Consider the following 230686-nt stretch of genomic DNA (forward strand, 5'->3'; position numbering starts at 1 on the left):
GCATCACCCAGTCCGGGTGTTCGGCGGAGAGTTCCTTGGCCACGCGGACCGCCGTGTTGGAGCCGCCGGCCGCGGGGCTGGGGATGATTTCCGCGCCCCACATGTTGAGCAGGTCGCGGCGTTCCTGGGAGGTGTTCTCGGGCATCACGCAGACCATGCGGTAGCCCTTGAGCTTGGCGGCCATGGCCAGCGAGATGCCGGTGTTGCCTGAGGTCGGCTCCAGGATGGTGCAGCCGGGGGTGAGGCGGCCGTCCTTCTCCGCCTGTTCGATCATGTGCAGGGCCGGGCGGTCCTTGACCGAGCCGGTCGGATTGCGGTCCTCCAGCTTGGCCCAGATGCGGACGTCGGTGGACGGCGAGAGCCGCGGCAGGCGCACCAGAGGGGTGTTGCCCACCGCGGCCAGCGGGGAGTCGTAACGCATCAGCGGTCAGCGGGCCTTAGCGCATGCCGCCGGCGACGGCCGGCAGGATCGTGACGTTGTCGCCGTCCGACAGCTTCGTGTTGATGCCGTCGAGGAAGCGGACGTCCTCGTCGTTCAGGTACACGTTGACGAAGCGGCGCAGTTCGCCGCCGTCCACGATGCGGGCCTGGATGCCCGCGTGCCGGGTTTCGAGGTCGGCGAAGAGCGCGGCGAGGTTCTCGCCGGCACCCTCGACGGCCTTCTCGCCGCCGGTGTAGGTGCGGAGGATGGTGGGGATGCGGACCTCGATGGCCATGGCAAGGGGCTCCTGTCGGAAGCGGGAGGGGTCTGGTTCTCGGTGGGCGCGCAGCCCAGGCGTGGACGCGCCGCGGCGCACGGCCGTACGGCGACAGCGCGCTGTCAACAGATGGCGCTGTTCAGCCTGCACAGGTCGACGTGCAGCCGCGCCACGAGCAGTGTGCCCGGCGCCTTGTCGCTCACGTCGAGAAGAACCATGGGCTCATCGTATCGATTCCCTGTCCGGTCCTCGGTAGGGGATCTCACACTTCGGACGGATTTCATCCGGAGTACGAGATCGGGACCGGATCAGTACGACTCCACCACCTTGACGTCCTCCTCCGTGACCTCGCCCTCCAGGATCTGGTACGAGCGGAACTGGAAGGGTCCCGCCTCGTCGGAGTCGGCGGTGGAGACGAGGACGTAGTGGGCGCCGGGTTCGTTGGCGTAGGCGATGTCGGTGCGGGAGGGGTAGGCCTCGGTCGCGGTGTGGGAGTGGTAGATGATCACCGGCTCCTCGTCGCGGTCGTCCATCTCGCGGTAGAGCTTCAGCAGGTCCTGGGAGTCGAACTCGTAGAACGTGGGTGATCGGGCCGCGTTCAGCATCGGGACGAAGCGCTCGGGGCGGCCCTCGCCCACCGGGCCCGCGACGACTCCGCACGCCTCGTCGGGGTGGTCCGCGCGCGCGTGGGCGACGATCTGGTCGAAGAGGGCCTGGGTGATGGTCAGGGTCGGCATGGTCGTCAGGATAAGCAGAAGGGCCTCGTCGTACCGAGTAGTGGTACGACGAGGCCCATATGCCGGGATCCGATGGGTCAGCCGACCTTTTCGAACTCCGGCTCGCGGCGCTCGGTGACCTGCGGGTTGCGGATCTTGAGGGCGATCCAGCCCGCGCCCAGGGCGATGGTCCAGCCCGCCATGACGTAGAGGCAGACGCGGGAGTCGGGGTCGTAGGCGATGAGGCCGGTGACGAAGAGCAGGAACGCGATGGCCACGTAGGAGAACTTCGCGCCGCCGAGGGCCGGGAAGGACGAGGCCGGGAGGCGGCCCGCGTCGACCGCGCGGCGGTAGAGGACGTGGCTGACAAGGATCATCAGCCAGGTCCAGATGCCGGCGGCGGTGGCGACCGAGGTGACGTAGCCGAAGGCCTTCTCCGGGACGACGTAGTTGAGGACCACGCCGATGCCCATGAAGGCGACGGAGATCGTGATGCCGGTCGCCGGGGTCTTGGACGCGGAAAGCCTGCTGAAGACCTTCGGGGCCTCGCCGTTGTCCGCGAGGGTGCGGAGCATGCGGCCCGTGGAGTACATGCCCGAGTTGCAGGAGGAGAGGGCTGCCGTCAGGACCACGAAGTTGACGATGCCGGCGCCTGCCGGGATGCCGATCTTCGCGAACGCCTCGACGAACGGGCTGACGCCCGGGGCGAATTCGGTCCACTTGACGACGCAGAGGATGACCGTGAGGGCGCCTACGTAGAAGAGGGCGATGCGCCACGGGAGGGTGTTGATCGCCTTGGGGAGGGTCTTCTCCGGGTTCTCGGACTCGCCCGCGGTGACGCCGACCAGCTCGACGGCGAGGTAGGCGAACATGACGCCCTGGAGGGTCATCAGGGAGGAGCCGATGCCCTTGGGGAAGAAGCCGTCGAACTGCCAGAGGTTGGCGACGGAGGCGGTGTCACCGGCGCTGCTGAAGCCGAAGGTGAGGACGCCCAGGCCGATCACGATCATGCCGATGAGCGCGGTGACCTTGACCATCGAGAACCAGAACTCGATCTCGCCGAACAGCTTCACCGAGATCAGGTTGGCCACGAAGAGGATCACCAGGAAGGCGAGTGCGGTCACCCACTGGGAGACGGCGGGGAACCAGTAGTTGACGTAGATGGCGGCGGCCGTGAGTTCGGCCATGCCGGTCACCACCCACATCAGCCAGTACGTCCAGGCGGTGAAGTAGCCGAAGAACGGGCCGAGGAACTCGCGCGAGTACTCCGCGAAGGAGCCCGACACCGGGCGGTACAGGAGCAGTTCGCCCAGCGCCCGCATGATGAAGAAGATGATCACGCCCGCGAGGGCGTACATGAAGATGAGGCTGGGACCGGCCTTGGCGATGTTCGCCCCGGCTCCCAGGAACAGTCCGACGCCGACGGCGCCGCCGATCGCGATCATCTGGACCTGACGGCTGCCGAGCCCGCGCTCGTACCCCTCCTCGGGGGTCTTGTCCGTCCCGACCTGAGCGGAGGTCATGTGTGGTGCGCCTTTCTCCGAATCCCCCCATGGACTTGGAGCTGCCCGGCCGAGGTCCGTCGGCCGCATGGCGAACCCGGCGGGACATGGGTGGCGTCCGCCGGGCGGTCGTGAAGATCTATCACGGTCAGAATCGCGATCGGCGGGGACATTTGTGGCACACACCACAGGGAGAAGCGGACAAAAAGGAGCGACGGCCAGCATTCCTGGCCGTCGCGGTGACGTGATCGTTATCCGGATTTGAGGGTCCGCTGAGCGAACGGAACGGCTGCTCCGGTCAGCGCATCAGGGTTCAGCGCATCAGAGTGTTGACCAGCGTCTCCTGGAGGCCGCCCAGCCAGAGGTACGCCATCACCATCGGCTTGCGCGGGTCCTCGTCCGGGAGCCGGTAGAGGTCGTCGGTGTCGTCCTCGTCGGTGATGTCGAGGCGTGAACCGATCGCCAGGCGCAGGTCGTTGAGCGAGCCGAGCCACTGCCGGGACTCCTCGGCGGTGAGCTTGAGGATCGCGCCGCCGTCGCCCCCGAGGGTCAGCGCGTCGAGGGTGCGGACCACCGCGAGGGCGTTCTCGCGCTTGCCGGCCCTGAGGTCGTTCTCGGTGAAGCGGCGGAACTCGGCGGAGTGCGCCATCCGCTCCTCCGCGTCCTGCGGGGAGTCGGGGGCCTGCTCCGGGTCGGTGTACGCGTCCGGGAACAGCCGCCGGAGCACCGGGTCGGCGGGCGGTTCGCTCGGGCCCTCGGCGAAGAGTTCGGCGAGCGGGTCGTCGGAGGCGTCCTCGCCCGGGCCGGGGCCGACCAGCTCAAGGAGCTGGACGGCCAGCGAGCGGATGATCGAGATCTCGACGTCGTCGAGGGCGACGGCGGCGCCGCCGTCGCGGAGCGGTTCGAAATGTCCTGGCATCGGGATGGGTCGCTACTTCCGGTCCTGCTGGAGGGTGGCCCACAGACCGTAGCCGTGCATCGCCTGCACGTCGCGTTCCATCTCCTCGCGGCTTCCGCTGGAGACGACGGCACGGCCCTTGTGGTGGACGTCGAGCATGAGCTTGTGGGCCTTGTCCTTGGAGTAGCCGAAGTACGTCTGGAAGACGTACGCGACGTAGCTCATGAGGTTGACCGGGTCGTTGTGCACGATCGTGACCCAGGGGACGTCCGGCTCGGGTACGGCGAAGACCTCCTCCGCCGACTCGGTGCGTTCGATCTCCAGGGGTGCGGGTGACGTCACACGGCCCATGCTGCCACCACAAGGGGGGCCCCGCACAAATGGACCCCACAAATCGTCAGAGTGACGAGATGGGAGTACGATCCCTTGCCATGAACACAGCGGACCTTGGGCTGCCGGTGGACGTTCCCTCGACGGCGCTCTTCACCGACCACTACGAGCTGACGATGCTGCAGGCCGCCCTCAAGGCGGGGACGGCCGACCGGCGTTCGGTCTTCGAGTGCTTCACCCGCCGACTGCCCGAGGGGCGTCGCTACGGCGTGGTCGCGGGCACCGGACGCGTGCTGGACGCGGTGGAGAACTTCCGGTTCGACGCGGACGTCCTCGGCTTCCTGCGCGAGCGGAACGTCGTCAACGAGGAGACCCTGGAGTGGCTCGCCGCGTACCGCTTCAGCGGGGACGTGTGGGGCTACCCGGAGGGCGAGGTGTACTTCCCGGGCTCGCCGATCATGCGGGTCGAGGGCTCGTTCGCCGAGTGCGTGCTCCTGGAGACAGTGATCCTCTCCATCCTCAACCACGACTCCGCGATCGCGGCCGCCGCCTCCCGCATGGCCTCCGCCGCCGGAGACCGCCCGCTGATCGAGATGGGCGCCCGCCGCACCCACGAACTCGCCGCCGTCGCCGCCTCCCGCGCCGCCTACGTCGGCGGCTTCGCCACCACCTCCGACCTCGCGGCCGGTTTCCGCTACGGCATCCCGACCGTCGGCACCTCCGCGCACGCCTTCACCCTGCTCCACGACAACGAACGCGACGCGTTCCAGGCCCAGGTGGACTCGCTGGGCCGCAACACCACACTGCTCGTCGACACGTACGACGTCACCGAGGCCGTCCGTACGGCAGTTGAGGTCGCCGGGCCCGAACTCGGCGCCGTCCGCATCGACTCGGGCGACCTGCTGCTCGTCGCGCACCGGGTGCGGCAGCAGTTGGACGAGCTGGGCGCCGTCAACACGAAGATCGTCGTGACCTCCGACCTCGACGAGTACGCCATCGCCTCGCTGGCGGCGGCACCGGTGGACGCGTACGGCGTCGGCACCCAGCTGGTGACCGGGTCCGGGCACCCGACCTGCTCGATGGTCTACAAGCTGGTCGCGCGCGCCGAGTCCGCCGATCCGAAGGCACCGCTGGTGCCGGTCGCGAAGAAGTCGAGCGGCGGCAAGACGTCGATCGGCGGGCGCAAGTGGGCGGCACGGCGGGTCGACGACGAGGGGATCGCGGAGGCCGAGGTCATCGGCACCGGGCCGGTCCCGGCCGAACTGGCCGACCGGCAGCTACTGGTGGAGCTGGTCAAGGGGGGCGAGGTCGTCGCGCGGGAACCGCTGGACGTCGTACGGGACCGGCATGCGGGGGCGCGGGGCAACCTGCCGCTGTCGGCGACCCAGTTGTCGCGTGGGGAGGCCGTGATTCCTACGGAGTACGTGCATCTGCGGTCGGGTAGTTAAGACCCGCACGAAAATCACGGGTGCACCCTCCCGCAGTGCCGCCGAAGTCTCTAGGCTCGAATCTCACACCGTCGGAGGACACCACCATGCGCCGCGCCTTGATCGTCGTTGACGTGCAGAACGACTTCTGCGAGGGAGGCAGTCTCGCGGTGTCCGGTGGTGCCGACGTGGCCGCCGCCGTGACCGAGCTGATCGGGCAGGCGCCCGCCGGGTACCGGCATGTCGTGGCCACCCGTGATCACCACATCGCGCCCGGCGGGCACTTCGCCGACAACCCCGACTACGCCCGTTCCTGGCCCGCGCACTGTGTCGCGGGCACGGAGGGGGTCGGGTTCCACCCGAACTTCGCGCCCGCGGTCGCATCCGGGGCGATCGACGCCGTCTTCGACAAGGGGGCGTATGCGGCGGCGTACAGCGGGTTCGAGGGGCGGGACGAGAACGGGCTGTCGCTCGGGGAGTGGTTGCGGGCGCGGGAGATCGACGAGGTGGATGTGGTCGGGATCGCGACCGATCACTGTGTGAAGGCGACCGCGCTGGATGCCGTGCGGGAAGGGTTTCGTACGCAGGTGTTGCTGGACCTGACGGCTGGGGTGGCCAAGGAGTCCACCGACCGGGCGTTGGAGGAACTGCGGTCGGCGGGTGTGGAGTTGACCGGCAAGCCGGTCGTCTAGCCGTTCTTTTTCTGCCGACCGGTGGGGCTGGTCGCGCCCACGCGGCGGAGCCGCAGATCGATACAGCCCAGCGCCCTTAGAAGGGGCGCTGCGGTGCACCCGGATTCATACGGCCGTCTTCTCGGGGTCGTCCACCGGCTCCGTCGCCGGATGTTGGCGGCTCAGGCTCTCGCCCTCGATGTCGACGTTCGGGAGCAGGCGGTCCAGCCAACCCGGTAGCCAGGAGATGCGGTCGCCCAGGATCGCGAGGACGGCCGGGACGAAGGCCATGCGGACGATGAAGGCGTCGAAGAGGACGGCGATCGCGAGGCCGAAGCCGATCATCTTGATCATGGAGTCGCCTGCGGTGATGAAGCCCGCGAAGACCGAGATCATGATGAGGGCGGCGGCCGTCACGACGCGGGCGCTGTAGCGGAACCCGGTCGCGATCGAGGCGTGGGCCGCGCTGCCGTGGACGTAGGCCTCGCGGATGCGGGAGACGAGGAAGACCTCGTAGTCCATCGCGAGGCCGAAGACGATGCCCACCAGGAAGATCGGCATCAGGCTCATGATCGGGCCGGTGGTCTCCACGCCCAACAGGCTTGCGCCCCAGCCCCATTGGAAGACCGCGACCACGCAGCCGAGGGCGGCGAGCACCGAGAGCAGGAAGCCGACGGCCGCCTTGATCGGGATGACTATCGAGCGGAAGACCAGCAGGAGGAGCAGTACCGCCAGGCCCACGACCACGATCAGGTACGGGACCAGGGCGCCGCTGACCTTCTGGGCCACGTCGATGTTGAGGGCGGTGGTGCCGGTGACCTCGAAGGTCGCGCCGGGGGCCGCCGTCTCTATCGCCGGGCGGTCGTCGCGGATGGTGTGGACGAGGTCCACGGTCTTCTCGCTGGTCGGTGCCTCGGCGGGTACGGCGGTGAACAGGGCGGTGTTTCCGGCCGAGTTGAAGCGGACCGGGGTTACTGACACCACGCCCGGTACCGCCGCGATCCGGCGCTCGACCGTGGCTGCGGCGGCCTTCGGGTGGGCGGAGTCGGTCACGTCCACCACGACCGTCAGGGGGCCGTTGAAGCCGGGGCCGAACGCCTTGGCGAGGTCGTCGTAGGCGCGGCGTTCCGTGGTCGCGGTGGACTTGGCCTCGTCGCCGGACTGGCCCAGTTGCAGGCCCAGCACGGGGAGGGCGAGGACCACCAGGGCGGCGACCGTGCCGAACAGCACCGGCCAGGGGTGGCGCAGCACGAACCCGGCCCAGCGGCTGCCCATGTTGCCGGCCACGCCCTGGATGCGGCGGCCGGTGGTCTTGTAGCGGCGGGAGAGGACGGCACGCGGCCAGAAGCCGAGCAGGGCGGGGACGAGGGTCAGCGCGATGAGGACGGCGAGGGCGACCGCGGCGGCCGCGCACAGCCCCATCTTGGTGAGGAGCGGGATGCCCACGACGGAGAGGCCGGCGAGTGCGATGACGACCGTGAGGCCGGCGAACACGACCGCCGAACCGGCCGTGCCCACGGCCAGGCCCGCCGCTTCCTCCGTGGTGTGGCCGTTGGCGCGTTCCTCGCGGTAGCGGAAGACGACGAACACGGCGTAGTCGATGCCGCAGGCCAGGCCGAGCATCGTGGCGAGGGTGCCGGTCGTGTCGGAGAGGCCGAGGGTGCTGGCCAGCGTGGTGATCGCGGTCATGGAGATGGCGACGCCGAGGAGCGCGGTCAGCAGCGGGAGTCCGGCGGCGGCGAGCGATCCGAAGGTGATCAGCAGCACTACGGCGGCGATGCCGACGCCGATGACCTCGCCGACGCCACCCGCCGCGGGCTGGGCCGCCAGGGCGGTACCGCCGATCTCGACGGTGAGGCCGGAGGCGCGGGCCTGCTGGGCCGCGTTCTTCAGGTTGTTCTTCGCGGCGTCGGTGAGGTCGTTGGCCTGCACCGTGTACGTGATCGTCGAGTACGCCGTCGTCGCGTCCTTGCTGACCGCGCCCGCCAGGAAGGGGTTCACGGCGCTCGCGACCTGCGGTCCGCCGGACACCTCGTCGACGAGCCGGACCACGGCCGCGCGGTCCGTACCGGTGGTGATCTTCTGCCCACCGGGGGCGACGAACACCACACGGGCCACGGCGCCGTCCGCCTGCACACCGGGGAAGCGCTGCTGGATCAGGTCGAAGGCCCGCTGGGACTCGACGCCCGGGGTGGAGAAGGTGGTGGCGGGTGCCTCGGCCGCCTTGCTGGAGGCGAAGCCGAGGGCCGCGAGGATCACGACCCAGAGGACGGTCACATACCAGCGCCGGCGAAAGGCCAGACGCCCCAGGCGATAGAGGACGGTAGCCACGAACGGGCCTCCGCAGCGGTCTAGGGTGCCCCGAGCCATCCCAGGATGGGGTCGATCGCCCCGGGCCGCCTGTCGGGGCCACACGGGCCACTCAGGACGGGTCCACGTCGCGCCCTCGTCTGCGACGCCCTCGCGGCTACGCCGAGGCCGCGGGCCTCCGTAGCAGCGCCCGGATCGGGTGCCACAGCTCCTGCGGCAGCTCCGGGCCCGGGATCGCGACAGCGTTGTCAGGAGCAGGAGCCGTACGCCATATCAGGCCGTCGGGGTGGTGCAGGACGGCCGTGATCTCGTCCGGGGTCGGCGGCTCCGCGTTGCCGCGCAGGTAGACGGCCCGCATTCCGAGGTTGCGGAGCCGGGTCAGGGCCCGGGCGCGGTTGCGTGCGTGGACGAGAACGCGGACGCAGCCGTCACCCTGGGCGCTAGGTCTGGGCAGGTTCAACGCCACCACCACGCTGCCGGTCGGCAGCCTGCAGAAACCTCCTGCGGACAATGCGGTCACACCCCCTGGCGGGTCGAGGTCGAGGTCGGTGTCAATAAGCCAAGCACAGGACGCACCTAAACACGGATCGGCGGCGACCCGCCAGGGGGTCACCGCCGATACGTTTCTGACCTGCGCTTTTACCGACTACTTCGCCGAAGGACCGACCTGGAGGCTCACCGTCGAGCCGTCGTGCGACTCCTTGGTGATCTTGATCCGGGTGTTGGTGTCAGTGATCTTGACACCGGCCGTCGGGTTCGACGTGTCGTAGTAGGTGGACCTGCCGTCGTCGAAGACCGGCACGCCCGGCTGCGACTTGATCTTGGTGGCGACGTCCGCGTTGTGCAGCGTCATCGAGTCCGTCCGGTCCAGGCCGAACGGCGAGTCGTAGGCCTGCACGCGGTTGCGCATCAACGTGCCGTTGGACCACTTCAGCTGCGTCGGGTGGGAGTCGATCGGCAGGATCAGACCCTCACCGGCGTGCTCGCTGGTGTTGTCGTCCGCCTGCGAGGTGTCCCACTTCCAGATCAACAGGCCGTTCTGGTAGGCGTAGTGCTCCACCCAGTCCGGACGGGTCGTCGAGAAGCCGAAGTTGTACGGGCCGACCTTCAACACCTTGTCGTACGACACGTATTGACGGTTCTCGGCGATGTAGTACTGCGCGTAGTCGTCCGTGAAGGACGAGCCGATGCGGGTGAAGCCCTTGGCCGTCCACGCGGGGTCGGCCGTCTCGGCGTTGTCGGAGAAGAGGGCGGCACCGTCGGCGGTCACCGTGATCTCGTCGGCGGTGAAGCCCTTCTGCGCCACACCGCTGTCCGTCTGGTAGCGGAAGCGGACGTCGACCTTCTGGCCCGCGTAGGCGTCCAGCGGGTACGTCAGCTTCTGGTACGCGGCCGCCGTGCCGGTGAGGGCCGGGTTGCCGCTGCCGTCACGCGGGATGGCGGAGCCGTCGGCGAGGGTGCCGTCGATCGGGGTCCAGCTCGTGCCGCCGTTGGTGGACACCTCGGTGTAGAGGTAGTCGTAGTCGGCCTCGGCGTCGTACCAGCCGTCCAGGGTGAGCGCGGCGGACGTCTTCCCGGTCAAGTCCACCGACCGGGAAAGGGTGTTGCTCAGGCTGTTGCCGCTGCCGCTCCACCACTGCGTGGCGCCCTGCGCCGGGGCGACGACCTCGGTGGTGACGGCCTTCTCGGGCAACTGCACCACGAGTGCTTGTGCGTTCTTGGTGTTGTACTCCGCGACGCCCAGCGTGTGCTTCGACTTGGTGCCGGCCTTGGCGATGTCGTAGTCCAGCCAGCCCAGTTGGAGCTTGTCCCAGGCGTTCATGTCGCCGGGCAGGTCACCGATCGCTTCCTTGCCGGTACCGAGCCAGGAGCCGGACGACATCAGCGTCCAGAAGCCGGTGGAGTTCTCGCCGCCCGCGGTGTCGTACTCGTCGGGCAGGCCGAGGTCGTGGCCGTACTCGTGGGCGTAGACGCCGAGTCCGCCGTTCTCCGGCTGGATGGTGTAGTCGCCGACCCAGACGCCGGTGTCGCCGACCTGGGTGCCGCCGAGCTTGTTGGTGTCCGGGCCGGTGGAGCCGGCGTCGGTGCCGAAGGCGTACCAGCGGTGGGCCCAGATCGCGTCCTCGCCCTGCGCGCCGCCGCCGGCGGACTCGTCCTCACCGGCGTGCACGATCTGGAAGTGGTCGATGTAGCCGTCGGGCTCGTTGAAGTTGCCGTCGCCGTCGTAGTCGTAGCGGTCCCACTGGTCGAACTGGGCCAGCTCCGTCTTGATCTCGGCGGCCGTGTCACCCGCGGCCTCGCGCTGGGCGACCCAGGCGTTGACGCCGTCCTGCACCGCGTACCAGGCGCCGGTGGAGGCCTTGTTGGAGCCGTAACGGGCCTCGTTGTAGGGGACCTTGACCCAGTCGGTGACCTCGCCGTCGACCGAGTAGCGGCCCGAGGACTGCTTCTCGTAGTACTTCTTGAGCGACTCGGTCTTCTTGCCGGTGCCGAAGTACAGGTCCTGGAAGTGCGCCTGGTTGTAATCCGCCTGCCAGGCCGTCGAGTTGTCCTTCGCCCGGTCGGGCGCGGCTATCTGGTTGTGCAGCGGGCCGACGGTGCCGCCGTAGCGGCTGTCGACCTGGTCGCCGAACTCGACCAGGATCGTGAAGATCTTGTCGGTCTTCTCGCGGCCCAGTTCGACGTACTTGCTCTTGCCGCCCTTGCTCTTGAGCTGGACGACCTGCGAGCCGTTGCGGTCCTTGACCGACGCCTTGCCGGATATGACCTGGTTCAGGGCCTCTTGGCGCTGCGCGTCCTGCGTCTTGCTCAGCGGGCCGTCGAGGTCGTGCTCCTTCTGTGCGACCGGTGCCGGGTCGTGCCGGTCCACACTGGCGGAGTTGGCCGAGGTACCGGCCTCCGCCACGGCGAACGTAGAGAACGTGGCGGTGGCCGCCGCGAGGGCGACGCCCACCGCGGCCGCTCTGAACGTCCAGGGTCTGCTGGTCACTTGAGGTCCTCCCCTGCGCACCCGACCGCGCGGAAGGGGGGTCCTGGAAGTCATGGAAGGTCCGCGCGCGGTGTCCGCGTGATAGTCAAGTGACGTTATTTGACTAGAGGTTTACGAGAAAAGACAGACCTTGACTTGAGCAGGACAAGTGCACTATGCGAAGCCGGGGTCCGCTTTACGGACACGCACGGCCGACTCGCACCCCCCTCAACGGGCGCGTGCATCCGTCCACTTGGTGGACGGTATGACTCCGTGCGCCCCCCATGCTCCGGAGCTGTGTGTTAGGTCATGCTTACTGCACGTTCCACTCGGGCATGCAGGCGAATAGAGTCGATTGGCGGAACGCCCGGAACCGGCGGAAAGCCAGGCCGACATCCTTGTCGCACCCCCGTTTCACGGGCTCCCCTCCACCCCCTAACGAGGACTCGATTGCCATGCCTCGTCCGACCGCCGCACAGCTCGCCTACGGTTCGTTCACCGTGATCTTCTCGACGCTCGCCATGCTGCTGCTGTCACAGACGAACTCCGGTCTGGGCATCGCGGTCATCGCATGCGCGGCACTCGCCCTCGGGCTGCTCGTCTCCCTGACGGTGCCGCAGCCCAAGACCCGCGCCGCGGCAGCGGCCCAGGCCGCCCCCCAGACCGCAGCTCCGGCCGTTCCGCAGCGGCAGCGCGTGCCGGTGTCGGTACGACGGCGGGAGACCGTGTCCGCCGCCGCGTCGTCCTCGTCCGCGGAGCCGGTACGGGAGCGGAGCACTCCCTAGACCAAGCACAAGCCCAAGCTCGACCTCAAGCTCAACTACGCGAATCGGCGGGTCCGTTGACCACGGACCCGCCGATTCGCTGTGTGCACCCCGGGTGTTGACCCCCCGGTCACGCGGTCACGTCAACGCGTGCTGACCACCACGGTCTTGGCGGCCTTGTCGTGCAGGCCCTGCTTGTACGGCTTGTCGAAGAAGCTCCAACCGCCGCAGATCGCCGTCCAGATGCAGGCGCAGCAGAACGCGAACGGGATCCACAGCACCGCCGCACGGATCAGGTTGGTCTGCACGGACGGTGTCGACCCGTTGTCGAGGTTGGCCACGCGCAGGCCCAGCCACCTCTTGCCCAGCGTCTGGCCCGACTTGGCCATCATCACGGTGTCGTAGCCGATGTAGAGCACGGCCGCGATGAGCGACTGGCCCAGCGACTTGGCGTACGACGCGCCGTTGGAGCCGACGTCGTACTCGTGGACGCCGAAGGCCCAGGTGACCAGCCAGACGATGATGCCGACGAGGATCAGGTCGATGATCCGGGCCAGCGTGCGCCGGCCGCTGTCGGCGAGCGGGGGCATGCCGGCGAGCGGGTCGGTGGGGTAGGAGCCGCCGCCGTAGGGGTCACCGCCACCGCCGCCGTACGGAGGGGGCTGCGGAGGCTGGTTCCCGTAGGACTGGTCGTACGGTGAGCCCGATCCCTGGCCAGGAGGGGGCTGCTTCCTGAACGGGTCGTCTTCCGGCGGCTGCTGGCCGGAGCCCGGAGGCGGTTCGGTGCTCATGGGCCGAGTCGACCGCGAACCGCCCGGCTCCGCATCCGGCGAGCGGCCGTCCGGGGTACGGAATCAGGTACCCCGGACGCCGTATGTCCCTATGCCGCCACGAACGTATGTGCTGCCTTGTCGTGCCAGCACTGGTGCCAGGGCCGGTCGAACAGGCACCAGGCGACGCCGACGATCCCGATGCCGAGCAGCCCCGGGACGCTGTAGACGAGCCAGCGGCGCAGCGCCCCGCCGAAGCCGGGCGGCTCATGGCTCTCGATCCCGCGGACCTCGATACCGCAGAGCTTCTTGCCGAGGGTGCGGCCCCACTTGGCGGTGGGCAGCGCCTCGTAGAGGACACCGAAGAGGAGGAGGACGGCGAGGACGATGCCCAGGTAGGCGGACGTGGTGCCGTCCAGCAGCCAGACCGTCTCGGTACGGCCGGAGAGCTTGGCCGCGTCGATCTTCTCGTCGAGGTGGTCCACGGCCTTGGTGCCGAGCGGTACGGCGGCCACGGCGGTGACCGCGCCGAGCACGACGGTGTCGATCAGCCGCGCGACCAGCCGCTTGCCGAGCCCCGCGGGCCGCGCCTCCGACTGCCGCCGGGCCGCCGCCTGGAACACGTCCTCGACCGGCGGCTTCCAGGGCGCCACGGGCGCTTCCTCGTCCCCGGCCAGCCGGTGCACCTGCTGCGCCCAGGACGGCTGCCCGCCACCGGGCCCGGCAGCCATGGGCGCACCTACGGCGGCCCCCTGCGGCTGCGCCGGGCCGGGCTGCTGGGGGACGCCGGGAGCGGACTGCTGGGGCCCGGAGAGGGCCGTGGAGGCGGAGGAGGGAGCGGCGGAGCCGGTACCCGCCTGGGCCTGTGCGGCACGGGCGGCGGCCGCCTTCCCGGCGCCGAAGCCGGGACCGGAGGGGTCGCTGGAAGGGGCGTTGCCGGCGGGGTTGTCGGAGCCGGTCCCCACGGGACCCTGCACACCGGATCCACCGGCGCCGAAACCACCAACACCCGCACCGGAACCTGCCGGTCCCTGCGAGTCATAACCGCCGCCCGCACCGGCCCCCGTGCCCCCGCCCTGCGCCCCCGGCGCCCCGCCCTGTTGGGGTGTGCGCGGGGTCGGGCGGCGGAAAGTGGTCGTGCCCTCGTCGGGGGCCGGGGTCGACGGGGACGGGACGTCCGCGCCCGGGGTGGGGCGGCGGAAGACGAAGGTACCGGGGTTGGACGGTTCCTCCGGGGGGACCGGCGCCGGGGTGTCCGCAGGGACCCGCGGGTCCGGGGAGCCCCAGGAGACGCGGCGGTCCTGGTCGCCGCCGAAGCCGCTCTGGTGGGCGCGGTCCGCGCCCCACGCCGCCGCCGGTTCGGGGCGGCTGCCGTGCTGGGCCTGAGCCGGGCTCACCCGGTTGTCCGGCGCCGGGTCCTCGTCGAAGAAGTGCGGCCCGGTCTCCTCGACGGACGCACCCGGCGCGCCGGGCGGCAGGCCGTCCGAGGGCGCCGGGCGGCTGGTGCCGGGCACCCAGGCCGCGCCGTTCCAGTACCGGACATAGCCAGGAATGGACGGGTCCGGGTAGTACCCCTCGCGGGGCCTGTCGTCACCGGGTGCCGGGGTTGGGGCGCTCATGTCCGTCGTCCCGTATCTGCTCGGAGGTCAAATGGGGGTGTCCACATCTATCAGACCCGTGCGACCGCCACTGCCCGTCCCGTCGGACCCGCCCCTTTCCGGGCAACCTCGTGCACGGAGTCCACACGCCCCGAAGCCCCGCGAAGCCTTCGTGACGCCGCGCGGAAAAAAAGATTCCCGAACTCGCGTAATGCTTCAGCCCGCACGCCCTCTCCACTCGTACGGGCCCACCGCAGGGCCCGGTGAACGAGAGGAGACACACGTCATGCACACAGTCGTAGAGCGGGAGTTGGAGCTCAAACTCATCCTGTCGCCGGAGCGCAGCATTCCGGTCCCGGCCCGGCTGAGCTACCGCACCGACGACCCGTACGCCGTCCACATCTCCTTCCACATCAACTCCGAGCACCCCGTGCACTGGACGTTCGCCCGCGAACTGCTCGTCGAGGGCGTGTTCCGGCCGTGCGGGCACGGGGACGTGCGGGTGTGGCCGACGAAGGTGGAGCGGCGCAGTGTCGTCCTGATGGCGCTGAGTTCACCCGACGGGGACGCCCTGCTGGAGGCACCGGCGGCCCAGGTGTCGGCATGGCTGGAGCGCACCCTGCGGGTGGTCCCTCCGGGCTCTGAGGCGGAGCAGCTCGGCATCGACGACGGCCTGGCCGAGCTGCTCGCACCGACCCCGGCCGACGACCTGTGGCTGCGCGACCCGTGGCCGTCGGACGAGTCGCGGGACGGGGAGTGAGCCGTAGGGAAGCCGAGCTTCGGGTTCAGAAGAGCTTGCCGGGATTGAGGATCCCCAGCGGGTCGAAGGTCGCCTTGACCGCCCGCTGCATCTCGACGCCCACCGGGCCGATCTCGCGGGCCAGCCACTCCTTCTTCAGGACGCCGACGCCGTGTTCGCCGGTGATGGTGCCGCCGAGTTCCAGGCCGAGGGCCATGATCTCGTCGAAGGACTCGCGGGCGCGCCGGGACTCGTCGGCGTCCTGCGCGTCGAAGCAGACGGTGGGGTGGGTGTTGCCGTCGCCGGCGTGCGCGCAGACGCCGATCGTCAGCCGGTACTTCTCGCCGATCCGTTCCACCCCTTCGAGCATCTCGCCGAGCCGGGACCGGGGCACGCACACGTCGTCGATCATCGTCGTGCCCTTGACCGCCTCCAGCGCCGTGAGCGACAACCGCCGCGCCTGGAGCAGCAGTTCGGACTCGGCCGCGTCCTCGGCGGGGACGACCTGCGTGGCTCCGGCCGCCTCGCACAGGGCTCCCACGGCGGCCAGGTCGGCGGCCGGGTCCGCCGTGTCGAAGGCGGCGAGCAGCAGCGCCTCGGTCGTCTCGGGCAGTCCCATGTGGGCCAGGTCGTTGACGGCCTTGACGGTCGTACGGTCCATCAGTTCGAGGAGGGACGGCACGTGCCCGCCCGCCATGATCCGGCACACGGCGTCGCACGCGGCCGCCGCGGACCCGAACTCGGCGGCCAGGACCAGCTGTTGGGGCGGCTGCGGCTTCAGCGCCAGGGTCGCCTTCACGACGATCCCGAGCGAGCCCTCCGACCCGACGAACAGCCGGGTCAGGTCGTACCCGGCGACCCCCTTGGCCGTACGCCGGCCGGTGCTCATCAGCCGCCCGTCGGCGAGGACGACGTCCAGGCCGAGGACGTACTCGGCCGTCACCCCGTACTTCACGCAGCACAGCCCGCCGGACGCGGTGCCGATGTTGCCGCCGATCGTGCACATCTCCCAACTGGAGGGATCCGGCGGGTAGTAGAGGCCGTGTTCGTTGACCGCGCGGGAGAGGGTCGCGTTGATGACGCCCGGCTCGACGACCGCGATGCGGTCGACCGGGCTGATCTCCAGGATGCGGTCCATCTTGACGAGGGACAGCACGATGCACCCCTCGGACGCGTTCGCCGCGCCCGACAGGCCGGTGCGGGCGCCCTGTGGAACGACCGGGAGGCGCAGTTCGGTGGCGACGCGCATGACGTGCTGGACCTGTTCGACCGTGCGCGGCAGCACGACGACGGCGGGCGTGCCGGACGGGCAGAAGCTCGCCATGTCGTTGGCGTAAGAGACCGTGACGTCCGGGTCGGTCAGGACGGCCTCGGCGGGCAGCCCGGCCAGCAGCCGGTCGACGAGGGTCCCGGTGTCCTGGTCGCGAGGCGCTTCGATACGGCTCATGATCACAGCGTCGCACTCGCGGCCATCGGTGTGAACCCCGTCCGCGCGTGGCTTTGGGTGCCGGGATGTGGTCGTCGTACTGACGCACAGTGAGCGCCATGGAGAACGAACAGCGGGGCCCCGGTACGTCCCTGGTGGCGGAGGCGCCCAGGCGCCGCTCCCCCGTTCCGCGCCGGGTGCTGATCGCGACGGTCGCCGGGTGCGCCGTGGTCGGCGGGCTGCTGTGGCTGCTGCCCGAGGAGCCGCGCCCCGCGCCGCCGCCCGCTCCCGGGCCCAAGGCACAGGCGCTGACCGCGGTCACCGCGGGGGTGCCGGCCGCGCTGCCCGACCTGGCCGCGCTGATCGGCGACCGTGAGACGCGGGTGCGGGTCCATCCGCGGGACGCACGGTCGTGGGCGGTGCTCGGCTCGGCCTATGTGGAGCAGGGGCGGCGGACCGGGGACACCCTGTACTACCCGAAGGCCGAGGAGGCACTCCGCACCGCGCTGAAGGTGCGCGCGAAGGGCAACGACGCGAACGCCGTCGCGATGGACGGCCTGGCGGCCCTCGCGAACGAACGGCGCGACTTCCGCGCGGCGCGCACCTGGGGCGAGGCCGCGGTGAAGGCGGCCCCGCGGCGGTGGACGACGTATCCGCTGCTGATCGACGCGTACACAGGCCTCGGCGACTACAAGGCGACCCAGCGCACCCTCGAAAAGCTGCTGGAGCTGCACACCGGCCCCGCCGTGATGGCGCGGGCCGCCGCCGTCTACCGCGACCGGGGCTGGCGCGAGGACGCCGCCGCCCAGCTCGCCGACGCGGCGGCGAAGGCCACCGCCCCGGCGGAGCAGGCGGCCTGGCTACAGCGCGCCGGTGAGCTGGCCTGGGAACGCGGGGACCGCGAGGTCGCGCTACGGCACTTCGAGGCGGCCGTACGACTCGACCCCGACCAGCGGGAGGCGCTCGCCGGTGAGGGGCGCGCGCTCGCGGCGCTGGGCCGCACCTCGGAGGCCCTGAACGCCTACCAGGTCGCCCTCGCCAAGCAGCCGACCCCGCAATACGCCCTGGAACTGGGCGAGTTGTACGAGTCGCTCGGGCTCGCGCAGGCGGCCCGCGTGCAGTACGACACGCTGCGCGCCCTCGCCGCCAAGGACGCGGCGGCGGGCGTCGACGACGAACTGGTCCTCGGCGTCTTCGAGGCGGACCACGGTGATGCCCAGGACGCCGTACGTCGACTGCGGGCCGAGTGGACGCGGCAGCCGGGCATCCCGGTGGCCGACGCGCTCGGGTGGGCGCTGCACCGGGCCGGGCAGGACGAGGAGGCGCTGAAGTTCGCGTCGGCGGCGACGGACAAGGTGCACGGGGGCGGGGTGCGGGACGCGCTGTACGCGTTCCACCGGGGCATGATCGAGAAGGAGTTGGAGAAGTTCGCGTCCGCGCGCCGGCATCTCCAGGAGGCGTTGCAGATCAACCCGTACTTCTCGCCGCTGCGGGTGCCGCTGGCGCAGGCGGCGTTGGCGGCGCTGGGCGATCCGCCCGACGAGCCACTGCCGACGGACAAGGAGCCGCAGGAGAAGACGAGTTGAGCCTCCGGGTCACACCGCTGCAGTGCCGATGAGCACGTTGCGGGTGACCAGCGCGGCCAGTTCGTCCTCGGTGAGCGACTCCGTGCCGGCGGGCCTGCGCGGGAGCACCATGTAGCGGGTCTCCGCGCTGGAGTCCCACACGGTGATGTCCGTGTCGGTGGGCAGCTGGAGGCCGAACTCGGCGAGTACGGACCGGGGTTCGCGGACCACGCGGGAGCGGTAGGCCTCCGACTTGTACCAGCCCGGGGACGGGCCCAGCAGCGGGAGGGGGTAGCAGGAGCAGAGGGTGCAGACGATGACGTTGTGGATAGCGTCCGTGTTCGCGACGACCCGCAGCCGCTGGAACGACCCGTCCATGAAGCCGAGTTCCTGCACGGCGGCCGTACCGTCCGTCAACAGCCGTTCCCTGTAGGCCTCGTCGGTCCAGGCGCGGGCGACGACGCGTGCCCCGTTCGCCGGTGACGCGCCCGCGAGGAACGCGTCGAGCACCTCGTCGACCGCCCCGGCCGTGACGACCCCCTTCTCCTCCAGCAGCGTCTCAAGTCGCCGCACCCGCCGGGAGATCGAGGCGTCCTCGTGGTCACCGCTCATCATCACGTTCCTCTTCGCACGCTTCCAAGTAGCTTTCCCAGAGGTCCAGTACGACGTGATGGTCGCCGTCGCCCCACAGGTCCCGGGCCGCGAACCGCACCGCGTACACCTGCTCCACCGGCGCGTCCCCGCTCCCCCGCGCGCTGACGTCGGCCAGCTCCGCGCGCCCTTCCGGCTCGACGACGACACCGCACTTGCCGCGCGCGTAACGGGGCAGGCGGGTGTGGTGCGGCGGGTCGTGCGGGAAGGTCCGGACCCGGGTGCCGGGCGGGAAGCGGTCAGGCATCCGGCTCCCCCAACTCACCTGGTGCGATCACGCCCTTGCGTTCCAGCAGGGTGGTGATCGCGGTGAACCAGCGCTCGTAGTACGACATCGACAGGTACGCGACGGGCGGGATCGCCTCGATCGCGTCCCGGAACTCGTTGGTGTTGAAGATCCCCTGCGCGCGCAGGGCGTTGAACAGCCCGACGACCCGCGCCTCCCAGTCGGCGTGGAAGGGCTCGGGGTCGTCGGTGGTGTCGATGGCGCCGAAACCCTGGGTGCCGCCCACGTCGTTGATCCTGGCCATGAGGGCAGCGTACGACCCTGTCCGCGGCTACGGCTTGTAGCAGAGGGAGAACCTCCGTGCGCCCGCCTCCCCGGACGCGAAGCCGACGCACAGGCGGGTGCGGGGCTTCGTGCGGACGGCGAGGCCCTCCGGTTCGCGGTAGGTGAGGGTGTGGCCGGCCTCCGTGCGGGACTGCTGGACGAGTTCGCCGGTGCGGATGTCGAGGCAGGAGACGTAGGCGTTGCCGTGTTTCGCGGGCGGGTTGGTGGTGGAGTTGTAGGCGGTTCCTGCGAGTTGGTAGAGGTGGTCGCCGTCGAGGGCGTAGCCCTGGAACGGGATCGACGGGTCCGGGTGGGCGCCGGTCTGGGCTATGTCGGCCAGCGGAGTGGCGTAGTCGCGGGCGACGAAGGCGTCCAGGTCCCAGACCCTGTAACGGGGTTGATTGGCGATGCGGTAGCGGATCGCTATGCGCTTCGAGGTCATGCAGACCGTGGGCTGGTTGTTGGTGGAGTTCGCGATCGGCTTGCGGATCGCCACGTCGGCGGAGGTGCGGGTGGCGCCGTTCGCGAAGTGGAACCGGGTGACGGCCTGGCCGTAGGCACCGCCCGAACCGGTCTTCGCGGCGGCCTCGGTCCAGATCCACACATCGCCGTCGGAGGTGTTCTGCACACCCATGCTGACGCCGTGGCCGAAGCCCTGGAGGTGCATGTGGCCGAGCGACTTGCCTGTGTAATCCAGCTGGTTGAGGCAGAGGTTGCCGGTGTCGGCGCCGCCCGTCCTCAACTGGAGGACGTACAGGCGCTGGTGGACCTCGTCCAGGGCGAACGACTGGAGGACCGTGGGCTCGTGCAGGGTGCCCCTCTGCCACAGCCAGCGCACCGCCGGTGCGGACAGATCGATCGGCGCGTCGGCCACGGTCCTCCCAAGTCCCTTGCGGGACCCGTGCGTTACAGGTTGCCCCGCTTCTCCTGCTCCCGCTCGATCGCCTCGAACAGCGCCTTGAAGTTGCCCTTGCCGAAGCCCATCGAGCCGTGTCGCTCGATGAGTTCGAAGAACACCGTAGGACGGTCCTGGACCGGCTTGGTGAAGATCTGGAGAAGGTATCCGTCCTCGTCGCGGTCGGCGAGGATCTTCAGCTCGCGCAGGGTGTCGACGGGGACGCGGGTGTCGCCGACCCACTCGCCGAGGGTGTCGTAGTAGGAGTCGGGGGTGTCGAGGAACTTCACTCCGGCCGCGCGCATCGTCCGTACGGTCTGCACGATGTCGTTGGTGTTGAGCGCGATGTGCTGGACGCCCGCGCCGCCGTAGAACTCCAGGTACTCGTCGATCTGGGACTTCTTCTTTGCGATGGCCGGTTCGTTGATCGGGAACTTGACCTTCAAGGTCCCGTCGGCGACGACCTTCGACATCAGCGCGCTGTACTCGGTCGCGATGTCGTCGCCCACGAACTCCTTCATGTTCGTGAAGCCCATGACCTTGTTGTAGAAGCCGACCCACTCGTTCATGTGGCCGAGTTCGACGTTGCCGACGCAGTGGTCGATCGCCTGGAAGGTGCGGTGGGCCGGGGCCGCGACGAGCGGTTCGGCGGGGGCGAAGCCGGGGAGGTACGGGCCGTCGTAGCCCGTGCGCTCGACGAGCGTGTGGCGGGTCTCGCCGTAGGTGGCGATCGCGGCGAGGACGACCGAGCCGTTCTCGTCCTTCAGCTCGTACGGCTCGGCGAGCGAGCGGGCGCCGTGCTCGACGGCGTAGGCGTACGCGGCGCGCGCGTCCGGCACCTCGATGGCGAGGTCGACGACGCCGTCGCCGTGTTCGGCCACGTGCCGGGTGAGGAACTCGCCCCAGGGGGTGGCGGGCTTGATGACGGAGGTGAAGACGAAGCGGGCGGAGCCGTTGGTGAGCACGTACGAGGCGGTCTCGCGGCTGCCGTTCTCCGGTCCGGAGTAGGCGACCAGCGTCATGCCGAAGGCCGTGGAGTAGTAGTGCGCCGCCTGCTTGGCGTTGCCCACGGCGAAGACGACCGCGTCCATTCCCTTCACCGGGAAGGGGTCGGCCTGCCGGGCGGTGTCGGGGGTGTGGTGAGTGGTCTGCGTCATGAGCGCAGGCTCCCCCTCACCGGCAAGGTGCGCAATAGTTTGCATATTGGCTGGGCATTCTGTTCAGTGCTACGACCGTTTCGGCGGGCTTTCTGTACAGGATGACCATCCTCGGAGGCGGACACCATGGGCATCGATCGTCTGGACGGCCGGATCATCGTGCTGTTGGCGGAGGAACCGCGGATCGGGGTGCTGGAGATGTCCCGGCGGCTGGGGGTGGCCCGCGGGACCGTGCAGGCGCGGCTGGACCGGCTTCAGTCGAATGGAGTCATCCGGGGATTCGGCCCGCAGGTCGATCCGGCGGCGCTCGGCTATCCGGTGACGGCGTTCGCGACGCTGGAGATCCGGCAAGGGCAAGGCCCGGACGTCCGGGCGCACTTGGCGACCGTCCCCGAGGTACTAGAACTGCACACCACCACCGGCAGCGGGGACATGCTGTGCCGGCTCGTGGCCCGGTCGAACGCCGATCTCCAGCGGGTCATCGACCGGGTTGTCGGTTTTGATGGCATTGTCCGGGCCGCCACCGCGATCGTGATGGAGAACCCCGTTCCGCTGCGGATCATCCCGCTGGTGAAACAGGCGGCGGAGGACCCGGAAGGGACGACCTGGCCGACGTAGGGGTGTGGGCATGTGAGCTTCTGGGAGTACTTGGGCAACCGGCACCAGCAGCTGCTCACCGACGCCTACCAGCACGCCAGCGCGGTCTTCCAGTGCATGGTCGTGGCCACCCTGATCGGTGTGGTGATCGGGGTCGTCACGTATCGGAGCGAATGGGCGGGCAACCTCGCCACCACGGCCACGTCGACCATTTTGACCATTCCGTCGCTCGCCATGATCGGTCTGCTCATTCCGATCGTCGGTCTTGGCGTTCCGCCCACGGTGACCGCTCTGACCTTGTACGGCCTGCTGCCGATCGTCCGTAACTCGATCGTGGGCCTGCGCGGGGTCGACCCGTCCCTCGTGGACGCGGCGAAGGGCATCGGGATGTCCCGGCTGGCGCGGCTCGCGCGGGTCGAACTGCCGCTGGCCTGGCCGCCGATCCTCACCGGGATCCGGGTCTCCACGCAGATGCTGATGGGCATCGCGGCCATCGCGGCGTACGCCTCCGGGCCCGGTCTCGGCAACGAGATCTTCCGCGGGATCGGGTCGCTGGGCAGCAAGAACGCCCTCAACCAGGTGCTCGCGGGCACGCTCGGGATCATCGTCCTGGCGCTGCTGTTCGACGCCGCGTACGTCCTTCTCGGACGGCTGACCATTCCCAGGGGGATCCGTGCCTGAGCCATCCGCGTCCGAGCCGGCGACCGCGACCTCGGGTGCCTCCATCGAGCTGGAGAACCTGACCAAGCGGTATCCGGGCAGCGCCGACCCGGCCGTCGAGAGCGTCAACATGGAGATCAAGGCGGGCGAGTTGGTCGTCTTCGTCGGGCCGTCCGGCTGCGGGAAGTCCACCACGCTCAAGATGATCAACCGGCTGATCGAACCGACCGGCGGCCGTATCCGCATCGGCGGCGAGGACGTCACCGACATCGACCCGGTGAAGCTGCGCCGCAAGGTCGGCTACGCGATCCAGTCGAGCGGTCTCTTCCCGCACATGACGGTCGCCCAGAACATCGCGCTCGTCCCGAGGATGATCGGCTGGTCCAAGTCCCGGATCAGGAACCGGGTGGAGGAGATGCTCGACCTGGTCGGGCTGGACGCCGGCGAGTTCCAGGGCCGCTATCCGCGCCAGCTCTCCGGCGGGCAGCAGCAACGCGTGGGCGTGGCACGGGCGTTGGCGGCGGATCCGCCGGTGCTGCTGATGGACGAACCGTTCGGCGCGGTCGACCCGATCACCCGCGATCACCTCCAGGACGAGTTGATCAGGCTCCAGCACGAACTGCACAAGACGATCGTCTTCGTCACGCACGACTTCGACGAGGCGATCAAACTGGGCGACCGGATCGCGGTGTTGCGCGAACGCTCGCACATCGCGCAGTTCGACACCCCGGAGGCGATCCTCACCAACCCGGCGGACGACTTCGTGTCCGGTTTCGTGGGCGCCGGGGCGGCCCTGAAGCGGCTGAACCTGACCCGCGTACGGGACGTGGAGATCACCGACTACCCGACGGTGACCGTCGACGACCCGCTGCAGAACATCTTCGACCGGCTCCGGGACAGCGGCACCAACGAGATCCTCCTCCTCGACAAGCGCGGCCGGCCCTACAAGTGGCTGCGGCGCGGCGACATGATGCGCGCCAAGGGGTCGCTGGCCCGGGCGGGCACGCTGGTCAGCGACACGGTGACCCGCGACGCGACGCTCCGGGACGCGCTGGAGGCGGTGCTCACGGACAACGCGGGGCGGGTCGCGGTCACCGGGCGGCGCGGGGAGTACACCGGTGTCGTCGACATGGAGACGCTGATGAACTCCGTGCACGAACTCCTGGAGGCCGACCGGCTGGAGGCGATGGAGGGCCGGCACGAGCTGGAGGAGGCCCGGGCCCTCCAGACGCACGCCGAGCAGGAAGGCGCCGGCGGGGAGGCGAAGGCGTGACCACTCCCGAGCTGGAAGAGGAGACGGAAGTCGAGGCCCCGCCGCCCGCGACTCCCCCGAAACGCCGGATCACCTGGCAGAAGCTGACCTTCCTGCCCGCCGCGCTGGTGGCGATCCTGCTGGCGACCTGGCTGTGGTTCGACCAGGCCCACCTGGACGCCATTTCGGAGAACGCGCTCTCCAACGGCCAGGTGTCCAAGGCCCTTTGGCAGCACGTCCAACTGACCGTGATCTCCACGTTCTTCGTGCTGATCATCGCGATCCCGCTGGGCATCCTGCTGACCCGGAGGGCGTTCCGAAAAGCCGCCCCGGTGGCGATGACGTTCGCCAACATGGGCCAAGCCACCCCGGCGATCGGCCTGTTGGCCCTGCTGGTGATCTGGCTCGGCACCGGCGAGAAGGCGGCCCTGATCGGCATCATCGTCTACGCCGTCCTGCCGGTCCTGTCCAACACCATCGCGGGCCTGAAGGCCAACGACCCGACCTTGTTGGAGGCGGCCCGAGGCATCGGCATGTCCCAACTCGGCGTTCTGGCAAAGGTGGAACTCCCGCTCGCCGTCCCGCTGATCCTGGCCGGTGTCCGAACCGCCCTGGTTCTCAACGTCGGTACGGCGACCCTGGCGACCTTCGGCGGGGGCGGCGGCCTGGGCGTCCTGATCACCACCGGCATCACCACCCAGCGGATGCCCGTCCTGGTGCTCGGCTCGATCCTCACGGTCAGCCTCGCCCTGCTGGTGGACTGGCTGGCCTCCCTGGCCGAACTGCTCCTGCGCCCAAGGGGATTGGAGGCGGGCTCATGAAACGCACCTGTCTCCTGCTGGCCGGAACCCTGGTCGTCGTCGCCGGCTGCGGACTGACCAGCGGCTCCCCCATGGTCGACGACGTCAGCCCCGGCACGGTCGGGCGGGGCGAGCCCCTCAAGGGTGCCCATCTCACCGTCACCTCGAAGGAGTTCACCGAGCAGCTCATCCTCGGCGCGATGATGGGCATCGCTTTCGAGGCGGCCGGCGCGGACGTCCTCGACCGGACCGGCATCCAGGGTTCGATCGGAGCGCGGGAGGCCGTCAAGTCCGGTGACGCGGACGGGATGTACGAGTACACCGGCACCGCGTGGATCACCTACCTCGGTAACAGCAAGCCGATCACCAACCCCATGAAGCAGTGGCAGGCGGTACGGGACGCGGACCTCAAGAACGGCATCACCTGGCTGCCCCCGTCCGCCCTCAACAACACCTACGCGCTCGCGATGAACCAGGCCAACTTCAAGAAGTACGGCACGAAGACGCTGTCCGAGGTGGCCGCGCTGGCGAAGAAGGACCCGGGCGCGGTGACGCTGTGCGTGGAGAGCGAGTTCGCCAACCGCGCGGACGGACTGCCGGGCTTGGAGAAGGCGTACGGCATGAACCTCCCTGCGAAGAACATCACGCAGATGGACACCGGGATCATCTACACCCAGGTGAAGAAGGGGAGTTGCACGTACGGCGAGGTCTTCACCACCGACGGCCGCATCAAGTCCATGAACCTCGCGGTGATGGCCGACGACAAGAAGTTCTTCCCCAACTACAACGCGGCGCCCGAGATCAACACGAAGGCGTTGAAGAAGTGGCCGGCGATCGCGAAGGTCCTGGACCCGGTCACGAAGAAGCTGAACAACACGGTGGCGCGGACGCTGAACGCGAAGGTGGATGTCGACGGGGAGGATCCGCATCAGGTGGCGCTGGACTGGATGAAGGCGGAGGGGTTGGTCAAGTAGGGGCGGTGGGGGGCGAGTTACAAAGACCTAGTTGCAAAGAAGTGCTTGCAACGACTTCTTTGCAACGCTACCTTTGTAGTCATGCAGGAGCACGAAGAACGGAAACAACGCCGCCTCGACGCCCGCTCGCTGCGCGGCCTGGCGCACCCGCTGCGCATGCAGTTGCTGGACGCGCTGCGGCAGCACGGTCCCGCCACCGCGTCCCAACTGGGCGCCCGGCTGGGCGAGTCCAGCGGCGCGACGAGCTACCACCTGCGCCAGCTCGCCGAGCACGGCTTCGTCGAGGACGCCCCCGAGCGCGGCAAGGGCCGGGAGCGATGGTGGCAGGCGGTGGACCAGAGCATCCGCTACGACAGCACGGACTTCGAGGACGCGAGTCCCGAAGTGCGGGGACTGACAGAGGTGTTCATACAGGAGGGCGCCGCACGTCACGGCCGCGAGCTGGCCGCCTGGCTCGGCACCCGCGACCAGTGGTCCCCGGCCTGGTCCAGCGCCTCCGCCATGAGCGACGCGACGGTACGGCTCACCCCCGATCTGGCCGCCGAACTCATCGTCAAGATGCACGCCCTGATCGACGACTACCGGGGCCGCGTCCCCGACAAGGACACCCCGGAATCCGAGCAAGTGCGCATCCACACCCACCTGTTCCCCATCGAGACGGATTGAGAGGCACCACCATGAACGGCACCACCGCGCAGCTCGCCGACTGCCACATCGCCGACCTCCACGCCCAGGCCGACGCCCACCGCCTCGCCCTCACGGCCAAGCCTCCGCGGGAACTGCGCACCCGCCTCGGCTGGACCCTCGTAGAACTGGGTCTGCGGCTGGCCGCCACCCCGAACAGGACGAAGCCGGCGCTCGCCTAACAGCCCGGCACGGACCCCTTACCCGTCTCCAGCGCCTCCAGGGCAGACACCGCGCCCTTCAGCGTGGTCACCGCAACGAGTCGTAGCCCCTTGGGCAGTTCGGACTTGGCGTCCGAGCACTCGACCTTCGGGACCAGGAACACCGTCGCACCGTCACGGCGCGCAGCCTGGGTCTTGAGGGCTACTCCCCCGACCGCGCCGACCGTACCGTCCGTGCCGATCGTGCCCGTACCGGCGATGGTGCGGCCGCCGGTGAGGTCACCGCCGCTGCCGTCGCCGTTCAGCTTGTCGATGATCCCCAGGGTGAACAGCAGGCCCGCGCTGGGGCCGCCGACGTCCGCCAGCGTGAGGGTGACCTTGACCTTCTTGTCGCTGAGCTTCAGGTAGTTGAGCGCCGCCGTGGTCGCGTCGTCCTGCGACTCCTGCATCTGCTCCGTGTTGTGCTGCTCGATCTCCTTGACGCTGTTGCCGCTCGGGTAGACCGAGTCACGCGGCATGACCGCTCGATCGGTACGGAACCAGCTGTCGATCACATCGCTCAACGAGACATGCTGATCGGGTCCGGTCGCTTCGATCGTCGTCATGCGCAGCTGACCGCTCGTCGTGCGCACCGGCGCCCCGGAGATCGTGATCACCGGGGTGCCCTTGTTCTCGCCGAGCACGTTCGCGGTCAGACCGGGCTGCGCCAGCGAGAACGGCAACGGCGCGAAACCCGCCGTGGCGAGCAGTGCCACGACGGGCAGGGCGCAGACGGCTACGGCCTGGGGGCGCGTGAGGCGAGAGAGGAGCACGGGATCAATCTAACGCGACGGCCACTTCCGGCCGGGCGCCGGTCACCCCATGCCCGTAAACGACCTCAGGCCTCAGCGCAGCGCTTCGGCGACCTCGCGCGCCGCGTCGACGACCCGAGGTCCGACCCGCTCGGGCACCGCGTCGGCCAGCATCACCACGCCGACGCTGCCCTCGACCCCCGTGACGCCCAGCAGCGGAGCCGCGGCGCCGCTCGCGCCGGCCTCCAACTCGCCGTGCGTCAGGGTGTATCCGGGTTCGTCCGCGACCTGGTGCCGGGCGGCGAGGATCGCGCGGCCCGCGGCGCCCCGGTCCAGGGGGTGACGGAAGCCGGCCCGGTAGGCCACGTGGTAGTCGGTCCAGGTCGGCTCGACCACCGCGACGGCGAGGGCGTCCGCCCCGTCGACCAAGGTGAGGTGAGCGGTCGCCCCGATGTCCTCGGCCAGCGAACGCAGCGCAGGGAGCGCTGCCTCCCGTACAAGGGGATGCACCTGGCGGCCGAGCCGCAGCACCCCGAGCCCGACGCGGGCCCGGCCGCCGAGATCACGGCGTACGAGTGCGTGCTGTTCGAGGGTGGCCAGCAACCGGTACACGACGGTCCGGTTGACGCCCAGTTTGTTGGACAGTTCGGTGACGGTCAGCCCGTGGTCCGTATCGGCCAGCAGTTTGAGGACGCGCAGTCCCCGGTCGAGCGTCTGGGAGGTCTCCGCGGTCACGACGCCCACTCCTTAAGTGGTGAGGTCGGCGGCCCCCTAGCGGCGGATGCGTCACCGAGTCCCGTCAGTGACGCGCTTCAGAGGCCGCCGATCGGCGAGGCGGCCCGGCGTGTCCGGGCCCAGTCGCTTCACGGCTGCGCTCCGCGGCGGCGCTGCCACGGGGCGTGTGCGTAGCGGGACACTAGCGAAGGCGGTTCGCTGAGCGGAAGTCTCCGTCCAGAATCCGGTCACCGACTGGTACGGACCGGTTCCGTTCATGTCGATATGTCCTGACCTGGGGACCGCCCCTGCGCGGATTCCGCACAGATGTGCGGGTCCGGCGGGTGCGCGAGCGGGGTCGGTCAGTGCATGCGCGTGGCCCACTCCTGGACCTTCGCGATGCGCTGCCGCAGCTGCCCGGCCGTGGCCTCGGCGCTCGGCGGGCCGCCGCAGGTGCGGCGCAGCTCGGTGTGGATGACGCCGTGCGGTTTGCCGGTCTGGTGGACGTACGCGGAGACCATGGTGTTGAGCGACTTCCGCAGCTCCATCATCTCCTTGTGGGAGACGACGGGCCGCCGCTCGGCGGGCAGTTCCAGCAGGTCGGCTTCCCCGTCCGGCTTCTTCCGGCTGTGCGCGATCTGCCGGGCCTGCCGCTTCTGGAGCAGCATCTGCACCTGGTCGGGTTCGAGGAGTCCGGGGATGCCGAGGTAGTCCTGCTCCTCCTCGCTCCCCGGGTGCGCCTGCATGCCGAACTCGGCACCGTCGTAGAGCACCCGGTCGAAGACGGCCTCGGACTCCAGGGCCTCGAAGGAGAACTGCTCCTGCTCGCCGGTGTCCTCGTCCTGCTCCTTGTTCGCCTCCTCCATCTCCTTCTCGGACTCGGCGTACGGGTCCTCCTCGCCCTCCTTCTTCGGCTTGTCGAGGGCGTGGTCGCGCTCGACCTCCATCTCGTTGGCGAAGGTGAGGAGGTCGGGCACGGTCGGCAGGAAGACGGAGGCGGTCTCACCGCGCCGCCGGGACCGCACGAAGCGGCCGACGGCCTGGGCGAAGAAGAGGGGCGTCGAGATGGTGGTGGCGTACACGCCGACGGCGAGCCGCGGCACGTCGACGCCCTCCGACACCATGCGTACGGCGACCATCCACCGGTCGTTGCTCGCGGCGAAGTCGTCGATGCGCTTGGAGGCACCGGTGTCGTCCGACAGCACGACGGTCGCCTTGCTGCCGGTGATCTCGCGGATCAGCTTGGCGTAGGCGCGCGCCGAGTCCTGGTCGGTGGCGATGACGAGGGCGCCGGCGTCCGGGATGCCCTTCCTGACCTCGGTCAGCCGCTGGTCGGCGGCGCGCAGCACGCTCGGCATCCACTCACCGCGCGCGTCCAGCGCCGTACGCCAGGCCTGACTGATCGCGTCCTTCGTCATCGGCTCGCCGAGCCGCGCGGCGATCTCGTCACCGGCCTTGGTCCGCCACCGCATGTTGCCGCTGTAGGAGAGGAAGATGACGGGCCGGACGACCCCGTCGGAGAGCGCGGACCCGTACCCGTAGGTGTAGTCGGCGGAGGACCGCCGAATCCCGTCGTTCCCTTCTTCATACGTGACGAAGGGAATGGGATTGGTGTCGGACCGGAACGGCGTACCGGTGAGCGCGAGGCGGCGGGTGGCCGGCTCGAAGGCTTCGAGGCACGCCTCGCCCCACGACTTCGAGTCACCGGCGTGGTGGATCTCGTCGAGGATGACGAGCGTCTTGCGCTGCTCGACACGGTTGCGGTGCAGCATCGGCCGTACGCCGACACCGGCGTACGTGATCGCGACACCGTCGTAGTCCTTGCCGAGCGGCCCCGCGCTGTACTCCGGGTCGAGTTTGATCCCTATCCGCGCGGCGGCTTCCGCCCACTGCTTCTTCAGGTGCTCGGTCGGCGCGACCACGGTCACCTGCTGCACGACATGGTGGTGCAGCAGCCAGGAGGCGAGGGTGAGCGCGAAGGTCGTCTTGCCGGCACCGGGGGTCGCGACCGCGAGGAAGTCCCGCGGCTGCTCCTGGACATACCTGTCCATCGCGCCCTGCTGCCAGGCACGCAGCTTGCCGGCGGTGCCCCAGGGGGCGCGGCCGGGAAAGGCGGGAGAGAGGTGGTGGGAGCTGGCGGAGGAGGCGGCGGTGGTAGTCACGGTCTCCGGTTCGGGAGTAGGGCGGCTCGGCTGCGTAGGGCATCGGCTACGTCGGCGACGTCGGCTACGTATGACAACCGGGCCACCCTACCGGCGGGGTGGCGGTGTCACCGTGCGGACTGCGCCGGGGTGGCGGGGGATGGGACTGAGGTCACACCGGTTGTCCGGCGAGGCCTCGCAACCCCTCCGCGATCACCTCGACGTCCCCCTCCGCCCCCGAGGCCACGTCGATGACCAGGTCGTACGCCCTGTCCTGGTCCACGCCGGCGAGATCGACCCCGTTCACGGCGAGGAAGGCCGCGGCGGCGAGCCACGCGGTGCGCTTGTTGCCGTCGACGAGGGGGTGGTTCGTGGCGAGGGCGTGGAGAAGAGCGGCGGCCTGCTCGTACAGATCCGTATAGGCCGCCGTACCGAACATACGAGCGCGCGGCCGATGCACCGCCGAGGCGAACAGCCCCGGCTCCCGCACCTCGGGCGCCCGACCGCCGAAGGCGATCCGCGCGACCTCGGTCACTTCGCCGACGGTGAGGTGACGACGGCCGACGGCACTGGAGTCGTACGTCATTCGCCGAGCCTCCTCAACAGACCGGCATGCGCGACGGCAAGCCGCCCGGCCGCCGCCCGCACCAGCGCCCCCTCCTCATCCAGATATCTGCCTACGGCGTCCCGCACGAGGTCCTCCGGCGGCCGGCCGGTGGCGTCGGCGAGGTCGTCGAGTGCCTGCCGGAGGGCGGGGTCGAGATCGACGTGGAGGTGGTGGGGTTGAGGTCGAGGTTGGGAGGTCGGCTGGTGCATGGGGCGAGGGTAGGGGCGGCGATCACCTGCAGGCGACGGAATATCACCGGAATCCCGCTCTACGGCTCACCGCTCCTTGCTGTTCCCCCGGACCCGGGTCGTCACCCACGCCCCCCACCGAACGGCACCGAGCGACGTCACCGCGATTCCGTCCGCACCCGCGTAGTCACTTCCGTCCGCACCCGCGTGGTCACCCAAGCCCCCACCAACGCCACCCCCGCCATCGGCAGGAACACGGCCGCGAACGCCCCCGGATGTCCCCCGCCACCCGCCGAACCGACGACATGCCCCACCGTGCCCCCGCCCAACGCCCCGAACGCGGCCCCGCCCACAGAGAGCAGCACCACATTCGACAACCCGTCAGAGATCTGCAGCGCGGCGGAGTTGGAGCCGGCCTCCGCCGGAGCGGACAGCTGGAGCAACAGCACGCTGGTGGAGGAGATCACCAGCCCCATCCCGAAACACCCGAACGCCCACGCGACGGCGACGATCCACACGGGCACGGCATGGATGAGGACGCTCGGCGCCCCGGCGATGGCGGCGGCCACCAGCACCATGCCGACCGTCATCAGCCGTTCCCGGTACGGCTCGGCCCGCGCCCGGGACTGCACCCACGACCCGAGCGCCCACGTGCCGCCGCCCGCCGCGAGCGAGAACCCGGCCAGGGTCGGGGACAGCCCCCGCTGCGTGACGAGCATCAACGGCACGAAGGACTCCGCCGAGATGAACGACCCGGCGGCCACCCCGCGCAACAACACGACCGAGGGCAGCCCACGCGCCGCCCGGTACGTCCCCCGCGGCAACAACCCGAGCACGGCGGGCACGAGCAGCGCGACGCCGGCGACCGCGGGGAGAAGGGAGAACCACCGCACGTCCTGAGCGGCGTACTGGAAGAGTCCGGCGCCGATCGAGATCCCGAGGGCAAGCCGAATACGACGCCGGTCGAAGGACCCGGAGGACTGCTGATCATGTCCTGATACAGGCCCGGCCGCCCGCCGCCGTATCTGCGGAAGGGCGAGCGCGAGCGGAAAGACGACAAGCACCGGAATCCCGAGGAACACCCACCGCCACCCCAGATGCTCGGTCACCGCACCGGAGGCGAGCGGCCCGACAACGGACGGCACCACCCAACTCGCGGCGAACGCGGCCATGATGGCGGGCCGCAACCGCTCGGGATAGGCCCGCCCGACGACGACATACAGAGCGACGATGACGAGCCCACCCCCGAGCCCCTGCACGGCCCGCCCCAGAATGAACACCCACATGACCTGAGCGGTCCCGGCCACCACCAGCCCGGCGGCGAAAGCCCCGATCCCGCTGGTCAACGCCCCGAGCGGCCCCCGCCGATCCGACCACTGCCCGGCGAACACCATCCCGAACAGGCTGGTGGTGAAGTACCCGGAGAACGCGAACGCGTACAACGACACCCCACCCAGTTCCCGAGCGGCAACCGGCATCGCCGTCCCAACTGCCGTCGCCTCAAAGGCGATCAGCAGAACAACGGACACGATCCCCACACTGAGCGCCCGATGCGACCGCCCCAACACGGAGTCACGACACTCGTCGGCCAGGTCAGGGGCAGTGTCCGTGACGCCGGCGTCACGAGGTTCCAGGACGGTCATGCTGGCCAGCGTAAGGTCCACAGGCCGGGTTGACCCCTGTCGGAGGATGGTCGGAGGCTGAGACCTTTGACGTACGACCAGTGGTACCTCCGGGGGAACTGGGGCACCCGGGGTACCGCTCCCTGTTCGTGAACGGCGTATGGCAGTCCCGTTGCACCACCCCGGGCCCCCTTGTCCGGGCCCCTCCCCCGGCCCTACGGTCAACTCACCAAACACGGCCGTGTGCCCGAGTGGTTCAGGGACTCGCCTGCAAAGCGAGTTACGCGGGTTCGATTCCCGCCACGGCCTCCAGTGCCTGACCAGGCAAAAGGAAAGGGCGGCACCCCTCCCCGGGTGTCGCCCTTCAGGTCGTCCGTCTCAGTCCTGGTCTCAGCTGACCACTGTGGACACCGCTGTACCGGACCCCGGGACCGTGGTCCAAGGCCGGACATCGCACCCTAGGCCCAGAACCACGGCGCCTCTACGATGTACCCCGTGGACTGGGGGACTCTCGCGGGCACTGCGCTCGGTGCCCTTCTCGGTGTCAGCACAACCCTTCTTGGCGAACGGTCACGATGGCATCGGGAGGATGCGTCCCGTGAGCGTGCGGCAAAACGACAGCTGTACAGCACATATCTCGGGGCGCTCTGGCTCACACAGCACCGACTACGAGATCTGCAACGAAGCGCCGCGCTGACCAGGGAGGAGCGCATCGAGCAGTCCGGGGAAATCCTCGGGGCCGCCAACGCCTTTGAACTCCTCTACGAGATGCGCATCATGGCGCCCGAACCTCTCGACGAAGCAGCCACTCAGGCCTTCCGGAAACTCCTACGCCTACGGGACCGCTTCGAAGAGCCGGACGTGAGCACTGATCCAGAGTGGCCGGCAACCCGCGCAGCATTGAGCGAGGCACTCGAAACCCTTCGGCAAGCCATGCGCTCAGACGTCCGCTCTCTCTAGACACGCCAAGTGAGCCGAGGCGTGCCTCGATGGATCCCTCGGCCGAGTTCTTTGTCATCCAACCGGCAGGGTGACAGCCCGCTCGGGGATGCCAGGGGCGAGTAGGACCGTGGCGGCCGTGTGGCGCGCGTCGTGCGGACGGCCGTCCGGCACCTTCGCCTCTGCGAGAAGAGCCTTCCACTCGCTCCAGTGCCGGCGACGAGACGGGCTTCGACCGTGCTCGTCCGGGAAGACCAAGCCGTTCTCCGAGGGCGACCGCCGTCGTCCTACGTCCGTGGACCCAGTTCCTTGTGCGCGTCGGTTTTCTCCTCTGAACGTGATGGCCGGGTACAGGCGGCCTGGGACAACTAGCGCGTGCGCGAAGGGGAGTTGCGCACCCGGCCCCGCACTATCTCGGCCAGGCGGGCGGCCTGCTCGTCCACGGCCTGGGGGCCGTTGCCGGTCAGCAGGCAGTGGTCGGCGTCCCAAATAACCTTCGGGGCCGAGGGGTTGAGGGTGAGGTGGACGTCGTAGCCGGCCTCCTTCAGCGCCACGTCGACGTAGTAGGTCAGGCGCGTGCGCTCGCCGGGCACCTTCGGGTACTGGAACCCGAGCATCGCCCTCTCGCCGTACTTGGGCACGGTGGTGATGCGTGCGCCCTTGAAGGCGTGGTCGGGATCGGTCGTGACCTTGCCGTCGGCGTCGACCCGGTAGCGCGCCGAGGTGAGGCCCACCGGGGCATGGCAGATGAGGGAGATCGGGACGTCGGCTTCGCGGAGTGTGTTGAGCAACTCCCCCATCCACGGGCTGTCGTTGAAGTCGACCATCGGGGCGTGTCCGCCGGGCATGTGCACGAAGGCCAGGTCCGCCAGCGAGAAGTCGGAGGCGGGATCGCGGTGCCGTTCGATCAGCTGCTGGATGGACAGGTACTCGCGCTGCGGCGATGCCTCGAAGCCGGCGACGACATCGCCTCGTACGGAGATGGCCTCCGCGTCCGTCTTGGGAAGCGGCTCGGAGACCGGGATGCGGCCCAGCAGCCTGTAGGCGAGGGCGAGTTCGGACTCACGGCGCTTGAGGAGGTCCGGGTTCTTCTCGCGCAGCTTCTCGGGGCCGAACCGTTCGATCCCGCTCTGCATGGTGGTGCGGGCGGTGGCGAGACCGAGGTTTCCGCCCCCGTGGAAGTTGAGAGCGAGTCCGTTGACGTCGAGTTGCGGCGGCCGTCCGTCCGGCGTGGCCAGGACGAAGTCGTAGTCCTTCTCGAACTCCGCCATCACGGCGGCGAGTTCGACGAGGAAGAACCCGGTCGGTATCCCGGGGTGGCCCGCGGGCTCGCTCAGCGGGAGCACGCGTGCCGAGGACAGGACGATCAGGGCCTTGGGCCGCGGGGCGGTGGATTCAGTCATGGTCTTTCCTCTTCTTGGGAGTTGATCCCGGATCCTTGGGCTTGGGAGTTGAGCCCGGAATCTTCGGAACTGGTCTCGGATTCCTCGGAGTTGGTGTCAGACCCGAGAGGGGTCACGCCGGCACACCGGACGAGCGTTTGACGAGCGCGTCGAAAGTGCGGTCCGGCAACAGCCTGTTGAGGAGGATGAGGGGGCGCGCTCCGAACCCGACGCGGTAGCGGGTGCGTGGACGCCGGGCGGTCGCCGCCTCGGTCACGGCCTTGCCGATGACGGTGGCGGGTGACGCCATGCGGGTGCCGGGCCGCGAGCTTCGCTCCAGGGACTCGGCCATCGCGTCGGCCTGCTCGGCGTACGGCCCGTCGGAGGAGGTGGCACGCAGCTTGTCGGCCGCGATCGCGCCCCAGTCGGTCCGGATGGAACCGGGCTCGATGAGGACGACGTCGATACCGAACCGCTTGACTTCCAGGCGCAGCGCGTCGCTGAGGCCCTCGACGGCGTACTTGCTGGCGTGGTACCAGGCGCCCATGGGCGTGGCGAACCGGCCGCCCATCGAGCTGATGTTCACGATGGTGCCGCTGCGCTGGGCACGCATGTGCGGCAGGACCAGCTGGGTCAGCCGCGCCAGGCCGAACACGTTCACCTCGATCTGGGCGCGGGCCTCCTCCATGGGTACGTCCTCCAGCGCGCCGTAGGAGCCGTAGCCGGCGTTGTTGACGAGCACGTCGATGCGGCCCTCGGTCGCGATGATCTCGGCGACCGCGTGGCCGACCGAGGTCTCGCTGGTGACGTCGAGCGGGAGCGTGCGCACGCCGGACTCCGCCAGGCCGCTCATCCGGTCGGTGCGCCGGGCCGCGCCGTAGACGATGAAGCCGGCCTGTTGGAGCTGTCGGGCGGTGGCTTCGCCGATGCCTGAGGAGGCACCGGTGACCAGGGCTACTTTCTTCGTCATTGCGGTTCCTCGGGAGTCATGGATCGGACGTCGAACCGGATCCGCCTAACAGACCGGCGGGCTCTTCGGACTCTCCGAGCATAAGAGACCTGCGGTCTCTACACAAGGGACCGGGGGTCTGTAATATGTCCGCATGAACACGTTCCAGCGCGCCAGAAACGAGGAGCAGCGCGAAGTACGCCGCCGGAGCATCCTGGAGACGGCGGCGACGATGCTCAGCGAGATGCCGGTCTCGGCCCTGAGCCTCAATGAGCTCAGCCGCCGCGTGGGACTCGCGAAGTCCAACGTCATGCGCTATTTCGAGTCGCGCGAGGCGGTCCTGCTGGACCTCCTGGAGAACCTGACCCGCGATTTCCTCGCCGAGGTGGTCGACCAGCTGCCCGGATGCGTGGACCGGACCGGTTCCGCGATCACGAGAGCCGAGTCGGTGGCATCGGGTCTGGCCACGTCGTTCGCGTCCCGGAAGATGCTCTGCGAACTGCTCAGCGCCCAGGCCGGCATCCTTGAGCACAACGTCTCCGCCGAGGTGGCCGCGCGATACAAGCGGGGGGCCTACGACGGTCTCACCGGCCTGGCGGCCATGCTGCGGGAGATCCTGCCCGAACTCGGCGAGCGGGAGGCCGCCGAAGCGGCCAGCATGACGATCGTTCTCGTCGGCGCGCTGTGGACGCACAGCCACCCGGCGGAGGCCGTGCGCGCCGCGTACGCCGGCGATCCGAGCCTCGTCTTCCTCCGCACGCCCTTCGCCGCGACGCTGGAGCGTTCGATCGCGATCTACCTGATCGGCCTGCTGGCCCATTCCGACCGGTGATCCCGGTCGAACCCGCCGGGCGGGGGCCGGCGGCTCGGCGTCGCGAGCGTGTCGTTGACGTTGGCCGCAGCGGCGATGACCTCCGCCCGGCCACGCGGCGATGCCACATGCCAGTTGGCCTCTCGGCCTCAACACCGGGTGCACCCTGCCCTACCGTGGCGCCATGAGCGATCACTCCGAAGCGCCTCTCGCGCCCGTCGCGCCCGTCGCGGCCTATCAACCCCCGTACTACGTGGCCGTGTTCACCACCGTGCGAACCCAGGAGCAGGGCGGCTACGGCGAGACCAACGCGCGTATGGAGGAGCTGGTGGAGGAGATCCCCGGGTACCTCGGGATGGACCACGCGCAGACTCCGGGTGGGCTGGGGATCACCGTCGGGTACTTCCGCGACGCCGATGCCCTCACGGAGTGGCGGACCAACGCCGAGCACCGCGCGGCGCAGAAACGCGGGCAGGACCAGTGGTACGAGAGCTACACGCTGCATGTGGCGAAGGTGGAGCGGAGTCATGGGTTCGTGCGGGCGCAGGTTCCGCAGGACCCGCAGAGCCCTGCGGCGGGCTGACCGGCCGAAGTCCTGGACCGAGGACGCGAAAATCGTACACGCGTGCGGCGATCAGGCCCTATGATCACTCGACCCCGGCGTCCGCCGCGGCCGCACCCGCCTCCGAGACAGGCCGAAGTCGATGACGAGTACCGCCCGCAGAGCTCCCCGGATCCTGGTCCGTTCCGCGCAGGTGGCGATAGCCGTGTCCGCTGTGGCGGACGTGTTCCGTGCGGCGGCGGTCCGGGATGACCACCTGCACCGCACGGGGGCATCCGAGTCGGGCTTCATCTCCATGGTCTTCGTCTATCTGATGACTCTCGCGATCGTGCTGTTCCTCGTGTGGCTCGCCCAATCCCGGCGCAACGCCCAGGAGTTGTCGCCCGGGGCCTCGGTGCCGAGTCGGGGCCGGACGATCGGCATGTGGTTCGTTCCGGTGGTCAACCTCGTTGTCACTCGCGGGATCGTCCTCGCCATCGGACGCGCGAGCTCCGCGTCCTGGGAGGAGAAGCGGGACACGACCCTGGTGAACGCGTGGTGGGCCGCCTGGGTCGGGCACTCGCTGGTGCTCCTGGTCGCGAGCCGGGTGGCCCCGGGATCGATGGCCTTCCTGGTGGTGGAGGAGGCCCTCATGATCGCGGCGGCCGTACTGGCGGGGCTCGTGATCGAGCGCATCACGGCACTGCAGAGCGCCGCACTCGGTGCCGCCGTTCCCGCCGAGCCCCTCGCTCAGGCCTGAGGTGCTTCCCTTCCCTGCCCTCGGTCGAACTCCCCCAAGGTGCCTGAACTCCCCCAAGGCGCCCCGGACTTAGCCCTCGCTCGCACCCCGCGCCCGCCACAGATCCCGCAGCAACGCGATCTCCGCCATGTGGTGAATGAACTCCAGGTTCGCCCCCGCCAGCACAGCGGCGTACGGGTCGTCCGGGTCGGAGCCGTACGGGTACCGGGAGAAGCCGACCACGTCCAGCTGGTCCTCCGTGACCGTGGCGACGGCCGCGCGCCAGCGGTCGATCACCGGCCAGAAGTGGTCCAGGGTCAGGGCTGCGGAGGGGGTGAAGTCGACCATCTGCTTGGGGTCCTGGCGCCGCTCACCGAACGTCCACTCCCACGCCCCCGCGAACTGGAAGTGCAGGTGTCCCAGGCGCCACGCGATGGTCGTGATCGGTGTCGTGTCGGGCTCCGGCTCGCCCTCGTGGGCGAGGATCTGCTCGACGCGCTCGACGGTCACGCTCCAGTCGTCGGCGATCTTGGCGACGGTCATGCCGTCGGCGGCCTGGCGGGCGACCTCCGCGTACTCGCTCGCCGGGATGTCCGCCGCGCCCAGGTCGAGGACCCACTCCCCCGGGCCGAACGCCCTCGGTGTCACCGCCTCGCTCCGGCGCCGGAGCGACCAGCAGTCGGGCGCCGGCTCCCAGAGGTACTCCTCGTCGCGGAGCCCCTTCAGCCGGACCTGGGCCATCTCGCGGGCCTTGTCGAACTGCTCCAGCAGCAGGCCCAGTCGGTCGGTCCGTGTGCGCTCGGTCTCCATGTGCGGTCCCCTCGCCCGTGCCGTCTCGTACCCCGCCCCCACCCACCGCGGTGCGGTCAGGCGGACGGTAACGGCTCGGCCCACCCGGCGCGAACGAATTCCCCGGCCGCCTACGCGCGCGTCACAGCACCCCGCCGGCCTCGTCCTGGAACGCCTCCGTCCAGTAGTGCGGGTGATCGCGGCCGGCTCCCCGGCGACCCGCCACCGTCGGGTCCACCGTCGACAGGGTCTGGAGCATCGTCGTCGCCAACTGGTCGTACGCCTCTGCCGTCAGCTCGCCGGACAGGTCCGCGTCGATCGCCTTCTCGCGGTGGAGCAGCCAGAGGGTGAAGGCCAGGGTCGAGACGTCCGTGTTGAGGGGAGCCAGCGTCGCCTCCGGCTCGCTCCACGTCAGGATCTCGCCCGTCGCGCCGTCCACCACCAGGCTGTTGTCCTCCATGAGGTAGCCGAGGCGGATCAACTGGTCGGCGCGGGGCGGGAGTTCTCCGGCGGGCTCGTCCTCGTAGAACTCGGTGAGGGTGGGGAGCGGGACGTCCGTGTCGAGGTGGAAGAGGAACGCGTCCTCGGGCAGGCCGGTCTCGCGCAGGAAGCGGCGGGTCGGTTCGTGGGTGAGGGTGGCGGGGAAGTCGACCTCCTCGAAGCGGGCGACCGTGCCCTGGCCGAACTCCTGGTCCAGCAGACGGGCCGGGATGTCCAGGGTCAGCCCCGATGTCGTGCCCGGGCCCGCGACCAGGGCGAGCGGGCGGATCAGGGCCGCCGCCTTCCAGAACGGGGGCACCTCGCCGTCCGTCTCCGACTCGAACACCGCGAGCAGCTGGCGTGATGCCTCCGCCGCCGTCTTCGTGCCGTGGCGGCCCTCGTAGGACGCGAACTGGCCGCGCAGGTCCGTCAGTTCGTCCGTGGTCGTCGTGAAGCGGGCCAGCGTTTCGATCGACGGGGCCAGCGGGCCGGTCTCCATCAGGTCCGGGCGGTCGTGGAAGAAGTACGTCGTCGCGATCTCGCCCGTCTCGCCGTCCAGCAGGATCGACTCCGCCTCCCCGCCGTCGGGTCCCCAGAGCGCGCCTATCACCAGCTGGTCCCGGAGCTCATCCGCCAGCGGGGCGGGGTCGCCCAAGGAGTCCGCCACCGTCCGCAGGCCCTCCCTGCGCAGCTCCTCGAACGTCAACAGGCCGCTGTCGCCCGGCAGTCCGGGACCCGTCAGCCAGCGGCGCGTCAACTCGTGCGTGATGTACGGATCGAGGTCGTCCTCGGTCAAGGTGATCATGGTCGCCGTAGCACCGGCGTCGGTCCTGCTCATTGTTCCCCCGTGCATGAATCTTCCCCGTGTGGCACCGGTGTTCCGCTGTCGTCCCCACTGCCCAGAACACTACGCGGCACCACTGACAATGGCCCTGACCAGCGAAAACGCCTTGGAGAGCCGAGAGGACGCGAAACGTCCGAGACGTCCTCACCTCATCAGACGCTCAAACCACCCGCGAACGTTCCCGTCCCTCGACGATCGCGTCCACCGTCTCCCCCACCGTCAGCCCGGAGCTGTCCAGCCACAGGCCGATGCGCGGGGTCTCCGTCCGTAGCGAGCGGTCCAGCTCCTCGACCGTCCAGGCGCCGTAGCCGTTCTTCGCCCGGCCCGCCTCCCGTGCCGTGACGGTCGCCGGGGTCGGTGCGAGGACGATCACGTGCAGCGGGCGGGTGCGGATCAGGTCGACGTACGCCGGCAGCTCCGCGCCCAGCACCACGTCCTGGACGACCGCGGTGAACCCGGCCTCCGCGTACGCGTCCGCCGTCGCCGCCGCCAGCCGGTACCGCAGCCGGAGTTGGGACTCCCCCTCGCCGCCCGCACCGGGGACGTAGTCCTCGCGCCCCGAGACGGTCATCCGGCGGAAGACGTCACCCCGGACATGCGCCGCCCTCGGCAGCCTCTCCGCCAGCGCCTGCGCGACCGTCGACTTGCCGGAGGCCATCACGCCGGTGATGAGGACGACCCCCTCGAACACCGTCACGCACCGGCCGCTCAGTGTCCGTACTGGCCGTACTGATCGGTCGTCGCCGTCACGACAGCCGCCTGCGGGCGGATCGGCAGCCGGTTCACGGGACGGCCCGTCGCCGCGCGCACCGCGGCGGCGATCGCCGCCGGGGACGTGACCACCGGCACCGCGCTGACCGCCTTTGCACCGAAGGGGGCGACCACGTCACGTTCCTCGACGAGTTTCACGATCTTGATGTCGGGGGTGTCCAGGGCGGTGGGCAGGGCGTAGCCGGTGAGGTCGGGGTGGCGGATCAACCCGCGCGCGGTGCGCAGGTTCTCCGTCAGCGCGATGCCGACGCCCTGGGTGACACCGCCCTCGATACGGGCGACCAGCTGGGTCGGGTTCAGGATCCGGCCGACGTCCTGGGCGAGGGCCAACTCGACGACCCGTACGGAGCCGAGTTCGATGTCGACGTCGACGACCGCGCGGATCGCGCAGAAGGCGAGCCCTACGAAAGCGTCGCCCTGGCCCGCCTCGTCCAGGGGCTCGGTCGGGTGCGGGCGGCACTGGGCGGTGGCCCAGAGTTCCTTGCCGTCCAGGGCCTCGGTGACGGTCGTCGAGAGGACTCCGTCGTACGAGGTGATCTTGCCGTCGGTGATCTGGAGCAGCTCGGTCGACATCCCGAACTTGTGCGCCAGGGGCTGGAGAAGCTGGGTGCGGACCATTTTCGCGGCGCGTTCGACCGCGCCGCCCGATACCCAGGTATGACGTCCTCGACAACCAGGGCCGGCGGGCGGCTGATCGGTGTCCACGGGGGCGACGTGCACCTCGTCGATGCCGAGGGTCTCCTGGACGATCTGCCGGGCCAGCGTGGTGAAGCCCTGGCCGGTCTCGACGGCCGCGCAGAGCACGGTCGCGATGCCGTCGTGGACCTTCACGGTGGCCGTGGAGACCTCGTCGGCGCCCTCGGCGCCGAGCATGTGGACCATGCCGAGGCCGTAGCCGACGCCCCGGCGCACCGCGCCCGGTTCGCCCGCGCCCTCGGGGCCGCCGGGCAGCAGCCACTCGTCCTCGGGGGTGTCCTTGGGGAGCTGCGGCAGCGGGAAGTCCCGTACGGCCTGGAGGAGTTCGGCGACCGGCGCCGGGCAGGTCACCGTCTGGCCGGTGGGGAGGACGTCACCGGTGGCCATGGCGTTGCGCAGGCGCAGCTCGGCCGGGTCCATGGCGAGCTTCTTGGCGAGCTTGTCCATCTGCGCCTCGTAGGCGGCGCAGACCTGCATGGCGCCCTCGCCGCGCACGTGCCCGGAGGGCGGGTTGTTCGTGCGGACGGCCCAGCCCTCGATGAAGGCGTTCGGGACGACGTACGGGCCGCAGGCGAAGGAGACGGCGGCGGCCAGGGCCTCCGAGGACGTGTCGGCGTAGGCGCCCGCGTCGAGCAGCACCTGGGCCTCGACCTTGACCAGCCGGCCGTCCTCGTCGGCGTGGTGGCGGTAGCGCAGGAGCGTGGGGTGGCGGTGGGTGTGGCCGAGGAAGGACTCCTCGCGCGTGGCGGTGAGCTTGACCGGGCAGCCGGTCTTCAACGCGAGCAGTCCGAGCGGGAGTTGGAAGCCCTGGTCCTCGCGGTCGGCGGTGGCTCCGGGGACGCCGGTGACGACGACCTTCACGCGGTCGGGCTCCAGGCCGTAGCAGGCGGCGGCCGTGTCGCGGTCGTTGTGCGGGTCCGTGGAGGCGATGTACAGCTCGACGCCGCCGTCGGGGCGGGGCACGGCGAGACCGGCCTCGGCGCCGATGGGGGCGGGGTCCTGGCGGCCGATGCGGTACAGGCCCTCGACGACGATGTCGGCGGTCGCGTCCGGGTCGCCGTGGCGCAGCGGGATGTGCCGGATCAGGTTGCCGTCGGGGTGCAGCGGTTCGGCCTCGAAGGCCTGCTCGGGGTCGGTCACCGGGTCGAGTACTTCGTACTCGACCATGATGGCCGCGGCGGCCATGCGCGCGGTGTCGGGGTGGTCGGCGGCGACCGCGGCGATGGGCTCCCCGTGGTGGCGCACGACCTCGGAGGCGAACACCGGGCGGTCGGCGGTGCCCCGGCCGTAGCGGTCCCGGCCCGGCACGTCCTCGTGGGTGATGACGGCCCGTACGCCGGGCATGTCCCGCGCGTGGGACGTGTCGACGGACACGATGCGCGCGTGCGGGTGCGGCGAGCGCAGAACGGCCGCCCAGAGCAGGCCCTCGGCCCACAGGTCGGCCGCGTACGGGAACGTGCCCTCGGTCTTCGCGCGGGCGTCTGCGGCCGGGAGCGAGGCGCCCAGGCCGTGGCCCGGATGCTCCGGGGCGGGCGCGGCCTCCGTGGTCGCGGTGGCGGCTTCGTTGCTCACGCCTGACCTCCGTCCTGGCCGTACACCTGGTCCTGCGTGCGCGGGGACTCGAACGCCGACTGGTGGACGCCACCGCCCCCGGGCCCCGCCTGGTGGGGAATACGCGCCTCGTCGCCGTCCGACTCAGGTTCGGCGGCAGCGGCGTGCGCCTCGCGTTCGGCGACGACTTCCTGTACGGCGTCCAGGACACCCCGGTAGCCGGAGCAGCGGCACAGGTTGCCGCACAGGGCCTGGCGCGCCTCCAGTTCGGTGGGCGCGGGGTTGCCCTCCAGGAGGTCGTGCACGGTCATCGCCATGCCGGGCACGCAGAAACCGCACTGCACGGCACCGCACTTGGCGAGCGCCCGCTGCACGTCCGAGGGCTGCCCTTCGACGGCGAGACCCTCGACCGTACGGACCTCGGAGCCGGCCGCGGTGACGGCGGGCACCAGGCAGGAGGCGACGAGCCGTCCGTCGACCTGGACGTTGCAGGCCCCGCACTCGCCCTGCGAGCAGCCGTCCTTGGCGCCCGCGAGGCCGAGGCGTTCGCGCAGCACGTAGAGCAGCGACTCGCCGATCCAGGCGTCGGTGACGGGCCGGTCGGCGCCGTTGACGCGCAACACGTAGGAGGCGAGCGGGTGTTCCTCGCCGGGGATCTTCGGGGCCGGCTCGGCGGCATCGTCCGGCGCGTCGGGTTCGGCGGCCGCCACGGGCGCCTCAGCGGCCTCCGGAGTGCCGTCGGCACCCTCGGCCGCGTCGGCCGCCGCGGACGCCCCAGCGGGCCCCCCAGTGCCCTCCGCGGACCCTTCGCCGTCGTCGCCCGCCCCATCGCTCCCATGAGCCGACTGTGCGTCGTCCACGGCGAGTTCGGCGGCGGTGTCGTCGTGGCGGTCGGCGCGCGCGTCGCCGTAGGGGTCGCCGGGGGCTTCGGAGCGGGTGTGCGCGTACGGGTCGCCGGGTTCGCCGTACGGCTGCCGGGTCGCCTCGGCGGGCGGCCGGGTGGCGGCCCGCGCCGACACCTCGCCGGTCGGGTGCGTCCCGGACCGGTCGGCCGGGTGTTCCAGGCCGCGCCCGTCGGTGTGCTCGCCGGGCCGCTCCACCACTCCGGTGTCCGACGCCTGCTGCGCCCAGTTCTGGCCCGCGCCGTCCGTCGCCCAGGGCGCGGGGGCGCCGCCGGGCAGGGTCGCCGGCGGGGTGCCGCCCCACTGTTCGACCAGGGCCGACGTGGTGAACTCGCCCGATTCGTCCGGGAGATCACCACCGGCGACCGGGATCGACCACTCCCCGGTCACGTCACGGCCGGGAGCGGCGCCCGCGTCCGGCGCGTTGGTGTCCTGGAAGGTCCACTGGCCGGTGGACCCGGGGCGGTACGAGAACTGGTCGCCCCCGGCCGTCCCCTGCTGCGGTACGGCGTTCGGGTCGGGCCACTGGACACCCTCGGCGGGCACCGCCCAGGAGCCGGTGCCCGAGGGGTCGGCGTCCGGGGCGGGGGTGGCCGTTATGGGCGGCGGCACATAGCCGTGCCCCGGGGCGGCCAGGAGGGCGTCGATGCCCCCTTCGGGGAGTTTCACGAAGGCCGTGGCGCCGTCGTCGTAGTCGCCCTGGGGCAGCGGGTCCCAGCGTCCGCCGCCCTGAGGGGTGCCCTCTCCGTGCTGGTCGTCGGTCACGACAGCGCCCTCCCGAGTGCTCGTCGGGCCAGTGCGGCGACGGTGCGCCGCAGGTGCAGTACCGCGGGCGGAAGCTGTTCCACGGAGCCGTCCTCGGCCGGTACCGGGTCGGGGATGCAGGCCGCGGCGACGTACTCCCCGAAGGCGCTCAGCGCCTCGGGGACGATCGTGCGGCTGTTGTCCCAGTCGATCAGCCGGGCCACCCACTGTTCGGCGTCCAGCGGTCTGAGCGGCATCGGCGCTATGGCTCCGACGGCGCACCTGACTCCGCGCCGGGCGGGGTCGAGGACGACCGCGACGGACGCGACCGAGCGCCCGGGGCCGGTCCTGCCGGTGGCCTTCAGGAAGACCTGCGGGGCGTGCAGCAGCGGCACGCGCACGAAGCCGATGAGTTCGCCGCCGCGCAGCATCTCCACACCGGCCAGGAGGTGCGACACCGGGATCTCCCGGCGGGCTCCGTCCTGGCCCGCGATGATCAGCGTCGCCTCCAGGGCGGCCAGTACGGGCAGCGCGTCACCGGTGGGCGCGGCCGAGGCGATGTTGCCGCCCAGGGTGCCCGCGTTGCGGATCTGCGGCGGGCCCGCGGCACGCGCGGAGGCGGCGAGCGCCGGGATGAGGGCGGCGAAGTCGGGGCGGCCCATACGGGCATGCGTGAGGCCCGCGCCGAGCAGCGCGTGCCCGTCCTGGTACTGCCAGCCGCGGATCTCGCTGATCCGGCCCAGACCGACCAGCGCGCTGGGCCTGAGCTGGCCGGAGTTGACGGCCGCCATGAGGTCGGTGCCGCCGGCCACGGGAACGGCCGTGGGCAGGGCCGTGAGCGCCGCCACGGCCTCGTCCAGCGTCGTGGGCAGCGTGACGGACTGCCCCGCCTGCGGTGCGTGCGTGGTCAAACCGGCTGCCCCTTCCCGCTGCCCCACCTGGTCCCACCTGTTGCTGCCGTACGGTACGTGCTGACAGGGCGGACGTGGCAACTCTGGCACATCTTCGCAAGACCCGAACGCGGGGGTCCGCTAGGAGGCATTCGCCCGCCTCACCAGGGAGATGGTCCGTTTTCGTACGGCATCACCGGTACGCGCGGATTGCCACTCAACGGTGACTCCTGGGGGCTTTTTCCCTTACGGGTTCTACGCGTTCGGGGGCGGGCCGTCCTTCGGTCGTCCGAGCACTCCGGGGCGCCGCTGCCACGGCAGGGGGCCGGTGGGCGGACGGTAGGCGACACCCAGGGCGTCGAGGCGCGGGTAGTGGGCGGTCATCCGGCGCTCGAAGTCAGCGAAGTCCCGTTCCGCGGGCGCCGGAAGAGCGCTCCAGGCGACCTCGGCGAAGGCCGCGAGCCGGGGGAACGTCTGGTAGTCCACGCGTGCGTGGTCCTCCATCACCTCGGTCCACACGTTGGCCTGCGCGCCCAGCACATGACGGGCCTCGGCCTCGCTGAGCTGCTCCGGAACCGGCTCGAAGCGGTAGACGTCCTCCAGGGTGCGCACATGGGCGATCGGCACCGGCTCGTCCTCGCCCGGGGCCTGACGCCAGTCCAAGTACACATACTGCTCGGGGCACATGACGACGTCGTGCCCCGCGCGGGCGGCGGTGATCCCGCCCTCGAAACCACGCCAGGACGACACGACCGCGCCGTCCGCGAGCCCGCCCTCCAGGATCTCGTCCCAGCCGACGAGCCTTCTCCCGCGCGCGGAGAGCCACTTGTCGAAGTGTCCGATGAACCACGACTGCAACTCGTCCTCGTCCGCGAGCCCGAGTTCCGCGATGCGCGCCTGCGCGGTCGGCGACTGCTTCCACTGGTCCTTGAGGCATTCGTCACCGCCGACGTGAATGAACTCCGAGGGGAACAGCTCCAGGAGTTCCTCGAACACCCCCTCGTAGAAGCGCAGGGTGTTGTCAGTGGGGGCGAGTACGTTCGGGTTGATGCCCCAGTTGTCCCAGACGGAGAGGGAGTTGGTGTCGGTGACGTCGGTGTTGCCCAGTTCCGGATACGCGGCGATGGCGGCCTGCGAGTGTCCCGGTACGTCGATTTCCGGGACCACGGTGATATGCCGCTCGGCCGCGTAGGCGACGATCTCCCGGATGTCGTCCTGCGTGTAGTAGCCGCCGTGGGGCTTGTCGTCCCACAGCGGTGAGGCACGGTGGCCGAATTTCGTGCGGGCCCGCCAGGAGCCGATCTCGGTCAGCTTCGGGTACCGCTTGATCTGTACGCGCCACCCCTGGTCGTCCGTCAGGTGGAAGTGGAAGACGTTGAGTTTGTGCGCCGCCATGAGATCCAGGTAGCGCAGGACGCCTTCCTTGGGCATGAAGTGCCGGGCGACGTCGAGCATGAGGCCGCGCCAGCCGAAGCGCGGGGCGTCGTGGATGGTCTGGTGCGGCACGCCGTAGGTCATGTCGGGGCGGACGGGAGCGCGTCGGAAGGCTGCGGGGCCGAGGAGTTGACGCAGCGTCTGGGCGCCCCAGAACACGCCGGCCGGGCTGCCGCCCGTGATGACGACACCCCAGTTGGTGACCACGTCCAGGCGGTACGCCTCCGGTGGCAGGGTGCCGTCGAGGCGCAGCCCGATGGTGTCGCAGGCGCCCTCCTCGCCCTGCGGCAACGACAGTCCGAGGGCCGCGCCGAGCGTGGATCGCAGCCAGCGCTGTGTGCCCTCGGTGCCGGGCTCGCCCCACAAGGAGGTGTCCGCCTCGAAGAGGAAACCGCACCGGGTGGGGCCCTCGACGGCGGTCGGCGCCGGAATCAGTTCCGTCCCTGAAGTCACGTCAGTCACGTCAGTCCTTAACCGCTCCGCCCAGCCCCGAGACCAGACGTCGCTGTACGAGTACGAAGAACACCAGCACCGGAATCGTCATCACCGTGGAGGCCGCCATGACCCCGCCCCAGTCGGGATCGTCCGGCTTGTAGAAGACGAGGAGGGCCATCGGCAGGGTCGACTGGGAAGTGTCGCTGATGATGAAGGACTTGGCGAAGAGGAAGTCGTTCCAGGCCGAGATGAAGGAAAACACGCTCGTGGCCACCAGCCCCGGGAAGACGAGCGGGAAAAGGATCTGCCACAGGAATCGCGTCCGGCTCGCCCCGTCGATGTACGCGGCCTCCTCCAGCGCGTCCGGTACGGCTTTCACGAACCCCCGCAGCATCCAGATCGCGAACGGCAGCGAGAACGCGATCTGAGGCAGGATCAGCGACCCCAGCGTGTTCAGCAGCCCGAGCCCCCGCATGGTGAAGAACAGGGGGATCGTCAGCGCTTCCACGGGCACCATCTGGGCCACCAGGAACATGATCAGGAGGGTGGTCCGGAAGCGGAACCGGAATCGCGTCACCGCGGTCGCGGCGAGAAAGGCGATCAGCGCCGAGACGATGACCACCGAGCCCGCCACGACAAGGCTGTTGACGAAGTAACGGCCGAATTCCTGCTGCCCGAACACGCGCCGGAACGAGTCCAGAGAGGGCGCGAGCGTCCACGGCCGGGGCTCGCTCGACTCGATCTCCCCGGCCGGTTTGAAGGCGCTGAGCACCATCCAATAGAGGGGGAAGGCGACGACGACCGCGATCAGCAGCGCCGAGGCCTCGGCAGCGAGCCGCCAGGGCCGTCGTACAAGACCGCGAAGCAGACTCACAGCTCCTCCCCCTGCCTGCGCAGCAGGCGCAGATAGACCAGCGTGACGGTGAGCAGCATCAGCAGCATGACGACACCGATCGCCGAGCCGAGGCTGTACTTCGAGGACGCGAACGCCTGTTGGTAGGCGTAGACGTTCAGCACGAGGTTCTGGCCCGCGATGCCGCCGCCGTTGGTCATGACGTAGATCTGGGTGAAGACCTTGAAGTCCCAGATGACGGACTGGATGGTGACGACGGTCAGGATCGGCCGGAGCATCGGCGTCAGCACGGACCGCCAGATCCGCCACTGCGAGGCCCCGTCCAGAGCGGCGGCCTCCAGCACCTCGGAGGGCACGGCGCGAATCCCGGCGTAGACCGTCACCATCACGAACGGGAAGGAGCACCAGACCACTTCGAGCAGGACGAGGAAGAACGCGCTGAGGCGCCCGTACGTCCACGAGTGGTCACCGAGGCCCAGGATGCGGTTGACCGGTCCGAAGTCCGGGTCGAACAGCAGCAGCCAGACCGTCGAACCCGTCACCGCCGGCGTTGCCCACGCGCCCAACGCGGCCAGCATCAGCACGAGTCGGGGCACGGCACGCACCCGCGTGAGCAACACCGCGAGCGCACACCCGACGGCGAGCGTCGACACCACACAGGCCGCCGCGAACAGCACGGTGGCCAGCAGTACCTGCCAGAACTGGCTGTCGGAGAACAACTCCGAGTAGTTCCCGAACCCCTTGAAGGTCGTCGGCTCGCCACCACTGACCTGGGCCTGCGTGTACTGGAAGAACGAGATCAGGCCGAGCTGGTAGATGGGGTAGACGAGCAGACCGCCGAGGACGACCAGAGCGGGGGCGAGATAGAGCCAGGGGGTCCAGGCCGTTCGCGTACGCATCCGCTCAACCCGCGGAGCTGAACGCGTCGTTCATCTTCTTCGCCGCGTCCCCCGAAGCCGCCGCCACACTCTTCTTCCCGCTGATGACCTCCTGGAGCATCGTCGGCAGCACCAGCGAGGAGTCGATCTCGGACCAACCCGGCGACGCGGGAACGAACTTCGTGCCGGCGGCCAGGGTCTGCACGAACGGCTTCTCGAACGGCACCTTCGCCGCAGCCGCATCCCGGACGTCGGTGAACGTGGGCAGGAACCCCATCGCGTCGAACATGGACGCCTGCGTCGCCTTCGAGGTGAGCTGCTCCATCAGGTCCACCGCGAGCGTGCGGTGCGACGTGCTCTTCAGGACACCGATGTTGTTGCCCCCGGCGAACGCGGGAGCGACCGACCCGGACGCGACACCCGGCAGCGGAACCACCGCGTACTTGCCCTTGACCTTGCCCGCCTCGACAGCCGTGTGGCTGAAGTCGCCCCCGATCGCCATCCCGGCCTTGCCCGCCGCGAACGCGGTGATCGTGTCGTTGCCGCCCATCACCGCGCACTTGGCGGCGGGACAGTTGTCGCTGGTGAAGAGCGAGGTGTACGCCTTGATGCCCTTCTGGGCGGCGGCACTGTCGATCGCGGAGGTGTACGAACCCCCCGAACCCCCCTTGGCCGTGGCGAGTTCGCCGCCGTTGGCCCAGACGAAGGGCATCGCGCCGTACGTGTAGGCGCCGCCGACGACAAGGCCGTAGAGGTCGGACTTCGCCTTGTGGATCTTCCGGGCGGTGGCGGCCAACTCGGCCATGGTCTTGGGGGGTTGGAGGCCCAGGTCCTTGAAGACGTCGGTGCGGTAGTAGAGGGCGCGGACGCCGACGTAGAACGGGGAGCCGTACATCTTGCCGTCGACCGTGACGGACTGCTTCGCGGTCGGGTCGGTGTCCTTGGCCTCGCTCCAGGCGCCGAAGTCCTTGGTGACGTCGAGGAGTCCGCCGTCGTGGACGTAGCCGGCCGTGTCGGTGTTGCCGTACTCCATGACGTCCGGCGCGGACTTCGGGTCGTTGAAGGCGGCCTTCACGCGCTGGGCGCGGGTGTCGATCGGGATGTACTCCACGTCGACCTTGGTGCCCTTGTGGGCCTTCTCGAAGGCGGTGACCACGGAGTCGACGACCTTCGCCTTCGGGTCGTTGCCGACCTCCTGGAAGAGCCACACCCGCAGGGTGCCGCTCTGGTCGTCCTTGTCGGAGGACGAGTTGTCGGAGGTCTGGGGCGCGCAGCCGGCGACGACTGCGGCGGCCGCCAGGAGTACGGCGAATCGGGGGGCGAGCTTCATGGAGCGTTCCTCCGGGAATCCGGGCGTGCGTTGCAACATATGCAATGGGCGTTTCGCTCTGCACAACACCACGGAGATTAAGGAGTAGATGAACGCGGCCACAAGAGGTCTCAACCACTTCGTGACACGCGAAAGGCCGCCGAAAAGCCGTCGAAACATGCAAAAGGCCCTCGGGGCGCACCGAAGCGCGTCCCGAGGGCCTCAGAAACCGAGAGCCTCAGAAAGTCAGACCGGCCGGGCGGCTACTTGTCGCCGCCCTTGCCCTTGTCGCCGTCCCCGCCCGAGCCCATGGACTCGTAGATCTCCTTGCACATGGGACACACCGGGTACTTCTTCGGGTCGCGGCCCGGCACCCAGACCTTGCCGCACAACGCCACCACGGGAGTGCCGTCGAGGGCGCTCGCCATGATCTTGTCCTTCTGGACGTAATGGGCGAAGCGCTCATGGTCCCCGTCACCGTGCGACACCTGGGGCGTCGGCTCTACGAGGGTCCCCGTACCAGTCCCGCGCTCGGGCTCAAGAGTGCTCATAGTGCCAAGGGTACTGAAGCTCACGGGCATCAGTTCCGCGAAGGGTCGTTCAGTTCGGGGATCGGTTCGGGGATCAGTTCAGGGAAGCGTCGTCCGGATACGTCGCCACCATCGCCAGCTCGCTGCGCTGGCGGCGCAGCACCTCGCGCCAGAGTCTCTCCGGGGACGGCGAGGACACGTCACCGGGCTCCGACTCGACGACGTACCAGGCGCCCTCCACCAGTTCGTCCTCCAACTGCCCGGGCCCCCAGCCGGCGTACCCGGCGAAGATCCGCAGCGAGCCGAGCGCCGCGGCCAGCAGCTCCGGCGGGGCCTCCAGGTCGACGAGTCCGATCGCGCCGTGCACGCGCCGCCAGCCGAGCGGGGCGCGCTCGCCGGCCGCGCCGCCCGGGATGACGGCGACGCCGAGGGCCGAGTCCAACTGGACCGGGCCGCCCTGGAAGACGACGCCCGGCTCGCCGGCGAGATCCGCCCAGCCCTCCAGGATGTCGCCGACGTCCACGGGCGTCGGGCGGTTGAGGACGACACCGAGGGAGCCCTCCTCGTCGTGGTCGAGAAGGAGCACCACCGCGCGGTCGAAGTTCGGGTCCGCCAGGGCGGGTGTTGCCACGAGCAACCGCCCTGTGAGCGAGGACACCTCGGTCATGCCTGACATGATCCCGCATCTTCCCCGTGATGGGGGAGGCAATGCGGGTACCTGAGTGAACGCAGCTCAGGGCGCACCGAAGCGTCCGACGCGCACACCGCCGCCCCGTGACCCCATGTGCCCGATTGGGAACGGTTCGTGTTGTGACACAGCTATGACGTAGCTGGGTACTCCTTGGGCTTACAGGAGGGGGGTGGGCGGCGATTACTCTGTCCCTTCGGCCCCTGCCCAACTCCACGGAACGCGAGATTCATGACCGTCAACGGCTCAGACGACGTACTGCTTGTCCACGGCGGAACCCCGCTGGAGGGCGAGATCCGTGTCCGCGGTGCGAAGAACCTCGTACCCAAGGCCATGGTCGCCGCCCTGCTGGGCAGTGAGCCAAGTCGACTGCGCAACGTTCCGGACATCCGTGACGTTCGTGTCGTACGCGGACTCCTGCAACTGCACGGGGTGACGGTCCGTCCGGGTGAGGAGCCGGGCGAGCTGGTGCTCGATCCGTCGCACGTGGAGAGCGCCAACGTCGCCGACATCGACGCCCACGCGGGCTCGTCGCGCATCCCGATCCTGTTCTGCGGTCCGCTGCTGCACCGGCTCGGCCACGCGTTCATCCCGGGTCTGGGCGGCTGCGACATCGGCGGCCGGCCGATCGACTTCCACTTCGAGGTGCTGCGGCAGTTCGGCGCGAAGATCGAGAAGCGGGCGGACGGCCAGTACCTGGAGGCCCCGCAGCGGCTGCGGGGCACGAAGATCCAGCTGCCGTACCCGTCCGTGGGCGCGACCGAACAGGTGCTGCTGACGGCGGTGCTGGCGGAGGGCGTCACCGAACTCGCCAACGCGGCCGTGGAACCGGAGATCGAGGACCTCATCTGCGTACTGCAGAAGATGGGCGCGATCATCGCCATGGACACCGACCGCACGATCCGCATCACCGGTGTGGACTCGCTCGGCGGCTACACCCACGCGGCCCTCCCGGACCGTCTGGAGGCCGCGTCCTGGGCGTCGGCGGCGCTGGCCACCGAGGGCAACATCTACGTCCGCGGCGCGCAGCAGCGCTCGATGATGACGTTCCTCAACACCTACCGGAAGGTGGGCGGTGCCTTCGCGATCGACGACGAGGGCATCCGCTTCTGGCACCCCGGCGGCCAGTTGAAGTCCATCGCGCTCGAAACGGACGTGCACCCCGGCTTCCAGACGGACTGGCAGCAGCCGCTGGTCGTCGCCCTCACGCAGGCGACGGGCCTCTCCATCGTGCACGAGACGGTCTACGAGTCCCGGCTCGGCTTCACCTCCGCGCTCAACCAGATGGGCGCGCACATCCAGCTCTACCGCGAGTGCCTCGGCGGCTCCCACTGCCGCTTCGGCCAGCGCAACTTCCTGCACTCGGCGGTCGTCTCGGGCCCGACCCGCCTCCAGGGCGCCGACCTGGTCATCCCCGACCTCCGCGGCGGCTTCTCGTACCTCATCGCGGCCCTGGCGGCCCAGGGCACGTCCCGCGTCCACGGCATCGACCTCATCAACCGCGGCTACGAGAACTTCATGGAGAAGCTCGTGGAGCTGGGCGCGAAGGTGGAGTTGCCGGGCAAGGCGCTCGGATAGGCAGTCGTAGGAACAACGGCTGAGCAGTCGTACGTACGACGATGGGGCGGCCACCCTGACCGGGTGGCCGCCCCATTCGCGTTACTTGAGCCTCGTACGCAATCCCGTCGCGTACGCGAAGGCCTACTTGCCCTTGGCGGCTTCCTTGAGCTTCGAGCCCGCGGACACCTTGACGCTGTAACCGGCGGGGATGTTGATCGGGTCGCCGGTCTGCGGGTTGCGCGCGGTGCGAGCGGCACGGTGGGTGCGCTCGAAGGTCAGGAAGCCGGGGATGGTGACCTTCTCGTCACCCTTGGAGACGATCTCGCCGACGGTCTCGGCGAACGCGGCCAGAACGGCGTCGGCGTCCTTGCGGGTCACCTCGGCACGGTCGGCCAGCGCGGCCACCAGCTCACTGCGGTTCATGTTGTTACTCCCGTGTTCTTCTTGCCGTTTGAGGCGTGCCACGCGGCGGAGCCGCATATCGGGCACGGTGAAGCCGATGCTGCCAGGGTCCTCGGTGAGTCCCCGGACCCGGGTCCGTCGTCCAGACCCTCGCGCCCGAAGACGCATCCTGCCCCTACCTGCGGCGGGAAAGCCAATCCGGCACCCGTAGGAGTCGCGAGAACACCCTTGGGAGTCACACGAAGAGCGCCACGCCCTCTGCGTGGTGACGCTCCGTCGGCTCCCGGCAGCGAGGGCCGGGCCTGGAAGGCCCGAAACCTGGCCGCCACGATAAACGGCCGCCGAAGGCCCCGGGTTCCGCGACGCGCCGGTGCGTGAGCGGCCGTGGCGATCCTCACAACCGCCGCACATACGCCGATCGAGGGTCCAGGACGGACTTCTACGACGCGGAGGGCGCCGTCGAGGCCGCCACCGCTCCCGCCGCCTTCGCCGCGTCGCGCACCGCGCCCGCGACCGCGCCGGCGACCTTGTCGTTGAAGACGCTGGGGATGATGTAGTTCGCGTTCAGCTCGTCCTCGGTCACCACGTTCGCGAGTGCGGTCGCCGCGGCGAGCATCATCTCGGTGTTGACGGTGCGGGACTGCGCGTCCAGCAGACCGCGGAAGACACCCGGGAAGACCAGCACGTTGTTGATCTGGTTCGGGAAGTCCGAGCGGCCGGTGGCCACAACAGCCGCCGTCTGGCGGGCGATCGTCGGGTCGACCTCGGGGTCGGGGTTCGCGAGCGCGAACACGATCGCGCCCTCGGCCATCGCGGCCACGTCGTCACCGTCGAGGACGTTCGGGGCGGAGACACCGACGAAGACGTCGGCGCCGCGCACGGCCTCCTTCAAGGTGCCCGTGAGGCCCTCGACGTTGGTGTTGTCGGCGATCCAGCGCAGCGGCGAGTCGGGCTTGGCGTCGACCAGGTCCTCGCGGTCGGCGTGCACGACCCCGTGGATGTCGGCGACGACCGCGTTCTTGACGCCGGCGGCGAGCAGCAGCTTGAGGATGGCCGTACCGGCCGCGCCCGCACCGGACATGACGACCCGGATGTCACCGATGCCCTTGCCGGCGACCCGCAGCGCGTTCGTCAGCGCGGCGAGCACCACGATCGCGGTGCCGTGCTGGTCGTCGTGGAAGACGGGGATGTCGAGGGCCTCGCGCAGCCGGGCCTCGATCTCGAAGCAGCGCGGCGCGGAGATGTCCTCCAGGTTGATGCCGGCGAAGCCCGGGGCGATGGCCTTGACGATCGCGACGATCTCGTCGGTGTCCTGGGTGTCCAGGCACAGCGGCCAGGCGTCGATGCCGGCGAACCGCTTGAACAGGGCCGCCTTGCCCTCCATGACCGGCAGCGCGGCCATCGGGCCGATGTTGCCGAGGCCCAGCACGGCCGAGCCGTCGGTGACGACCGCGACGGAGTTGCGCTTGATGGTGAGGCGGCGCGCGTCCTCGGGGTTCTCCGCGATCGCCATGCACACGCGGGCGACACCCGGGGTGTAGATCATGGAGAGGTCGTCACGGTTGCGGATCGGGTGCTTGGACTGCATCTCGATCTTGCCGCCGAGGTGCATGAGGAACGTACGGTCCGAGACCTTGCCCAGGGTGACGCCCTCGATGCCACGCAGCTGCTGGACGATCTCGTCGGCGTGGGCCGTCGAGGACGCCGCGATGGTGACGTCGATCCGGAGCTTCTCGTGGCCGGAGGCGGTCACGTCGAGGCCGGTCACCGAGCCTCCGTGGGACTCCACGGCCGTGGTGATCTGGGAGACCGCCGTTCCGCTGGCGGGCACCTCCAGACGGACCGTGATCGAGTAGGAGACGCTGGGCGCCGTAGCCATGGCCGACTTCCTCTGCTTTCACCGTTGAGCTGAGTACGCGTTCCGATCGTCGCACCTACTGCCGGGTAGGCGTTAGCCGCCCCCGATTGCGAACGTTTTGTTCGCAAGAAAAAGAGGTCCCCGTCACTTTTCCCGTGACGGGGACCTCTCTGACAAGCAATGACACCGACCCGCCATGCTCGCCTCGCGGCAAGTGGTCGCTCTAAGCGACGAAGGTTGGGCCCGGGGGCTTGGATCGGGCCGGTGTCACATCCAGGCTAACAAACAGATCCCGTAAGACCATTCCCATCCCGAGAGTTCATCGAAAGCGGCTCTCGATCAGCCCCGCGATCGGTCCCCTCAGTCCCTGAGCAGATCGGGCACCCCGTTCGCGTCCGGCTCGTCCCGCTCGGCCGAGACGACCGTCAGCTGCTGGGTCGCGCGGGTGAGGGCGACGTAGAGAACCCGCAGTCCGGCGGGCGACTCGTCGGCGATCTCCGCGGGCGAGACGACGACGGTCGCGTCGTACTCCAGACCCTTGGCCTCCAGGCTGCCGAGGGCTACGACCCGGTCCCCGAGGCCGGTGAGCCAACGGCGGGCCTCCTCGCGGCGGTTCATGGCGACGACCACGCCGACGGTGCCGTCGACCTGGTCGAGCAGCCGGGCGGCCTCCGTGCGGACGGACTCGGAGAGCGCGTTCCGTACGACGGCGCTGTGTCCGTTGTTCGTAGCCACGCTGTGTCCGTTGTTCGTAGCCACGAAACGCGGCTTCACGCCCGTCGAGCGGACCGCCGACGGGGACTCGGAGCCGGGCATCGCGAGGGCCAGGACCTTCGCCGCCAGCTCCGCGATCTCGGCGGGGTTGCGGTAGTTGACCGTGAGGGTGAAGCGGCGGCGGGGGCGGGAGCCGAGGGCCTCGTCGCGCGCCTCGGCGGCCTCGTCGGGGTCGGACCAGGAGGACTGGGCCGGATCTCCTACGACCGTCCAGGTGGCGTGCCGGCCGCGGCGGCCGACCATGCGCCACTGCATCGGGGTGAGGTCCTGGGCCTCGTCCACGATGACGTGCGCGTACTCGGTGCGCTCCTGGGCGAGCCGCTCGGCCCGTTCGCGCTGCGACTCCTCGCGCGTCGGCATCAGCTCCTCCAGGCCGGTGAGCTGGTCCAGCGGGTCCAGGTCGCGCCGCTTGCGGGGGCGGGCCGGGGTGCCGAGGATCGCCTGGAGTTCGTCGAGGATGGCGACGTCGTGGACCGAGAGGCCGTCCCGCTTCAGGGCGCGGGCGACCCTGCGGACCTCGCCGGGGTTGAGGATGCGGCGGGCCCAGCGGCCGAGCTTGCGCTCGTCGGACATGGACTCCAGGACGGCGCGCGGGGTGAGTTCGGGCCACCAGGCGTCGAGGAACGCGATGAAGTCGTCCTCGCTCGCGATGTCCTCGTCGAAGGACGAGCGCAGTTCGGCGGCGAGTTCGGGGTCGGTGTGCCGGCCGGCCGAACCGGAGCGCTCCCACAGGGCGTCCAGCAGCAGCTTGCGGGCGCGCGGGCGCAGCATGTTGACCGGGGCCGTACCGCTGAGCGCGCTCTGCCGGACGCGCTCCAGGTCGGCGGCCTCCAGTTCGAGGCGGCGGCCGAACGCCACCACTCTGAGCCGGGTCGGCGCCTCGCTCAGTTCCAGGGCGCCGCGCGCGGCCTTCCGCAGCACGCGGAGCATGCGGTACGACCCCTTCGCGCGGGCCACGGCCGGGGAGTCGTACAGGGTGGCCTCGGCGCCGTCGACGAGCGAACCGATGGCCCGGATGGCGACCTGGCCCTCCTCGCCGAGAGACGGCAGGACGCCCTCGGTGTACGCCACCAGCAGCGGGGTCGGCGAGACGATGAGGATGCCGCCCGCGTAGCGGCGCCGGTCCTGGTAGAGCAGGTAGGCGGCGCGGTGCAGCGCGACGGCGGTCTTCCCCGTCCCCGGGCCGCCCTCGACGTACGTCACCGAGGCGGCGGGGGCGCGGATCACCAGGTCCTGCTCGGCCTGGATGGACGCCACGATGTCCCGCATGGTGTGGCTGCGGGCCTGGCCGAGCGCGGCCATGAGGGCACCGTCGCCGATGACGGCGAGTTGCTCACCGTCGAGGAAGGCGCTCAGCTCCGGCCGCATCAGGTCGTCCTCGACCCCGAGCACCCGACGCCCCTTGGACCGGATGACGCGCCTGCGCACGACCCGCCCCGGATCGACCGGCGTCGACCGGTAGAACGGCGCGGCGGCGGGCGCCCGCCAGTCGATGACCAGCGGCGCGTACTCGGAGTCCAGGACTCCGATCCGCCCGATGTGCAGGGTCTCGGCGATGTCGGCGGTGCTGTCGTCCCGGACAGCGCCTTCGGCCGGTTCCACGGCGGTGTAGGCGCCGTCGGGTCCCTTCTTGCCGTCCTTGCCGAGCAGGAGGTCGATCCTGCCGAAGAGGAAGTCCTCGAACTCGTTGTTGAGCCGGTTGAGGTGGATACCGGCGCGGAACACCTGTGCGTCCCGTTCGGCGAGCGCGCCGGGCGTGCCGACCTGGCCGCGCTTGGCCGCGTCGTTCATGAGGAACTCGGCCTCGTGGATCTTCTCTTCGAGCCGCCGGTACACCCGGTCAAGGTGTGCCTGTTCGACGCTGATCTCCCGGTCCCGTAGTGAATCCTGGGCGGATTTGTCGGACACCGTGTCGAGCGCGGTCTCCTGTTGAGCCTGTGCGGCCACCGGGCCCCCTTCTGACGTGCTGGGCAGCCGTCAACCGTACGCGAAAGAAAGCCTCCGAAGCGAGGGGCCTGCCGAGTGGATCTTGACAAAGACGCGGGGCCCGGCACGCGCACCTGCCGCGTTCCGGACCCCACACACCACAGTGACCAGTTGCTACGTGCTTACGCGTCCACTGCCACGAGCTTCTTGCCGTCGAAGGTCATGACCTCGAAGTGGTCGATCTCGTTCGGCGTGAAGGCCGCTCCGCCCTGGGCGTAGAGCGGGCTCTTGGCCTCCGCCTTCGTGGCGTTCGCGATGCCGTAACCCCAGGCCGGGACCGACCAGGAGCTCATGGTCTCGCGCTCGCCGTTCTTGCCGACGGCGATCAGGGAGCACTTCAGCGGGCCCTTGACGTTCTTGAGCTCGACGACCCCGAGGGTGCCCCAGTCCTTCTTGGACATCGCCACGGTCGCGCTGACCTTGGTGGTCTTGTCCGTCGCGGAGACCTTGTCGGACAAAGTGTCGAAGGTGGTCTTCGCGGTGGACACGGCCTGGTTGCCGCTGCCGCCCGACTCGTTGCCGCCGTTGACGGCGATGACGGCCAGCGGTCCGGCGATGATCAGGGCCGCCGCGGCGGCGATCATGTAGAAGCTGCGCCGGCGCTTCTGGGCCCGACGGTCACCGACGTCGTCGACCAGCCGCTCCACCAGTCGTGGACTGGGTTTCGCGGCCAGGGACTCGGCGATCGCCGGGGTGCCGGTGCCCGGCAGATCCGCGAGCGCCGCCAGCATCGGTTCCATCCCGGCCAGCTCGTCGAGCTGCTGGGCGCACCATTCGCAGGTGGCGAGATGGGCCTCGAAAGCGGTTGCTTCGCCGTCGTCGAGAATCCCGAGGGCATAGGCGCCGACGGTCTCGTGTTCGTTCGAGCCCTGAGATCCCTGCATGGAACCAGGACTACCCGTTCCGTATCCCCCGTAAATGCTCATGCCGTCACCCCCCGCTCCTCCAGAGCAAGCTTCATCGATCGAAGGGCGTAGAACACCCTTGAGCGCACCGTGCCACTGGGGATGCCAAGCGTCTCGGCCGCCTCATTGACGGTACGCCCCTTGAAGTACGTCTCGACGAGCACCTCCCGGTGGGCCGGGGTCAGGTCGTCCAGCGCGTCCGACAGTGTCATCAGCCACAACGCCTTGTCGATCTCGTCCTCCGCGGGGATGACCTCCAGCGGCGACGGGTCCACCTCCTGCGGCCGGGCCTGCCGGCTGCGGTGACCGTCGATGACGATGCGCCGTGCCACCGTCACAAGCCAGGGTCGTACCGATCCGGTCGCCCGGTTGAGCTGGCCGGCGTTCTTCCAGGCCCGGATGAGCGTCTCCTGCACCACGTCCTCGGCACGCTGCCGGTCCCCGGCGACGAGCCGCAACACATAGGCGAGCAAGGGTCCGGCGTGCTCTCGGTACAGGGCACGCATCAGCTCCTCATCAGGTTCCGAGGACTGGGACATGCGATGTCGGGCCCTCGGTGCGTGTTCATTGGCCACGACGGAATCCTTGCGCACGCCCACCTCCGGTGTCCGGGGGTTCCCCCAGTCGGTCGCTCATGGAGAGGTACGCGGGCGGGTGGGCGGGTGTTCAACGTGAGGCGACAGTTTTCTTCGGAGTGACGTGACGAGCGGGACATGAGTGCACATTCCCACCGTACGATCTTTACATTTCCACCACACGAGCAAGATCACGCGAGCCGCCCGGGCCACCCCGGAGTGAAACGCACTGTTGTCGAAATCACTTCGACGATTGACGTCCCGTCACTTCACAGAAGCCGCATAAGGGATTCTCAGGCTCGGGCGAGCGCCGCGCGCCGCCGATGCCGAGCCACTCTCTCCCGGTTCCCGCACACCTCGCTGGAGCACCAGCGCCGCCGACGCCCACGGGACGTATCGAGATAAACGATCGGGCAGTTGTCCCCCTCGCACTCCCTCAGCGAGGCCCGCGCGACGGGATCGGTGAGCAGCTCTACGGCGTCCCGCGCGATGACCGCGAGCAGCGCACCGCACCCCGGAGTCCCGTCCAACCGCCGCACCAGCACGCCCTCTTCGTCGCGTACGGCACGGGGGGCGGGGGGTGCGGCGCGGGCGAGGTCGTTGACGCGGGCGAGGGCGAGGTCGTAGAGCCGGATGTCGGCCGACGGTCTACTACGCACCAACTGCCCGATCTGCCCCCGCAGTTCACGAAACCCGACAAGCCAGCCGGAATCGACGTGCGCGAGCGGGGTGGCCGCGGGGACGAGCCCCGACCGGACGATCCACGCGCGGAGCGGCTCCGGCGCGTCGAGCCGTTCGTCGGGATGCGTGGTCGCGAGGAGATCCAGACAGATCCGCCCGGCGTCGAAACGCAGCTCGTACGGGGCCATGGTCGAACCCAGTGCCATGTGCCTGTCACCGCCTAGGGATTACCCCGGTCGTCGGGTCGGTCGGTGGGGGTGGGTGGGGGTGGGTGGGTGAGCGAGTGGGGGCGAGGAGGGGGTGCGGGGTGCGGGAAACCGTTCTCCCTACAGTGCCTGCCCGCTCGCGTGGCCGTAACCCCTTGTGCGGGGCGCGCGTGGACATCGGCGTGGACGGTCGCGTATGCGGTCGCGCGTCTCGGCGATGTCGGGGTCGGCGTCACGTCCGTTGACTGGAGGCCATGACAGAGAACAGGACCGGCACGGGTTGGGTACTGGGTGCGGCCACCGTCGCGATGGGGTTGATCGCCGGGGTCTTCTACGTGTTCGCCTGCGCGATCATGCCGGCGTTGGCACGCAGCGACGACCGGGTGTTCGTCGAGGTGATGCGCGACATCAACGACGTGATCCAGAACCCGGTGTTCTTCCTGAGCTTCATGGGGGCGTTGGTGCTGGCGGGGGTGTCCGCGTGGCAGGTGCGCGGAAAGCCGTACCGGGGGTGGGTGTGGGCGGGGTCGGCCGCGTACGCGCTGGCGTTCCTGGTGACGGTCGCCTTCAACATCCCGCTGAATGACCACCTGGCGAGCACGGCTGACGTGGGGGTGGCTCGGGAGCGGTTCGAGGGGGCTTGGGTGGGGTGGAATGTGGTGCGGGCGGTGTTGTCGACGGTGGCGGTGGCGTGCTTGGCACGGGCGCTTGTGCTCTACGGCAGCTTTTGGCGCAGGGGTGCTTCTTAGTGCGGGGCGAGCCTTCAGCGCCGGGGGGTCTGTCGATGCGGGGGGGCGCGTTCGGGGCCAGGTGGGCGCTCGGTGCGGGGTAGCGCCTCCAGCGCCGGGCGGGCGCTCGGTGCGGGGGGCGCCTTCAGTGCCGGGCGGGGTCTTGGCGCGGGGTGGGCTCTTCGTGCGGGGGGGGGCGCCTTCAACGCCGGGCGGGCGCTCGGTGCAGGCCAGCGGCATCCAGCCTGCGGGGGCTCGCTTCTCGGCACAGGTCGGGATCATCCGGGGCAGCTCGTGGTGGCTCGCTCGCTTCTTGGTGCAGGCCGGCAAAACTCAGCCCGTCCGGCGTTTGAGGACGAGGCCCCTTCAGGGCCGATCGGGGGTCTGGGGGCGGAGCCCCCAGGTACGCCGGCGATAACGCCCCGCACCATCGGCCCCGTACCAACGCCGGTTCACACGTCGGCGTACTTCGTGTCGGCCGACGGGTCCAGCGCCAGGCGATAGCCCCGCTTCACCACCGTCTGGATCAGCTTCGGGGAACCAAGTGCTGTGCGGAGGCGGGCCATCGCTGTTTCTACGGCGTGTTCGTCGCGGCCGGCGCCGGGGAGGGCGCGGAGGAGTTCCGCGCGGGCGACGACCCAACCCGGGCGGCGGGACAGCGCACGGAGCAACGACATGCCGGCCGGTGGGACCGGTCGTAGCGCGCCGTCTACCAGGACCGCGTGGCCGCGGATCTCCACGCGGTGGCCCGCGATGGGCAACGTGCGGGCGCGGCCGGGGAGTTCCTGGCAGAGGAGTTGGACGAGGGGGCCGAGGCGGAAGCGTTCGGGCTGGACGGTGGCGATGCCGTGGTTCTGGAGCGGGAGTGCGGTGACGGGGCCGACGCAGGCCGGGAGGACGTCGTGGTGCAGGGCGGCGAGGAGTTCGGGCAGCAGGCCCCGGGTCTCGGCGCGGGAGAGGAGTGACGCGGCGGCCGGTGCGCTGGTGAACGTCAGCGCGTCCAGGCCGCGGGAGACCGTGGCGTCGAGGAGCCGGTCCAGCGGGGCGATGTCCTCGGGCGGCATCCACCGGTACACGGGGACGACGACGACGTCCGCGCCGCCCGCCCGGAGTGATTCCACGAACCCGGGCAGGGGTTCGCCGTGCAGCTGGATGGCGACCCGGCGCCCCTCGACGCCCTCCTCCAGGAGCCGGTCGAGTACCTCGGCCATGGACTCGGACGACGGCGACCACTCCTCGGTCAGCCCGGCGGCGCGCACCGCCCCTTTGACCTTGGGCCCGCGCGCGAGCAGTTCCACCCCGCGCAACCGGTCGAGGAGCGCCTCCCCGAGCCCCCACCCGTCGGCGGCCTCGATCCACCCCCGGAACCCGATCGCCGTCGTGGCCACCACGACGTCCGGCGCCTGGTCGATCAACTCCTTGGTCGCGGCGAGCAGTTCACTGTCGTCGGCGAGGGGCACGATGCGCAGCGCGGGCGCGTGCACGACCACCGCGCCGCGCCGCTGGAGCAGTACCCCCAGCTCGTCGGCACGGCGCGCGGCGGTGACGCCCACGGTGAACCCGGAGAGGGGCCCGTGTTGCGCGCGCTCCGCTGGCTGCTGTTCCTCGTGCATGGCTCTCGTCCCGAACGTAGTCGTACACGCGGTCGTGTATGGAATGACCCGGTGCCTACATGCCGAACGAGCCTGTCAACGGTGCGTGACAGGCTCGGTTCGACTTTGTGTCGCCGGTGTTACGTCACACCTCGGCATAGCTGAGCTGCGACTTCGCCTCCGATGCGGAAGCTTTGGCCTGGGCCTGGGCGGTGGGGCGGCGAAGGTATACGGCCCAGGTGACCCCGAAGCAGAGGCCGTAGAAGACGAGGAAGGCGACGAACGCGCCGGTCCCCGAGCCGGAGGACAGGAACGACTGCCGGAAGGCGAGGTTGATGCCGACCCCGCCGAGCGCGCCCACGGCCCCGATGAGCCCCATGGAGGCCCCGGAGAGCCGACGCCCGTAGGCGGCGGCCTCGTCGCCTTCGAGCCCCTTCGCGAGCGCCTTGGTCTGGAAGATGCCGGGGATCATCTTGTACGTCGACCCGTTGCCGAGCCCGCTGAGCACGAACAGGACGATGAACACGGTGACGAACAGCGGCAGCGACTTCTGCATGCTGGCGACGACCAGGATCGCGGTCGCGGCGGCCATGGCGACGAAGTTCCACAGCGTGATCTTCGCGCCGCCGTAGCGGTCCGCGAGCCACCCGCCGACCGGGCGGATGAGCGAGCCGAGCAGCGGGCCGATGAAGGTGAGATACGCGGCCTGCAGCGGCGTACGGCCGAACTGGACCTGAAGCACCTGCCCGAAGGCGAACGCGTACCCGATGAACGACCCGAACGTGCCGATGTACAGGAACGCCATGATCCAGGTGTGCCAGTCGCGCGCGGCGTCCTTGGCGGCGCCGGTGTCGTTCTTCACGGAGGTGAGGTTGTCCATGAAGAGGGCGGCGAGGACGGCGGCGACGAGGATGAGCGGGATGTAGATCCCGAGCAGCACGCGCGGCCCGCCGCTCGCCCCGATGATCGCGAGGGCGACGAGCTGGATGACGGGGACGCCGATGTTGCCCCCACCGGCGTTCAGCCCAAGAGCCCACCCCTTCTTCTTCAACGGGAAGAAGGCGTTGATGTTGGTCATGGAGGAGGCGAAGTTGCCGCCGCCGATGCCGGCCAGCAGGCCGATCCAGAGGAAGGTGTCGAACGACGTCCCCGGCTTCATCACGACGAACGCGGCGATGGTGGGGATGAGCAGCAGGCTGGCCGAGACGATCGTCCAGTTCCGCCCGCCGAAGACGGCGACCGCGAAGGTGTACGGCACCCGGACGACCGCGCCGACGAGCGTGACCATCGACGTCAGCAGGAACTTGTCGGCCGGGGTCAGCCCGTACTCCGGGCCCATGAAGAGCACGAGCACGGACCACAGGGTCCAGATCGAGAAACCGATGTGCTCGGAGAGCACGGAGAAGACGAGGTTGCGCCGGGCGACCTTCTCACCGGTCTCCCGCCAGAAGGTCTCGTCCTCCGGGTCCCAGTGCTCGATCCACTTGCCGGGGGCGGGAGTTGGGACTGCGGCGGGAGGTGGGACTGGGGCTGTCATGACGCCTCCACGGTGGTCCGGGGCTCGGGGGTGCCCCTACGACGGGGTAACGAGCGGTGTTGAGTCCCGAAGGTATGGAGGGTGCGTTTCCGCGCTGTGGCTGTGAGTGACCGGAAGGGAACGTTGCTCTCACGGGCGGGAAGTGGGCGCGGTGAGGTGACGGCACCCCTGCCCCCCGCCTATGACAAGTGCTGCTTGAGGAACGCGTCGATCCTGGCGATGGCGGGGCCGACGTACTCGGGGCGGTCGTAGAGGTCGAAGTGGGTGCCGCCCTCGATCAGGAACAGTTCCTTGGGTTCGTGGGCCTTGGCGAAGGCGGCCTCGCTCTGGGCCAGGGTCTCGGCCGCGGTCCCCGCGATCAGCAACAGCGGTGTGGGGGCGAGGAGTTCGATGGTGTCCAGCGCGGAGAACTGGACCATCTTGTCGTAGGACCACAGCAGGGTCTCGTTGCGCCAGTTCGGGTCCTGGTTGCGGTCGGTGAGGTAGAACTTCTTGCCGTTCTCCCGCCACGGGTCGAGTGGACCGTCCGCCAGGAACGGGACGTGGACGGGTCGGCCGGTGGCCCGGTAGGACTCCCGGGCGCCCTGGGCGGCGCCCATGATCGCCCGCCAGTCGCCCGCGGCCAGGACGGTGCCCCGCAGGTCGGGCAGACCGCTGGCGGTGGCCACGGCCTTGATGCGCCGGTCGGCCACGGCGGCGGCGGGCGCGTAACCGCCGCCCGCGCAGACACCGACCGCCGCGATCCGGGCGGCGTCCACCTCGGCGCGCGAGGTCAGGAACGTGACGGCGTTCTTGACGTCCTCGATCTTGGCGAACGGGTCCTCGTCGCTGCGCGGGTAGCCCTCGCTCTCGCCGTAACCGGTGTGGTCGAAGGCGAGGGCGGCGTACCCGAGTGCGCTCAGCCGCTCGGCGTAGACCGCCGGGACCTGGCCCTTGGTGCTGGAGGCCGGGCCGACGACCACGACGGCCGGCAGCCGCTCGCCCACGGTGTGCTCGTCGGGCAGGTACAGATGGCCGAGCAGATGGCGGCCGTTGCTGCGGAAGCCGATGTCCTGACGCATGGAAATTCCTCTGGTCCAGGGCTCCGGGGATCCAGTGATCCGGGGAGGGAAGCGGGGGGACTTCCTCCATCGTTGCTCCGCTCCACACCCCTGACCAGGGCAGACTGTTTCCTGGGAAGGACTCTTCCTAGGAAGGAATTGGGCCAGGCTTCTCACTCGTCCGCGGGAGAGAATGGCGGGTATGAGCACGAGCAGCCACCGTCCCGAGGAGCCGGGGACGGAGTTGGGGGCCTTCCTCAGAGCCCGCCGCAGCAAGCTCGACCCCGGCACGGTCGGCCTCGCCGAGACCGGCGGTCCGCGCCGGGTGCCGGGGCTGCGGCGCGAGGAGGTGGCCCAGCTCGCGACGATCAGCACCGACTACTACACGCGCCTGGAACAGGGCCGCCTGCCCGGCGCCTCGCCCGCGGTCCTCGACGCCCTCGCCACCGCGCTGCGCCTGGGACCGGACGAGCGCAGCTACCTCTACCGGCTGGCGAACAAGAGCGACCGGCAGCCGCCGAGCGGCCCTCGCACGGAGCGGGTCCTCCCGCACACGCGGATGCTGCTGGACAACCTGCGCGACAGCCCCGCCGTACTGCTCGGCCCCTACCTCGACATCCTCGCCTGGAACCGGCCGGCCGTCGCGGTCTTCACCGACTTCGCCGCCGTCCCCCGGCGCGAGCGCAACTTCCTGCGCCTGCTCTTCCTCGACCCCACCGTGCGGGGGCGCTACGTGGACTGGTCGGGCATCGCCCGGATCTGCGTCGCGTACGTCCGCACCGCGGCCGAGGGCCGCGACGAGCCCCGCCTGTCAGCACTGATCGGCGAACTGTCGCTGCGCGACCCCGACTTCCGCACCTGGTGGGCCGAGCGCCACGCCACGTACCAGAGCCACGGCACGAAGACCTTCGTCCACCCCGCGGCCGGCCGCTACACCCTCCACTGGCAGACCCTCCGCATCCCCGACAGCCAACAGACCCTCATGGTGATGACGGCTCCGGCCGACAGCGAGGACCTTGCGGTTCTACGGCGGATCGAACGCCTGGATACGTCCACCGCTACCGGTGCGCCGTGACACAGCGCCCGCCGACCTCGAACCACAGCAGCTTTCCCGCGCCCCGGTCCATCAGCCCACCGTCCCCGATGGGCCAGCCGCCCCAGGAGGTGGCGTACGTCTGGATGAGGTGGAGGCCGCGTCCGTTGTCAGCGTCGGGTGGGGCGGGCGGGAGGTGGTCGCCGGGCCGCTTGTCGAAGGGGGCGGGGATGTGGGGGTTCGAGTCCCAGACGCCGACGCGGAGCCGTCCGTCGCCGAGGGCGGTGAGCCGTAGGGACGCGGGGCCGTGGGTGTGCTGGTAGGCATTGGTGACGAGTTCGGACGTCAACAGCTCGACCACGTCCAGGACTTCGGGCATTCCGTGCCCGTGGAGGGCGGCCCGTACGGTCATACGTGCGACGCGTGCGGCTCGGGGGTCATGGGGTAGGCGGAGGGCGTACACCCAGGTGGCGGGCGGGGATACGGTGACCATGAAGGCTCCGGGAGGGGGTGGACGGACTCGACTCGGGTTCGCTCAACGGCTGCGCCGGGCGGTGGCTGTGCCGCGGGTGCGGTGCGCTTCCGGCTTATGGGCGGGGGCAGTTGGGCGGTACGGGACTACCGTAGGGCAGTTGGTTAGATAGCTCTAACCTTTTGAGCAATAAGGCTCCAACCTTCACTCGTGTGAGGGAAGGCGGTGCCGTGTGACGGCCGGAAGGGAATGCTGTGCCGCCCACCAACAACCCGACGCTGCGCCAGCGTCGACTCGGCAGCGAGCTGCGCAAGCTCCGCGAGCGGGCGGGACTCAGCGCCACCGGTGCCGCCGAGCTGCTCGGCGTCAACCAGGCGCGGGTGAGCATGATGGAGACCGGCCGTACTCCGGTCAGCGCCGACAAGATCCGCTCCATGGCCCGCGTGTACGACTGCACGGACGATCAACTCATGGACGCCCTGGCCGCGATGACCGGACGACGCACCCGCGGCTGGTGGGAGGAGTACCGCGAGCACCTGCCTGTTGCCCTGATCGACCTGGCCGAACTGGAGCACCACGCCGCCGCCCTGCGCGTGGCCCTCATCGTCCACATCCCGGCCCTGCTCCAGACCACGGACCACGCGCGCGCACTGTTCCGCGAAGTGGCGCCGCCCATGCGGCAGTACGAGATCGAGCACCGGCTCACTCACCGCATCAAGCGGCAGGGCCTGCTGCACCGGGAGGCCCCGCCCTCGTATTCGGCGACCATCCACGAGGCGGCGCTCCGCATGGGATTCGGTGGACCCGTCGTCACCCGTGGGCAACTCAAGCACCTGATCGACATGAGCGAGCTACCCCAAGTCACCGTCAGGGTGGTCCCGTTCGGCGCTCCGCACTTCCCCACGACCGGCCAGTCCATCGACTACATCGAGGGCCCCGTCCCGCAACTCGACACCGTCCAGCTGGACACCCACTACGGCGCCTGCGAATTCCTGGACGCGGAAGCACAGTTGAGTAAGTACCGTTCCGTGCTGGACAGCACGGAGGCCTGCGCGCTCAACCCCGTCGAGTCACGGGACTTCATCCACCGCATCATCAGGGACATTTGAGAGAGACGACCGTGCACAGCATCGAATGGCAGAAGTCCACCTACAGCGGCGACGGCTCGAACTGCGTCTACGTCCTCGGCGGCCCTGCCGATGTCATCCGGCTCCGCGAGAGCGACGCCCCCGACACCGTCCTCACCACGACAACCGAACGCCTGCGGCACCTGATACGCGCCCTCAAGTCCACCCAGTGAGGAGTCCAGCCGTGTCCAACCGCCCTTGGCAGAAGTCCACTTACAGCCCCGACGCCTCCAACTGCGTCTACGTGTCCGCCAACCCCACAGGCACCGTCCGCCTCCGCGAGAGCGACACCGCCGACACGATCCTGACCGCGACAACGGATGGCCTACGACACCTCATCCGCACCCTCAAGTCCGCTGACCGGCGCTCCGCTTAAGGCAGTTCAGCGGACGGCCGTAAGCCGGCCAGCAGATGTCATGAGCTGCGGGGCCCGGTACTCCAGCTCGACCACCTGCCCATCGCGGACCTCGACGGTCGTACCGGCCTCACAGCAGCGAGCCTTGAACAGGTAGCGGAAATAGACATCGACCCGATGCGAGCCGGGAGTCAGCGGTACGAAGCGGCTGCCCCACCCACCCTTCTGGGCCTGGCCGTCGACCTCGACCGTCAGGGCTGTGAAGCGGAGAAAGAACTGCATCGGGTTATGACGCCCCTGAAGGGAAAAGCCCGTTCGCGTGGACAAAGTCGCACCTTCCTGAACCGACAGACCGTACGGCGTAGAGAAGAATCGGAGGTCGGAGCCACCGTAGCCCTTGTCGAGGTCGAGACCCCAAGAAGTTCCTGTCCACGGAACCCCTCTCCCCTGACCCGCAAGCCGAGCGTCCCCCGCCCCCTCGGCCGCCCACCATGACCGATCTGGCGGAGCGGGAGGCGGCTCACGCGGACGGGCCGCGAGGTGGAGAGCCCGTCCCTGGCCGGGGCTTGTACGCGATGACGGATGTGACGGCTCTCCAGCAGCAGATGGTGAACCTGTTCGGACCGGTCGCCGTCTCCGTCCCCGTCCCCGTCCCCGTCCCCGTCCCCGTCTCCGTCTCCGTCTCCGTCTCCGTCTAAGAAGACGCCACCTTCCGCCGACTCCGGCCCCGCACAACCCCGTTGGGCCACAGCCTCGGACTCCGCTTGGCCGCGATGTCCTCGATCCACCCGAACGCAAGGATCGCCACCGCGATGAGCGGCCAGATCAGCAGGAACATCAGGAACGTGTCCGCCTTGTCGAGCAACGACGTGGCCGCATCGCTCTCCATGAACGGCAGGTTGTACAGCTGGTCGAGGATCGGGACCGTGGCCATGATCAGGAGGTTGTGCCACAAGTAGATCGTGACGGCACGGTTGTTGGACAGGGTCACCAGCTTGTCCCACTTCGCCAACCGTCCCGGCAACGTCTGCCACGACGGCGCGTACTGGAGCAGGATCACCACGACGCCGAAGGACCAGGCCGCCTGCGCGAGCGGGATGTCGTTCAAGTCCCAGCCGTCCGGGCCCAGATGACCTGACGCCCACCACAGGCCGAAGCCCATGATCAGGGTCGCGCCCGACACCGCGAGGTAGCGCGGGACCTTCTTCAGTACGCCCTCGTGGTGGGCGAAGCCCAGGACCCAGCAGCCGCCGTACACCGCGAAGTCGGAGACCGCGTTGCCCGTCTCGCCGGGGATCGTGACCAGGCCAGTGCCCACAACTGCCGTCAGCGCCAAGGGTGCTAGCAGAGTTGCCCAGGGGACCCTCCGGAACGCCCACAGCAGCAGCGGCGACGCGATCACGAACCACAGATACGCCCGCAGGTACCACAACGGGCCCGCCGCCTGGTCCGCCCACGTGCTCTCCAACAGGCCCGACTCCGAACCCAGATGCTCGGGATACGGCGGCGCACCGAACGGCACGATGTAGTCGAAGATCTTCGCCGCGCCCCACCAAGTGCCGCCCAGGTCAGGGTCCTTGAGCGGGTTCCAGCCCATCCCGAACATCATCACCAGCACCACCGCGCTGAACGCCCAGAGCGGGGGCAGCAGTCGCCGTAGCCGACCCCTGATCACACCCAGCGCGGGACGGTTCAGCGAGCGGGCCATCAGCGAACCCGCCAGCGCGAACATCACGCCCATGGAAGGGAACAGGACCGACAGCCACGCCCAGCCGAAGAGGTGGTAGATGACGACCCGGACGAGGGCGATCGAGCGGAGGAGGTCGAGGTAGCGGTCCCGGCCGCCGCCCCCCGCCCCCTTGGCCTTCTTCGGTTCCGGCGCCAACTCCGGTTCCTGGTGCCGCTGTTGGGGAATCCCGTACGCCGGTGTCGACTCGGGGTCCGACCCCAACTCCGGCCTCGACCCTCGCTCCGGACTCGTACCCGCCCCGGTCGTGTATCCGTGCGTCATGCCACAGTCCTCCGGTCACTACTGCTACCGCCACCGCTACCGCCACCGCTGCGCGCACTCGGCACCGGGCCTCCCGGCGCCTCCACAACCCCCGTCCGCCGCAGCTTCTGCCAGCGCAGGCGGCCTCCGGTGAGTGCGGTGATCCAGGACTGGAGCAGTACGACGTACATGAGTTGGCGGTAGAGGATCTGTTGCAGGGGCAGGGAGACGAGGTGGGTCATGCGTTCGCGGTCGAGGCGGAAGGCGTAGGCCGCGCAGAACGCCTGGATCGCCAACACGCCCAGCCAGGCCAGGAACGTCTTCTCCGTCGGGCCGAACACCAGGCCGTAGAGCAGGAACACGTCGATCAGCGGGGCCAGGATCGGGGCGATGACCATGAACAACGCCACCAGCGGGAGGCCCACCCTGCCGAAGCGGCCGGACGGGCCGCGGTCCAACAGGGCGCCCCGGTGCTTCCAGATCGCCTGCATCGTGCCGTAGGACCAGCGGTAGCGCTGCGACCAGAGCTGCTGGACCGTCTCCGGCGCCTCGGTCCAGGCCCGCGCCTTCTCGGCGTAGACCACCCGCCAGCCGTCGCGGTGCATCGCCATCGTGATGTCGGTGTCCTCGGCGAGGGTGTCGTCGCTCATGCCGCCGACCCGCTCCAGCGCGCTTCTCCTGAAGGCCCCCACGGCGCCCGGGATCGTCGGCATGCAGCGGAGCATGTCGTACATGCGGCGGTCGAGGTTGAAGCCCATCACGTACTCGATGTGCTGCCAGGCACCGATGAGGGAATCCCGGTTGCCGACCTTGGCGTTGCCCGCCACCGCGCCCACGCGCGGGTCGCCGAAGGGCTGCACCAACTCCCGTACTGTGGCCGGTTCGAAGACCGTGTCGCCGTCCATCATGACGATGAGGTCGTAACTGGCGTTCGCCAGGCCGCGGTTGAGGGCGGCCGGCTTGCCCGCGTTGACCTGGCGTACGACGCGGACGTTCGGCAGGAACATCGCCTCCACGATTCTCGCCGTACCGTCCGCCGAGCCGTCGTCGATGACGATCACCTCGACCGGATGCTCACTCGCCATGAGTGAACGGACCGTGTTCTCAATGCACTTGGCCTCGTTGTACGCCGGGACGAGGACCGTGACCGGTTCGGTGACCGGTGGGCCCCAGGCGAAGTCCTTGCGGCGCACCCGGCGGGCGTGGACGGCGGAGAGCAGGAGCATCAGCGCGAAGCGGGCGATGACGAGCGAGCCGGTGATCGCCAGGCCCACCACCAGGACACCCGTGATGTCGTCCGCGGCCTGGACCAGGAAGATCCACGCCTTGCCCTTCCACAGGTTGACGCCGGTCACCGGGGTGAGCGCGCTGCGCGCGCCGAGTGCCTGGGTGAGGTTGTCGAACGTGTAGCCCTTGGCCTGCATCTCCGGCAGGAACTTGTCGAGGGCCTGCACGGTCTGGTGGCGGTCGCCGCCCGAGTCGTGCATCAGGACGATCGCGCCCTTGCCGCCGCGCGGGGTCGCGTTGCTGATGATCTTCGCGACGCCGGGCTTCTGCCAGTCCTCGCTGTCCGTGTTGTTGACGACGGTGATGTAGCCGCGGGTGCCGATGTACTCGGTCACCGGCCAGGACAGGTTGTCCATCGCGTCGGCGGACGACGAGTACGGCGGGCGGAAGAGCGATGTGCGGATGCCGGCCGCGCCGGTGATCGCCAGCTGGGTCTGGGACAGCTCCCAGTCGATGCGCTTCTTCGACTGGAAGGAGAGGTCGGGGTGGCTGAAGGTGTGCACGCCGACCTCGTTGCCCTCGTCCACGATGCGTTTGACCAGCTCCGGGTAGCGCGAGGTCATCGTGCCGGTGACGAAGAAGACGGCGTGCGCGTGGTGCTTCTTGAGCACGTCCAGGACCTTGGGCGTCCAGGTCGGGTCGGGGCCGTCGTCGAAGGTCAGCACGATGTCGTGGTCCGGCACGTCCAGGCTGGTCGTACGGCCGCTGCGGGTGTCGATGACCGGGCCGCCGTCGAGGATCTTGTCCGGCACCTTGTCGGTCGCCGCCTCGGGGCGGATGCGGTGGTCGGCGAGGATCTCGCTATGCACGTAGCCGCGCAGCATCAGCATCGCCAGCAGCGCGACGAGGAGCAGCATCGGCAGCAGGAACCGCATGGACAGCCGGCGGCGCCGGGGATCGCGCACGGCGCGAGGCGCGGGGCTGGGTCCAGCTCCCTTGCGATCGCCGTGCCCGACTCCGCTCCGGGCGCCGGGCCCGACGCCGTTCCGATCGCTGTTCCCAACTCCACCTGCCGCGACCGGAGTTGCTCCGTGACGGCCGCCCGGGGCCTGGTTCGTGGCCTTGGGGCGGCGGTTGTGCGATGCCATCAGAGGATGTGCTCCGGGGTCTTGGACGGGGCCGGCGCCGGGTCCGACGGAGCGGCCGGCCCCTGTGCCACGGGCGACGGGGTGCTCGGGGCGTCGGCCACCGTGCCGGTGCCCGTCGTGGCGCTCGGGGTCGGTGTCGGGTCGGCCGGCGTGCTCACACTGGCGGACGGGGACGGGTCGGCCGACGGCGCGGTCGACGACCGCGAGGGCTGTACGACCGGATTGCTCGCGCCGCCGCCCGTCGGCGCCGAGGCGCTCTTGCTCGCGGACGCCCCGGGCGACGCGGACGCGCTCGTCTTGCCGCCGGGCTTCGCGGACGCGCCGGCCGTGCCGCTCACACTCGCGCCCGGCGACGGCGTCGTACCGTCGCTCGCCGTCGGGATGTTCCCCGGCGCCACGCTGTCGCTGCCGCCGGACGGGCGGCCCGAGTCGGCGGGCAGCGGCGAGGTGTCGACCTTGCCCGCGGGCGCGTCGTCCTTCTGCCCCGGCACCGGCAGCCACGGCGCGTCCGAACTGCCGGACAGCAGCGTGATGACGATGACGACGGCGTACACCGCGCACGCGATGCCGACGGCCATACCGAACCGCCGGTACCTACGGCTGCGACGGCCGGACTCGTCGACGAAGACGGGCCGGTCGGAACCGTCGCTACCGGTGCCGGTGCCGCTCTTGCCCCCGGCCCCCGCGTGCTGGGCGGGCCCGTCGAGCTGAACGGTCACCTCGTCGGGATCGGCCGCGCCGGTCCCCGTCCCCGCTCCCGGCCCTGTTTCGGCCGACGCGCCCCAGGGATCGGCGAGGATTCCCGCGCCGACGGCGGATCCATCCTTGCCGGCGGGCGGCTCGGGCCACCCGGTCCGTATACGACGACCGTCCTTGGCCGTACGACGGCTGTCCTTGCCCGCATGACGAGCATCCGTGCCGCCATGCCGACCGTCCGTGCCGATATTTCGACCGACCTTGGCGGCATGCCTGCCGCCCTCCAGGATCTCTGGTCCTCTGGTTCCTCCGGCCGCTCCGGTCGCTTCGGTGTCCGGGAACGCCTCCTCGGCCTCTCCGCCTATGACCGGAACTTCTCTGGTCGCGGATGCAGCTTGGGGCCATTCCGGTTGGGCGTCTTCTCGCCACTTTTCCATGCGCACGCACATCCCCCCACGGGACTGTTCCGGGTGCGCAAACGACCCTGAGCACACGCCGCCGAACCGGGCCCCCACCCGGTCCTCGCGCCCCCCTTACCACACCGTGCTCAGGCCCTGAAGGTAGCGCACAGGGAACACTCCATGTGACGGGATGCGTCATTTCCTCCTTTTTAGCATGTCCACGTCGATGGCTGGAATCCATCCGTTCACCGGCCGACGCAACCATCCGTCGGCGTTGCCGATCTCCACCGCAGCACGTCGAAGCGCATCGAATCCGGGGTGCACCAGCCCCTTTCGCCACACGAGCGACACGGCGGACAACGGCACCGGGTCCACCAGTGGCCGCAGCACCGCCCGGGGCATGGCCGGAAAATCCACCACGGCGAGAATCGGGGTCCCCGTCTTCGCCATGACCCGTTCGAACTCCTCTTCGCCTACGGCCATGGGTGCGGGCGCGGCAACCTCGATGTCACGCCCCTCGAACAATCGACGCGCGAGATCCGTCCACTCAGGGGTACGCGGATTCCCGGCCCCGGCGTACACGACCTCCCCCGCGAGCGCGTCCACCGGCACCGCGTCGAGGGACGCCAGCCGATGCCCCTCGGGCAGCAGGACCGCCATCGGCTCGTACCGCACGAGTTGATGGTCGAGCCCGGCCCGCAGCACAGGGTCCAGCCCCGCGAACCGCCCGAACGACACGTCGAGCCGCCCCGCCAGCAACTCCCTTGCCGCGCCCGTCAGTCCACTCTCGTAGCGGGCCATCAGCTCCTGCTCCGGGGCGAGTTCACGGGCTCGGTGCAGCACGCGGCGCCCGGTGCCCAGCCCCGGCGAGTTCAGATCGACGAGCAGCGGCCGGCCCTCCCGAAACGCGGCGAGCAACTCCTCCTGCGCCCCGAGCACCCGCCGCGCGTACGGCACCAGCCGCTCACCGTCCGCCGTCAGCGTCACCTGCCGAGTGGTCCGCACGAACAGCTCGGCCCCCAACTCCCGCTCCAGGCGCCGTACATCACGACTGAGGGCCTGCTGAGCGACGTACAGACGGGCGGCGGCGCGGGTGAAGTGCAGTTCTTCGGCGACGGCGACGAAGGCGAGGAGGAGACGGGGGTCCAGGTGAGTCGAAATCCGGGGCGTCGTCCGGGGCGTCCATGACATCCGGCGAACGTACAACGGGAGTGCGTGAATCGCCCCTGACCAGGTGTTGGACCCCGTGATCCACTCCGGGCGACGCTTGCCCTATGCCAAGCCGTACGCCCCAACAGACCACCTACCGCCGCCTGTTCACGATCCCCGGCACTCGCGCCTTCACCGCCGGGAACCTCGTCGCCCGCCTCCCCGCAGGCATGTTCAGCGTGAGCGCGGTCGTGATGATCGCCGGTTCACGGGGTTCGTACGCCCTGGCCGGCGCGGTGACGGCGACGGGGCTGGCGGCGACCGCGGTGACCGCCCCCTGGATCGCCCGGCTCATCGACAGACACGGCCAGTCCAGAACAGCCGTACCGGCAACGGCAGTTGCGGCCCTCGGCTCCCTCGCCCTCCTCCTCTGCGTGCGCTACGGCGCCCCCGACTGGACCCTGTTCGCCGCCTACGCGGCCACCGCGACGACCCCCAACACCGGCGGCATGTCCCGCGCCCGCTGGGCCCATCTCCTCGCCGCCGACCCCGAGGCCCTGCACACGGCGAACTCCTTCGAGCAGGCGGCCGACGAGCTGTGCTTCATGCTGGGCCCGGCACTGGCGGCCTTCCTCTGCGGCACGTTCTTTCCGGAGGCGGGCACGCTGGTCGGGGCGGTCCTGCTCGTGACCGGCATCCTGGTCTTCACGGCCCAGCGCGAGACGGAACCACCACCGAGCCCGACCCCAAAGGGCAGTTCGCCCCTCCGCACCCCCGGCATCCCGCCCCTGATCGCCGGTTTCATCGCAACCGGTGCGGTGTTCGGCGCGATGGAGGTGGTGACGCTCGCCTACGCGGACGCGGCGGGCCACCGCACGGCGGGCGGCGCGGTGTTGGCGCTCCAGGCGGCCGGCTCCTGCGCGGCGGGCCTGCTCTACGGCAGGCTGCAACTGAGGGGCCCCGCGGAACTCCGCCTGCGGTGGTGCCTGTTGGCGATGACGGCCCTGATGCCCTTGCCCCTCCTGGCAACCCACACGCTCAACTCCCTTCCAGCACTGGCGATCGCCTTGCTACTGGCAGGCATGGCAACGGCCCCGACGATGATCACCGCGATGACCCTGCTCCAACACCGCACTCCTGAAGGCAGGTTGAACGAGGGCATGAGCCTGGCGGTGACGGGCTTGCTGCTGGGGATCGCGTGCGGTTCGGCGACGGGAGGCTGGGTGGCGGATCACGCGTCACCGACGGCGGGCTTCGCGGTGCCGATAGCGGCGGCGGCAACGGCGCTGTCGATCGGCGCCCTGAGCAAGGAAGCGCCTTGACCGAGCGTTTGGCCCAGTGACTGGTGTGTGGTCCCGGGTCAGGTTCCTGGTGCTGAACTCAGCGGCGTGCGGCTCGTGCGGTTTCGAGGATCTCGGCCAGCCTGAGGGTGTCGGCGAGGTATCGGTCGTAGGGGAAGTCCTGCTCCTGCAAGCCGCGCCGGAGGGTCTCGGCGAGAGGTTTTCCGTTGGAGTGGTAGGTCTCGCGGCCGGTGGCGGTGAGTTCGACGAGTCGGCGCCGCGCGTGCTGCGGGTCGCGGGTGACGCGGACCAGCCCGCTCTCCTCCAGCGGTCGCAGTGCCCGGCTGACCGCCGGGTCGGAGACCCCCAGGGCCTGCGCGAGGCGATGCTGTGTCGCCGGTTCCACGTCTTCCAGCGCGCCCAGCAGTCTGATCTGGCTGTAGGTGAGATCGCCGTCCGGGTCGGCGTCCCGGCGCGCGAGATCGCCCAGCAGGGAGACCACTCGGTGCAGCAGGTCTGAGAGTCCGTCGTCCATGGGTGCAGCGTACCTCAATGTTGCGCGGTTAATATTAACCATGCAAGACTCAGGGTCATGGACACGATCTCGTACCTCGCACAGACCACGTTCCCCATGATCTGGCCGCTGGTGGCAGTCATCGGCGCACTGATCCGTACCCGGCACAGCACCTCCCGTCGAGCCACGCTGGAGACCTGGCAGCGATGGTGGGCGATCGTCGCGCTGGGGTGCGGGAGTCTGTGGATCACGATCTCGTTCGTCACGGTCCCGGACGTGATGGCCACGGCGATCGGCTTCGACCGGACGCCGTTCCAGTTCGAGATCGCCTTCGCCAACCTCGGGCTCGCCGTCATGGGCTTTCGGGCCGCTTCCCCCTCGGCCTCGGCGAGGGAACGCGTCACCATCGGCCTGGGGGCCGGAATGTTCCTCTGGGGCGCGGTGATCGGTCACGTCTACCAGTGGTTCGCCCACGGTGACCACGCGCCGGGCAACACCGGAGGAATTCTGCTGTGCGACACGCTCATCCCGGCAGTCATGATCGCCCTCGCCTGGAGCTCGCAGCGATCCGGCGGCGATGGCGCGAGTTCCCCCGCACGAGAGCTCGCCGAGCATTCGGTCCGGTGACTGGAGTGTGGTCCCGGGTCAGGTTCCGGGTCAGGTTCCGCGCCGGTTGAGGGTGGCTTCGCCGGGAGTCTGCCTTCGGACGCCCGGAGGGTCACGGCTTGCAGGAGCGGCTTGCCGGAGCGGCTTTCTCACCTGATCGCTTCGGCCAGATCTGCCGGCAGGACGTCGGCCACCAGTTCCTCGACCACGGCGGTGCCGTGGCCGGTCAGGGCACGAGTCGGTTGAGGTCCCAGGGTCCCAGGGTGCCTCGGTGAGACGGCCGAGCTCAGGTCCGTGCGGGACAGTCGCTCTCGGGCGGTCCTTCGTCGACGCAGCCCTCGCAGCACAGGAACCCCCAGCCGATGTCCCTGGTGAGAGGCGCGACGCGGCGTGATCACTCCGACTGGCGGCCGCTTCACGCGCGGGGCAACCCCGGCGCCGGGGGCGGCCCGAGGCCCTGCGCGTGGCCACGCGGAACGCGGCCCGCACCCTCGGCCTGCCCGCCGTCGGCACCGTGGCCTGCGGACACGCCGCCGACCTGCTCATCCTCGACGACAACCCGCCGCGCGACACCCGCAACACCCGCCGCATCCACGGCGTGGTCGTCGACGCCAGGTGGATCCCACCAGAGGACCGCCCGCCGGGTGCTCACGGCGGTGCAACAAGCCGCCGCACAAACCCCGCCGCCCCAGGAGGCGGCGGCCACGACGGACTACGACTGCGGCGGGCGCCCCTGACACCCCACCGACGGCGGCCTCGCCGACGAGTGGACCCGGCTGCAGCTCAGAGACGCGGTGATAGGGCACCCGCCCTTTACGGGGCCCGGTTCCGCGCCCCCGCACATCGCGGTCACTCGTCGCCGGGTCCGCCGCACCGTCCGCCACCGTGCCTGGTCATCGCAGCACCGATCAGCGCAGTTCCTCAAGGGGCGCGGGGCTGTATCGATGTGCGGCTCCGCCGCGTGGGCGCGATCAGCCCTCACGCCGCCTCACCCGCAGCCGCTGCACAACCCATCGCGGCATTCACAGCGAAGCGCTTCGCCCCAATCCCTGCCGTACCCATTGACGCCCTCACAGCCCCTACATACCTTCCTCCATCGAAGCGCTTCGACGCCTCCCGTCGAATCGATTCGACTCCCTCCGACTCCCCTGGAGGCACTGGATGCTGACGGCACAACGGCGAGCAACGACAGCCGCACTGATCCTCACCGGATCCCTGCTCCTCTCCTCCTGCGGCGGCAGCTCGGACAACGGCTCCTCGGACAGCAAGACCCTCAAGCTCTGGCACTACGAGGGACCGGACAGCGCGATGGGCGTCGCCTGGAACGAGGCCATCAAGGAGTTCGAGGCCCAACACCCGGGCGTGAAGGTGAAGTTCGAGGAGAAGGGCTTCGAGCAGATCCAGAAGACGGCCCCGATGGTCCTCAACTCCTCGGACGCCCCGGACATCATGGAGTACAACAAGGGCAACGCGACGGCAGGCCTGCTCTCGAAACAAGGCCTGCTCACCGACCTCACCGCGGAGGCGACGAAGCGCGGCTGGGACAAGAAGATCCCCGCGAGCGTGGGCACGACGGACCTCTACGACACCAACGGAGTGATGGGCTCCGGCAAGTGGTACGGCGTCACGGACTACGGCGAGTACACGATGGTCTACTACAACAAGGCCCTCTTCAAGAAGTACAAGATCGCCGAACCGAAGACGTTCGACGAACTGACCACCGCACTGGGCGAGTTCAAGGCGAAGGGCATCACCCCGCTCGCCAACGCCGGCGCCGAGTACGTGGCCCAGCAGTACCTCTACCAACTCGCCCTCTCGAAGGCCGACCGCGCCTGGGTCGACAAGTACGAGCTGTACAAGGGCAAGACGGACTTCCACGACCCGGCCTGGACCTACGCGGCGACGACCTTCGCCGACTGGGTGAAGAAGGGCTACATCGCCAAGACCTCCAGCGGCACCAAGGCCGAGGACGCCGGAGTCTCCTGGATCCAGGGGAAGGCCCCGATCCTGTTCTCCGGCAGCTGGTGGTACGGCCGCTTCCAGACGGAGGCCAAGTTCGACTGGGACACGAGTCTCTGGCCCGGCTCGAACCTCACCCTCGGCTCCGGCGGCAACATCTGGGTCGTCCCCAAGGGTGCCAAGAACAAGCAACTCGCCTACGACTTCATCGACATCACCCTGTCGAAGAAGATCCAGAACCTGATGGGCAACAAGGGCGGCATCCCGGTCGCGGCCGACACCTCCGCGATCACCGACCCCAAGTCCAAGGAACTCATCGCCAACTTCAACACCGTCTCCGCCCGTGACGGCCTGGCCTTCTACCCGGACTGGCCGGTCCCCGGCTTCTACGACGTCCTCGTCTCCGAGACCCAGAAGCTGATCACGAACAGCGAGAAACCGGACGCCTATCTCAGCAACCTCCAGAAGGCGTACGACAAGGGCGTCCCGTCGACATGACGGTCACCGTCGAGAAGGGCGCGCGGGCCACCCGCAAGAACCGGCACCCCGGCCCGCGCAACCCTCGTAGCCCCCACCCCCGCAACTCGTACGCCCTCTTCCTCGTCCCCGGCGCCCTCGCCGCCCTCGCCGTGATCGTCATCCCCTTCCTGATGAACACGGCCGTCAGCTTCACGAGTTGGCAGGGCGTCGGCGACCCCAAGTGGACCGGGCTCGCCAACTACCGTGACCTGCTGGACGATGCGGAGTTCTGGGCGTCCTTCCGCCACAGCCTGTTCATGGTCGTGGCGATGGCGGCCGTACCGACGATCGTCGGACTCGTCCTGGCCGCCGCCCTGTTCGACTACATCGCCAAACACTTCGGCACCCGCATGGCCGCGATCCTCCGCGCCTGCTTCTACCTCCCGCAGGTGCTCCCGATCGCGGTCGCCGGCATCGTCTGGAGCTGGATCCTCGCCCCCGACAACGGCTCCCTCAACGCCCTTCTGAAAGCAGTCGGGTTGGGCTCCTGGCAGCAGGACTGGCTGGGCGACCCCGACATCGCGCTCTACAGCGTCATGGGCGTCATGGTCTGGGTCCAACTCGGCTTCCCGCTCGTGGTGTTCATGGCCGGCCTGCAACGCGTCGACCCCCAGCTCTACGAGGCCGCCGAGCTGGACGGCGCCGGCTGGTGGCGCCGCTTCTGGCACATCACGCTGCCGCAGATCCGCCCCGAGATCTACGTCGTCCTCACCTGGTGCACGATCGCCGCGCTCAAGGTGTTCGGCGCGGTGTACGTCCTCACGAAGGGCGGCCCGGGCGGCGCGACCGACGTGCCCTCCTACTTCTCCTTCACCACGTTCTTCGAGAAGACCCAGGTCGGCTACGGAGCCGCGATATCAACGGTGTTGACGGTGATCATCCTGGTGCTGTCCCTCGCCTTCCTGAAACTCCAGACCCGCGCGGAGGACGCCGAGGAAGGGGCCCGAACATGACGACCGCCCTGCGCCGCTACCCCGTACTGATCGCCCTGTGCATCGCGGCCCTCTTCATGGTCGTCCCGTTCCTGATCGTCGTGGTCAACGCCGTGAAGTCACCGGCCGAGTACTCGGCACACGGCCCCCTCAGCCTCCCCAAGGGCCTCTACCTGGACGGCCTCAAGGACTTCTGGCAGCGCGTCGACTACGGCCAGAAACTCTTCAACTCGGCCCTGATCAGCGGCTCGGTGGCCCTCCTCGCCGCCGCCCTCTCCGTCCTCAACGCGTACGCGATCGGCATCGGCCGTATCAAGGGCCGCACGTGGGTCCTGGCCTTCTTCGTCCTCGCCAACATGCTGCCGCAGGAGGCACTGGTCTACCCGATCTACTACCTGAGCAAGCAAGTCGGCCTCTACGACACGAGGTTGAGCGTCATCATCGTCTTCACGGTGATCCAGGCGGCGTTCGGCACGTATCTCCTCTCCTCCGTGCTCGGCCAGTTCCCCCGCGAGATCCTCGAAGCGGCCCGGATCGACGGCGCCAACAAGTGGCAGGTGCTGTGGCGGATCGTGGTCCCCGTCAGCCGCCCCACCATCGGAGTCCTCCTGGTCTTCTTCTTCATCTGGACCTGGAACGAGTTCCTGCTCCCTCTGGTCATGCTGATCTCCAACGACAACCAGACCGTGTCGGTGGCCCTCGGTGTCCTCCAGGGCCAGCGCCTGATGGACGCCACGATGACCAACGCGGCTGCCCTGCTCGGTGTGTTGCCCGCCATCGTCTTCTTCCTCGTCTTCCAGCGGACCCTCACACGCGGCATCGCCGTGGGTGCCGTCAAGTAGTAAGGGGACCCCCACATGAAGTTCACCGACGGCTACTGGCTGCTGCGCGAGGGCGTCACCGCCGCCCACCCGGTCGAGGTCCTCGATGTCACCGCCCCGGACGGGCAGTTGGAGATCCACGCACCGACCATGCCCATCCGCCACCGCGGCGACCTGCTGAAGGGACCGGTCGTGACGATCAGCGCCCACGCCCCGATGCCCGACGTCATCGGCGTCACCTTCACCCACTTCGAGGGCGAACAGCCGCGCGGCCCCCAATTCGACGTGCGGACAGAGGAGTTCGCGATTCATACGTCCTACGACGACGGGCACGCGATCCTCACCTCCGGCGCGCTCTCGGTCAAGGTCGCCCGCACCGGCCCCTGGCACGTCGACTTCCTCGCCCACGGCCGCACCCTCACCGGCAGCGGCCCCAAGGGCATGGGCATCATGCGCGACGCGACCGGCGCCCACTACCTGCGCGAGCAGCTCGGGCTCCAAGTAGGCACATCCGTCTACGGACTTGGCGAACGCTTCGGCCCGCTCGTCAAGAACGGCCAAGTCGTCGACATGTGGAACGCCGACGGCGGCACCGCCACCGAACAGGCCTACAAGAACATCCCGTTCTACCTGACCGACGCGGGCTACGGCGTCTTCGTCGACCACCCCGGAAAGGTCTCCTTCGAGGTCGGCTCGGAGGCGGTCTCCCGGGTCCAGTTCAGCGTGGAGAGCCAGCAGTTGACGTACTACGTCATCTACGGCCCGACCCCCAAGGACATCCTCCGCAAGTACTCCGCCCTCACCGGCCGCCCGGCGCTCCCGCCCGCCTGGTCGTTCGGGCTGTGGCTGTCGACGTCCTTCACCACCTCGTACGACGAGGAGACGGTGACGTCGTTCATCGAGGGCATGCGGGAGCGCGAACTCCCGCTCTCCGTCTTCCACTTCGACTGTTTCTGGATGCGCGAGTTCAACTGGTGCGACTTCCAGTGGGACCCGAGGGTCTTCCCCGACCCGGAGGGCATGCTGGCCAGGCTGAAGGAACGCGGCCTGCACATCTCCGTCTGGATCAACCCGTACATCGCCCAGCGCTCGCCACTCTTCGCCGAGGGCAAGGCACTTGGGCATCTCCTCCGCCGACCGGACGGCAGTGTCTGGCAGTGGGACCTGTGGCAACCCGGCATGGCCCTGGTCGACTTCACCAGCCCGGCCGCCCGCGACTGGTACGCCGGAAAGCTGGAGGCACTCCTCGCGCAGGGCGTCGACTGCTTCAAGACCGACTTCGGCGAGCGCGTCCCCGTGGACGTCGCTTACGCCGACGGCGCGGACCCCGAGCGGATGCACAACTACTACACCTACCTCTACAACCGCACCGTCTTCGACGTCCTGCGCAAACACCGGGGCGAGGGCGAGGCCGTCGTCTTCGCCCGCTCGGCCACAACGGGCAGCCAGAAGTACCCCGTTCACTGGGGCGGCGACTGCGAGGCGACGTACGAGTCGATGGCCGAGTCGCTGCGCGGCGGCCTCTCGCTCGGCCTGTCCGGCTTCGGCTACTGGAGCCACGACATCGGCGGCTTCGAGGGCACCCCGACCCCCGCCCTCTTCAAACGCTGGCTGGCCTTCGGCCTGTTGTCCTCCCACAGTCGCCTGCACGGCAGCTCGTCGTACCGCGTCCCGTGGCTCTTCGACGAGGAATCCGTCGACGTACTACGGCAGTTCACCCGCCTGAAGCTCAGCCTCATGCCGTACCTCTACGAGACCGCGCGCACCGCCTCCGCCGAGGGCGTGCCGATGATGCGCGCGATGGTCCTCGAATTCCCGGACGACCCCGGATGCGCACACCTGGAACGGCAGTACATGCTCGGCCCGGACCTCCTCGTCGCGCCCGTGTTCACCGACGACGGCGACGTCTCGTACTACGTCCCCGAGGGCACCTGGACCCACTACCTCACCGGCCGCACGGTCACCGGACCACGCTGGGTGCGCGAGAAGCACGGCTTCGACAGCGTGCCGCTCCTCGTCCGGCCCGGCGCGGTGATCCCGGTCGGCGCGGTGGCCGACCGGCCCGACTACGACCACGCCGACGGCGTAACTCTGCGGGCGTACGACCTGGGACGGGGCGCCCAGGTGACGGTGCCGGTCGGCGAGGTGACCTTCACCGTCGTACGGGAGGGAGACACGCTCCGGGCTTCCTGCACAGATCGGTCCATCTCGTGGGCGCTGGCCGCCGGTTCGCGGTCGAAGTCGGGCACCGGGTTCCTGACCCTGGAGCTGGGCTGATGGTGAAGATCACGGACGTGGCCCGGCACGCCGGGGTCTCCCCCAGCACCGTGTCGTACGCCCTGAGCGGCAAGCGCCCGATCTCCGAGGACACCCGGCAGCGCGTCGAGGCGTCCATCCGCGAGCTGGGCTACCGCCCGCACGCCGGCGCCCGCGCCCTGGCCAGCAGCCGGTCGAATGTCCTGGCGCTGGTGATCCCCTTACGGACCGGCATCCACGTCCCGGTGGTCATGCAGTTCGCGGTCTCCGTGGTGACCACCGCCCGCCGCCACGACCACGACGTCCTGCTGCTCACCCAGGAGGAGGGCGAGGAGGGACTGCGGCGGGTCGCGGACACGGCGCTCGTCGACGCGATGATCGTGATGGACGTCCAACTCGACGACCCCCGGCTGCCGTTGCTCCGTTCCCTGGACCGGCCGTCCGTGATGATCGGCTTCCCCGCCGAGGCCGACGGACTGACCTGCATCGACCTCGACTTCAAGGCGGCCGGTGAGCTGTGCGTGGAACGGCTCGCGGGGCTCGGGCACCGGGTCGTCGCCCTCGTCGGGTCACCGCCCGAGGTGTACGTCCGCGGAACCGCCTTCGCCCAGCGGGTGGTTCAGGGCTTCACGGCCGCCGCCGACCGCAACAGGCTCGCCTCGTCCGTCCACCCGTGCGAGGCGGCACCGGGCGCCGCAGCCGCCGTAGCGGAACAACTGCTGCGTGAGCAGCCCGCGTTGACCGGAGTGGTCGTCCACAACGAGCCTCTCCTCGAACCCCTCATCGACGCCTTCGAGCAGCTCGGGCTGCGCGTCCCCGGCGATCTGTCGATCACGGCGATCTGCCCCGACGAACTCGCCGAGTCCGTACGGGTCCCGGTCACGTCGGTCGCGCTACCGACCGCTGAACTCGGGTCCGGGGCGGTCGAGTTGCTGATGAGAAAGCTGGGCGGCAAGACCGTGCCCGACGCGACACTCCTGTCCCCCCGGCTGACGGAACGCGCGAGCACGGCACCGCGCAACGCGCCCTGAGGCGCCGCCGAGATCCGTAACGCCCGCATGCAAGGCCCTACTTGAAGGAGCCGCGACATGAAAGGCAAGAGAAGAAGAGAAGGCGCGCGAAGAAGACGCAGAACCACGCTCGTCGTGGCGTTCGCCCTGATCGCCGGTCTGGGAGCGACGGTCCCGGCGACCGCCGACACTCCGTACCCCTTCCGGGACCCAACTCTCCCGGTGGCCACGCGCGTTGACGACCTCCTGGCCCGGCTGACCCTCGACGAGAAGATCTCCCTCCTCCACCAGTACGAGCCCGCGATCCCCCGCCTCGGCATCCAGTCCTTCCGCACCGGCACCGAGGCCCTGCACGGCGTCGCCTGGCTCGGCAAGGCCACCGTCTTCCCGCAGGCCATCGGGCTCGCCTCGACCTGGGACCCGGCGCTGATGCGGCAGGTCGGCTCGGCGGTCGGCGACGAGGCCCGCGGCTTCCAGCAACAACGCCCGGACGGCTGGGGGTTGAACCTCTGGGCCCCGGTGGTGAACCTCCTCCGCGACCCGCGCTGGGGCCGCAACGAGGAGGGCTACAGCGAGGACCCGGAACTCACCGGCGCCCTCTCGACGGCATACGGCGAGGGCCTGACCGGAGGCGACCCGAACCACCTCAAGACGGCCCCCACCCTCAAGCACTACCTCGCCTACAACAACGAGGTCGACCGCGCGACCACGTCCTCCGATCTCCGCCCCCGGGTGGAGAAGGAGTACGACGAGGCCGCCTTCAAACCGGCGATCGAGGCGGACGCGGCCACGGGCGTGATGACGTCGTACAACCTCGTCAACGGCCGCCCCAACACGGTGAATCCGGACCTGAACGACGTCGTACGCAAGTGGACCGACCAGAGCCTGCTGAACGTCACCGACGCCTTCGCCCCGGGCAACCTCGTCACCCCGCAGCAGTACTACCCCAGCATCACCGAGGGCGACGCGGCAGCGCTCAAGGCCGGCATGGACAGCTTCACGGACAACAGCACCGACCCCGGCCCGACGACCACGGCCATCAACTCGGCTCTCCAACAAGGCCTGTTGAAGACCTCGGACATCGACACGGCCGTCTCCCACATCCTGTCCGTCCGCGTCCGACTCGGTGAATTCGACCCGGGCGGCGGCAAGTACGGCTCGATCGACGCGTCGGTCATCAACAGCCCTGCGCATCAGCAGTTGGCACGCAAGGCGGCGGCCGAGGGGACAGTGCTCCTGAAGAACAACGGGGCGCTGCCACTGAGGAGCTCGGGCAAGAACGTCGCAGTGGTCGGCCCCCTCGCCGACACGCTCTACACGGACTGGTACTCGGGCACACTCCCCTACGCCGTCACCCCCGCGCAGGGCATCGCCTCGAAACTCGGCACGGGAGTGGCCACCAGCGAAGGCGTGGACCGCATCGCCCTGCGCGACACGGCGACCGGCAAGTACGTCACGGCAGGCACCGGCGACACGGGCGCACCCTTGCAGGAGACCACGAACACCCCGACGACAGCAGCCCAGTTCGACGCCTTCGACTGGGGCTCGGGCATCGTGACCCTGCGCTCGGCCGCCAACGGCAAGTACGTCGGCTACAACTGGTCGAACTTCGTCAACGACCAGACGCAGCCCAATGGTTGGTACGTCCAGCAGCAGTTCAAGCTGGAACAGCAGGACGACGGAACGTACTTGCTGAAGTACGCGGGCTACGAGACGTCGGAGTCCTGGTGGTCGAGCCCCCTCTACCTCGGCCCTACCGACGCGAACGGCACCCTGGGCCTGGTCCCCAAGGACCAGGCCGCGCACTACGCGAAGGACGTGGTCCGCAGCGGAGTCGCCGACGCGGTGGCAGCGGTCAAGGGCAAGGACACGGCGGTCGTGGTCATCGGCTCCATGCCGTCGATCAACGGCCGCGAGGCCCACGACCGCACGGACATGGCCCTGGCCCCGACCCAGGAGGCCCTGGTCAAGGCGGTCCACGCCGCCAACCCGAAGACGGTGGTCGTGGTCGAGAACAGCTACCCCACCACGCTGGGCGCGTTGCAGAAGGAAGTCCCGGCCCTCCTCTGGACCTCCCACGCGGGCCAGGAAACGGGCAACGCCCTCGCCGACGTCCTCTACGGCGACATCAACCCGTCCGGCCGCCTCACCCAGACCTGGTACCGCTCGGAGTCGGATCTCCCGTCGGTCCTCGACTACGACATCATCAAGTCCGACCGCACGTACGAGTACTTCCAGGGCACCCCGCTCTACCCCTTCGGCTACGGCCTCTCGTACACGACCTTCCGCTACGGCGCGCTGAAGCCCGTCGCCAGCGGCTACGAGGTCCCGGTGACGAACACGGGCACGCGGGCCGGTGACGAGGTCGTACAGCTCTACACACACCAGCGCACATCCCGCGACAAAGAACCCCTGAAGCAATTGAAGGCATTCCAGCGGGTGTCATTGAAACCGGGCGAGACCAAAACAGTCCGCCTGAAAATCCAGCAGAAAGACCTCGCCCACTGGGACGTCACCCGCTCGAAATGGGCGGTGGAAAGCGGTACGTACGACGTCATGGCCGGAGCATCCTCCGCCGACATCCGCGCCCGTACGACCTGGCGCGTCCACGGGGAGACCATCCCGCCCCGGAACCTGTCCCGTACGACCCGCGCCGAGAACTTCGACGACTACTCCGGCATTCACCTCGTGGACGAGTCGAAGGCGAGCGGTACGGCGGTGGGTGCGGCTACGGGCGGGGCATGGCTGAAGTTCGCGGATACGCAATTGGGTGCGGGGGCAAGGAAGTTCACGGCCCGGGTGGCGGGTACGGGCGCCGGCACGGTCGAGGTCCGGCTGGGCTCTCCGACCGGCAGGCTCGTCGGTACGGCACACGCGGGCGGGACGGCGTCGCCGTACGACTATGAGACGGTGACCGCCGACCTGTCGGGTGCGGCGAAGGGTCGTACGGACGTGTATCTGGTCCTGAGCGACGGGTTGCGCATGGCGACCTTCGCTGTTCGGTGACAGGAAAAAGCCCCCTGCCGCCGAAGCAGCAGGGGGCTTTACCACTGTGTTCAATTAGAAACATGGGATGAGTGGAGATGGCGGGAATCGAACCCGCGTCCACCGGTGCAGAATCAGGGCTTCTCCGTGTGCAGTTCGCTGTGATTTTCTCGGCCCCGGTGATCACGCGAACAAGTCGCCGACGGGCCCAGTCACTGTTTGATTTCCCATCGAACCCCGTGACCGGGCTCGATGGTTTAGTTCCCTAGATTATGCCAGGGTCCGGGTCGGGAACACTCCCGGGCTGACACCCTTTTAGGGTCCTTCAGTCGCTGTTATTAGGCAGCGAGGGCGAAGGACTGGGAATCGCTCTTGGAATTGGCGATTATTGGTTGCGACATATGGTTAACGAGATCATTGCCGCTTCCTCGACACGCTTCACCTGCTTCGACAGCCGCTGTCGAAACCGATCATCCCCATGTTGTTTTTTCAAACCGCTACACACCCGCTGTGGGGTGCAGTAGCCATCGTACGTGAACAACGCGCGCCGATGCCACCGTATTCCGGGCGACCGGCCGCAAGAACGGCAGGCTACTCGCCGCGCTGCTTCCGCTTCGCCGCCGCGATCGCGCGGTCCGACTCACGCCGGTCCTGCTTCTCGCGCAGGGTCTGCCGCTTGTCGTACTCCTTCTTGCCTCGGGCGAGGGCGATCTCCGCCTTGGCCCGGCCGTTGCTGAAGTACAGGGCGAGGGGCACGATCGTGTGACCCGTCTCCTGGATCTTGGACTCCAGCTTGTCGATCTCCTCGCGGTGCAGCAGCAGCTTGCGCTTGCGGCGCACGGAGTGGTTGGTCCAGGTGCCCTGGTGGTACTCGGGGATGTGGGCGTTGTGCAGCCACGCCTCGCCCCCGTCGATCTGGACGAAGCCGTCGGTCAGCGAGGTCCGGCCCTCACGCAGCGACTTGACCTCGGTACCGGAGAGGACGAGCCCGGCCTCGAAGGTGTCGATGATCGCGTAGTCGTGCCGGGCCTTCTTGTTCTGGGCGACGATCTTGCGCTTGCCGCCCTTCTCGCCGTCCCTGGCCTTGCCGGCGGCGGCCCCACCGCCCTGCTTGGGCTGGGACTCCTTGGGTACGTACATTCCCTTGCTCATAGTGCTGCCCATTTTCGCACTACAGAGGGGTCCGAGGGAAAGGCGATTACAGACGGGCGTCCGGAACGCCTACGACGCGTCCCCGAGCCCGCTCAACACCGTCTCGGCGCGCTCCACGGCGGCCTGTCCCTGTGCGGTGACGTCGAGGTCGGGGGTGATGCCCCGGCCGTCGACGGTGTGGCCGGAGGGGGTGCGGTAGTGGCCGACGGTCAGTTCGGCGACGACGCCGTCGGGCAGTTTGCTCGGCATCTGGACCGAGCCCTTGCCGAAGGTCCTGGAGCCCACGACGACGGCGCGGCCGCGGTCCTGGAGGGCACCGGTGAGCATCTCGGCCGCGCTCATCGTGCCGCCGTCGACCAGCGCGACCAGGGGTCTGGTGGTGTCGCCGCCGGTGGCCGCGTGCAGGGCGCGCTGCTGGCCGTCGACGTCGTACGTGGCGACGAGGCCGCCGTCGAGGAAGGCGGAGGCGGTGGTGACGGCCTCGGTGACCAGGCCGCCGGAGTTGCCGCGCAGGTCGAGGATGAACGCGGAGTCGGCCGGGGCCTGCCGTACCGCTGTGCGCACTATGTCGCCGACGCCCTTGGTGAACGCGGCGATCTTGATGACGGTGACCCCACCGGTGACCCCGCCCGCGAGCTTGCGGACGGTCACGGAGTCGGTGGAGAGGCGGGCGCGCCGTACGGTCTCGCTCCACGCGTGCGTGCCGCGCTCCAGGCCGAGGGTGACGGCGGTGCCGGCGGCGGCGTCCTGGGCGTCGCCCCGTAGTAAGGAGACGACCTCGGTGACGGGCTGCCCGTCGACGTTCTCCCCGTCGACGGTCCGTAGCCGGTCGCCCTTGTGCACACCCGCGGCGGCGGCGGGCGACCCGGACTGCACCTTGGTCACCTCGATGCGGCCGTCCCGCTCCCGGCGGGCCCAGAGTCCGACGCCGGTGTACTGGCCGTCGAGGGCCTCCTCGAACTCCTCGTACTCCCCTTGGGAGTACACGGCACCCCACCGGTCCCCGCTGCGGCTGACGGCGCGCTCGGCGGCCTCCATGGGCGACTTGCCGTCGGCCTTGGCCTCGGCGGCGGCCTTCGCGACCTCTTCGGTACGGGCGACGGGCGCCGAACGGGCCGTACCGGCCGCCGATTTCCGGTCGGACCGGTCGGGTTCGTCGAACGATCCGGCCGCCGCCCCGGCCACCAGCACACTCGCGAACACCAATGTCAGGGCGGCCCCGCGGCGGATGCGGCGGGGCTGACAGAACAGGTCACGACCTGACATGGCGGTGAGTCTAGGACAACGAGAAGGGCCGCACGGGCGGTTGCCCGTACGGCCCTCTTGGCATGTGTCACACCTTCAGGTACTTGCGCAGCGCGAAGAACGCCGCAAGCGCGGGCATCAGGAGGCTCGTCGCGAGGATGAGCGGAAGCTTCGTCAGGACGGCGTCCCAGCCGATGAAATTGATCAGATTCAGCTTGTGGGACAGGTCCAGGCCGTGGTCGATGATGAAGTACCGGGCGACCACCAGGAATCCGCAGGCGACCGTGCCGCCGATCAGGCCGGCGACCGCGGCCTCCATGATGAACGGGGCCTGGATGTAGAAGCCGGACGCGCCGACCAGGCGCATGATGCCGGTCTCGCGGCGGCGGCTGAACGCCGAGACGCGCACCGTGTTGACGATCAGCATCAGGGCGACGACCAGCATCAACGCCATGACCGCGCGGGCGGCCCAGTTCATGCCGTTCAGGAGGCCGAAGAGGTTGTCCAGGATGCCCTTCTGGTCCTGCACCGACTGGACGCCGTCACGGCCGTCGAAGGCGGTCGCGATGACCTGGTACTTCTCCGGGTCCTTGAGCTTGATGCGGTACGACTCCTGCATCTGGTCCGGTGTGAGGGAACTGGCCAGCGGAGAGTCGCCGAACTGCTGCTTGTAGTGCTTGTACGCCTCGTCCTGGGACTCGAAGACGACCTTCTGGACGACCGACATCTTGCCGAGGTCGGAGACGATCGACTTCTTCTGGTCGTCGGTCACCGCGCCCTTGGCGCAGTTGGGGTCGGACTCGGCGTCGCTCTTGTTGCAGAGGAAGATCGAGACGTTGACCTTGTCGTACCAGTAGCCCTTCATCGTGGTCACCTGGTCGCTCATCAGGAGCGAGCCTCCGAAGAGGGCCAGGGACAGGGCTACGGAGACGACGACCGCGAAGGTCATCGTCAGGTTGCGGCGGAGACCGACACCGATCTCGGAGAGTACGAACTGGGCGCGCATGGCGGCTTTTTCAGGCCTTTCCGTGGACGGACATCAGACGGCGGGTCGGTCGGCGGTCAGTGCTGGTAGCCGTAGACGCCACGTGCCTGGTCACGGACGAGGCGGCCCTTCTCCAGCTCGATGACGCGCTTGCGCATCTGGTCCACGATGTTCTGGTCGTGCGTCGCCATCACCACGGTGGTGCCCGTCCGGTTGATCCGGTCGAGGAGCTTCATGATGCCGACGGAGGTCTGCGGGTCGAGGTTGCCGGTGGGCTCGTCCGCGATGAGGAGCTTGGGCCGGTTCACGAAGGCTCTCGCGATGGCCACGCGCTGCTGCTCACCACCGGAGAGTTCACCGGGGCGCCGGTCCTCCTTGCCGCCCAGCCCGACGAGGTCGAGCACCTGGGGCACGGACTTGCGGATCTCGCCCTTGGACTTGCCGATGACCTCCTGCGCGAAGGCCACGTTCTCGGCGACCGTCTTGTTGGGCAGCAGCCGGAAGTCCTGGAAGACGGTCCCCAGCTGGCGGCGCATCTGCGGCACCTTCCAGTTGGAGATGCGGGCGAGGTCCTTGCCCAGCACGTGCACCTGGCCCTGACTGCACCGCTCCTCGCGGAGGACCAGCCTCAGGAAGGTGGACTTTCCGGAGCCGGAGGACCCCACGAGGAACACGAACTCGCCCTTCTCCACTTCCAGGGAGACGTCCCTGAGAGCGGGGCGGGTCTGCTTGGGGTAGACCTTGGAGACATTGTCGAATCGGATCACGGGTGCACCACGGGTAGCCGGGGGTAGGTGAGCGTGACCATACGCGACCCGGGTGTGCCCGCGCAGTCAGCGTCCGGGGTTGCGCGAGGCTTGCACGTTTTGTCGCGGATTTGAAGGGCTGGAACGCACAAGGTCGGGGCAGGATAAGGCGAGCCGCGCCGAATCCCGCGGAACCTGGCACAGTGGAGGGGAACGTTCGGGAACGTTCTCGTATCCCGCGGCGTTGTGTCTGTGGAAGCCGGTGCAAGGAGGGCGAGCGCATGACGTACGACCGGTTGGTGTGCGCGAACTGCGCGGCGCCCGTGAACGAGGGCCGCTGTCCCGTCTGCCGTGCGAACCGCGCGCGGCTGCAGCAGGAGAACCCCTGGGGCAATCTGAACCCCATGGCGTTGATCGCCCTGCTCGCGGTACTGATCGCGGCGCTGGCGCTGGTGGCGCACCAGACCGCATAAGCGGCCTGTCACCGCGTAGGCGGCCTGTACAAGGACATACAGAAGGGCCCGGAGCGACACGCTCCGGGCCCTTCGTCGTACGACGTGCGTACGGTCCGTACGGGGACGGCTACCGTCAGGCGATCGTGCCGCCGCGGTTGCTGCTCGCGAGGCGCGGGAGCATGCGGAAGGCGATGCCGCCGGCGATCATCGTCGCGGCGCCGATCAGCAGAAACGCGGTCTGGCCGGCACCGGTCTCGGCGAGCTCACCGCCGTTGCCCTGGGCCGAGGTGTCGGAACCGGTGTCGGTGAGCGCGGAGGTGCCCGCCTCCTGGGCGGAGGAGCCGCCGTCGGGGTCGGTGTTGTTGCCGCCGATGGAACCGCCGGAACCGCTGGTGGCGGTGTCCGAGGGGGCGGCCGTGGTCGGCTCGTCCGTCGGCTCGGTGGGGTTGTCGGTGGGCTCGGTCGGGTCGTCCGTGGGCGGCTGCTCCGTCGGCGTGACCGGCGGCGTGACCGGCGGCGTGGTGTCCGGGACGCTCGGGACTCCCGTGTCGGTCGGAGTCGCGGGCGGAGTCACCGGAATCGACGGGTCGTCGTCGGTGGTGACCGACACGTTGAGGCCGTCGTCGCCGCCGAGGCTCACGCCGATACCGACCGCCGAAGCGGCACCGGCGGCGGTCAGCGAGGCGCCGCCGGCGATGACAGCGGTGGCCGCTATGCGTGCGACACGGATCCGCGTCTTCTTGGTCATTAGGTTGCTACCCCCAGTAGCTCGTCGTCAGGGTGGCGCGTCGGTGTCCGGGGCCGTGATCGACGGGGGTGGCAGCTGGCGAAAGCTCACGTCCCCCGGTTCACATGCGCCCCGGAGACACGCATGCCACGCTTCACCCTTCCCAGTTTTCACAGCAACGTCAAGGCCGTTGCGAGCGCAATGTCCAACTAAGGGTTCTTTGCTGGGGGATGGAACCTGTGAGTGTGATGTAAAACCCAGACATCAGGGATCAAGAGCGGGACGAAAAAGGCAACTGCCGCCCCGTGGACGGCAGTTGCCTTGTCGACAAAGTAACTCGGAAGTCACTCGTGGAATTACTTCTCCTGCTGCTTGCGCCAGCGAATTCCGGCCTCCAGGAAGCCGTCGATCTCGCCGTTGAACACGGCCTCGGGGTTGCCGACTTCGTACTCGGTGCGCAGGTCCTTGACCATCTGGTACGGGTGCAGGACGTACGAACGCATCTGGTTGCCCCAGGAGTTGCCGCCGTCGCCCTTGAGGGCGTCCATCCGGGCCTGCTCCTCCTGGCGGCGGCGCTCCAGCAGCTTGGCCTGGAGCACGTTCATCGCGCTGGCCTTGTTCTGGATCTGCGAGCGCTCGTTCTGGCAGGAGACGACGATGCCGGTGGGGAGGTGGGTCAGGCGCACCGCGGAGTCGGTGGTGTTGACGCCCTGGCCGCCGGGGCCGGAGGACCGGTACACGTCGACGCGCAGCTCGGACTCGTCGATCTCGATGTGGTCGGTCTGCTCGACGACCGGGAGGATCTCGACACCGGCGAAGGAGGTCTGGCGGCGCCCCTGGTTGTCGAAGGGCGAGATCCGGACGAGGCGGTGGGTGCCCTGCTCGACGGAGAGCGTGCCGTAGGCGTACGGCACGTGCACGGCGAAGGTGGTCGACTTGATGCCGGCCTCTTCGGCGTACGACGTCTCGTAGAGCTCCGTCTTGTAGCCGTGGCGCTCGGCCCAGCGCAGGTACATGCGCTGGAGCTTCTCGGTGAAGTCGGAGGCGTCGACGCCGCCGGCCTCGGCGCGGATGGTGACGACGGCCTCGCGGGAGTCGTACTCGCCGGAGAGGAGGGTGCGGACCTCCATCTCGTCCAGCGCCTTCTTGACGGCGGTGAGCTCCGTCTCCGCCTCGGCGCGGGTGTCCGGGTCGTCCTCCTCCTCGGCCATCTCGAAGAGGACCGAGAGGTCGTCGATCCGGCTGCGGAGCGCCTCCGTCTTGCGGATCTCGGCCTGGAGGTGGCTCAGCTTGCTCGTGACCTTCTGCGCCGCCTCCGGGTCGTCCCACAGGGAGGGCGCTGCCGCCTGCTCCTCAAGGACGACGACATCTGCCCTCAGCGTGTCCAGGTCCAGGACGGCCTCGATCGACTCCATGGTCGAGGAGAGGGACTTGAGCTCTTCGGATACATCGACGACTGCCACGCCTCCAGCGTAACGGCTCCGCCAAGCGGGGAGTGCCGGTGGTGAATCCAGCCCCTCCGGCGCTTGAGGAGCGGGGGTCCAGGGGGCGGAGCCCCCTGGGATGGGACGGGTAGGGGCGGCGGGGGCGAGAACACCCTTACGGCGAAGCCGGTGCCGAGTTCTTCGTGTCCGGGGAGTCCCCGCCGGAGTCGCCCGACGTCGCCGCCCACGTACCGACCCCGACCGCCGCGACCAGCACCACCCCCGCCGCCGCCAGCGTCAGCCGCCGGCGTCGCGTGGCCGCCCGGTGCCGGGCCGAGCCGGGGCGCGGGGCACCCGCCGGGCGCGGGGCCCGGGCCGTCCCGCGCGGTCCGCCCGCCAGTTCGTCCGGTGCCGGGACCCGCATCGACGTGTGGGTGTCCCGGTTGGAGTCGGCGGGCTTGGCGCCCGGTACGAGGGGTACGGCGCCCCGGCGCACGCGCTCGCTGCGTGCGGGCGTGGCCTCCGGGGTCTCCTCCTGCTCCGCTTCCTCCTGCTCGGTGTCCGGCTCGTCGACGTCCAGTGGGGGCATGCCGGCCAGCAGGGGCAGTTGTTCGCGGAGGCGGGCGGCGAGTTCGGAGGCACGGAGGCGGGAGGCCGGGGCCTTCGCCAGGCACTGGACCATCAGCTGCCACAACTCGTCGGGGATCCCGGGCAGCGGTACGACGGTCTCGGTGACGTGCCGCCGCAGGACCGCGCCGGGGTGGCCACCGCCGAACGGGGTGAAGCCGGCGAGGAGTTCGTACAGGACGGTCGCCAGGGCGTAGATGTCGACGGCCGCGCGCGGGGGCAGGCCCTCGACGATCTCGGGGGCGAGGTAGTCGGGCGTGCCGATGATCTTCGTGGCGCGGGTGCGGCGCGGGGAGTCGATGAGCTTGGCGACCCCGAAGTCGGTCAGCAGGGCGGGGTGCGCGCCGCCGGGGCCGAGCGGGCCCTGCATGTCGAGGAGGACGTTCTCCGGCTTGACGTCCCGGTGGACGACGCCGGCCGCGTGGGCCGCCGCGAGTCCGTCCGCGATGTCGGCGACGATCGCGACCGCGGCCTCGGGGGAGAGCCGGCGTTCCCGGTCGAGGCGGGTGCGCAGATCCGTGCCCCGGACCAGGTCCATGACGAGGGCGAGGTCGTTGCCGTCGACGACCAGGTCCCGTACGGACACGATGTTCGGGTGCTCCAGGCCGAGCAGGGCCGTGCGCTCCTGCACGAAGCGGCCGACGAGTTCCTGGTCGGACGCGAGGTCCTCGCGCAGCAGCTTGACGGCGACGGGCCCCTCGGGTCCCTCGCCCAGCCACACCGTGCCGGCACTGCCCCGCCCCAGGATCTGGTTGGCGGTGTACCGGCTGCCGATCTTCCGTGCCAAGGCTGCTCCTACCAGACGCGTGTGTCGCTAAAACTACGCGTCAGATGAGCCAACCTTCACCGCGGAGGCGGAAATCACCCACTGGGTGTCGACAAATCCCCAACGCAGCGTCCGACAAGGGCGATTCGGGGGTCAGTTGCCGGTCGCGGAACTCAGATCCTTGACCCAGCCGCTCACCTGTCCGGCGACGTGGCTGATCTCGTGCCAGTAGCTCCGGCCCGTGCCGATCCAGTCCTGAAGCGGGGTCAGCTCCCAGACCAGCCAGCCCGCGACGAAGAGCAGGACGACCGTGAACAGGCAGCCCTTCAGGCAGCCGAGTCCGGGAATCTTCATCGGGTTGGCGCTGCGCTGCCGCGACTGACGGGGCTCCCGCGCGGGCTCCGGCGGCCGCTGGGGCTGCTGGCGGCTCGGCGGGGCGTACTGCTGCGGCTGGTGCTGCTGCGGCTGGCCGTAGCCGCCGCCCTGCTGCTGCGGTTGCTGACGCTGCGACGGCCGCTGCTGCGGGCGCTGCTGGGCGGCCTGGCGGGGTTGCTGCTGCGGGTGGGAGACCTGGCGCTGGGGGCGGCGGCGCAGCGGGTCCTCGCCCGGGTCGAGGTAGGGCTGGTACTGCGTCTGTTCGTTGCGGTCGCGGGCGGCGCGCAGCTGGTTCTGCCAGGGGTGCGGCTGCTCGGGGCCGGCGCCGGACTGGTTCTGCTGGTTCTGCTGGCCGTACTGCCCTGCCTGGCTCTGCGGCATGACCGTGGTCGGGTCGGCCGCGCCGCGGTTCGGCATCACGGTGGTCGGGTCGGCGGCGCCCAGCGGGCCGCTGGTGTGCGGGAGGACGCTGGTCGCCGCGTTCGGGTCGTAGGCACCCGCGCTGTGCGACAGGACCTGCGTCGGGTCGGCGGCGCCGGGCACGCCCGGTACGGCGGCGGGCGCGGGGTCGGGGGCCAGCAGCATCGCGACGCTCTCGGCGGCGGCGATCTGCGCGGAGTTCGCGTGCACGCCGACGCCCTCGGCGACGACCCGCAGGCCGCGCGCGAGGTTCTCGGCGCTGGGCCGCTCGTCCGGGTTCTTGCGCAGGCAGCGCTCGATGACCGTCCACAGGGGGTCGGGGACCGTCGAGGGGCGACGCGGTTCGGCGCTCAGGTGCTGGTGGAGGACTTCGAGGGCCGAGCCGCCGGAGAACGGCGGGTGGCCGGTGACCAGCTCGTACAGCAGGATGCCGGCGCCGTAGATGTCCACGGCAGAGGTCTGCGGGCGGCCCTCGGCGGACTCCGGCGCGATGTACGCGGGCGTGCCGACGAACTCCTGCGTGCGGGTCAGGCCCGGGGAGTCGGCGAGGCGGGCGATGCCGAAGTCGGTGAGCAGCGGGTACATCTGGCCGCCGCCCTGCTTGAGCAGGACGTTCGCCGGCTTCAGGTCGCGGTGGACGACGCCGTCGGCGTGGCTGGCGGCCAGCGCGTCGGCGATCTGCGCCGTGAGCAGGGCCGCGCCGACCGGGCTGAAGGGGCCGTTCTCGCGCAGGTAGTGGTGCAGGTCGGGGCCCTCGACGAGGTCCATGACGAGCGCCAGGAGATCACCCTCGACGACGAGGTCGCGGACCCGCACGATGTTCGGGTGGGTCAGGCGCAGCAGTACCGACCGCTCGCGCAGGAACCGCATCACGATGTCGGGATCGCTCGCGAGCTCTTCCTTGAGGACCTTGATCGCGACGGTCTCGCCGGGCTGGCCCTGGACGGCTGCCTCGGCGCCCGCGGTCTCACGCTGGCGGGCCCGCCAGACGGTGCCCGTGGCGCCGCGTCCGAGTGGCTCCTCCAGGAGGTACTTGCTGCCTACCGGCCGCACGTCTGCGCTCCCTGCTGCTTGCCTGTGTTCCGGTCCACTGTAGTGCCGCCCCTCTTGCGGCTACCTACGTAAGCATCGCCGTACATGTTCGAAGGAAAGACGCTCTCCCCGGTCTCCCGGTTGCCCCAATGGTCACCGAAGGCGGACATGACCGGTCTCACTCGATCACCGGTGCGGCACTGGTCAGGCACTTTTGGGGACAGAGCTGACCAATCAAGATCACTTGCTGCCGGGCCCCGGGCGAGTTGTCAGTGGCAGGTGCGAGGATGCGTGCAGTACTGGCCGATGTGCTCGCGCGGGGTGGGGGAAATTCCGTGCCCGGGCAGAAGGGACCGCTGACGGCGATGCAGATCCGGCTGACCGTCGTAGACCCGTTGGGGCCGCCCGCGCAGCCGCGGGGCCGCTCCGCGAGTTGCGATGTGCTGGTCACCGCGCCCGCCGGCACGGCCCTGGCCGCGGTGGCGTCCGCGCTGGCCTCGGCGGTCTCCGCCGACGCGGCCGCGTCGCAGTCCGAGCGGAGCCGCGAGTCCGGCGGCCCGATCGTGCTGTACGCGGGCGTGGAGCGCCTCGACACCCAGCGCTGCACCCTCGGCGAGCCGCCGCTGACGGACGGCGCGGTGCTGTCCCTGGGCGCCCCCGCCGAGCCCGAGGCCCATCCCGAGCTGGACGACGCCCCGACCCAGCTCCATGTGGTCGCGGGCCCGGACGCGGGCGGGGTGCACCTCCTGCACGGCGGCCAGATCCACATCGGCCGCTCCGCCGACGCCGACGTCCCGCTGGACGACCCGGACGTGTCCCGGCTGCACTGCGCGGTGACGGTCGACCCCGGAGGCCGCGTCTCCGTCGCCGACCTGGGCTCGACGAACGGCACGACGCTGGCGGGCACGCGCGTGGGCACCCGCCCGGTGCGCTTCGCCCCGGGCGCGCTGCTCCGCATCGGCGAGTCGGCCCTGCGGCTGACCCCGTCCGGCGGCCCGGGCGCGCGCGCCGATACGGCCCCCGACGGCGAGGGCCACGTGCGCGTGTCCCCCGGCACCCCGGCCGCCGCCCGCAGCGAACCCCTCGTGGTGCCCGGCCAGGGCAGCGCCCCGAGCATCGAGCACCGCCTCGTCCACGAGGGCGGCGACACCCACGCGGGCCGCTTCGGAGTCTTCGGCGAGCCTCTCGGCGACGAGCGGTCGGAGGGCGCCGAGGACGTGTTCTCCGCGCCTACGACGACCTCCCGCATCCCCCCGTACGACGACACCGACGACGCCCATACCGGACGCAAGGGCACCCCTCTCCGGGGCACCGACGTACCGCAGGGCGTGCGCAGGCGCGGCGGCATCGGCAAGTGGGCGCGCCGCCTGACGGGCGGCCGCGGCGAGTCGACGGCCGAGGACCCCGAGTCGTCGTACGACGAGGAGGCCACCGACGAGAGCGTGCCGCCCCCGCCCGTCGTCCTCCAGCAACCCGACACCTGGCCCGACCCGGCGGCCCTGCTGCTCACCGCCCTGGGCCCAGGGCCCCGCCTGTGGGAGCGCGCCCCCGGCCACCCCGAGGCGCTCACGGTGCGGCTCGGCACGGCGGACCGGGCGACACCGGACGGCTCGGCACTGCTGCCCGCGGTGCCGGTGACCTCCGGGCTCCGCGAGGTCGGCGCGCTGGGCCTGGCCGGTCCGCGCGCGCGGCTCTCGGGGCTGGCCCGCGCGGTGGTGGCCCAGCTCGCCGCGCTGCACTCCCCCAACGCCCTGGAGATCGTGCTGATCAGCACGGACCGCGCGCGTACGGTGGCCGAGCGCACCGCCGAGTGGTCCTGGCTCGGCTGGCTGCCGCACCTGCGCCCCGGACACGGCCAGGACTGTCGGTTGCTGCTGGCCTACGACCGGGAGCAGGCGACGGCCCGGACGGACGAGCTGCTGCGGCGGCTTGAGGACCACGCCATGGATGCGCGCGGTACGGGTCGGCCGAGCGTCGCCTCCGGCATCACTGGCACCTCCGGCCGTCGTACTCCGGGCATCGGCGCGCAGCGCGGCTCGGTGGAGGGGCGGTCGGGCCTTCCCTCACCACAGGGTTCACCCGCCTCACAACACGTTTCAGCGGAAGGCCAGTTGAGTGCCGCCGCACGGCACACGGCCGACGACCGTCAGCAGCGCGGGGCGACGGGCAGCTCCGGCACCCCGACCACGTACAACACCACCGACGACGCCCACCACCACCGCTCCGGCACCTCCGACGACCCGGACTCCGGCGCCACCCGGCCCCGGCCCGCCGGCTCCGACACCTCCGCCGATTCCCTCCGCGGCGCCGCCCACCGCCCCGCGTGGGCCCGCACCGACGACGGTGACGGCTCGGCGGACGGTTTCGTGGGGCCGTACACCGTGCTCGTGGTGGACGGTGACCCCGGTGGCGCCGATGTGCGCGAGGCGGTGGCGCGGCTGGCCCACGACGGGCCCCGGGCCGGTATCCACGTCGTCTGCCTGGCCGAGACGGACGCGGCCTCGCCCGTGTCCCCCGTGACGGAGACCTACGAGGCGGCCTGCGCGGCGGCGCCGACGTTCCGGGAGTGCGGGGCGGTCGCCCTGCTGAGCGGTGATGTCGCCACGGCGCTACGGCTGTTGCGGGTCGCGCACGGCGGTACGGGGGCGTCTCGGGCCGGCGGTACGGGGGTGACACGACCCGGTGCGGGAGCGTCGCGAACCGGCACAGAAGCGGCACGGTCCGGTACAGGAGCAGCACAGTCCGGTACGGAGGCGTCCCGACCCGGCACGGGCGCGTCACCTCCCCGTACGGAGCCGTCACGCCCCGGCACAGAGGCGTCTCGCCCCGACCGGGCAGGCCTCGGCCAGCACGACCTCGACTCCTCCGGCCCCGGCCCCGTGGGCGACGGCACCATCGCCGCCGTGGACGCAGTCTCCCTCGCCTGGGCCGAGCGCTTCGCGCGGGCGCTGGCACCGCTCAGGGCGGACGGGCCCGCGAACGAGCGGCACGCGCGTGTGTCGGCGCCGTTGCCCCAATCGGCGCGGTTGCTGGACGAGTTGGGGCTGGCGCGGGCCACCCCGGCGTCGCTGCTGACGCGTTGGGCGGATGCCGGTGACGACAAGGACGCGGTCGGCGGGCGGGCCTGGGCGGTGCTCGGAGCCGGGCCGCGCGGGCCGGTCACCGCGGACCTCGCCTCCGAGGGACCGCATCTGCTGATCGAGGGTCCGCCGGGCAGTGGCCGTACGGAGTCGCTGCGGGCGGTCGTCGCGTCCCTCGCGGCAGCCGAGCGCCCCGACCGGCTCGGCATCGTGCTGATCGACGGGCGGGACAGCGTCGGCGCTGGGGGTACCCCCTCTGGGGGAGGCGGGCACGGTGAAGGCCTGCGGGTCTGCACGGACGTACCGCATGTCACCACCCATCTCACCGCCAACGACCCTGTGCGCATGCGGGAGTTCGCGCAGTCGCTGAGCGCCGAGCTGAAGCGGCGGGCCGAGTTGCTGGGCCGGATCGGCTTCGTCGAGTGGCACTCGCGGCACGAGGTGTCGGGGCGGATCATCGCCCAGCGCGGCACGTCCGGTGCCGGGGATCTGGAGTCCCCGACCAGTTCGACGATCCGGCTGCGCCCGTCGGCGGCGGCCCGTCAACAGACCGAGGCGGCACCGCCGTTGCCCCGGCTCGTCGTGGTGGTCGACGACCTGGACGCGCTGGTCAAACCCCCGCTCGGCTCCCCCGGGCGCCCCGCCGCCGGCTCGGTGATACGCGCACTGGAGGCGGTGGCCCGCGAGGGCGAGCGGCTCGGCGTGCACCTGGTCGCGGCGGCCGCCGTAGAGGCGCGTACGTCCGAGACCGAGCCCGCGCGGCACATCACCCTCCGGGTCAGCCTCGACGCGACGGCCCAGGGTCCGGACGAACCCGCTCCGGGGCGCGGCCGGTTGACCTTGCCGGACGGCCGGGCGACTCCCTTCCAGGGTGGGCGCGTGACGGGCCGTATCCCGCGTACGGCGACGCTCCGGCCCACGGTCGTGCCGCTGGAGTGGCAGCGCATGGGCGATCCGCCGGCCCGCCGCCCCGTCCGCGAACTCGGCAACGGGCCAACGGACTTGGCGCTCCTGGCCAGCGCGCTGGAGCGGGCCACGCGCTCGGTGTCCGCGGCGGAGGTGCCATCGCTCCTCTGATCGTTCACAGGTTGCCCACACAACCCCACGTCACGACCCAATCACGATCGCGTACTTGACAGCGAACGCCATCTTGCCGCGTTCAAGTACCGGGCGTAGACCAGTGCGCACGGAAGCGTTCGAGCGTTCGACGAGGAACGAAGAACGGGGCAGTGATGCGCAGCACGAGCAGCACCCACCGGACACGCACCACCGTACGTACAGCGGCAGTTGTCGCCGCGGGGGCACTGACGCTCTCGCTCGCCGCCTGCGGAGGCGGCGGCAGCAAGAGCGACGACGGTAAATCCAGCAGTCCCTCGGAGACCGCGGGTACGGTCACCCTCCCGAAACTGAACGGCGCGAGCCTCGAAGTGGCCGCCGTGTGGACGGGTGCCGAGCAGAAGAACTTCAAGGCGGTCCTCTCCGAGTTTGAGAAGCGCACGGGGGCCAAGGTCACCTTCGTGCCCGCGCAGGACCCGATCATCAACTTCCTCGGCTCGAAGATCGCGGGCGGTCAGCCGCCGGACGTCGCGATGCTCCCGCAGCCCGGCGCCATCAAGCAGGCCGTCGACAAGAAGTGGGCCAAGCCCCTCGGTGCCGACGCGCTCGCGGAGTTGCAGAAGAACTACTCGCAGGGCTGGCAGGACATCGGCAAGGTCGACGGCAAGCAGTACGGCGTCTACTACAAGGCCGCCAACAAGTCGCTGATCTGGTACAACGCCAAGGTCTTCGCGAACGCGGGCGCCAAGGAACCCAAGACCTGGGCGGAGTTGCTGACGACCGCGCAGACGGTCTACGACTCCGGGGTCACCCCGTTCTCGATCGCGGGCGCGGACGGCTGGCCGCTGACGGACTGGTTCGAGAACGTGTACCTGTCGCAGGCAGGCCCGGAGAAGTACGACGAACTCGCCCAGCACAAGATCAAGTGGACGGATCCCTCCGTCAAGCAGGCCCTCACCACGCTCGCCCAGATCTGGGGCAAGAAGGCCTACATCGCGGGCGGTCAGAACGGCGCGCTCCAGACCGAGTTCCCCGCGTCCGTCACCCAGACCTTCAACGGCGGCGCCCAGCCGAAGTCCGCGATGGTCTACGAGGGCGACTTCGTGCAGGTCAACATCGGTGAGACCAAGGCGAAGGTGGGCACCGACGCGAAGGTGTTCCCGTTCCCGGCGGTGGGATCGACCGCGCCCGTGGTCTCCGGCGGCGACGCGGCCGTCATCCTGAAGGACTCCAAGGCGGCCCAGGCGCTGGCGACGTTCCTCGCCTCACCGGACGCGGCGACGATCCAGGCGAAGCTCGGCGGCTATCTCTCCCCCAACAAGAACGTGCCGGACTCCGCGTACCCGAACGCGGTGCAGCGGACGATCGCCAAGTCGCTGATCGCGGCCGGTGACGACTTCCGCTTCGACATGTCCGACCAGGCCCCGCAGTCCTTCGGCGGTACGCCCGGCAAGGGCGAGTGGAAGGACCTACAGGACTTCCTGAAGAACCCGACGGATGTCGCGGGCACGCAGGCCCAGTTGGAGAAGGACGCGGCGGCGGCGTACGCGAGCGGGAGCTGAGCCCCAGTGGCATCGGCAGCGGCGGAGGCCCCCGGGGCCTCCGTCCCTCCCCGCAACCGCAAGAGCGTGACCGGCACCCGCAGGACCGTGGCAGTGCTGTTCCTGCTGCCCGCCCTGGTGCTGCTCGGCGCGCTCGTGGTCTACCCGATCGGGTACTCGCTGGTCCGCAGCTTCGGCAACCAGGCCGGTGACGGCTTCGCCGGATTCGACAACTACAAGGCCCTGTTCACCGACGACGGCATCCGCACCGCCCTGAAGAACAACGTCATCTGGGTGATCTTCGCGCCGACGGTCGCCACCGCCCTCGGTCTGATCTTCGCGGTGCTGACCGAACGGGTGCGCTGGGGAACGGCGTTCAAGCTCGTCGTCTTCATGCCGATGGCGATCTCGATGCTGGCCGCCGGCATCATCTTCCGGCTCGTCTACGACCAGGACCCGCACAAGGGTGTCGCCAACGCGGTCTGGGTCGGCATCCACGACACGTTCGTCTCGTCGTCGGCGTTCCCGAACGCCCACCCGGGCCGCGAGTCGCCGCTGAAGGCGGACCACGGCGGATTCATCACCAGTACGACGGTCCACACGGGCCAGACCGTCGTCCTCCCGCTGGTCGGCGTCGCCCCCGACCAGATGCCCGACGGCGCCAAGAAGGCCGTGGCCGCGAAGGCCGAGCCGGGGAAGATCACCGGCACGACCTGGCAGGACTTCACCCGCGGCAAGGGCGTCGGCAAGCTCGGCGGGGTCGACCCGTCCGAACTCGGCTACGGCGGGATGAAGATCGAGGCGGTCAAGGACGGCAAGGTGGTCGCCTCGACCAAGGCCGCGGGCGACGGCACCTTCACGCTGCCCGCCAAGGCCGACGGGGCCCAACTCCGGCTCCCGGCAGGCAACTTCAAGGCGCCGTACAACGGAGTGGAGTGGCTGGGCCCGTCGTTGGTGACGCCGGCCATCATCGGGTCGTACGTGTGGATGTGGGCCGGGTTCGCGATGGTCCTGATCGCGGCCGGACTCGCGGGCGTGCCCAGGGAGTTGCTGGAGGCGGCGCGGGTCGACGGGGCCAACGAGTGGCAGGTGTTCCGGCGGGTCACGGTGCCCTTGCTGGCGCCGGTGCTCGCGGTCGTCGCCGTCACGCTGATGATCAATGTGCTGAAGATCTTCGACCTGGTCTTCATCATCGCCCCGGGCTCCTCGCAGGACGACGCGAACGTGCTGGCCCTGGAGCTGTACCGGAAGGGCTTCTCGGAGGACCAGCCGGGGATCGCCAGCGCGATCTCGGTGTTCCTGCTGCTGCTGGTGATTCCGGTGATGCTCTTCAATGTGCGGCGGCTCAGGCGGGAGGTGCGGCGATGACCACGGATGCCGGAACTCTGGGAAAGACAGGGCCTGTTGAGGTCGTCAAGGCGCGGGAGTCGCTCGGCGGGCGGCTCGCGGCGGCGGCGAGCGGGGGTCTGGTCCGGGTGTTCCTGATCCTCGTCGGCCTGTTCTGGCTGGTGCCGACGCTCGGGCTGCTGCTGTCCTCGCTGCGCAGCCCGGAGGACATGAGCGCGAGCGGCTGGTGGAAGGTCTTCAGCCAGCCGTCCCAGCTCACCCTCCACAGCTACAAGACACTGCTGGAGAACAGCGACATCACCAACTCGCTGTGGAACACCGTCCTGATCACCGTCCCGGCGACGATACTCGTCGTGGTGATCGGCTCGCTCGCGGGCTACGCGTTCGCGTGGATGGAGTTCCCGGGCCGCGACTGGTGGTTCCTGGGCGTGGTCAGCCTGTTGGTCGTGCCGGTGCAGGTGGCGCTGATCCCGATCGCCGAACTCTTCGGAAAAATAGGCCTGTTCGGGACCATCTTCGGGGTGATCCTCTTCCATGTGGGCTACGGGCTGCCGTTCGCGGTGTTCCTGCTGCGGAACTTCTTCGCGGAGATCCCCCGCGAACTCCTGGAGGCGGCACGGCTGGACGGCGCGGGCGAACTGCGGCTGTTCGCGCGGGTCGTGATGCCGCTGGGCGGGCCCGCGATCGCGAGCCTGGGCATCTTCCAGTTCCTGTGGGTGTGGAACGACATGCTGGTCGCGCTGGTGTTCACCAAGTCGAGCACCCAGCCGATCACGGTCGCACTGCAGACGCAGGTACGCCAGTTCGGCAACAACATCGACGTGCTGGCACCCGGTGCGTTCATCTCCATGGTGATCCCGCTGGCCGTGTTCTTCGCGTTCCAGCGGCAGTTCGTGACCGGTGTGATGGCAGGAGCGGTCAAATAGCCGCAAAACACACATAGTTCAAAGGGGTGGGCCGTCACCGGCCCGCCCCTTTTCGTTCACCGTGTGTCCCCCGTATGCCGTACCCGGCGTAACCAAGTCACTCCATCGGCCGTTCCCGGGCAGAACGCCCGCGCCGACCGACCCATGGATGTCCCTTGCCCAGGTTCAGTGTCATTGTCCCCGCGTACAAGGTGCAGGCGTACCTGCACGAATGCCTGGAATCGGTGCTCTCCCAGTCGTACCCCGATCTGGAGTTGATCGCGGTCGACGACTGCTCGCCGGACGCCTGCGGCGCGATCATCGACGAGTTCGCGGCCCGCGACGCCCGGGTGCGCGCGGTCCATCTCCCCGAGAACCAGGGCCTCGGCCGCGCCCGCAACGCCGGTCTGGAACAGGCGACCGGCGACTATCTCGTCTTCCTCGACAGCGACGACACACTCACGCCCGACGCGCTGCGCGCGATCGCCGACCGCTTGAAGGAGACCGGCGAGCCGGACGTCCTGGTCTTCGACTACGCGCGCACCTTCTGGTCGGGCGAGGCCCAACGCAACAAGGTCGCCGTCCAGTTGACCGAACAGGGCCCGGCGCCCTTCCGACTGGAGGACCGCCCCGGGCTCCTCCGGGTCATCATGGTGGCCTGGAACAAGGCGTACCGACGGGAGTTCGTGGAGCGCGAGGGCTTCGCCTTCCCGCCCGGCTACTACGAGGACACCCCGTGGACCTACCCGGTCCTGATGACGGCGGAGACGATCGCGACCCTCGACCGGGTCTGCGTCCACTACCGCCAGCGCCGCCAGGGCAACATCCTCGGCACGACCAGCCGTAAGCACTTCGACGTCTTCGACCAGTACGACCGGGTCTTCGCGTTCGTCGACGCGCGCCCCCAACTCGCCCAGTGGCGCCCGGTGTTGTTCCGCCGGATGGTCGACCACCTCGCGACGGTGTTCACCAAGCCCGACCGCCTCCCGCGCGGCACCCGCGCCGAGTTCCTGCGCAAGGCCCGTGCCCACTACCGCCGTTACCGCATCCCCGGCACCCCCGTCCCGCTGCGCACCCGCATGCGCCACACGCTCGTCCACTTCGGCGTCCACCGCACGTTCCGCGCCCTGCAGGCGGCGATGAGCTGGCGCCGCAGCGCGGTCAAGCTCACCGCGAAGGCCCTGCGCGCACTCAGGGCGGCGATCCTCCAACTCCACTACCGCGTCCAACTCCGGCTCCCGCTGAGGGATCGCGCGGTGTTCGCCGCCTACTGGGGCCGCGGCCACAGCTGTAACCCGGGCGCGCTGGAGAGCGCGTTCCGCACCCACGCCCCGCACATCCGCACCGCGTGGATCGCCCGCCCCGAGCACCACCACACGATCCCGGCCGCCACCCGCAGACTGCGCCCGGACACCGCCTCCTACTGGACGGCGCTGGCCCGCTCCAAGTACCTGGTGAACAACGTCAACTTCGACCGCCGGCTGGTCAAACGCCCCGGCCAGGTCATGATCCAGACCCAACACGGCACCCCGCTCAAGCACATGGGCCTCGACCTCCAGGAACGCCCGGCCGCCGCACGGGACATGGACTTCGGCGAACTCCTCAAGGGCGTCGACAAGTGGGACCACGTCCTGTCCGCCAACCGCCACACCACCCTGACCTGGGAGCGCGTCTACCCCGGCAGCTACACGACGCTCGCCTACGGCTATCCCCGCAACGACGTGTTCCAGCAGGCGACTTCGGCCGACGTGGCCCGGCTGCGCGAGTCCCTCGGCATCCCGCAGGACACCATCGCCCTCCTCTACGCCCCAACTCACCGCGACTACCGGCGCGTTCAGCGCGCCCACCTCGACCTCGACCGCGTCCTGCGCCGCCTCGGCCCGCGCTTCGTCGTGCTGGCCCGCGCCCACTACTGGCACGAGGGCCCCCTCGCGGCCTCCGCGTCCGGCCGGATCATCGACGTCACCGACCACCCCAGCGTCGAGTCCCTCTGCCTCGCATCCGACGCGCTGGTCACCGACTACTCGTCCCTGATGTTCGACTACGCCAACCTCGATCGCCCGATCGTCATCCACGCAGACGACTGGGAGGCCTACGAGGCGGCCCGCGGCACCTACTTCGACCTGCGGGCCTTCCCACCGGGCGCGGTCGCCCGCAGCGAGGACGAGCTGATCGACATCTTCGCGACCGACCACTGGCGCGGCTCCCGCTCGGCCCAGCTGCGCGCCGCGTTCCGCGAGCGCTTCTGCCCCTACGACGACGGCCGCGCCGCCGAACGGGTCGTACGCCACGTGGTGTTGGGCGAGACGGACCTCCCGCCGGTCGTGCCGCTCGCCGAGCGCCACCCGGTGCCGTCGGCCGCCGCGAGCCCCACGCGCTCCCCGCTCGCCACCGTGCCGCAGCCCACCGCGTCCCAGCCCGTCACCGACCGCCTCTGAACGCCGTTCCCACACCGGGGAGTTCACATGCCCTCAAGCCCCTCACGCCCCACCCCGACCCGCCCGACCACCTGGCGCCCGACCGGACGCCCCAGGGCCTGCCGCGCGCACTGACCCGGCCCCCTCCGCACCACTGGAGAAAGAACAGAATGCCCCGCTTCAGCATCATCGTCCCGTCCCACGGGGTCGTCGGCCGGCTGTCCCTGGCCCTGGACTCGGTCCTCGCGCAGTCCTACGGCGACTTCGAGCTGATCCCGGTCTGCGACGCCCCCGGCTCCCCGGCCGCCGACGTCGCCACCGGCCACGCCGGACGGGACTCCCGGGTGGCCCCGGTCAACTCCCCACCCTCCGCAGGCCTGAGCGGGGCCCGCAACACCGGCCTACGGGCGGCGACCGGCTCCTACGCCCTCTTCCTGGACGGCGACGACACTCTCGCCCCGGGCGCACTGGCCGCGTTGGACGCCCGGCTGACGGAGACCGGTGACGTGGACGTCCTGTACTTCGAGCACGAGCGGACCCCGTGGTGGGAAGGCGAGCTCACCAACCCGGCAGCCCCGCTGCTCGCGAAGACGCCGACGGGCGCCTTCTCCCCGGCTCAGGCACCGCAGTTGACGGGCGTACAGCTCCCGGCATGGAGCGCGGCCTACCGCCGCACCTTCCTCACCGACCACCAACTCACCTTCCCGGACGCCCAGTTCACGGACCTGGGCTGGGGCGGCCTGGTCACCGTCGCCGCCGAGCGGGTGGCGGTCCTGCGCTCCGTCGTCGTACGGCATCTGCTGCGGCGGCAGGGCAGCCGGCTCAACCTGCCGGGCGAGCACCACCATCAGCTGCTCGACCAGGTGGAGTTGGTGCTCAGCGCGGCGCAAGGTCTGGCTCCCGAGCGGTCGCAGGCGCTGTTCGAGCAGCTTTTCGCGGTGGTGCTGAAGACCGCCTCCCGGCCCGAACGGCTCCCCTCCGGGCACCGCGCCTTCTTCCGCCGGGCCGGACGGCTGTACCGGAGTCACCGGCCCGCCAACTTCCATGCGCCGAGCGGGAGTCTGGGTGTGCAGCACCGGCTGTTGGCCTCGGGTGCGTACACGGCGTTCAAGGCGCTGCGCGGCGCCAACCGGTCGGCGTCGGGCGCGGCCGAGCGGGTCCCGCGCCCCCGCATGCTGCGCACCCGCCTGCGCTACGCCCGCGACCTGCGCCGCCCGCTCGACCCCAACCTGGCTGTCTACTGCGCCTATTGGGGCCGGGGCTACGCGTGCAGCCCGGCCGCGATCCACGCGAAGGCGAGCGAACTCGCCCCGCACATCCGCTCGGTGTTCCTGGTCGAGCCGGACGCGGTGGACGCCGTACCGAAGGGCGTCGAGCACGCCGTCATCGGCAGCCGGAAGTACTGGGAGGTGCTGGCGCGGGCCAAGTACCTGGTCAACAACGCCAACTTCGCGGAGGACGTCGTCAAACGGCGCGGCAGCGTGCACGTCCAGACGCAGCACGGAACCCCGCTGAAGAAGATGGGCGTCGACCAGTCGACGTACCCGGTGGTGGCCGCCGCGACCGGCAGCTTCGCCAAGTTGCTGGGCCGAGTGGACCGTTGGGACTACAACATCTCCTCCAACCGCCACTCCACCCAGATGTGGGAGCGCGCCTTCCCCGGCTCGTACGAGGCGTTGGAGTACGGCTATCCGCGCAACGACGTCTACTACACGGCGACCGCGGCTGAAGTAGCCCGCGTCCGGGAGGAGTTGGGCGTTCCAGACGGCAAGACGGCCGTCCTGTACGCGCCCACCCACCGCGACTACCAGACCGGCTTCGACACGGGCCTCGATCTGGAGGCCTTCTGCGCGGCGGCCGGCGACGACGTGGTCGTGCTGCTGCGCGCCCACTACTTCTACGACCAGGGCCGCGCGAAGAGCAGCGGCCGGATCATCGACGTGACCGGCCACCGCTCCTCCGAGGACGTGTGCCTGGCCGCCGACGCGCTGGTCACCGACTACTCGTCGATCATGTTCGACTACGCCAACCTCGACCGGCCGATCGTCGTGTACGCCGACGACTGGGAGGTCTACCGGGAGACGCGGGGCGTCTACTTCGACCTCATGGAGGCGCCGCCGGGACCGGTCGCCCGCACGCCCGAGGAGCTGGCACAGGTGTTCCGCGACGGCTCGTACGCGGGGGCGGAGTCCAGCGCCCTGCGGGCCGAATTCCGCTCCCGTTTCTGCGAGTTCGACGACGGGCTGGCCGCCGAGCGGGTCGTACGCCGGGTGTTCCTCGGCGAACCGCCGGAGACCGTGCCGCCCGTGGTCCCGCTCGCGGAGCGCGTCCCGGCCCCCGCCGCCACCCTCGTAAGGAGCTGAACCCGAAGTGCCCCGCTTCAGCGTCATCGTCCCCGTCTTCAAGGTGCAGGGCTTTCTGCGCGAGTGCCTCGACTCGGTTCTGGAGCAGTCGTACCAGGACATCGAGGTGATCGCCGTGAACGACTGCTCGCCCGACGACTGCGGCGCGATCCTCGACGAGTACGCGGCCCGCGACCCGCGCGTGCAGGTGCTGCACCTGCCGGAGAACGTCGGTCTCGGCCGCGCCCGCAACGCCGGAATGCCCCTGGCCACCGGCGACTTCCTGTTCTTCCTCGACAGCGACGACACCCTCACCCCGGGCGCCCTGCGCGCGATGGCCGACCGGCTCGACGCGAGCGGCGACCCGGACGTCCTGGTCTTCGACTACGCGCGCACCTACTGGTGGGGCGGCACCCGGCGCAACGTCCTCGCGCACGTCCTCACGGAGGTCGACGGCGCCTTCACGGTCGCCGAACACCCGGAGATCCTCGACCTGTTGATGGTCGTGTGGAACAAGGTGTACCGCCGGGAGTTCGTGCACAAGCACGCCTTCGAGTTCCCGCCGGGCTACTACGAGGACACGCCCTGGACGTTCCCGGTGCTGCTCAGCGCCGAACGGATCGCCACCCTGGACCGGATCTGCCTCAACTACCGGCAGCGGCGGCAGGGCAACATCCTGTCCACCACCAGCCGCAAGCACTTCGACATCCACGACCAGTACGAGCGGGTCTTCGCGTTCGTCGACTCCCGCCCGGAGCTGGCGAGTTGGCTGCCGTACCTGCACCGGAAGATGGGCGAGCACTGTCTCGACATCCTGGGTAAACCGGACCGGCTGCCCCCGTCCGACAAGGCCGAGTTCTTCCGCCGTACAGCCGAGCTGTTCGCCAAGCACAAGCCGGCGGGCGTGAAGGCGGACGCCGAAGTCCGTGCCCTGGAAGGCAGTTACGCGCTGTACCGGGTCCGGCGACAGGCGGGACGGGCCACCCGACAGCTCGAACGCCGGGCGCTGCAAGCACGCAAGTCGGCGGCCTCACGGGTCAAGGGCGGCTGGGGCGCGCTGCACGCCCGCCGCTCGCTCGACCCCAACCTCGTTGTCTACTCGGCCTTTTCGCACCGCGGGGTCCTCGGCGACCCGGCCACCGTGTACTACAAGGCGCGGGAGATCGCCCCGCACCTGAGGGGCGTGTGGGTCGTACAGGACGCGGAACAGGCCGCGTTGCTGCCGCCGGACGTCGAGCACGTCCTCCTCAACACCCTGCGATACCGCCAACTCACGGCCCGCGCCACGTACTTCGTGAACAACGTCAACTGGCCCGGCACCCTCACCAAGCGCCCCGGAAGCGTCCACATCCACACCCACCAGGGCACCCCGCTCAAGTACATGGCGGCCGACCTCCTGGACAAGCCCGGCGGCCGCTACGGCGTCGACGTACCGCAGATGCTGCGCCGCGCCGACCGCTGGGACCACAGCCTGGTCGCCAACCGGCACTCGGAGCTGGTGTGGGAGCGGGCGTATCCGTGCCACTTCGCGTCGGCGCGGACGGGGAGCCCGCGCAACGACGTCCTGGTCGCCGCAACACCGGGAGCGGGGGCGGCAGTTCGGGAGCGGCTCGGTATCCCCGCCGGGAACACCGTCGTGCTGTACGCGCCGACCCGTCGTGAGTACATCCGGGGCGGGCACGTCGACCGGCTGGACCTGGCCCGGTTCGCCGAGGATCTCGGCCCGGAGCACACCCTCGTCGTACGGCTGCACCCGTCCCTCGCGACCGGCCCCGCGCGCGGGATGGGCCTCGCGGACCTGCACCGGCGCGGTGTTCTGGTCGACGCGACCGACGAACCCTCCGTGGAGGACGTCATGTTGGCGTCCGACGCGCTCGTCACCGACTACTCGGCCTTGATGTTCGACTACGCCAACCTGGACCGGCCGATCGTGCTGCACGCCGATGACCGGGAGGCGTACGCGGCAAGCAGGGGAACCTATTTCGACGTCACCGCCGCTCCACCGGGTCATGTGTCCGGTTCCTACCGGGAGTTGGCGTGGGTGTTCGCGTCGGGTGCCTGGCGGGACGACGACTCGACGCGGCTGCGGGGTGAATTCCGTTCGCGGTACTGCGAGTTCGACGACGGGAGGGCCGCCGAGAGGGTCGTGCGGACGCTGCTTCTGGGGGACGTCGACTGGCTGCCGCAGACCGAATCCGCTGCGCGGGTCCCTTCTCCCGCCGCCGGTCACGACCAGTTGGCGTCCTCATGAGGCCGCGCACCTGGGTGTTGGTGCTGGCCGCCGTGTTCGCGGTGCTCCAACTCGCCAATGTCACCGGGCGGGCGACCCCCGACACGAAGAACTACCTGTCGTACGCGATGAGTCTGCGCGGGGCGAGCGAGCGCGAGGCCGCGACCGTCGCGATCGACTACAGCTGCGCGAGCCAGGGGGCGAACGCGCGGCGCGACCAGAGCGTGAACCCGTTGAACTTCCACGGCAAGGACCCCGCCGCGCGCGTCGCGAAGAAGTGCCGGGACGCGGAGTGGCGGGGGGTGAACGCGCGGCTGCGGGCCGGGCAGACGGGCGGGTTCATCACGCCGTTCACGTCGGAACGGTTCATGCGGATCTTCGAAGTGCGGCCCGGATACCCGGTGTTCCTGGTGCCGTTCGTGACGCTGCTCGGGCCGGTCTGGGGGATGTGGTCGGCGAGTGTCGTCCTCACCGTCGGGGGTGGCGTACTCGTCTTCCTGATCCTGCGCACGCTGTCCGTGTCGGTGCCGCTCGCGCTGACCGGGCAGGCCCTCTACTACGTCCTGCCGTGCGGGACGACTTCGATGCGGCCGATGACCGAGGGGCTGATGACGGCCCTGACGCTGGCGGCGGTGTGGGGCTGCGCGCTGGTGCTGAAGGGGCGGCGTACGCGTGCCGGACTCGCCCTGGTGGGCGGTTCGTTGGTGCTCCTCTTCACCGTCAAGCACTCGCAGTCCCTGTTCCTCGGGCTGTGCCTGGCCGGTGCGGGCGCGCTGGTCGCCGTAGGACGGTGGCGGCGCGGGCGGGCGCCGGGGCGCGCGCTGGTGACGGTCGCCGCGTTGGGCGCAACTGCCGCGCTGGGCACGCTGGTTCTGGCGGGCGCGCTGCACTACCCGTCCCAGACCGACAGCCTTCAGGACCTGCTCACCGATCACTATGCCCGGCCCGACCGCACGCGCTTGTGGCCCGAATTCCTGCACCTGGAAGCGAACTTCTGGGTGGAGTGGACGCGGCAGCAGTTGTGGCAGCCGATGCTCGCGGCGGCGCTGGGTGCGGGGGTGTGGGGTGCGGTGCGGCGGCCGGCGTTCGGGGTGTTCCTGATCGGGGCCGCGTTCACGGGGGTTCTCACACAGGCCGCGCATCCCGATATCAGCGTGTGGGGTGGGCGGTTGATCGTGCTGGTGTGGTTGTTGCCGGTGGTGGGGGTGCCGTTGCTGCTGGAGAGCGTGGTGCGGGGGAAGGCGGTTGTGGGTGTGGGTGGCCCTGTGCCAACGTCGGTTCCTGGGCAGGGAGTTGGGCCTGGGTTTGGGGAGCACGCTCAGTCGGTGAGGTGAGGCGGGGCGTGACAGAGGTGGCCGGCGGCGTGTATGCCGCCGGCCACCTCTGTGCCGGGTCACGGGAGGGTCGTAGTGACTACTCGATGACGAGGTCGACCTCGATGTTGCCGCGGGTGGCGTTCGAGTAGGGGCAGACCTGGTGGGCGGTCTCGACCAGCTTGCGGCCGGTCGCCTCGTCCACGGTGTCGGGGAGCTCGACGCGCAGGGTCACCTTGAGGCCGAAGCCCTCGCCCTGCTTGCCGATGCCGACCTCGGCGGTCACGGCCGCGTCGGTGACGTCGACCTTGGCCTGCCGGCCGACGAGGCCGAGGGCGCTGCCGAAACAGGCGGCGTAACCGGCGGCGAACAGCTGCTCAGGGTTGGTGCCCTGGCCGTTGCCGCCCATCTCGACCGGAATGCCGAGCTGAAGGTCGATCTTGCCGTCGTTGCTGACCGCGCGGCCGTCGCGGCCGTGGGTGGCGGTGGCTACGGCGGTGTAGATCGCGTCCATGGAAACCATCCCTCTCGGAAGTCTGTACGGGGGTGGCCGGTCCGGGTGTCCGGACCGCCTCACGACGACAAGTAGAGCACACAATTCAATTGTCCACAACTAAATGGCCCGCTAGCGCTATCCTGGGGACATGACCACCACTCCCGCCGCCACGCCCACCACGGACTGGCTCCGCCTCGACCAGCAGATCTGCTTCTCCCTGAACGCCGCGTCGCGCGCCTTCGGCGGTGTGTACCGCGTGATCCTCAAGGATCTCGGGCTCACGTACCCGCAGTACCTGGTGATGCTGGTGCTGTGGGAGCACGGCGAGCTGCCCGTCAAGAAGCTCGGCGAACACCTGCGACTCGACTCCGGCACGCTGTCCCCGCTGCTCAAGCGGCTGGAGACGGCCGGTCTGGTACGGCGTGAGCGCAGCGTCCGCGACGAGCGCTCGGTGGAGGTACGGCTCACCGACGAGGGCGTCGCGCTGCGCGAGCGGGCGGTCGAGGTGCCTCGGCGCATCCTCGGTGCGACCGGCTTCGACATCGACGAGATCCGGGCGCTGCGGGAGCGGCTCGACCAGCTCACGGGGGCGTTGGACTCGGCGACACTGGACGAGGCGTAGGCGCCAACCGCATCGACTGCGGGGGCATCCGGCGGATGTAGAGGGCCAGCTTCACCCGCCCTCGTACGTACTGCTGTCTTCGCGCGAACTCCCCGTCCACGACGTCGAGTTTGACCCGGTCGGTCGGGTCGCCCGGCACCCAGCGCGAGGGCAGCAGATTCGACTGCGCGACGATCCAGACCCGGTCCACACCGGCGAGCCGCGCCCGCAACTCCCCCGGCCCCACCTCCCGCCCACTCAGCGTCCCGGACCTCGCCCCCGACTCCCCCAGCGCCAGATCCCGGGCCCCGACGAACGGCCCCGGATACGCCGACGCCGTCACCCGCCAGAACGACGGCAGGAACAACACCGGGTCCCCGGGCCGCAGTTCACGCCCGGCGAGCGCGGAGACGGCGGCGAGATTCTCGGGGCGACGCGCCGCGTCACGGTCGCTCCGGTAGGCGGGGAGTCCGTGGAGGAAGGGGACGGTTGCGGCAAGGACGCCGGCGAGGGTGATGAGGTTGGCGCGGGTGGCGAGGGTGGCGATGGGGGTGCGGTCGGCGAGGGGGGTGCGGCGGAATGCGCGGCGGTCGGCCGGCAGGCGGTGGTGGTCGCCGGGCCGTGGGGGGTTCGGGCAGTCAACTCCGCTCAGGGGTAGTTGGCTTGAGGCTCCAGCTCCGGTCGTACGGTCGGCTCCGGCCGTACGACTGCTCCCACTCACCGCACCGACCAACTCGCGGCGACTCCGCGTCCCGGCCACCACGAGGTCGGCCTCCGCGCGCCGACCGTCAGACACCCCCCGCCCCTCCAGCCACAGCCACCTCACCGCCCCCACCACTCGATCCGCCCCCGCCGCCGCCAGCAACGGCGCCCCCGCCAGCGCGTACAGCACATACCGCTCGTGGAACAAGGGCCGGAATTGAGACACCGTCAACAGGAGCACCGGCGGCACCAGCAGCAACGGCAGGGCGACCGACGTGAGCCGGCCGGAGCCGAGGCCGAGCAGGATCAGCAGGACCGAGGTCCAGAAGACGACGCCGGTCGGGGTGACGGCGAGGAAGTCGCGGGCGAGCCCTTCCGTCGTGTCCCAGTCCGGCACCCTCAGCCAGGCCACCTGGGCGGACTGCCGTTGGGACACCCAGGCCAGCGGCAACAGGGCGCCCACCGCGGCACCCACCGCGCATCCCCAGCCGAGCCACACCGCCCTGCGCACCCGCGCCGCCGCCAGCGTCAGCGCGTGCGCGCAGAGCACCAGGACCGCGAACTCGTGCAGCAGAAAGGTCACGGCGAGGACAGCGCCGTACGGCCACCACGACCGCCCCTCCAACGCCCGCACCAGGAGCAGCGTCGCCCCGGCCACGCCCGCGGCGACGAGGGCGTACGAGCGGCCCTCCTGGGCGTAGTGGCCGGTCAGCGGGGTGATCGCGTAGAGGAGGCCGGCCCAGAGGCCGACGCGGGGGCGGGCCAGGCGGACGCCGAGGGCCGCGACCAGGCCCGCCGTCGCCGCCGCGCCGCACACGGACGGCAGGCGGAGGGCCACCTCGCCGGGGTGGACGGCGAGGACGGCGTGCATGAGGAGGTAGTACAGGCCGTGCACCGCGTCGACGCCGTGCAGCAGGTGCCAGATCTGCGGCACCGTGCGCCGCCCGACCAGGAACGTGACGCTCTCGTCGCCCCACATCCCGCCGCGGTCGAGCCCCCACAGCCCCAGCACGAGCATGACGACCACCGGCACGACCACGGCGACGACCCCCGCACGCGTCCGTCGCCCGTGCCTGTACTCACCCTCACCTTGGCTGTCCACCTGGCTGATTTTGTACTGTTAGCAAGCTCTTATCGACGATTGACGGTGTATTAGCATTCCTGCGGCATTCACCCGGCTTACGATCCGCCATGATGAACGCCGTCCGCAGACACCGCCTCCTCGCCCTCACCCTCGCCTGGCTCGCCACCCGCGCGGGGATGCTCCTCCTCCTCGCGTACAACGGCCTCCCCCTGCTCGGCCGGGGCGGGGTCGCCCGTGAGGTGTGGCGCCTGTACCACCACTGGTACGGCGTCCTGTCGCACGGCGCGTTCCCGGCGCACGACCCGCTGTGGCAGTACCCGCCGGGCGCCGGCCCCGTCCTCCTGGCCCCCGCACTGCTGCCGGACCTGACGTACTTCCAGGCGTTCGTCGCCCTCACCCTCGCGACCGACGCCGTGATCACGCTGACCCTGGCCCGCGCGGGCACCCGCCCCGGCCACAGCCTGCGCGGCGCCGCGTACTGGGTCGCCTGCCTCCCCCTCCTCCTGCACATGCCCCTCGTCCGCTACGACGTGCAGGTCACGGCGTTCGCCGTCATCTCCCTGTTGACGTTGTCGCGCTCCACGCGTGTGTGCGGCGCGTTCGCGGCGCTGGGCGCGCTGGTGAAGGTGTGGCCGGCGCTGGTGCTGCTGGGGATGCCGAGGGGGCGGACGACGCGGTCGGTGTGGTCGTGGGCGGTGGGGACGGGTGCCTTGTCGCTCATGATGCTCGTAGCCTTGTTCAACAATCCTTTCGCCTTCTTGCGCCAACAGGGCGGCCGGGGCGTACAGATCGAGTCACTCGGCGGCACGGTCCTCGGCCTGGCGACCCACGTCGGCTGGCCGGGCCAGGTGCACTACCGGTACGGCGCGATGGAGTTCACGGGACCGTACGTCTCCGCCGTCGCCGACGCCTCCCTCGCGCTCACGGCGGTCGCCTTCGGGCTTCTGCTGTGGTGGCGGCTCCGGGCCCGCCGTTGGACCGACGCGACCCCGTACGACGCCGCGATGAGCGCCGTCCTGCTGTTCACCGTGACCAGCCGGGTGATCAGCCCCCAGTACATGATCTGGCTGCTCGGCCTGGCCGCCGTCTGCCTGACCTCGCGGCACACGACCCAGCGCGCGGTGGCCGCGCTGATCGTGGCGGCGACCGCCGTCAGCTCCGTCGAGTTCCCCGTCCTGTATGTCGACGTCATCCACTCCACCTGGACGGGCTGCGCCCTCATGGTCGTCCGCAACGGTCTGCTGGCCGCCGCGGCCGTCCTGTCGTTCGTCCGCCTGTGGCGGTCGTCGAGGCCGCTCCCGGCGACGACGCACGCGCGCGTGCAGTCCCCCGGCCCCTACGGGGAGTCCCAGCAGTTGACCTCGGCACACTCCGGCGCCTGATTGACTGAGGCCCGAAGCGTGTGGGGGACGCACCGCGCGCGGGTCGAACGACATCCAGTGACGGAGGGGACGGCCGCACATGACCTGGCTGATCACAGGCGGCGCCGGCTACATCGGAGCGCACGTCGTGAGGGCGATGACCGAGGCGGGCGAACAGGCGGTCGTCTACGACGACCTGTCCACCGGCATCGCCGCGCGCGTGCCCGACGGCGTGCCCCTGGTGGTGGGTTCGACCCTGGACGCGGAACGGGTCGCCCGCACCCTCGCCGACCAGGACGTCACCGGAGTCGTCCATCTCGCGGGGAAGAAGCAGGTCGGCGAGTCGGTGGACCTGCCGTTGCACTACTACAGGGAGAACGTCGAGGGTCTGCGTGTCCTCCTGGAGGCGGTGACCACGGCCGGCGTCCCGTCCTTCGTCTTCTCGTCCTCGGCGGCCGTCTACGGCATGCCGGACGTGGAGCTGGTCACCGAGGAGACGCCCTGCGTCCCGATGTCGCCGTACGGCGAGACCAAACTGGCGGGTGAGTGGCTGGTCCGCGCGACGGGCAGGGCGACGGGCCTGTCGACGGCCTCCCTGCGCTACTTCAACGTGGCCGGCGCCGGCGCCCCCGAACTCGCCGACGTCGGTGTCTTCAACATCGTCCCCATGGTCTTCGAGAAGCTCACCGAGAACGCGCCCCCGCGCATCTTCGGCGACGACTACGCCACCCCGGACGGCACCTGTGTCCGCGACTACATCCACGTCGTGGACCTGGCCGAGGCCCATGTCGCCGCGGCCCGCGCCCTCCAGGCCTCCCCCGGCCGCGCCCTCACCCTCAACATCGGCCGCGGGGAAGGCGTTTCGGTCCGCGAGATGATCGACCTCATCAACGCGGTCACCGGCTACGACCGCCCCCCGACCGTCCACCCCCGCCGCCCCGGCGACCCGGCGCGCGTCGTCGCCTCCGCCGACCGCATCACCACCGAACTGGGCTGGAAGGCCAAGCACGACGTCCAGGACATGATCGCGTCGGCCTGGGAGGGGTGGGTGCGGCTGCATCCGGGGGCCGCGCGGTCTTGATGTGCGCGATCTGATGAACTCCGGCCCGGTGGACGGCTGTTCCCGATCGGAACGCGCCCTGGGCGCCGTTCTCGGCTCCGCCGTCGGCGACGCTCTCGGCGCGCCCTTCGAGTTCGGTCCCGAAGGCGCCTTCTCCGCCCGGTTTCCGGTGCCCGGTCACGGCGGCGAGATGTGCGGGGGCGGCGGCTGGGACCCGGGCGAGGCGACCGACGACACGCAGATGGCCGTACTCGTCGCGGAGTCTCTGCTGGAGTGCGGCGGGCTCCAACTCCCGGACGTGTTCCGGAGGTTCCGGCAATGGGCGGCGGCCGACCCGAAGGACATCGGCCTGCAGACCGAGGCCGTACTGAGCAGCGGCGACCCCTGGGACCAGGCCGCCGCCCTGCACTTCCAGACGAGCCAACGGGGCGCCGGGAACGGTGCGTTGATGCGCGCCGCCCCGTCGGCCGTCCACTTCGCACGCGCGGGACGCGACGCCACGATGGACGCCGCCCGCCGCATCGCCGCGCTCACCCACGGAGACCGCGCGGCCTGGGAAGGCACCGCCGTCTTCCACGAGTTGGTGCGCGTCGCACTGGACGGCGGCGACCCGCTCGACGCCGTCGCGGAGACCCTCCGGTCCGTCCACCCCGACCACCGGGAGCGCTACGGCGTCGTCCTCGCCCCGGACTGGCACCCCGACCTGGCGACGGAGTTCAACGGCGCCGTCTGGCCCTGCCTCGCCTCCGCCGTCTGGGCCCTGCGGACCACGACCTCCTACGAGGACGCCGTACGCGCCGCGATCGACCTCGGCGGCGACACGGACACCGTCGCCGCGGTGACGGGCGGCCTCGCCGGGGCGGTGTACGGGAGCGCGGCGATCCCGGAACGCTGGACCGAGGCCCTGCACGCACCGCTGCCGGGCTTCGGTGGTCGGGTGCTGCGGGCGGCCGAACTCGGGGAACTGGCACGGCGGTTGGATCACGGGGGTACCGGCTAGCCGACGGCCACGGCGGAGCCCTACAGCGCCTTGAGACCCTCCGTGGTCGCCCGGGCCAGCGCCCCCAGGTACCCCTTCGGCAGCTTCGGGCTGCGGATCACCACGGCACGCCAGTACAGGGGGCCGGAGATCAGGTCCAGGGCCAGGTCCTCGTCCATGCCGGGGCGGATCTCGCCACGCCGTTCCGCCGCCGCGAGGATCTTGCTGGCCACGCCCTCCTGGCCCTCACGCAGCGCCTTCTGCATGGCGTCGGCGATCTCGGGGTTGCGGGCCGCCTCCGCCTGGAGGTCCGGGATGATCTGCGAGGCGACGGGATGACGCAGCGCCCGTGACGTCACCTCGTACAGCATCCGGAGGTCGCCCTCCAGCGAACCGGTGTCCGGGGTCGGCAGCCCCATCACCGCGATCGCCGACACCACGTCTAGCACCAGGTGCAGCTTCGAACGCCAGCGGCGGTACACCGCCGTCTTGCCCACTCCCGCGCGCCGCGCGATCCCCTCGATCGACATCCGGGCATACCCGACCGCCGCCAGCTCCTCGAAGACCGCCGCCCGAATGGCTTCGGTCACATCCTCGCGGAGTACGGCCGCCCCGGCGGGGGTGCGGCGGCGCTGACGTGTCTGGGGCTCGTCGGCGTTCGTCGTCATAGCCCAAGCATAGGGGCGTTGCGACGAAACGGTTGCGTTCCGACGCGGGGTACGTGTGGCGCGTCGCGACGAAACGGGCTCGTCGTAACGCGGGCGGCGTGCGCGGCGGACCGGCAAGCGGCACGTCGGGACGCAACCGGCTCGTCGCCGCGACGGAACCGACCCGTCCTAGCAACGCGTCGGACCCGTCCCCACGACGCGCCCGACGCGTCCCGACGACGAACCGCCCCACCGTCCAGCCCCGCCTACCCAGAGCGTATCGACGCAACAGGCCCGTCCCGGCCCAAAACCTAACGGCCTCATCACATCCGTCACGACGAAACGGTTGCGTTCCGACGCCGAATCCGCCTACGCTCACGTTGCGACGATACGGTCCCGTTCCGACGTAAGAGAACGTAAAGAGAAGCGTAAGGAAACGCCGGGCGACGGGACACGGCAGCCGGACGCACGCACCCCCTCCCCCCGAGCGAAAGCAGCGGATGTGAGCCAGGTCCTCCACACACCGCCCCCTTCGCCGGCTCCGGCCGACGAAGACGACCTCGCGGCGCTCGCCGCACGCCACGGCCTCACGGTCAGTGGCGCCCGCCCCTCCCTGAGCGAGTACGTCCGCCAGCTGTGGGAGCGCCGGCACTTCATCACCGCGTTCGCCACCGCCAAGCTGACCGCGCAGTACAGCCAGGCGAAGCTGGGTCAGGTCTGGCAGGTGATGACGCCGCTGTTGAACGCGGCGGTGTACTACTTCATCTTCGGCATCCTGCTGGGCACCAAGCGCGGCGTGCCGGACTACATCCCGTTCCTGGTGACGGGCGTGTTCATCTGGACGTTCACGCAGAGCTCGATCATGGCGGGCACCCGGGCGATCTCGGGTAACCTCGGCCTGGTCCGGGCCCTGCACTTCCCCCGGGCCGCACTGCCGATCTCGTTCGCGCTCCAGCAGCTCCAACAGCTGCTGTTCTCGATGGCCGCCCTGGTCGTGATCCTGCTCTGCTTCGGTGTGCCGATCAGCTTCTCCTGGCTGATGGCGGTCCCGGTGCTGGTCCTGCAGTTCACGTTCAACGCGGGCGTCTCGATGATCATGGCCCGGATGGGCGCGAAGACGCCGGACATCGCGCAGCTGATGCCGTTCATCCTGCGCACCTGGATGTACGTCTCCGGCGTCATGTGGAGCATCGACAAGCTGACCAGCAAGGACCACCTGCCGCACATCGTGACGCTCGCCCTGGAGACCAACCCGGCGGCCGTCTACATCGACCTGATGCGCTACTCACTGATCGACAGCTTCCACTCCAGCCAGCTCCCCCCGCACGTGTGGCCGGCGGCGTTGGGCTGGGCGCTGATCGCCGGAGTCGGCGGCTTCATCTACTTCTGGAAGGCTGAGGAGACGTACGGCCGTGGCTGAGCAGACCATCGAGTACCACACCGAGCGGACCCCCGTGGCCGCGGACAGCACGATCCCCACCGTCGTCTGCGACGGCGTCGACATCATCTACCGGGTCAACGGGACCGGCGCCGGACGCGGCTCCGCGACCGCCGCCCTCAACCGCATGATGCGCCGCGAGAAGGCCGAGAAGGCGGCGGGTGTCCGCAAGGTCCACGCCGTCAAGAAGGTGTCGTTCGTCGCCTACAAGGGCGAGGCGATCGGGCTCATCGGCACCAACGGTTCCGGCAAGTCCACGCTCCTCAAGGCGGTCGCGGGCCTGCTCCCGGTCGAGAACGGTCGTATCTACACCCACGGCCAGCCCTCCCTCCTCGGCGTCAACGCGGCCCTGATGGGCGACCTGACCGGCGAACGCAACGTGTACCTCGGCGGCCTCGCCATGGGCATGTCCCGGGAGCAGGTCAAGGAGCGCTACCAGGGCATCGTCGACTTCTCCGGGATCAACGAGAAGGGCGACTTCATCACGCTGCCGATGCGGACGTACTCCTCCGGCATGGGCGCCCGGCTGCGGTTCTCCATCGCCGCCGCCAAGGACCACGACGTCCTCCTGATCGACGAGGCGCTGGCTACGGGCGACCGGTCGTTCCAGCGGCGCTCCGAGGAGCGGATCCGCGAGCTGCGCCAGCACGCGGGCACGGTCTTCCTGGTCAGCCACAACAACAAGTCGATCCGCGACACCTGCGACCGCGTGCTGTGGCTGGAGCGCGGTGAGCTGCGGATGGACGGGCCGACGGAGGAGGTCCTGGAGGCGTACGAGGCCTTCACGGGCGGCGCCGACAAGCCCAGGGAACCGGCCCCGGCCCCGGCGCCGACGGGTCAGGTCGCCGTCGCCTAGAGGTCCTCGTCCTGGAACACCCAGGTGCGGTAGACCAGGAAGCGGAACGCGGACGCGAGCACGATCGACAGGGCCTTCACGGCATTCGCCTCAAGCGGACCGTGGAGGCCCAGTCCGTGGTAGCCGACGTAGAAGAGGCCGCTCTCCATGAGGACGCCGATGCCGCTGAAGGCGAAGAACAGGGCGATCCGGCGGGCGCCGGGGGCGTCGCGGTCGCGGTAGGTGTAGTAGCGGAAGCCGAGGTAGTTGGCGCCCATCGCGACGCAGCTGGCCAGGACCGTCGCGAGCATCGCGGGCCAGTGCAGGCCGTGCAGCAGGGCGTTGAAGACCGCGAAGTTGACGAGGACGCCGCTGCCGCCGACGATCCCGAATTTCACGACTTCCAGGACGACCTTGCGCACCGGTCGGACGGGCTCGGTCACGCGTTCCTCGGTGAGGTTCAGAGTCACGTCACCAGGCTTAGCGGGGCAGAGTAAGTCCTTCCCCTGATTACCCCTAAGGCACTCCATGAAAAGGGCGCCCCGAGCCGTCGCGGCCCGGGGCGCCCTCATCGTCGTAGCCACTTCTGAAGAAGCGACTTCTAAAGAAGGGTCGTAGCAGCTACGACCCAGGGACTACGAGTGCGTCCGCAGCAGCGTTCGCATCGTGCGCATCGCCACCGACAGGTTGGCCAGGTCGAACGTCTCCGAGCTCTGGATCTCGTCCAGAGTCGTACGCGCCCGGCCCAGGATCGCCGTGTTCTTCTCCTGCCAGGTCACGAAGCGCTGCTCGGGGGTCGAGGTGCCGTTGCCCGCCGCGAGGATGTCGGCCGTCAGCGCCGCGTGGGCCGCGTACAGGTCCTCGCGGATGGAGGCGCGGGCCATGGACTGCCAGCGGTCCGCGCGGGGCAACTCGATGATGCGGTCCATGAGTTGGGTGATGTGCAGGCGGTCGGCGAGGTCGTAGTAGACCTCGGCGACGTCCATCGGGTCCTTGCCCGTGCGGTCGGCCACCGAGACGATGTCGAGCGCCGGGAAGGCGGAGGAGAACCCGGCCACGCGCGTGGCGAGTTCGGCCGGGACGCCGGCGCCGGTGAGCTCGTCGTAGATCTGCTGGTACCAGTCCAGGTCCGCGCCGCGCAGCAGCTTGGGCAGCTGGGACCAGACCTGCTCGACCCGCTCGCTGAAGAACTCGACGGTCTCGGCGAGCTGGAGCGGCTGCGGCCGGTTGTTGAGCAGCCAGCGGGTGCCGCGCTCGCACAGGCGGCGCGAGTGCAGGCGGATACGGGTCTGGACTGGCGCCTCGACGGTGTTGTCGAGCGCCTCGACGCCGTCCCACACCTCGGCGGCGTCGAAGATCGCGCGGGCCGCGGTCTGCGCCCGGACGATCTCCTCCAGGGAGGCCCCGGTCTCCTCGCGGAGGCGGTGCAGGAAGCTCGTGCCGCCGGTGTTGACCGTGTCGTTGACGAGGACCGTGGTGACGATCTCGCGGTGCAGCGCGTGGGTGTCGATCTGCTCGGCGAACTTCTCGCGCAGCGCCGTCGGGAAGTAGGCGTGCAGCAGGGTGCGCAGATACGGGTCGTCGGGCAGCGACGTGTGGAGCAGCTCGTCGGCGACCGTGATCTTCGTGTACGCCAGCAGGACGGCCGTCTCGGGACTGGTCAACCCCTGTCCCTGGGCGAGGCGTTCGCGGATCTGGCGGTCGGTGGGCAGGAACTCCAGGGCCCGGTCGAGGTGGCCCTCGCGGACCAGGGTGCGCAGGAAGCGCTGCTGGGCGTGGAGCATGTCCTTGGACTGGGCGAGCGCGTTGGCGATCGCGGTGTTCTGCGCGTAGTTGTTGCGCAGGACGAGCGCGCCGACCTCGTCGGTCATCTCGGCGAGGATCTTGTTGCGCTGCTTGACGGTCATGTCGCCGTCGGTGACCAGGCCGTTGAGCAGGATCTTGATGTTCACCTCGTGGTCCGAGGTGTCCACGCCCGCGCTGTTGTCGATCGCGTCCGTGTTGATCTTGCCGCCCTGCTGGGCGAACTCGATCCGGCCGAGCTGGGTCAGGCCCAGGTTGCCGCCCTCGCCGACGACCTTCACGCGCAGGTCGGCGCCGTCCACGCGGATCGCGTCGTTGGCCTTGTCGCCGACGTCCGCGTGGGACTCGGTGCTGGCCTTGACGTACGTGCCGATGCCGCCGTTCCACAGCAGGTCGACCCTCGACTTGAGGATCGCCTTCATGAGGTCGGCCGGGGTCATCTTGGCGACCTTGTCCTCGATGCCGAGGGCCTCGCGGACGTGGGCGTTGACCGGGATCGCCTTCGCGGTACGCGGGAAGACGCCGCCGCCGGCCGACAGCAGGTCGGTGTTGTAGTCGGCCCAACTGGAGCGGGGCAGCTCGAACATGCGGCGCCGCTCGGCGTACGAGACGGCCGCGTCCGGGGTCGGGTCGAGGAAGATGTGCCGGTGGTCGAAGGCGGCGACCAGGCGGATGTGCTCGCTGAGCAGCATGCCGTTGCCGAACACGTCACCGGACATGTCACCGACGCCGACGACCGTGAAGTCCTCGCTCTGCGTGTCGACGCCCAGCTCCCGGAAGTGCCGCTTGACGGACTCCCAGGCACCGCGCGCGGTGATGCCCATCTTCTTGTGGTCGTAGCCGGCCGAGCCGCCGGAGGCGAAGGCGTCACCGAGCCAGAAGTTGTAGCTCTCGGCGACCCCGTTGGCGATGTCCGAGAACGTCGCGGTGCCCTTGTCGGCGGCGACCACCAGGTAGGTGTCGTCCTCGTCGTGCCGGACGACGTCCGCCGGGGGGACGACCTCGCCGGCCACCAGGTTGTCGGTGATGTCGAGCAGGGCCGAGATGAACATCTTGTAGCTGGCGATGCCCTCGGCCAGCCACGCGTCCCGGTCCACGCTCGGGTCGGGCAGCTGCTTGGCGACGAAGCCACCCTTGGCGCCGACCGGCACGATGACGGTGTTCTTCACCATCTGCGCCTTGACCAGGCCGAGGATCTCGGTCCGGAAGTCCTCCCGCCGGTCCGACCAGCGCAGACCCCCGCGCGCGACCTTGCCGAAGCGCAGGTGCACGCCCTCGACGCGCGGCGAGTACACCCAGATCTCGTACGCCGGCCGCGGCGCCGGCAGGTCCGGGATGGCCTGCGGGTCGAACTTCATCGAGACGTACGCGTGCGCGTGCCCGCCGAGCGCCTCCTGGAAGAAGTTGGTGCGCAGGGTCGCCTTGATGACGGTCAGGAAGGAGCGCAGGATGCGGTCCTCGTCGAGGCTCGCCACCTGGTCGAGCGCCGCGTCGACCTCTTCGAGGAGGGCGTCCACGATCTCGCGCCCGGCGCGCTGCCGGTCCGGCGACATCCGCGCCTCGAACAGGGAGACGAGCAGCCGGGTGGTGTGGACGTTGTTGCGGAGGGTGTCCTCCATGTAGTCCTGGCTGAAGGTCGAACCGGCCTGCCGCAGGTACTTGGCGTACGCCCGCAGCACCATCGCCTGCCGCCAGTCGATCCCGGCGCTCAGCACCAGCGCGTTGAAGCCGTCGTTCTCGGCCTGCCCGGTCCAGGTGGCGGCGAACGCCTCCTGGAACCGCTCGCGTGCGTCGTCGCCGAGGTGGTCCCCACTGCCGTTCTGCGACTTGGGCATCCGCAGCCCGAAGTCGTAGATCCACGCCGTCGTACGGTCCGAGCAGCGCAGTTCGTACGGCCGCTCGTCGACGACCTCGACGCCGAGGCGGCTGAGGACCGGCAGCACGGCCGAGAGGGAGACCGGGGCGCCCTTGCGGTAGATCTTGAAGCGGCGCTCGTCGGGGGCGGCGCCCACCGGCTCGTAGAGGCTCAGCTCGAAGGTCTGCTCCTCGGTGAGCTGTTCGAGGTGGACCAGGTCGGCGACGGCGGCGCGCGGGGAGTGGTCCGCCTTGTAGCCCTCGGGGAAGGCGTTGCCGTAGCGGCGCACGAGTTCGGCCGCGCGCTCCTCGCCGCACTCGGCGTTCAGCGCGTCGCCGAAGCCGTCGGCCCAGGAGCGGGCGGCCTCGACCAGGCGGGCCTCGATGCGGTCCTTGTCGGCGTCGGACAGCTCCGGCAGCTCGGTGCCCTGCGGGACGCGGACCACGAAGTGCAGCCGGGAGAGGATCGACTCGGTGTTCCAGGCGGTGAAGTCGACGCTGATGCCGTCGAGCTCTTCTTTAAGGATGTCGATGATCCGGAGGCGTACGCCGGTGGTGTAGCGGTCGCGCGGGAGGTAGACGAGGGCCGAGTAGTAGCGGCCGTACTCGTCCTGGCGCAGGTACAGGCGCAGTCGCCGACGTTCCTGGAGGTAGAGCACGGACGTGACGATGGACCGGAGTTCGTCGACCGGGGTCTGGAACAGCTCGTCGCGCGGGTACGTCTCCAGGATCTGCAGCAGGTCGCGCCCGTCATGGCTGTTGGGCGAGAAGCCGGCGCCTTCGAGCACCTCGTCGACCGTGCGCCGGATCACGGGAACCCGGCGGACGGACTCGGTGTAGGCGGCCGAGGAGAACAGGCCCAGGAAGCGGCGCTCGCCGACGACCTCGCCGTTCTCGTCGAACTTCTTCACGCCCACGTAGTCGAGATACGACGGACGGTGCACCGTGGAACGGCTGTTGGCCTTCGTGAGGACGAGGAGCTTGTGCTCGCGGGCCTTGGCCCGGGCGTCGGCCGGGAGCCGCTCGAAGGACGGGCTCACCGGGTGGCTGTCCTCCCCGCCGTGCTGCGGGTCGGAGCGCAGGATGCCGAGGCCGGTGCCGGGGACCGCCGCGAGGGAGTCGTCCTCGCGGAGCTGGTACTCGCGGTAGCCGAGGAAGGTGAAGTGGTCGGCGGCCAGCCAGCGCAGCAGCTGACGGGCCTCCTCGACCTCGCTGGAGGGCAGGTCGGAGGCGGTCGGCTCGGTGGGCAGCTCGTCGGCCATCCGCAGGGCCGAGTCCCGCATCTTCTCCCAGTCCTCGACGGCCTCACGCACGTCGGACAGGACGCGCAGCAGGTCGGCGGTGATCTGCTTCAGGTCGGCGCGGTCGGTCTCACGGTCGATCTGGACGTGGATCCAGGACTCGGTGTGCGCGTCGTGCGGCAGCTCGCCGGCGGGCGGGGTGGTGAGCACCTCGATGAGGTTGCCGGTGAGGTCGCGGCGGACGACGACCTGCGGGTGGATGACGACGTGGATGCCGCGGCCCTGGCGGGTCAGCTCGTTGGTCACCGAGTCGACGAGAAAGGGCACGTCGTCGGTGACGACCTCGACGACGGTGTGGCTGCACGTCCAGCCGTTCTCCTCGACCGTCGGGGTGTGCACCCGTACGTTCGCCGTGCCCTGGGGGCGGGTCTCGGCCAGCCGGTAGTGGGAGAAGGCGGCACCGAAGACGTCGACCGGGTCGCGGTCCGCGAGGTCCTCCGGGGCGGTGTGCAGGTAGTAGCGCTGGAGGAACGCGAGCACGGTCTCCTGGTCCGGAGTGCTCTCGTCCGTCGTCCCGGTGGGTAGATGCCCCCCGACCGGGCTGTTCTCAGCTACCCGAGCAGCCCTTTCGAGCAACTCGGCCTTTGCTTCGTCCAGCTTGGTCTGCATTGTCCTCTGGCTCCTGTCGCGCGCCGTTGCGTGACGTAGAAAGAAGTACGGTCACTTCCCCTGCGGCTCGACGCCACGGCCCGGGTTCTCCGGTCTGCTCAGACGCTATGCCGCAAGGTGAGATGAGCGGTGGGTTATCAGCCATTTTCGGCACGCCCGACGGGTGTGACGCTGCTCTCTGTCGCGTCGGTACCCGGGGTGTGCACGGCGTCCTGGGAGCCCTTGGAGCTCCGTCCCGCCCGCGAGGGTCTGTCGGGCAGACCCTGGGACCAGCGACCGCCGCCCGGTCACGGATGTCGTCCGTGGTCGCCGGGCGCGGAGCAGGGGCGACGATGCCCCCGCGAAATATCGCGCTGATCACGCCACAAGGCTATCTCTCCTCACCGGGGGCTCGTCACGAGCCGGTTGTGTACAAAACAGAGGGTGGAACTTTGACGTTATGCACAGGGGCGCAGAGCATGAAATCGTCGTATTCACGGGCAGTCGGGACGATGACGGAGTCCGGGCCGCGAGGGCCCTTGGCAAGAACCCCGGCGCGCGGCACGTTGCTCGTGGGCTCATGAGTCCACGAGCCCTTGAGCCCGCGGACCCGTGAGTCCATGACGCCCGGCGGAGACGCCTGCCACGGCCACAGAGGAGCGCACCGACATGACAGCGAAGATCCTCATCGTCACCGGCGACGCAGCGGAGTCGCTGGAGGTCCTCTACCCCTACCAGCGCCTGCGCGAGGAGGGCTACGAGGTCCACATCGCGGCTCCCGAGCGCAAGAAGCTGCAGTTCGTCGTCCATGACTTCGAACCCGGCTTCGACACCTACACCGAGAAGCCCGGCTACACCTGGCCCGCCGATCTCGCCTTCTCCGAGGTCGATCCCGGCCGGTACGCGGCCCTCGTCATCCCCGGCGGGCGGGCCCCCGAGTACCTCCGCAACGATCCCGAACTCCGCAAGATCCTCAAGTCCTTCTTCGACACGGACAAGCCCGTGGCCCAGATCTGCCACGGCCCTCTGCTCACCGCCGCGATCGACGGCCTGCGCGGCCGGCGCGTCACGGCGTACCCGGCGCTCGAACTCGACATGCAGGCCGCCGGTGCGACCTTCCAGGACACCGAGACGGTGGTCGACGGCACGCTGGTCTCCGCTCGCGCGTGGCCGGATCACTCCAGCTGGATGCGGGAGTTCCTGACGGTGCTGCGGGCGAAGGCACCGGTGACGTGACCTCGGCGGTCGGCGTGAGGTGACGGGGGTGGGCAGGACGTGACGGGGTGCGCGGTGTCTCTTGAGGCGCCGTGTCTCCGAGGCACAGAGCCCTTGAGGCACCGCGCCTCGTCACACCGGCCGACAGGTCACCGTCACGCCGCCGCCAGCCGCTCCGCCTCCGCGACGGCCTCCGCCAGCGAGTCCACCACCGGGACGCCGACCACTTCGAGGCTGGCCCGGCTGTGCGAACCGCCGGTGTAGAGCACGGCTCGCGCGCCCACGTGCAGGGCGGCCACCGCGTCGTCGGCGGCGTCCCCGATCACGACGGTGCGTGCGGGATCCACGCCGGTCAGTGCCCCGAGGTGGCGCACCATGTGCTCGGCCTTGCTGCCGCCGGAGGGGCCGGTGCGCCCGTCGACCCGTATGAAGTGCGGTTCTATCCCGAACTCCCTTACCAGCGGGACGAGTTCGTCATGGCCGTACATGCTGAGGATCGACTGACTGCGCCCCGCGGTCCGCCACCCCGCGAGCAGGTCCGCCGCGCCCTCGGTGAGCCCGCAGACGACGCGATGCTCGGAGTAGTACCGATGGAAGGTCACGTCCATGACCTCCCACTCGGCGTCGGTGGGCAGCCGCCCCAGCAGCCGCTCGTAGAACTTGGGCACCGGCACGCAGTACAGCGCCCGGTACTCCTCCATCGTGATCGGCGTCAGCCCCAGCTCGGCGAACGCCGCGTTCGTCGCCCCGATGATCGCGTCATTGTCGTGGAACAGCGTGCCGTTCCAGTCCCAGACGATGTGCGCGCTTCCTTGCATCCCCATGCCAAAAAAGTACCCGCCGCCACTGACAATCAAGATAATCGCAGGTCAACGGGCACATACGGCCATCCGACCGCCGCCGAAAAGGCTCAGTCGGCCAGCCCGACGAGGTTCGGGATCTCCTGCGTCGCGTACCAGAGCAGCTCGTGGTCCTCGGCCCCGTCCACGACGAACTGCGCGTCGTCGTCCCCGCGGTCGGCCGCCGGAAGCGCGTCGGCGGCGGCGCTCACGTCGCCCTCCGCGTCCCCGAGATCCACGTGCACGGCGGCCGCCTTGGCCAGCGCCACGGTTCCGGTCACCCGCACCTCGCCGAGCGCAGCCGGGTCGAGTCCGCGGTCGGGGTCGGCGTGCGCGGTGCCGTCGGGTACGTCGACGGCGACCACGACCCGGCGCCGCGGCGCGTCGGGGTGGACCGCCAGCAGCCGCAGGGAGGCGAGCGCGGCCCGGTTCAGCGCCGCGTACTCCAGCTCCTCGATGTCGTCGGAGAGGTACCACTCGCGCAGCGCGGGCGTCACGGCGTACGCGACGAAGGGTCCCGTCCCCAGCTCGCCCGTCTTGTACGCCTCGGCGAGACCGGGGAGGGTCAGGGGGACGTAGACGCGCATGGCTGACCGCTTTCGTAGTTCGGAGAGTGCCTCGGGGAGGACGGTTCCGCGGACGGTGCCGCGCCTCCGTGAGGGCCTCCAGGATACGTGCGCGGGTCCCCCATCGAGTCCCCACCCGCACCTCTGAGGGCGTCCACCCCACGCCGGTGATTCACCCGGCACGCTCTTGCGGCGACGGGCTTCCGGCCCTCCGGATCACTCGGATAAGTGAACATTCCGGCCCCTCCGACCCGCGCCGCCACGTCCTTGCTCCCCCTGCCCATGGCCCCGTACAAGATCCCCAACCAGCAAGTTACTTCCCGGTACATCCCGGGCCGACCCAACGGGGCCTCCCATGCACAAGGTCATGACCAGGACCGCCCAGCACACCCCGACCCGCCCCCCGACCCGCCGCGACCCCCGCCGCCCCGGCACGGCTTCACCTCGCGGACAGGGCGGGGGAACGTCCCGTACGGCGCCCGCGGCGGAGAGCGCGGCTCCGGCGAGGGACACCCCGGCTGCGGCTCCCGGCCAAGGCGCAGCCCGTACAGCGTCCGCCCGGACGCCAGGCCAGGGCTCAGCTTCTACGGCCCTCACGCCGCCGCCGAGCCACCGCACAGCCCCTACGACGCCAGCTCCCGCGGCAGGCCGCACCCCGGCCCACGCCGACCCTCACACTGTCCCCGCCCAGGCCGCCCGCGGCCGCGTCCCGCAGCCCCGCCCCACCGACCTCTTCGCCGACCGTCTCCTCGCCGTGCTGAGCGGTCAGCGGCCCGTCCACTGGATGCTCCGGCACACCGCCGGCCGCGCCTACGACGAACTGGCCCGCCTCGCGGAACACGGCCCCCTGCGCGCCACCCGCGGCACGCGCCCGGTGGTTCGGGACATCGGCTACTACGTCGCCCGCGAGGGCGCCGTGGAGGCCTTCGCCCGCATCGGCGCCGGTGACCAGGTACGGGCCATGGCCTTCCGCCTGGAACGCGGCGCGGACCTCCGCTGGCGCTGCACGGCGGTGGAACTGGGCGGCTCCCGCGCCCCGCACCCGGACGACGACTGAGGAGCGCTGACAGCGGACCAGGGGCCTACGGCGGTTGCGGCGGACCGGGGCTGACGGCTGACGGCCAAGGCAACCGCCCCCTGCGCCGGGTCGCCCCCGCCCGTGCCGGTCGACGCCCCCGGTCGTACCCGCCGCGCCCCCGCGCCTGCCCGCAACCCGCACACACGCGTGCACCCCGCCCGCACGCCAAAGGGCCGGGCACCGTAACGATGCCCGGCCCTTCAAGGTCCTCCACCGGAGTGCGGCGGCCCCGACAAGCTCAACCCCTCACCCAGGGGGCCGCCCGCCGCAGTTCACCGCTCGACCCGCGGAACGACCGTCACTTCTTGCGGCGGCTGCTCCGGCGCCCCTGCTTGCGGCGCTCCGCGCGCGTGAGGCCGTCCGCCTCGGAGCGCACCGGCTCGTCGTCACTGCTGAAGTCGCCCTCGACGATGCCGCCCTCACCGTCCACGGTCGGCGCGGAGAAGTGCAGCCGGTCCGGCCGCTGCGGGGCGTCGAGCCCCTTGGCACGGATCGCGGGACGGGCGCTCGCCTGCGCGGGCACCGTGTCCTCCTTGTCGAGCGACGGCTTGTCGTCCTCTACGGGGACTTCCTCGACCTGCTGCTCGACCTGGACCTCCAGGTTGAACAGATAGCCGGCGGACTCCTCCTTGATGCCGTCCATCATGGCGGTGAACATGTCGAAGCCCTCGCGCTGGTACTCGACCAGCGGGTCCTTCTGGGCCATCGCGCGCAGGCCGATGCCCTCCTGGAGGTAGTCCATCTCGTAGAGGTGCTCGCGCCACTTGCGGTCCAGGACCGACAGCACGACCCGGCGCTCCAGCTCGCGCATGATCTCGGAGCCGAGCTGTTCCTCGCGCCCCTCGTACTGCTCGTGGATGTCGTCCTTGATGGACTCGGAGATGAACTCGGCGGTCAGACCGGCCCGGTCCCCGGCCGCCTCCTCCAGCTCCTCCACGGTGACCCGCACCGGGTAGAGCTGCTTGAACGCGCCCCACAGCCGGTCGAGGTCCCAGTCCTCCGGGAAGCCCTCGGTGGTCTCCGCGGTGATGTACGCGTCGATCGTGTCGTCCATGAAGTGCACGACCTGGTCCTGGAGGTCCTCGCCCTCCAGGACGCGGCGGCGCTCGCCGTAGATGACCTCGCGCTGACGGTTGAGGACCTCGTCGTACTTGAGGACGTTCTTGCGGGTCTCGAAGTTCTGCTGCTCGACCTGCGACTGGGCGGACGCGATCGCGCGCGTGACCATCTTGTTCTCGATCGGCACGTCGTCCGGGACGTTCGCCATCGACATCACGCGCTCGACCATCTGGGCCTTGAACAGCCGCATCAGGTCGTCGCCGAGGGAGAGGTAGAAGCGGGACTCGCCCGGGTCGCCCTGTCGGCCGGAGCGACCGCGCAGCTGGTTGTCGATACGGCGCGACTCGTGCCGCTCGGTGCCGAGGACGTAGAGGCCGCCGAGGTCCTTGACCTCTTCGAACTCGTCCTTGACCGCCTGCTCGGCCCTCTCCAGGGCGGCCGGCAGGGCCTGCGCCCACTCCTCGATGTGCTCCTCGGGGTCGAGGCCGCGCTGGCGCAGCTCCGCCTCGGCGAGGTCGTCGGGGTTGCCGCCGAGCTTGATGTCCGTACCGCGGCCGGCCATGTTGGTCGCGACGGTCACGGCGCCCTTGCGGCCGGCCTGGGCGATGATCGGCGCCTCACGGTCGTGCTGCTTGGCGTTCAGCACCTCGTGCTGGATGCCGCGCTTGGCGAGCTGCTGCGAGAGGTACTCGGACTTCTCGACCGACGTCGTACCGACGAGGATCGGCTGGCCCTGCTCGTGCTTCTCGGCGATGTCGTCGACGACCGCCTCGAACTTCGCGACCTCGGTGCGGTAGATCAGGTCCGACTGGTCCTTGCGGACCATGGGCCTGTTGGTCGGGATCGGGACGACGCCGAGCTTGTAGATCTGGTGGAACTCGGCGGCCTCGGTCATCGCCGTACCGGTCATGCCCGAGAGGTTGCTGTAGAGGCGGAAGAAGTTCTGAAGGGTGATCGTGGCGAGCGTCTGGTTCTCGTCCTTGATGTCCACCCCTTCCTTCGCCTCGATGGCCTGGTGCATGCCCTCGTTGTAGCGGCGGCCGGCGAGGATACGACCGGTGTGCTCGTCGACGATCATGACCTCGCCGTCGATGACGACGTAGTCCTTGTCCTTCTTGAAGAGTTCCTTGGCCTTGATGGCGTTGTTCAGGTAGCCCACCAGCGGGGTGTTCACCGACTCGTAGAGGTTGTCGATGCCCAGCCAGTCCTCGACCTTGCTGACACCGCCCTCGTGGATGGCCACCGTGCGCTTCTTCTCGTCGACGTCGTAGTCGCCCGTCTCCTCCAGGCCCTTGAGCGAGTTGCCTGCCTCGCCCTTCTTCAGGCGGGTGACCAGCTTGGCGAAGTCGCCGTACCACTTGGTGGCCTGGTCGGCCGGGCCGGAGATGATCAGCGGCGTACGGGCCTCGTCGATGAGGATGGAGTCGACCTCGTCGACGATCGCGAAGTTGTGGCCGCGCTGCACCAGTTCGTCCTGCGACCACGCCATGTTGTCGCGCAGGTAGTCGAAGCCGAACTCGTTGTTCGTGCCGTATGTGATGTCGCACGCGTACTGCTCGCGGCGCTGGGCCGGGGTCATGTTGGCCAGGATGCAGCCGACCTCAAGGCCCAGGAACTTGTGGATGCGCCCCATCATCTCGGAGTCGCGCTCGGCCAGGTAGTCGTTGACCGTGATGATGTGGACGCCGTCTCCGGAGAGGGCGTTCAGATACGCGGGCAGGGTGCCGACCAGGGTCTTGCCCTCGCCGGTCTTCATCTCGGCGACGTAGCCGAGATGAAGGGCCGCACCGCCCATCATCTGCACGTCGTAGTGGCGCTGGCCGAGGACGCGCTTGGCGGCCTCACGGACGGTGGCGAACGCCTCGGGCAGCAGGTCGTCCAGGGTCTCACCGTCGGCGTAGCGCTGCTTGTACTCCTCGGTGAGGGCCTTCAGCTCGGCGTCGGAGAGGTCCACGAAGTCCTCTTCGATGGACTTGACCTGGTCCGCGATGCGGTGCAGCTTGCGCAGGATCTTGCCTTCGCCTGCACGCATGATCTTCGAGAGGACGGACACGGGGCTTGGTCTCCTTGCCGGTCGGGCCTGGGACGGTCGGTTACCAATGACATGACTGAGCAACGGCCATCGTATGCGAGGACCCCGCCACGCCGGGAGCCTGCCGGGGACGCCGACCGTCCGCTCCTTCAAATCTGCTTCAAAGGGGACAACGGCCGGGGGTCACCGATGGTGCCGCGCCCCTCCGAGGAATTGCGCGAATTGTGATCACCCGCTCACGCAGCGCAAAAGTATGGCGTCCTTGTGCGCCCCCGAGCAGAATCGGCCGATGGAACCCGTCAAGCTCACGACCGACCGTCTCCTCCTGCGCGCCGTCGGCCCGCAGGACACCGACGTCGTGTATTCCGCCGCCCAGGACCCCGAGATCCAGCGCTGGACGACGATCCCCTCGCCCTACCTCCTGGAGCACGCGCAGAGTTTCACCGAGCAACTGGTCCCGGAGGGCTGGGCGAACGGTTCGATGTTCACCTTCGGTCTCTTTCTCCCCGAAGGGGATCTGGTGGGGATGCTCGCCATCACGATGCGCTCGCTCGGTGTCGGCGAGGTCGGTTACTGGGGCACGAAGGAGCACCGCGGCAACGGCTACATGACCGAGGCCGTGCTCGCCGCCGCCCGCTGGGCCTTCACCGCCATGTCGATCGACCGCCTGGAATGGCGCGCGGAGGTCGGCAACAAGGCCTCACGCGCGGTCGCGGAACGCACCGGCTTCACCATGGAGGGCACGCTGCGCTCCGCGATCAACCACGGCGGCGTACGCCGGGACTGCTGGGGCGGCTCCCTGCTCCCGTCCGACCTGGGCCTGCCGTCGACGGCGCCGTACCTGCCCGCCCAGCGGTGAAGCTGCGGCGAATCCGCAGCTCAGCCCGCGTTGTCAGTGCCACCCTCTATCGTGCGGAGACATGACGAGTGCCCCGCGCCCCACGACCGACCTGTCGGCAGCCGACGCCCGCCGCATCGCCCTGCGCGCCCAGGGTTTCCTCGGCGCCCCCGACCGCCGCGCGGGCGTGCGCGGCGTGCTCCGCCATCTCGGCGCGGTCCAGCTCGACACCATCTCGGTCCTCGCCCGCTCCCACGAACTGATCCCGTACGCCCGCCTCGGCGCGGTCCCCCGCAGGACGGTCGAGGACGCGTACTGGACCCAGACGCACGCCTTCGAGTACTGGTCCCACGCCGCGTGCATCCTCCCCGTGGAGGAGTGGCCCCACTTCGCGTTCCGCCGCCGCGCCTACCGAAGCCGCCCGCACTGGAACCACGACCTCCCCGACGGCACCTACGACCAGGTCATCAAGCAGCTCCGCGCCGAAGGCCCGCTCACCTCGACGGAGTTGGGCGGCGCCAAGCGCACCAGCGAGTGGTGGGACTGGTCCGGCGCGAAAGTCGCCGTAGAGCGCGCCCTCATGTACGGCGAGGTGGTGTGCGTGGAGCGCCGCGGCTGGAAGCGGGTGTACGACCTCGCCGAGCGCGCGATCCCGCAGGCGCTGCTGCACGACAAGCTGGATGACACGGAGTGCCTCCGCCGCCTGGTCACCCTGGCGGGCCAGTCCTTGGGCGTCGGCACCCGCGCGGACATCGCCGACTACCACCGCCTCAAGGGCGAGCAGGTCGACGCGGTGATCGCCGACTCGGGCCTGGTCCCGGTCACGGTCGAGGGCTGGGGCAAGCCCGCCTGGGCCGACCCGGCGGCCCTGGAGACACCCCCGCGCGGCCGTCACCGCACGACACTCCTGTCCCCGTTCGACTCCCTGATCTGGGAGCGGGCCCGCACAGAGCGCATCTTCGGCTTCACCCACCGCCTGGAGGCCTACGTCCCCAAGCCCAAGCGGATCTACGGCTACTTCGCGATGCCGGTGCTCGCGGGAGGCCGGCTGGTCGGCCGCGTCGACCCCGCACGCGAGGGCCGCACCCTGGTGGCCAAGCAGGTCACTCTGGACAGCGCGAAGGCCGTCCCGTCCGTGGCCCAGGCCCTGGTCGAGGCCGCGAGCTGGGTGGACTGCACGGACGTACGCGTGGAGCGGGTCGACGCCCCCGAGCTGCGCGCCCCCCTCGCCAGAGAACTGGTCCGTCTCCTGGCCTGAGGGACACCTGGCCCGAGGGTCAGCGGATCTCCAGGATCTTCTCCCGCATCGCGTAGACGACCGCCTCCATCCTGGAGTGCAGCTGCAGCTTCTCCAGGATGTTGCGCACATGGTTCTTCACGGTGTTCTCGGAGATGAACAACTGCTTGGCGATATCGCGGTTGTTCATTCCGGTGGCGACGAGTTTGAGAACCTCCAGCTCACGGTCGGTGAGCCGGGGCGCGGGCACCAGTCGGCGCTCGTCGGTGCGCTGGATCATCGACTTGAACTCGGTGAGCAGTTTCGACGCCATGGAGGGGCTGATCTGCGACTGTCCGTCGGCCACGGCGCGAATGGCGGTGGCCACCTCGTCGGTCGAGATCTCCTTGAGGAGATAACCCGTCGCGCCCGCCTTGATCGCGTCGTAGAGATCGGCCTCTTCGTCGCTGATCGTGAGCATGATGATTTTCGCGCTGGGCGCCACCTCCTTGATGGAGGTGCACGCCTCGATCCCGCCCCGCTTCGGCATCCGTACGTCCATCAGGACGATGTCCGGCAGCAGATCCGCGGCCTTGTCCACGGCCTCGGCGCCGTCGCCCGCCTCGCCGACGACCTGGATGTCCTCCTCGGCCGCCAGCACGATCTCCAGGCCGCGGCGGAAGAGGGCGTGGTCGTCCACGACAAGGACTCTGATCGGCTCCTTGCGTGTCGAGCCCGCTTCCGCGCCCATGCCGACGACGCCGCCGTCGGCATCCCCGACATGCATCGGTCCGAAGCTGTCCGCCATCGTTCCTCCCCCTGAAGGCTGTGGCCTGTGGTCCTGTGCCATCGCCAACCCAAGGCAGCGGCCCACCGGTTGGGCCTGTACGGCCATGATTCCATGCCCGGACGACAGTGCGGTCACGGAGCGGGGCGCGAAGTGGTCGCACACCGGTGCCCCTGGGGGCGCACACGCGCTCCAGGGGCACCGGCTCAGCTGTCTGCCGGGTGGGTCAGCCGCCCAGCGTGCCGCCGGCCGCCGGCGGTTGCGCCTGCGTGACCATCGGGTCCGTGCTGAGGTGGATGACGCCGTAGTCGTAGGCGTGCCGTCGGTAGACGACGCTCGGTTCCTTGGTCTCGGAGTCGACGAACAGGTAGAAGTCGTGTCCGACCAGTTCCATCTCGTAGAGCGCCTGGTCGAGGGACATCGGGGAGGCGACGTGGGTCTTCTCGCGGACGACGAGGGGGCCTTCGCCCTTGACCTCCAGCGAGCCGATCTTCTTGGTGGGCACACCGTCCGACTGCTCGTCCGGGACGGCGTGGCCGTTGCCGTTGAGCGTCGCGGCGCCCGGGACGTGGTCGGGGACCTCGGCGGCGGTGAGCCGACGGGCGCCGCGTCGCGTGTTGCGCTTGTCGTGCTGCTTGCGCAGCCGGGCATCCAGCTTCTCCGCCGCGAGGTCGAGCGCCGCGTACGGATCGTTGGCCGATGCCTCCGCCCGGATCACCGGACCGCGGGAGCGGAGCGTGATCTCCACTCGGTCACAGCGGTCGGCCTGTCGGGGGTTCGGCTCCTTGGACACCTCCACGTCGAGGCTGATCACCTTGCCGTCGAGCTTCTGGATCTTCTCCAGCTTCAGCTTCTCGGCCACGTGCTTGCGGAACCGCTCGGGCACCTCGGTCTTGCGGCCCTTGACGACGATGTCCACGCAGAACTCCGTTCCCGGATCGCTCCGCTTCGCTGCGGAGCGTCTCCCTTTCGCACCAGGCTCCGGTCACCCCGGAACCTCGGACTCGGTGACTTCCACCTCCTCCTCCCCCATGGGCAAGATCTCCACCCCATGGCCGCGGGTGATTGCAGAAAACCCGCAGCACGGCATTCGGATAGGAGAGGTGCGGCCTGCGCCTTTCTCTCACAACCGAACATATCTCGCCCGGACGGATGTCGTCACCCTCTACCGCGGCGTACCTCCGTTCAGGTGAATTGCCCCTGTCATTACCTGCAACGACGCAAGTTCGCAGTCAGTTCCGGTTTATTTCGAAGGAATCTGGCGACGCCGCGATCACCGCGGCGCAGATCAGGTCAGCGGGGCCGTTCACACTCACGATTCCCGGTGCACTGAGTGCCATGTCCCTCCCGTTCTCCAATGGTCTGCCGTTTGATCTGCCGTTGTGTTCCTCTCTGCCTTCCCTGGACACACGCGCATACACAGCGGCAGTCGCGCCAACTTCTCCGCCACCCGTGATCGCCTCCCGCACGGCACGCGCCGCCTCCCTCAAGGAGGCCCCGGTCGTCATCAGGTCATCGACGAGCACCACGGGACCGCCCACGAGCAACCGCGCACCACCCTCGACCACCTCCAGCGCACCCGCGAGATTCCCCATCCGCTCCCGCGAGTTGAGCCCCGACTGATCGGCGACCCACCGCCGCTGCCGCAACACGGCCACCACCCGAGCCGGCGTCCCGGTCCGCCGCAACTCCCCCGCCGCCGCGAGCGCGATCCGCCGCGCCGGATCATGCCCTCTGGCCCGCACGGTGCTACGCGCAGAGGGCACGGGGACGAGCAGCACGGGCGCGTGACCGTGGCTCCGGGGCTCAACACGACCGGCATCCACGTGCCACCCGACTTGCGACTGGGGAAGCCCCACCTGAAGTTGCCTGACCTGAGCCTGGCGAAGCCCCACCTGGACTTGCCCGCCCTGAGCCTGGCGATGTCCTGCCCGGGCCTGCGCAGCTTGTTTTGTCTGGGCCTGCGCGGCTTGTCCTGCCGGAGCCTGCGCGGCTTCCCCAGCGTGAGCCTGTCGTGCCTGCGGCTGTCGTACCGGGCCCTGCCCGCGCCGCACCTGATCTGCCTGATCCCGCCCACTCTGCGCCGCACCAAGCCCTGCACCAGGCCCCGCAGCCTGTGCCGCCGCCTGCCCCACCTCTCCCGTGCCGGGCCCGGCCACCCCCGACCGCGCGACCTGCCGACCACCAGAGCCGGGATCCCCCGCACCCCACCCCGACCGTTCTGCCGCGCCCCGCGCCCAACCGCCCCTGTCGGCCTCCTCTCTCAGCTCCCCACATGCCTGCACCAGGCCCCCGCCCAGCCCCGCCACACCCCCGTCCGTCCCCAGCAAGCCCGCATCCCGCCCCGCCACAGCCCCGTAGCCTCGCCCCCAGCTCTCTCCGAGCCCCACCCGCACAGCCCCCGCCAAAGCCGCCCCCAACGCCCCCGCAAGCCCCAGCGCACCCCGTTCCTTGTGGGCGAGGATCGCCGCCCGCACCTCGTCCGCATACGGAGCCGCCGCATACGTCGCCGGCAGCCCCGCCGGCTCAGGCGTCGGTCGTACCCGGCTCGGTACGGCCCCGTTCAGGGCGGCACGGCACTCCGGGCAGAGCACCGTGCGAGGCCTGCCGCAGCCTCCGCACTCGGCCGGCAGCACCAGATCCGTGAGGTCCCGCCACCACCCCCGCATGCCCACCACTGTGCCAACGCCCCGACCGACCTGCCACCCCTGTGGACAACGGCCTGTGGACAACTCCGCGCAACCGTCAACAGCCGTCACCCACACGAGTGCAAGGCGATCCCGAAACATGCGAACGGCCGCCTCCACCGAGCCTCAGCCCGACCGGAGACGGCCGCTTCCAGTCCGCCACCTCAATGCCTCGACGCGTTGACGCGTCACCCCGGATAGACCGGCGCCGACCCCGTCTTGACGACCTTCTGCCACTGCGCCCCGCTGGACAGCCGTACGATCCCGTCCTCCGAGTAGGCCACCAGCGGCAGCTTGTCGTCCTCGGACGCGGCGATCTCCTTCACCCCGGTCAGGGCCGCGGGCGCCGGGCCCTCGGGCGTGGAGCCGTCGACCTGGACGTACCGCATCTGCACCACGCCTTCGTGCTCGCGCCCCACCACCACGAGCCGGCTGTCCCCGGCCCACGACATGGCCGTGATCTCCTCCAGATCCGGGGTGACGGAACGCAGTTCGAGGACCGAGACCACCGGTGTCTCCCCCGCCGACCCCGTCCGCTGGATCCGCCCGACGAGCAGGGACCGCTTGCCGTTCTTCTCCACGACGAGCGCGACCCGCACCCCGTCGGCGGCCACCCGCACCGATTCGATACGGCCGTCCAGCCCCGGCATCTCCACCGCTATCGGCTGCCCCGCGCCCTTCTGCAGCAGGAGCAGCCTGGGCTTCTTCGGGTCCCGGTCGGCCACCCAGAGGTCGCCCTGCGCGTCCCAGCTGGGAGCCGTCAGCCGGTTGGCCTCCGTCGTGCCCTGGCTGGTCAGCACGGGGTCCCCGAGCGAGGCACCGGACACCAACGACCCGACGTAGAGCGACTTCCCGTCGAGACCGACCCCGGCCCCGGTCTCCTCGTCGCGCGACACCGCCACCGACCGCAGCTGCTTCTCGCCCTCGCCCAGCGCGCCCGGCACCGGATCGGCGTGCATGCCGCCGCTGGACATCCGCACCACGCGGTGCTTGTCGTCGAGGAAGTACAGGTACTCGGGACGGTTCACGGCACCGTGTGCCGCGAGGGTGTCCGCGTTGCCCTCGTTGTAGACACACAACTGCGCGCCGTCGGCGGCCTGCAGCTCGACCTTGTCAACCGTGGGCGTCATGGTCCGGAGCGTAAAGAGGATCTGCGTGGCCATCTCGTTGCACCGGGCCGGCCCCACCCGCGAGGCCTTCTGGTTCAACGGGACCGTCAGCTTGTTCTGGTCGTCGGGCGTCAGCGAGCTGACGCCCTTCCGCAGCGCCGTCCCCGTAGGGAAGCTCGACCTGACCACGGGCCCGAGCCAACTGGTGGGCCCGCTCAGGAGCGACCGCACCATCTGCGTCATCGGGTCCACCCGCCGCCGTACGAACACGGGGTCGGCGACCGCGATCGGCTGCGAGCCCGTCCCGGCCGTCGTGTTCGACGCGAAGTAGTACTTGTTGACCGACATGTAGTTGCGCTGGAAGTCCGACTCGCCCATGACGACGCCCTGCGGCAGGTCGTCGATGCGCCACTGGCCGCTCTTCGCGTCCTTCGTCAGATGTACGGCCTTGCTGTACTGCCCGTCCGCCGGCGCGTACGCCTGCTGCGAATCCACCGTGGCGACCCGGTTGCCGGTCAGGGTGTACGTGAAGGTGCCGGTGTCCTCCCGGCCGACCGGGGGACGGACGGCCTCCGTGCTCGGCCCGTCGGCGAGCACCGTGGTGGACAGCTCGGGCTGCCAGTTCCGCGCGGCCTTGGCGGACAGGTACATGCGCGCCGTCTTGTAGTTCGGATCGTCGCTGGTCAGCGCCTCCAGGAAGCCCTGCACGATCTCCCCCTGCGACGCGTCCTCCCGGGGCGGCATCGCGAAAACGCGCACCTGGGTGTCCTGTCGGGGCGTCGACTCGACCCCCCGGAGATCCCCGCTGTCGGGCATCGAGGCACACCCCGCCAGCACTACGACGCCCATCGCGACGTACGCCGCCGCGCGTGCCGGCTTCCGCCGGGCGCCCGCCGCGCGGTCAGCGCCCACGAGATGCCTCCCCCTGCTTGTTCGAGTCCTCCGGTACGCCGGCCGGGTCCGTGCTGCCCGCGGCCTCGCTCCGGGCCGGCTCCGCGGGCGAGCGGTCCTCCTGTCGCCGGGTGCCACCGGTCGGCCGGGGCACCACGCGCGCGCCGTTGCCGGGCAACGCCGTCGGGTCCGCCGTGGCGGTCGTGGCGGCCATCCTGGGGGCGATCGGGGCCCGCGAGGGTATCGGCGGCACCTGGTCGCCCATCGGCTGCACCGGGACCGTCGCGCGCTTGTCCCCGCCCCCGCTCGGCAGCCCGGCTTCGCTGAGTCCGCGGTTGCGGCGTGAGTCCTTGGGCTCCAGGGGTATCGGCGAGCCCCGTAGCGGTTCGTCCGCGGTCCGCGGCAGCGTCAGCCGGAACTGCGAACCGCCGCCCGGCTCCCCCCACGCCTGCAGCCAGCCGCCGTGCAGCCGCGCGTCCTCCAGGGCGATGGACAGCCCCAGACCCGTACCACCGGTGGTACGCGCGCGTGCCGGGTCCGCCCGCCAGAAGCGGCTGAACACCCGGGTCGCCTCACCGGGCTTGAGCCCGACTCCGTAGTCGCGCACCGCGATGGCGACCGCCCCGCCCGCGGTGGCGAGCTTGACTATGACGTCCTTGCCGTCGCCGTGCTCCACGGCGTTGACGACGAGATTGCGCAGCACCCGCTCCACCCGCCGGGCATCCGCCTCGGCCACCACGGGCTGCTGGTCGCCGACGACGCGTATCTGCGTGCCCTTGCGCTCGGCGAGCGGCTCGGCGCCGCTGAGGACCCGCCGTACGACCTCTCTGAGGTCTATCGGCTCGGCCTCCAGGGCTGCCGCGCCCGCGTCGAAGCGGCTGATCTCCAGCAGGTCAGCGAGCAGTGTCTCGAACCGGTCCAGCTGGTCGGCGAGCAGTTCGGCCGACCGCGCGGTCATCGGATCGAAGTCCACGCGCGCGTCATGGATGACATCGGCCGCCATCCGTACGGTCGTCAGCGGCGTCCGCAGCTCGTGCGACACGTCGGACACGAACCGCCGCTGCATCCGCGACAGGTCCTCCAGCTGCTGGATCTTCAGCTGGAGGTTCTGCGCCATCTTGTTGAAGGCCTCGCCGAGCCGCGCGATGTCATCCTCACCGGTGACCTTCATGCGTTCCTGGAGGCGCCCGGCGGACAGCCGCTCGGCGATCCCGGCGGCCATCCGCACCGGCGTGACGACCTGCCGTACGACGAGCCAGGCGATGGCCCCCAGGAGTACGACGACGAAGAGCCCGGCCGTGGCAAGGGTCCCCTTGACCAGGCTGAGCGACTTCTCCTCCTGGGTGAGCGGGAAGAGGTAGTACAGCTGGTAGGGGTCGCCGTTCGGGTCGTTGACCTGCTTGCCCACGACCAGCGCCGGCTGGGACTCCTTGCCGTTGCTGTAGATGATGCGGGTGTAGCTCTGGGCCGCCGTCGTACGGTCGTTGACCCGCGCCCGCAGGTCCTCGGGCACGCTCGCGGACGGGTCGACGTACCCGGAGCCGCGCGGGCTGCGGCCGCTGCCGCTGTCCATGCCCGCGGGCAGTGTCACCACGTCGAAGGCGCCCTGGCCGCCGCTGGACAGCGACGACACGAGGTCGCTCATCCAGGAGATGACGTTCTGGGAGGAACCGTCGTCGGTCGCGGAACCGTCGGCGGAGGCACCGCTGCCCGCCTCGTCGGCCCGCTGCTTGGCCACGGCGAAGCCGCCCGTGGCCTGGCTCTGCGAGGCCTTCACCTTGGCGTCCAGCAGGCCGTTGCGCACCTGCCCGATGACGACGAAGCCCAGCAGCAGAACGACGCCCAGCGACATCAGCAGGGTCGTGACGACGACCTTGAGCTGGATGTTGCGCCGCCACAGCCGCATGACCGGCAGCAGCGGCCGGCGCACCCAGCGCATGAACAGGCGGAGGACCGGGCTGCCCTGGACCCCGCCCTGCAGCAGCACGCCCTCCCGCAGGCGTCCCCAACGGGAGCCCGCCGCCGTCCGGCCGACAGGCCGCCCCGCGCGGGCCCCGGACCCCCCGGGCGCCGAAGCGGCACTGTCCCTGGACATGTCAGCTCGGTCCCGCCTTGTAACCGACCCCGCGGACGGTCACCACGATCTCCGGCCGCTCCGGGTCCTTCTCGACCTTGGAGCGCAACCGCTGGACATGCACGTTCACCAGCCGGGTGTCGGCCGCGTGCCGGTAGCCCCAGACCTGCTCCAGGAGCACCTCACGCGTGAACACCTGCCACGGTTTACGGGCCAGCGCGACCAGCAGGTCGAACTCCAGCGGCGTCAGCGCGATCGACTGCCCGTCCCGCTTCACGGAGTGACCGGCCACGTCGATGACCAGATCGCCTATGGCGAGCTGCTCGGGCGCCGGCTCCTCCGACCTCCGCAGCCGCGCCCGGATCCGGGCGACCAGCTCCTTCGGCTTGAACGGCTTCACGATGTAGTCGTCAGCGCCTGATTCCAGGCCCACCACGACATCGACGGTGTCGCTCTTCGCCGTGAGCATCACGATCGGCACCCCGGACTCCGCCCTGATCAGGCGGCACACCTCGATACCGTCCCGTCCGGGCAGCATCAGGTCCAGGAGCACCAGGTCGGGCTTGCTCTCACGGAAAGCGGCCAGCGCCTTGTCGCCGTCGGCTACGAAAGACGGCTCAAAACCTTCACCACGCAACACAATGCCGAGCATCTCGGCCAGTGCGGTGTCGTCATCGACGACAAGGACTCGTCCCTTCATAAACGACATCATCCCATTAACTAAATCGTTACCTGTCGTGACCTGTCACACAGCTCTGCCAGCGCCTCCGCCGTCACGGGCGAAACAGCGCCTTCTTCGGTGACGATCGCCGTCACCAGCTCGGGAGGCGTCACGTCGAACGCCGGGTTGTACGCCTGCGTCCCCAGAGGTGCCACCGGAATCCCGCCTCCCGCTCCCGACACCGTCACTTGGGGTGACGTGATCTCCGTCACTTCGAAGCCGGGGCGCTGCTCCACCTCGATGGACGCCCCGTCCGGCGTGTCCATATCCACCGTCGTCACCGGCGCCACCACGATGAACGGCACATGGTGATACCGGGCGAGCACGGCGAGCGGATAGCTCCCCACCTTGTTCGCCACCGAACCGTCGGCGGCGATCCGGTCCGCCCCGATCAGTACCGCGTCCACCTCCCCGGCCGCGAACAAAGAGCCCGCCGCGTTGTCCGTGAGCAAGGTGTACGCCATTCCGTTGCGTGCCGCCTCATACGCCGTCAGGCGAGCACCTTGCAGCAACGGACGCGTTTCGTCCACCCACAGCCGCCTCAGCCGCCCGTCCCGGTGCGCCGCGAGCGCCACCGCGAAGGCCGTGCCCTCGCCGCCCGACACCAGCGCCCCGGTGTTGCAGTGGGTCAGAATCCGGTGCCCACCGCCGGGCAGCAGCTCGTCCAGCAGGGCCAGCCCGTGCGCGGCCATCCGCGTGCTGGCCTCGGCGTCCTCCCGGTGCAACCGCCGTGCCGCGGCCAGCGCGGCCCCCGCCGCCCGCTCGGTACCGCCTCCCTCGGCGAGCACGGCCCGGTGCGCGGCCTGGGCCCTGCGCACGCCGACGGAGAGGTTCACCGCGGTGGGCCGGGCGCCCGCCAGCGCGATCGCGGCCTCGTCCACGTCGAAGCCCCGCGCGGCGGCGAGCGCGACGCCGTACGCCCCCGCGATGCCGAGCAGCGGCGCCCCGCGCACCGCCAGCGAGCGGATCGCGTCCACCAGCGCGGACGCGTCCGTGCACACCAGCTCGACCTCCTCGGCCGGCAGTCTCGTCTGGTCGAGCAGGACCAGCACAGGGCCCTCGGGGGGCTCGTCCCAACGGATCGCGGGTATCTCGGTCGGCCGGCCGTCCTCGCCGGATTGCGCGTACTGATCAGCCATGCGGTCAGTCTGCCCCGTATCCGGCGGACAATTGAAGGTGTGCAGCCCATACCGCGGCCGGTCACCGCTCGACCACCCCATGGCACGATGGCTGCCAACCTGCCGCCGCGCCCGCGGACGGGCACCGTGAAGGAGCGACGATGAACGACACTCCGGGCTGGGCCTCGCCCGGATCCGCCCCGCCCGACGGGCCCGAGCCCGGCGCGTCCGGTCCCGCCGAGCCGACCGACGGCCCCGGTCCCGCACAGCCCGCGGACCAGCCGGGCACGGACCCGTCGGGCCCCGGCCCGCAGTGGTCCAAGGAGCAGCCGCCACCCGCCCAGTGGTCCGCGCCTACCGGCGTCCCGGGCCAGGGCCAGGCGCCCCCGCCCCCACCGCCGGGCCCGGGCTGGGGCGGCGGCCACCCCGGCGGCCCGGCAGGCCCCGGAGGCCCTGGGGGATACGGCGGCTACGGAGGTTACGGCGGACCCGGCGGCAACGGCGCTCCCGGCGGCTGGGGAACCGGCTGGGGCGGCCCCCCGCCCGCGGCCAAGCCCGGCGTGATCCCGCTCCGCCCGCTCGGCGTGGGCGAGATCCTCGACGGCGCCGTCTCCACCATGCGCACCTACTGGCGCACGGTCCTGGGCATCTCGCTCACCGTCGCCGTCGTCATGCAGACCGTCGTCGTCCTCGTCCAAGGCTTCGCCTTCAACGACCTCGCCAGCACCAACGCCCTCGACGACCCGAACGCCAGCGCCTCCGAAGTGACCCGCGCCATGAGCGAGGCCTTCCTCAGCACCGGCGTCGTCTACCTGGTCGTCCTCATCGGCACCGTCGTCGCCACCGCCCTGCTCACCTCGGTCACCAGCCGCGCCGTGCTGGGCAAGCCGGTCACCGCCGGAGAGGCCTGGCGCGACGCCCGCCCCCAGGTGCTCAAGCTGCTCGGCCTGATCTGCCTGCTGATCCTCATGGCCGTCGTCCTGATCGGCGTCCCCACCGTGCCGGGCATCATCGTGGCCGTCACCGGGTCGCAGGACGGAGGGATCGCGCTCGCCGTCCTCGGTGGCCTCGCCGGCTGCGTCGTCACCCTGTGGCTGGCGATCCGCTTCTCCCTGGCCTCGCCCGCACTCATGCTGGAGAAGCAGGGCATCATCAAGTCGATGAGCCGCTCCGCGAAGCTGGTGCGCGGCTCCTGGTGGCGGATCTTCGGCATCCAGCTGCTCGCCCAGATCATCGCGAGCATCCTGTCGTCCATCCTCGTCATCCCGTTCGCCTTCATCGCCGGGCTGTTCAGCGGCGACGGCCTCAGCGGCCTCGTCGACGGCACCGGCGGCCTCGGCTGGACGTTCCTCATCATCAGCGGCCTCGGCTCGGTGATCGGCCGCATGATCGCGTTCCCGATCACGGCGGGCGTCACCGTGCTCCTGTACATCGACCAGCGCATCCGCCGCGAGGCCCTCGACCTCGACCTGGCCCGTGCCGCCGGCGTCCAGGACTACGGCACCGCCGCCCCCGGCCCCACTCCGGGGAGTTGATGCGGTGAGCCTGGCGGGGGGAGTTCTCACAGCGGTACCCACGGCGCTGCCACGTGCCGTCGCATCGGCCGCGGGGGCACTGCTGCGCGCCCACGGCACAGTCGTACGGTCATCGGCCCTCTCGGGCGACGAGCCGCCGGTGACGATCCCGCGCGACCCCGCGCGGGAGGCGGCCCGGCGTGAACTGTCCAAGCAGATGTACCACGAGAACGACCCCAGCCTGGTGCAGCGGGCCCTGGACGCCATCTGGGACTGGATCGACAAACTGTTCGGCAGGGCATCGGAGGCGGCACCCGGCGGCACGCTCGGCCTGGTCGTCGTCATCCTGGCCGTCCTCGTCGTCGGCGCCGCCCTGTGGTGGCGCCTCGGCACCCCGCGCCGCCAACCCGTCTCCGCCGCCGCCCTGTTCGAGGACGGCCCCCGCAGCGCCGCCGAGCACCGCGCGGCCGCCGAGGCGCACGCCGCCCAGGGACACTGGAACCCCGCCGTGCAGGAACGCATGCGTGCCATCGTCCGCGCCCTGGAGGAACGGGCCCTGCTCGACGCCCGCCCCGGCCGCACGGCCGACGAGGCGGTCGCGGAAGCAAGCCACGCGCTACCGACGCACACGGCCGAACTGCGCGCCGCCGCCAGGCACTTCGACGACGTGACGTACGGCGGACGCGGCGCGAGCGAGCAGTCGTACCGCCGCATGGCCGAACTCGACCGCGACCTGGAGCGCACCAGGCCCGTCCTCACGAGCAGCGCCCACAGCACGGCCCACCAGACCAGCCAGGGGGCCGCCGAATGACCGCGGAGGCCACGCTTCCCGCCACGTCGGCCTCGCCGACCGCCCGCCAGGTGTGGACCCGCGCGCGGGGCATCCTCCTCGCGCTCGTGATCCTCCTGGCGGCCGCCGTGGTGATCGCCGCGATCCGCTCCGACGCCCGGCACGGCGACCTCGACCCGCGCTCCGCCGACCCCTACGGCAGCCGCGCCGTCGCCGAACTCCTCGGCGACCGGGGCGTGTCCACGCGCGTGGTCACCACCCTGGCCCAGGCCCGCGCCGCGGCCGGCCCGGACACCACCCTGCTGGTCGCCGTCCCCGACCTGCTGACCAAGCGTCAACAGTCCGGCCTGCACTCGGCGTTCGCGAACTCCGGCAGCCGTACGGTCCTCGTCGCCCCCGGTCCCGCGTCCCTGCCCCGGCTCGCTCCCGAGGTCACCGCGGACGCCGGAAGCAGCTTCGACACAGTGCTGTCCCCCGACTGCTCCCTGCCCGCCGCCCAGCGCGCGGGCGACGCGGAAACCGGTGACTACAGGTACACGACCACAGCCGCCGGCGCCGACGAGTGCTACGCCAGCAACGGCATGCCGACCCTGCTCCGGTTGCCGGACGCGTCCGGGGGCGGCGACACCGTCGTCATCGGCTCGCCCGACATCTTCTTCAACAAGCGTCTCGACAAGCAGGGCAACGCCTCGCTCGCCCTCCAGCTCCTCGGCTCCCGCCCCCATCTGGTCTGGTACCTCCCCTCGCTGTCCGACACCTCGGCCACCGACTCCGGCAGCCAGAGTTTCTTCGACCTGCTCCCCTCGGGCTGGCTCTGGGGCACCCTGCAACTGTTCATCGCCGCAGGCGTGGCCGCCCTGTGGCGGGCACGCCGACTCGGCCCCCTGGTGCCCGAGAAACTCCCCGTGGCGATCCGCGCCTCCGAAACCGTCGAAGGCCGCGCCCGCCTCTACCGCAAGGCCAACGCCCGCGACCGCGCGGCCAACGCCCTGCGCTCCACCACCCGTACTCGCCTCGCCCCCCTCGTAGGCGTCCCCGTCTCCCAGGCGCACGCGCCCGAAGCTCTGCTCCCCGCGCTCTCCGCCCACCTCCACGGCGACGGACAGACCCTGCACGCCCTCCTCTTCGGCCCGCCGCCCAGCGACGACGGGGCCCTCATCGCACTTGCCGACCAACTCGACGCCCTCGAAAGAGAGGTACGCCGTTCATGATGGACCCGACCACTGACAACGCCGGGTACACGGGGGACGCGGGCACCGCCCGGGCCTCCCTCGAATCCCTGCGAGCCGAGATCGCCAAAGCCGTGGTCGGCCAGGACCCCGCCGTGACCGGCCTCGTCGTCGCCCTCCTCTGCCGCGGACACGTTCTCCTAGAAGGAGTCCCTGGAGTAGCCAAAACGTTGCTCGTCCGCGCCCTCGCATCCGCACTCGAACTCGACACCAAGCGCATCCAGTTCACCCCGGACCTGATGCCGAGCGACGTCACCGGCTCCCTGGTCTACGACACGCGCTCCGCCGAGTTCCGCTTCCAGCCCGGCCCGGTCTTCACCAACCTGCTCCTCGCGGACGAGATCAACCGCACCCCTCCGAAGACCCAGTCGTCCCTCCTGGAGGCCATGGAGGAACGCCAGGTCACGGTCGACGGCACCCCGCGCCCGCTCCCCGACCCGTTCCTCGTCGCCGCGACACAGAACCCCGTCGAGTACGAGGGCACGTACCCCCTCCCCGAGGCCCAACTCGACCGCTTCCTCCTCAAACTGACGATCCCTCTTCCCTCCCGCCAGGACGAGATCGACGTCCTCACCCGCCACGCCGAGGGCTTCAACCCGCGCGACCTGCACGCCGCCGGCCTGCGCCCCGTAGCGGGCCCCGCCGACCTCGAAGCAGCCCGCGCGGCCGTCGCCAAGACGACGATCTCCCCCGAAATCACCGCCTACGTAGTCGACATCTGCCGCGCCACCCGCGAATCGCCGTCCCTCACCCTCGGCGTGTCCCCGCGTGGTGCCACCGCTCTCCTGGCCACCTCGCGCGCGTGGGCCTGGCTCACGGGCCGCGACTACGTCATCCCCGACGACGTGAAGGCCCTGGCGCTTCCCACCCTCCGCCACCGCGTGCAGCTGCGCCCCGAGGCCGAGATGGAGGGCGTGACGGCGGACTCCGTGATCAACGCGATCCTCGCCCACGTCCCGGTCCCCCGCTGATGGCCCTCACCGGACGCGCCGCCCTCCTCGCAGCCCTGGGCTCCCTCCCCGTAGGCATCTGGGAACCCAGCTGGACGGGCATCCTCGCCGTCAACGCCCCCCTGGCGGTGGCCTGCGCCTGCGACTTCGCCCTGGCCGCCCCAGTACGCCACTTGAGCCTGACCCGCTCGGGCGACACCTCCGTACGCCTGGGCGAATCCGCCGACGTCACCCTGACGGTCACCAACCCGTCCCGCCGCCCGCTCCGCGCCCGCATCCGCGACGCCTGGCCCCCCAGCAGTTGGCTCCCCGGCACAGAATTCGCCGCCTCCCGCCACCGTCTGACGGTCCCACCCGGCGAACGCCGCCGCCTCACCACGCGCCTACGCCCCACCCGCCGCGGCGACCGCCACGCAGACCGAGTGACGATCCGTTCCTACGGCCCCCTCGGCCTCCTCACCCGCCAGGGCACCCACGCGGTCCCCTGGGCGGTCCGCGTCCTGCCCCCGTTCACCAGCCGCAAGCACCTCCCCTCGAAACTCGCCCGCCTGCGCGAACTCGACGGCCGCACCAGCGTCCTGACCCGCGGCGAAGGCACGGAATTCGACAGCCTGCGCGAATACGTCCCCGGCGACGACACCCGCTCCATCGACTGGCGCGCCACCGCCCGCCAGACCACGGTCGCGGTACGCACCTGGCGCCCCGAACGCGACCGCCACATCCTCCTCGTCCTCGACACCGGCCGCACCTCAGCGGGCCGCGTCGGCGACGTCCCCCGTCTCGACGCCTCCATGGACGCCGCCCTGCTCCTCGCAGCCCTGGCATCCCGCGCCGGCGACCGCGTGGACCTGCTCGCCTACGACCGCCGGGTCCGCGCCCTCGTCCAGGGCCGCACGGCACGCGACGTACTCCCGTCACTGGTCAACGCGATGGCGACCCTCGAACCGGAACTCGTCGAAACAGACGCCCGAGGCCTCGCAGCCACCGCGATCCGTACGGCACCCCGCCGCTCCCTGATCGTCCTGCTGACCAGCCTCGACACGGCCCCGGTCGAAGAGGGCCTGCTCCCCGTCCTCGCCCAACTCACCCAGCGCCATACGGTTCTGGTGGCATCCGTGGCAGACCCCCACATCGCCCGCATGGCCACCGCCCGCGGAAACACGGAGGCGGTCTACGAGGCGGCGGCTGCGGCACGCGCCCAGACCGAACGAGACCGCACCGCGGAAAAACTGCGCCGGGCCGGCGTCACCATCGTCGACGCGACACCGGACGATCTCGCACCGGCATTGGCGGACGCCTATCTGGCTCTCAAGAGTGCGGGCCGTCTGTAATACGGCGGGCCCTGCTTGAAAAAGCAGGGCACTTTACAGAATTCAGGACCCCTTAAACGCAGAAAACCCCCGTACCGAATAAACGGTACAGGGGTTTTCGCAATATTTGTTCGGCGGCGTCCTACTCTCCCACAGGGTCCCCCCTGCAGTACCATCGGCGCTGTAAGGCTTAGCTTCCGGGTTCGGAATGTAACCGGGCGTTTCCCTCACGCTATGACCACCGAAACACTATGAAACAGACAACCGCACCACACCCCGCATAACCCAGGGATGTGGGGTTGTTCGTGGTTTCAGAACCAACACAGTGGACGCGAGCAACTGAGGACAAGCCCTCGGCCTATTAGTACCGGTCACCTCCAGCGGTTACCCGCCTTCCAGATCCGGCCTATCAACCCAGTCGTCTACTGGGAGCCTTAACCCCTCAAGGGGGTGGGAACACTCATCTCGAAGCAGGCTTCCCGCTTAGATGCTTTCAGCGGTTATCCCTCCCGAACGTAGCCAACCAGCCATGCCCTTGGCAGAACAACTGGCACACCAGAGGTTCGTCCGTCCCGGTCCTCTCGTACTAGGGACAGCCCTTCTCAATGTTCCTGCGCGCGCAGCGGATAGGGACCGAACTGTCTCACGACGTTCTAAACCCAGCTCGCGTACCGCTTTAATGGGCGAACAGCCCAACCCTTGGGACCGACTCCAGCCCCAGGATGCGACGAGCCGACATCGAGGTGCCAAACCATCCCGTCGATATGGACTCTTGGGGAAGATCAGCCTGTTATCCCCGGGGTACCTTTTATCCGTTGAGCGACGGCGCTTCCACAAGCCACCGCCGGATCACTAGTCCCGACTTTCGTCCCTGCTCGACCCGTCGGTCTCACAGTCAAGCTCCCTTGTGCACTTACACTCAACACCTGATTGCCAACCAGGCTGAGGGAACCTTTGGGCGCCTCCGTTACTCTTTAGGAGGCAACCGCCCCAGTTAAACTACCCATCAGACACTGTCCCTGATCCGGATCACGGACCCAGGTTAGACATCCAGCACGACCAGACTGGTATTTCAACGACGACTCCCCCTGAACTGGCGTCCAGAGTTCACAGTCTCCCAGCTATCCTACACAAGCCGAACCGAACACCAATATCAAACTGTAGTAAAGGTCCCGGGGTCTTTCCGTCCTGCTGCGCGAAACGAGCATCTTTACTCGTAGTGCAATTTCACCGGGCCTATGGTTGAGACAGTCGAGAAGTCGTTACGCCATTCGTGCAGGTCGGAACTTACCCGACAAGGAATTTCGCTACCTTAGGATGGTTATAGTTACCACCGCCGTTTACTGGCGCTTAAGTTCTCAGCTTCGCCACCCCGAAGAGTGACTAACCGGTCCCCTTAACGTTCCAGCACCGGGCAGGCGTCAGTCCGTATACATCGCCTTACGGCTTCGCACGGACCTGTGTTTTTAGTAAACAGTCGCTTCTCGCTGGTCTCTGCGGCCACCCCCAGCTCAAGGAGTAAATCCTCTCACCGGTGATGGCCCCCCTTCTCCCGAAGTTACGGGGGCATTTTGCCGAGTTCCTTAACCATAGTTCACCCGAACGCCTCGGTATTCTCTACCTGACCACCTGAGTCGGTTTAGGGTACGGGCCGCCATGAAACTCGCTAGAGGCTTTTCTCGACAGCATAGGATCATCCACTTCACCACAATCGGCTCGGCATCAGGTCTCAGACTATGTGAGTGGCGGATTTGCCTACCACTCGTCCTACACCCTTACCCCGGGACAACCACCGCCCGGGATGGACTACCTTCCTGCGTCACCCCATCACTCACCTACTACCATCTTGGGCCGGCGGCTCCACCACTTTCCATTCCCCGAAGGGTCCGGAACGGCTTCACGGCCTTAGCATTAATGGGCTCGATGTTTGACGCTTCACAGCGGGTACCGGAATATCAACCGGTTATCCATCGACTACGCCTGTCGGCCTCGCCTTAGGTCCCGACTTACCCTGGGCAGATCAGCTTGACCCAGGAACCCTTAGTCAATCGGCGCACACGTTTCTCACGTGTGTATCGCTACTCATGCCTGCATTCTCACTCGTGAACCGTCCACCACTAGCTTCCGCTGCGGCTTCACCCGGCACACGACGCTCCCCTACCCATCCATACAGGCGTTGGCCCTGTTGTATGAATGACACGACTTCGGCGGTACGCTTGAGCCCCGCTACATTGTCGGCGCGGAATCACTAGACCAGTGAGCTATTACGCACTCTTTCAAGGGTGGCTGCTTCTAAGCCAACCTCCTGGTTGTCTCTGCGACTCCACATCCTTTCCCACTTAGCGTACGCTTAGGGGCCTTAGTCGATGCTCTGGGCTGTTTCCCTCTCGACCATGGAGCTTATCCCCCACAGTCTCACTGCCGTGCTCTCACTTACCGGCATTCGGAGTTTGGCTAAGGTCAGTAACCCGGTAGGGCCCATCGCCTATCCAGTGCTCTACCTCCGGCAAGAAACACACGACGCTGCACCTAAATGCATTTCGGGGAGAACCAGCTATCACGGAGTTTGATTGGCCTTTCACCCCTAACCACAGGTCATCCCCCAGGTTTTCAACCCTGGTGGGTTCGGTCCTCCACGAAGTCTTACCTCCGCTTCAACCTGCCCATGGCTAGATCACTCCGCTTCGGGTCTTGAGCGCGCTACTATATCGCCCTATTCGGACTCGCTTTCGCTACGGCTTCCCCACACGGGTTAACCTCGCAACACACCGCAAACTCGCAGGCTCATTCTTCAAAAGGCACGCAGTCACGACGCACCAAGTAAACTTGATGCGCGACGCTCCCACGGCTTGTAGGCACACGGTTTCAGGTACTATTTCACTCCGCTCCCGCGGTACTTTTCACCATTCCCTCACGGTACTATCCGCTATCGGTCACCAGGGAATATTTAGGCTTAGCGGGTGGTCCCGCCAGATTCACACGGGATTTCTCGGGCCCCGTGCTACTTGGGTGTCTCTCAAACGAGCCGTTGACGTTTCGACTACGGGGGTCTTACCCTCTACGCCGGACCTTTCGCATGTCCTTCGCCTACATCAACGGTTTCTGACTCGTCTCACAGCCGGCAGACTGTGAAAGAGAGATCCCACAACCCCGTACACGCAACCCCTGCCGGGTCTCACACGTATACGGTTTGGCCTCATCCGGTTTCGCTCGCCACTACTCCCGGAATCACGGTTGTTTTCTCTTCCTGCGGGTACTGAGATGTTTCACTTCCCCGCGTTCCCTCCACTTGCCCTATGTGTTCAGGCAAGGGTGACAGCCCATGACGACTGCCGGGTTTCCCCATTCGGAAACCCCCGGATCAAAGCCTGGTTGACGACTCCCCGGGGACTATCGTGGCCTCCCACGTCCTTCATCGGTTCCTGGTGCCAAGGCATCCACCGTGCGCCCTTAAAAACTTGGCCACAGATGCTCGCGTCCACTGTGCAGTTCTCAAACAACGACCAACCACCCATCACCCCCGGTCTGCACCGGAGTTCACTGGGGTCGGCACTGAAGGCAGCCTCTCGGCCGTGCCCTCAGACACCCAACAGCGTGCCCGGCATCCCCGTCACTCGTGGTCAGCTTTCCACGCCCCGAAGAGCAGTACTTGCAGCCCGAGATGAGCGGCGACACCGAATAATCAACGTTCCACCCTTGAGCAACCACCGTCGGACATCTGCCGACGTAATGGCCCTGGACCACCAAGCGAACTTGGCGGCCTAGATGCTCCTTAGAAAGGAGGTGATCCAGCCGCACCTTCCGGTACGGCTACCTTGTTACGACTTCGTCCCAATCGCCAGTCCCACCTTCGACAGCTCCCTCCCCACAAGGGGGTTGGGCCACCGGCTTCGGGTGTTACCGACTTTCGTGACGTGACGGGCGGTGTGTACAAGGCCCGGGAACGTATTCACCGCAGCAATGCTGATCTGCGATTACTAGCAACTCCGACTTCATGGGGTCGAGTTGCAGACCCCAATCCGAACTGAGACCGGCTTTTTGAGATTCGCTCCACCTCACGGTATCGCAGCTCATTGTACCGGCCATTGTAGCACGTGTGCAGCCCAAGACATAAGGGGCATGATGACTTGACGTCGTCCCCACCTTCCTCCGAGTTGACCCCGGCGGTCTCCTGTGAGTCCCCGTCACCCCGAAGGGCACGCTGGCAACACAGGACAAGGGTTGCGCTCGTTGCGGGACTTAACCCAACATCTCACGACACGAGCTGACGACAGCCATGCACCACCTGTACACCGACCACAAGGGGGGCACCATCTCTAATGCTTTCCGGTGTATGTCAAGCCTTGGTAAGGTTCTTCGCGTTGCGTCGAATTAAGCCACATGCTCCGCTGCTTGTGCGGGCCCCCGTCAATTCCTTTGAGTTTTAGCCTTGCGGCCGTACTCCCCAGGCGGGGAACTTAATGCGTTAGCTGCGGCACCGACGACGTGGAATGTCGCCAACACCTAGTTCCCACCGTTTACGGCGTGGACTACCAGGGTATCTAATCCTGTTCGCTCCCCACGCTTTCGCTCCTCAGCGTCAGTAATGGCCCAGAGATCCGCCTTCGCCACCGGTGTTCCTCCTGATATCTGCGCATTTCACCGCTACACCAGGAATTCCGATCTCCCCTACCACACTCTAGCTAGCCCGTATCGAATGCAGACCCGGGGTTAAGCCCCGGGCTTTCACACCCGACGTGACAAGCCGCCTACGAGCTCTTTACGCCCAATAATTCCGGACAACGCTTGCGCCCTACGTATTACCGCGGCTGCTGGCACGTAGTTAGCCGGCGCTTCTTCTGCAGGTACCGTCACTTGCGCTTCTTCCCTGCTGAAAGAGGTTTACAACCCGAAGGCCGTCATCCCTCACGCGGCGTCGCTGCATCAGGCTTTCGCCCATTGTGCAATATTCCCCACTGCTGCCTCCCGTAGGAGTCTGGGCCGTGTCTCAGTCCCAGTGTGGCCGGTCGCCCTCTCAGGCCGGCTACCCGTCGTCGCCTTGGTGAGCCATTACCTCACCAACAAGCTGATAGGCCGCGGGCTCATCCTGCACCGCCGGAGCTTTTAACCCCCACACATGAGTGCAGGAGTATTATCCGGTATTAGACCCCGTTTCCAGGGCTTGTCCCAGAGTGCAGGGCAGATTGCCCACGTGTTACTCACCCGTTCGCCACTAATCCCCACCGAAGTGGTTCATCGTTCGACTTGCATGTGTTAAGCACGCCGCCAGCGTTCGTCCTGAGCCAGGATCAAACTCTCCGTGAATGTCTTCCCGTAATCGGGACCACATACACGAGAGCGGAACAGTCAGGCGGAATAAGCCCGACCGTTCACAGCGTCCTCGCTGTATGTTTTCTTCAAAGGAACCTCGTCCCAGACATCAGATGATGTTTGGAGACGGGGTATCAACATATCTGGCGTTGATTTTTGGCACGCTGTTGAGTTCTCAAGGAACGGACGCTTCCTTTGTACTCACCCTCTCGGGCTTTCCTCCGGGCTTTTCCCTTCGGTCTTGCGTTTCCGACTCTATCAGACCGTTTCCGGTCCCGATTTCCTCGGTGCTTTCCAGGTTTCCGCTTCCGCGTTTCCCTTTCCGGCGGTTCCGACTTTATCAGAAGTCCCGGGCCGGACTGACCGGCCGCTCTTTTCCGATTCATCGGGAGTGTGGCTTCCTTGAAATCGACGTTTCCATCGATGTTTTTAGAAGCAGACAGACACTCACTGTCGCCGACCGGATCAGATCCAGTTCTAGGCAACTGTTCGAATCTACCTCCCCGACCGGTCCGTGTCAACGGTTCCTGTGGGGCGAAGAGGAGACTAGCAGCTCAGCAGGAGTGCCCGCACATCAGGCGGCGGTGGGGACGGAGGAGCTGCGTTCGGCCGCCTCGACGTCGCCGGTCTCCCCTGCACGTACGGCACGACCGCCCAGGACGTAGACGTACGTCAGGAAGGCCCCTTCGGCGACGATGCCGATGCCGATACGGGCCCAGGTGGGGAGGCCTGACGGGGTGACGAAGCCTTCGATGGCGCCGGAGATGAACAGGACCAGGGCCAGGCCGATCGCCATGCCCACGGCTGCTCGGCCCTCTTCGGCCAGGGCTGTGCGGCGCGAGCGTGGGCCGGGGTCGATGAGGGTCCAGCCGAGGCGCATCCCGGTACCTGCGGCGACGAAGACCGCCGTGAGTTCGAGCAGGCCGTGCGGGAGGATCAGGCCGAGGAAGGTGTCGAGCCGGCCTGCCGACGACATCAGGCCGATGCCGACGCCCAGGTTGAGCATGTTCTCGAAGAGGATCCAGAGGACCGGCAGGCCCAGGAACACGCCCAGGACCAGGCACATCGCGGCGGCCTTGGCATTGTTCGTCCAGACCTGTGCGGCGAAGGCCGCCGCCGGGTGGCTGGAGTAGTAGGTCTCGTACTCGCCACCGGGGCGGGTGAGGTCGCGCAGCTGGCTCGGGGCAGCGATGGAGGACTGCACTTCGGGGTGGGTGCCTATCCACCAGCCCAGAAGGATCGCGACCACGGTCGACAGCAGTGCGGTGGAGACCCACCAGTGGCGTGCTCTGTACACCGCGGCCGGAAAACTGTGCCCCAGGAAGCGTGTGACATCACGCCAGGAGGCACGGCGGGTGCCTGTCACCGCACTACGCGCGCGTGCCACGAGTTGGCTGAGCCGACCGGTGAGTTGGGGATCCGGGGCGCTGGACTGGATCAGGGAGAGATGGGTGGCCGTGCGCTGGTACAGAGCGACGAGTTCGTCGGCCTCGGCGCCGTTGAGGCGACGCTGGCGGCGGAGCAGCGCGTCGAGGCGGTCCCACTCGGCTCGGTGGGCCGAGACGAAGACGTCGAGGTCCATCTGGTTGCCTGCTCCTCGGCTGCTCGTCGACTGCTGGTCCGGGATCAGCTTGTCGTACTGGGGCGCGATGTGCCCTCAGCTTGGCAGACTGGCTGTTCCAGGGGCAGGGCAGGGGAAGGGCGGCAGGCGTGAGTGAGCTGGTGACGGGCGAGGCGGTGGCGCTGGAGTTGCGCCCCGCGAGGCTGCCCAGCAGGGCGCTGGCGGTGTTGCTCGATCTGATCGTGGCCATCGCCGCCTACACCGCCGTGACCGTGGCACTGATGTTTTCCACGGCTTCTTTGGATGTCGCGGCACAGGTCGCGATGTCGATCGCGGCCTTTGTGCTGGTGCTGGTCGGCGGTCCCATAGCGGTGGAGACGCTGAGCCATGGGCGTTCGCTCGGGAAGCTGGCGTTCGGGCTGCGCGTGGTGCGGGACGACGGCGGGCCGATCCGGTTCCGGCACGCGCTCGTGCGGGGTGCGATCGGTGTGATCGAGATCCTGATGACGTTCGGGGTCGTCGCCTGTATCGCCTCGCTCGTCTCGGCGCGCGGTCGGCGGCTCGGGGATGTGTTCGCGGGCACTCTGGTCGTAAGGGAAAGGGTGTCCGCCGGGCAGACGGCCTTTGTGCCTCCTCCGCCGCCGTGGCTGACGGGACGTTTCGCCGAGCTTGATCTGTCCGCCGTTCCCGACGGGTTGTGGCTGGCCATCCGGCAGTACCTGACGCGGATGCAGCAGCTGGATCCGCAGGTCGGCTGGGCCATGGCCGAGCGGCTCGCCGCGGACCTCGTGGCTCGTACGGGCGCTCCGGCGCCGCATGGTGTTCCGCCGGCCGCGTATCTGGCGGCGGTGGTGCAGGAGCGGCAGGCACGGGATGTACGGCGGGCCTTCGGGAACGGCGCGGTCGGGGGCGTACCGGCCGGCGGGTTCGGGCCCGGGGCGGGTGTGCCGGGTGCCTTCGGCAACTCGGCGTTCCAGCCGTCGCCGACTCCTCAGCAGCCGTACGGTTCCACTCCCCCGGTTTGGCGTGCCCCCGCGGCAGGTGCGGAAGCCGAGCAAGTCGCGCCCAGCCCGGAGCCGTCGGCGCCGCAGAGCGCGACGCCCGCCGAACCCCGGCCGTCCACCGGATTCGCGCCGCCCGCCTGACGCCCCCGGCCGCGTCCTGCGGCTGAGCGGCGGGGCCGGAACACCGCCGCTCAGCCGAAGACGGACGGCGGCGACTCCAACTCCTCCAGCTCGATGCCGGGTGCCGCGAGCACCACGTCGCCAGCGATGTGCACGGCATGCTGCTCGCCCGTGTCCAGGGCTGTGACCTGGTATTCGTCCACGGTCAGAGGGCCGTTGTCAGTGCCGTGTGTTTCTCTTTTCAGCAAGGCCCAGGACTGGTCCACGGTGCGGGGGGCGAGGACCGGTTCCGTGAGGCTGACCAGGCGGACGCGGGTCGCGGCGGAGGAAGGGGTGAGGCGCAGGAGACGGGTGGTGGCGATGAGGAACGCGGGAGAGGTGCCGGTGAAGGCGTGCGCGCGGACATTGCCTTCGGTGGCATCGGTGCCGGTGGGGTCGGTGCGGACCCAGGTGACGCCGTCGAGAGCGGCGCCGCGCACCTGCCAGCTCGCCGCATGGAGTTCCAGCCGGATCGGGCGGCCGAGTTCGTCGAGCGTGAGGTCGACGGAACCGCTGTGATCGCCGGAGGGGGTGGTGAGTTGGGAGACATAACGCCAGCCGGACGGGCCGGGGGCGCACTGGAAGTGTTCTGCTGCGAGGGGGGTGTGATCGTGCGGATCGTGGAGCGAATAACGGCCGCGGGGCATCGGGGTCCTGGGTCTTGACGGGCCGGTCCGGCCGACGGAACCAAAGGGGCAGGCCCCCGGCACGGGGGTGCGGGGGCCTGCCTCGGAGGATCTGCTGCTGAGGACCCGCCGCTGAGAACCGCGTCAGTGCACGGACGCGGTCACAGCGGGCGGGGTCGCCGGCTCAGTAACGGTAGTGGTCCGACTTGTACGGGCCCTCGACCTCGACGCCGATGTACGACGCCTGCTCGGGGCGGAGCGTGGTCAGCTTCACGCCGAGCGCGTCCAGGTGGAGGCGGGCGACCTTCTCGTCGAGGTGCTTGGGCAGCACGTAGACGTCGGTCGGGTACTCCTCGGGCTTGGTGAACAACTCGATCTGGGCCAGGGTCTGGTCCGCGAAGGAGTTGGACATCACGAACGAGGGGTGGCCGGTGGCGTTGCCCAGGTTCAGCAGACGGCCCTCGGACAGCACGATGAGGACCTTGCCGTCGGGGAACTTCCAGGTGTGGACCTGCGGCTTGACCTCGTCCTTGACGATGCCCGGGATCTTCGCCAGGCCGGCCATGTCGATCTCGTTGTCGAAGTGACCGATGTTGCCGACGATCGCCTGGTGCTTCATCTTGGCCATGTCCGCGGCCATGATGATGTCCTTGTTGCCGGTCGTGGTGACGAAGATGTCGCCCTTGTCGACGACCTCGTCCAGCGTCGTGACCTGGTAGCCGTCCATCGCCGCCTGCAGCGCGCAGATCGGGTCGATCTCGGTGACGATTACGCGGGCGCCCTGTCCGCGCAGGGACTCCGCGCAGCCCTTGCCCACGTCGCCGTAGCCGAGGACGACCGCGGTCTTGCCGCCGATGAGGACGTCGGTGGCGCGGTTGATGCCGTCGATCAGGGAGTGGCGGCAGCCGTACTTGTTGTCGAACTTCGACTTGGTGACGGCGTCGTTCACGTTGATCGCCGGGAACAGGAGGGTGCCGTCACGGTGCATCTCGTAGAGACGGTGCACGCCGGTCGTGGTCTCCTCGGTCACGCCGCGGATCTCCGAGGCGAGCTGGGTCCACTTCTGCGAGCCCTCGGAGATGGTGCGGGTCAGGACCTGGAGGACGACGCGGTGCTCGTCGGACTCGGCGGTGTCGAGGGAGGGGACCTTGCCGTCCTTCTCGTACTCGACGCCCTTGTGGACGAGCATGGTGGCGTCGCCGCCGTCGTCCAGGATCATGTTCGGGCCGCCGGTGGGGGTGTTCGGCCAGGTCAGCGCCTGCTCCGTGCACCACCAGTACTCCTCCAGGGTCTCGCCCTTCCAGGCGAAGACCGGGATGCCCTGGGGGTTCTCGGGCGTGCCGTTCGGGCCGACGGCGATGGCGGCGGCCGCGTGGTCCTGGGTGGAGAAGATGTTGCAGGACACCCAGCGGACCTCGGCGCCGAGGGCGACCAGGGTCTCGATCAGGACGGCGGTCTGCACGGTCATGTGCAGCGAGCCCATGATGCGGGCGCCGGCCAGCGGCTGGCTGGCGGCGAACTCACGGCGGATCGACATCAGGCCGGGCATCTCGTGCTCGGCGAGGGTGATCTCCTTGCGGCCGAACTCGGCCAGGGAGAGATCGGCGACCTTGAAGTCCTGTCGGTTGTCGACAGTCGTCATTACGAGGAGCTCCTCGGGGTTGGGGCCTGGTGGATACGGCTGGTCTGCGCGGCAGCGGACACAGGGGTGCCCGAAGGAGGGCACAGGAATGCCCCCGTACGCGCAGCGCAGTCCGTCGGAGGCCCTCTCTCCCTCGGTCGGTCCGCGTCGGGACCGCCCGACCGCCATCAGCAGCGACGTCTGGCTCCCACCCAAGCTACACCGGTGGACCCGGCCGCCCCCAGCCCGCCTCCGGACGGATCCGGCCGAACTCCGGCAGGTGTCCGGTGTCGGACCGGGTTTCCGGGGGAGCCGCAACAGGGTGCCCGCGAGCGGTGGGCGGGGGGGTGCCTCTATGTCCTTCGTCAAGGCTGAGTGGGTTATGCGGGAGCGGTTTCGGGGGTTCGGGGTTCGTAGAAGGTGCCGTCGCGGAGCATGGCGAAGAGCACGCTGATGCGGTGGCGGGCGAGGCGGAGGATGGCTTGCGTGTGGGTTTTCTTGCGGGCGCGTTGTTTGTCGTAGTAGGCGCGGGAGGCGGGATCGTGCAGGGCGGCGAAGGCCGAGAGGAACATCGCCCGTTTCAGTTGCCGGTTGCCGCCTCTGGGCGCGTGTTCGCCGTGGATCGAGGTCCCCGAGGACTTCGTGGTGGGCGCGAGCCCGGCGTAGGAGGCCAGGTGGGCGGCGGTGGGGAAGCTGGTGCCGTCGCCGACGGTGACCAGCAGGACGGCGGCGGTCCTGACCGCGACCCCCGGGATCGAGGTCAGGACCGGGGAAAGAGGGTGTGCCTCCAGCAGGGCCTCGATCTGGGCTTCCAGGGTCCGGCGCTGGTCGTGGACGGCTCCGAGCGAGCGGGCCAGGGACGGGATGACGATGTCGAGGGTGCCGGTGCCGGGGACGACGACGGTCTGTTCGTCGAGCGCGTCGAAGATCTCGTCGATCAGCCGGGCCGCCATGCGTGGGGCTCTGGGGCGGACCGCCTCGACGAGCCTGCGGCGTCCGGCTTTCCGCAGGCTGGCCGGGGAGCCGTAGCGTTCCAGCAGCCAGGTGACGGCCTGGTGGTCGAGACGTGGGCCCAGGACGCGTTCCAGGCTGGGGTGGAACTGGGTGAGCAGGCCGCGTATCCGGTTGGAGGTGCGGGTGGCCTCGGCGGCGAGGTCCTGGTCGAAGCCCACGAGCACGGTCAGTTCGGCGGTGATCTCGTCGGTGAGTTCCAGCGAGCGCAGTGCGTGGGGCAGGGTGCGGGCGGCGTCCGCGATGACCGCGGCGTCCTTGGCGTCGGTCTTGGCCTCGCCCGGGTAGAGGTCGGCGATCCGGCGCATGGCGAGGCCGGGCAGGTAGGCGACCTTGCAGCCGGCGTCGCGGGCGACGGTGAGGGGGAGGGCTCCGATGGAGGCGGGCTGGTCCACGATCACCAGGACGGTGCCGAACTTCGCGGTGAGCTTGTCGAAGACGGCCCGCAGTTTCGGCTCGCTGTTGGGCAGGGGCTTGTCGAAGACCTTCTTGCCGGCCGGGGTCAGCCCGTGCCCGTGATGGGCGCTCTTGCCGACGTCCAGGCCGAGGAACACGCCCACGTCTTTGGTGTCGAACATCGCGCCCTTCCAGGGGAGTTGAACGTGCCGGCCTCGGCATCGGTGTCGTGCACGCGCATCCACGTTATGCAGACCTGCCGCCCGCGGGGAGCCGGGCGTTGCGCTCGGCGGGGCGGTGGTCGGGCCTCTGATCAGCGTCTCCGACGGCACCTTCCGGGCCCGGTGACACCACCCCCCAGGTCATGCCTTCGACAGGGGGGAACAGTCATGCCGGGCCCGGAGGCCAGCGGTCCTCTTGCAGGACCGCGAAGAACATAACGGGGGGAGCGCACGACGGCGACCAGGGACTTCCGCGTCTTTGAGTCGGGCGTCGGATGTTGCAGGATGCACGGAGATCAGGAACCTCTGATCGATCTTGCGGGACGTCCGGGACGGCGTTCCGCACGACGAAGGTGTTAGGAGAACGACGTGACGACTACGGCCGGCCCTCCCCCCATGGGCGGCGATGGCGAGCGGCAGCGGTTGAAGCTGCTCGCGGTGACCGCGTGCCCGACCGGCATCGCCCACACGTACATGGCCGCGGAGAAACTCGCGCAGGCCGCCGAGAGCCGCGGCATCGACATGAAGGTGGAGACGCAGGGATCCATCGGGGCTGAGAACATCCTCGATGATAACGATGTCAGCACCGCGGACGGCGTCATCGTCGCCGCGGACAAGGACGTGGACCTGAGCCGTTTCGTCGGCAAGCGGGTCCTCGTGGTCGGGGTCGCCGAGGGCATCCGGCATCCCGAGCGACTGATCGAGCAGGTGCGGTCAGCGCCCGTACACACGGCGGGCGGTACGGCCGCAGCAACAGCGGCACCGGGCGGCAGGGAGCGGAGCGTCGCGTACAAGGCGCTGATGAACGGGGTCAGTTACATGATCCCGTTCGTCGTGGTCGGCGGGCTACTGATCGCGATCTCGCTGTCGCTCGGCGGCCATCCGGACCCCTCCGGCGGTCTGGTCATCCCGAAGGACTCCTTCTGGATGGACGTGAACAACATCGGCGTGATCGGTTTCACGCTGATGGTGCCGATCCTGTCCGGCTACATCGCCTATGCGATCGGCGACCGGCCCGCGCTCGTGCCGGGCATGATCGGCGGGTGGATCGCCAACACCGGTTCGCTGTACGACTCGAAGGCGGGCGCCGGCTTCATCGGGGCGATCGTGACCGGGTTCCTCGCCGGCTATCTGGTGCTGTGGATCAAGAAGGTCAGGGTCCCGAAGTTCGTGCAGCCGATCATGCCGATCATCGTGATCCCGATCCTGGCGACGACGGCGCTCGGACTGTTCTTCATCAACGTGATCGGGAAACCGATCTCCTGGGTGTTCGAGCACCTCACCAGCTGGCTCGGCGGGATGACCGGCACCAGCGCGATCCTGCTCGGCACGATCCTGGGGCTGATGATCGCGTTCGACATGGGCGGGCCGGTCAACAAGACGGCGTTCCTGTTCGGCGCGGGGCTCATCGCGACCGGCAACCAGGCCGTCATGGGCATGTGCGCGGCCGCGATCCCGGTGATGCCGCTCGGCCAGGGACTGGCCACGCTGATAAGGCAGCGTTTCTACACCGAGCAGGAGCGGGAGACCGGTCTGGCCTCGCTGTTCATGGGCTGCTTCGGCATCTCCGAGGGCGCGATCCCGTTCGCGGCGGCGCGGCCCGCGCAGGTCATCCCCGCCAACATGCTGGGCGGCGCGGTGGCCGGTGCGGTCGCCGGGCTCGCCGGGGTCAAGGACGCCGTGCCGCACGGCGGGCCGATCGTGGCGGTGCTGGGCGCGGTGAGCGGCGTACCGATGTTCTTCGTCGCGGTGGCGATCGGTACGGCCGTCACCGCGGTGACGACGGTCGCGCTGGTCGACGTGAGCGAGCGGAAGCGGCGCGGGGAGCCCGTCGGACACGGGGTCACTCTCGAACCCGAGCTCGCGTTGGTCGGAGCCGGGGTGGGAGCGCCGGGCGCCGGGACCGTCGTAGCGGAGCGGCGGACTGGGCGCGGAGAGACGGTGACAGCGGGCGTGGTGGGCTCTGGCGGCTCAAGTGCGCATGCTGCGACCGCAGTTGGCCCTACGGCAGATGCCGGATCGGTCGCCGCCGAAGGCGCCCCCGGTTCCGGCTCCCCCACCACCGCTAACCCCACCCTCGAAGTCCTCTCCGGCTATCTCACCGAGCGGACCGTGAAGGTACGGCTCGATGCGGACGGCAAGGAGGCTGTGATCCGGGAGATGGCCGGGCTGTTGGCGCGGACCGGGAAGGTCGTGGACGTCGAGGAGTTGGTGGCGACCGCGTTGCGGCGGGAGGCGCAGGGGACGACCGGGCTCGGGGAGGAGATCGCGATTCCGCATGCCAAGACGGATGCGGTGAGTGCGCCGGTCGTCGGGTTCGCGCGGTCGGCGGAGGGGGTCGAGTGGGGCTCCCTGGACGGTACGAAGGCCCGGCTGGTGTTCATGATCGCCGTGCCGGAGGCGGCCGCTGGTGATGAGCATCTGCGGATCCTGGCGCTGCTGTCGCGGAAGTTGATGGATGCCGGGTTCCGGGAGCGGCTGTCGGCGGCCGGGGACGAGTCGGCGGTGCTCAGTGTGCTGAGCGAGGTCGTTTAGCCGCCGCGGGCCCGCGGCCGTCGCAGGTCGCGGGCCCGCACAGTCCGTTCACAGAGACCCGCTACCCTCGCGCCCGCGGAAGTGCCGCATGGGGAGGGAAACGATGTCGGGCAAGGGGCGGGGACTCGGGGTCGCGGCTGTCGTGGTGGGGCTGTTGGGGGTGGTGCTGGCGATCGGCGCGCTCACGTACGCGCGGAATTCGTACGGGGGTTCCACCATCAGCAGCCAGAGCATGGCGCCGACGTACCAGCCGGGCGACCGGATCATCTACGAGAAGGTCGACGGCGGCGAGGTGCACCGCGGTGACGTCGTGCTGTTCTCGGCGCCGGACCGCTACGGGTTCAGCGCGAGCGTGATGCAACGAGTCGTCGGGGTGGGCGGCGACCGCGTGGTGTGCTGCACGGGGTCGGGCACGGCCGCGCGGATCACCGTGAACGGAAAGCCACTGGCGGAGCCCTATGTGAAGCAGGGTGATGTCGACGGCGTGCACAAGACGTACGACGTGACAGTCCCGAAGGGGCGGCTGTTCCTGCTCGGTGACAACCGCGCGAACTCCAGGGATTCGCGTTTCTTCGCGAGCGACCACGACGGGACGGTGGCCGAGTCCGCCGTCCGGGGCCGGGTGACCGACGACCGTACGGTCGCCTCCGGCATCGGGGCGGTGGTCATCGGCGGGGTCGTCCTCGCCCTGGTCGGTATCGGCCTGGGGATCGCCGCGTTCGTAGTACGGCGGCGGCAGCGGGCGGTGCCGGTGGCGCCGTGGCCCGTTCAGCAGGGCTAGCCGGAGCAGCGGGGCCGTCGGACGTCTCGGCGGGCCTGTTGCCGTAGCGGAGGGTCTCAGTGCTCGGCGGGGTGCTGGGCCGGGCCTCCGGGGGTGGCTTCGCGGTCCGGGCCCTTGGTGGCTTCGGACTCGCTGTAGATGTCGGGTTCGAGGTAGATCACGCGGGCGATCGGGACGGCTTCGCGGATGCGGGACTCGGCGGCGTTGATCGCGGTGGCGACCTCGGTGGCCGTGTCGTCGTGCTGGACCGCGATCTTGGCGGCGACGAGCAGTTCCTCGGGGCCGAGGTGGAGCGTGCGCATGTGGATGATGCCGGTGACCGTGTGGCCGTCGACAATCGCGGCCTCGATCTTCTTGACGTCCTCGGTGCCGGCGGACTCGCCGAGCAGCAGGGACTTGGTCTCGGCGGCCAGGACCAGGGCGATCAGGATGAGCAGGATGCCGATGCAGAGCGTGCCGATGCCGTCCCAGATGCCGTCGCCGGTGAGCAGGGCCATGCCGACGCCGCCGAGGGCGAGGACCAGGCCGATGAGCGCGCCGAAGTCCTCCAGGAGGACGACGGGCAGTTCGGGGGCCTTGGCGCGGCGGATGAACTGCGACCAGGAGTGCGTGCCGCGCAGTTCGTTCGACTCCTTGATGGCCGTACGGAACGAGAAGCCCTCGGCGATGATCGCGAACACCAGGACGCCCACCGGCCAGTACCAGTGCTCCAGTTCGTGCGGGTGCCTGATCTTCTCGAAGCCCTCGTAGACGGCGAACATGCCGCCGACGGAGAAGAGGACGATCGAGACGAGGAAGGCGTAGATGTACCGCTCGCGGCCGTAGCCGAAGGGGTGTTGCGGGGTGGCCTCGCGCTGGGCCTTCTTGCCGCCGATCAGGAGCAGGGCCTGGTTGCCGGAGTCCGCGAGGGAGTGGACGCCCTCGGCGAGCATCGAGGACGAGCCGCTGAAGGCGAACGCCACGAACTTCGATACCGCGATCGCGAGGTTGGCGCCGAGTGCCGCCACGATCGCCCTGGTGCCGCCTGACGCGCTCATGTGTTCGCGGTGTCCCTTCGCCTTCGTACGTCTGCCCCGGACGTCTGCCCTGAGCGGCTGTCCGGTCGTCTTTGCCCGTCCTTTGCCGGTGGGCCATTCTTGCAGCCCTGCCCGGCGACGGCTCGTCAGGTATCCACAGGCCCGGTCATACGATCACGGTGGCCCGGAAGACCGTGCCGACTCCGGACACCTCGGCCGTGTCTCCGGCCGGGACGAACACCGACTGACCGGGCTCCAGTTCGAACTCGCCCGCCTTCACCGCACCGGCCGTGCAGAGCAGGATCTGCGGGGTGTCGAGGGTGAGGTCGTGGGCGCCGGTGCCCTCAGGGAGGACGTACCGGGACAGCCGGAACTCGTCGATGGGGGTCTCGTAGACCTCCTCGCCGTCGGGGGACGCCTCGGGGCGCAGCACTCCGGGGTCGCTCGCCTCGAAGCGGACGATGCGCAGGAGTTCGGGGACGTCGACGTGCTTGGGGGTGAGGCCGCAGCGCAGGACGTTGTCCGAGTTGGCCATGATCTCGACGCCGAGGCCGTTGAGGTAGGCGTGCGGGATGCCTGCGCCGAGGAACAGGGCCTCGCCGGGCTGGAGTCGGACGTAGTTGAGGAGCATGGCCGCGATGACGCCGGGGTCGCCCGGGTAGTGGTGCGCGATGTCGGCGTAGGGGGCGTAGTCGCCGCCCAGGCGCGTGCAGGCGGTCGCCGCCGCGGTGACCGTGCGGCGCATCTCCTCGGGGTCGGCGGTGAGGATCGCCGTGAGGACCTCGCGCAGGGCGGCTTCCTCGGGGTGTGCGTGCAGGAGGTCGACATACGGCTTCAGGGAGTCGACGCCGAGGCCGGCGAGCAGGTCGGCAGCCTGCAGCGGGTCGCGGAAGCCGCACAGGCCGTCGAACTCCGTGAGCGCGCAGATCAGTTCGGGCTTGTGGTTGGCGTCCTTGTAGTTGCGGTGCGGGGCGTCCACGGGGATGCCCCGGCGCTCCTCGTCGGCGTAACCCTCCTTCGCCTGCTCCAGGTTGGGGTGCACCTGGAGGGAGAGCGGGGCACCGGCGGCGAGGATCTTCAGCAGGAAGGGCAGTCGCGGGCCGAACTTCGCCACCGCCTTCTCCCCCAACTCCCGCTCCGGGGACGCCTCGATGACCTCGACGAGCGTCCCGCGCGCGGTGCGCGAGGGTGCGCCCATGTGCGCGCCCATCCACATCTCCGCCTGCGGTTCGCCGCTCGGCTCGATGCCGAGCAGCTTGGGGATGGCGGTGGTGGAACCCCAGGCGTAGGGGCGGATCGTGTTGTCGAGGCGGTCCATGCGGGTCTCTACCGGTTCTCTCTGCGTACGACGTGAGGACGACGTGGATTCGCGCCACGTACGACGGTGTACGGCGGCCAGGGCTTCGACGACAAGATCAGGCGCCCGAGGCGAGCGCCAGGTAAACGGCGGCGAAATCCGTCATGGCGATCAGCTCCGCGAGGGTCTCCAACTCGCCGCCCTCCTCGGGCTCCAGCTCGCTGATCGGCGTGTCGTGACTGAGGGCCAGGTCACGGGCGGTCGGCGCGGCCGTGAGGCCGCCGATCGGACGGTCCCGGAGCAGCACCACGCGTGCGTGCAGCGCGGGTGCCTCCTCGACACGGTCGCGGAAGAAGTCGTCGGGGTCGGCGCTGGCGGCGAGCGGGCCGGCCAGCAGCGCGTTGTGCTCGGCAAGCGCCTGGGGCAGTTCGGAGACGAGCGCGGGGCGGCCGGCCAACTCGGCGAGCGCGGCGGCGAATCGGCGGCCCGCCGGACCGGCCGACGTGCCCTCCGTCCAGATCACCGGGAGCGAGTCGGCGAGTTCGGAGGCCAGGGTCTTCGCGGGGTTGCTGTACGTCGCGACGGCGGGCCCGCAGCGCTCGGCGACCTGGTCGAGCCGGTCGGCGACCTTCTCCAGGGCCTCCGGAGGCCCGCTGAGCAGTCCGGTGCGGTCCAGGATCGCGAGCAGCGGGGTGAGCAGCGCCCAGAGCACTCCGGGGGCGGAGGCGGCCAGGGGCTCGTCGTGCTCGTACGGTGCGGTCGCCATCGGCACGAAGAGGCCGTGGGCGCCGTCCACCGCCTCGGTGAGCGGGCTGCGGCTCGGTGCTACGGCGACGACGGTGCAGCCGCGCCGGTAGGCCTGCTCTGCGAGGAGGGCCAGGCCGGGTTCGGTGCCGTCCGGGGTGGTGATCAGCAGGAGGTCCACGGAGCCCGCCCAGCCCGGGAGTTCCCAGCGCAGGGCGCCGGCCGCGGGGGCGACGCCGGTGGGCGCGAGGCGGGTGACGGGGCTGCTGGCGCCGGCGAGGGTGCCGAGCAGGTCGGCGACGCAGGTCGCGGCGACGCCGGGGCCGGCGATCAGGATGGCGCGGGGGCGGCCGTCCGGTTTCAGGTCGTGGACGCCCGCCTCGGCGGCGTGCCGGGCGGCCGTGCGCACCCGGGCACCGGCTTCGGCGGCACCGCGGAGCAGGGCTCGGCGGTCGGCCTCGGCCAGTGCCTCCGGGGTGTCGAGCAGCGATTCGTCGAGCATGGGCGGCGGCCTCCGATCGCGTCGTCGTCGGTTACGCGGGGTGGCGGGCCTCGTCGACGAGCAGTACGGGGATGCCGTCCCGGACGGGGTAGGCCAAGCCGCAGTCCTCGCCGGTGCAGATCAGCTCGGTGTCCTGCTCCTTGAGGGGGGCGTGGCAGGCCGGGCAGGCCAGGATCTCCAGGAGGCCGGCTTCGAGCGGCATGAGGTGTCCCTCCGAGGGGGTGTCTGCGACGCTTGGGCGGATGTGCCTGGTCAGGGTACCGCCGCTTGAGAAGGCTTGCCGGGGTTGGGGCCGACGTCCCTGGGGGCTGCGCCCCCAGACCCCCCTTCGGCCTGAACGGCCTCGTCCTCAAACGCCGGACGGGCTGAGTGAGGCCGACCTGGGTTGGAGGGGTGGGCTCCGCCCCGGGTGGGTGGGGGTTCGGGACGGTTGACTCGGCCTCCGACGCCAGACAGGTTGAAAATGCGGGCCAACGTTGGAGAGGTACGCCCCCTCCAGGTTGGCGGGGGTCCAGGACGGCTGACTCGGCCCCGACGCCAGACGGGCTGAAAAAGCGAGCCAGCGCCGGAGAGGTGCGCCCCCTCCGGGTGGGTAGAGGTTCGGGACGGTGAACTCGGCCTCCGACGCCAGGCAAGCCGAAAATGCCGATCGGCGCCGCAGAGATGCGCTCCCTCTGAGTGGGGCGGCGGGACGGTGCACTCGGCCACGGACAGCGCACCGGCTGAGGATGCCGGCCCACGTGGAAAGGCGCCCCCTCCAGATGGGTCGGACCGGCGTCGAGAAGAACCGTCGGCCGAAGCGCCGTCACCCCCTGATGATCCCCAGCACCTCGTCCCGGACCTTCGTCATCGTCGCCTCGTCCCGTGCCTCCGCGTTGAGCCGCAGCAGCGGTTCCGTGTTGGAGGGGCGGACGTTGAACCACCAGTCGGCGGAGGAGACGGTGAGGCCGTCGAGTTCGTCGAGGGTGAGGTCGGTCTGGTTCTCGTAGGCGGTGCGGATCGCCGCGAGGCGGGCCTGTTGGTCGTCGACCGTGGAGTTGATCTCGCCGGAGCCCACGTAGCGGTCGTACTGGGCCACGAGGGCGGAGAGGGTGCCGTCCTGGCCACCCAGGGCTGCGAGGACGTGGAGGGCGGCCAGCATGCCCGTGTCGGCGTTCCAGAAGTCCTTGAAGTAGTAGTGCGCGGAGTGCTCGCCACCGAAGATCGCGCCGGCCTTCGCCATCTCGGCCTTGATGAAGGAGTGGCCCACTCGGGTGCGTACCGGTGTGCCGCCGTTCTCCTTGACGACCTCGGGGACCGACCAGGAGGTGATCAGGTTGTGGATGATCACGCCCTTGCCGCCGTTCCTCGCCAGCTCGCGGGAGGCCACCAGGGCGGTGATTGCGGACGGCGAGACCGGGTCGCCGTTCTCGTCGACCACGAAGCAGCGGTCGGCGTCGCCGTCGAAGGCGATACCGAGGTCGGCGCCCTCCACGCGGACGCGTGCCTGGAGGTCGACGATGTTCGCCGGGTCGAGCGGGTTGGCCTCGTGGTTCGGGAACGTGCCGTCCAGCTCGAAGTACATCGGGACCAGCGTGAGCGGCAGGCCGACGAACACCGTCGGGACCGTGTGGCCGCCCATGCCGTTGCCCGCGTCGACGACGACCTTCAGGGGGCGGATGGAGGTCAGGTCGACGAGGCCGCGGAGGTGCGCCGCGTAGTCCTCCAACGTGTCCCGCTGGGTGATCGTTCCCGTCGGTCCGGAGACCTCCGGCGCGCCCGAGTCCAGCCAGGACTCGACGAGTTGGCGGATATCGGCGAGGCCGGTGTCCTGGCCCACGGGGGCCGCGCCCGCCCGGCACATCTTGATGCCGTTGTACTTCGCGGGGTTGTGCGAGGCCGTGAACATGGCGCCGGGGAGGTCGAACGCGCCCGACGCGTAGTACAGCTGGTCCGTGGAGCACAGGCCGATCTCGGTCACGTCGACGCCGCGCGCCGCCGCCCCGCGCGCGAAGGCGGCGGACAGGCCCGGGGACGAGGGCCGCATGTCGTGCCCGGTCACGATCGCGCTCGCGCCGGTCACTTGGACGAAGGCCGCTCCGAACAGCTCGGCCAACGACTCGTCCCACTGGTCCGGGACGACGCCCCGTACGTCGTACGCCTTCACAAGCTGTGACAGATCAGCAGACACGGCCAACCCTCCAGAAAGTCCTATCGGTCGCCCCAAACTACCCGCCAGGACCGGCATGCGACGTGCGGCAACCGAGCCGTCCACACACCGTTACCTCAGCTCAGGGCGGCATCTACCCCAGCGGTACAGGGTGGTTGGGTGAGGGGCCGCGTGAATCGTTGAACAACTCGCCCGCGGGTCAGGCGGATCGTTGAACGACCGGATCACCGAGCGAGTGGATCGTTGAACGACGGGTTCACTGGATAACCGGATCGTTGAACGATCGGCCCGCTGAACAGCCGGATCGTTGAACGAGCTGCGGCCACGAACTCCGGGACGGACGCCGTCAGTTGTCCGGTGAGCGCAGCACCCGAAGATGACCCCGGCGTGCGACCTCCATCGGGTCCGCCGTGCGAGCCCCGCCTCCGCCGCCGGCGCCTGCCGCCCGCTCCTGGGGACGGGCCGCCTCGCGCACGGCGTTGGCGAGCGCTTCCAGGTCGTCGCCGCTCGGGCGGGCCGGGGCGGAGCTGTCGAGGAGGCGGACGACTTCCCAGCCGCGGGGCGCGGTGAGGCGCTCGGAGTGCTGGGCGCACAGGTCGTAGCAGTGGGGTTCGGCGTAGGTGGCGAGCGGGCCGAGGACCGCGGTCGAGTCGGCGTAGACGTACGTCAGCGTCGCGACGGCGGGGCGGCCGCAAGCGGTGCGCGAACAGCGACGTACAGGGCTCACGACGTTGGACGGTACCGCACTCTTGAGCGGGCCGCGACGACTCTCCCCCAGGTCACCCCACCGTGTCGGGCTGTGAAACGCCCCACACACCCCACCGGCAACACGCAGCTGACCTGCGCGGACACCCTCTCCCGAAATCTCGAACAGGGTCGAGCCCGGTCACCACTCGGCACAAACACCGTCAATTGCCTTGAGAGGGACGGTCTTCGAGACATACGGAATCGAGCCCAACCTTGGCTGGAATGGTCATCCGGCGACATGCCGTGCGGAGCACCCGACGGCGGGTGGAGTCGGGCGGCCGGACTCGGCGGGGACTACGCTTCACCAGTGATGGACACCCCCGTACCGCCCTCCGCCGCCGGCCCCGGGCCCCGCCGCCGCGATCGCCACGGCCGGGGCATGCGCGGTCCGATCGCGCCGCCCCAGGTTCCGCTCGCCGCGAGCCGCGCCGACGCGTTCGCGGACCTGGTGCAGGACTCCGTGGAGCGCCTGGAGCGACGCTGGCCACAGTTGTCCGAGATCGATTTCCTCGTCCTGGAAGTCCCTCGACTGGGTGGTGCGGGCGAGGGCTGGAACGACGAGTCGGTGCCCCTGGGGGGCACGATCGCCGCCCGCGAGGGACAGTCCGCGCGTGTGGTGATCTACCGGCGCCCGGTCGAGATCCGCACGAAGGGGCGCGACGAACGGGCCGCCCTCGTCCACGAGATCGTCGTGGAGCAGGTCGCCGAACTGCTGGGGCTCACCCCGGAGACGGTCGATCCGCGCTACGGGGAGGACTGAACCCTCCCCACGCGTGCGTGCCCCCCGGCTTCTACTTCTTCTGCAGCACCGACAGGTCCTCGTCCGTCTGCGGCACCGACACCGTTCCGCGGTCGTCGGGCAGTGTCTGGATCGTGAAGCCCGGTACGCCCTCCTCGGTCGCCGACAGCGTCCGGGCCGCGTACACCGGGCCGCCCGACTGCGGTTCGACCGTCAGCGCGTAGGTGCCCTTCAGGCCTGCGGGGACCGGGAGTTCGACGTCCTCGGTGGTGCCGGCCTTGATCGTGTACGTCTTCGAGACGGGCGTACCGCCACCGCTGCCCGCGGACGCGGTGACCTTGACCGTCGCGGTGCGGGTGGGGGCGACCAGGGACAGCGTGGAGCCCTTGGCGCTGTTGTCGGCGGACGTCGCGCGCGCGCCGACCTGGCCGGTCGCCGGGATGAACGCCGTCTCCTGCTTGCTGCCCTTGCCCCGTACGACCTTCAGCGCGGCGACGATCGGCACGGACTGATCGGTCGGTGTCAGGACCAGCGAGCCCGGGTCGCCGCGCGTGACGTCGCCCAGGTCGACGGCGGTCGTCATGCCCGCCTTCACGTGCACGGTCTCGTGCCCGGCCGGCGTGATCATCCCCGTGGGTGACGACAGCCGCACCTTCAGGTCGGCGTCCGAGTCGCCCGGCGTGAAGGCGATCAGCCGCACGGAGGTGGCGTCCTTCGGGATCCCCGGCATCACCAGGCTGCCCGCCGGGTCCGTGGACGCGGCCAGCCAGTCGCCGCCGAGCTTGGAGTCGAGGGCCTGCACGGACGCGCCGACCCGGCCGCTGCGCACGCTCACGTGCACGGTCAGGTCGGTCTCCGGGTCGTCGGTGAGCGTGGACAGCAGGATCGGCTCGCTGGCGTGCGGCTCGACCGTGATGCCCTCCCCCACCGTCGACTTGAGGTCGCCGTCCTTGCCGTAGAGCTCGATGTCGACGACGGCGGCGGAGTCGTCCGGGTTGGTGAGGTGCACGTAGTCGGTGCGGCCGGTGGCGGTGCTGGCGCCCGGGAACCAGAACTCGGTGTCCGGGGCGGTGCAGTTGACGCCCTGGAGGCCGCGGCCGTTGCCCGCGGCGACCTCGGTGGTCTCCTGGACGGTCCAGCCGGGCGCGTACTTGCCCTCGGCGGTGCCGAGCAGCGCGGGCGCGTCGGCTCCGGAGTTGTCGCCGGTGGCCGGGGTGCCGGGGGCCTTCGGCTCCAGGACGGGCTTGGCGGGCTTCTTCTTGCTGCTCGTGCCGTCGCCCGACTCCTCGGTGGCGGACTGGAGTTCGGCCTTGCCGCCGCTGTCCGTGCCCGTCGTGACGGGCGTGAAGGACGTGTACGAGGTGTCGGCGAGGTCGGAGGTGCTGGGCGCCGGGCAGAGCAGGCTGGTGCGCTCCACGGGCAGCCGGGCGGCCGCCTTGGCGGTGCCGGTGCCGGACGCGGCCGGTGCCTTCATCTCGGCGAACCCGGTGACGGCGGCGAGCGCGACCACGCCGGCGAGGAGGGACAGGGTGGGGCGGTTCACTGCTGGCTCCCGTCGGGACGCTTGTTGCCGTGCGGTTGTTGCTGCTGGGCCGGGTCGTACGTCGGGTCGTAGGCGGGGTCGTAGTTCGGGTCGTAGCCCTGGTTCTGCCCCTGGTTCTGCCCCAGGTTCTGGTCGTAGCCCGGGTCATACGTCGGGTCGTACGCCGGTGCCGCGGGCTGGCCGCCGTACGCGTACGGGTCGTACTGGCCGCCCTGACCGGTCTGGTAGGGGTCCGCCTGGTACGACTGGTCGTAAGTGCCCGCCGGGTACTGCTCGTTGGTCTGGTACTGCTGCTCGCCGCCGTAGGTGCCGTACTCGGCGCCCGCGTAGCTCGCCGCGTCCCACTCTCCGTAGGACTGCTGCTGCGGGATCGCGGCGACGGCCTCCTCCTCCGGAGGAGGCGTGGTGTTCGTCGCGAAGGCGTCGAACTGCCCGGTGTCCGCCGGGTCGTCGGTCTCGTCGGTGGATTCGGCCTCCGCCTGGGCGCGCAGGCGGCGGGCCCTGCGGCCCTCGCCCGCGACGGCCTGGGCCGGGATCAGCTCCTCCTCGGGGAGGTCGTCGTCGATCTCACGCCGACGGCCCGGGAGGGCGAGCACGACGAGGACGAGGGCGAGTGCGCCCTGTGCCCACAGCCAGGCGGTGTGCCCGATCGGGTCGTCGTAGGTGACGTCCAGCTTGCCGCCGGAGGCGGGGAGTTCGAAGCCCTGGGCCCAGCCGTCGACCGTGGTGCGGGTGAGCGGCTTGCCGTCCAGGGTGCCTGTCCAGCCCGCGGCGGCGGAGTCGGCGAGGCGCAGGACGCGGCCGGTGGCGCCGGACGGGATCGTGGTGTGGATGTCGACGGGTCCGGCGGCGACGGGCTTCGGGGTGGCGGAGCCGGTGACGATCGCCGCGCGGGAGACCTCCTCGTCCACCTGCCACAGAGCGCTGCCGTCGGCCTGGCTGAGCCTGCTGAGGCCGGGGGTGGCGTCCAGGACGCGGCTGACCTCGCGGGGCGCGCCCTTGTGGACGAGGACGTAGCGCACGGCGAAGCCGCCGAGTTCGTCGGCCTGGTCGGCGCCGGAGCCGGCGACGAGGTTGGCGACGACCTTGTCGAGCTTGGTGTTCTCGCCGTCCGCCGCGGCGAACTCGCCGTCTCCCATGCGGGCGCCGGAGCCGCGCACCAGCATGTAGCCGACGTGGGCGGCGGAGTCGCTGTCGAGGACGAGGGTGCGCGCCTGGTCCCGGGTGCCGCTCTCCTCGGCGACGAACGCGGGCACCTGGGTCGGGTCGTGGCGCTCCAGGGGGCCGTCGGCGCCGCGGATCATCCAGCCGGCGGCGACGAGCAGCGGGCCCGCGGCCGAGGCGAAGGCGATCAGCACGGCCACCGGCTGGCGCCAGCCGAAGCTCTGCTCGGCCACACGCGCGCGTGCCCCGTCGGCGCCGAGCGCGGCGGCGGCGAGGAGGGCGAGGCCGTAGACGAGGGTCGCGGGGCCGGCCCAGGTGGAGCTGTTGGACAGGACGGCGAAGACGAGGCCCACCAGGGCGACGCCCCAGGCCGTCCAGATGCCGAACTGACGCTCACTGCGCAGCAGGGCGGCGAGCGCGGCCAGGACGATACCGATGAGCATCAGGCCGCTGACCGTGCCGGGGCCGCCGGGGCTTGCGCCGAGCAGGTCGAGGGGGGACGCGGACCCGGAGCCGTACTCCAGGCCTGCCTGCTGGAAGAAGCCGAACGGGAGCAGGGTCAGCGACCAGGGCGCCAGGATCAGCAGCGGGGTGCCGTACTGGGCCAGGAAGCGCGGTCCGTAGCCGACGAGGTCGCCGCGGCGCACGGCCAGCAGGGCGACGCCCAGGAGCAGCGTGATGGGCCAGATGATCGGCGTGAAGGCCGTGGTGACCGTCAGGAGCAGGGCGTACGCCCAGGTGGCGCGCCAGCTGCCGCGGGCCCCGGAGGCGTGCGTGAGGCCGCTGGCCGCGATGCCCGCGCGGGCCATCAGCGGGAGCAGCACGGCGAGTACGGCGGTGCCGATGTGGCCGCCGGCGAGGGCGCCGGTGGCGGCGGGCAGGAAGGCGTAGACGACGGCCGCCCACGCGCGCAGCAGGCGCGACTCGACGAGCGGGCGGGACGCGAAGTAGGCGGTGAAGCCCGCCAGCGGGACCGAGGCGACCAGGAGGACCGTGACCGCGAGGCCGGTCGAGCCGAAGAGCAGCGAGGAGAGCATCGCGACGAACGCGAGGTACGGCGGCGCGGACGGGGTGCCGCCGACGCCCACCGGGTGCCAGGAGTCCAGGAAGCGGGACCACAGCTCACTGGAGTCGCCCGGGGCGGGCAGCAGCGCGCCGCCCGTGAGTGCGCCGCTGGCGAGCAGGCCGCGGCAGGCGACGAGGGAGACGAGCAGCAGCACCAGGAACAGCACCGGGCCCGGCTTGCGGGCGATGCGCTTCACGCGCGCGAACTGCTCGATCTCCAGGAAGTCCGCGTCGTCGCCGCCGGGTCCGGACTCGACGGCGCCGCCGTGCCGGCCGGCTCCGGAGGTGATCTCAGGGTCGGAGGTGTCGACGAAGCTTCCGGCGACCTGTTCGAAGGTGGCCCGCACGGTCGCGCCGGGCGGCGGGAACAGGGGCCGCAGTTCGGCCTTGTCGATCTGGGCGCCGGCGCGCCTGCGCCGCCCGGCGAGGATCCGCTCGGGGCGCAGCAGGGTCCCCAGGAGACCGCGGATCTCGTCGAGGGCCTGTCCGGGGACCTTGCCGACGAGGTTGGCGACGGTCCGCAGCAGGGTGCCGACGACGACCCTGAAGAGGACCCAGGGCAGCACGGCCGTACGGCTGTTGACGAGCAGGGTGTAGACGGCGCCGGCCTTGTCGACCTTGTGCGGGGAGGCGACGGTGCGGCCCGCGCAGTCGACGGCGCGGCGCTCGCGGGAGGCCGCCTCGGCGTGCCGTACGACCGCCTCGGGGGCGACCAGGACGCGGTGGCCGGCGGCGGTGGCGCGCCAGCACAGGTCGACGTCGTCGCGCATCAGGGGCAGCCGGCGGTCGAAGCCGCCGAGTTCGTCGAAGACGTCGCGCCGGACGAGCATGCCGGCGGTGGACACGGACAGCACGGGCCGTACGTGGTCGTGCTGGCCCTGGTCCTGTTCGCGGCGGTCCAGGCCGGTCCAGCGGCGGCCGGAGTGGGCGATGGTGACGCCGACCTCCAGCAGCTGCCGCCGGTCGTACCAGCCGCGCAGCTTGGGGCCCACGACGGCCACGTCGTCGCGGCCCAGTTCGTACTCCTGGTCCACGACCCGCAGCAGCTGTGCCAGGGCGTCCGGCTCCGGGGCGGAGTCGTCGTGCAGCAGCCACAGCCACTGGACGGGCTCGCCGTACGGGAGTTCGGGCATGTCGTAGGCGTCGTCGCGCCACGTGCGCGTGACGGGGTCCCAGCCGCTGGGGCGCTTCAGGTACGGCAGCTCGTCCGGGGTCAGCAGCGGCGAGGTGCGGTTGGCCTCCTCGACGGCCTGGCCGAAGCCGGTGCGCCGGGCGAGGTGGAGCACGCGGTCGGCGCCGAGGGCGTCGGTGACCAGCTGGGCGGAGTCGTCCGCGCTGCCGGTGTCGGCGGCCATGACGCTCTGCACGGGGCGCTCCTGGCCGAGCAGCCCGGCCAGCGCGTCGGGCAGCCAGCGGGCGCCGTCGTGGGAGACGAGCACCGCGGTCACCACGTGACGCGGGAACTCAGGAGTGGCAGCGTCGTGTTGGCCTGCCGTGTGACTCTGCACGGACATCGAGGTACGGGCCCCGGTTCGATGGACTGCGGTGGACGCCCGTGTCCCGAGGGGACTGCGGTACGTCTCGGACGAGCGCCCACACTATCGGCTGGGCATGGCGACGGCCCGCCGCCTGTGGATAACCCAGCTGCGACGGGCCGTTCAGTACGTCCGAGGCAAGTCCCGAGGCAGGTCCCCGGGTGTGCCGTCCGGTTTCAGACGGCGGCCTTCTTGAGCCGACGGCGTTCCCGCTCGGAGAGGCCGCCCCAGATGCCGAAGCGTTCGTCGTTGGCGAGGGCGTATTCGAGGCACTCGGAACGGACCTCACAGGCCAGGCAGACCTTCTTGGCCTCGCGGGTGGAGCCGCCCTTCTCGGGGAAGAAGGACTCGGGGTCGGTCTGGGCGCACAGCGCGCGCTCCTGCCAGCCGAGTTCCTCGTCCGCGTCGTCGACCAGCAGTTGCTGCACCAGCTCGGTCATGTGCGCCCCTCGTCTGTCTTTCGCGTCCCCGTGATGTGGCCGTCACCGATGTCGGCTGAACGACACGAGTGAAATTACAAGTGTGCTGCTCCGGGCGAGTCAAGCCGAGATCTGCTATTGGGCCCCTTATTCACTCTGCGGAACCAAGGGCTAGCGGAAAGTGTTCAAATCGGCATAAACCTTGACAAGCGGAGGAGACCCCCCGAGCGTCCCCTACCCCGAGACGGAGCCTGTACGAGGGAGGACGCCCAGGAGTTCGATCTCGTTCCACTGGGGTTTGTGCGCCCGGTTGTGCGCCATGTGTCCCGGTAGACACCTGAACAAACCTTTCACCTCAGAGATGAACCGGATGAGGTGAAACATGTCCCACATACCGGGCGTCGAGTTGACAGTGCGGGTGTGAACCGCTGTCCTTGTGGGCATGCTCGCGAACTCGGCACTCACCTCGACCCGCACCGCCGGGTCCCTCGGTGCTGCCCACGCTCGCTGTAGCTGTTGTTGCTGTTCCGGCTGTTGAGCCCCACGCGCTCCGGCCCCACTTGCTTGTCTGTTTGGTGACACCCAGCCCCCGCCGTTACTTCTTACGCCGAGGAACCACCGCACCCCCATGAACAGCGACAGCGACCTCCAGATCGCCGGCGACATCCTCGAAGTCCCGCACCTCCTCCAGCCGCCGCGCGAACACCCCGCCACCCTGGCCGAGTTCGTCGGCCTGGCGCGTTCCGTCGCGGCCGACCGCGCCCAGTGGGAGCATCTCGTCGAGTACGACGCGACGACCCGCTGGTACCACCGGTTGAGCACCGGCCCCGGCTACGAGGTGTGGCTGCTGTCCTGGGTGCCCGGACAGGGCAGCGGACTGCACGACCACGGCCGTTCCTCCGGTGTGCTGACCGTCCTGGACGGCACCCTGACCGAGCGCACCGAACGGGGCACGCGCGCGTTGGGGGCGGGCGCGCAGCGGGTGTTCGCGCCGGGGTACGTCCACGAGGTCGTCAACGACACCCTCGAACCGGCCATAAGCCTGCACGTCTACTTCCCGGGCCTGACCGAGATGCCGATGCACACGGCGTGCGCGCGGCGCACCGGGTCCGAACCGGTCGACGCCGTGACCGCCTGACGCGACGCGGTGACCGCCGGGCGCGCGACGAGACGACCGCCCGGCCCTCGAACCGGCGACTGCCCGCCGCGTTGTCGGACCCGCCTGCAAGACTTGTCCCCATGCGCATTGTGGTTCTGGCAGGCGGTATCGGTGGTGCCCGGTTCCTGCGCGGTCTCAAGCAGGCCGTGCCGGACGCGGACATCACGGTGATCGGCAACACGGGGGACGACATCCACCTCTTCGGGCTGAAGGTCTGCCCGGACCTCGACACGGTGATGTACACGCTCGGCGGCGGCATCAACGAGGAGCAGGGCTGGGGTCGGGCCGACGAGACCTTCCATCTCAAGGAGGAGCTCGGGGCGTACGGGGTCGGGCCCGAGTGGTTCGGGCTCGGCGACCGGGACTTCGCCACGCACATCGTGCGGACGCAGATGATCGGCGCCGGGTTCCCGCTGAGCGCGGTCACCGAGGCGCTGTGCGACCGGTGGCAGCCCGGGGTGCGGCTCATCCCCATGACGGACGACCGCGTCGAGACGCATGTCGCCGTCGAGGTGGACGGCGAGCGCAAGGTGATCCACTTCCAGGAGTACTGGGTACGGCTGCGCGCGTCGGTCGCCGCCGAGGCCGTCGTGCCGGTCGGGGCCGAGCAGGCCAAGCCCGCGCCCGGGGTCCTGGAGGCGATCGCGGAGGCGGACGTCATCCTCTTCCCGCCGTCCAACCCGGTCGTCTCCGTGGGCACCATCCTCGCCGTGCCCGGCATCCGCGAGGCGATCGCCGAGGCCGGGGTGCCCGTGGTCGGCCTCTCCCCCATCGTCGGGGACGCGCCCGTGCGCGGGATGGCCGACAAGGTGCTCGCGGCGGTGGGCGTGGAGTCCACGGCCACGGCGGTGGCCGAGCACTACGGCTCGGGGCTCCTCGACGGCTGGCTCGTCGACACCGTGGACGCGGCCGCCGTGGCGGAGGTCGAGGCGGCCGGCATCCGGTGCCGGGCCGTACCGCTGATGATGACCGACACCGAGGCGACCGCGCGGATGGCGCGGGAGGCGCTGGCGTTGGCGGAGGAGGTGCGGGCGGCATGAGCGAGGTGGCACCGGTGGAGGGGTACCGGGTCTGGGCCGTGCCCGGGATGCCCGAGGTGGCGGCCGGGGACGACCTGGCCAAGCTGATCGCCGCGGCCGAGCCCGGGCTGGTCGACGGGGACGTACTCCTCGTCACCTCGAAGATCGTGTCCAAGGCGGAGGGGCGGATCGTCGAGGCGACCGACCGGGAGGCCGCGATCGACGCCGAGACCGTACGGGTCGTGGCGCGGCGCGGAGCCCTGCGGATCGTCGAGAACCGGCAGGGGCTGATCATGGCCGCGGCCGGGGTCGACGCCTCCAACACCCCTGCCGGCACTGTGCTGTTGCTGCCCGAGGACCCGGACGCGTCCGCGCGCGCGATCCGCGACGGGCTGCGGGACGCGCTCGGCGTCGACGTCGGCGTCGTCGTTACCGACACCTTCGGGCGACCGTGGCGCACGGGGCTCACGGACGTCGCGATCGGCGCCGCCGGGGTTCGCGTACTGGACGATCTGCGCGGGGGCACGGACGCGTACGGCAATCCGCTGAGCGCGACGGTCGTGGCCACGGCGGACGAACTGGCCGCCGCCGGTGATCTCGTCAAGGGCAAGGCCGCGGGGCTGCCGGTCGCCGTGGTGCGGGGGCTGCCGCATGTCGTGACCTCCGAGGACGACGGGTTGGGGGCGCGGGCCATGGTGCGGGGCGGGCGCGACGACATGTTCCGGCTCGGGACGTCCGAGGCGGTACGGGAGGCGGTGACCCAGCGTCGTACGGTGCGGGCCTTCACGGACGAGCCGGTCGACCCCGGTGCCGTACGACGGGCCGTGGCCGCGGCGGTGACCGCGCCGGCGCCGCATCACACGACGCCGTGGCGGTTCGTGCTGCTGGAGTCCGAGGAGTCCCGGACCTCGCTGCTGGACGCGATGCGGGACGCGTGGATCGCGGATCTGCGGCGGGACGGGAAGTCCGAGGAGTCCATCGCGAAGCGGGTGCGGCGCGGGGACGTGTTGCGCGGGGCGCCGTATCTCGTGGTGCCGTGTCTCGTCATGGACGGGTCGCACACGTACGGGGACGCGCGGCGGGACGGGGCGGAGCGGGAGATGTTCGTGGTGGCGGCGGGAGCGGGTGTGCAGAACTTCCTGGTGGCGCTTGCCGGGGAGCGGTTGGGGTCGGCGTGGGTTTCGTCGACGATGTTCTGCCGGGATGTCGTGCGGGGGGTGTTGGGGCTTCCGGAGGGGTGGGATCCGATGGGGGCGGTGGCTGTGGGGCATGCGGCCGTGTCGCCTGCCGCTCGGGCTGAGCGGGATGCGGGGGCGTTTATCGAGGTGCGGTGAATCGCCGTTGGGGCTGGTGTCGGTTGCGGGTGCGGGTGCGGGTCGTTTGTGGCTGAGCGCGCCCACGCGGCGGAGCCGCATATTGGCACAGCCCCGCGCCCCTATGGGGGCGCGCTGCACCCTAGGCTCGTAGGACTCTTCAGGCACCTCACATCACCCCCTGGAACTCACCGTGGCCGGACGTTTCGCTCCTCGGCCCACTCGTACGACCGTGCGAGGCGGGGATGTCGTCGTGCCCGGGGGTATCCCTCGGCAGGTCGCCGAAGCGGGACGGGTGCGGAGGTGGGTGCCGGATGGGGTGCTCGATCTGGGGCTGGTGCTCGGGCCGTTGCGGCGGGGGCCCGGGGATCCCACGTTTCGGGCGGACGCGGACGGGGCTGTGTGGCGGGCCAGTCTTACGCCCGTCGGGCCGGGGACCTTGCGGGTGTCCGCTCACGGGGGTGAGGTGCGCGGGGAGGCCTGGGGGCCGGGGGCGGGGTGGTTGTTGGAGCGGTTGCCGGAGATGCTCGGCGCCGCTGACGATCCTGAGGCGTTCGTGCCTCGGCATCGGCTTGTGGCGGTGGCTCAGCATCGGCGGCCGGGGTTGCGGTTGACGCGGACCGGGCTGGTGCTGGAGTCGTTGATTCCGTCGGTGTTGGAGCAGAAGGTGACGACCGACGAGGCGTATCGGGCCTGGCGGTTGTTGGTACGGAAGTTCGGGGTGCCGGCGCCCGGTCCTGTCGGCGGGCGGATGTGGGTGATGCCGGCGCCGCGGGCGTGGGCGTTGATCCCGTCGTGGGAGTGGCATCGGGCCGGGGTCGACGACAAGCGGGCCTCGACGATTCTGCGTGCCGTACGGGTCGCCGCGCGGCTGGAGCAGGCGGGGGCGATGTCCGCGGAGGATGCGCGGGCTCGGTTGGAGGTGGTGCCGGGGGTGGGGGTGTGGACGTCCGCGGAGACCGTGCAGCGGAGTCATGGGGCGGCAGATGCGGTGACCGTGGGGGATCTGCATCTGCCGGGGATCGTGGGGTGGGCGTTGGCCGGGGACCGGGACGCGGACGACTCGGTGATGTTGTCGTTGCTGGAGCCGTATGCGGGGCAGCGGCATCGGGCGGCTCGGTTGATTCTGCTGAGCGGGCGGACTCCGGCGAGACGGGCGCCGAAGATGCCGCGGGGGGACATCGGGGCGTTGTGAGGTGCGGGGGGCTTCAGCTGCCGGGGGTGCTTCGGTTGCTGGGGGGCTTCAGCTGCTGGGGGGGGCTTCAGCTGCCGTCCCTGGGGGCTCCGCCCCCAGACCCCCAGGCCTATGCCCACCCACCACCCGACTCGGTTGGCCTAGAAGTGCCGCACTACCGACTCGGTACGCCGAGAAGTACTGCACCGCCGACTCGGTACGCCGAGAAGCACTGCACCGCCGACCCGGTACGCCAAGAAGCACTACACCGCCGACCCGGTACGCCAAGAAATGCACCGGCGGTCGACTCGGTGGGCCAGAAGCGCAGCACCACCGGCCCAGTACGCCCCGAAGTGCACCCCCACACGACCCGGCAGGCTTGGAGGCAGGCCAACAGTCGCCCACCCCCACCCCCACCCCCACCCCCTGTCCCCCTACTGATCCGACCTCACTGATCCGAAGAGAACCTCACCGCCCCCGCCGGGATCCGCGCATCGCACCACACCCGCATGCCGTCCCGGAGTTCGTTGTCGGCGCCGATGATCGCGCCGTCTCCGATGACTGTGCCGGTGAGGACGGAGCGTTCGCCGACGCGGGCCCGGGTGCCGATGAGGGAGTCGGTGATGACGGCTCCCGGTTCGATGACCGCGCCCGGCAGGATCGTGCTGCCGAAGACCCTCGCGCCCTCTGCCACGAACGCGCCCTCGCCCACCACCGTGCCGCCCGTCAGTTTGGCGTCGGCGGCCACTCGGGCCGTAGGGAGGACCAGGCGGTCGCCGCAGCGGCCCGGGATCGCGGGGGACGGGGCCCGGCCCAGGACCAGGTCCGCCGAGCCTCGGACGAAGGCCGCCGGGGTGCCGAGGTCCAGCCAGTACGTCGAGTCGACCAGGCCCTGGAGGTGGGCGCCGGCGGCCAGCAGGTCCGGGAAAGTCTCCCGTTCCACCGACACCGGGCGGCCTGCCGGGATCGTGTCGATGATCGAGCGGCGGAAGACGTACGCACCCGCGTTGATCTGGTCGGTGACGATCTCCTCGGGGGTCTGGGGCTTCTCCAGGAAGGCGAGGACCCTGCCCGTCTCGTCCGTGGGGACCAGGCCGTACGCGCGCGGGTCCGTCACCTTCGTCAGGTGGAGGGAGACGTCCGCGCCCGTTGTCTCGTGGGTATGGACCAGGGCCCTGATGTCCAGGCCCGTCAGGATGTCGCCGTTGAAGATCAGGACCGGGTCGTCGGGACCCGAGTGGAGCCGCGCGGCCACGTTGCGGATCGCGCCGCCCGTGCCGAGGGGCTCGTCCTCCGTGACGTACTCGATGTGGAGGCCGAGGGACGAACCGTCACCGAAGTGCGGTTCGAACACCTCCGCCAGATAGGAAGTGGCCAGGACGATGTGGTCCACGCCCGCCGCTCTCGCTCTCGCCAGCTGATGCGTGAGGAACGGCACCCCCGCCGCCCTGACCATCGGCTTCGGGGTGTGCACCGTGAGCGGGCGCAACCGGGTGCCCTTGCCGCCGACCAGGAGGATCGCTTCTGTCACCTGTCGTCTCTGCTTCCTGCCGGGACCGGCCGAACTGTTTTTTCGGCCGGCCAGTGTATGCAGACCGTGGATCCGCTCAGCCGCGCGTCACTGTGCGGCTGCGCAGGTGTTCCGCAGACCCTTCCCCGGCCCCCCTGTCGGTCCGCCCCGGTCAGCGGCCCTGGTAACGGGCCGACGTGGAGCGGGCCGAGCCGAGCTTGCCGTAGAGCTGCCGACCTGGGCACTCCGTGGCGAACCCGTCCCGATGGCCGGAGATCACATTGAGTCGTACGTTCTTTCCTTTTCGGTAGAGATTGCCACCACCGGACTTCAGGTATGTCTTGCCGCGCGGATTGACCCCGTAGAGGCCGAGCTTCCAGGCGGTGAGCTTGGCGATGGCGGTCACTGCCGCCGAGGACGGTTTGGCGCTGCCGAAGGTTCCGAGGACCGCGATCCCCATGCTGTTGGTGTTGAAACCGAGGGTGTGGGCGCCCATGACCGCCTTCGCCACTCCCCCGGCGCGGCCCTCGTAGATGGTCCCGCACTTGTCGACGAGGAAGTTGTAGCCGATGTCACGCCAGCCACTGCTCTTGACGTGGTAGCGGTAGATACCGCGAATGACTGAAGGCGCTTGCGAGCAGCGGTAGTTGTTGCCGGTCGCGGTGTGGTGCACGAAGGCCGCCTTGACCTTCTTCGTGTACACGAACCCCTTCTCCCGCAGCTTCTCGTCGGCACCCCAGCCGTGCCGGGTGACGATCCGCGGGCGCGGGCCGATGTACGGCTGCACCTTGCCGCCAACGGCGACCAGTTCCCGCTCCGTGGCCTGCCTGCTCAGCGCCGGGAGCTCGGTGGCGGCGAGGCGGGGGGTGGCGGTGCGGTTGGTGGTCGCGGGACGGGCGCCCGCGGCCGGGGCTTCCGCCGCGCCCGGGTCCACCAGTTCCAGGTGCAGGCCGGTGGGAAGGAAGGACGGCTGTTCGTCGGTGTTTCCTACGGTCCTCGTCGCCGCCGTGTCCGCTCTCACGCGTACGTCCACTCCGTCCGAGTCGCCCACCCACAGCGGGGCCGTGGAGCCGTGGACGTGGCCCGAGTCGCGTTCGGCGGTGCCGGGGTCGGCGCCGTGGTCCTCGTTGTGGGTGTCGATGTCCCGCCAGCCGGACCACTCGCCGGTGCCGGTGGCCCGGGTGCGGACCTGGACCTGGCCGCGCAGTTCGGTGTCAGGGTCGGACCAGGTGACGCCGACGAGGGAGAAGCGGTGGACGTCGTCGCGGGTGAGGCCCTGTTCGGGGGCCGCGCCCAGGGTGCGGTCGCGGGTACGGGGGGTGAGGGGCAGCGACTGGGTGCTGCCGGGGAGGTCCGGTGCGGCGGTCGTCGACGCGGTTCTCGCGCCGCTCGTTGACCGCGCCGCCGATGCCGATGCCGATGCCGGCGCCGCGGCCGCGGGCAGGGTGAGCGGGAGGGCCAGTGCGGCCGCGCAGGTGACGCCGATCGAGGAAGCAAGGAATCCACGCATGCCCCTGATTCTGAACATAGCCATACATATCTGCCCATCCGGGAATTGACGGACCGTCGGCTGCCGTTCGTCCGAACCGGTGGTCCGGCGCCGGACGCGGGGGCGTGCGGCGGTGGGCGCCCGCGTACGCTTGCGCGGGTGAACGCCACCGATCGCACCCCTGCCGACCTGCTGCGTTCCGCGCTCGCCGCGGATCCCGGCCGCCCCCTGGTGACCTTCTACGACGACGCCACGGGGGAACGTGTCGAATTGTCCGTGGCCACCTTCGCCAATTGGGTGGCCAAGACCGCGAATCTGCTTCAGGGGGATCTCGGCGCTGGGCCCGGCGATCGGGTCGCGGTGTTGTTGCCGGCGCACTGGCAGACGGCGGTGTGGTTGCTGGCGTGTTCGTCGGTGGGGGTGGTCGCGGACGTGGGAGGGGATCCCTCCGGGGCCGATGTGGTGGTCAGCGGGCCGGAGTCCCTGGAAGCGGCTCGGGCGTGCGGTGGGGAGCGGGTCGCCCTTGCCCTGCGGCCGCTCGGAGGGCGGTTTCCGCAGACCCCGGCCGGGTTCGTCGACTATGCCGTCGAGGTGCCGGGTCAGGGGGATCGGTTTGTGGCGTTCTCTCCCGTTGACCCCGAGGAGCCTGCGTTGGTCGTCGGCGGGAGCGAGTTCACGGGGGCCGAGGTTGTCGAGCGGGCCCTTGCCGACGGGGATGCGGGGGCTCGGGTGCTGTCCGGGCTCTCGTACGACAGGTGGGAGGGGCTGAGCGCGGGGTTGTATGCGCCGCTTGCCTCTGGGGGGTCCGTGGTGTTGTGCCGGAATCTGGATCAGCTGGGCGAGGAGTCCTTGGCCAAGCGGGTTGAGAGTGAGCGGGTGACTGTTTCGCGCCTCTGAAGGGGGTGGTGACGGTTGTCTGGCGGGTGCGGGCGCGTTGCGGCTGGTCGCGCCCACGCGGCGGAGCCGCACATCGATACAGCCCCGCGCCCCTGAGGGCATCACGGTCACCCGAATGGGTCACTAACCCCCGCCTCCCCACCCCATCCGCGCCATGGTCGTAAGAGCAGAACCACACGCAGGACCACACACTCTTACGACGGCCATGAGGGGTGGAACCGCACGTGTTCGACGACACCGTAGGAGGCGTTCTCGGGCCGGGTGCGGGGGCTTCCGCTTCCGGGACGGGGCTCATACGGCGGCGGCGTCGGCGGTGGGTTCGGGGGGTCGGGGCCGGGGTGGGACTGGTCGTCGTAGGGGCCGCCGGTGTCGGATGGGGTGTCTACGCGAAGCTCGACTCGAACATCACGCCCGACAACGCCGCCGCCGCCGAGCTCGCCCGGTACGAGAAGGAGCGGCCCACCGCCCTCGTGAAGGGGGCGCAGAACATTCTGCTGATCGGGTCCGACTCGCGGTCGGGGGACGGGAACGCGGAGTACGGGCGGGACTCGGGGACCGAGCGGTCGGACACGACGATCCTGTTGCATCTGGCGGCCGACCGGCGCAGCGCCACCGCCGTGTCGTTGCCGCGGGACCTGATGGTGGACGTACCGGGGTGTCTGCGGCCGGACGGGACGCGGACCGAGCCGATGTTCGCGATGTTCAACTACGCGTTCCAGGTGGGGGGTTCGGGGTGCACGATCCGGACCGTGGAGAAGCTGACGAACGTGCGGATCGACCACCACATGGTGGTGGACTTTCATGGGTTCAAGGACATGGTCGACGCCGTGGACGGGGTGCAGGTCTGTCTGAAGAGTCCTATTCGCGACAAGGCCGCCCGGTTGAAGCTGCCTGCGGGGCGCGTGACTCTCGATGGAGAGCAGGCGCTCGGGTATGTGCGGGCGCGGAAGTCGCTCGGGAACGGCAGTGACACCGATCGGATGGACCGTCAGCAGGGGTTTCTGGGGGCGCTCGTCAACAAGGTGCAGAGCGATGACGTGCTGTTCAATCCGGTGAAGCTGTATCCCGTGCTCGATGCGGCCACCTCTTCACTGACCACCGATCCGGAACTGGCCAATCTGCGCGGTTTGTACGAACTGGTGCGCGGGCTGCGGAACATCCCCACCGAACATGTGCAATTCCTCACCGTTCCGCGGGAGTCGTACATTTACAACGCGAATCGCGACCAGCTCGTGGAGCCCGAGGCCGAAAAGCTGTTCGCCCGGCTCCGGGCGGACGCGACCGTCGCGGTGACGGAGGAAGTTCCGCAGGATTCTGTCGCAAACGCCCGTAATACGGCGCCCGGTTCAGAGGTCTCACCCGCGCCCACGTTTCGCGGGAACACCGCCGCCGAGGACACCTGTGGGTAAAGCGATCACCAAGTCGACGAACTTTTGTTCCGAAAAATAGGACGGATTGACCGGTTGTAGGGACGTGGAATTTGTCACCGCAGTCACTTGCCGCTCAACTGGACGGATAGTGTGAGCGATCCGGTGTGCTTGCCGCACTGGATGAACGAGACCCGAGCGCCTGGAGGGGGAAGGCGCCGCGTGGCCCCGACGGAGGATTCGGTAAACCGTGGACGCGCAAGGCCGTGGGCGGGCGGACAACATCGACCCCGCAGACCAGTGGGTACTCAATCCGAACACTGGTGAATACGAACTGCGACTGACTCCTTCCACACCGCAGTCAGCGGTGCCGGGGCCCCGTAGAGCCACTGCGCAGAACCGCAGTGTCGCGGCGCCGGAGCGGGAGACGGTCCCGAGGAGTCCGGGGCGTGAGGTGCCACCGCCGCGCAGACGGCGGGGCGCGCCCGAGGAGCCACCGGCCAGGCGCGGTCGCCGACCGGCGAAGAAGGCCAAGGGCAAGAAGGTCCTGATGTGGACCGGCGGCGGGCTGGCCTTCGTGCTGGTCGCCGTCTCCGCGGCCGGGTACCTCTACATCAAGCACCTCAACGACAACATCACGGCCGTCTCCGACGACGGCGCGAGCACCGGTGGCTTCAGCAAGGGCAAGGCCATCAACCTGCTGGTGATCGGCACCGACAAGCGCACCGGCGCGGGCAACGAGGGCTACGGCGACGCCGGCAGCGTCGGCCACGCGGACACCACGATCCTGCTGCACGTGTCCAAGGACCGCTCGAACGCGACCGCGCTCAGCATCCCCCGCGACCTGATCACCGACGTCCCGGACTGTCCTACGACCCAGTCGGACGGCACGTCCAAGGTCATCCCGGGGACGACGAGCGTCCGCTTCAACACGAGCCTCGGGCAGGACGGGCGTACGCCCAGCTGCACCGTGCGGACGGTCACCGAGCTGACCGGGATCCAGCCCGACGACTTCATGGTGGCCGACTTCAACGCCGTGAAGACGCTCACCGACGCCGTCGGCGGGGTCGAGGTCTGTCTGGCCAAGAACATCGACGACTCCGACTCGCATCTGAAGCTGTCCAAGGGCACGCACAACCTCTCGGGCGAGCAGGCGCTGGCCTTCGTGCGGACCCGGCACTCGGTCGGCTTCGGCGGTGACCTGAGCAGGATCACGCTGCAGCAGCAGTTCCTGAGCGCGCTGATGCGGAAGCTGAAGTCCAACTCCACGCTCACCAACCCCGGGAAGATGCTGAAGCTGGCCGAGGCCGGCACCAAGGCGCTGACCGTCGACGACAACCTCGACAGCATCAGCAAGCTGAAGGACCTCGGTCTTGAGCTGGGCAAGCTCAACCCGAAGAACCTGACCTTCACCACCGTGCCGGTCGTCGACAACCCGGCGGAGAAGACCCCGGTGACGGTCGTCCTCAACAACACGACCGCCCCGCAGGTCTTCTCCCTGATCAAGAGCGACACCTCCTTCACCGCGGTCAAGCAGAAGGCCGCGAAGGAGAAGGCCGCCGTGGCCGCCCGGCTCAAGGGCACCAAGTCCGCCGCCTCCGCGGTGCGGGTGCGGATCCTCAACGGAGGGGCCGTCGCCGGCAGCGCACAGGAAACTCTTACGTGGCTGCAGAATGATGAGGGCGTGCTCAAGTCCGAGAACGCGGGCAACGCTCCGGCGGTGCTCGCGAAGACGACCCTTGAGTACGCACCCGACCAGGCGGACCAGGCTCGACGGCTCGCCGACATCATGGGTCTCTCGGGGTCCGCGATGAAGCCGGGCAAGAGTGTGCAGAACTCCCAGGGGCTGCCGGCGATGACGCTGACCCTGGGCAAGGACTTCAAGGGAGCCGGCGTCCCGCTCACCTCGACAGCGGGGTCGACGCCGGAGGGGGTCCAGAAGTCCACGGCGGACAAGGTTGAGTGCGCCAAGTAAGTGACCACACGGGTCCGTTCCGCGTCTAACGGGGCGCGGGGCGGACCCGTGCGTCAGGGCGCGTCGTGGAGGGGTGGGGACTTGACTCGGAGCAGCGTGCGTGGGGAGGTGCCGGCGGTTGAGGACACGATGTCGCTCACGCCGGCGGACGGGAAGAGACCGGCGAAGGGGAAGAGCCCCTCGGACGGGGACGGGGGCAGACGCAAGGGCCGTAGCCGACGGGCGTTGCGCTGGTCGGCGAGTGTCCTCGTGCTGGTCATACTCGGGACGGCCGGCGCCGGATACCTGTACTACCAGCACCTCAACCACAACATAAAGAAAGACCCCCTGAACATCGGGGACGAGAAGGACCGGGCGGCCGAGTCCAAGGCCAACGCGGCCGGGCAGAAGCCGTTGAACATCCTGCTGATCGGTTCGGACGCGCGGGACTCCGCGGAGAACCAGAAGCTCGGCGGCGCGAAGGACACCTTCGACACCCCGGCCCGCGCCGACGTCCAGATGCTGCTCCACGTCTCCGCGGACCGCAGCAACATGTCGGTCGTGAGCATGCCGCGCGACACGTTGACGGACATCCCCAAGTGCACGGACCCGGACACCGGCAAGACGTACGCGGCCGAGACGGACGTCATCACGAACGACTCGCTGGGCCGCGGCGGCCCCGGGTGCACGGTGGCGACCTGGGAGAAGCTGACCGACATCCACATCGACCACTTCATGATGGTCGACTTCTCGGGTGTCGTCTCGATGGCGGACGCGATCGGCGGGGTGCCGGTCTGCGTGGACGCCAACATCTACTCACACACCTCCTCCGGCAAGGGCTCGGGCCTGAAGCTGAAGAAGGGCACCACGGCGGTGAAGGGCAAGCAGGCCCTGCAGTGGCTGCGCACGCGCTACGGCTTCGAGGACGACACCGACATCGCCCGGACCAAGGCGCAGCACCAGTACATGAACTCGATGGTCCGCCAGCTGCGGGAGAACGCCACGCTGAGCAACCCGACGAAGCTGCGCAGCCTCGCCGAGACGGCCACGAAGGCGCTCACGGTCGACAACGGCCTCGGGACCGTGGCCAAGCTGTACGACCTGAGCAAGGAGCTGAAGAAGGTTCCGACCGGCCGGATCACCATGACGACGATGCCGTGGGAGTACTCGGGCAGCAGCGGCCGGGTGGTGCCCAGGACGACCGACGCCGACCAGCTGTTCCGGCTGGTCCGTGAGGACATCGCGCTGGACGGCAAGGACAAGAAGAAGTCGGCTACGGCGGTGAAGGCGTCCAGCGATCCGGCCGCCGCCGACGACAAGATCGCCGTACAGGTGGAGAACGGCACCCGCACCGACACGACGGGCGCGGTCCGCGGCCGGGCCACCTCGATCGCCCAACTCCTCGTCGGCAAGGGCTTCAAGGAGGCGGTCGCCGACTCCTCGACGGCCCCCATCCAGGCCACGACGCTCGTCCGCTACCCGAGCGCCGACCTGGAGGGCGACGCCCAACGGGTCGCCAAGGCCCTCGGCATCCCGACGAGCACGGTGAAGAAGTCCACGAGCGTCTCCGGCGTCACCCTGGTCGTCGGCGCGGACTGGACGACCGGCACGAAGTACAAGGCCCCGGCCGAGGACGACACGACCCCGACCTCGGCGGACGCCCTCAACGGCTCGGACACCACGGCATGCATGCACGTCGACCCGAACTACGTCTGGTAGCAGTCCGGGTCGTCGGTGTGACGGTACTCAGCTGCTGGTCGAGCTGAGTACCGCGGGACGCCTGGACGCGATCACCCTGCGCGCAAGGGACTTGGGGCTGGTGAGGAAGCCGTAGCCCCAGGACATGTGCATGGTGGCGAGGGCTACCGGGATCTGGAGGCGGGCCTTCAGGGGGAGGCCCTTGCCTGCGGGGAGGGAGCCGAGGGTGATTGCCGCGAGGTAGCCGGCCGGGATCAGGAAGGCCCAGGGGGTCAGGGCCGCGCCGGCCACGATGCCCGCCGCGATCGCGCAGACCGCCGTCGGCGGGGCGAGGTAGCGGAGGTTGATGGAGCCCTCGTGGTAGCGGGCGACGACGTGCCGCCAGCGGCCGTAGTCCTTGTACTGCTTGGCGAGGGCCTTCACCGACGGGCGGGGGCGGTACGAGACCCGGAGCTCGGGTGAGAACCAGATCAGGCCGCCCGCCTCGCGGATGCGGAAGTTCAGCTCCCAGTCCTGGGCGCGGATGAACTCCTCGTTGTAGCCGCCCTGTTGCTCCAGTGCCTCGCGGCGGAAGACGCCGAGGTACACCGTCTCGGCGGAGCCCGCCTCCCCTCCCGTGTGGAAGGCCGCGTTGCCCACGCCGATCTTCGAGGTCATCGCGGCGGCGACCGCGTCCTCCCAGGCGTTCTCGCCCTCGGCGTGCATGATGCCGCCGACGTTCTGCGCGCCGGTCTCCTCCAGGAGGCGTACGGCGGTGGCGATGTAGTTCGGCGAGAGGATGCCGTGGCCGTCGACGCGGACGACGATCGGATGGCGGGAGGCCTTGATCGCGGCGTTGAGGGCGGCGGGCGTACGGCCGGTGGGGTTCGGGACGGTGTGGACGCGCTTGTTTTCAGAAGACGCAGTCTCCGCCACGAGCTGGGCCGCGATCTCGTCCGTACGGTCCTTCGAGGGACCGATGGCGATCACGACCTCCATCTCGCCGTCGTACTCCTGCGCGAGGATCGCTTGGACGGCTCCGCGCAGATGCCGCTCCTCGTCGAGAACGGGCATGATCACAGAAACGGCGGGGAGTCGCACGTCGGGCTTGGCGTTCATAGGGGGCTCACGTTACCGCGAACGGGGGACACGGACGCGCCCCGCCCGGGCGTCTGCCGTCGTATCAGATCGTATCGGCCTACGGTGCTCAAGATCCCACGTACGGCCCTCGCGGAGGTGTCCCCCATGCCCACGCCGCCCCGCCGCTCCCCCGCCGCCCGTCCACCGCAGCGGCGCCCACGGCCACCCGTACGACCGAAGAAGAAGCCGCGCTGGGCCATGCGGGCGGCGACCACGCTGTCCGTGGTGGTCCTCGCGTCCGCCGGGATCGGGCACGCGGTGGTCACCAGCCTCGACGCGGACATCGCCCGCGTCGACCCCTTCAAGGACATGAAGAACCGCCCGCGCGCGGGCCACGGCATGAACGTCCTGCTCGTCGGCACCGACGGCCGCGACAAGATCACCGAGCAGGAGCGGCGCCAGTACCACCTCGGCGGCGCGCCCTGCCACTGCACCGACACGATCATGATCGTGCACATCTCGGAGGACCGGGAGCGCGCCAGCGTCGTCAGCCTCCCCCGCGACTCCTACGCCGAGACGCCCCCGCACGTCGACCAGACCACCGGCGAGCACCACGGCCCGCACCCCATCAAGCTCAACGCTGCGTACGCGGAGGGCGGCCCCAACCTCACCGTCCAGACCGTCGAGTCCATGACCCACGTGAAGATCGACCACTACCTGGAGGTCGACTTCACCAGCTTCATGAAGACCGTCGACGTCCTCGGTGGCGTGAAGATCTGCACCGCCGAGCCGCTCAAGGACTCGTACACCGGTCTCGATCTGCCCGCCGGTTCGCACACCCTGATGGGCGGGCAGGCCCTGCAGTACGTCCGCTCGCGGCACGTAGACGGCGCCTCCGACCTCGGCCGGATGAAGCGCCAGCAGCGTTTCCTCGCGGCGCTGATCGACCAGGCCACCTCCTCCGGGGTGCTGCTGAACCCGCTGAAGTTCCGTGACGTGACCCGGGCCGTGCTCGGCTCGGTCCGCGCGGACAAGGGCTTCGGCACCGACGAACTCCTCGACCTGGGGCGGGCGATGCGCACCTTCTCGCCGTCCTCCTCCGAGTTCACCACGGTCCCGATCGGGCAGATGGGATACGTCGTGAAGGGCATCGGCTCCACCCTGAAATGGGACGAGCCGAAGGCCGCCAAGCTCTTCCAGGCCCTGCGCGACGACAAGCCCCTGACTGTGCACAAGGCGGCGCACGCCAACGCCGTGAAGGTGGACGTGGCCCCGCAGCAGATCCAGGTCCAGGTGGAGAACGGCACGGCGACCGGCGGTCTCGGCAAGCGCGTCGACGCGGCGCTCGCGGCGACCGGCTTCCGTACGTCGCACCAGCCGACGAGCGCGGCCGACCACGCCGTACGACGGACGGTCGTCGCCTACGACCCCCGCTGGGACCGTTCCGCGAAATCGCTCGCGGCGGCGCTGCCCGGGAGCGAGCTGCGGGCGGTGAAGGGGCAGGGGCCGGTGCTGAAGGTGATCGCCGGGAGAGACTTCAAGCAGGTCACTCGGGTGCGGGCGACAGATGTGCAGCAGGGCGAGTTCGGGGTGGTGACGGGGGACGAGGTGGGGTGTTCGTAGCGAACTGAGATGTTCATGAAGAGGTGGGGTGTTCGTGACGAGGTGGGGCGTTTGTAACAGCGCCGGCGGGCGGGTCTCAGTCGTCGAGGCCCTCCGCGGCCCGCTTCTCGCGCAGCTCCATGATCGCGCGGCGGCGGGCCAGGCGGTGGGTGCGGCGGATCTGGGCCTCCTGGTAGCGGCGCTCGTCGCGCTCGGTCTCCGGGAGGACGGGCGGGACCGCGCGGGGCTTGCCGTCGGCGTCGACGGCGGCGAAGACGAGGTACGCGGAGCCGACCTGGGTGGCCGGGGTCGACTCGTTCCAGCGCTCGGCCATGACCCGTACGCCGACCTCCATGGAGCTCCGCCCGGTCCAGTTGACCTGCGCCTTCACATGGACGAGGTCGCCGACGCGAACCGGTTCCAGGAACGCCATCTCGTCCATCGACGCGGTCACGGCCGGTCCGCCGCTGTGCCGCCCGGCGACGGCGCCCGCCGCGTCGTCGACCAGCTTCATGATGACCCCGCCGTGCACCGTCCCCAGAAGGTTCGTGTCGGCGTTGGTCATGATGTGGCTGAGGGTGGTCCGGGAGGCGGACGTCGGCTTGCCCGGCAGATCTGTCATGGACGCCACCCTATGTGAGTGGACATCTGCGGACTTTGTGTTGGCTTCGCAACAGCAGTGCCCTGATTTTCCTACGACCCTTGTAAACGACATAGCCGCTACCTGCACACTGGGCCCCATGAACGATTGGCCCGAGGCATGGTCCGGCGACGACCGCGGCAATCAGTACGGACGCGGCAGCGCGAACGCACAGCCGGAAAGCGCACGTGTGATGCGCCAGGTACGACGCGGCCCGCAGGCCCCGCCGTACGGCGCCGGAGTCCCGCCGCAGCCGTCGTACACGGGCGGCCAGGGCTATGACGAGGGCCAGAACGGCTACGGCCAGGGCGGCTACGACAACAACGGGCACGACGGCTACAACACCGGCCAGGTCTACGGCGGTGGCGGGCCGGGCGGACCGCAGGGGCCGGACGGCGGGCGTGGTCCGCGCCGCGCGCCGAACTGGCGCCGGCGTATCAAGTGGGGCGCGATCACCCTGGTCACCGTGCTGGTCGTGACCTCCGTGGCGACCTACTTCTGGGCCGACTCCAAGCTGAACCGCGACGTCGACCTGTCGAAGGTGATCGACCGGCCGGAGGCGGGCGACGGCACGAACTACCTGATCGTCGGGTCCGACAGCCGCGAGGGGCTGACCGCGGCCGAGAAGAAGAAGCTGCACACCGGTTCCGCGGCGGGCAAGCGCACGGACTCGATGATGATCCTGCACGTGGGCGACAGCGGCGACACCCTGATCTCACTGCCGCGCGACTCGAACGTCACGATCCCGTCGTACGTAGGCTCCACCTCGGGCAAGACGTACCAGAACACGGGCCGCCAGACGAAGCTGAACGCGGCGTACGCGGAGGACGGCCCGACGCTGCTGGTGCGGACCGTCGAGTACAACATGGGCCTGCACATCGACCACTACGTCGAGATCGGCTTCAACGGCTTCGCGGACATCGTGGACGCGGTCGGCGGGGTCACGATCGACATCGACAAGGGCTTCAAGGACTCGTACTCGGGCGCCGACTTCAAGGCCGGCAAGCAGACTCTGAACGGCGAGGAGGCCCTGGCCTTCGTCCGCACCCGGCACGCGTTCGCCGCCTCCGACCTCCAGCGCACGAAGAACCAGCAGAAGTTCCTGTCGGCCCTGGCCCACCAGGTGGCGACCCCGGGCACCCTCCTGAACCCCTTCAAGCTCTACCCGACGCTGGGCGCAGGCCTGGACTCCCTCTCGGTCGACAAGGACATGTCGCTCTGGGACCTCGCGTCCATGTTCTGGGCCATGAAGGGCGTCAGCGGCGGCGACGGCACCTCCATGAACATGCCGATCTCCGGCTCCACCGGCGGCAACCTCGTCTGGGACAAGGCGAAGGTGAAGACCCTGGTGAACGAGCTGAACAACGACCAGAAGGTGACGGTCTCCGGTAACTGAGGAGCTGTCAGCCGGCCCTGCCGCACGCCAACACGGCGATGTGCGGCAGGGCCAACTCATGTCCCCCTACGGCGAATTCACCGGCCAGCCGGTCGTACTCCCGCCTGATCCGTACGACCGTCCCCTCCTCCTGCGAGGTGACGACGAGCCCGGCGGTGGCGACACCGGCGGCGGGCCCGCCCCACCACTCGTCGACGGTGGTGCGGTGGTCCCACTCCAGCTCGACAGCCCCGGCGTCCGTGAAGCCCGCCTCGCGGAGCAGCTCCGCGAAACCGTCCGCCGTACGCGCGAAGTCCTCGGCAGGGTCGAGCCGCGGCAGATCCGCGGGTATCACTGCCTCCGCCGCCGCGAAGGCCCGCCCGAACAGTTCCTGCCCGGCACCGCGCCGCGCACCCCAGAGAGTCAGCGCGACCCGTCCGCCCGGCTTCAGCACGCGCCGTAGTTCGGCGAGGGCGGCGCGGGGGCGGCCGACGTGGTTGATGACGAAGTTGCCGACCACGGCGTCGAACTCGCCGTCAGGAAAAGGCAGTTGGGGTAGTGCAGCGACCCGTGCCTCCACCCCCGCCGCCCGCGCGACCGCCACCATCCCGGCATCGGCGTCCACGGCACACACCCGCGCGCCCCGCCCCAGCGCGGCCAGGGCCGCCGTACCGGTCCCGGTGCCGGCGTCGAGGACGTACGTCCCGGCCTCGACCTGCGCAGCGTCCAGCAGGCGCTCCACGGGATGTGCGCAGAGCCGGGCGAAGCTCGCCGCGTAGGCGTGGGCTCGGCCGGACCACATGGTGCGTTCGGCGGTGTCGAAGGCGGTCTGTGTCTGTGTCGGGTCGGTCATGGGCCGCAGCATGCCTGACGAAACGGTGAGGGCACCCACCGGAGACCGGGGGTGCCCTCGATACCGCTACCGCTCGTAACTGCTCGTCGGCTACGGCAGGTTGCGGGCCATCACGATCCGCTGGACCTGGTTGGTGCCCTCGTAGATCTGGGTGATCTTGGCGTCGCGCATCATGCGCTCGACCGGGTAGTCGCGGGTGTAGCCGTAGCCGCCGAGGAGCTGGACCGCGTCGACGGTGACCTCCATGGCGACGTCCGAGGCGAAGCACTTGGCGGCGGCGCCCTGGAAGGTGAGGTTCTTGTCGCCCCGTTCCGACGCGGCCGCGGCCTGGTAGGTGAGGGCGCGGGCGGCCTCGATCTTCATGGCCATGTCGGCGAGCATGAACTGGATGCCCTGGAAGTCGGCGATCGGCTTGCCGAACTGCTTGCGTTCCTTGACGTAGCCCTTGGCGTAGTCGAGGGCGCCCTGGGCGATGCCGAGGGCCTGGGCCGCGATGGTGATGCGGGTGTGGTCCAGGGTCTTCATCGCGGTGGCGAAGCCGGTGCCCTCCGCGCCGATCATGCGGTCGGCGGGGATGCGGACGTTGTCGAGGTAGACCTCGCGGGTCGGGGAGCCCTTGATGCCGAGCTTCTTCTCCGGGGCGCCGAAGGAGACACCCTCGTCCGCCTTCTCCACCACGAACGCGGAGATGCCCTTGGAGCGCTTCTCGGGGTCGGTCACCGCCATCACCGTGTAGTACTCGGAGACGCCCGCGTTGGTGATCCAGCGCTTCACACCGTTCAGGACGTAGTGGTCGCCGTCGCGGACCGCCTTCGTCTTCATGCCGGCCGCGTCCGAGCCCGCGTCCGGCTCGGAGAGGGCGTACGAGAACATCGCGTCGCCCTTGGCGAGCGGCGTCATGTACTTCTTCTTCAGGTCCTCGGAACCCGAGAGGATCACCGGGAGCGAGCCCAGCTTGTTCACCGCCGGGATCAGGGAGGAGGACGCGCACACCCGGGCCACCTCCTCGATCACGATCACCGTGGCCAGCGCGTCCGCACCGGTGCCGCCGTACTCCTCGGGGACGTGGACGGCGTGCAGGTCGTTCGCAACGAGGGCGTCCAGTGCCTCCTGCGGGAAGCGGGACTCCTCGTCCACCACTGCGGCGTACGGCGCGATCTTCGCCTCGGCCAGTGAACGGATCGCGTCGCGGAGCATGTCGTGCTCCTCCGACGGGCGGTACAGGTCGAAGTCAGCCGATCCGGCCAAGGTCTCTCACGCTCCAAGGACGCTGTGTTCACAGTGCTAATTACCGTTAAGTAACCCAAATTTTAGGGGCCCGCCCACGGGAGGGATACGTGAGCTTGGCGACAGGGGGAAAGGTGCCCGGTGAGAGCGCCGGTTATGCTCGGGCGCGCATCGCCCCCGTACCCCTTCTGGAGCACTCATGGCCCTCAAGATCACCGTGATCGGCACCGGCTATCTCGGCGCCACGCACGCCGCGGCCATGGCCGAGCTGGGCTACGAGGTGCTGGGTCTGGACGTCGTCCCCGAGAAGATCGAGATGCTCCAACGGGGTGAGGTCCCGATGTACGAACCGGGCCTTGAGGAGCTGTTGCGCAAGCACGTCGCCGGGATCGAGGGCTCCACCGGGCGGCTGCGCTTCACCATGGACTGGGCCGAGGTCGCGGAGTTCGGCGACGTCCACTTCATGTGCACGAACACCCCGCAGAAGCACGGCGAGTACGCCTGCGACATGTCGTACGTCGACCGGGCCTTCGAGCTGCTCGCCCCGCACCTCACCCGCCCCGCGCTCGTCGTCGGCAAGTCCACCGTGCCGGTGGGCTCGGCGGACCGGCTGGCCGCCTACCTGGCCGAGCACGCGCCCGTCGGCGAGGACGCCGAGCTGGCCTGGAACCCGGAGTTCCTGCGTGAGGGCTTCGCCGTCCAGGACACGCTGCACCCGGACCGGATCGTGGTCGGCGTACGGAGCGAGCGGTCCGAGAGGCTGCTGCGCGAGGTGTACGCCCCGCCGATCGCGGCCGGATCGCCGTTCGTCGTGACGGACTTCCCGACCGCCGAGCTGGTGAAGACGGCCGCGAACTCCTTCCTCGCCACGAAGATCTCCTTCATCAACGCGATGGCCGAGGTCTGCGAGGCCGCGGACGGCGATGTCGTGAAGCTGGCCGAGGCGATCGGGCACGACGAGCGGATCGGGAAGAAGTTCCTGCGGGCCGGGATCGGCTTCGGCGGCGGCTGCCTCCCGAAGGACATCCGGGCGTTCATGGCCCGCGCCGGTGAACTGGGCGCCGACCAGGCGCTGACCTTCCTCCGCGAGATCGACTCCATCAACATGCGGCGGCGCGGCCAGATGGTCGAGATGACCCGCGAGGCCCTCGGCGGCGGCTCCTTCCTCGGCAAGCGCGTCGCCGTCCTCGGCGCGACCTTCAAGCCGGACTCCGACGACGTCCGCGACTCCCCCGCCCTGAACGTCGCCGGCCAGATCCACCTCCAGGGCGGCCAGGTCACGGTCTACGACCCGAAGGGCATGCCCAACGCCCTACGGCTGTTCCCGACCCTGGGCTACGCCGACACCGCCGTCGAGGCCGTACGCGGCGCCGACGTCGTCCTGCACCTGACGGAGTGGCGTGAGTTCCGCGAGCTGGACCCGGCGGCCCTCGGCGAGGCCGTACGCGCCCGGGTCGTCCTGGACGGGCGCAACGCACTCGACCCGGTGCTGTGGCGCAAGGCGGGGTGGACGTTCCGGGCGATGGGGCGGCCCACGGCATAGGCAGCCGTCCGGAGACAGGCGACGCCGGTCCGGCCGAGGCTCGGCCGGTGGGCCGGCCCGCCGCGTCTCACGTGGGCGGGCGGACGACACCGGCCTGCCCGACGCTCACGCGGTGAGCCGCCCTACCGCATGGCGCACACCTGAGCGACGGCTGAGCGGACGACGCCGGTCCGGCCGAGGCTCAGTCGGCCGGACCGGCGTCTGGCTGCATTCTGCACCACTGGGCCGTGCTGGGCGTCGGGACCTCTCAAGTCGCCTTCCGTGAGGGCTACTTGGCGCGGTAGCGGCGCATCTTCGCGCGCGAACCGCAGACCGCCATCGAGCACCAGCGGCCCCGGCCCGCCGGGCTGCGGTCGTAGTACGCCCAGTGGCAGGTCGGCGCCTCGCACGCCTTGAGGCGGGGCCAGGTGCCCTCGACCAAGGACCCGGCGATCGCTGCCGCCACACGGGAGAGCAGGGGTTCCGCGTCGGCGGGGGTGAGGCGGGCGGAGCCGTCGTGGGCGTCGATTTCGATCAACAGCGGGGCCCGTGCGAGGAGTTCACCGAGCGGGGTCACGTCCTGGTGCGCGGGATGGCCCGCGTGGGCCAGCAGCGTGGCGCGCAGGGACTCGCGCAGTTCACGGGCGTGCGGGACCTGGTGTGCAGTGAGTCCGAAGAGGGCCCGGCCGTCCTCCGTGTCGAGCGCGTCGGCCCCCGCCTCGATGTCCAGCGTGTTCACCAGGGCCTCGATCAGGGCCAGGTCGCCGGGGGCGGGACCTCGTTCACTCATGGTTGCGACCACTTCATGCTTGCGACGTTACCTCCAATGCGGGAGCATGCAGTAACCGTTACCGCCTGGCGGTATCTATGGGTAACTCGAAGGAGTCCGTCATGACCGACCCCTCCCCCATCGCCGAGCTGGGTGCCGTCGTCCTGGACTGTCCCGATCCGCGCGCGCTCGCCGCCTTCTACGCCGGGATCCTGGGCGGCGCCGTCGAGGACGAGGACGGCGGCGACTGGGTGGACCTGAAGCTGCCGGGCGGGCGGACGCTGGCGTTCCAGGAGGCCCCCGGACACGTACCGCCGGAGTGGCCCGCGACCGGCGGCTCCCAGCAGTTCCATCTCGACCTGACCGTCACGGACCTGGACGCGGCCGAGAAGGACGTCCTGGCGCTGGGCGCGACGCCGCTGGACACCGAGGACCGCTCACGCGCGTGGCGTGTGTACGCCGACCCGGCGGGGCACCCGTTCTGCCTCTGCGCCTGCTGAGACCGCCGACACCACCCACACAGCCGACACAGCCGACAACAGGGAGATCACCATGTCCGCCGTGGCACGTTTCCGTTCCACCGTGCTCGACTGCCCCGACCCGCTCGCGCTCGCCGAGTTCTACGCCGGGATCCTCGGCGGCACCCCCCACGTCGCCCACGACGAGTGGGTCGTACTCGATGTTCCGGACGGGCCGCGGCTCGCCTTCCAGCGGGTGACGGACTACACCCCGCCCCAGTGGCCGCGCGCGGACCGGCCGCAGCAGCTCCATCTCGACTTCGACTCCGGGCCGACCTGGGCGGAGCTGGAGGTCGCGGAGGCGAAGGCGCTGGCGCTCGGCGCGCGGCCGTTGCACCAGGAGGACAAGGAGGACTTCCGGGTGTACGCCGATCCGGCAGGGCATCCCTTCTGCCTCTGCCGGATCGACCACCCGTAGAACCCGTAGAACCTGTAAAACCCGTAGAACCGCGTGTTATCCGTCCAGCTCGGCGATCTTCGCCGTCGACGGCTCGCGACGCTGCTGGGCGGCGCGGGCCGTGAAGTCGGCGCTGCGCAGGGCGCGTTGGACGTTGCCCCAGCTGAGCAGGGCGAGGTCGGGCTCGGACCAGCCGCGGTGGAGGAGCTCGGCGATGAGGTTCGGGTAGCAGGAGGCGTCGGCGAGGTCCTGCGGGTGGGCCGTGCCGGCGTCGTACGTGCCGGACAGGGCGACGCACTCGCGGCCCGCGACCTCGTGGACGTGGTCGAGGTGGTCGGCGACGTCCCGGACGGACGGCCCGGTCTGCTCGGCGGTGAGCGGCACCATGCACAGGCCCTTGGCGGCGCCGACCGCGGCGAGGAGTTCGTCGGAGAGGTTGGCCGGGTGCGGGCGCAGGGTGCGGGCGGCTGAGCGGGTGAACAGCACCGGTGCCTTCGAGACCGCGAGGGTGCGGCGGATCGTGCCGTCGGAGGCGCCGGAGAGGTCGGCGAGCACGCCGAGGCGGTTCATCTCGCGCACGACCTCCTCCCCGAACCGGGTCAGCCCGGCCTCGCTCGCCCAGGACACCCCGGACAGCGTGAGGACCCGTAGGCCCAGCGCGTGCAGGGAGCGCAGGATGCCCAGGGAGTCGCCGAGCGCGGTGGCTCCGGCGGGGCCGAGCAGCACGGCGATACGGCCGCAGTGGCGCACGTCGGTGGTCTCGCCGGCGGTGTACGCCAGGCGCAGGCCCTCGGGGTGGGCGCGGACCACCGTGTTCACGAGGTCGAGCTGCTCCAGGGTGGCGCCGACCGCGCGGTCGCCGGCGAGGCCCTCGGGCAGGTGCAGCGACCAGAACAGCGCGCCGACATGCCCCTCGCGCAGCCGCGGCACATCGGTGGCCACGGAACTCTCCCCCAGCTCCAGGTCGAACCACGGCAGGTGCCGCAGCGCCCACGGCAGCCCGCTGTAGCCGTCCGCGACCGGGTGCGCGGCGAGGATGGCGTGCGCGCGCTCCAGCGGGGCGGCGGCCGGGTCGGAGACGGGGTCGTACGGTTCCGCGGTGTCCGGCGGGAACGGCCCGCCGGGAAAGGGCTCGTGGACCAAGTCGTCGAGGTCGCCGACCTCGGTCGGCGCGTGCAGTTGGTCCTGGAGGTCGGCCATGGCGGGCTCCGTACGTCGTTACGGCAGTACGGTCACCGTCGCACGCCCGCAAGGGGGCCACCTGGTGGGCGGGGCGTTCGGGGTACGGGCGCGGGAGTGGGCGCTCCCGCGCCGCGCCGGTCAGCCGTCCAGCGACTCGATCGTCGCGTTGGACGGCCCCCGCGTCGCCTGGATCCCGCGTGCCACGTCTTCCGCCGCGCCCAGCACCCGTACCGCGTTCTGCCAGGTCAGCTTGGCGAGGTCGGCCCTGGACCAGCCGCGGTCCAGCAGTTCCGCGATGAGGTTCGGGTAGCCGGAGACGTCGTTGAGGCCGTCGGGGGTGAAGGCCGTGCCGTCGTAGTCGCCGCCGATGCCGAGGTGGTCGACGCCGGCGACCTCGCGCATGTGGTCGAGGTGGTCCGCGACCGTGGAGACCGTGGCGACCGGGCGCGGGTGGAGCTCCTCGAAGGCGTGGTGCACCTTCATCGCCTCTTCGGTGGTCTCCAGGTGGTGCAGACCGTGCGCGCGCATGTTGTCGTCGGCCGCGGCCGTCCAGTCGACGGCGGCCTGGAGCACGAACTTCGGTACGAACGTCACCATCGCCATGCCGCCGTTGGCGGGCAGCCGTTCCAGCACGTCGTCGGGGATGTTGCGCGGGTGGTCGCAGACGGCCCGCGACGACGAGTGGGAGAAGATCACCGGGGCCGTCGAGGTGTCCAGCGCGTCGCGCATGGTCGTCGCCGCCACGTGCGAGAGGTCGACGAGCATGCCCTCGCGGTTCATCTCCCGCACGACCTCGCGCCCGAACGCCGACAGTCCGCCGACCCCCGGCTCGTCCGTCGCCGAGTCCGCCCACGCCACGTTGTCGTTGTGGGTGAGCGTCATGTAGCGGACACCGAGGGCGTACAACCCCCGCAGCGTGCCGAGGGAGTCGGCGATCGAGTGCCCGCCCTCCGCCCCCATCAACGAGGCGATACGACCCTCCCCGCGCGCCGACTCCATGTCCGCGGCGGTCAGCGCGGGCGCCAGGTCCTGCGGATAGCGGGCGAGCAACTGCCGTACGCAGTCGATCTGTTCGAGCGTCATCGACACCGGGTCGGGCAGGTCCGAGCGCACGTACACCGACCAGTACTGCGCACCGACGCCGCCCTCGCGCAGGCGCGGGATGTCGGTGTGCAGATGCGCGTTCTGGCGTACGGCGATGTCGCGGGCGTCGAGGTCGTAGGTGACCTGCGTCCGCAGCGCCCAGGGCAGGTCGTTGTGCCCGTCGACGACCGGGAACTCACGGAGCAGCTCCCGGGCCTGGTCCAGTGACGTCATCGCCGTCACTTCCCGAAGCCGAAGCCGCTGCCGGAGCCCTCGGCCTTGGCGCGCAGGCGCTTGCCCTTCTCGGTGGCCTGGTCGTTCAGTTCCTGCTGGAACTCCCGCATGCGGACGAGGAGTTCGTCGTCGTGCGTGGCCAGGATCCGGGCGGCGAGCAGGCCCGCGTTGCGCGCGCCGGCGACCGAGACGGTGGCGACGGGGACACCGGCCGGCATCTGCACGATGGACAGCAGCGAGTCCATGCCGTCCAGGTACTTCAGCGGCACGGGGACGCCGATCACCGGCAGCGGGGTCACCGAGGCGAGCATGCCGGGGAGGTGGGCGGCGCCGCCCGCGCCCGCGATGATCACCTTGAGGCCGCGGCCGTCGGCCCGCTCGCCGTACGTGATCATCTCGCGGGGCATGCGGTGCGCGGAGAGGACGTCGACCTCGTACGCGATCTCGAACTCGTCGAGGGCCTTCGCGGCGGCCTCCATGACGGACCAGTCGGAGTCCGACCCCATGACGATTCCTACGACGGGTCCTGCGACGGAGCTCATTCGGTGATCGTGCCTCTCAGATAGCCGGCTGCGTGACGGGCGCGGTCCAGGACGTCGTCCAGGTCGTCGCCGTAGGTGTTGACGTGGCCCACCTTGCGGCCGGGCTTCACGTCCTTGCCGTACATGTGGATCTTCAGCTGGGGGTCCCGGGCCATGCAGTGCAGGTACGCGGAGTACATGTCCGGGTAGTCGCCGCCGAGAACGTTACACATCACGGTCCAGGGGGCCCGTGCGCGCGGATCGCCCAGCGGGAGGTCGAGGACCGCGCGGACGTGGTTCGCGAACTGGCTGGTGATCGCGCCGTCCTGGGTCCAGTGACCGGAGTTGTGCGGGCGCATGGCGAGTTCGTTGACGAGGATGCGCCCGTCGCGGGTCTGGAACAACTCGACGGCGAGGTGGCCGACGACCCCGAGTTCCTTGGCGATGCGCAGCGCCATCTCCTCGGCCCGCAGCGCGAGGGACTCCTCCAGGTCGGGGGCGGGCGCGATCACCGTGTCGCAGACGCCGTTGACCTGCTGGGACTCTACGACCGGGTAGGCGACGGCCTGGCCGTGCGGGGAGCGTACGACGTTCGCCGCCAGCTCCCGCACGAAGTCGACCTTCTCCTCGGCGAGCACGGGAACGCTGGCGCGGAACGGCTCGGCGGCCTCCTCCGCGGAGTCGACGACCCACACGCCCTTGCCGTCGTAGCCGCCGCGGACGGTCTTGAGGACGACGGGGAAACCGTCCCCTTCCCCGGCGAACGCGACGACATCCGCCGGGTCACTCACGATCCGGTGCCGTGGGCACGGCACGCCGATCTCGACGAGCTTCGCGCGCATCACGCCCTTGTCCTGGGCGTGCACGAGCGCGTCCGGGCCGGGGCGCACGGGGATGCCGTCCGCCTCCAGAGCGCGCAGATGCTCGGTGGGTACGTGTTCGTGATCGAAGGTGATCACATCGCAGCCCCGCGCGAAGTCACGCAGCGTGTCGAGGTCGCGGTAGTCGCCGATGACGACATCGCCGACGACCTGCGCCGCGGAATCCTGAGGGGTGTCACTGAGGAGCTTGAATCTGATGCCGAGCGGGATGCCCGCCTCGTGTGTCATACGAGCGAGCTGCCCCCCGCCGACCATGCCGACTACCGGGAACGTCACTCCCCCAGGGTATCGGTCACGCCAGGGCGGCCTGATTTCCGTACCTCTTACCGTTCCTTTCCGGGTCTCTTCCCGACCTGTGAGCGGCTTCACGGGCGCCGGGGGAAAGCGGTGGTTAGCATGGCTGGGTCGAGAATCCGAGAAGACGGGGGCCTGCACAACCATGGAGCCTGGTTCCGAAGGGCCTTTCAAACGGCTCGCCCGCGAGGTCGCCAAGTTCGGCGCGGTGGGCGTGGTGGGCACCGTGGTGAACTTCGCGGTCTCGAATCTGCTGTGGCATCTGACCAGCCTGCAGGCCGTGCGCGCCAACGTGATCGCGACGATCGTCGCCATCGGGTGCAACTACGTCGGCTTCCGGTACTTCACCTACCGTGACCGCGACAAGAGCGCCCGCACCAAGGAACTGAGCCTGTTCCTGGCGTTCAGCCTGGTCGGCCTGGTGATCGAGAACGGCGTCCTGTTCGCGGCGATCTACGGCTTCGGCTGGGACAGCTCGCTGCAGCGCAACGTCTTCAAGGTGCTCGGCATCGGCATCGCGACGCTGTTCCGCTTCTGGTCGTACCGCAGCTGGGTGTTCAAGGCGCTGCCGGCGGAGGACGAGGGCGAGGCCGAGGGCGAGGCCGAGGGCGAGGCCGAGGGCGAGGCCGAAGAACCCGTCGCGAAGGCGGAGGCCCCCCTCATCGAGCCCCAGCGTGAGCCGCAGCCCCGCCCCAAGCAGCACGTGAGCTGAACCCACCCGCTCCCTCCGGTCCCTAGCGGACCGTGGGCTCGTCCTCGTCCACCGGCGGCCGCTTCGCCGGCGGCGTACGCGACAGGAACAGCCCGAACACCGGCGGCTGCGCCTGCAGCATCTCCAGCCGCCCGCCGTCCGCCTCCGCGAGGTCCCGGGCGACCGCGAGCCCGATCCCGGTGGAGTTACGACCGCTGATCGTCCGCTCGAAGATGCGAGCACCGAGGTCCGTGGGAACGCCGGGCCCTTCGTCCGTGACTTCCACGACGGCCTGGTTGCCGGTGACGCGGGTGCGCAGGGCGACCGTGCCGCCGCCGTGCATCAGGGAGTTCTCGATCAGCGCGGCCAGCACCTGCGCGACGGCGCCCGGAGTGCCGACGGCCTGGAGATGCCGCTTGCCCGAGCTGACGATCGCGCGGCCCTCGCTGCGGTAGGCGGGGCGCCACTCGGCGAGCTGCTGCTGGATGACCTCGTCGAGGTCGAAGGAGACGGCGGACCCGGTGCGAGGGTCACGCGCGTTGGTGAGCAGCCGCTCCACGACATCGGTGAGCCGCTCGACCTGCGTCAGCGCGATCGTCGCCTCCTCCTTCACCGTGTCCGGATCGTCGGTGAGGGTGATCTCCTCCAGCCGCATGGACAGCGCGGTCAGCGGCGTACGCAACTGGTGGGAAGCATCGGCGGCCAGCCGTCGCTCGGCGGTAAGCATGCGGGCGATGCGCTCGGCGGAGGAGTCGAGGACGTCGGCGACCCGGTCCAACTCCGGGACGCTGTACCGCTTGTGCCGGGGCCGCGGGTCACCGGAACCGAGCCGCTCGGCAGTCTCCGCGAGGTCGGTGAGCGGCGAGGCGAGCCGGTTGGCCTGCCGTACGGCGAGCAGCACGGCAGCGACTACGGCGAGCAGCGCGACGGCGCCGATGATGAGCAGCGTCCGCCCGACCTCCCGGGTGACGGTCGACCGCGGCTCCATCACGGTGACCGTCTCGCCCTCCTCGCCCTTGGCGGTGGAGCGGATGACGTCACCGGTCGGCTTGGTGCCGACGGCGATCACCGGGTCGCCGGGGATGCGGATCACGGCGTAACGGTCCTCCGTGACCTGCGTGCGCAGCACCTCGGAGTCGACGATCTCCGCCCCGAGGATCCGGCTGTCCACGATGCTGGCCAGCCGGAGCGCCTCGGAATCCACGCGTTCCTGGGCGCTGTTGCTGATGGTCCGCGTCTCCACGATGACAAGGGACACACCGAAGACAGCGATGACCACGAGCACCACGGCGAGCGTGGACTGAATGAGACGACGACGCACGGGGCCCTCCGGGCGGTGACTTTTAGAGAACCGGTGTGTGTCGCACCCTCACAGTGGTGTCGCGCGTAGACCGGCTAGCTCTTCTCGAAACGGAACCCGACACCCCGGACCGTGGCGATGTACCGGGGGTTGGCCGCGTCGTCGCCGAGCTTCTTCCGCAGCCAGGAGATGTGCATGTCGAGGGTCTTGGTCGACGACCACCACGTGGTGTCCCACACCTCGCGCATCAACTGGTCACGCGTCACCACCCGCCCGGCGTCCCGTACGAGCACCCGCAGCAGGTCGAACTCCTTGGCGGTGAGCTGGAGTTCCTCGTCGCCCATCCACGCGCGGTGGGACTCGACGTCGATACGGACGCCGTGCGTGGCGGGCGGCTGCGCGGGCTCGGCCGCGCCGCGCCGGAGCAGGGCCCGGACGCGGGCGAGCAGTTCGGCGAGCCGGAAGGGTTTGGTGACGTAGTCGTCGGCGCCCGCGTCGAGGCCGACGACGGTGTCCACCTCGTCGGCGCGCGCGGTCAGGATGAGGATGGGGACGGTGTGGCCCTCGGCGCGCAGTCGGCGGGCCACTTCCAGGCCGTCCATGCCGGGCAGGCCCAGGTCCAGGACACACAGGTCGATGCCGCCCTGGATGCCGGCGTCGAGCGCTGTCGGTCCGTCCTCGCGCACCTCGACCTCGTAACCTTCCCGTCGCAAAGCGCGGGCCAGCGGCTCCGAGATGGACGCGTCGTCCTCGGCGAGCAGTACACGGGTCATGAGGTGATGGTAGTCCGCCTCGGACAGCGGTCGGGGTGTGATCGCCACGAGTGATTCTTACCTTGGGGCAAGTCGGATCCGCAGCGGTGAAGAATCCGGTCCGAACCTGTGCCTGTGGGATGCCATCCTTGTATCCACCTTCGAAAGGTCGACCACGGTTCCACTTATCCCTGTGATCGATGTCTCAAGTCCTTCCATTTCCGGCGGTGTCCTGCCGTATGGTGACCTGACCGCCTGTAGTAGCACCGGGGCCTTTGGCGAGCATTTCCAGCTGAAGGTCTCTTTTGTGTGCGGGCTGGCCGCTGCCAGCCTCCCCCCACCAGCAAGGAACGACCATGGCGTCCAGCCTGACGAAGGACTCGGTGACTCCGGGCACCCCCGGTTCCGAGACGACCTTCTTCGGCCACCCCCGCGGACTGGCCACCCTCTTCATGACCGAGATGTGGGAGCGATTCTCCTACTACGGCATGAAGGCCCTGCTCCCGCTGTACCTGGTGGCACCGGGCGGCCTGCACATGAGCGTGGCCACCGCGACCGCGATCTACTCGGTGTACCTGTCGCTCGTGTACCTGCTCGCCCTCCCCGGCGGCTGGTTCGCGGACCGGGTCCTCGGCCCCCGCAAGACGGTCGCCGTCGCCGGCGTGATCATCATGCTCGGCCACCTCACCCTGGCCCTCCCGTCCTCGGGCACGTTCTTCGCGGGCCTGGGCCTGGTGGCGATCGGCTCGGGTCTGCTGAAGGCCAACATCTCCACGATGGTCGGCCACCTCTACGAGGGCCCGGACGACCCGCGCCGTGACGGCGGCTTCACGCTCTTCTACATCGGCATCAACATCGGCGCGTTCGCCGCGCCGCTGGCCATCGGCACCGTCGGCGAGAACTACAACTGGCACCTCGGCTTCGCGCTCGCCGCGGTCGGCATGGCCATCGGCCTCGCCCAGTACCTGCTCGGCACGCGTCACCTCAGCTCCCGCTCGGACATCGTCCCCACGCCGCTGTCCGCCGAGGAGAAGGCGGCCACGCTGCGCAAGTCGGGCCTGTGGGCGGCCGTCGCCGTCGTCTTCTACGCGGTCGTCGGCTTCTCCGGCCACTACACGCTGAACTGGCTGCTGGTCCCGATCACCGTCGCCGGCCTGCTGATCCCCGTCCTGGTCATCGCCCGCATCAAGCGCGACAAGGACCTCGACCGCGCCGAGCAGTCGAAGATGTCCGCGTACATCTGGTTCTTCGTCGCCGCGGCCGTGTTCTGGATGATCTACGACCAGGGCGGCTCGACGGTGTCCCTGTTCGCCGACTCCTCCGCGAAGAACACCGTCTTCGGCTGGAACTTCCCGATCTCCTGGTACCAGTCGGTCAACCCGGTCCTCATCATGGCCCTGGCCCCGGTCTTCGCCTGGGCCTGGCTGGCCCTGGCCCGCCGCGGCAAGGAGCCGAGCACGGCGACCAAGTTCGCGATGGGCCTGGTCCTCATCGGCGCGTCCTTCTTCCTCTTCCTGGCCCCCCTCGCGATCGCCGACGGCGGTCACAAGGCGGCGGCGATGTGGCTCGTGGCGATCTACTTCGTCCAGACGGTCGGCGAACTGACCCTCTCCCCCGTCGGCCTCTCCGTCACCACGAAGATGGCCCCCGCGAAGTACGCCTCCCAGATGATGGGCGTCTGGTTCCTCGCGGTGACGGCGGGCGACGCCACAACAGGTCTGCTGTCGATCGCCGGGGTGGACCTGAACAAGACGGGCATCGTCACCCTCCAAGCCTTCCTCGCGGTCCTCGCGGGCGCGGCGGTATGGATGTACCGCAAGAAGGTCAGGGAACTCATGGGCGACGTCCACTGACACTCGTCTACGGCAACGCGGCATAGGGCCGCTGGATCCTTCGGGGTACGGCGGCCCTTTCCGTTCCCGGCGCTTTCCAGTGACCGTTGGGCCACTCGCTTCTTGGTCAGTGTCGGGCTTCCACGGCCCGAGTAAAGGGCGCTCCCTGCGGTCGCGTCGCCTGCGGCGATTCCGCTGCGCTCCACCCTTGACTAGGGCCGCTCCAGCCCGTTTCAGAAGCGAGCGAGCGGCCCGGAGGAACGGGTGGCCAGGCAGGGACCCCCTTGCCTGAACCGTGCTGCCGATCGGTGTGGAGGGGCGCGCTGCGGTCTCGCCTGCACGCCGGATGGTTTTAGCGGCTACCGGTCGGTGGGGGGCGCGCTGCCGTCCCGCCTGCATGCCGGTGGGCTCAGCGGCCAACGGTGGGTGGGTGGTTGCTGGAAGCCGGGGGTAAATCTAACCACTCCAGCACCCGTTGAGTGGTTAGAAATGACCCCAGCCTCCAGAGATGCCGGGGCCACGATGGGGGGCCGGGGCGGGTGGGTCGGAGAAGTGTGACACTTCCGCTTCGACTGCCACATTGCAGCGAACCGGGTACCGCAGGGAGGCGCAATTGGCAGATGGGGGCCATCACCCGGGCCGCCGCCCAGGACTGGCCCGGAGTTCTTCCCCATGCCTGTGGCCCAGAACTGCCCATTACCCACTGCCTGTTCTGTTGCCCGTGACCTGTTGCTTGTGGGGTCGAGGTCGGTCCCCGCACACACCACCGGCCGGTAGCCGCCAAACCCTCCCCGCTGCGCAGGCGAGACGCGAGCGCGTTCCCCTCACCCCCGGCCACGCCACCGGCGCCCCTCCTTGCCCCTTGGCCCCTTGGCCCTTGGCCTGGTGGCGTCTTGCGCAGCAAGTCCCCACCGGCCGACAGCCGCTGAGCCGAGGTGGCGTGCGGGCGATACGGCAACGCGCCGCCCTCGCCCCGACCCGGCCCTCTCCGGAAGCCGGGGTCATTCCTAACCAGTCAAAGCCCGCGACAGTGGTTAGATTTACCCCCGGCTTCCCGCAACCACCCACCCACCGTCGGCCGCTGAACCGAAGCGGCGTGCAGGCGGGACGGCAGCGCGCCCCCCACCGGCCGGTAGCCGCTAAGCCCACCCGGCATACAGGCGAAACGCGAGCGCACCCCCACACACCGGCCCGGAACCCAGTACAGACAAGGGGATCCCTCCCTGGCCACCCATCCCTCGGGGCCGCCCGCTCGCTTCTGAAACGGGATTGCGTGAGACGAGTCAAGGGTGAAGCGCAGCGCAATCGGCGCAGCCGACGCGACCGCAGGGAGCGCCCTTTACTCGACTCACGCAATCCCGACACTGACCACGAAGCGGGCGGCCAACCCGTACTTGTCAGCGCAGTCGCTTCCGTCCCGGCATGAACGTGAACACCGCCACGCCCAGCAGGATCGCCGTACCGGATACCAAGCCGAGCGCCTTCAGGCCGCCGTGACTGTCCGAGCCCGTCTCCGCCAAGCCTCCGGAAGTCGATGTCGACGTTGATGTACCGCCTGACGTGGACGAGCCGCCTGACGCGCCGCTTGCCTGTTCTGTTGTGTCGAGGGTCAGGGAGACCTCCGACTTCGTGGGGGTGCAAGTCGTCGTCGTGCCAAGGGCGTTGACCGTGAGGACGCCGGGGGAAAGGGTCGACGTACCGCTCGCGCCCGGTTTGTAGGTGCCCGTCAGGTCTGGGATCTCTATCGGGTCGCCGGACTTGATGGCGGCGGAGTTGGTCGGGCCCTCCACGTGGACCGTGCCTTTGTCGGCGCCGCCCAGGACCACCTCCATCGACGGCTTCACGGAGTCCGCCGGGATGTCCGCCGGGCTGTCCATCACCGACCCGTTGAACTTCACGGTGAGGTCGTAACTCCCGCCGTCCTTCGTGGCGTTGATCTGGACAGGTGAGGTCGCGTTCTTGTCGCCGATCGGCGTCTTGCACGCGTAGGGGACGGAGACCTCCTTGCCGGTGAAGTCCGTCTGGCCCGTCCCGGTGCCGTCGCTGGCGCTCGCCGATGTCGAATCACTGGGCGACGCGGACTCCGAGGCTGACTCCGATGCCGATGCCGATGCGGAAGTCGACGTCGAGTCCGATGGGGTTGGGGACGTGCTGGACGAACTGCCGTCCCCCGCCGTCACGTTGATCGTCGCCGAAGGCGAGACCGTCGCCGTCGGTGTGCACTTCGTGTCCGTCGAGAACGCGTTGACCGTGTACGCGTCCGGTGTCAGCGTCACCGACCCCGCCGTCGTCAGCTTCAACGTGCCCTTCATGTCGGACAGGGTCATCACCGCGCCCTTGGGGATCGCCGGGTTCGTGCGCGGGCCCTGCATCGCGATGTCGGCGGTCTGTGCGCCGCCCGCCTTCAGAATCCCGGACGGCTGGACCGAGTTGGCGGGCAGGTCGATGATGTCGGGGTTCTTGGACGCGGCCTGGGTGAACTTCCAGACGACGTCGACCGTGTCGCCCACCTTCGCCGTGGCAGGCGCGGTGATCTCCACCTTGGTGGTGCCGTCGACCGGGTCGATGCCGGCGGGCGGCACGCAGTGGGTGGCGTAGGACACCTCGGCGGCCTGCGCGGTCCCGGCGGTCAGGCCGAGCGCGAGGCCCGCACCGCCGAGGACCAGCGCGAACGTGGCCGCGCCCGCTCTCCGTACACCGCCTCCGCCGGCCGGTATGACTCTCCTTCGCTTGCTCACGTAAGTCCCTTCCTGGTGGGAGTCGTCGGACTCGTCGGGCTGTCGTCGTGCGGTGCGGAGAGTCGACCGGCCGCCGTGCCCGGATCCGAATCCGGGGTGAACCACGGCAGGGTCGAGGTCGTAGGGGCGGCCGCTTCCTGAGAGTCGGCCGGCTTGCCGAACTTCGGTATGCGCTGGGTGACTTGGGCGGACATGTGCAGGGCCCTGTGCCGGGGCGGGCCCATGCTGCGGGCCGCCTTGCGTGGCCGTAGCCGGTCCACCACGGCCATCCCGATGCGGAACACCGCCGCCGGTACGACCACGCAGAGCAGGATCCAGAACAGGGTCACGCCCCAGGGTCGGCCCACGCCCCACGGTTCTTCGGCCAGCACCCGGCCGCCGTACTTCATCGAGACGCTGTAGTCGCCGTGCGCTCCGGCCGACAGTTCGACGGGGAGTCTGATCTCCGCCTTCCCGCCGGGCGCGATCGTGCCGCTGAACTGCTGGTCGTCCCACTGTGGCGCGAACACCCCGTGGGAGGTGCCGACTTGGAACACGGGGTTCTTGACGGGGGACGAACCGGCGTTGCCCACGGTGAAGACCAGCGTGCGGGACGCCGGCGCCCCGAACCAGGTCAGCAGGCCGCTCGAACCGTCCAGCCGGGTGTCGGAGAGGACCGACAGACGGCCGGCTGAAGACTCCGCGGGTAGTGGTTCGACCGCGTGGCCGGCCACCTGGAAGACCGTGTCCGCGGACGCGCTCGCCCCCGTCACCGTCGCCACATGCACCACGCACGGGCACGGCACCGGCGGTTCGGACACCGGCAGCTTCTTGCTGAAGATGCCCTTGGCGTCCGTCGTCACGGCTCTGCCGTCCGCGTTCACACAGGAGTTGGTGCCGCCGATCACCCCGCGCGCGGGCGTCGCCTGCCCGCAGATCAGCATCATCAGCAGGGCGTGCGGCCGCCAGCCGCTCCCGGAGACGGTGATCGAACCGCCCGTCCCCGCCTGCGACTTGGAGAGCTTCACTCTCGGACCGCTCGCCGCAGCGGCGGACGTCGCCCCCGCCAACGGCAGCAGAAGCAGCGCGAGTACCGCCACCAGCGCCGGGATCCGCACTTTGCCGCTCACATCACCGCTCCCGTCAACTCGGCCTGCGTGCACGGGTGTTCGGCCGTCTCGTCGCCTTCATCCGTACGGCGCCGGCGACGTCGTAGTCGTACGAGAAGCAGCGCCGCCCCGGCCGTCAGCGCACCCCCGGTCCCCGCCACCGCTTCCCACGGCACGAACCGTGTCGACACGTCCGCCGTGTCGTGGGCGCCGCCCGTCGCCGTGACCATGAGGCGCAGGTCGACCGCGTCCAGGGTGGGGTGGTCGGGCCAGGGTTCGGTGAGCTTCAGGCGTTGGCCCGGCGGGAGTTGGACCGGGAGGGTGCGGGAGGCGCGGTCCAGGACGGTGCCGAAGATGCCGGTGGCGTGGACGGCGAGTTTCGGGGTGAGGGGTGTGGTGCCGCGGTTCACCAGGTCGTAGGTGATGCCGGTGGCGTGGACCGCTACGTGTTCGATGGTCAGTGCTGACAACGCCGGTCCGGCTATGTGGAGTTGGAGCCGTACCGTCGCCTCTCGGCCCTTCGCGTCCCGCGCGGTGATCGTGGCGGTGTGGTCGCCGGGGGCCGCGGTCGTCGGGACGTTCACCGTGAAGGGGATGTCGGCTCGGGTGCGGGCGGGGACGCCGACTCCCGTGTCGGCGAAGGTGATCGGGACGCCCGCGGCCTGTAGTCGGACCGTGATCGGGCGGCCGGTCGGGTTGGTCACGGACACCGTGTCCTGGAGGGTCGTGCCGGGCTCGCCCTCGGCGTAGAACGCCGGGCGTCCGCCGCCCGCGGGCGCAACGGTCCATCCCCCGGCGGCCGTTGCGGTCGGTGTGGCCGCCAGGAGGGCGAGGACGGACAGACACAGGACGCGGGCGGTTGACAGCATGGGCGGCTCCACGGCGGTCGTACGAGGGCGTCAGCGGCGGGCGCGGGCCGTCTGGTTGCGCCGGGTCAGCCACAGGGTGCCCGCCGCGCCCGCGAGCAGGACCGTGCCGCCGAGCGTGCCGAGGGCGATGACCGAGTCGTCGGGGCCGGTCTTCGGGAGCGTGCCACTGGAGTCCGTACCGGTGCCGGAACTGGTGGAGCCTGTGCTGCCCGTCGAGCCGCTGGATCCCGACGAACCGCCCGCCGCCGTGACGTCCAGCGTGAGGGACGGGCCGGGGCTGTTGGTGGGGGTGCACGTCGTCGTCGTACCGAGGGCCTTGATGGTGAGGACGGCCGCCGTGAACGTGACCTTGCCGGATGCCTTCGGGGTGTACGTACCCGTCAAGTCGTTGATTTTGATGGGGGTGTTGGCGGGGATCGCGGCCTGGTTGGCGGGGCCCGACACCGCGACCGTGCCGCTGTCCGCGCCGCCCAGTTTGATGGTGGCGCTCGGGCTCATCGCGCCCTTGCCGAGTTCGACGGGGCTGGACGAGACGCCCTTCTGCCAGGACATGGTGAGCTTGTAGCCGCTGCCGCTCTTGACACCCTTGATGTCGATCGGCGAGACGGCGGTCTTGACGCCGATGGGCGTCTGGCACTTGTAGTTGACGTCGACCACGTCGGCCCGGGCAGCGGGGGCGGCCATGAATACCGCCGAGCCGGCCAGGGCCGCGACGGACGCGAGCGCTGCGGTTCGTTTCTGGTACGACACGGTCCCCTCATTCCTGACGGCACATCAGATCGGCCGTCAAGGTACGCCCGGGGTCGTGAGGAAGGAAGACAAGGCGCACGCCGGAGTTGTGACGATCCGGCGTGCGCGAGGAGGTCGACAAGTGGACGGGGTGACCGGAGGTAACCCGAGGTGGGCGTCAGCCGAGCCGGGCGGGCAGCCCCCAGCGGCGCAGCACCTCGGGCACCACGACCGTGCCGTCGGCCTGCTGGTGCTGTTCGAGGATCGCGGGGAGGAGTCGGCTGGTCGCCAGGCCCGAGGCGTTGAGCGTGTGCACGTACGCCGCCTTGCCGCCGCCTTCCGGGCGGTACCGGATGCCGCCGCGCCGGGCCTGGTACTCACGGGCGTTCGACACCGAGCTGACCTCCGTGTACGCGCCGAGGCTGGGCAGCCAGACCTCCACGTCGTACGTCTTCGCCTGGGCGGGGCTGGTGTCCCCTGCGGCCAGTTTGGTGACCCGGTAGTGCAGTCCGAGGCCGGCCACCAACTCCTCGGCGCGGGCGAGGAGTTCGAGCTGGGTCGCGTCCGAGTCCGCGGGGCGCGCGAACTGGAACAGCTCGACCTTGTTGAACTGGTGGCCGCGCAGGGTGCCCCGGTCGGCGGTGCGGTGGCTGCCGCTCTCCTTGCGGTAACAGGGCGTGTACGCCACGTACTTGCGCGGCAGCTCGGCCTCGTCGAGGGTCTCCCCGCGGTGCAGATTGACCAGCGCGGTCTCAGCGGTGGGCAGCAGGAACCGCTCCGGGCGCCCACCCTCGCCCTCCTCCACCACGAACACCTCGTCGGCGAACTTCGGGAACTGGCCCGCCGTATAACCGGCTTCGTAGGTCAGCACATGCGGCGGCAGCACGAACTCGTAGCCCGCGCGGCGGTGGCTGTCGAGGAAGTGGTTGAGCAGGGCCCACTCCAGCGCGGCGCCGTCGCCCCGGTAGATCCAGTGGCCGTTGCCGGCGAGGGCGGTGCCCCGTCGGTAGTCCACGAGGCCCAGATCCTGGGCGAGTTGGACATGGTCGCGGGCAGGAGGGTCGAGGGGTGGGGTGCCTACGGTCCGTACGACCTCGTTGTTCTCCTTGCCGCCCGCGATCACGTCCTCGTCCGGGAGGTTGGGCAGGGCGTCGAGGAACTGCTGGTGTTCGCGCGCGAGTCGGGCGAGTTCGCCCTCGGCCTTCGTGACCTGGTCGGCCAGGGTCGAGGCGGTGGCCTGGAGGTCGTCGGTGGCGGTGCCCGCCCTGCGGTGGGCCGCGATCTCCGCCGAGACGCGCTTACGTTCGCCGCGCAGCCGCTCCACGGCCGTACGGGTGTCCCGGAAGCGGGTGTCCAGGGCGAGGAAGGCCGGGAGGTCGGCGTCCACGGCCCGCTTGCGCAGGGCCTCGCGGACCCGCTCGGGCTGCTGTCGGATGAGGGTGACGTCGAGCATCGTGCGTGCTCCGTCCGGTCGGCCGGGGCACAAGAATCGCCCCGGGGGTGATCCCTCGGGGCGTGGGCGAGAGGGTGCTCGCGGTGCCACCACGCCTTCACCGGTCGCGGGCCGTACGGCCGTGGAAACGGTCGCGTACCGCCGTAGAACGGTCTCGTTCTGGCCCGGTGACGGGGGCCGGCCGGCGGGGCATGGGGCCTGCCGGGGCGGCGGGCCGTTCCTCCCCGCGCTCGGGAGGGGATTCGCCCGGGGTGCGAGGCCGCCTTCACAGCGTCGGCGGCTCTCTCGGCTCGCGGGACCCGGGGTACTCGTCTCCGTCAGCGCGTTGGGGACGAGCGTAGGTCCGGGGCGGGGGGCGGGGAAACGAATTTCCCGACCGGCCCGACCGGCGGACGGAAGCGGGGGCGGGCTAGGCGGGGGCGCCCAGCTCCGCCCAGACCGTCTTGCCGGTGACTCCCGGGGCGCGGACGACCCCCCAGTCCAGGCAGAGCCGCTGCACGATGAACATGCCGTGGCCGCCGGGGCGGCCCGCGCGGTGCGGGGTTCTGGGGGCGGGCTGGCCCGTGCCGCGGTCGGAGACCTCGACCCGGATCACCTTGTTCTCGCAGGTGATCCACATCTCGTCCGGGCCCTCGGCGTGCAGACAGGCGTTGGTGACCAGTTCGGAGACGACGAGGAGCACGTCCTCGGCGGCCGCGCGCCGGTCGGCGCCCTCGGCGGGCAGCCAGCCCCAGGCGTACAGGGCCTGGCGGGCGAAGTCGCGGGCCAGCGGTACGACCCCGCTCTCGCCCGCGAAACTGAGCCTGCGGGTGTTCCGGCCCGCGGCCGGTTCGGCGTCGTCCCCGACGGACGGCACGGCAGCGCCTCCGGCGGGCGCCTCCGCGGCGCCACCGGACTCCGGGCGGTCGCCCGGCGGGTAGGGCCGGGTGGTGCTCATCAGCGCTTCACCTCACCGATTCACCGGTTCACGATTCAAGAGTCGGTACGTGTTCAGTCGGTACGTGTTCAAGAGTCAGTACTACGTGTTCAAGGGTCAGTACGTGGATCAGGAGCGATTTCGTCGCTCGGGGTCTCGACGGGTTCAGATGTTCTCCTGCCCGAGCGAACCGGCAAAACACCCCTTACTCGGCACGGAAGACGAGGCACGGGGAATCCGCCGGTCGCACGGGGGAGAACAGGGCTCAGCCGGACTCGTCGGCGAGGGCGGCCCCGAGGGTGTCATGGACGGTGAAGACCGCTTCCGCCCCGGTGATCTCGAACACGCGCGCCACCGCGGGCTTCATCGCCGCGAGGTGCACTCCGCCACCTGCGGCTTCCGCCTTCAGGCGCGCGCCGAGCAGTACGTTCAGGCCCGTGGAGTCGCAGAACTCCAGCCCTGAGCAGTCCACGACGAGCCGTGCGTACCCATGGGCGAGCAGGTCCTCCAGCGGTTCCCGCAACAGATCGGCGGTGTGGTGATCCAACTCACCCGCCGGTGTCACGACAGCGCTGAGGCCCTGTTTCCGCACCTCGACCAGAAGCCGGCCAGACTGTGCGCTGCCGACCGTCCCGCGGTCCATGCCGTCTCTCTCTCCCGAGGTCGTGGCTGTTGACGTTCGCCCTGGAACACTACGCCTTCCTCACACTCTCCGACACCCGAACAACCGCCCACAAGTGGACATATGGGTACACAGCGCACTTGCGGCGGGCTCCGGAAAACGGGTAGGGCTAGTAGGGACAAGTATTTGGACATTCGATACGACGGACAAGTCCGGCCGGAAGGCCGGACCGACGGGTCCGGCTGTCGATACGACCGACCGACCGACACGACCGGCTTTGGAGGCGCCGCACTCCGCAGTGCACGCACCGGCTTCGGCAGCCATATGCCGAGAACGATGGAGGACGCCATGTCACCCCGGCTCGACGCATCGCCTACCCCCGCAGCGACGTCGACACCCCCACCGGCACAACTGGATCCCAATGCCATCGAGGGGCTCCCCGAGATCCCCCCGTACAACGAGGTCGGCGCCGTAGACGCACGGGCGCTCTCCAAGACCCTCTTCGAGCGGCTGGAGTCGCTCGAAGAAGGCACGCACGAGTACTCGTACGTCCGCAACACCCTCGTCGAACTCAACCTCGCGCTGGTCAAGTTCGCCGCCTCCCGGTTCCGCTCGCGCAGCGAGCCGATGGAGGACATCATCCAGGTCGGCACGATCGGCCTGATCAAGGCGATCGACCGCTTCGAGATGAGCCGCGGGGTCGAGTTCCCGACCTTCGCGATGCCGACCATCGTCGGTGAGATCAAGCGCTTCTTCCGTGACACCTCATGGTCCGTGCGCGTCCCGCGCCGGCTGCAGGAACTCCGGCTCGACCTGGCCAAGGCCGGCGACGAACTGGCCCAGCAACTCGACCGCGCCCCCACCGTGGGCGAGTTGGCGGAGCGCCTGAAGATCTCCAAGGAGGAGGTCGTCGAGGGCATGGCGGCGTCAAATGCCTACACGGCCAGCTCACTTGACGCGCAACCCGAGGAGGACGACTCCGAGGGCGCCCTCGCGGACCGTATCGGCTACGAGGACCACGGGCTCGAAGGCATCGAGTACGTCGAGTCGTTGAAGCCGCTGATCGCCGAACTCCCGTCCCGGGACCGGCAGATCCTCTCCCTGCGCTTCGTCGCCAACATGACACAGTCGGAGATCGGCGACGAGCTGGGCATCTCGCAGATGCATGTGTCGCGGCTGCTGTCGCGGACACTGGTGCGGTTGCGGAAGGGACTGACGGTGGAGGAGTAGAACTCCCCTGGCCGTAGGCCCGTATCGCCTGCATCGCCTGTACTGAGCGCGGCGCGCGTGTGTGCGCCGCGCTCAGGCGTTCCCGGACGCTCCCGTGCCGTCCTCATACCGCCCTCATACCGCCCCCGGGTTACCCACAGAAACCTCTTTCCCCACCGGTCGCCTTCCACCACTATGGTCACCCGACAAACTGGCTGGTAGGTCAGGACGGGCGCGAGGAGGCGGGTGAATGGTTCGCTCCGAGAAGGACGACGGCGTACCCGGAGCGTCCGACGCCCGGCTCACGGAGTTACTGCGCGCCGACACGTCCACGGTCTACACGGCCCTGCGGGAACTCCGCACCCGGCACCAGCCGTCCGTGCTCTCCTACGCCCGCCTGTGCACGACGAGCGAGTCGGCGGCCCGGCAGTTGGCGGCCCAGGCGTTCACCCTCGCGGCCCGCGAGACGGCACGCGGCGTGGACCCGTCCGTCCCCTGGCGGCACCAACTCCTGCTGCTCACAGGGCGGATGGCCGCGTCATGGTCCCGGGACGACCGCTCGACCGGCCTGGACGCCGGCCTCCTCCTGCTCCTGAACACGACGGACCCGGCACCCGCCATGCTCCCGGCGTTCCTCTCGCTCCCCTCCCGGACACAGGGCCTGGTCTGGTACGGCGTCGTCGACCGGGAACCGGAGACCGTGACCGCCGCCTTCCTCGGCCTCACCCGCGAGGACGTCGTCCACGGCACCGGACCGGCCCTCCAGTCCATGGCCCAGGCCTGCCTGAAGTCCCGCCTGGCCGCCTCCGACGACCCGCGCTGCGGTGACTTCCGGCGTCTGATCGAGGAGTCGGTACGCCCCGACAACCCCCGCGACAGCGCCGACCTGCACGCGCACATGGCGCGGTGCGTCCACTGCACGGGCGCGTACGAGGAACTGACGGCACTGCGGGACGCGCCGCGGGTGACGCTGGCGGAGGGGTTGGTGCCGTGGGCGGGGGCGTCGTACGCGATGCGGGGGCGCGAGGAAGCGAGGAGCAACGCCCGCGGGACTCCGGCGAGTTGGGCACCTTCGCGCCGGCTGGTGCTGGCGTCGGCGGCGCTGGGGGTGGCGTTGGTGCCGCTGCTGTTCTTTCTGTTGCGGCCGGGTGGGGCGACGTCGCATCCGGGGGCGGCGGCGGGCGCAGTGGCGATTCCGTCCGGTCCATCGGGTCCGTCCGAGGTGACGGTGACGGCGACGGTCCCGGTGACGCCGTCGGTGTCTTCCGCCAAGTCGCCATCCCCGACGAGGAGTTCGAAGCCGACGCGATCGGCGAGCCCGACGTCCTCACCGACTCCGGCCGCTCACGCGCCCAATGGCACCTACGCGCGGGTCGTGAACGTCTCCACGGGCCGGTGCCTGGACATCCGCGACGGCGACCTGACGGAGGGCACGGATGTGATCACGGCCCCCTGCACCTCGTCCGACACCCAGCTGTGGCGCGTCGACTCCGGGCGCGGGGTGGTGCAGTCCTCCGCCGACTCCGACCTGTGCCTGGACAGCCGGGGGTCCGTGGACAAGGGCGTCGGCATCTGGGAGTGCGATTCGGTGAACGGGAGCCACGGCGACAATCTGCGGTTCACGGTGGACGCGGACGGGGTGATCCGGCCGGCGATCGCGATCCTGACGGGGATGACGCCGGACGGGGAGGAGGGGGTGTCACTGGTGCCGCTGAGCGGGGGTGCGGGGCAGCGGTGGCGGGCGGGGTGAAGCGGGGTCCCGTCGGCCGGGTGTGGGTGTGAGCCGTACCGGAGTTGTCATTTCCGGTGAGACTGAGTGGTCCGAACTGTGGCTCCACCAAAGGGGAGTTGGGCATGGCTGCACAGGCACAGGCACAGAACATCGACGAGGTCGTGGACGGGCTGGCGGGGATCGTGCGGGAGGCGACGGATGCCGGCGACCGGGTCGGCTACTTCGCGGCGCTGTACCGGCAGGTGACGGTGGAGATCCGTACGGCCATCCACGCCGGGCAGTTCGAGGACGGCGCCCGGATGGACCGTTTCGACACGCTCTTCGGCAACCGCTACTTCGCCGCGTACGACGCCTGGCGCCGTGACCGGAGCGGGCCGCGCTGCTGGCGCGAGACGTTCGGGCTGCTCACCGACGCCGACACGGTGATCGTCCAGCACCTGATCCTCGGCGTGAACGCGCATATCAACCTCGATCTGGCCGTCGCCGCCGCGGGGACCGATCCGGGCAAGGACATCCAGGCGCTGCGGCACGACTTCCTGCTGATCAACGACATCCTGGCGCGGGTGGTGCTGGTGCTGGAGGACTCGGTGGGGGCCGTATCCCCGCTCCTGTCGCTGCTGGACAAGGTCGGGGGCCGCACGGACGAGGAGATCCTGGACTTCAGCGTCGTCCAGTCCCGGCAGGAGGCCTGGTACAACGCGGTACTGCTGGCGGGCCAGACGGAGGCGCAGCGCGAGGTCACCATCGAACGGCTTGATGTCCGGGCTGCGGTACTGGCGCGGTTGATCGCCCGGCCGGGCCTTCTCGTCCGACCGGCGCTGGAGCTGATCCGGGGGACGGAGAGTGGTGACGTGGGGGCTGTCATCGCGCATCTGGACGGGGCGATGGAGCGGGCGTCCGCCGGGCGGGGCACGGGTTGAGGCCCGGCGGATCAAGCGTCCGGCTCAGGGTGCTTCGGTGAACAACTCCCGCACGTCGGCGATCTCGTAGGAGCGGTCGAGCCAGGTGCCGAGTACGTCGATGTCGGTGGAGGCGAGGATGCGGTCGCGGATGTCGTCGGGTACGTCGATCTGACGCCACTGGAGGGTTCGCAGAATCGTCGCCGCGCGCTCCTGAGCCCGTCCCTCCTCGCGGCCCTCCTCTCGCACCTGCTCCGCCAGCGGGTGCCGCCAGAAGTACTGGATCGCCGTCATCAGGTCCCTCCACATCTGCTGGGCCTGGCGGTCTGCCAGGCATGAGTCGACGAACTGCACGAAGACCGCGGCACTGTCCGGGTCGATGGTCCGCAGGGCGGTGGCCAGGTTTTCCAGTATGGCTGCGGCCTGCGGGCCACGGCCATGTGTCATCGCCGAAAGCACCGCAAGGGGTACGTCACGTTCGGCCTCGCGTTCGTCCACGATCACCGGCACGTTGTCCGGTCCGAGGACGAAGGGGCGCACCGTCAGCGAGGGGCACCCGCGTACCCCGAGATGGATGGGCTCCGCCGCCCAGCGGGCCGTGGCGTGGCTCTGGGTAATGACGATGAGCACGGGCTCGCAGTGGTACTTCTCGTGCAGGTAGCTGAGGTAGTACGGCCAACTACCGCGCTTCCTCTTGTCGATGTCGCCCTGCGATTCGACGACGAGGAGGTAGTCCCCTTCGTCGGTCTCCGCCCGGAGCAACGTGTCGACGCGCCTCTCGACCGGTTCGATCTCGGTGAGGTCCACGTTCATGGCGGCGAACTCACGCGGTTCGGGGAAGGGGATGCGTAACACGCTCTGGAGGGCGCGGGTCAGAAGCGCGGGGTCCTTCTGGAAGATCCGGTGCAGCGCTTCGTGCGACGAGCTGACCATCAACTCTCCTTTCTGTCCGATCTATTCGGGGTGATCAACGATCTAGGCGGCGTCCAGGTCACACCACACGTACTTGCCGCGCTGCCCGTTCCTCGACAAGGGCTGCCACCCCCAGGAGTCGGCGCATGCCCGCACCATCGCCAGCCCCCTCCCTTCCTCGGCGTCCAAGAGCTCCCCCAACTGCCCCGGCGGTTCAGGGGGTTCGGGGTCCGCATCCCACGCCCCGACGCGCAGCACCCCCGCCGACCACCGCACGCGGAGCATCACCGGCCCCTTGGTGTGCAGTACGGCGTTGGCCACCAGCTCCGTCGCGAGGAGTTCGGCGGTGTCCACGACCCGGATGAGGCCGTGCGCGGTGAGGACGAGGCGGAGGGTGCGGCGGCAGACGGTGACAGCACGGCGGTCGTGCGGGACGGAGAGGGAGTACTCCCAGGGCTCGGGCTCGGTTTCGGGCATGGGGCAGCTCCGGACGGGGTGAGGTGGTTGATGGGCGCGGGCGGTGGCATTGCCGCAGCCGTCATGGCAGGACGAAGCGGTGCGCTTCCGCAGCGTGTGCGTCGCATCACTGAAGGTAAGGTAGTAATTCCAACCCATGCAAGTCGTTCGCGTAATCTGGCACCCGAACGAGGCGTCCCAGAAAGGCAGTTACCGGAATGACCATGCGGAACCAACCCACCGCACGCCAGGTGCGCCTGGGCGCCGAGCTGCGCAGGTTGAGGGAGGCAGCCGGGTTGTCGGCCAAAGAGGTTGCGGGCCTGCTGAATTCGAGTTCGACGCACATGAGCCAGATCGAGGCAGGCAGTTCCGGCATCAGCGAGGAGCGCCTGCGCAGGCTGGCAGCGCACTGCGCCTGCGCGGACGAGTCACTGGTCGAAGCCTTGGTGGCCATGGCGGCCGATCGGACCCGGGGTTGGTGGGAGGAGTACCGAGGTGTGCTGCCGCCGGTCTTCCTCGACGTAGCCGAGTTGGAACACCACGCGGCCTTCTTGCGGGAGGTCGTGATCACCCATGTACCGGGGCTGATGCAGACCCCGGACTACGCCCGCGCCGTCTTCGGATACATGGTCCCGGAGCTGCCTCCGAGCGAGCTCGCCCCACGCGTCGAGCACCGCATGCAGCGCAGAGCAGCTCTTGATGGCGACGACTCAGCCACGTACGAGACAGTCGTCCACGAGTCAGCGCTGCGGATCCGCGTCGCCGACCGCAAGGTCGCCCTGGCCCAACTCCTCGAAGTCCTAAGGAACATCGAGGAGGAGCAGGCAACGGTACGCGTCATCCCGTTCGACACGGACGGATTCGCCGGCGCGAGCAGCGCGATGATGTACATCGGCGGACCGATCGCTCGACTCGACACAGTTCTGCGGGACTCACCCCACGGCACGGCCTTCGTGGACACCGGATCCCAGCTGGAACGCTTCCGACAACTGTTCCATAAGGTAGAGAAGACAGCGCTTGGCCCGGCCGCATCCCGGGACTTCATCCACCGAATCGCAAAGGAACTGTGAGGCGTCAGCATGACCCAGGCCGCCCAGTGGCAGAAGTCCTCCTTCTCTGAAGGCGGGGACGGCAACACCTGCGTAGAACTCGCCGCCACCTCACCTGCCACCCTCCACCTCCGCGAGAGCCAGACCCCAAGCACTGAACTCACCACCACCACAGCCCCCTTGGCACATCTCATACGCAACCTGAAGTCGGCCCACCCCACCACAAGTCCATAGCGACACCCGGCAGAAGGAACCGCGAGGACCCACATGCCCCAGACCAGCTACTGGCAGAAGTCCACGTTCTCGGACGGCGGCGAAGGCAACACCTGCGTCGAACTCGCCGCCACCTCCCCCACCACCCTCCACCTCCGCGAAAGCGAAACCCCCCACACCCAACTCACCACCACCCACGCCCCGTTGACCCACCTGATACGCGAACTCAAGTCAGCCCGATCCCACAACACCTGAGCACGCCCACGCCGGGGGGCTATCCCCCACCCCGATCCTGAGGCCCACCGGATCGCGCCCCGCCAAAGGCCGAAACTAGCGTTCAGCCATGACTCCGGCCCTGCGTAAGCACCTCGCCCTGGCCCTCGGCATCGCCACCCTGCTAGCCGCCGAGGCGGGCATCGCCGTAGCCCAACCCACCGGCACATCCCCTGCGGAGCAGTTGCGTCGGGACACCGAGGCGATCCACGCCCTCGGTGTCAGCGGGGTGCAGGCCCGTACGGTCGCGCCGAGCGGCAGGGAGTCCGTCGCCACCAGCGGTACCGCCGACCTGGACACCGGCCGCCCGGTCCGGTCCGACGGGTACTTCCGTATGGCCAGCACGTCCAAGACGCTGGTCGCCGCCGTGGTGCTTCAGCTGGACGCCGAGGGCAGGCTGTCGCTGGACGACACGGTCGACCACTGGCTGCCAGGGGTGGTGCGGGGCAACGGCAACGACGGCACCCGCATCACCATCCGCCAACTGCTCCGGCACACCAGCGGAATCCACGACGACCTCCCCGGATACACCACACCGGAGGAGTACTACCAGCAGCGTTACGACATCTACAGCCCCGAGCAGTTGATCGCCCGCGCCATGGCCCACGCGCCGGACTTCCCGCCCGGCGAGGGCTGGAGCTACTCCAACACCGGTTACGTCCTGCTCGGCACCATCATCCAGAAGGCCACCGGCCGCCCCGCCCACCAGGAGATCGAAGACCGCGTTCTCCGTCCGCTCGGCCTCAACCACACCCGGTGGGGCGGCACTTCGCCCACCCTGCCCCGGCCGCACGCCAAGGCCTACCAGCTCTTCGGGCCCGACTCCTTGGTGGACGTCACCGAGCAGATACCGGTGGACTACGAGAACCTCTCCTACGTCACGACCACCCGGGACGAGAACACCTTCCTCCGCGCGCTGCTCGCCGGCCGCCTGCTGCCGCCGCTGCAACTCGCCGAGATGAAGCGGACCGTCCCCGTGAGTGCGGAGGTCCAACTGCTGTGGCCCAGCGGCCGATACGGGCTCGGCCTGGCCGAACGCCCCCTGATCTGCGGAGGAACCTACTGGAGCCACGAGGGCGGGGACGGCGGCTACATCACCCTCAACGGCGTCACCGACGACGGCAGTCGAAGTGCCGTGGTCTCCATGTCCGAGGCCCGCGGCGACACCCTGGACCACATCCTCGCCCAGGAGAACGCGGCCAGCGCCCTGATCGACCACGCGTTGTGCGCCGGGAGCCCCAACGCCCCGTAGTCAGAGCAGAGTTACCGGGCTGCTCAGAGCCGCCATCCGCCCTCCCGGATGACGTACCTCAACCCGGACGAACGCCGACTCCCGCGCACCGGTACGCCACTCCACCGCACCCACTCCCGCGGCGGGCAGGGAAGCGACGCGGACCTTCCCCTCTCCGGTGTGAAAACTGACCACCCCCGAAGGCACACCACGCACACCCACCCGAGCCATCACCGGTCCACCGTGACTCTCCAACTGCCCACCGACACCCACCCGTTGAGCACCGGCACCGGTACCGGCAGAGACCGTGAACGACAACTCGACGGCGGCAGACTCAGCGATCCAACTCCGCCCGGCGCGAATCCCGGCGAGCACCGCGTCCGTACTCAACTCCTCGGCCTGTACGACGGTGTGCGGAACACCGATCTGGCCCGACAGATGAGCGTCACTGGTCCCCATCGCCGGGCGCCACCCGCCCTGTCGCCGGATGTCCGCGTCAAGCCCCCGCCCCCACTCCGCCAACGCCGCCTCGTTGTCCGCCTGCCAGGGAAGGTCCGAGCTCCATGGCCCGTTCCAGA

At 69.8% G+C, this 230686-nt stretch carries 196 protein-coding genes, 1 tRNA gene, 3 rRNA genes, 1 other RNA gene and 2 pseudogenes (2 of these 203 running past the window's edge); 83 read left to right on the forward strand and 120 right to left on the reverse strand.

Going from position 1 to position 230686, the window contains the following annotated elements; all coding sequences use genetic code 11:
* The 7 genes from OG496_RS23470 to clpS all read right to left on the reverse strand — a co-directional run.
* On the reverse strand, positions 1 to 421 hold the 5' portion of the coding sequence (locus OG496_RS23470; RefSeq protein WP_405972293.1) for a PLP-dependent cysteine synthase family protein. It extends 530 nt beyond the left edge of the window; only the first 421 of its 951 coding nucleotides appear in the window; the start codon lies at positions 419 to 421; its stop codon lies beyond the left edge, outside the window.
* A gap of 16 nt (positions 422 to 437) precedes the next feature.
* The gene (locus tag OG496_RS23475; protein WP_033286046.1) at positions 438 to 716 is read right to left on the reverse strand and encodes a MoaD/ThiS family protein; all 279 of its coding nucleotides are present in this window, start codon (positions 714 to 716) and stop codon (positions 438 to 440) included.
* A gap of 104 nt (positions 717 to 820) precedes the next feature.
* Positions 821 to 916 carry a putative leader peptide gene (locus OG496_RS23480; RefSeq protein WP_019065921.1) on the reverse strand — a complete coding sequence of 32 codons (96 nt, stop codon included), beginning with the start codon at positions 914 to 916 and terminating at the stop codon, positions 821 to 823.
* Positions 917 to 1006: 90 nt separating this feature from the next.
* Positions 1007 to 1435 carry a M67 family metallopeptidase gene (locus tag OG496_RS23485; protein WP_366432432.1) on the reverse strand — a complete coding sequence of 143 codons (429 nt, stop codon included), beginning with the start codon at positions 1433 to 1435 and terminating at the stop codon, positions 1007 to 1009.
* Between the two features lie 77 nt (positions 1436 to 1512).
* Entirely contained in the window at positions 1513 to 2937 is a 1425-nt protein-coding gene (locus OG496_RS23490; RefSeq protein ID WP_405972294.1) for an amino acid permease, read from the reverse strand.
* A 292-nt stretch (positions 2938 to 3229) separates the two neighbouring features.
* Complete coding sequence (locus OG496_RS23495) at positions 3230 to 3835, reverse strand: DUF2017 domain-containing protein (protein ID WP_366490525.1); 606 nt, start codon at positions 3833 to 3835, stop codon at positions 3230 to 3232.
* Positions 3836 to 3847: 12 nt separating this feature from the next.
* A complete protein-coding gene (gene clpS, locus OG496_RS23500) occupies positions 3848 to 4165 on the reverse strand; it encodes an ATP-dependent Clp protease adapter ClpS (protein ID WP_019056726.1) in 318 nt (105 codons plus the stop codon).
* Between the two features lie 80 nt (positions 4166 to 4245).
* On the opposite strand from clpS, the gene OG496_RS23505 reads away from it, so the two are divergent.
* Complete coding sequence (locus OG496_RS23505; protein ID WP_405972295.1) at positions 4246 to 5592, forward strand: nicotinate phosphoribosyltransferase; 1347 nt, start codon at positions 4246 to 4248, stop codon at positions 5590 to 5592.
* A gap of 86 nt (positions 5593 to 5678) precedes the next feature.
* Entirely contained in the window at positions 5679 to 6263 is a 585-nt protein-coding gene (locus OG496_RS23510; RefSeq protein ID WP_399392097.1) for a nicotinamidase, read from the forward strand.
* A 105-nt stretch (positions 6264 to 6368) separates the two neighbouring features.
* Here OG496_RS23510 and OG496_RS23515 read toward each other — a convergent pair whose 3' ends face one another.
* From OG496_RS23515 to OG496_RS23525, 3 genes are all read right to left on the reverse strand, one after another.
* Entirely contained in the window at positions 6369 to 8573 is a 2205-nt protein-coding gene (locus OG496_RS23515) for an MMPL family transporter (RefSeq protein WP_405972296.1), read from the reverse strand.
* A 136-nt stretch (positions 8574 to 8709) separates the two neighbouring features.
* On the reverse strand, positions 8710 to 9063 hold the full coding sequence (locus OG496_RS23520) for a hypothetical protein (protein ID WP_366491341.1): 354 nt from the start codon (positions 9061 to 9063) through the stop codon (positions 8710 to 8712).
* Positions 9064 to 9198: 135 nt separating this feature from the next.
* Positions 9199 to 11541: an immune inhibitor A domain-containing protein gene (locus OG496_RS23525; protein ID WP_405972297.1), complete on the reverse strand. Its 2343-nt coding sequence runs from the start codon at positions 11539 to 11541 to the stop codon at positions 9199 to 9201.
* Positions 11542 to 11975: 434 nt separating this feature from the next.
* On the opposite strand from OG496_RS23525, the gene OG496_RS23530 reads away from it, so the two are divergent.
* On the forward strand, positions 11976 to 12305 hold the full coding sequence (locus OG496_RS23530) for a hypothetical protein (RefSeq protein WP_399392101.1): 330 nt from the start codon (positions 11976 to 11978) through the stop codon (positions 12303 to 12305).
* 122 nt (positions 12306 to 12427) lie between these two features.
* Here OG496_RS23530 and OG496_RS23535 read toward each other — a convergent pair whose 3' ends face one another.
* Both OG496_RS23535 and OG496_RS23540 read right to left on the reverse strand, forming a co-directional pair.
* A complete protein-coding gene (locus OG496_RS23535) occupies positions 12428 to 13075 on the reverse strand; it encodes an RDD family protein (RefSeq protein WP_366490519.1) in 648 nt (215 codons plus the stop codon).
* 89 nt (positions 13076 to 13164) lie between these two features.
* A complete protein-coding gene (locus OG496_RS23540; protein ID WP_405972298.1) occupies positions 13165 to 14673 on the reverse strand; it encodes an RDD family protein in 1509 nt (502 codons plus the stop codon).
* 265 nt (positions 14674 to 14938) lie between these two features.
* Between OG496_RS23540 and OG496_RS23545 the strand changes: the two genes are divergently transcribed.
* Positions 14939 to 15412 (forward strand): SsgA family sporulation/cell division regulator, encoded by a 474-nt coding sequence (locus OG496_RS23545; protein ID WP_363098899.1) that lies wholly within the window; start codon positions 14939 to 14941, stop codon positions 15410 to 15412.
* A gap of 25 nt (positions 15413 to 15437) precedes the next feature.
* On the opposite strand, the gene OG496_RS23550 is transcribed toward OG496_RS23545, so the two are convergent.
* Positions 15438 to 16844, reverse strand: a complete 1407-nt coding sequence (locus OG496_RS23550) for an FAD-binding oxidoreductase (protein WP_399392105.1) — start codon at positions 16842 to 16844, stop codon at positions 15438 to 15440.
* A gap of 92 nt (positions 16845 to 16936) precedes the next feature.
* Here OG496_RS23550 and OG496_RS23555 point away from each other — a divergent pair, with 92 nt between their 5' ends.
* Complete coding sequence (locus OG496_RS23555; protein WP_405972299.1) at positions 16937 to 18403, forward strand: tetratricopeptide repeat protein; 1467 nt, start codon at positions 16937 to 16939, stop codon at positions 18401 to 18403.
* Positions 18404 to 18412: 9 nt separating this feature from the next.
* Here OG496_RS23555 and nthA read toward each other — a convergent pair whose 3' ends face one another.
* Genes nthA through hppD form a run of 5 tightly spaced genes read right to left on the reverse strand, consistent with a single transcriptional unit; the run spans position 18413 to position 21635 of the window.
* A complete protein-coding gene (gene nthA / locus OG496_RS23560; protein WP_405972300.1) occupies positions 18413 to 18997 on the reverse strand; it encodes a nitrile hydratase subunit alpha in 585 nt (194 codons plus the stop codon).
* Positions 18984 to 19280: an SH3-like domain-containing protein gene (locus tag OG496_RS23565; RefSeq protein ID WP_399392111.1), complete on the reverse strand. Its 297-nt coding sequence runs from the start codon at positions 19278 to 19280 to the stop codon at positions 18984 to 18986. Before OG496_RS23565 ends, nthA begins: the two co-directional genes overlap by 14 nt.
* On the reverse strand, positions 19273 to 19563 hold the full coding sequence (locus OG496_RS23570) for a hypothetical protein (protein WP_405972301.1): 291 nt from the start codon (positions 19561 to 19563) through the stop codon (positions 19273 to 19275). The genes OG496_RS23565 and OG496_RS23570 overlap by 8 nt, the downstream gene beginning before the upstream one ends.
* A gap of 27 nt (positions 19564 to 19590) precedes the next feature.
* Positions 19591 to 20457, reverse strand: a complete 867-nt coding sequence (locus OG496_RS23575) for a Teichoic acid biosynthesis protein C (Precursor) (protein ID WP_405972302.1) — start codon at positions 20455 to 20457, stop codon at positions 19591 to 19593.
* Between the two features lie 32 nt (positions 20458 to 20489).
* The gene (hppD, locus tag OG496_RS23580; protein WP_405972303.1) at positions 20490 to 21635 is read right to left on the reverse strand and encodes a 4-hydroxyphenylpyruvate dioxygenase; all 1146 of its coding nucleotides are present in this window, start codon (positions 21633 to 21635) and stop codon (positions 20490 to 20492) included.
* A 126-nt stretch (positions 21636 to 21761) separates the two neighbouring features.
* On the opposite strand from hppD, the gene OG496_RS23585 reads away from it, so the two are divergent.
* The 7 genes from OG496_RS23585 to OG496_RS23615 all read left to right on the forward strand — a co-directional run bounded on the left by OG496_RS23585 (position 21762) and on the right by OG496_RS23615 (position 26784).
* A complete protein-coding gene (locus tag OG496_RS23585; protein ID WP_318016612.1) occupies positions 21762 to 22253 on the forward strand; it encodes an Lrp/AsnC family transcriptional regulator in 492 nt (163 codons plus the stop codon).
* Between the two features lie 12 nt (positions 22254 to 22265).
* Positions 22266 to 22913 carry an ABC transporter permease gene (locus OG496_RS23590; RefSeq protein ID WP_366490511.1) on the forward strand — a complete coding sequence of 216 codons (648 nt, stop codon included), beginning with the start codon at positions 22266 to 22268 and terminating at the stop codon, positions 22911 to 22913.
* Positions 22906 to 24165 (forward strand): betaine/proline/choline family ABC transporter ATP-binding protein, encoded by a 1260-nt coding sequence (locus OG496_RS23595; protein WP_399392118.1) that lies wholly within the window; start codon positions 22906 to 22908, stop codon positions 24163 to 24165. Before OG496_RS23590 ends, OG496_RS23595 begins: the two co-directional genes overlap by 8 nt.
* Complete coding sequence (locus tag OG496_RS23600) at positions 24162 to 24965, forward strand: ABC transporter permease (protein WP_405972304.1); 804 nt, start codon at positions 24162 to 24164, stop codon at positions 24963 to 24965. The genes OG496_RS23595 and OG496_RS23600 overlap by 4 nt, the downstream gene beginning before the upstream one ends.
* Entirely contained in the window at positions 24962 to 25918 is a 957-nt protein-coding gene (locus tag OG496_RS23605) for a glycine betaine ABC transporter substrate-binding protein (RefSeq protein WP_366490509.1), read from the forward strand. The genes OG496_RS23600 and OG496_RS23605 overlap by 4 nt, the downstream gene beginning before the upstream one ends.
* 81 nt (positions 25919 to 25999) lie before the next feature.
* On the forward strand, positions 26000 to 26584 hold the full coding sequence (locus OG496_RS23610) for an ArsR/SmtB family transcription factor (protein WP_405972305.1): 585 nt from the start codon (positions 26000 to 26002) through the stop codon (positions 26582 to 26584).
* Positions 26585 to 26595: 11 nt separating this feature from the next.
* A complete protein-coding gene (locus tag OG496_RS23615; protein ID WP_405972306.1) occupies positions 26596 to 26784 on the forward strand; it encodes a hypothetical protein in 189 nt (62 codons plus the stop codon).
* Here the strand turns inward: OG496_RS23615 and OG496_RS23620 are convergent.
* The 6 genes from OG496_RS23620 to OG496_RS23645 form a co-directional block, all read right to left on the reverse strand.
* Positions 26781 to 27575, reverse strand: a complete 795-nt coding sequence (locus tag OG496_RS23620) for a S16 family serine protease (protein WP_405972307.1) — start codon at positions 27573 to 27575, stop codon at positions 26781 to 26783. The two genes, OG496_RS23615 and OG496_RS23620, sit on opposite strands and share 4 nt — an antisense overlap.
* 72 nt (positions 27576 to 27647) lie before the next feature.
* Positions 27648 to 28289: an IclR family transcriptional regulator gene (locus OG496_RS23625; protein ID WP_403596452.1), complete on the reverse strand. Its 642-nt coding sequence runs from the start codon at positions 28287 to 28289 to the stop codon at positions 27648 to 27650.
* A gap of 341 nt (positions 28290 to 28630) precedes the next feature.
* The gene (locus OG496_RS23630; RefSeq protein WP_399392130.1) at positions 28631 to 30430 is read right to left on the reverse strand and encodes a DEAD/DEAH box helicase; all 1800 of its coding nucleotides are present in this window, start codon (positions 30428 to 30430) and stop codon (positions 28631 to 28633) included.
* A 151-nt stretch (positions 30431 to 30581) separates the two neighbouring features.
* Positions 30582 to 30995 (reverse strand): type II toxin-antitoxin system death-on-curing family toxin, encoded by a 414-nt coding sequence (locus tag OG496_RS23635; protein WP_405972308.1) that lies wholly within the window; start codon positions 30993 to 30995, stop codon positions 30582 to 30584.
* On the reverse strand, positions 30992 to 31225 hold the full coding sequence (locus tag OG496_RS23640; protein WP_405972309.1) for a CopG family ribbon-helix-helix protein: 234 nt from the start codon (positions 31223 to 31225) through the stop codon (positions 30992 to 30994). The genes OG496_RS23635 and OG496_RS23640 overlap by 4 nt, the downstream gene beginning before the upstream one ends.
* Before the next feature lie 137 nt (positions 31226 to 31362).
* Positions 31363 to 32847: an MFS transporter gene (locus OG496_RS23645; protein WP_405972310.1), complete on the reverse strand. Its 1485-nt coding sequence runs from the start codon at positions 32845 to 32847 to the stop codon at positions 31363 to 31365.
* Between the two features lie 216 nt (positions 32848 to 33063).
* Here OG496_RS23645 and OG496_RS23650 point away from each other — a divergent pair.
* Both OG496_RS23650 and OG496_RS23655 read left to right on the forward strand, forming a co-directional pair.
* A tRNA-Cys gene (locus OG496_RS23650) sits at positions 33064 to 33138 on the forward strand.
* Positions 33139 to 33321: 183 nt separating this feature from the next.
* Positions 33322 to 33786, forward strand: coding sequence for a hypothetical protein (locus OG496_RS23655; protein ID WP_405972311.1), 465 nt, complete (start codon positions 33322 to 33324; stop codon positions 33784 to 33786).
* A gap of 72 nt (positions 33787 to 33858) precedes the next feature.
* Here the strand turns inward: OG496_RS23655 and OG496_RS23660 are convergent.
* From OG496_RS23660 to OG496_RS23670, 3 genes and pseudogenes are all read right to left on the reverse strand, one after another.
* Positions 33859 to 34032 (reverse strand): annotated as a pseudogene (locus OG496_RS23660) (tyrosine-type recombinase/integrase); the annotation flags it as partial.
* Positions 34033 to 34133: 101 nt separating this feature from the next.
* Entirely contained in the window at positions 34134 to 35168 is a 1035-nt protein-coding gene (locus tag OG496_RS23665; protein WP_405972312.1) for a hypothetical protein, read from the reverse strand.
* A 112-nt stretch (positions 35169 to 35280) separates the two neighbouring features.
* Positions 35281 to 36117: an oxidoreductase gene (locus OG496_RS23670; protein WP_405972313.1), complete on the reverse strand. Its 837-nt coding sequence runs from the start codon at positions 36115 to 36117 to the stop codon at positions 35281 to 35283.
* Positions 36118 to 36250: 133 nt separating this feature from the next.
* Here OG496_RS23670 and OG496_RS23675 point away from each other — a divergent pair, with 133 nt between their 5' ends.
* The 3 genes from OG496_RS23675 to OG496_RS23685 all read left to right on the forward strand — a co-directional run bounded on the left by OG496_RS23675 (position 36251) and on the right by OG496_RS23685 (position 38208).
* On the forward strand, positions 36251 to 36928 hold the full coding sequence (locus OG496_RS23675; RefSeq protein WP_405972314.1) for a TetR family transcriptional regulator: 678 nt from the start codon (positions 36251 to 36253) through the stop codon (positions 36926 to 36928).
* Positions 36929 to 37091: 163 nt separating this feature from the next.
* A complete protein-coding gene (locus tag OG496_RS23680; protein ID WP_405972315.1) occupies positions 37092 to 37490 on the forward strand; it encodes an antibiotic biosynthesis monooxygenase family protein in 399 nt (132 codons plus the stop codon).
* A 121-nt stretch (positions 37491 to 37611) separates the two neighbouring features.
* Complete coding sequence (locus OG496_RS23685) at positions 37612 to 38208, forward strand: DUF4328 domain-containing protein (protein WP_405972316.1); 597 nt, start codon at positions 37612 to 37614, stop codon at positions 38206 to 38208.
* Between the two features lie 69 nt (positions 38209 to 38277).
* On the opposite strand, the gene OG496_RS23690 is transcribed toward OG496_RS23685, so the two are convergent.
* The 12 genes from OG496_RS23690 to OG496_RS23745 all read right to left on the reverse strand — a co-directional run bounded on the left by OG496_RS23690 (position 38278) and on the right by OG496_RS23745 (position 51960).
* Positions 38278 to 38997, reverse strand: coding sequence for a DinB family protein (locus OG496_RS23690; protein WP_405972317.1), 720 nt, complete (start codon positions 38995 to 38997; stop codon positions 38278 to 38280).
* A 121-nt stretch (positions 38998 to 39118) separates the two neighbouring features.
* Complete coding sequence (locus OG496_RS23695) at positions 39119 to 40294, reverse strand: SUKH-4 family immunity protein (RefSeq protein WP_366490494.1); 1176 nt, start codon at positions 40292 to 40294, stop codon at positions 39119 to 39121.
* A 166-nt stretch (positions 40295 to 40460) separates the two neighbouring features.
* Entirely contained in the window at positions 40461 to 40991 is a 531-nt protein-coding gene (locus OG496_RS23700) for an AAA family ATPase (RefSeq protein WP_405976690.1), read from the reverse strand.
* Positions 40992 to 41008: 17 nt separating this feature from the next.
* Positions 41009 to 43339: a molybdopterin cofactor-binding domain-containing protein gene (locus tag OG496_RS23705; protein ID WP_366490493.1), complete on the reverse strand. Its 2331-nt coding sequence runs from the start codon at positions 43337 to 43339 to the stop codon at positions 41009 to 41011.
* Entirely contained in the window at positions 43336 to 44985 is a 1650-nt protein-coding gene (locus OG496_RS23710; protein ID WP_405972318.1) for a 2Fe-2S iron-sulfur cluster-binding protein, read from the reverse strand. The genes OG496_RS23705 and OG496_RS23710 overlap by 4 nt, the downstream gene beginning before the upstream one ends.
* Positions 44982 to 45875, reverse strand: coding sequence for a xanthine dehydrogenase family protein subunit M (locus OG496_RS23715; protein ID WP_019056386.1), 894 nt, complete (start codon positions 45873 to 45875; stop codon positions 44982 to 44984). The genes OG496_RS23710 and OG496_RS23715 overlap by 4 nt, the downstream gene beginning before the upstream one ends.
* A gap of 234 nt (positions 45876 to 46109) precedes the next feature.
* Entirely contained in the window at positions 46110 to 47741 is a 1632-nt protein-coding gene (locus tag OG496_RS23720; RefSeq protein ID WP_405976691.1) for a beta-N-acetylhexosaminidase, read from the reverse strand.
* A gap of 10 nt (positions 47742 to 47751) precedes the next feature.
* A complete protein-coding gene (locus OG496_RS23725; RefSeq protein ID WP_043679376.1) occupies positions 47752 to 48597 on the reverse strand; it encodes a carbohydrate ABC transporter permease in 846 nt (281 codons plus the stop codon).
* A complete protein-coding gene (locus OG496_RS23730) occupies positions 48594 to 49475 on the reverse strand; it encodes a carbohydrate ABC transporter permease (RefSeq protein ID WP_405972319.1) in 882 nt (293 codons plus the stop codon). Before OG496_RS23730 ends, OG496_RS23725 begins: the two co-directional genes overlap by 4 nt.
* A 4-nt stretch (positions 49476 to 49479) precedes the next feature.
* On the reverse strand, positions 49480 to 50784 hold the full coding sequence (locus OG496_RS23735) for an extracellular solute-binding protein (protein WP_405972320.1): 1305 nt from the start codon (positions 50782 to 50784) through the stop codon (positions 49480 to 49482).
* A 242-nt stretch (positions 50785 to 51026) separates the two neighbouring features.
* Positions 51027 to 51314: a DUF3039 domain-containing protein gene (locus OG496_RS23740; RefSeq protein ID WP_026178118.1), complete on the reverse strand. Its 288-nt coding sequence runs from the start codon at positions 51312 to 51314 to the stop codon at positions 51027 to 51029.
* Between the two features lie 73 nt (positions 51315 to 51387).
* Positions 51388 to 51960, reverse strand: a complete 573-nt coding sequence (locus tag OG496_RS23745; protein WP_043679366.1) for a YqgE/AlgH family protein — start codon at positions 51958 to 51960, stop codon at positions 51388 to 51390.
* Between the two features lie 252 nt (positions 51961 to 52212).
* Here OG496_RS23745 and murA point away from each other — a divergent pair, with 252 nt between their 5' ends.
* Positions 52213 to 53559, forward strand: coding sequence for a UDP-N-acetylglucosamine 1-carboxyvinyltransferase (murA, locus tag OG496_RS23750; protein WP_043679363.1), 1347 nt, complete (start codon positions 52213 to 52215; stop codon positions 53557 to 53559).
* Between the two features lie 123 nt (positions 53560 to 53682).
* Here murA and OG496_RS23755 read toward each other — a convergent pair whose 3' ends face one another.
* The 6 genes from OG496_RS23755 to OG496_RS23780 all read right to left on the reverse strand — a co-directional run bounded on the left by OG496_RS23755 (position 53683) and on the right by OG496_RS23780 (position 60928).
* Positions 53683 to 53964 (reverse strand): HU family DNA-binding protein, encoded by a 282-nt coding sequence (locus OG496_RS23755; RefSeq protein WP_019056394.1) that lies wholly within the window; start codon positions 53962 to 53964, stop codon positions 53683 to 53685.
* Positions 53965 to 54382: 418 nt separating this feature from the next.
* A complete protein-coding gene (locus tag OG496_RS23760) occupies positions 54383 to 55822 on the reverse strand; it encodes an NAD-dependent malic enzyme (protein ID WP_366490489.1) in 1440 nt (479 codons plus the stop codon).
* A gap of 339 nt (positions 55823 to 56161) precedes the next feature.
* Complete coding sequence (locus tag OG496_RS23765) at positions 56162 to 58522, reverse strand: HelD family protein (protein ID WP_405972321.1); 2361 nt, start codon at positions 58520 to 58522, stop codon at positions 56162 to 56164.
* A gap of 161 nt (positions 58523 to 58683) precedes the next feature.
* Complete coding sequence (locus OG496_RS23770) at positions 58684 to 59445, reverse strand: zf-HC2 domain-containing protein (RefSeq protein WP_405972322.1); 762 nt, start codon at positions 59443 to 59445, stop codon at positions 58684 to 58686.
* Positions 59446 to 59483: 38 nt separating this feature from the next.
* The gene (locus OG496_RS23775) at positions 59484 to 60005 is read right to left on the reverse strand and encodes a sigma-70 family RNA polymerase sigma factor (protein ID WP_019056398.1); all 522 of its coding nucleotides are present in this window, start codon (positions 60003 to 60005) and stop codon (positions 59484 to 59486) included.
* 329 nt (positions 60006 to 60334) lie between these two features.
* A complete protein-coding gene (locus tag OG496_RS23780; RefSeq protein WP_405972323.1) occupies positions 60335 to 60928 on the reverse strand; it encodes a CGNR zinc finger domain-containing protein in 594 nt (197 codons plus the stop codon).
* 254 nt (positions 60929 to 61182) lie between these two features.
* Here OG496_RS23780 and OG496_RS23785 point away from each other — a divergent pair, with 254 nt between their 5' ends.
* Positions 61183 to 61677: a DUF1772 domain-containing protein gene (locus OG496_RS23785; RefSeq protein WP_405972324.1), complete on the forward strand. Its 495-nt coding sequence runs from the start codon at positions 61183 to 61185 to the stop codon at positions 61675 to 61677.
* Between the two features lie 431 nt (positions 61678 to 62108).
* On the opposite strand, the gene OG496_RS23790 is transcribed toward OG496_RS23785, so the two are convergent.
* The 3 genes from OG496_RS23790 to OG496_RS23800 all read right to left on the reverse strand — a co-directional run bounded on the left by OG496_RS23790 (position 62109) and on the right by OG496_RS23800 (position 65846).
* Positions 62109 to 63269, reverse strand: a complete 1161-nt coding sequence (locus OG496_RS23790; RefSeq protein WP_366490484.1) for a uroporphyrinogen-III synthase — start codon at positions 63267 to 63269, stop codon at positions 62109 to 62111.
* Between the two features lie 124 nt (positions 63270 to 63393).
* Positions 63394 to 64785, reverse strand: coding sequence for a nitrate/nitrite transporter (locus OG496_RS23795; protein ID WP_405972325.1), 1392 nt, complete (start codon positions 64783 to 64785; stop codon positions 63394 to 63396).
* 179 nt (positions 64786 to 64964) lie between these two features.
* A complete protein-coding gene (locus OG496_RS23800; protein ID WP_366490482.1) occupies positions 64965 to 65846 on the reverse strand; it encodes an alpha/beta hydrolase in 882 nt (293 codons plus the stop codon).
* Positions 65847 to 66027: 181 nt separating this feature from the next.
* Here OG496_RS23800 and OG496_RS23805 point away from each other — a divergent pair, with 181 nt between their 5' ends.
* Entirely contained in the window at positions 66028 to 66900 is an 873-nt protein-coding gene (locus tag OG496_RS23805; protein ID WP_405972326.1) for a helix-turn-helix transcriptional regulator, read from the forward strand.
* Here the strand turns inward: OG496_RS23805 and OG496_RS23810 are convergent.
* Complete coding sequence (locus tag OG496_RS23810; protein WP_405972327.1) at positions 66884 to 67351, reverse strand: ATP-binding protein; 468 nt, start codon at positions 67349 to 67351, stop codon at positions 66884 to 66886. The two genes, OG496_RS23805 and OG496_RS23810, sit on opposite strands and share 17 nt — an antisense overlap.
* A 233-nt stretch (positions 67352 to 67584) precedes the next feature.
* Between OG496_RS23810 and OG496_RS23815 the strand changes: the two genes are divergently transcribed.
* From OG496_RS23815 to OG496_RS23825, 3 genes are read left to right on the forward strand one after another with little or no spacing between them, the layout of a single operon-like run.
* On the forward strand, positions 67585 to 68439 hold the full coding sequence (locus OG496_RS23815) for a helix-turn-helix transcriptional regulator (protein WP_317772686.1): 855 nt from the start codon (positions 67585 to 67587) through the stop codon (positions 68437 to 68439).
* A gap of 11 nt (positions 68440 to 68450) precedes the next feature.
* A complete protein-coding gene (locus tag OG496_RS23820) occupies positions 68451 to 68630 on the forward strand; it encodes a DUF397 domain-containing protein (RefSeq protein WP_360074403.1) in 180 nt (59 codons plus the stop codon).
* 11 nt (positions 68631 to 68641) lie between these two features.
* Positions 68642 to 68833 (forward strand): DUF397 domain-containing protein, encoded by a 192-nt coding sequence (locus OG496_RS23825; RefSeq protein ID WP_405972328.1) that lies wholly within the window; start codon positions 68642 to 68644, stop codon positions 68831 to 68833.
* Positions 68834 to 68839: 6 nt separating this feature from the next.
* Here OG496_RS23825 and OG496_RS23830 read toward each other — a convergent pair whose 3' ends face one another.
* Positions 68840 to 69094 (reverse strand): hypothetical protein, encoded by a 255-nt coding sequence (locus OG496_RS23830; protein ID WP_399392167.1) that lies wholly within the window; start codon positions 69092 to 69094, stop codon positions 68840 to 68842.
* Positions 69095 to 69303: 209 nt separating this feature from the next.
* Here OG496_RS23830 and OG496_RS23835 point away from each other — a divergent pair, with 209 nt between their 5' ends.
* Positions 69304 to 69510: a hypothetical protein gene (locus OG496_RS23835; protein WP_405972329.1), complete on the forward strand. Its 207-nt coding sequence runs from the start codon at positions 69304 to 69306 to the stop codon at positions 69508 to 69510.
* Here OG496_RS23835 and OG496_RS23840 read toward each other — a convergent pair.
* From OG496_RS23840 to OG496_RS23855, 4 genes are all read right to left on the reverse strand, one after another.
* A complete protein-coding gene (locus OG496_RS23840) occupies positions 69507 to 70823 on the reverse strand; it encodes an acyltransferase (RefSeq protein ID WP_405972330.1) in 1317 nt (438 codons plus the stop codon). The genes OG496_RS23835 and OG496_RS23840 overlap by 4 nt on opposite strands.
* A complete protein-coding gene (locus tag OG496_RS23845; RefSeq protein ID WP_405976692.1) occupies positions 70820 to 72964 on the reverse strand; it encodes a glycosyltransferase in 2145 nt (714 codons plus the stop codon). The genes OG496_RS23840 and OG496_RS23845 overlap by 4 nt, the downstream gene beginning before the upstream one ends.
* A 212-nt stretch (positions 72965 to 73176) precedes the next feature.
* The gene (locus tag OG496_RS23850) at positions 73177 to 74310 is read right to left on the reverse strand and encodes a hypothetical protein (RefSeq protein ID WP_405972331.1); all 1134 of its coding nucleotides are present in this window, start codon (positions 74308 to 74310) and stop codon (positions 73177 to 73179) included.
* A 159-nt stretch (positions 74311 to 74469) separates the two neighbouring features.
* The gene (locus tag OG496_RS23855) at positions 74470 to 75465 is read right to left on the reverse strand and encodes a LysR family transcriptional regulator (RefSeq protein ID WP_405972332.1); all 996 of its coding nucleotides are present in this window, start codon (positions 75463 to 75465) and stop codon (positions 74470 to 74472) included.
* An 83-nt stretch (positions 75466 to 75548) separates the two neighbouring features.
* On the opposite strand from OG496_RS23855, the gene OG496_RS23860 reads away from it, so the two are divergent.
* Positions 75549 to 76745 (forward strand): MFS transporter, encoded by a 1197-nt coding sequence (locus OG496_RS23860; RefSeq protein WP_405972333.1) that lies wholly within the window; start codon positions 75549 to 75551, stop codon positions 76743 to 76745.
* Positions 76746 to 76803: 58 nt separating this feature from the next.
* Here OG496_RS23860 and OG496_RS23865 read toward each other — a convergent pair whose 3' ends face one another.
* On the reverse strand, positions 76804 to 77238 hold the full coding sequence (locus OG496_RS23865) for a MarR family winged helix-turn-helix transcriptional regulator (RefSeq protein ID WP_405972334.1): 435 nt from the start codon (positions 77236 to 77238) through the stop codon (positions 76804 to 76806).
* A 57-nt stretch (positions 77239 to 77295) separates the two neighbouring features.
* Between OG496_RS23865 and OG496_RS23870 the strand changes: the two genes are divergently transcribed.
* The 8 genes from OG496_RS23870 to OG496_RS23905 all read left to right on the forward strand — a co-directional run bounded on the left by OG496_RS23870 (position 77296) and on the right by OG496_RS23905 (position 88326).
* Positions 77296 to 77844 carry a DUF6790 family protein gene (locus tag OG496_RS23870; protein WP_405972335.1) on the forward strand — a complete coding sequence of 183 codons (549 nt, stop codon included), beginning with the start codon at positions 77296 to 77298 and terminating at the stop codon, positions 77842 to 77844.
* A gap of 442 nt (positions 77845 to 78286) precedes the next feature.
* Positions 78287 to 78991, forward strand: a complete 705-nt coding sequence (locus OG496_RS23875; protein ID WP_405972336.1) for a hypothetical protein — start codon at positions 78287 to 78289, stop codon at positions 78989 to 78991.
* Positions 78985 to 80280 (forward strand): extracellular solute-binding protein, encoded by a 1296-nt coding sequence (locus OG496_RS23880; protein ID WP_405972337.1) that lies wholly within the window; start codon positions 78985 to 78987, stop codon positions 80278 to 80280. The genes OG496_RS23875 and OG496_RS23880 overlap by 7 nt, the downstream gene beginning before the upstream one ends.
* Positions 80277 to 81254: a sugar ABC transporter permease gene (locus OG496_RS23885; RefSeq protein ID WP_366490466.1), complete on the forward strand. Its 978-nt coding sequence runs from the start codon at positions 80277 to 80279 to the stop codon at positions 81252 to 81254. The genes OG496_RS23880 and OG496_RS23885 overlap by 4 nt, the downstream gene beginning before the upstream one ends.
* On the forward strand, positions 81251 to 82075 hold the full coding sequence (locus OG496_RS23890) for a carbohydrate ABC transporter permease (protein ID WP_384159527.1): 825 nt from the start codon (positions 81251 to 81253) through the stop codon (positions 82073 to 82075). The genes OG496_RS23885 and OG496_RS23890 overlap by 4 nt, the downstream gene beginning before the upstream one ends.
* A 15-nt stretch (positions 82076 to 82090) precedes the next feature.
* Entirely contained in the window at positions 82091 to 84331 is a 2241-nt protein-coding gene (gene yicI, locus OG496_RS23895; protein ID WP_405972338.1) for an alpha-xylosidase, read from the forward strand.
* On the forward strand, positions 84331 to 85341 hold the full coding sequence (locus tag OG496_RS23900; protein WP_405972339.1) for a LacI family DNA-binding transcriptional regulator: 1011 nt from the start codon (positions 84331 to 84333) through the stop codon (positions 85339 to 85341). The genes yicI and OG496_RS23900 overlap by 1 nt, the downstream gene beginning before the upstream one ends.
* 57 nt (positions 85342 to 85398) lie before the next feature.
* Positions 85399 to 88326, forward strand: coding sequence for a glycoside hydrolase family 3 C-terminal domain-containing protein (locus OG496_RS23905; protein ID WP_405972340.1), 2928 nt, complete (start codon positions 85399 to 85401; stop codon positions 88324 to 88326).
* Positions 88327 to 88395: 69 nt separating this feature from the next.
* Here OG496_RS23905 and ssrA read toward each other — a convergent pair.
* The 5 genes from ssrA to ftsE form a co-directional block, all read right to left on the reverse strand.
* Positions 88396 to 88783: a transfer-messenger RNA gene (gene ssrA, locus OG496_RS23910) on the reverse strand.
* 113 nt (positions 88784 to 88896) lie between these two features.
* Positions 88897 to 89445, reverse strand: a complete 549-nt coding sequence (gene smpB, locus OG496_RS23915) for an SsrA-binding protein SmpB (RefSeq protein ID WP_366490462.1) — start codon at positions 89443 to 89445, stop codon at positions 88897 to 88899.
* An 81-nt stretch (positions 89446 to 89526) separates the two neighbouring features.
* The gene (locus tag OG496_RS23920) at positions 89527 to 90723 is read right to left on the reverse strand and encodes a S41 family peptidase (protein ID WP_405972341.1); all 1197 of its coding nucleotides are present in this window, start codon (positions 90721 to 90723) and stop codon (positions 89527 to 89529) included.
* 67 nt (positions 90724 to 90790) lie between these two features.
* Complete coding sequence (gene ftsX, locus OG496_RS23925) at positions 90791 to 91708, reverse strand: permease-like cell division protein FtsX (RefSeq protein WP_366490460.1); 918 nt, start codon at positions 91706 to 91708, stop codon at positions 90791 to 90793.
* A 56-nt stretch (positions 91709 to 91764) separates the two neighbouring features.
* A complete protein-coding gene (gene ftsE / locus OG496_RS23930) occupies positions 91765 to 92454 on the reverse strand; it encodes a cell division ATP-binding protein FtsE (protein WP_200687972.1) in 690 nt (229 codons plus the stop codon).
* Positions 92455 to 92714: 260 nt separating this feature from the next.
* Here ftsE and OG496_RS23935 point away from each other — a divergent pair, with 260 nt between their 5' ends.
* Entirely contained in the window at positions 92715 to 92906 is a 192-nt protein-coding gene (locus OG496_RS23935) for a hypothetical protein (RefSeq protein WP_019056429.1), read from the forward strand.
* A 115-nt stretch (positions 92907 to 93021) separates the two neighbouring features.
* Here the strand turns inward: OG496_RS23935 and OG496_RS23940 are convergent, their stop codons facing one another.
* The 4 genes from OG496_RS23940 to OG496_RS23955 form a co-directional block, all read right to left on the reverse strand.
* Entirely contained in the window at positions 93022 to 93636 is a 615-nt protein-coding gene (locus tag OG496_RS23940) for a hypothetical protein (protein WP_405972342.1), read from the reverse strand.
* A 335-nt stretch (positions 93637 to 93971) separates the two neighbouring features.
* On the reverse strand, positions 93972 to 95078 hold the full coding sequence (prfB, locus tag OG496_RS23945) for a peptide chain release factor 2 (RefSeq protein ID WP_366490458.1): 1107 nt from the start codon (positions 95076 to 95078) through the stop codon (positions 93972 to 93974).
* A gap of 136 nt (positions 95079 to 95214) precedes the next feature.
* The gene (locus OG496_RS23950; RefSeq protein WP_405972343.1) at positions 95215 to 96453 is read right to left on the reverse strand and encodes a serine/threonine-protein kinase; all 1239 of its coding nucleotides are present in this window, start codon (positions 96451 to 96453) and stop codon (positions 95215 to 95217) included.
* A 132-nt stretch (positions 96454 to 96585) separates the two neighbouring features.
* Positions 96586 to 98280 carry a serine/threonine-protein kinase gene (locus tag OG496_RS23955; RefSeq protein WP_366490456.1) on the reverse strand — a complete coding sequence of 565 codons (1695 nt, stop codon included), beginning with the start codon at positions 98278 to 98280 and terminating at the stop codon, positions 96586 to 96588.
* A 344-nt stretch (positions 98281 to 98624) separates the two neighbouring features.
* Between OG496_RS23955 and OG496_RS23960 the strand changes: the two genes are divergently transcribed.
* The 8 genes from OG496_RS23960 (at position 98625) to OG496_RS23995 (ending at position 114511) form a co-directional block, all read left to right on the forward strand.
* Positions 98625 to 102416, forward strand: a complete 3792-nt coding sequence (locus OG496_RS23960; RefSeq protein WP_405976693.1) for an FHA domain-containing protein — start codon at positions 98625 to 98627, stop codon at positions 102414 to 102416.
* A gap of 155 nt (positions 102417 to 102571) precedes the next feature.
* Positions 102572 to 103957, forward strand: coding sequence for an ABC transporter substrate-binding protein (locus OG496_RS23965; protein ID WP_405972344.1), 1386 nt, complete (start codon positions 102572 to 102574; stop codon positions 103955 to 103957).
* Between the two features lie 66 nt (positions 103958 to 104023).
* On the forward strand, positions 104024 to 105304 hold the full coding sequence (locus tag OG496_RS23970) for a carbohydrate ABC transporter permease (protein ID WP_405976694.1): 1281 nt from the start codon (positions 104024 to 104026) through the stop codon (positions 105302 to 105304).
* A complete protein-coding gene (locus tag OG496_RS23975; RefSeq protein WP_405972345.1) occupies positions 105301 to 106209 on the forward strand; it encodes a carbohydrate ABC transporter permease in 909 nt (302 codons plus the stop codon). Before OG496_RS23970 ends, OG496_RS23975 begins: the two co-directional genes overlap by 4 nt.
* A 155-nt stretch (positions 106210 to 106364) precedes the next feature.
* Complete coding sequence (locus tag OG496_RS23980; RefSeq protein ID WP_405972346.1) at positions 106365 to 108626, forward strand: CDP-glycerol glycerophosphotransferase family protein; 2262 nt, start codon at positions 106365 to 106367, stop codon at positions 108624 to 108626.
* 149 nt (positions 108627 to 108775) lie between these two features.
* Positions 108776 to 110968 (forward strand): CDP-glycerol glycerophosphotransferase family protein, encoded by a 2193-nt coding sequence (locus OG496_RS23985; RefSeq protein WP_405972347.1) that lies wholly within the window; start codon positions 108776 to 108778, stop codon positions 110966 to 110968.
* Positions 110969 to 110975: 7 nt separating this feature from the next.
* Positions 110976 to 113198 (forward strand): CDP-glycerol glycerophosphotransferase family protein, encoded by a 2223-nt coding sequence (locus OG496_RS23990; protein WP_405972348.1) that lies wholly within the window; start codon positions 110976 to 110978, stop codon positions 113196 to 113198.
* Positions 113195 to 114511 carry a hypothetical protein gene (locus tag OG496_RS23995; protein WP_405972349.1) on the forward strand — a complete coding sequence of 439 codons (1317 nt, stop codon included), beginning with the start codon at positions 113195 to 113197 and terminating at the stop codon, positions 114509 to 114511. The genes OG496_RS23990 and OG496_RS23995 overlap by 4 nt, the downstream gene beginning before the upstream one ends.
* A 79-nt stretch (positions 114512 to 114590) precedes the next feature.
* On the opposite strand, the gene OG496_RS24000 is transcribed toward OG496_RS23995, so the two are convergent.
* Positions 114591 to 115004 carry an organic hydroperoxide resistance protein gene (locus OG496_RS24000; protein WP_019056748.1) on the reverse strand — a complete coding sequence of 138 codons (414 nt, stop codon included), beginning with the start codon at positions 115002 to 115004 and terminating at the stop codon, positions 114591 to 114593.
* A gap of 130 nt (positions 115005 to 115134) precedes the next feature.
* Here OG496_RS24000 and OG496_RS24005 point away from each other — a divergent pair, with 130 nt between their 5' ends.
* Complete coding sequence (locus OG496_RS24005; protein ID WP_366490448.1) at positions 115135 to 115608, forward strand: MarR family transcriptional regulator; 474 nt, start codon at positions 115135 to 115137, stop codon at positions 115606 to 115608.
* Here OG496_RS24005 and OG496_RS24010 read toward each other — a convergent pair.
* Positions 115568 to 117307 carry a glycosyltransferase family 39 protein gene (locus OG496_RS24010; protein ID WP_405976695.1) on the reverse strand — a complete coding sequence of 580 codons (1740 nt, stop codon included), beginning with the start codon at positions 117305 to 117307 and terminating at the stop codon, positions 115568 to 115570. The genes OG496_RS24005 and OG496_RS24010 overlap by 41 nt on opposite strands.
* Before the next feature lie 176 nt (positions 117308 to 117483).
* Between OG496_RS24010 and OG496_RS24015 the strand changes: the two genes are divergently transcribed.
* The 3 genes from OG496_RS24015 to OG496_RS24025 all read left to right on the forward strand — a co-directional run bounded on the left by OG496_RS24015 (position 117484) and on the right by OG496_RS24025 (position 120794).
* Positions 117484 to 118755 (forward strand): glycosyltransferase 87 family protein, encoded by a 1272-nt coding sequence (locus tag OG496_RS24015; RefSeq protein ID WP_405976696.1) that lies wholly within the window; start codon positions 117484 to 117486, stop codon positions 118753 to 118755.
* Between the two features lie 79 nt (positions 118756 to 118834).
* Entirely contained in the window at positions 118835 to 119815 is a 981-nt protein-coding gene (galE, locus tag OG496_RS24020) for a UDP-glucose 4-epimerase GalE (RefSeq protein ID WP_405972350.1), read from the forward strand.
* A 13-nt stretch (positions 119816 to 119828) separates the two neighbouring features.
* Entirely contained in the window at positions 119829 to 120794 is a 966-nt protein-coding gene (locus OG496_RS24025) for an ADP-ribosylglycohydrolase family protein (protein WP_405976697.1), read from the forward strand.
* A 20-nt stretch (positions 120795 to 120814) separates the two neighbouring features.
* Here the strand turns inward: OG496_RS24025 and OG496_RS24030 are convergent, their stop codons facing one another.
* Positions 120815 to 121441, reverse strand: a complete 627-nt coding sequence (locus OG496_RS24030) for a TetR/AcrR family transcriptional regulator (RefSeq protein WP_328682918.1) — start codon at positions 121439 to 121441, stop codon at positions 120815 to 120817.
* A gap of 481 nt (positions 121442 to 121922) precedes the next feature.
* Between OG496_RS24030 and OG496_RS24035 the strand changes: the two genes are divergently transcribed.
* Both OG496_RS24035 and OG496_RS24040 read left to right on the forward strand, forming a co-directional pair.
* Positions 121923 to 122840, forward strand: coding sequence for an ABC transporter permease (locus OG496_RS24035; protein WP_366490444.1), 918 nt, complete (start codon positions 121923 to 121925; stop codon positions 122838 to 122840).
* Positions 122833 to 123714, forward strand: a complete 882-nt coding sequence (locus OG496_RS24040; protein ID WP_405972351.1) for an ABC transporter ATP-binding protein — start codon at positions 122833 to 122835, stop codon at positions 123712 to 123714. The genes OG496_RS24035 and OG496_RS24040 overlap by 8 nt, the downstream gene beginning before the upstream one ends.
* Here OG496_RS24040 and OG496_RS24045 read toward each other — a convergent pair.
* On the reverse strand, positions 123711 to 124163 hold the full coding sequence (locus tag OG496_RS24045) for a GtrA family protein (protein ID WP_405972352.1): 453 nt from the start codon (positions 124161 to 124163) through the stop codon (positions 123711 to 123713). The two genes, OG496_RS24040 and OG496_RS24045, sit on opposite strands and share 4 nt — an antisense overlap.
* Before the next feature lie 165 nt (positions 124164 to 124328).
* Positions 124329 to 129260: an NAD-glutamate dehydrogenase gene (locus OG496_RS24050; protein ID WP_405972353.1), complete on the reverse strand. Its 4932-nt coding sequence runs from the start codon at positions 129258 to 129260 to the stop codon at positions 124329 to 124331.
* A 648-nt stretch (positions 129261 to 129908) separates the two neighbouring features.
* On the opposite strand from OG496_RS24050, the gene OG496_RS24055 reads away from it, so the two are divergent.
* On the forward strand, positions 129909 to 130475 hold the full coding sequence (locus OG496_RS24055; RefSeq protein WP_366490440.1) for a DJ-1/PfpI family protein: 567 nt from the start codon (positions 129909 to 129911) through the stop codon (positions 130473 to 130475).
* Between the two features lie 134 nt (positions 130476 to 130609).
* Here OG496_RS24055 and OG496_RS24060 read toward each other — a convergent pair whose 3' ends face one another.
* Together OG496_RS24060 and OG496_RS24065 are read right to left on the reverse strand one after the other, a co-directional pair.
* The gene (locus tag OG496_RS24060) at positions 130610 to 131278 is read right to left on the reverse strand and encodes an HAD family hydrolase (RefSeq protein ID WP_405972354.1); all 669 of its coding nucleotides are present in this window, start codon (positions 131276 to 131278) and stop codon (positions 130610 to 130612) included.
* 86 nt (positions 131279 to 131364) lie between these two features.
* Positions 131365 to 131880, reverse strand: coding sequence for a DUF6912 family protein (locus tag OG496_RS24065; protein WP_366490438.1), 516 nt, complete (start codon positions 131878 to 131880; stop codon positions 131365 to 131367).
* 334 nt (positions 131881 to 132214) lie between these two features.
* On the opposite strand from OG496_RS24065, the gene OG496_RS24070 reads away from it, so the two are divergent.
* Positions 132215 to 132916 (forward strand): Rv3235 family protein, encoded by a 702-nt coding sequence (locus OG496_RS24070; protein ID WP_399392212.1) that lies wholly within the window; start codon positions 132215 to 132217, stop codon positions 132914 to 132916.
* Between the two features lie 319 nt (positions 132917 to 133235).
* On the opposite strand, the gene secA is transcribed toward OG496_RS24070, so the two are convergent.
* The gene (secA, locus tag OG496_RS24075; protein ID WP_366490436.1) at positions 133236 to 136049 is read right to left on the reverse strand and encodes a preprotein translocase subunit SecA; all 2814 of its coding nucleotides are present in this window, start codon (positions 136047 to 136049) and stop codon (positions 133236 to 133238) included.
* Positions 136050 to 136317: 268 nt separating this feature from the next.
* Here secA and OG496_RS24080 point away from each other — a divergent pair, with 268 nt between their 5' ends.
* Together OG496_RS24080 and OG496_RS24085 are read left to right on the forward strand one after the other, a co-directional pair.
* A complete protein-coding gene (locus tag OG496_RS24080) occupies positions 136318 to 136887 on the forward strand; it encodes a GNAT family N-acetyltransferase (protein ID WP_405972355.1) in 570 nt (189 codons plus the stop codon).
* 61 nt (positions 136888 to 136948) lie between these two features.
* A complete protein-coding gene (locus OG496_RS24085; protein WP_405972356.1) occupies positions 136949 to 138124 on the forward strand; it encodes a winged helix-turn-helix domain-containing protein in 1176 nt (391 codons plus the stop codon).
* A gap of 19 nt (positions 138125 to 138143) precedes the next feature.
* Here the strand turns inward: OG496_RS24085 and OG496_RS24090 are convergent, their stop codons facing one another.
* The 8 genes and pseudogenes from OG496_RS24090 to mtnA form a co-directional block, all read right to left on the reverse strand.
* Positions 138144 to 138890, reverse strand: coding sequence for a response regulator (locus OG496_RS24090; protein ID WP_405972357.1), 747 nt, complete (start codon positions 138888 to 138890; stop codon positions 138144 to 138146).
* A gap of 205 nt (positions 138891 to 139095) precedes the next feature.
* Positions 139096 to 139788 carry a ribosome hibernation-promoting factor, HPF/YfiA family gene (gene hpf, locus OG496_RS24095; protein WP_019056767.1) on the reverse strand — a complete coding sequence of 231 codons (693 nt, stop codon included), beginning with the start codon at positions 139786 to 139788 and terminating at the stop codon, positions 139096 to 139098.
* Positions 139789 to 140101: 313 nt separating this feature from the next.
* On the reverse strand, positions 140102 to 140923 hold the full coding sequence (locus OG496_RS24100) for a ComF family protein (protein ID WP_405976698.1): 822 nt from the start codon (positions 140921 to 140923) through the stop codon (positions 140102 to 140104).
* Positions 140924 to 141250: 327 nt separating this feature from the next.
* A pseudogene (locus tag OG496_RS24105) lies at positions 141251 to 141538 on the reverse strand (ComF family protein); the annotation flags it as partial.
* Between the two features lie 206 nt (positions 141539 to 141744).
* A complete protein-coding gene (locus OG496_RS24110) occupies positions 141745 to 143577 on the reverse strand; it encodes an LpqB family beta-propeller domain-containing protein (RefSeq protein WP_405972358.1) in 1833 nt (610 codons plus the stop codon).
* A complete protein-coding gene (gene mtrB, locus OG496_RS24115) occupies positions 143567 to 145651 on the reverse strand; it encodes an MtrAB system histidine kinase MtrB (RefSeq protein WP_405972359.1) in 2085 nt (694 codons plus the stop codon). The genes OG496_RS24110 and mtrB overlap by 11 nt, the downstream gene beginning before the upstream one ends.
* A gap of 1 nt (position 145652) precedes the next feature.
* Positions 145653 to 146342: a two-component system response regulator MtrA gene (gene mtrA / locus OG496_RS24120; RefSeq protein WP_187284748.1), complete on the reverse strand. Its 690-nt coding sequence runs from the start codon at positions 146340 to 146342 to the stop codon at positions 145653 to 145655.
* An 8-nt stretch (positions 146343 to 146350) separates the two neighbouring features.
* The gene (gene mtnA / locus OG496_RS24125; RefSeq protein ID WP_405972360.1) at positions 146351 to 147490 is read right to left on the reverse strand and encodes an S-methyl-5-thioribose-1-phosphate isomerase; all 1140 of its coding nucleotides are present in this window, start codon (positions 147488 to 147490) and stop codon (positions 146351 to 146353) included.
* Between the two features lie 140 nt (positions 147491 to 147630).
* On the opposite strand from mtnA, the gene OG496_RS24130 reads away from it, so the two are divergent.
* Genes OG496_RS24130 through OG496_RS24150 form a run of 5 tightly spaced genes read left to right on the forward strand, consistent with a single transcriptional unit; the run spans position 147631 to position 153283 of the window.
* Positions 147631 to 149004: a hypothetical protein gene (locus OG496_RS24130; protein ID WP_405972361.1), complete on the forward strand. Its 1374-nt coding sequence runs from the start codon at positions 147631 to 147633 to the stop codon at positions 149002 to 149004.
* Between the two features lie 4 nt (positions 149005 to 149008).
* The gene (locus OG496_RS24135; protein ID WP_405972362.1) at positions 149009 to 149794 is read left to right on the forward strand and encodes a DUF4129 domain-containing protein; all 786 of its coding nucleotides are present in this window, start codon (positions 149009 to 149011) and stop codon (positions 149792 to 149794) included.
* Positions 149791 to 150984 carry a DUF4350 domain-containing protein gene (locus OG496_RS24140; RefSeq protein WP_405972363.1) on the forward strand — a complete coding sequence of 398 codons (1194 nt, stop codon included), beginning with the start codon at positions 149791 to 149793 and terminating at the stop codon, positions 150982 to 150984. The genes OG496_RS24135 and OG496_RS24140 overlap by 4 nt, the downstream gene beginning before the upstream one ends.
* Positions 150984 to 151973 carry a MoxR family ATPase gene (locus OG496_RS24145; RefSeq protein WP_366490427.1) on the forward strand — a complete coding sequence of 330 codons (990 nt, stop codon included), beginning with the start codon at positions 150984 to 150986 and terminating at the stop codon, positions 151971 to 151973. The genes OG496_RS24140 and OG496_RS24145 overlap by 1 nt, the downstream gene beginning before the upstream one ends.
* Positions 151973 to 153283, forward strand: coding sequence for a DUF58 domain-containing protein (locus tag OG496_RS24150; protein ID WP_405972364.1), 1311 nt, complete (start codon positions 151973 to 151975; stop codon positions 153281 to 153283). Before OG496_RS24145 ends, OG496_RS24150 begins: the two co-directional genes overlap by 1 nt.
* Positions 153284 to 153391: 108 nt before the next feature.
* Here the strand turns inward: OG496_RS24150 and rrf are convergent.
* From rrf to OG496_RS24170, 4 genes are all read right to left on the reverse strand, one after another.
* Positions 153392 to 153508 (reverse strand): 5S ribosomal RNA (rrf, locus tag OG496_RS24155).
* Positions 153509 to 153603: 95 nt separating this feature from the next.
* Positions 153604 to 156726, reverse strand: a 23S ribosomal RNA gene (locus OG496_RS24160).
* 312 nt (positions 156727 to 157038) lie between these two features.
* A 16S ribosomal RNA gene (locus tag OG496_RS24165) occupies positions 157039 to 158566 on the reverse strand.
* The 16S, 23S and 5S rRNA genes sit together here, the layout of an rRNA operon.
* A gap of 580 nt (positions 158567 to 159146) precedes the next feature.
* Positions 159147 to 160154, reverse strand: coding sequence for a stage II sporulation protein M (locus OG496_RS24170; RefSeq protein WP_405972365.1), 1008 nt, complete (start codon positions 160152 to 160154; stop codon positions 159147 to 159149).
* A gap of 128 nt (positions 160155 to 160282) precedes the next feature.
* Between OG496_RS24170 and OG496_RS24175 the strand changes: the two genes are divergently transcribed.
* A complete protein-coding gene (locus OG496_RS24175; RefSeq protein ID WP_405972366.1) occupies positions 160283 to 161278 on the forward strand; it encodes an RDD family protein in 996 nt (331 codons plus the stop codon).
* 50 nt (positions 161279 to 161328) lie between these two features.
* Here OG496_RS24175 and OG496_RS24180 read toward each other — a convergent pair whose 3' ends face one another.
* The 3 genes from OG496_RS24180 to OG496_RS24190 form a co-directional block, all read right to left on the reverse strand.
* On the reverse strand, positions 161329 to 161943 hold the full coding sequence (locus tag OG496_RS24180) for a hypothetical protein (protein ID WP_399395530.1): 615 nt from the start codon (positions 161941 to 161943) through the stop codon (positions 161329 to 161331).
* Positions 161944 to 162106: 163 nt separating this feature from the next.
* Positions 162107 to 163564, reverse strand: a complete 1458-nt coding sequence (ahcY, locus tag OG496_RS24185) for an adenosylhomocysteinase (protein WP_366498945.1) — start codon at positions 163562 to 163564, stop codon at positions 162107 to 162109.
* Between the two features lie 359 nt (positions 163565 to 163923).
* On the reverse strand, positions 163924 to 165132 hold the full coding sequence (locus tag OG496_RS24190) for an IS110 family transposase (protein ID WP_405854076.1): 1209 nt from the start codon (positions 165130 to 165132) through the stop codon (positions 163924 to 163926).
* Between the two features lie 408 nt (positions 165133 to 165540).
* Here OG496_RS24190 and OG496_RS24195 point away from each other — a divergent pair, with 408 nt between their 5' ends.
* Together OG496_RS24195 and lepB are read left to right on the forward strand one after the other, a co-directional pair.
* Positions 165541 to 167706: a fructose-specific PTS transporter subunit EIIC gene (locus OG496_RS24195; RefSeq protein ID WP_405972367.1), complete on the forward strand. Its 2166-nt coding sequence runs from the start codon at positions 165541 to 165543 to the stop codon at positions 167704 to 167706.
* 88 nt (positions 167707 to 167794) lie between these two features.
* The gene (gene lepB / locus OG496_RS24200; protein ID WP_405972368.1) at positions 167795 to 168487 is read left to right on the forward strand and encodes a signal peptidase I; all 693 of its coding nucleotides are present in this window, start codon (positions 167795 to 167797) and stop codon (positions 168485 to 168487) included.
* Positions 168488 to 168543: 56 nt separating this feature from the next.
* Here the strand turns inward: lepB and OG496_RS24205 are convergent, their stop codons facing one another.
* The 6 genes from OG496_RS24205 to OG496_RS24230 form a co-directional block, all read right to left on the reverse strand.
* Positions 168544 to 169524 (reverse strand): cation diffusion facilitator family transporter, encoded by a 981-nt coding sequence (locus OG496_RS24205; RefSeq protein ID WP_405972369.1) that lies wholly within the window; start codon positions 169522 to 169524, stop codon positions 168544 to 168546.
* Positions 169525 to 169669: 145 nt separating this feature from the next.
* Entirely contained in the window at positions 169670 to 170821 is a 1152-nt protein-coding gene (gene manA, locus OG496_RS24210; RefSeq protein ID WP_405972370.1) for a mannose-6-phosphate isomerase, class I, read from the reverse strand.
* 97 nt (positions 170822 to 170918) lie between these two features.
* Positions 170919 to 172046, reverse strand: coding sequence for an SIS domain-containing protein (locus OG496_RS24215; RefSeq protein WP_405972371.1), 1128 nt, complete (start codon positions 172044 to 172046; stop codon positions 170919 to 170921).
* Between the two features lie 31 nt (positions 172047 to 172077).
* Complete coding sequence (locus tag OG496_RS24220; RefSeq protein ID WP_019072213.1) at positions 172078 to 172248, reverse strand: Trm112 family protein; 171 nt, start codon at positions 172246 to 172248, stop codon at positions 172078 to 172080.
* A 603-nt stretch (positions 172249 to 172851) separates the two neighbouring features.
* On the reverse strand, positions 172852 to 174216 hold the full coding sequence (locus OG496_RS24225; RefSeq protein WP_405972372.1) for a phosphomannomutase/phosphoglucomutase: 1365 nt from the start codon (positions 174214 to 174216) through the stop codon (positions 172852 to 172854).
* A gap of 325 nt (positions 174217 to 174541) precedes the next feature.
* Positions 174542 to 174973 carry a DUF3499 domain-containing protein gene (locus OG496_RS24230; protein ID WP_366498952.1) on the reverse strand — a complete coding sequence of 144 codons (432 nt, stop codon included), beginning with the start codon at positions 174971 to 174973 and terminating at the stop codon, positions 174542 to 174544.
* A 279-nt stretch (positions 174974 to 175252) separates the two neighbouring features.
* On the opposite strand from OG496_RS24230, the gene OG496_RS24235 reads away from it, so the two are divergent.
* The gene (locus tag OG496_RS24235) at positions 175253 to 175702 is read left to right on the forward strand and encodes a metallopeptidase family protein (protein WP_405976699.1); all 450 of its coding nucleotides are present in this window, start codon (positions 175253 to 175255) and stop codon (positions 175700 to 175702) included.
* 31 nt (positions 175703 to 175733) lie between these two features.
* Here OG496_RS24235 and OG496_RS24240 read toward each other — a convergent pair whose 3' ends face one another.
* The 3 genes from OG496_RS24240 to OG496_RS24250 all read right to left on the reverse strand — a co-directional run bounded on the left by OG496_RS24240 (position 175734) and on the right by OG496_RS24250 (position 181428).
* Positions 175734 to 177224, reverse strand: coding sequence for a DUF5719 family protein (locus tag OG496_RS24240; protein WP_405972373.1), 1491 nt, complete (start codon positions 177222 to 177224; stop codon positions 175734 to 175736).
* Positions 177221 to 180967 (reverse strand): glycosyltransferase, encoded by a 3747-nt coding sequence (locus OG496_RS24245; protein ID WP_405972374.1) that lies wholly within the window; start codon positions 180965 to 180967, stop codon positions 177221 to 177223. The genes OG496_RS24240 and OG496_RS24245 overlap by 4 nt, the downstream gene beginning before the upstream one ends.
* A 197-nt stretch (positions 180968 to 181164) precedes the next feature.
* A complete protein-coding gene (locus tag OG496_RS24250; protein WP_003975777.1) occupies positions 181165 to 181428 on the reverse strand; it encodes a WhiB family transcriptional regulator in 264 nt (87 codons plus the stop codon).
* A gap of 607 nt (positions 181429 to 182035) precedes the next feature.
* On the opposite strand from OG496_RS24250, the gene OG496_RS24255 reads away from it, so the two are divergent.
* The 4 genes from OG496_RS24255 to OG496_RS24270 all read left to right on the forward strand — a co-directional run bounded on the left by OG496_RS24255 (position 182036) and on the right by OG496_RS24270 (position 186093).
* Complete coding sequence (locus OG496_RS24255; protein ID WP_405972375.1) at positions 182036 to 182545, forward strand: cysteine dioxygenase; 510 nt, start codon at positions 182036 to 182038, stop codon at positions 182543 to 182545.
* A gap of 101 nt (positions 182546 to 182646) precedes the next feature.
* Positions 182647 to 183606 (forward strand): 2-phospho-L-lactate transferase, encoded by a 960-nt coding sequence (gene cofD, locus OG496_RS24260; protein ID WP_366498936.1) that lies wholly within the window; start codon positions 182647 to 182649, stop codon positions 183604 to 183606.
* The gene (locus OG496_RS24265) at positions 183603 to 184919 is read left to right on the forward strand and encodes a coenzyme F420-0:L-glutamate ligase (RefSeq protein WP_405972376.1); all 1317 of its coding nucleotides are present in this window, start codon (positions 183603 to 183605) and stop codon (positions 184917 to 184919) included. Before cofD ends, OG496_RS24265 begins: the two co-directional genes overlap by 4 nt.
* A gap of 172 nt (positions 184920 to 185091) precedes the next feature.
* On the forward strand, positions 185092 to 186093 hold the full coding sequence (locus OG496_RS24270; protein WP_405972377.1) for a DNA-3-methyladenine glycosylase family protein: 1002 nt from the start codon (positions 185092 to 185094) through the stop codon (positions 186091 to 186093).
* Positions 186094 to 186520: 427 nt separating this feature from the next.
* Here the strand turns inward: OG496_RS24270 and OG496_RS24275 are convergent, their stop codons facing one another.
* Positions 186521 to 187603, reverse strand: coding sequence for an NDP-sugar synthase (locus OG496_RS24275; protein ID WP_366498933.1), 1083 nt, complete (start codon positions 187601 to 187603; stop codon positions 186521 to 186523).
* A 151-nt stretch (positions 187604 to 187754) separates the two neighbouring features.
* Positions 187755 to 189092, reverse strand: a complete 1338-nt coding sequence (locus OG496_RS24280; protein WP_405972378.1) for a peptidoglycan recognition protein — start codon at positions 189090 to 189092, stop codon at positions 187755 to 187757.
* Between the two features lie 138 nt (positions 189093 to 189230).
* Here OG496_RS24280 and OG496_RS24285 point away from each other — a divergent pair, with 138 nt between their 5' ends.
* The 3 genes from OG496_RS24285 (at position 189231) to OG496_RS24295 (ending at position 193310) form a co-directional block, all read left to right on the forward strand.
* The gene (locus tag OG496_RS24285) at positions 189231 to 189968 is read left to right on the forward strand and encodes a TIGR03089 family protein (protein ID WP_399395555.1); all 738 of its coding nucleotides are present in this window, start codon (positions 189231 to 189233) and stop codon (positions 189966 to 189968) included.
* A 293-nt stretch (positions 189969 to 190261) separates the two neighbouring features.
* A complete protein-coding gene (locus OG496_RS24290) occupies positions 190262 to 191377 on the forward strand; it encodes an LCP family protein (protein WP_399395836.1) in 1116 nt (371 codons plus the stop codon).
* A gap of 208 nt (positions 191378 to 191585) precedes the next feature.
* Entirely contained in the window at positions 191586 to 193310 is a 1725-nt protein-coding gene (locus OG496_RS24295; protein WP_366498929.1) for an LCP family protein, read from the forward strand.
* Positions 193311 to 193363: 53 nt separating this feature from the next.
* Here OG496_RS24295 and OG496_RS24300 read toward each other — a convergent pair whose 3' ends face one another.
* Positions 193364 to 193570 (reverse strand): hypothetical protein, encoded by a 207-nt coding sequence (locus OG496_RS24300; protein ID WP_399395558.1) that lies wholly within the window; start codon positions 193568 to 193570, stop codon positions 193364 to 193366.
* Here OG496_RS24300 and OG496_RS24305 point away from each other — a divergent pair.
* Positions 193560 to 195008, forward strand: coding sequence for an LCP family protein (locus OG496_RS24305; protein WP_405972379.1), 1449 nt, complete (start codon positions 193560 to 193562; stop codon positions 195006 to 195008). The two genes, OG496_RS24300 and OG496_RS24305, sit on opposite strands and share 11 nt — an antisense overlap.
* A gap of 27 nt (positions 195009 to 195035) precedes the next feature.
* Here OG496_RS24305 and OG496_RS24310 read toward each other — a convergent pair whose 3' ends face one another.
* Entirely contained in the window at positions 195036 to 196085 is a 1050-nt protein-coding gene (locus tag OG496_RS24310) for a glycosyltransferase family 2 protein (RefSeq protein WP_366498927.1), read from the reverse strand.
* 126 nt (positions 196086 to 196211) lie between these two features.
* Between OG496_RS24310 and OG496_RS24315 the strand changes: the two genes are divergently transcribed.
* Positions 196212 to 197669, forward strand: a complete 1458-nt coding sequence (locus OG496_RS24315; RefSeq protein WP_405972380.1) for an LCP family protein — start codon at positions 196212 to 196214, stop codon at positions 197667 to 197669.
* Positions 197670 to 197745: 76 nt separating this feature from the next.
* Here OG496_RS24315 and OG496_RS24320 read toward each other — a convergent pair whose 3' ends face one another.
* Positions 197746 to 198270: an acyl-CoA thioesterase gene (locus tag OG496_RS24320; RefSeq protein ID WP_266769310.1), complete on the reverse strand. Its 525-nt coding sequence runs from the start codon at positions 198268 to 198270 to the stop codon at positions 197746 to 197748.
* 118 nt (positions 198271 to 198388) lie between these two features.
* Here OG496_RS24320 and OG496_RS24325 point away from each other — a divergent pair, with 118 nt between their 5' ends.
* Positions 198389 to 199684 (forward strand): LCP family protein, encoded by a 1296-nt coding sequence (locus OG496_RS24325; RefSeq protein WP_366498925.1) that lies wholly within the window; start codon positions 198389 to 198391, stop codon positions 199682 to 199684.
* A gap of 7 nt (positions 199685 to 199691) precedes the next feature.
* On the opposite strand, the gene OG496_RS24330 is transcribed toward OG496_RS24325, so the two are convergent.
* Both OG496_RS24330 and OG496_RS24335 read right to left on the reverse strand, forming a co-directional pair.
* Positions 199692 to 200516: a class I SAM-dependent methyltransferase gene (locus OG496_RS24330; protein WP_405972381.1), complete on the reverse strand. Its 825-nt coding sequence runs from the start codon at positions 200514 to 200516 to the stop codon at positions 199692 to 199694.
* Positions 200517 to 200606: 90 nt separating this feature from the next.
* Positions 200607 to 201764: an acyl-CoA dehydrogenase gene (locus OG496_RS24335; RefSeq protein ID WP_405972382.1), complete on the reverse strand. Its 1158-nt coding sequence runs from the start codon at positions 201762 to 201764 to the stop codon at positions 200607 to 200609.
* A gap of 178 nt (positions 201765 to 201942) precedes the next feature.
* On the opposite strand from OG496_RS24335, the gene OG496_RS24340 reads away from it, so the two are divergent.
* A complete protein-coding gene (locus tag OG496_RS24340) occupies positions 201943 to 203286 on the forward strand; it encodes a UDP-glucose dehydrogenase family protein (RefSeq protein WP_399395566.1) in 1344 nt (447 codons plus the stop codon).
* A 268-nt stretch (positions 203287 to 203554) separates the two neighbouring features.
* On the opposite strand, the gene OG496_RS24345 is transcribed toward OG496_RS24340, so the two are convergent.
* Positions 203555 to 204055, reverse strand: a complete 501-nt coding sequence (locus tag OG496_RS24345) for a CGNR zinc finger domain-containing protein (RefSeq protein WP_405972383.1) — start codon at positions 204053 to 204055, stop codon at positions 203555 to 203557.
* Positions 204056 to 204156: 101 nt separating this feature from the next.
* Between OG496_RS24345 and OG496_RS24350 the strand changes: the two genes are divergently transcribed.
* Together OG496_RS24350 and OG496_RS24355 are read left to right on the forward strand one after the other, a co-directional pair.
* On the forward strand, positions 204157 to 204534 hold the full coding sequence (locus OG496_RS24350) for a VOC family protein (RefSeq protein WP_405972384.1): 378 nt from the start codon (positions 204157 to 204159) through the stop codon (positions 204532 to 204534).
* A gap of 52 nt (positions 204535 to 204586) precedes the next feature.
* The gene (locus OG496_RS24355) at positions 204587 to 204970 is read left to right on the forward strand and encodes a VOC family protein (RefSeq protein WP_366498919.1); all 384 of its coding nucleotides are present in this window, start codon (positions 204587 to 204589) and stop codon (positions 204968 to 204970) included.
* Between the two features lie 36 nt (positions 204971 to 205006).
* On the opposite strand, the gene OG496_RS24360 is transcribed toward OG496_RS24355, so the two are convergent.
* From OG496_RS24360 to OG496_RS24375, 4 genes are all read right to left on the reverse strand, one after another.
* Positions 205007 to 206149: a dipeptidase gene (locus OG496_RS24360; protein WP_405972385.1), complete on the reverse strand. Its 1143-nt coding sequence runs from the start codon at positions 206147 to 206149 to the stop codon at positions 205007 to 205009.
* 120 nt (positions 206150 to 206269) lie between these two features.
* Positions 206270 to 207448 carry a dipeptidase gene (locus OG496_RS24365; RefSeq protein WP_405972386.1) on the reverse strand — a complete coding sequence of 393 codons (1179 nt, stop codon included), beginning with the start codon at positions 207446 to 207448 and terminating at the stop codon, positions 206270 to 206272.
* Positions 207449 to 207453: 5 nt separating this feature from the next.
* Entirely contained in the window at positions 207454 to 207990 is a 537-nt protein-coding gene (gene purE / locus OG496_RS24370) for a 5-(carboxyamino)imidazole ribonucleotide mutase (protein ID WP_366498916.1), read from the reverse strand.
* Positions 207987 to 209126, reverse strand: coding sequence for a 5-(carboxyamino)imidazole ribonucleotide synthase (locus OG496_RS24375; RefSeq protein WP_405972387.1), 1140 nt, complete (start codon positions 209124 to 209126; stop codon positions 207987 to 207989). Before OG496_RS24375 ends, purE begins: the two co-directional genes overlap by 4 nt.
* Before the next feature lie 163 nt (positions 209127 to 209289).
* Here OG496_RS24375 and OG496_RS24380 point away from each other — a divergent pair, with 163 nt between their 5' ends.
* Positions 209290 to 209856 (forward strand): GtrA family protein, encoded by a 567-nt coding sequence (locus OG496_RS24380; RefSeq protein WP_405972388.1) that lies wholly within the window; start codon positions 209290 to 209292, stop codon positions 209854 to 209856.
* Between the two features lie 22 nt (positions 209857 to 209878).
* Here OG496_RS24380 and OG496_RS24385 read toward each other — a convergent pair whose 3' ends face one another.
* The gene (locus OG496_RS24385) at positions 209879 to 211156 is read right to left on the reverse strand and encodes an ATP-binding protein (protein WP_399395576.1); all 1278 of its coding nucleotides are present in this window, start codon (positions 211154 to 211156) and stop codon (positions 209879 to 209881) included.
* Positions 211157 to 211230: 74 nt separating this feature from the next.
* Positions 211231 to 211908, reverse strand: coding sequence for a response regulator transcription factor (locus OG496_RS24390; protein WP_174447603.1), 678 nt, complete (start codon positions 211906 to 211908; stop codon positions 211231 to 211233).
* Positions 211909 to 212243: 335 nt separating this feature from the next.
* Here OG496_RS24390 and OG496_RS24395 point away from each other — a divergent pair, with 335 nt between their 5' ends.
* Positions 212244 to 213740 (forward strand): oligopeptide:H+ symporter, encoded by a 1497-nt coding sequence (locus tag OG496_RS24395; RefSeq protein ID WP_366498912.1) that lies wholly within the window; start codon positions 212244 to 212246, stop codon positions 213738 to 213740.
* A 1376-nt stretch (positions 213741 to 215116) separates the two neighbouring features.
* Here the strand turns inward: OG496_RS24395 and OG496_RS24400 are convergent.
* From OG496_RS24400 to OG496_RS24430, 7 genes are all read right to left on the reverse strand, one after another.
* Positions 215117 to 216457: a hypothetical protein gene (locus tag OG496_RS24400; protein ID WP_405972389.1), complete on the reverse strand. Its 1341-nt coding sequence runs from the start codon at positions 216455 to 216457 to the stop codon at positions 215117 to 215119.
* Positions 216454 to 217566, reverse strand: a complete 1113-nt coding sequence (locus tag OG496_RS24405) for a hypothetical protein (protein WP_405972390.1) — start codon at positions 217564 to 217566, stop codon at positions 216454 to 216456. Before OG496_RS24405 ends, OG496_RS24400 begins: the two co-directional genes overlap by 4 nt.
* A complete protein-coding gene (locus OG496_RS24410; protein ID WP_405972391.1) occupies positions 217563 to 218414 on the reverse strand; it encodes a hypothetical protein in 852 nt (283 codons plus the stop codon). The genes OG496_RS24405 and OG496_RS24410 overlap by 4 nt, the downstream gene beginning before the upstream one ends.
* Positions 218415 to 218444: 30 nt before the next feature.
* Positions 218445 to 219164 (reverse strand): LPXTG cell wall anchor domain-containing protein, encoded by a 720-nt coding sequence (locus OG496_RS24415; protein WP_366497069.1) that lies wholly within the window; start codon positions 219162 to 219164, stop codon positions 218445 to 218447.
* Positions 219165 to 219321: 157 nt separating this feature from the next.
* Positions 219322 to 220596: a serine--tRNA ligase gene (gene serS, locus OG496_RS24420; protein ID WP_405972392.1), complete on the reverse strand. Its 1275-nt coding sequence runs from the start codon at positions 220594 to 220596 to the stop codon at positions 219322 to 219324.
* Between the two features lie 409 nt (positions 220597 to 221005).
* Entirely contained in the window at positions 221006 to 221533 is a 528-nt protein-coding gene (locus OG496_RS24425; protein WP_366497067.1) for an ATP-binding protein, read from the reverse strand.
* A 244-nt stretch (positions 221534 to 221777) separates the two neighbouring features.
* Positions 221778 to 222155: an STAS domain-containing protein gene (locus OG496_RS24430; protein ID WP_366497066.1), complete on the reverse strand. Its 378-nt coding sequence runs from the start codon at positions 222153 to 222155 to the stop codon at positions 221778 to 221780.
* Positions 222156 to 222482: 327 nt separating this feature from the next.
* Between OG496_RS24430 and OG496_RS24435 the strand changes: the two genes are divergently transcribed.
* From OG496_RS24435 to OG496_RS24445, 3 genes are all read left to right on the forward strand, one after another.
* The gene (locus tag OG496_RS24435; RefSeq protein ID WP_405972393.1) at positions 222483 to 223364 is read left to right on the forward strand and encodes an RNA polymerase sigma factor SigF; all 882 of its coding nucleotides are present in this window, start codon (positions 222483 to 222485) and stop codon (positions 223362 to 223364) included.
* Positions 223365 to 223593: 229 nt separating this feature from the next.
* A complete protein-coding gene (locus tag OG496_RS24440; RefSeq protein WP_405972394.1) occupies positions 223594 to 225093 on the forward strand; it encodes a ricin-type beta-trefoil lectin domain protein in 1500 nt (499 codons plus the stop codon).
* 104 nt (positions 225094 to 225197) lie between these two features.
* Positions 225198 to 225995 carry a DUF5995 family protein gene (locus OG496_RS24445; protein ID WP_405972395.1) on the forward strand — a complete coding sequence of 266 codons (798 nt, stop codon included), beginning with the start codon at positions 225198 to 225200 and terminating at the stop codon, positions 225993 to 225995.
* A gap of 24 nt (positions 225996 to 226019) precedes the next feature.
* Here OG496_RS24445 and OG496_RS24450 read toward each other — a convergent pair whose 3' ends face one another.
* Together OG496_RS24450 and OG496_RS24455 are read right to left on the reverse strand one after the other, a co-directional pair.
* The gene (locus OG496_RS24450) at positions 226020 to 226907 is read right to left on the reverse strand and encodes a hypothetical protein (RefSeq protein ID WP_405972396.1); all 888 of its coding nucleotides are present in this window, start codon (positions 226905 to 226907) and stop codon (positions 226020 to 226022) included.
* A 42-nt stretch (positions 226908 to 226949) separates the two neighbouring features.
* Positions 226950 to 227363 (reverse strand): ATP-binding protein, encoded by a 414-nt coding sequence (locus tag OG496_RS24455; protein WP_405972397.1) that lies wholly within the window; start codon positions 227361 to 227363, stop codon positions 226950 to 226952.
* 197 nt (positions 227364 to 227560) lie between these two features.
* Here OG496_RS24455 and OG496_RS24460 point away from each other — a divergent pair, with 197 nt between their 5' ends.
* From OG496_RS24460 to OG496_RS24475, 4 genes are all read left to right on the forward strand, one after another.
* Positions 227561 to 228412, forward strand: a complete 852-nt coding sequence (locus tag OG496_RS24460; RefSeq protein WP_405972398.1) for a helix-turn-helix domain-containing protein — start codon at positions 227561 to 227563, stop codon at positions 228410 to 228412.
* 9 nt (positions 228413 to 228421) lie between these two features.
* Positions 228422 to 228625: a DUF397 domain-containing protein gene (locus tag OG496_RS24465; protein ID WP_405972399.1), complete on the forward strand. Its 204-nt coding sequence runs from the start codon at positions 228422 to 228424 to the stop codon at positions 228623 to 228625.
* Between the two features lie 33 nt (positions 228626 to 228658).
* The gene (locus OG496_RS24470) at positions 228659 to 228859 is read left to right on the forward strand and encodes a DUF397 domain-containing protein (RefSeq protein WP_405972400.1); all 201 of its coding nucleotides are present in this window, start codon (positions 228659 to 228661) and stop codon (positions 228857 to 228859) included.
* 88 nt (positions 228860 to 228947) lie between these two features.
* Positions 228948 to 230129 carry a serine hydrolase domain-containing protein gene (locus OG496_RS24475; RefSeq protein ID WP_405972401.1) on the forward strand — a complete coding sequence of 394 codons (1182 nt, stop codon included), beginning with the start codon at positions 228948 to 228950 and terminating at the stop codon, positions 230127 to 230129.
* Here the strand turns inward: OG496_RS24475 and OG496_RS24480 are convergent, their stop codons facing one another.
* Positions 230130 to 230686 carry the 3' portion of a CehA/McbA family metallohydrolase gene (locus OG496_RS24480; protein WP_405972402.1) on the reverse strand. Its footprint extends 463 nt past the window's final position, so only the last 557 of its 1020 coding nucleotides appear in the window; its start codon lies beyond the right edge, outside the window; the stop codon is at positions 230130 to 230132.

Source organism: Streptomyces sp. NBC_00988, from assembly GCF_045162645.1.
Taxonomy (GTDB): Bacteria; Actinomycetota; Actinomycetes; order Streptomycetales; family Streptomycetaceae; genus Streptomyces.

Excerpts from the sequence above, each read along its gene's own strand:
- OG496_RS23870 (WP_405972335.1), top strand. The coding sequence starts at position 77,296 with ATGGACACGATCTCGTACCTCGCACAGACCACGTTCCCCATGATCTGG.
- OG496_RS24130 (WP_405972361.1), top strand. The coding sequence starts at position 147,631 with ATGAACGACACTCCGGGCTGGGCCTCGCCCGGATCCGCCCCGCCCGAC.
- OG496_RS24000 (WP_019056748.1), bottom strand. The coding sequence starts at position 115,004 with ATGGACGCGATCTACACCGCCGTAGCCACCGCCACCCACGGCCGCGAC.
- OG496_RS24065 (WP_366490438.1), bottom strand. The coding sequence starts at position 131,880 with ATGCGCGTCTACGTCCCCCTGACCCTCCCCGGTCTCGCCGAGGCGTAC.
- OG496_RS23810 (WP_405972327.1), bottom strand. The coding sequence starts at position 67,351 with ATGGTCACCGTATCCCCGCCCGCCACCTGGGTGTACGCCCTCCGCCTA.
- OG496_RS24380 (WP_405972388.1), top strand. The coding sequence starts at position 209,290 with ATGGAGCCTGGTTCCGAAGGGCCTTTCAAACGGCTCGCCCGCGAGGTC.
- hppD (WP_405972303.1), bottom strand. The coding sequence starts at position 21,635 with ATGACGCAGACCACTCACCACACCCCCGACACCGCCCGGCAGGCCGAC.
- OG496_RS23610 (WP_405972305.1), top strand. The coding sequence starts at position 26,000 with ATGCAGGAGCACGAAGAACGGAAACAACGCCGCCTCGACGCCCGCTCG.
- OG496_RS23565 (WP_399392111.1), bottom strand. The coding sequence starts at position 19,280 with ATGCCTGACCGCTTCCCGCCCGGCACCCGGGTCCGGACCTTCCCGCAC.
- OG496_RS24390 (WP_174447603.1), bottom strand. The coding sequence starts at position 211,908 with ATGACCCGTGTACTGCTCGCCGAGGACGACGCGTCCATCTCGGAGCCG.
- OG496_RS24280 (WP_405972378.1), bottom strand. The coding sequence starts at position 189,092 with ATGCGTGGATTCCTTGCTTCCTCGATCGGCGTCACCTGCGCGGCCGCA.
- OG496_RS23885 (WP_366490466.1), top strand. The coding sequence starts at position 80,277 with ATGACGGTCACCGTCGAGAAGGGCGCGCGGGCCACCCGCAAGAACCGG.
- OG496_RS24325 (WP_366498925.1), top strand. The coding sequence starts at position 198,389 with ATGAACGATTGGCCCGAGGCATGGTCCGGCGACGACCGCGGCAATCAG.
- OG496_RS23760 (WP_366490489.1), bottom strand. The coding sequence starts at position 55,822 with ATGGCTACGGCGCCCAGCGTCTCCTACTCGATCACGGTCCGTCTGGAG.
- OG496_RS24440 (WP_405972394.1), top strand. The coding sequence starts at position 223,594 with ATGGTTCGCTCCGAGAAGGACGACGGCGTACCCGGAGCGTCCGACGCC.
- OG496_RS23485 (WP_366432432.1), bottom strand. The coding sequence starts at position 1,435 with ATGCCGACCCTGACCATCACCCAGGCCCTCTTCGACCAGATCGTCGCC.
- OG496_RS23585 (WP_318016612.1), top strand. The coding sequence starts at position 21,762 with ATGGGCATCGATCGTCTGGACGGCCGGATCATCGTGCTGTTGGCGGAG.
- OG496_RS24010 (WP_405976695.1), bottom strand. The coding sequence starts at position 117,307 with ATGCTCGTGCTGGGGCTGTGGGGGCTCGACCGCGGCGGGATGTGGGGC.
- OG496_RS23540 (WP_405972298.1), bottom strand. The coding sequence starts at position 14,673 with ATGAGCGCCCCAACCCCGGCACCCGGTGACGACAGGCCCCGCGAGGGG.
- OG496_RS24310 (WP_366498927.1), bottom strand. The coding sequence starts at position 196,085 with ATGAACGCCAAGCCCGACGTGCGACTCCCCGCCGTTTCTGTGATCATG.
- OG496_RS24345 (WP_405972383.1), bottom strand. The coding sequence starts at position 204,055 with ATGAGTGAACGAGGTCCCGCCCCCGGCGACCTGGCCCTGATCGAGGCC.
- OG496_RS23900 (WP_405972339.1), top strand. The coding sequence starts at position 84,331 with ATGGTGAAGATCACGGACGTGGCCCGGCACGCCGGGGTCTCCCCCAGC.
- OG496_RS23865 (WP_405972334.1), bottom strand. The coding sequence starts at position 77,238 with ATGGACGACGGACTCTCAGACCTGCTGCACCGAGTGGTCTCCCTGCTG.
- OG496_RS24320 (WP_266769310.1), bottom strand. The coding sequence starts at position 198,270 with ATGACAGATCTGCCGGGCAAGCCGACGTCCGCCTCCCGGACCACCCTC.
- OG496_RS23685 (WP_405972316.1), top strand. The coding sequence starts at position 37,612 with ATGACGAGTACCGCCCGCAGAGCTCCCCGGATCCTGGTCCGTTCCGCG.
- OG496_RS23860 (WP_405972333.1), top strand. The coding sequence starts at position 75,549 with ATGCCAAGCCGTACGCCCCAACAGACCACCTACCGCCGCCTGTTCACG.
- OG496_RS24220 (WP_019072213.1), bottom strand. The coding sequence starts at position 172,248 with ATGCCGCTCGAAGCCGGCCTCCTGGAGATCCTGGCCTGCCCGGCCTGC.
- OG496_RS23665 (WP_405972312.1), bottom strand. The coding sequence starts at position 35,168 with ATGACTGAATCCACCGCCCCGCGGCCCAAGGCCCTGATCGTCCTGTCC.
- OG496_RS24190 (WP_405854076.1), bottom strand. The coding sequence starts at position 165,132 with ATGTTCGACACCAAAGACGTGGGCGTGTTCCTCGGCCTGGACGTCGGC.
- OG496_RS23735 (WP_405972320.1), bottom strand. The coding sequence starts at position 50,784 with ATGAAGCTCGCCCCCCGATTCGCCGTACTCCTGGCGGCCGCCGCAGTC.
- OG496_RS23845 (WP_405976692.1), bottom strand. The coding sequence starts at position 72,964 with ATGCGGTTCCTGCTGCCGATGCTGCTCCTCGTCGCGCTGCTGGCGATG.
- OG496_RS23780 (WP_405972323.1), bottom strand. The coding sequence starts at position 60,928 with ATGGCACTGGGTTCGACCATGGCCCCGTACGAGCTGCGTTTCGACGCC.
- OG496_RS24430 (WP_366497066.1), bottom strand. The coding sequence starts at position 222,155 with ATGGACCGCGGGACGGTCGGCAGCGCACAGTCTGGCCGGCTTCTGGTC.
- OG496_RS23510 (WP_399392097.1), top strand. The coding sequence starts at position 5,679 with ATGCGCCGCGCCTTGATCGTCGTTGACGTGCAGAACGACTTCTGCGAG.
- OG496_RS23890 (WP_384159527.1), top strand. The coding sequence starts at position 81,251 with ATGACGACCGCCCTGCGCCGCTACCCCGTACTGATCGCCCTGTGCATC.
- OG496_RS23965 (WP_405972344.1), top strand. The coding sequence starts at position 102,572 with ATGCGCAGCACGAGCAGCACCCACCGGACACGCACCACCGTACGTACA.
- OG496_RS24080 (WP_405972355.1), top strand. The coding sequence starts at position 136,318 with ATGGAACCCGTCAAGCTCACGACCGACCGTCTCCTCCTGCGCGCCGTC.
- OG496_RS24250 (WP_003975777.1), bottom strand. The coding sequence starts at position 181,428 with ATGACCGAGCTGGTGCAGCAACTGCTGGTCGACGACGCGGACGAGGAA.
- OG496_RS24170 (WP_405972365.1), bottom strand. The coding sequence starts at position 160,154 with ATGGACCTCGACGTCTTCGTCTCGGCCCACCGAGCCGAGTGGGACCGC.
- OG496_RS23985 (WP_405972347.1), top strand. The coding sequence starts at position 108,776 with ATGCCCCGCTTCAGCATCATCGTCCCGTCCCACGGGGTCGTCGGCCGG.
- mtrB (WP_405972359.1), bottom strand. The coding sequence starts at position 145,651 with ATGTCCAGGGACAGTGCCGCTTCGGCGCCCGGGGGGTCCGGGGCCCGC.
- OG496_RS24455 (WP_405972397.1), bottom strand. The coding sequence starts at position 227,363 with ATGCCCGAAACCGAGCCCGAGCCCTGGGAGTACTCCCTCTCCGTCCCG.
- OG496_RS24180 (WP_399395530.1), bottom strand. The coding sequence starts at position 161,943 with ATGCCCCGCGGCCGTTATTCGCTCCACGATCCGCACGATCACACCCCC.
- OG496_RS24205 (WP_405972369.1), bottom strand. The coding sequence starts at position 169,524 with ATGAGCGCGTCAGGCGGCACCAGGGCGATCGTGGCGGCACTCGGCGCC.
- OG496_RS23775 (WP_019056398.1), bottom strand. The coding sequence starts at position 60,005 with ATGTCCCAGTCCTCGGAACCTGATGAGGAGCTGATGCGTGCCCTGTAC.
- OG496_RS23545 (WP_363098899.1), top strand. The coding sequence starts at position 14,939 with ATGCACACAGTCGTAGAGCGGGAGTTGGAGCTCAAACTCATCCTGTCG.
- OG496_RS23905 (WP_405972340.1), top strand. The coding sequence starts at position 85,399 with ATGAAAGGCAAGAGAAGAAGAGAAGGCGCGCGAAGAAGACGCAGAACC.
- OG496_RS23800 (WP_366490482.1), bottom strand. The coding sequence starts at position 65,846 with ATGCGTCAGGACATCGGCTTCCGCAGCAACGGCCGCCATCTGCTCGGC.
- OG496_RS23740 (WP_026178118.1), bottom strand. The coding sequence starts at position 51,314 with ATGAGCACTCTTGAGCCCGAGCGCGGGACTGGTACGGGGACCCTCGTA.
- OG496_RS24355 (WP_366498919.1), top strand. The coding sequence starts at position 204,587 with ATGTCCGCCGTGGCACGTTTCCGTTCCACCGTGCTCGACTGCCCCGAC.
- OG496_RS23795 (WP_405972325.1), bottom strand. The coding sequence starts at position 64,785 with ATGACAGCCCCAGTCCCACCTCCCGCCGCAGTCCCAACTCCCGCCCCC.
- mtrA (WP_187284748.1), bottom strand. The coding sequence starts at position 146,342 with ATGATGTCGTTTATGAAGGGACGAGTCCTTGTCGTCGATGACGACACC.
- murA (WP_043679363.1), top strand. The coding sequence starts at position 52,213 with ATGACCGTCAACGGCTCAGACGACGTACTGCTTGTCCACGGCGGAACC.
- OG496_RS23645 (WP_405972310.1), bottom strand. The coding sequence starts at position 32,847 with ATGACCGTCCTGGAACCTCGTGACGCCGGCGTCACGGACACTGCCCCT.
- OG496_RS23615 (WP_405972306.1), top strand. The coding sequence starts at position 26,596 with ATGAACGGCACCACCGCGCAGCTCGCCGACTGCCACATCGCCGACCTC.
- OG496_RS23755 (WP_019056394.1), bottom strand. The coding sequence starts at position 53,964 with ATGAACCGCAGTGAGCTGGTGGCCGCGCTGGCCGACCGTGCCGAGGTG.
- OG496_RS23675 (WP_405972314.1), top strand. The coding sequence starts at position 36,251 with ATGAACACGTTCCAGCGCGCCAGAAACGAGGAGCAGCGCGAAGTACGC.
- OG496_RS23880 (WP_405972337.1), top strand. The coding sequence starts at position 78,985 with ATGCTGACGGCACAACGGCGAGCAACGACAGCCGCACTGATCCTCACC.
- OG496_RS24395 (WP_366498912.1), top strand. The coding sequence starts at position 212,244 with ATGGCGTCCAGCCTGACGAAGGACTCGGTGACTCCGGGCACCCCCGGT.
- OG496_RS24055 (WP_366490440.1), top strand. The coding sequence starts at position 129,909 with ATGACAGCGAAGATCCTCATCGTCACCGGCGACGCAGCGGAGTCGCTG.
- OG496_RS24330 (WP_405972381.1), bottom strand. The coding sequence starts at position 200,516 with ATGACCGACCCGACACAGACACAGACCGCCTTCGACACCGCCGAACGC.
- OG496_RS24435 (WP_405972393.1), top strand. The coding sequence starts at position 222,483 with ATGTCACCCCGGCTCGACGCATCGCCTACCCCCGCAGCGACGTCGACA.
- OG496_RS24360 (WP_405972385.1), bottom strand. The coding sequence starts at position 206,149 with ATGGCCGACCTCCAGGACCAACTGCACGCGCCGACCGAGGTCGGCGAC.
- cofD (WP_366498936.1), top strand. The coding sequence starts at position 182,647 with ATGCGCATTGTGGTTCTGGCAGGCGGTATCGGTGGTGCCCGGTTCCTG.
- OG496_RS23680 (WP_405972315.1), top strand. The coding sequence starts at position 37,092 with ATGAGCGATCACTCCGAAGCGCCTCTCGCGCCCGTCGCGCCCGTCGCG.
- OG496_RS23770 (WP_405972322.1), bottom strand. The coding sequence starts at position 59,445 with ATGCAGGGATCTCAGGGCTCGAACGAACACGAGACCGTCGGCGCCTAT.
- OG496_RS23475 (WP_033286046.1), bottom strand. The coding sequence starts at position 716 with ATGGCCATCGAGGTCCGCATCCCCACCATCCTCCGCACCTACACCGGC.
- OG496_RS24425 (WP_366497067.1), bottom strand. The coding sequence starts at position 221,533 with ATGAGCACCACCCGGCCCTACCCGCCGGGCGACCGCCCGGAGTCCGGT.
- OG496_RS24150 (WP_405972364.1), top strand. The coding sequence starts at position 151,973 with ATGGCCCTCACCGGACGCGCCGCCCTCCTCGCAGCCCTGGGCTCCCTC.
- OG496_RS24015 (WP_405976696.1), top strand. The coding sequence starts at position 117,484 with ATGAACGCCGTCCGCAGACACCGCCTCCTCGCCCTCACCCTCGCCTGG.
- OG496_RS24460 (WP_405972398.1), top strand. The coding sequence starts at position 227,561 with ATGACCATGCGGAACCAACCCACCGCACGCCAGGTGCGCCTGGGCGCC.
- OG496_RS23790 (WP_366490484.1), bottom strand. The coding sequence starts at position 63,269 with ATGCACGAGGAACAGCAGCCAGCGGAGCGCGCGCAACACGGGCCCCTC.
- OG496_RS23605 (WP_366490509.1), top strand. The coding sequence starts at position 24,962 with ATGAAACGCACCTGTCTCCTGCTGGCCGGAACCCTGGTCGTCGTCGCC.
- OG496_RS23670 (WP_405972313.1), bottom strand. The coding sequence starts at position 36,117 with ATGACGAAGAAAGTAGCCCTGGTCACCGGTGCCTCCTCAGGCATCGGC.
- OG496_RS23640 (WP_405972309.1), bottom strand. The coding sequence starts at position 31,225 with ATGCACCAGCCGACCTCCCAACCTCGACCTCAACCCCACCACCTCCAC.
- OG496_RS23835 (WP_405972329.1), top strand. The coding sequence starts at position 69,304 with ATGACCGATCTGGCGGAGCGGGAGGCGGCTCACGCGGACGGGCCGCGA.
- OG496_RS24060 (WP_405972354.1), bottom strand. The coding sequence starts at position 131,278 with ATGGGGATGCAAGGAAGCGCGCACATCGTCTGGGACTGGAACGGCACG.
- OG496_RS23490 (WP_405972294.1), bottom strand. The coding sequence starts at position 2,937 with ATGACCTCCGCTCAGGTCGGGACGGACAAGACCCCCGAGGAGGGGTAC.
- OG496_RS23850 (WP_405972331.1), bottom strand. The coding sequence starts at position 74,310 with ATGGAAAAGTGGCGAGAAGACGCCCAACCGGAATGGCCCCAAGCTGCA.
- nthA (WP_405972300.1), bottom strand. The coding sequence starts at position 18,997 with ATGATGAGCGGTGACCACGAGGACGCCTCGATCTCCCGGCGGGTGCGG.
- OG496_RS23940 (WP_405972342.1), bottom strand. The coding sequence starts at position 93,636 with ATGACCAAGAAGACGCGGATCCGTGTCGCACGCATAGCGGCCACCGCT.
- OG496_RS23570 (WP_405972301.1), bottom strand. The coding sequence starts at position 19,563 with ATGGCCAGGATCAACGACGTGGGCGGCACCCAGGGTTTCGGCGCCATC.
- OG496_RS24300 (WP_399395558.1), bottom strand. The coding sequence starts at position 193,570 with ATGACCAGCACGAGGACACTCGCCGACCAGCGCAACGCCCGTCGGCTA.
- OG496_RS24265 (WP_405972376.1), top strand. The coding sequence starts at position 183,603 with ATGAGCGAGGTGGCACCGGTGGAGGGGTACCGGGTCTGGGCCGTGCCC.
- OG496_RS23995 (WP_405972349.1), top strand. The coding sequence starts at position 113,195 with ATGAGGCCGCGCACCTGGGTGTTGGTGCTGGCCGCCGTGTTCGCGGTG.
- OG496_RS24350 (WP_405972384.1), top strand. The coding sequence starts at position 204,157 with ATGACCGACCCCTCCCCCATCGCCGAGCTGGGTGCCGTCGTCCTGGAC.
- OG496_RS23840 (WP_405972330.1), bottom strand. The coding sequence starts at position 70,823 with ATGACGCACGGATACACGACCGGGGCGGGTACGAGTCCGGAGCGAGGG.
- OG496_RS24085 (WP_405972356.1), top strand. The coding sequence starts at position 136,949 with ATGACGAGTGCCCCGCGCCCCACGACCGACCTGTCGGCAGCCGACGCC.
- OG496_RS24475 (WP_405972401.1), top strand. The coding sequence starts at position 228,948 with ATGACTCCGGCCCTGCGTAAGCACCTCGCCCTGGCCCTCGGCATCGCC.
- OG496_RS23855 (WP_405972332.1), bottom strand. The coding sequence starts at position 75,465 with ATGTCATGGACGCCCCGGACGACGCCCCGGATTTCGACTCACCTGGAC.
- purE (WP_366498916.1), bottom strand. The coding sequence starts at position 207,990 with ATGAGCTCCGTCGCAGGACCCGTCGTAGGAATCGTCATGGGGTCGGAC.
- OG496_RS24410 (WP_405972391.1), bottom strand. The coding sequence starts at position 218,414 with ATGCTGTCAACCGCCCGCGTCCTGTGTCTGTCCGTCCTCGCCCTCCTG.
- OG496_RS23920 (WP_405972341.1), bottom strand. The coding sequence starts at position 90,723 with ATGTCAGGTCGTGACCTGTTCTGTCAGCCCCGCCGCATCCGCCGCGGG.
- OG496_RS24255 (WP_405972375.1), top strand. The coding sequence starts at position 182,036 with ATGAACAGCGACAGCGACCTCCAGATCGCCGGCGACATCCTCGAAGTC.
- OG496_RS24445 (WP_405972395.1), top strand. The coding sequence starts at position 225,198 with ATGGCTGCACAGGCACAGGCACAGAACATCGACGAGGTCGTGGACGGG.
- OG496_RS23690 (WP_405972317.1), bottom strand. The coding sequence starts at position 38,997 with ATGGAGACCGAGCGCACACGGACCGACCGACTGGGCCTGCTGCTGGAG.
- OG496_RS24340 (WP_399395566.1), top strand. The coding sequence starts at position 201,943 with ATGGCCCTCAAGATCACCGTGATCGGCACCGGCTATCTCGGCGCCACG.
- OG496_RS24315 (WP_405972380.1), top strand. The coding sequence starts at position 196,212 with ATGCCCACGCCGCCCCGCCGCTCCCCCGCCGCCCGTCCACCGCAGCGG.
- OG496_RS24025 (WP_405976697.1), top strand. The coding sequence starts at position 119,829 with ATGAACTCCGGCCCGGTGGACGGCTGTTCCCGATCGGAACGCGCCCTG.
- OG496_RS24465 (WP_405972399.1), top strand. The coding sequence starts at position 228,422 with ATGACCCAGGCCGCCCAGTGGCAGAAGTCCTCCTTCTCTGAAGGCGGG.
- OG496_RS23805 (WP_405972326.1), top strand. The coding sequence starts at position 66,028 with ATGAGCACGAGCAGCCACCGTCCCGAGGAGCCGGGGACGGAGTTGGGG.
- OG496_RS24215 (WP_405972371.1), bottom strand. The coding sequence starts at position 172,046 with ATGCTCGACGAATCGCTGCTCGACACCCCGGAGGCACTGGCCGAGGCC.
- OG496_RS23935 (WP_019056429.1), top strand. The coding sequence starts at position 92,715 with ATGACGTACGACCGGTTGGTGTGCGCGAACTGCGCGGCGCCCGTGAAC.
- OG496_RS24470 (WP_405972400.1), top strand. The coding sequence starts at position 228,659 with ATGCCCCAGACCAGCTACTGGCAGAAGTCCACGTTCTCGGACGGCGGC.
- ftsX (WP_366490460.1), bottom strand. The coding sequence starts at position 91,708 with ATGCGCGCCCAGTTCGTACTCTCCGAGATCGGTGTCGGTCTCCGCCGC.
- OG496_RS24070 (WP_399392212.1), top strand. The coding sequence starts at position 132,215 with ATGCACAAGGTCATGACCAGGACCGCCCAGCACACCCCGACCCGCCCC.
- OG496_RS23785 (WP_405972324.1), top strand. The coding sequence starts at position 61,183 with ATGACAGAGAACAGGACCGGCACGGGTTGGGTACTGGGTGCGGCCACC.
- OG496_RS23555 (WP_405972299.1), top strand. The coding sequence starts at position 16,937 with ATGGAGAACGAACAGCGGGGCCCCGGTACGTCCCTGGTGGCGGAGGCG.
- OG496_RS24245 (WP_405972374.1), bottom strand. The coding sequence starts at position 180,967 with ATGTCCGTGCAGAGTCACACGGCAGGCCAACACGACGCTGCCACTCCT.
- OG496_RS24365 (WP_405972386.1), bottom strand. The coding sequence starts at position 207,448 with ATGACGTCACTGGACCAGGCCCGGGAGCTGCTCCGTGAGTTCCCGGTC.
- OG496_RS24450 (WP_405972396.1), bottom strand. The coding sequence starts at position 226,907 with ATGGTCAGCTCGTCGCACGAAGCGCTGCACCGGATCTTCCAGAAGGAC.
- OG496_RS23505 (WP_405972295.1), top strand. The coding sequence starts at position 4,246 with ATGAACACAGCGGACCTTGGGCTGCCGGTGGACGTTCCCTCGACGGCG.
- serS (WP_405972392.1), bottom strand. The coding sequence starts at position 220,596 with ATGCTCGACGTCACCCTCATCCGACAGCAGCCCGAGCGGGTCCGCGAG.
- OG496_RS23960 (WP_405976693.1), top strand. The coding sequence starts at position 98,625 with ATGCAGATCCGGCTGACCGTCGTAGACCCGTTGGGGCCGCCCGCGCAG.
- OG496_RS24005 (WP_366490448.1), top strand. The coding sequence starts at position 115,135 with ATGACCACCACTCCCGCCGCCACGCCCACCACGGACTGGCTCCGCCTC.
- OG496_RS23745 (WP_043679366.1), bottom strand. The coding sequence starts at position 51,960 with ATGACCGAGGTGTCCTCGCTCACAGGGCGGTTGCTCGTGGCAACACCC.
- OG496_RS23535 (WP_366490519.1), bottom strand. The coding sequence starts at position 13,075 with ATGAGCACCGAACCGCCTCCGGGCTCCGGCCAGCAGCCGCCGGAAGAC.
- OG496_RS23495 (WP_366490525.1), bottom strand. The coding sequence starts at position 3,835 with ATGCCAGGACATTTCGAACCGCTCCGCGACGGCGGCGCCGCCGTCGCC.
- OG496_RS23480 (WP_019065921.1), bottom strand. The coding sequence starts at position 916 with ATGGTTCTTCTCGACGTGAGCGACAAGGCGCCGGGCACACTGCTCGTG.
- OG496_RS24050 (WP_405972353.1), bottom strand. The coding sequence starts at position 129,260 with ATGCAGACCAAGCTGGACGAAGCAAAGGCCGAGTTGCTCGAAAGGGCT.
- lepB (WP_405972368.1), top strand. The coding sequence starts at position 167,795 with ATGGGGAGGGAAACGATGTCGGGCAAGGGGCGGGGACTCGGGGTCGCG.
- yicI (WP_405972338.1), top strand. The coding sequence starts at position 82,091 with ATGAAGTTCACCGACGGCTACTGGCTGCTGCGCGAGGGCGTCACCGCC.
- smpB (WP_366490462.1), bottom strand. The coding sequence starts at position 89,445 with ATGTACGTACCCAAGGAGTCCCAGCCCAAGCAGGGCGGTGGGGCCGCC.
- manA (WP_405972370.1), bottom strand. The coding sequence starts at position 170,821 with ATGGACCGCCTCGACAACACGATCCGCCCCTACGCCTGGGGTTCCACC.
- ahcY (WP_366498945.1), bottom strand. The coding sequence starts at position 163,564 with ATGACGACTGTCGACAACCGACAGGACTTCAAGGTCGCCGATCTCTCC.
- OG496_RS23975 (WP_405972345.1), top strand. The coding sequence starts at position 105,301 with ATGACCACGGATGCCGGAACTCTGGGAAAGACAGGGCCTGTTGAGGTC.
- OG496_RS24030 (WP_328682918.1), bottom strand. The coding sequence starts at position 121,441 with ATGACGACGAACGCCGACGAGCCCCAGACACGTCAGCGCCGCCGCACC.
- galE (WP_405972350.1), top strand. The coding sequence starts at position 118,835 with ATGACCTGGCTGATCACAGGCGGCGCCGGCTACATCGGAGCGCACGTC.
- OG496_RS24090 (WP_405972357.1), bottom strand. The coding sequence starts at position 138,890 with ATGGCGGACAGCTTCGGACCGATGCATGTCGGGGATGCCGACGGCGGC.
- clpS (WP_019056726.1), bottom strand. The coding sequence starts at position 4,165 with ATGGGCCGTGTGACGTCACCCGCACCCCTGGAGATCGAACGCACCGAG.
- OG496_RS23635 (WP_405972308.1), bottom strand. The coding sequence starts at position 30,995 with ATGACGTACGACTCCAGTGCCGTCGGCCGTCGTCACCTCACCGTCGGC.
- OG496_RS24145 (WP_366490427.1), top strand. The coding sequence starts at position 150,984 with ATGGACCCGACCACTGACAACGCCGGGTACACGGGGGACGCGGGCACC.
- OG496_RS23830 (WP_399392167.1), bottom strand. The coding sequence starts at position 69,094 with ATGCAGTTCTTTCTCCGCTTCACAGCCCTGACGGTCGAGGTCGACGGC.
- OG496_RS23730 (WP_405972319.1), bottom strand. The coding sequence starts at position 49,475 with ATGCGTACGCGAACGGCCTGGACCCCCTGGCTCTATCTCGCCCCCGCT.
- OG496_RS23530 (WP_399392101.1), top strand. The coding sequence starts at position 11,976 with ATGCCTCGTCCGACCGCCGCACAGCTCGCCTACGGTTCGTTCACCGTG.
- OG496_RS23695 (WP_366490494.1), bottom strand. The coding sequence starts at position 40,294 with ATGAGCAGGACCGACGCCGGTGCTACGGCGACCATGATCACCTTGACC.
- OG496_RS24235 (WP_405976699.1), top strand. The coding sequence starts at position 175,253 with ATGGACACCCCCGTACCGCCCTCCGCCGCCGGCCCCGGGCCCCGCCGC.
- mtnA (WP_405972360.1), bottom strand. The coding sequence starts at position 147,490 with ATGGCTGATCAGTACGCGCAATCCGGCGAGGACGGCCGGCCGACCGAG.
- OG496_RS24140 (WP_405972363.1), top strand. The coding sequence starts at position 149,791 with ATGACCGCGGAGGCCACGCTTCCCGCCACGTCGGCCTCGCCGACCGCC.